This window comes from Polaromonas sp. P1_H6 (assembly GCF_056405195.1).
Genome location: NZ_JBFUCN010000007.1, coordinates 1 through 212,766, shown reverse-complemented (window position 1 = coordinate 212,766; position 212,766 = coordinate 1). Strand labels below are relative to the sequence as shown.

The following is a 212,766-nucleotide window of genomic DNA, read 5'->3' as shown; positions in this document are numbered from 1 at the left end:
GAGACCCCGCCTGAACCGAGCACCGCAGGTTGCCCGTAGCGAAGCGAAGGGACGCAGCAACCAGGGTCGCCTTTTCTTTTGCTTACTTTTCTTTTGGCGAAGCAAAAGAAAAGTGAGTAGCTGCCGGGCTACCCCCGGCCAGCAACCCTAAGCAGAGGGCGAGGGCGCGCAAGCCGGCGCAAGACCCGGCCACGTCACCGCTACCTGGCTGCCAGCGCCTCGGCTTCCTGGCGCTGCCAACCCCCCCCCAGCGCCTTGAAAGCCGCGACCGCCGCCCGCGCGGATTCCGTTTGCGCCTGCGCCCGCAGATCGGAAGCCCGCAGCAGGTTCTCGTCAGCTTGCAGGACTTCAACGAAGCTGACGACCCCTTTCTGGTAGGCCGCGAACGAAGCCCCTCGCGCCCGCCCGAGCGAGTCCACACCCTGGGTGAGCAGGGCGGCCTGGTCCTCGCGTTTTACAAGGGACGAAAAAGCGTTTTCCACGTCTTCGGTCGCGCGCAGCACGGCAAGCCGGTAAGCGGCCAGCGCCTCGGCGTCCTGGCCCTTGGCCAGGTCGATCTGCGCGTTGATGCGGCCGAAATCGAACAGGCGCCAGCGAAGGCCCAGCACGCCGGCGGCCTGGCTTGAGCTGTTGGTGAACAGCCTGCCGCCGGGCACCGCCGTCGCGCTGCCGACCAGCCCGCTCAGCGAGAGCTTGGGGTAGTACTCGGCGATCGCCATGCCGATACGGGCGTTCGATGCGGCCAGGCGGCGTTCGGCGACGATCAGGTCGGGCCGGCGCCTGAGCAGATCGCCCGGTGAGCCGCTTGAGGCGATCTGCGGGGCGGCCGGGATAAGGGCGGAATTCGCCAGCTCATTCCGGTGCGTACCGGGCGAGCTGCCCAGCATCACGTCCAGCGCATTCATGGCCGTCTCCAGTCCTGTTTCGAGGACCGGCACCGACGCCCGCACCTGGGCCAGCGCGCCCTCGGCCTGCCGCAACTGAAGCTCGGCGGCCAGGCCTTTGCCGTAAAGCAGCTGGATGATGGAGAGCTGTTCCTGTTGCGTTTGCGCTTGCCTGCGCGCAAGCTCGACGCGGGTTTGCAGCCCGCGAATGCTGATGTAGATATCGGCCGTCTGCGCCGCCACCGCGAGGCGGACTGCCGCCGCGCCGGCCTCCGACGCCTGGTAGTCGGCGAGCGCTGCTTCCCGTCCGCGGCGCAGGCCACCGAACAGATCCAGCTCCCAGCTTGCGCCGAGATTGGCCTCATAAGCCCTGCCGTTGCGGTCGAAATTGGGCCGTGAATTCAGGACCTGCCCCAAAGGCGTTTCAAGCGACTGGTAGGCGCGCGTCCCCTGGGCGCTGAGGTTGCCGGAAGGCAGCAAGGCGGCATCGGCCGCCCCCAGCCCTGCGCGGGCCTGGGTGACGCGAGCGGACGCCTGCGCGAGGTCGAGGTTCTGCGCCAGGGCTAGCCTTACGAAGCGGGTGAGCTGTGGATCGCCAAAGCCTTCCCACCAGACGATGGCATCGGCGGCGGCGCTGGCCTGGCGCTGTTCAAGCGCCTTCTGGCCCAGGTAGCGGTCCGGCAGGGGCGTCTCGGGCCGGACATAATCGGGCCCGACAGCGCAACCCGCTGAGAGACTGGCGATGGCCAGGATGATGAGAGTGCGTTTGAGTAGCATGGGGCAGCTTCCGCGAGTGGAAAAAGGGAGTTTGGGGAGGAATTAAATGTGACTATATTACAATATGGTCACTCGTTGTGCAAATAGCTGGCAAGGGGTAAGCTGTGGACATGAGTAAAGAAAGCACCCATGCGGCTCCGGCCCGAGGCCCGGCCGACCACGATGTGCGGGACCAGATTGTTTTGGCCGCGACCCAGCACTTCCGCCTCTACGGCTACGAAAAAACCACGGTTTCCGACCTCGCCAAGGCCATCGGCTTTTCCAAGGCCTACATCTACAAGTTCTTCGAATCCAAGCAGGCCATCGGCGAACTGATCTGCGCGAATTGCCTGCGCGAGATCGAAACCGACGTCAGGGCCGCCGTCGATGCCGTCGACGGCCCGCCGGAGAAGCTGCGGCGCATGTTCAAGACCATCGTCGAGTCCAGCCTTCGCCTGTTCTTTGAAGACCGCAAGCTCTACGACATCGCGGCTTCCGCCGCCACCGGTCGCTGGGAAGCGGTGCGTGCCTTTGAAGGGCGCATCCAGGCCTTGCTACAGGATGTGCTGCGCCAGGGGCGGGAAACCGAGGAGTTCGAGCGCAAAACGCCACTCGACGAGACGGCCGCCGCGATCTACCTGGTGATGCGCCCCTACCTCAACCCGCTGCTCCTGCAGTACAGCTTTGATTACACCGAGGACGCGCCGGCGCAGCTGTCCAGCCTGGTGCTGCGAAGCTTGTCCCGCTGAATTTGCGCTACTTTGATTGTGACTATTGACAATATTGGTCACTAGTATCAAAATGAAATCCTGTCTGTTTTTGATGGGATTTCCATGCGCCGCCACCTCGTTTTCCTTGCTGTCCTGCCCGCACTGACGCTTGCCCTGGCCGCCTGCGGCGACAAAAAGCCTTCCGATCCCCGTAGCGAAACACCGCTGGTACGCGCCGCCACCATCCGGGACGCGGCCCTTGCGTCGCGTTCCTTCACCGGAACCGTCGCCGCGCGGGTGCAAAGCGACCTGGGCTTCCGGGTTTCCGGCAAAGTCCTCGAGCGCCTTGTCGATGCGGGGCAAAGCGTCAAGCGCGGGCAGCCCCTCATGCGCATAGACCCGGTTGACCTGAAGCTCGCGGCGCATGCCCAGCAGGAAGCGGTCGCGGCTGCCCGGGCACGGGCCCAGCAAACGGCCGAGGAAGAAGCCCGCTACCGCGACCTGCGCGGAACCGGCGCGATATCGGCTTCGGCCTACGACCAGGTCAAGGCCGCGGCGGATGCCGCCAAAGCCCAGCTCAATACGGCTGAAGCCCAGGCCGAAGTGGCGCGTAACGCCAGCCGTTATACGGAACTGGTGGCGGATGCCGACGGCGTCATCATGGAAACGCTGGCCGAACCCGGCCAGGTCGTCAACGCGGGGCAGGTCGTGCTGCGCCTGGCGCGTGCCGGACACCGTGAGGCCATCATCCAGTTGCCGGAAACCCTGCGCCCCGCGGTGGGTTCAAGCGCCACGGCCTCGCTTTTTGGCAGGGACGGCGCGCCCGTTCCGGCCAAGCTCAGGCAGCTCTCGGATGCCGCGGACAGGCTGACGCGCACCTTCGAGGCGCGCTATGTGCTGGAAGAGGATCTGGCCAACGCACCCCTGGGCACCACGGTCACCATCAATATCCCGGAGGCGAATGTGCCTGCCGCTGCACAAGGCGGCTTGTCGGTCCCGATCGCTTCCCTGTTCGATGCCGGCAAGGGGCCGGGCGTCTGGGTCATCCAGGGCGAGCCGGCCAAGGTTTCCTGGCGGCCGGTCACGGTCCAGCGGCTGGACGAAGACAGCGCGCGCATTGCGGGCGCCTTCAAGCAGGGTGACCGCATCGTCGCACTCGGCACGCACCTGCTGCGCGAAGGCGAACAGGTCCGGGTGGCGGGCGAAGCCGCCGTCGCCACCGCCGCTACCACCACCGGCCCGGGAGCGCGGCCATGAGCGAAGGCCGTTTCAACCTGTCGGCGCTCGCCGTGCGCGAGCGTTCCGTCACCTTGTTCCTGATCGGCCTGATCTCCCTGGCTGGCCTCGTGTCCTTCTTCAAGCTGGGCCGGGCCGAAGACCCGGCGTTCACGGTCAAGGTGATGACCGTCATCACCGCCTGGCCGGGCGCCACGGCGCAGGAAATGCAGGACCAGGTCGCCGAGAAACTGGAAAAGCGGCTGCAGGAATTGCGCTGGTACGACCGCAGCGAAACCTACACCCGGCCGGGCCTGGCCTTCACCACCCTGACCTTGCTGGACACCACACCGCCCTCGGAAGTGCAGGAGCAGTTCTACCAGGCGCGCAAGAAAGTCAGCGACGAAGCCGGCAACCTTCCGTCCGGCGTGATCGGGCCCATGGTCAACGACGAATACGCCGACGTCACCTTTGCCCTGTTCGCGCTCAAGGCCAAAGGCGAGCCGCAGCGCCTGCTGGTGCGTGATGCCGAGACGCTGCGCCAGCGCCTGCTGCGCGTGCCCGGCGTCAAGAAGGTCAACATCGTCGGCGAGCAGCCCGAACGCATTTTTATCGAGTTCTCGCATGCGCGCCTGGCGACGCTGGGCCTGAGCCCGCAGGACGTGTTCAGCGCGCTCAACAGCCAGAATGCCTTGACGCCCGCCGGCTCCGTGGAAACTCGGGGGCCGCAGGTCTTCATTCGCCTGGACGGCGCTTTCGATGAGCTGCAGAAGATCCGCGATACGCCGGTCGTGGCGCAGGGGCGCACCCTGAAACTGTCGGACATCGCCACCGTCAAGCGCGGCTATGAAGACCCTGCCACCTTCATGATCCGCAACGGCGGCGAAGCGGCGCTGCTGCTCGGCGTTGTCATGCGCGACGGCTGGAACGGGCTGGACTTGGGCAAGGCGCTGGACAAAGAACTCGCTGCGATCAACGCCGAGATGCCGCTCGGCATGGGCCTGAGCAAGGTCACCGACCAGTCCGTCAACATCAGCTCGGCCGTCGACGAGTTCATGGTCAAGTTCTTCGTCGCGCTGCTGGTGGTCATGGTCGTGTGTTTCGTGAGCATGGGCTGGCGCGTCGGCATCGTGGTCGCGGCGGCCGTGCCGCTGACGCTGGCGGCCGTCTTCATCGTAATGGCCGCGACCGGAAAAAACTTCGACCGCATCACGTTGGGCTCGCTGATCCTGGGACTGGGCCTGCTGGTGGACGACGCCATCATCGCCATCGAAATGATGGTGGTGAAGATGGAGGAGGGCTATAGCCGTACTGCCGCGTCCGCCTATGCCTGGAGCCACACCGCCGCGCCCATGCTCTCGGGCACGCTGGTCACGGCCGTCGGCTTCATGCCCAACGGCTTTGCCCGTTCCACCGCGGGCGAATACACCAGCAATATGTTCTGGATCGTCGGCATCGCGCTGATCGCCTCCTGGGTGGTCGCCGTGGTGTTCACGCCTTACCTGGGCGTCAAGCTGCTGCCCGAACTCAAAAAAGTCGAAGGCGGGCATGACGCGCTTTACGACACACCGCGCTACAACCGCTTTCGCCGGGTGCTCGCGCGCGTCATCGCCCGCAAGTGGCTGGTCGCCGCGACGGTGATGGGCCTTTTCACCGCGGCCGTTCTCGGCATGGCCATCGTCAAGAAACAGTTCTTCCCGATCTCCGACCGTCCCGAAGTGCTGGTCGAGGTGCAGATGCCGTATGGCACGGCCATCGTGCAGACCAGCGCCGCCGCGGCAAAAGTGGAAGCCTGGCTGGCAAAACAGCCGGAAGCGAAGATCGTCACCGCCTACGTAGGGCAGGGCGCGCCGCGCTTCTACCTGGCCATGGGGCCGGAACTGCCCGACCCTTCGTTCGCCAAGATCGTGGTCCGCACCGACAGCCAGGAGGAGCGCGAGGCCTTGAAGATGCGGCTGCGCACAGCGGTAGCTGAAGGCCTGGCTCCCGAGGCGCGTGTGCGCGTCACCCAGCTGGTGTTCGGCCCGTATTCGCCGTTCCCGGTCGCCTACCGGGTCACCGGGCCGGACCCGGACACGCTGCGCAAGATCGCGGCCGAGGTGCAGCAGGTCCTGGACGCCAGCCCCATGATGCGCACCGTCAACAACGACTGGGGCACACGCAACCCCACGCTGCACTTCACCTTGCAGCAGGACCGCCTGCAGGCCGTGGGCCTGAGCTCCAGCGCCGTGGCGCAGCAACTGCAATTCTTGCTGAGCGGTGTCCCGCTGACCGCCGTGCGCGAAGACATACGCACGGTACAGGTCGTGGCCCGTTCGGCCGGCGGCACCCGGCTGGACCCTGCCCGGATCGCGGACTTCACCTTGACCGGCGCCGCCGGGCAACGCATCCCGCTGTCGCAGGTGGGCAAGGTCGAGGTGCGCGCCGAAGAGCCGGTCATGCGCCGGCGCGACCGCATGCCGACCATCACCGTGCGCGGCGACATCGCCGAAGGCCTGCAGCCGCCCGATGTGTCCAGCGCCATCACCCCGCAGCTCAAGCCCATCATGGACAAGCTGCCCGGCGGCTACCGCATCGAAGAGGCCGGCGCCATCGAGGAGTCGGGCAGGGCGACCAAAGCCATATTGCCGCTGTTCCCCATCATGCTGGCGATCACGCTGCTCATCATCATTTTCCAGGTGCGCTCGATCTCCGCCATGGTTATGGTTTTCCTGACCAGCCCCCTGGGCCTGATCGGTGTGGTGCCCACATTGATCCTGTTCCAGCAACCCTTCGGCATCAATGCGCTGGTCGGCCTGATCGCGTTGTCGGGAATCCTGATGCGCAACACCCTGATCCTGATCGGGCAGATCCACCACAACGAGCAGGCGGGCCTGGACCCTTTCCGTGCGCTGGTCGAGGCCACCGTGCAGCGCTCGCGGCCCGTGATCCTGACCGCATTGGCGGCCATGCTGGCCTTTATCCCGCTGACGCATTCAGTCTTCTGGGGCACCCTGGCTTACACGCTGATAGGCGGCACCTTCGCCGGGACCGTCCTCACGCTGGTGTTCCTGCCGGCCATGTATTCCATCTGGTTCGGGATTCGCCCGGCGCCGGAAGCTGATCCGCGCTGATTTGCGCCTCCTCGCTATTTGCCTGTCGAAAGATCTGTCATGTCGAATTCCATCGTTGTTGTTGTGACCGGGGTGTCATCAGGCATCGGGCGTGTTACCGCGGAAAAGTTCGCCAAGCTGGGATGCCGGGTGTTCGGCACCGTGCGCAGCATTGCCAGAGCGACACCACTGCCCGGTGTCGAACTTGTCGAGATGGATGTTCGCGACGACGCTTCCGTCCAACGCGCAATCCAGTCCATCATCGGCCAGGCCGGCAGTGTTGACGTGCTGGTCAACAACGCGGGAATCAACCTGATAGGCGCGGTGGAGGAAACCACCATCAGCGAGGCCGCATCCCTGTTCGACACCAATGTGTTCGGCATATTGCGCACCACACAGGCGGTGCTTCCGCACATGCGCGCGCAAGGCTACGGCAGGATCGTCAATATCAGTTCCGTGCTCGGCTTTCTGCCCGCTCCCTACATGGGGCTTTATTCGGCCTCCAAGCATGCGGTGGAAGGGCTGTCCGAAACCCTGGACCATGAGGTGCGCCAGTTCGGCATCCGCGTCACGCTGGTCGAGCCAGCCTACACCAGGACCAGGTTCGAAGCCAGCTCGGCTCAGGCAAAGTCAAAAATCGCGGACTATGACCGTGAGCGCGAGATTGTCTCGCGCGCTTTCGCCACGAGCGTCAATGGCGCACCCGAACCCTCGGAGTTGGCAGACACGATCGTCGAAGCGGCGCTTGGCTGCTGGCATATGCGCCGCACGCCGGCCGGGCGGGCATCCCTCCTGGGCAAACTGCGCCGTTTCGTGCCTGCAATCTTTTTCGATGCAAGCCTGCGGAAATCATTCGGGCTCGGCTGAAAACCGCGGCCCGGCTTTAAAGGCACACGGCCGTGGGGTGGACCCGCGGCCCCATGGCAAGTTGTTCCAGAAAGACGAGCGGCGTTTGAGTGCTATCGCGGAGGCACCCGCCTCCGGGCCGCGACGGCCAGGCGCTGGGCCGCAAGCGGAACGAGGCGGGCGATCTCCGCATCGAACTCATGGATCTTCGCGCCGGCCTCCTCAATGGATTCGAAACGCAGCGGCGTGGGTACCGTCGGAACCCTCCAGAGATTGGGTTCGAGTACAAGCAGCCCCCCGTACTTCTGGGTGGGCCCGGGCGCCGTCTCGACCTCCGTCGAATTGAGGATGTACCGGATGCAGGGTGTGATCTGGTAGACCGTGCAGCTGCCCATGTCCAGCTTCAGATAGAAGGATGGCGGCTCTTTGGGAATCTTTGCCAGGTCTTCCAGTGTCGGCCGGTAGAAAGCGCGATCGTGGTTCAGGGCCCTGCGCTCGTAGGGCAGCGGGATCACCGTGGCGGTGATGCCCAGTTTGGAAAGCTCCTGGACCAGCGCGGCGACAAAGACCGGGCGATAGTCATTGGCGATCTTTTGTTCAAGAGCCTTCTGGTTCAAGGTCTCGTGGATGTAGTCCAGCTTGTGCTGCACCGCCAGCGAGCCCAGCATGACGGTTGCGAAGCCGGCCCCGACAATCGGGCTATCCGGGCTCACAGGAGGGGTGTACTCAAAGGGTGCTTTCTCGACGATCAGGTTGATCTGCGTGGTCCTGTCGTGTTCAAGCTGCTGGAACATGGGTGTCGCCGGTGCGCAGCCAGTGGCCAGCACCGCGCCGCAAGCCAGGCATAAGCCCGCCGCGATTCTGGATACCGCTTCTGAGAAAGCCTTCATGGATCGTCCCTCTGTGGATTGTTGTTGCTGCTGCCCAGGCGGTTGCTGCCGCTGAAACCTGGCGCAGCGCCAGTTTATCCAGGCGCGGGTGGCCGGTCGTCATCCAATTGAGGTAGGTGGCTGCACGTCCCGGCCCAGCGCCGCGTCAGATACCATCCGGGAAAGCATGGGAGATTGACATGCCAAATCGCCGCCACATGCATGAAAGGGAGTCATGACAACAGAGACCCAGGATGAGCCCACCGAAAAGCTGATTGGGTGGCGCTACTTCGCGCTGTGCGGATTGGCAGGCCTCGCACCTTATGGCCTGCTGATGGCATGCTTACCGCTCTTCGATCACTTCAATTGCAAGCTTTCCTGGCAGGCGGTATGTGATGGCCACGCGTGGGTGGCAGCCATGGCGAATGCGGTGACGGGATTTTCGTGGCTCGTCATGCTGACCTTTCCAATGAGCGTCATCTTTGTGATTGGCGGCCTGGCCATCAATGTCAATCGGTGGATCTTCAAGGGGCGGCGAAGATCCAAGCTTGGTGCTTAAGCCCTTGTTCTGCTTTTTACTGCAAGGATGCGCCCAAGCAGACGCCAAGTGCTGTTGATGTGAAGCCGGATGGACTGCCAAAACCTGAACGATTCATTCGATGCGTAAATCGGAGGAGGGCAGAGTAACCAACTCTAATAGCCAGCTGGATATCGGGCCTGCGCCTCACTCGTCGAATGCCTTGCCGATCTGCAGCCAATCCACAGAACGATGCCGACCTGGCAGAACTTCCGGGAGAACATGTCGGGCCAATCGCAACCCGCTTGCTGAGTTGGCGAACCACACCACCGCGTCTTTCGTTTCGAGGTTGCCCATCACGAATGCACGAAAGCCCGGATTATGTCCCCAATGGAAGAAGCAGCCTTCCGACGGCTCCAGGCCCCAACCGAGTCCCCAAGCCACGTCTTTTTCCTCTGCAGCATCTGAATTCAAGACGTCATCGACACCCTCTCTTGCTGCAATCACTGGTGTAAACCACCGCTTATGCATCGTCGATGACAGGCCGGTTCCACGAAGCGCCGCCTGCACGAAATGCGCGTAATCCGTCGCGGTCGTTAAAAGCGACCATGAGGCTGCCGCTTTGACTGGACGCCGCTTGGAGACAGCTTGTCCATTTAACTCTTGTCCTTGCGCGTGGTTGGACTCGAACCGGTCTTGCCAATTCAAACTGGAGTCGGCCATTCCGAATGCCTTGAAGACCCGGGTGCGGGCGAGCTCTTCCAAAGGACTATCCGTCAATCGTTCGATCGCTTGTTGCAGCCAACCAAATGCGCTGCTGCCATAGTTGAACCGCTCGCCAGGCGCGAAGTAGGTCTTCAGCGGTGTGCCTGCCCCTGCGATGTTAGGAAGCCCGCTTGAGTGGGTGAGCACATGCAGAGCGGTAATTGCCTTAGCTCGTTCATCGTCTGCCACAAAGCCTCCACAGATCAGATGAAGCGGTCGGTCAAGATCGAGCAACCCTTCCTCTGCCAGCTGAAGGGCAATAAAGGAAACCACTGGCTTCGTGAGGGATGCGGCTTCGAAAACGGTACGGCTGTTCACTGCGGCGCCATCGTGGGCGCCCCGAATCCCAACGGCATAGGTCGAAGCAATCTCGCCGGACCTCAACGTAGCCAGCGACAAGCCATGCGTTGCCTTCTGAACTCGGGACTCATGCAGAATTTTTTCGAGCATAGGTATGTTTATACGAGACGGCACCGCGACAGCCTGGTATTTAAGGCGTTTGAGTATCGCACCAGCGCTGTTCAGAGTGGAAGGCTGTAGTAACCCACGCCGCCGCGGCGGCCGCGTGCCTGTCGGAGCGATAAGCGCTTCACTTGACTAACGGTAAGGGGTGTTATCGATCAAGTAGAAAGTGTCTTTCACTCTCCAAGTTTGCGGTCGACTTCTCCCCGCGGACTCTTGGGGAGCCGCTATGGCTCCAGTGCTTTCTTCATGTAGGCCACGTAGAAGCCCTGGACGAAGTTGTCGATGCGCCCGAACTCTTCATAGCCTTGCTTAAGGTAGAACGCGCGGGCTTGCCATTCGAAGGTGTTCAGCGTCGCATTGCGGGCGCCCAGCTCGCAGGCTTTCTGTTCCGCCGTTTCAAGCAGCCTGCGACCCACGCCCTTGTGACGCGCCCCCTCGTCCACGAACAGCAGCTCCACATTCAGCCAGTGCATGAAAACAAACCCGCGCAACCCACCCACGAGTTCGCCGTGGCCGTCCTTTGCGCTGACCCAGACCGGCTGCACTTGGGCATATTCGCCCACGAACTGGTAGTTGAACTGCCGCATGCGGCGACCGAGCTCGCCAGAATGCACTTCCTCTGCCGTGGGGGTGTAGATCTCAATGTCGCTCATGGATGAAAGCATGTTCATCCAGCATTTTGTCATGCTGAAGTATTGATTAGAGGAGAGCGGACGCCGTTTCCCAACGCTGAGCATTACGGTCTTTGTGATGCTCAGCAAATCCTCCCCTAATCGGAGGGTTTTTTACGCCTAGTTATTCAGCAATGGCTCTAAATGTCAATTGCTGCTTAGCAACAGGCTCATGTGTTGGCCATCATAGAACGTACCATCAAGTCGAATTGCTTCGGGTTCGAGCCCGTAGGGTTCGAAGCCGAGCGACTGATAAAGGCCGATTGCGGCGGTGTTTGGCAAGAACACGGTCAAATTTACGCGGTGCACATCTTGTGAGCGTGCGTGTTCCAACGCAGCCTCGACAGCCATCCGGCCGAATCCTTGACCTTGATGCGATGGATCGACGAAAGTCCCCCAAAGAGTCACCTTGTGCATGGAAGAGGGAAATCGGCTCGTCCACGCGACGGCCGAGCACGCACGCAGCAGGCCGTCGACAAACACGCCAAAGGCCGCGCTAGGGGCGGGAGCGCCCAGCTGATCACGGAACCCCTGCAGCGGCCTGGTCAACTCTTCAGCAAGCGAAAGCCCCATAGGCACGGGATTGTGTTCAGTGACCCGACGTCGCAAGGCGGAAAATTCGTCCGCATCAGAGGTCATCAGTTGGCGAGTGTTGAGTTCTGGCTTCACAGGGTCCTTGCGTGAGTCGGAGGTCCGCTTCCGGCCGATTGTCGAAGTCTAGCCTACACACCGGTAAGCAGCCGCTCGGTCATCAAGATGGGGTGCCCAGCTTGGGTTCGGTGGACAATGGGGCATGACCGCCGACCAAGAGAACCCGACAGTTTGGCCCGACTTCATGGGTGCTTTGGAGCCGGAAGCATCGGAGAGCCCAGTTACTGCTGCCGCTCCAACAGACATCGCCGTGCTGAAACCTTCGAGCGATCTGCCGGCTTCGGTCGCGGCTTGGTCCGGGGACTGGTCAGGATGGGCCGGCCAAGGCCGGAGCTACGACGTCAAGCTGATCGTCGAAAGTCTCTCACGGAACGAAGCTACGATCGTGTGCGTGCGAGCGTCCGGCGACCAGGGTGTTTTTAGCGAACGCGTGCTCGCTCAGGTTCGCGGGAACGAACTGCGAGGCCGCCTGACAAACGGCGCAAGCCTCCAATTTCGGATGAGAAATCCGGATGTAGTAGAACTTCTGTGGCGCGAACTGGACGGTCGCTGGATCGCTGGGGTCCTATCACGGCCGAGTGTTGAAGAACAACGAATCAGCGAACGCGTGCCCACCGAGATGTTCGAACGTGGCGAGCAGATCATGCTCGAGATGGTGACGTTCAAACCGGCCGGGCCGGGTCCTTTCCCCACGCTTGTGTTCAATCATGGTTCGACGGGTATCGGAAACGATCCGGCGCTGTTTACCAGCACGGTGACCAGCCCGGCGATGGCGAAATATTTCAACGATCGTGGCTGGATGGTCGTGTTCCCACAACGACGCGGGCGCGGAAAATCAGGCGGCCTTTACGACGAGGGATTCGAACCAGATCGGTCGCAATACTCAGACGATCCCCAATACGCACTTCCGGGATTCGAGCACGCGCTGCTAGACGTGGCGTGCGTTGTCGAGCACTTGCTTACGCGGCCCGATGTTGATCGTGAGCGCCTGCTGATTGGCGGGCATTCTCGGGGTGGCTTCCTTGCATTGGCATTCGCAGGAGCGCGACCGAAGCTCTTTCTCGGCGTCCTCAATTTCGTGGGAGGCTGGGTTGACGAGCAGGGCCCCGCATCCGAGATGATCAATCCCGTGATCGCCAGGAGGGGAGCAACATTTCCCGGACCTACCGCATGGCTCTACGCTGAAAACGACCCCTTCTATAGCGTTGCTCACAGCCGCAGGAACTTTCACGCCTTCGAAGCCGCTGGCGGTCAAGGGCAGTTTCATGTGCTCGAAACTTTGTCGGGGCAGGACGGCCATCACATCGTTTCCCTGGCAGGCCTGTGGGCGCCGGTCGTAGATGGTTTTCTGGGGCGCATCGGCAACCGAAGAAGTCAAGCGGAATAGTGGCCCGCGCGCGCAGAATTGACCGGTGAGCGCAATCACATCGGATGACCGCTTTCGCGCAAATGCAAAGTCGGGTATGGGCCCAAAGCGGACATGACGAAATATTCCACGATGTATATTTCGGGCTCGTATGAAAACTCTGTTTCATAAAACCCATCTTTAAAACACCACGATCTTTTTGTGATGTTAAGCAAACCCTCCCCTAATTGGAGGGTTTTTTTATGCCCGAGCGATTCATCCGATGAGTAATTCGGAGGAGGGCAGAGAATCAAGTCTAATAGCCAACGCCCGCTTTCGGCCAAAAGCAGCCACTCGCGCAATCTACTTGAAGCAGTCTCTGCTACAAGCCAACACGTTTTATATATGAAAGGGATCTGTAATGGATTGGGTGAAAGAAATCGCTATTGCCGTTCTCGTAAAGCGAAAAGTAGCCGACGCGGATGTCGAGCATGTATGGGATCACGCCTTCCCGGGCGTTGCAGCAACTGAGCAAGAAATTGGCGATATTGAGGCCCGCCTCGGATTCTCCCTCGATGCCGAGCATCGTGCATTTCTTTTATACGCAAATGGATGGGACTGGTTCTTTCAATCAGTCGATGTGTTTGGCACGTCAGACTTGTTGGAAGGGCCTCGGTGTCAGCGAGCTGAGGAGCTATTGAAGAGCTTGGAGAGTTTGAGTGATCTTTGTGGATTCAGTAGAGATGAATTGCTTCCTATTGCAGTCTCTAGGTTCAATACAGATGTCTTCGCAATATCGACATCGCGATCTCACTCACCTGGCACAGTTCTTTGGTTTGCTGGGCAAGTGATCGATACGTTTCCGAGCTTTAGCGAGTGGTTTCTCTCGTTGATGGACTACAACCGGAGCGAGTATCGAGCTTTAATTGAGGGGAAATAGGAACGAGAGTGTGTTTATCGTTTCAGGTGTCGTCACGGCTTCCGACCGAGGTGATTGTCTTGATACTTCTGCTGCTGGTTTAGTCGCAGGGACGGAGCTCCGGCTCTGTTCCTCTTCTTATACCTACGACGGTAGTCGCCGGCATTATTTCGGACCGGGCGCGGAGGGCGCCTTCTCCACGCCGATAGACATTTTCAACGCAGGAATAGGATTGCCAGTGACGGGGTGCGTATTCCGGTCTACTTGACCATCTGTGCCGGGAATTGGTGACCAGCAATATGCAAGATTCTGGTGCTGACCACTGAAACATCGAACCGCCCCTGCAGGGTGACGTCAATTGCGAGCCTTAGCCGAATTGGTACTATCGGCCATGAGCAGACCTACGGTCGTGGCTCCCAATCAAGCGTGAGAGGCAACCTCTCGATGTCGATTCATGACCGTTGAAAGCGATATGTTTGAACTAGCAGCGGAAAGCTATGCCTCTCTGACCCATCTTTTTAGGCCGGAGCATGTCGGTGCAGAGGTCGCGGGTACGGTCCTCGCGGGTAATGCGCGGGGAAAGGTGTTCGTCAGAGCTCAGGATGACTTCCGAACGGCCTTCGTCTACGACAATGGTTTTTGCGTACTCGCAGGCTCGGTCCCGAATCCTGATTTTGCAAGAACCTGCCTTCGATGGCTCTACGACTATCCGCACCAAGATTTCTTCATCCTCTACCCGAGTCACGATGGTTGGCTGCCGATCCTAGATGCAGCCATGACCGCTTCAACGCAAAGAGTCCAGCGGGTTGCCTTTCAGCTTGACAAGGACAGCTTTGAGGCGCTTCGCTCCGAACCGCTTCTTCCCACTGGCATACGCGTGACCCCTATGGATGCGGCCATGATGCGAAAGGTCGAGGCCACTGTGTACCCTTGGATAGGTGGCACTTGGAAATCTCCAATCGACTTCGAGGAGCGCGGTGTTGGAATTTGCGCATCGACAGACGAAGGGGTCGTTAGCCTTTGCTACTCGGTCTTCGTGTCCCACGGCTGCCACGCCATCGACATACTGACGGTTGAAAAGTTCAGGGGCCTTGGACTGGCAAGGGCCGTCGCATCCACCTTCATAGACGAATGCGTCCAACGCGGCGTGCATCCGACCTGGGATTGCTACGAGAGCAACTTGTCGTCCATGCGCCTTGCGCAAGCGCTAGGTTTCAAGGCAACGCACGATTTCCCCGTGTATTCATGGCAACGGCAGAGCTAGCGATTTGCTAGCCGCCATCTCAGCATACGAACGGCCGCTTCAGAGCAGGGGCGAACAGCCGGTTAGGGCCCAAAGGGGCAGTTGATTCTTCTCCGAAACCGACATTCGGTGGTCAACACCAGCGAAGTGGTCAGCTCCTACCAGTTCGCTCCCTGAGCGGCACAGATCGCGAAGTTCACTCCAGCCGATTGCCGATGTCCCGCCTACGTACCCGAAAGTAGTTGCTGGTCAAGATGGAATCGCCGTCCGCAGACACACCAGAGCAAAGAACCTCGGACGCTATTGACGCCCGCTTAGAACCACGATCATGGATCACACAGGTGTGGGCTCGGTGTCTAGCGGCCCATAAGAATCGAACTGCAATCTCGTGCCAAAGCAGCGTTGGAGCTCATAGGCGAACTGCTCCTGGACGCATCGATCCGGTTAGACAACAACCCTGCGGACAAACCGATAAGAGCCCCAGAGGGCGAATGGCCACACAACGATGAACGCACCGGTACCGTACAAAAAAAACGCACCGACAGCGACGAGACCCAACCCCAAGTCGTCCTCTCCCAAGGGTGGTCGCTCTCTGCCCGCGTAGTACTCCCGCTCCGCCACCGAGGCCCCGAAGGTTGCAGCAGCGAATGCACCAGGCAGTGCAATCAGCAGCGAGAGCAGGAGGGCCGCTGACCAACGCGCAATGAACTTGAGCGATCGTCCCATGCCGTCTAACGTTTGACATGAGCTGCATGACCCGGCTTACCGGGGCATGTCAGCTCGATGGAAGGGTTAGGCGTCATTTTCGCGTCCAGAGTCGCCACACCCGCTTGGCCAATGTGGGCTTGCTTCCAGATGCCGAATCGTTGCCTCGCACGCCCTGGATTGAGCTGCCCTCTTGATCGCATTGACTCAGTTCCCCCTTAAGAGAAAGCAGATTCAGGATGTGCTCTTCTCTGCCTGAGTACCGAATGCATCGGACTTCTGATAGGCCAATCGCCTCAGCCATAAGTTGCTGTTCCTGCAAGTTTCTTGGCTGCTGGCAGACATAACAGTGCGAAGCCTCATCGTCGTACCGCAGGAGTTCGGGTACTGCTTCGAACGGGACCAGGCATGCGACGCAGCAGCCGTCTTCAACGTAGAAGTCACCAGGCACGTTCAACGGATGACGGTTGTGTTGTGGCATATGTCTTCGTAACGCCTAAGGTCGGAAATGACCGGCGGGCCATACGTAGGCGAAGCCCGCCGCGAGAACGTCCGTGTCGATCGACTTGTTAGACCTCAAGCGCTCCCCTTGCACCGGCCCGTAGTGACCGTTTCATCAACGAGACCATTTGACGCTACCAGCCGGCGCTGAACTTGGAAGTCTCCGGTCTTTCGATCAAGCCGCCCCTTCTCTGTGACTTGACTGACACGATCCGGGGTCAGGCCGGAGTGCTCCCAACTGACTATGTCCCCTGTGACGGCAATCGGCTTGTCACCTTGGCTTGAGCCCATGACCTTCCGCTCGAAGTCGATGTGATAGATCATCTGTCCCTGGAGTTGAGCGCCACCCGCCAACGCCATAGCGGACGTACAGGTAACGGTTCGCTTCGTGACGGACAGGGCATACAGAACCGCGACTGCGACCACTGCAACTAGAGCCACGGTCAATGCGGTTGTCGAACGAGCGCTGAGTGACATGCTAGAGGTCTAACGCAGAAATGACCGATGGACAGTAGGCTGGCGCAAGCCAGCCGATAGGGCGTCCGCGTCGATTGCCATATTAGATTGCCCCGAGCACGAGCGGCGCTGCACGGCCCATGAGTTCGGAATGATCTACTTCGCCGAGATTCGAAATGAAGCCGAACGAACCGCGTTCTTGAAAGGCTTCTGCCCATTCCCGTAGTTGTTCAATGAGCCAGTCGGGGCACCCGTCCAAAACGGCCAAACTCTTGGTTTGATCGAGGCGGATGAGAGCCGTGAAGGTCGCGTCGGATCTCATGGCGCCCAGCTCCAGAAATCCGTGCTCCCGCTCCAGCCGGTATGCCGATTCCACGGCCTCTTGAATCTCGGTGTCCACGTCGCCTCCCGTGCAATCTAACGTAATGTATACCGCAAGGTCTGCGGTATAACTTGGCGCTTGCGGTAAAAGCTGGCTGCTAAAAACCAACCAGGTGCTTGTTATTAAAAGACTGATTGTCCAATTTGAGTTTCGTTTAGCTCGATAAAAAGGGGATCAAACTCCGCAATTCGATTTAGGCATACGGTCTACCAAAACTTCCACCATGGCTTTGCCTCAACGTTCCCATCCAGGCCGGAGGTCGAAAATCTCGCCATTTCAGCCATCCTCTCTGATGGTATGAACAATGGAGCCGGATCTCCTTCTGAGTCCGGACCGACGATAGCTCCGGGAGCGGTACCACTCTTCCACACCGTGTTCGCGTTTGGATCAAACGTCAGCCATCTGCAGGGCAGGGTGGGGCCTTGGTAGAAGTCAACAACGCAAAGGTCTCTCCACATCCGCTGACCGCCTTCTTCGGTGCGAGAGCTTAGGCCAAGAGACTCCCACCTTTCGACCAATGACTGGATGTCGATCGGGTTCATTGCGAACTCGACATAGAGGTGCTCATCGAGCCAGAAGGACTTTCCGCGACTGTTACCGAATTGCTTCAGCAGGCCGGAAAGCCCTCCCTCGATAGAACTCTTGTTGATGTTCTCGATCGGTACAACAACGCTCAGGAATTTGACTTTGACTGCCATGAATGAACTGCCTAACGTGCTTGTGACCGGTGACCAAGGATAGGATGCCTTTGGACGTCCGTGTCGGCTTGCTGGGTAGGTCGCGCGCTCACAGTCAGAGACCCCTCAGCGTGCCGGAGAATTTCCCGCACGCGCAGGAATGGAACCCAACTGAACCCTGCCATCGAAATGTGATCGGTGATCCACACATATCGCAACGAACTTTTGACGATCCGCCACCGCCTGCCTCTTCGCTCGCCTTAAAGAAGATTGCGCGATCCTCGGCCAAGAGCCTTGAGCTTTCAGACTCTTCCAGTTCCCACACTTCAGTGCCAATCGGAACATCTTCCTTTCCTACACCGCGCAGTATGGAGGTCCATCGTTTGGCAAGTTCAGGGGGCGCGGGAGGAGACTGATGCGTATGAGTAAGGGTCAACCTGGCTTGCACTCGCTCTCCCGAAGGCTTCCGAAGTTCGACCGGGAGACTTCCGATACCCGTTACTTCCTCTCGGAGTGGGCCTGGCACTATGACAAGACCTCTCCCGGTGACTTGGAAGGTGTCTTCGACAAGAATCAAGCAACGCATAGCGATCTAACGTAATGTGTACCGCAAGACCTGCGGTATAACTTGGCCGCTGGAAACCCACCCAGGTGCTTGTTATTAAAAAACTTGTTGTCCATTTTGAGTTTCGTTCAGCTCGATAAAAAAGGACCAACCCCGAGAATCGATTCTAGGCGGACAGTGTGGTTGCCGCCTCCTCAATATAAATGAGCACAGGCCATACAGTCGATTCTGTTGGGTTTGACCATCGCTGCCTGTAACCCAGCCCGGGTCAAGATCCGATGGCCTGGGCGCAGCGATAGTTTAGCCAGGAGTGGGAGAGGGGGCGTCATCCAATTGACGGATATGGCCACGCATTCGAGCCCTGTGTTGTTGTCAGCTTCGGATTACGATTGCCGGCATGACACAAAAATCCAAAAACAATTCACCCGCCGCGCGAGCCGCTCAAATACTTAGCTTCACCTTTGTGCCGGTGAGCCTGCTCCATCTGCTTCTCGCGCTGTTCCGTACCGGCGATGCGTACATGATCCGGCATCTGTCGGGGCAGATGGGCTTCTGGCTCACGTTGATTGGCTCCCTGTATGTGGGCGTGCGAATCACGCAGCGCGATGAGGTCGCGTGGTGGGTCGGGCTGGCAGGAGCCGGCTTTCTGCTGTATCAGCGCGTCGGTCCGGTTGAAGTGGCGCTTCGTGAAGGATTTGTGTTTCTGCCTCTTGGCATCACCTTGCTTTGGCTTGCCGCCTTTGTCGCGGCGCTTGTGGTGATGCGATTCGGGCGCAAGGGCACCGGTAATAGATAGATGCCACGATGTATATCCCGGACTCGTTATTACTACTATGTAGGTAGAGTCTCGTTGCCACAACGCCACCATCTTTGTGATGTTAAGCAAACCCTCCCCTAATCGGAGGGTTTTTTTTCGTCTTGGCTGACCTACATTTAGCCCACTGACTCGCCCAGATACCACCGGATCAAGACTGCGAGTTTTCCCTTCACCCTTGGAGAAAATATGTCGCACAAAACCCTGCATTGCGTGCTCACCGCCCTTACCCTTACATTGGCCGCGCTGTTAACAACAACGCAGGCCATCGCAGCTCCTAAAACGAAAGACAAGAACGGAACCGTCAAACCCGCGGCGGAAACGCTCCCACCGTTCTGCACCGCGCCCCCCGGCGGCGAGCCACCCGCCGAGCCACCCACTTCCTGCGTTAGCGGCACGAAGGCGGTTTATATTGAGGCGTCGGTGATGTGGGCGTGTTGCAGGAAAAATCCCAACGACTCTTAGCCTTCCGGTACGTCCGCATCGTTCTCGCCTTGCGAGACTTGACATCAGTGATCCGTACCCTGCGGATTAGTAGGACATGGTGCCGGGCGCAGACAGCAAGATGAGAGAGAGAAGAAACGCTCTGCGGTTTCGGGCTCAGCTGCTGGCGGAAAGATAAAGATGCTCGTTCTCAGGCTTCACGGCGAGCCACTTACCGACCAATTCGAGTCCGCGGCCTTCAACACGTATCGCAGCGTGGTGACCATTGGGAACAACGTCAACCATTCTTCGGAAAAATTCGACTTCGACAATCGTCAATGAAATGCTCGCGATGTCCTCAACCGTCTCGCGCGAATTCTCGCCATCTTTCTGAACTCTTGGCTTCGCCAGCAACTTGGTGAACGCCGTGCCCTTCGGAATGTCGTACGCCCCTGCGATGGCAAGGGCCGTGTGTTCGGGGCCTGGTTGGCAACCGACATTGGAGGTGTTCGTCACGACAAGACGGCCGTCCTCAAGTTGTTCACGAACCCAAATTTCGAGGCGCATGGTGGTTTTCTGAGATTTAACGTTGGCGCTGTCCGGCATGCAGCCAGCGCCGCGAAGCGGCCTGTTACCGATGTGTGTCCGTGTCGACCGACTTGTTAGGTCTCATCAGGCGCCAATGGGAACGTTCCACTGAACATGACCAGCCCCTTCTCGTACTTTGGTTCGTCTACTTCGACTTGCCCGGATACGATGCGGTACGGATAAATCAAGAGAGACACGCCGCCCGCGGATTCAATTTGCGTTGCAAAACCTCGTGCTCCGCCAGAGGACTCCACCTCAGAGACAACTGCAGTTGCAAGCACATCACCAACGGTGACCCAACCACGCAGCGTCTCGACGGTCTTATCCACAAGGTCGGACCACTCCATTAGAGGGTTCTCATCCCGAGGGAAATACGTCTTGGGGGTGCTGTCAGGTCCTTGCAGGGCGAGTCCAAACGGCGGCACCGTGCTCATCGATTTCGCGAGATGGACTGCCAGTGCGTGGGACACGAACACTGCAACCTCAAGTGGGTCGGGCGTTGAAGTGCTCATCGATTTTGAGTATGAGACCTACCCACGCGGAGTGTGTCAATGATAAGAGCCGAAATATCTGCCTGCTTCAGTGCTTTCAGGTCGTCATATGTGGCGAGAACCGTGCCCATCATTTCTCCAGCGTCGTTGAGTCGCCTAACGCCATCTTTTGAAGAAACAATGAAAGCGTTCGGTTTGGCAGCAGGGTTGTTAGGGGACGCGACGACTACAAGTGAGCGACTATCGCTGCAGCTGTACACATACCACTCCGTTCCTCCGTACTGCCTGGTGAGGGGGCCAGTCTCACAAACATTGATTGGCTCGCCTTTCGGTTGGCACAAAGCGAGAGGCGTGAAGCCCAGGAAAATCATCGTGACGAGTAGTGAGTTCAGTTTCATATGCCGCCTAGCGTTGGAGGTTCCGGGCACGCGCGCACAGCGGCGGCCTGCTGTGGTGCGTCCTTGCCGAGCGAACTGTAAGGCCTCACGGTGCGCTCCATGATCAAGATGTGCACCCTACCACTTCAATCTCAACACGCCTGTTCGTGACAGGATCGATGCCAACCGGCTGGAGGTCGCCCTTGGCTTCGATATGCGTAACAGAGCCAAGCTCTGGATGGACCCTGAGAACGTGTGCCGCCACAGCGGCAGCGCGCGCGTGCGACAACAATGCTTTGTCCCCGGCTTCGGAGTGGTCCGCATGGCCCACCACCATGTACAACGCGATTGGCCGACCCCATTTGGTTCGTGTGGGGTCCACGATTCGCTCAACGTCGCCAAGGCCTACCGTAGCCGAGTTCGCAGCGAAATGGACGTCAATAGCATACCGGCACGGTGATCGTGCGAGGACTGCCGACGGCCCAAGAACGAGTCCGACAAGAAGAGCAATGGAGCAACGCGTATTCACGTGGGGCCTAACGAATGTGTACTGAAAAGTCTGCGGTACAACTTTGCGCCTGCGGTTTGACCGCGTCGTCTATCTCGAACAGGTCAATGCTCATGCGATTTAACGTAAAAATGACCGGACCACCAACATAAGCGGCGAAGCCGCCTCCTGCTGTTGTGGGTCCGCGTCGATTGACAAGTTAGATGGCTTTACTGTCATAGCGAATTTTCCATTCGTTCATGATTTTGCATACTTCCTCGATGGGCGTGATGTAGTGATCCGCGATGGCGCCCTCGATTCCGGCTATAGAAGATGCAAAGGCTCGCGCGGCTTGCTGTTTAGTGCATTCAGGGCTGAACACGATGCCGATCATTTTTGTACCGTGCATCTTTCCCACGTGAAATCCTTCGACTTCGGTCCACTTGAATGCTGAGCGGCGTGACATGGCTACTATTTCGAACCCCTCTTGGTCGAGCCGAAGGTACGTTGTGTTCGGGCGCATCATGAGCAGCGACACCGGAATGCCTAACCCAAAGAAGCCAACGCACAACCAGCCAAGTACTGACTTCTCGGTGATCATCCAAGCGCCGAGAACAACGAAGCAGATGCACCCGAGAAACAGCAATAGTGCCTTCTTGAGGCTGGCCTTGAAGATGAGTTCGTCCCGCATGTGGCTGCCTTCTAACGTAAAAATGACCGGACCACCAACATGAACGGCAGAGCCGCCTTCTGCTGTTGTGGGTCCGTGTCGATTGACAAGTTATACATGCGCGTCTCTAACTGCTGCGCGCCTTGCGGCTGTAGTCGCGCTTGAAGCAGTCGGCAATCCATTCTTCGATGCGGTGGCGTGGCGCCGCGGGTTCTCCCTGAACTTGGGTCCGCAATCGCGCCATATCCTGACTGGCGTCGCGGGCCTCCACAAGGCGTCCCTGCTCGAATACCAGTTCGTGCACATGCTGATACTTCCACGCTGGGTGAAAACCCAAGTGCACGTAGAGTTCGCGAATGAAGTCGCGACCGAGCAATAGACCGCCCGAGTAGGTCAGAGGCAGGCCGACATTGCTGAAGTGCCAGCTGCCAAAGAACGCCGTCTCCCGTGCTCCCACAATGCCGTTGAGATCGGGAGGTTGTAGGCGTTGAGTAATCGGCGCCTCGCCCGGCTGATGGTTCACCCATAACTCACACAGGCGCAACTGGTCGTCTTTCACCTCGTAGCCGCACACGTATCCACGATAGCAGGCAGTACTCGCCATCACCGGTCGATAGCCAGCGCTGGCTGGCGAAAACGGCTCGTCGTTGCTGAAGGCGACGAGCGCGTGGTTCTCGCCAAAATACGAAAATGAATCTTGAACTTGAGCAGTCATGAAGCCAATGCTACCTCTTGGCACCTGCGAAGGGAACGGCCACCCAAAGAGGCGGCGACATTTGCACTGACCGTATAACGTGAAGATGACCGGACCACAACACACGCCGCGAAGCGGCCTTCCTGCAGTTGTGGGCCCGTGTCGATTGACATGTTAAACCGCGCCTTCATTGAGCGCCTCAAGGAATGCGCGACGCAGTGCATCGACTTGTCCGGGAAGGCACTCATTCGCCGCCTCCGTTGCGTTCGATGGACAGTCTTCGTACTTGAGATCGTACGTGTAGTTAGGCATCGTGAATTGATCCGCGGTCAAGTCAACACGCTCGCCCGCGATGCGGTTGTAGAAATGATTCCCGGTCCCGTGCCAGCCAGTCGTCCGGAGGATCTCGCCACCGAAAGTCTCCTGAATCACGATGGCCGTCTGTGCGCACTGGCCATAAGACGGATACGCGCTCGGCGAAAAACAGACGCTAGTCTCCGCCGACCAACTGCGCTCAAACGCAGCGCGTACCTTTCGGAGGTGGGATTCGTCCATGGTCACAAGCGGTTTTACGTTTGAGATGAGAGGCGGCGTCCGGCTTGCCGGGTGACCTCCTCTCGATTAAAGGGATAGGCATCAGAGTTGCCAGAACTGCCACCATCGTTTTGGAGCGCTTTTCTGGATACTTTTAACTTCTGCAGTGTCCTCCTGCCTGGCCTGTTTTGAAGTTTCGACTCGATTCCATGCTTTCAGCTTGTCCCGCTCGAAGTACCCGCGTGTGAACGGCTTGAAGTACTGATCTTGTCCGAACGCAATGTTCATGGGACGAAGTATTTCAGTGATATCTGCCTCATTGGGAGCTTCATCAAAGGTGGCTACGATTCGACTACTCCGAACGTGGAAACCAGAATTCGTGCAGGTGCCACCAAAGCAAGTGACTTCGATGTAAACAAAGACTTCATTAGGGAACTCGGCGGATAGCGATTGAAGGCCCGCCTTGACCTCCTCTATCTGTTCGAGAACCTTATCATAGGCATCCTCTCCTTCAGTTGGATGCAGGTCATCTTCGTTTGGGCACCGGATGATGAACCCGTCCATTTGCTCCTGCTCGTACTTGGCCTCACACAACGGCCAGAGCCGCAGGGCGGCCTCTGCCGCTTTGGGCGATTTTGTTAAGAAGCCGCGAAAGACGTAACCCATGCCAAAGCCCCTTCCGAGATTTCTGATGCCCAACGCAATGTAGACGCAAGGTCTACGGTATAACTTGGCGCCTGCGGTATAACCTGGCCGCTGGAAACTCACCCAAGTGCTTATTACTAAAAGACTTATTGTCCATTTTGAGTTTCGCTCAGCTCGATACAAAAGGGGACCAAACCCCGCAAATTGATTCTAGGCGGACAGCGTGGTGGCCGCCTCCTCAATATGAACGAGCACAGGCCATACCGTCGATTCTGTTGCGTTTGACCATCGCTGCCTGTAACCCACAGCTCGGGTCAGGTACGGTGAGACGCAGGCGGCATACCGGCCAAGCCGAAGGCCTTCTACCCGTGCGAAAGAATCACCCAGCCAACCAAGACCACAGCGATGATCACCAGGGCGAGGTATCCCAGATTGCGCTCACTGTTGCGGTGCTTTTCCACACACGGGGTGCAGTAGAGAAAGGTATCGCCTTTGTAGTGCGGCACCGGAAACAGAAGCCCACTCGAATCGCAGGCATAACAACGCATGGCTCGGTTGCGTTTCTTTCCGCGTGAGTCCCGGTACACCTGCATCACCAGGGCAATGACCGGGAAGACCCCAAGGGCGATAACCACAAATAAAACGACGGCTAGTTCCATGGGCTTATTAGAACGCGCATTCCCTCGCCGTTGAAAAGCCGCTGGAGGACTACGCCAGGAAGTAGGGGTAGAAGAGAATAAGGCGCGGTGGCCCACAATAAGGCCACTCTCCATCGCCCACACCATCAACCGGACCGCGGCGCCGTTTTTCGCCGCGGTCACCGAGCGGGAACAACAGACATGACACATTTCAAGGAAGTCGCCCTCCAGCACGCCAGCCGCCTGGTCAACCACGGCCCCACGGTCCTGGTGACCAGCGCGCATGGCACGGCGCGCAACGTGATGGCCGCGGCCTGGTCCATGCCCGTGGAGTTCACGCCGCCGCGCATCGCCATCGTCATCGACAAAAAAACCTACACTCGCGAACTCATCACGGCCAGCGGCGGCTTCGGCATCTGCCTGCCCGGCATGGCGCTGGCGGCCCTGACGCATGCGGTCGGCAGCGAATCGGGCCGCGCGGTCGACAAGTTCGCGCACTACGGGTTGGCGCCCCGCACTGGTCCCGTCCTGGGCCTTCCCTTGCTGGAAGAGGGCTGCGCCGCATGGCTGGAGTGCCGGCTGATCCGCGAGACGCACACCGAGGACGCCTACGACACCTGCTTCGCCGAAATCGTCGCGGCCGCTGCCGATGAACGTGTGTTCCAGGCGGGGCACTGGCGTTTCAACGACGGCAACACCGAACTGCAGACCATCCACCACCTGGGCGGCGGCAACTTTGTCAGGCCCGGCGGAATGTTTTATGCCGGTGACGCCGCAATGGCGAGGCCGCAGCCCAAGCCAAAGCCCGACTGACGGCTTCCAGAGTTTTTTTCCAAGCCCTGGCTCGGTAGACGGCCGGGTGCGGGCGAGCACCACGCATTGCGGTCTTAGCCGCTTGCGGGGTTGCCACCCTCCGGATCCGCCCCACGCACCACCAGCACGGGCACGGGCGCCAGCCGCAGGATCTGCTCGGCGCCGCTGCCCAGCAGCACACGCCCCAGGCCGCGCCGACCGTGCGAGCCGACCACCACGAGGTCGGCGCCCCAGAGCTTGGCGGCTTCGGCGACGGCCTCGCCCAGGCGCTTGCCGGGCTCTTCGAGCAGAACCTGGCTGGGCTCCACGCCGGCCGACTGGGCAATGGCCGTGGCGTCGGCCAACACCTTGGCGCCGGCCTCGCGCACCATGCCCACCAGGTCGCCCGACCAGCTGCCATCGGGCGCCATGCCGCCCAGGTAAGCCATTTCATTGAGGGCATGCAGCAACCGCACGCTGGCGCTGGTTTCGCGCGCCATGCTCAGGCCGGCGACCAGGGCCTTGTTGGCGGTGTCGCTGCCGTCCACGGGGATCAGGATTCGTTTGAACATGGCCAATACCTTTGGTCTGGAGTTTCGATAGCGGCAGTGTTGATCGATTGGGAAGAGGCGGTATTGATGTGTGTCAAGCAGTGGGGTGATGAGGGCGGCTTGATCCAGGTTGGCTGGAGGCCTGGCCGGTCCAAATGGCGATGGACGAATCGTGGATCAATCTGAGAAGAACCGGATGCGCTTCGCGGGCAAGAAAAAAGTGCTTGACCTTGACCCTGTGGGAAGGTTGATAGTTGCTTCATCATCACTTTGAAAGGACATGCCATGGTCACCTTCCAGGTCAACGATATGACCTGCGGACACTGCGCGAGCACCATCGCCAAGGCGGTCGCTGCAGTGGACAAGTCCGCGCGCGTTGAGGTCGACATCCCACGAAAACGGGTGCGCGTCAGCGGCGAAGCATCAGTGACGGATCTGACCGAGGCCATCCGGGACGCCGGGTATACGCCGCAAGAGGTCCAGGCAGAGTCTGCCCGGGCTGTCCGGACGGCAGGCGGCTGCGGTTGCGGCTGTGGTGCCCCAAAACCCGTCCCGGTTGACGCAGGTCAAGCGCCTGCATCGGCCGCTGGCCCATGCTGCGGATAACTCAGGAGGCTACTATGGACCAGCATCACGCACGCCCTTCATTCTGGAAGACGCCCTTCGGCGTCGTCTCCACCATCGTCGCCCTGGCCGCGAGCGCCTACCTATGGGTCGCACACCGGGATCACCTGCTTGCGCTGCTGCCCTTTGCATTGCTGGCCGCCTGCCCGCTGATGCATATGTTCATGCACCGCGGCCACGGCCACGGCGGGCAATCGCACGCCGGGAGCCAGGACAACCATGGCCCGCGCAAGGGCTAAAGCGGCCGAGCTCGCCTCGGGCCTGGGCGCCATCGTTCTGGGCGCCGGCCTGGCCCTGCTGGCGCCGGACGCCTTTCGCGGATTCGCAATCCCCATCCTCGTGGCCGGGATCCTGGTACACGGGACGGGCATGACCCTCAAGCACAGGCTGGAAACTGCCGAGCGCGAGCCGCTGTGGTGGGAACGAGCGCTCTTCTGGTTGTGCTGGCTGTGTCTGGGTGGATTGGTTGGCTGGATGCTCGTTCGGCTGTACACGACCTGAGTCCACTCGCCCGGTGCCCGGATTCAACTGAAATGAAAAAGCAGGAGTAAGCATGCAGCATCAACACCCGACCCATGGGGAGCATGGACATAGTCACCAGGCGCAGGACGTAGCCACTCCGGCTCCGGTCGACGAATACACCTGCCCGATGCACCCGGAAGTTCGGCAGAACGGACCCGGCAGATGCCCGAAATGTGGAATGCACCTGGAGCGCGTGGGCTCGGCCACAGACCACGCCGCTCATGCACACCAACCGCACCGGGATGTTTCGATGCCGGCAACAGGTTCACGTGCCTCGCCGCCCGACGCCACGCTGAAGGGCGGCGGGAAGGTCGAATACACCTGCCCGATGCATCCGCAGATCCGTCAGATGGGGCCGGGCAGTTGTCCTATCTGCGGTATGGCACTCGAGCCTGTGGTGGCAAGCAGCGACACGGGCGACAGTCCCGAACTGAGGGACATGACCCGCAGGTTCTGGATTGGCCTGGTGCTCACCTTGCCCGTTTTCGCGCTGGAAATGGGCAGCCACCTGCTCAACATCGGCCATTGGGTGCAGCCCCAGACTTCGAACTGGATACAGATGGCGCTTGGCACGCCTGCCGTGCTGTGGGCGGGATGGCCTTTCTTCGTTCGGGCCTGGGCGTCGGTCCGGAACCGAAGTCTCAATATGTTCACGTTGATCGCACTCGGCACGGGAGCGGCCTGGATCTATTCGATGGTGGGCACGCTCGCGCCCGCGCTGTTTCCGGCTGAACTGCGGGGCGATCATGGGGCGGTCGCCATCTACTTTGAAGCCGCCGCAGTGATCACTGTGCTGGTCCTTCTCGGCCAGGTGCTTGAACTGCGCGCCCGCGAGAAGACGTCGGGCGCCATCAAGGCCCTGTTGGACCTGGCGCCCAAGACCGCGATCCGCGTCCGTGCCGACGGATCGGATGAAACGGTTCAGATCGACGCTATCCAGGTCGGTGAGCGGCTACGGGTTCGTCCCGGCGAGAAGGTGCCGGTGGACGGCGAACTCACCGAGGGCAAAGGAACCGTCGACGAGTCGATGGTGACCGGCGAACCCATGCCCGTATCCAAAGCGCCGGGTTCCAAAGTCACCGCCGGAACGATCAACCAGACGGGCGGCTTTGTCATGCGTGCGGAAAAGGTGGGGGCCGACACGCTGCTCTCCCAGATCGTGCACATGGTCGCGGCCGCACAGCGCAGCCGCGCGCCCATTCAACGCATGGCCGACCAGGTCGCCGGGTGGTTCGTTCCGGCTGTGATCGCGGTGGCCATGGCCACCTTCGCCGTGTGGCTGCTGTGGGGCCCCAGTCCCGCGCTTTCCTATGCCCTGATCACCTCCGTGGCGGTCCTCATCATCGCCTGTCCTTGTGCGCTGGGTCTCGCGACGCCCATGTCCATCATGGTGGGGGTTGGGCGCGGTGCGCAGCATGGGGTGCTGATCCGCGATGCCGAGGCGCTGGAGCGCATGGAGAAGGTTGACACCCTGGTGGTCGACAAGACCGGTACCCTGACCGAAGGCCGGCCCAAGGTCGTGCACATCGAGCCGGCCGCTGGATTTGAACCTGACGACATTCTTCAGAAGCTCGCGAGCGTCGAACGCGCCAGCGAACATCCACTCGCGATGGCCGTCGTGGCCGCGGCCCAGGATCGCAAGCTGTCCTTTACGGAGGTGACCGATTTCGACTCTCCGGTTGGCAAGGGCGTTGTCGGCCGTCTTGGCGGGATCCAGCTTGTGAGCGGGGCGGCCAAATTCCTTGCCGAGCAGCACATCGACGTGTCGCCGCTCCAGGCCGCGGCAGAGGAACAGAGGACCCGATCCGCGACGGTCATCTTCGTGGCGTGGGATGGCAGGCTGGCAGGCTTCGTCGCTATCGCCGATCCGATCAAGCAGACCACGCCTGCCGCCCTCCATGCGCTGCGCGAAGCGGGCGTGAGAATCGTGATGCTGACAGGCGACGGGAAGACAACTGCCCTGGCGGTGGGAAAGCAGCTCGGAATCGACGAGGTTGTGGCGGAGGTGTTCCCCGAAGACAAGGCGAAGATCGTCCAGCGTCTGCGCAGCGAGGGACGCATCGTGGCAATGGCGGGGGACGGCGTGAACGATGCGCCGGCGCTGGCCGCCGCGGAAGTCGGCATCGCCATGGGCACCGGCACGGACGTCGCCATGGAAAGCTCGGGGGTGACGCTGCTAAAGGGCGACCTCATGGGCATTGTGCGCGCGCGCCGGCTCTCGCGTGCCACCATGCGCAACATCCGGCAGAACCTTTTCCTGTCCTTTGTTTACAACGTGGCCGGCGTGCCTCTGGCTGCCGGGGTTCTCTATCCGTTCTTCGGCTGGCTGCTATCACCCATCATCGCGGCTGCGGCCATGGCGCTGTCGTCGGTGAGCGTCATTGCCAACGCGTTGCGGTTGAGGACGGTACGCGTGGAAGAGGACACGCGCAGCTCCACAAAATGAGCGCCGCTTCTCACCTGGACCCGGCTCTCGAGGCCCGCCGCCGCCTGGGCACTCTCCTTGTCACGGTGCCCAGGTTGCTGAACCGGCACTTGCGGCCAGTGCTCGGGTGGCGCCGTTTCGCCTTCATTCCAAAACTTTTCGCTCTTGCCGGGACTTACAGGAAACAATTTTCCAGGCCGGGCGATGACGCGCAACTGCAGCGCGTCAAAGCTACTTTCCTGTTGGTCGGTGTCCTCTACAACGAACTGGCGAAACCGGAGGGCGCCGAACGCGCGTTGTCGACAACACAATCTTTTTTGCAGGACCTGGCTTGCGCCGTGCAGAGAAAAGCCTACTTCCCGCCGGGCGGTGAGGCCAGGACCTGGGATTATTTTCATGATGCGCACGAGGCGCAGATGCGAGAGGGCTTCATCAGCACGAACGAGAACGACGGCATCCACCGTTCGGACAAACTGGTCACGCTCGACATCGTGCGCTGCCGCTCCCACGAATGCTTCAGGGACATGGGCAACCCGGCAATCACACTGGCGTTCTGCCGGTCTGACGAGACGGTGTTCAACGAATATTCGCCGATCATGCGCTTCCACCGGGGTCCCGTACCGGTTAACACGATTGCGCGCGGCGCGGCGCGATGCACGTTCATCTACGAACGAGAGTCGGCCTGAAGCACGGCGCAGAACGCAGGTTCGGCAGCCTGAAACTCGCGGTTTTCAGCCGCGATCTTCACAGGCAATTGATTTACGTCAAGGGCTGACCCCGTCATCCGCCATACCCTTCGCTGGTGGCCGGTGCCTGCGCAGCGCCCGACCGCAGCTTGTTGCGCGCAACCTTACAAGGAGCAGAACCATGTCCGGCAAAACCCTCATCGTTTGTTATTCCAACACCGGGACATCGCGCCGCGTTGCTGATCTCCTGTCCGGTAAATTCCAGTGGCCGCGCGGGGAGGTCAGCGAAGCACGCTCGCGCGCGGGCACCGCGGGTCAGCTGCGCTGCGTACTGGATTCGCTGCTCAGGCGCCATCCCTCCATCCGTTACGAAGGGCCGGACCCGCGGGGTTTTGAGACGGTCGTGCTGATCGCGCCCATCTGGCTTGCCGAACTGGCCGGGCCCATGCGCACTTTTGTGCGCGACCATGCGTCGGGACTCAAGCGGGTGGCGGTCATCTCGGTGATGGGCGGGCAGGGCGCCACCAACGCCTTCGCGGAGATTGACCGGATACTCGGCCGGCCGCCGATATTGTCGACCTCGTTCACCGCGCGCGCGGTGGACGACGGCAGCTATGCCTCCGGCCTGGAGGCGTTCGGCGGCGCGGTCCGGGACAACGCAAAAAATGAGGAAACGGTGCGGCCGGCGGACTTGTCGCCCAGCGCGGTTTGATGGCCATGGCCTCGATACACCAACTGCTGGTTCCGGTGGATGGCAGCCAGACCTCGGTCAAGGCGCTGGAGGCCGCGATCGAGCTGGCGCGCCTGAACGTTGCGCGCCTGCGGCTGCTTTACGTGATCGACGAGCTGGACTACGTCAATGGCTTCGAGACGGCCAAAGCCTACTGTCAAGAGACACTTCCGCGCATGCGTAGCGATGGAGAAAGGCTGCTGGCACAGATGCGCAGCCTGGCCGGCATGAAGGGCGTGGTCTGTGACAGCGTGCTGCTGGAGTCGGGCCCCGGCCGCCTCTGCGATGTGGTCGCCGAGCAGGCCGGGCAGGTCCACGCCGACATGATCGTGCTGGGTTCGCACGGGCGCCGCGGCCTGGACCGCGTGCTGATGGGTAGCGATGCCGAGCAGATCGTTCGGCACAGCAGGGTTCCGGTGCTGGTGGTGAAAGGCTGATGATCAGCCTCCGTCCGGACCGACCTCGGTGCCGGCGTTACCCGCCAGCATCTCCTCGATCCGGGCGAGCGAGCCTATCAGCGCCTTCTTGCCGGTCTTCAGGACGAAGCCGGTGGCGGCCTGCACCTTGGGCCCCATGGAGCCCGCGGGGAAGCTGTGGCCCTGCAGTTCCCTTGGGGTGACTTTTCCCAGGGCGCGCTGCGAGGGTGTTCCCCAGTCGAGGTAAACGGCGTCCACGTCGGTGGCAATCACCAGGCGGTCGGCCCCCAGTTCCTGCGCGAGCAGGGCGCTGCTCAGGTCCTTGTCGATCACGGCGTCGACGCCTTCCAGGGAACGCCCATCGGCCGCGCGCACCACCGGGATGCCGCCGCCACCCGCGGCGATCACCACGGCCTCATGCTGCAGCAGCCAGCGGACCGGGTCCACGCCCAGCACGCTTGCCGGGAGCGGCGATGCCACGACGCGCCTGAAACCCGTGCCGTCGGGTGCGACATGCCAGTGCATGGCCTGCGCAATCCGCTCGGCTTCTTCTTTCGTATAGACAGGCCCTATCGGTTTGGTGGGCTGCCCGAAAGCCGGGTCGGCGGGATCGACTTCCACGCGCGTGAGCAGGGTGACCACGGGGCGGCCGGGCGGAAGGTGGTTGGCGAGTTCCTGCTCCAGCAGGTAGCCGATCATGCCCTCCGTCTGCGCGCCCAGCACGTCGAGCGGGTAGGGCGCCACCGCCGCGTAGGCCGAGTTTTGCAGCGCCAGCAGGCCTATCTGCGGCCCGTTGCCGTGCGTCACCACCAGTTCATGGTGCAGCGCGACGCGCGCCAGCTGGGCCGCCACGCCCCGGATGTTTTCCAGCAGGTGCTGCGCGCTGAGCGACTGGCCCCGGCGCAGCAAGGCATTGCCGCCCAGCGCGATCACCAGCTTCATGTGAGCGTGGCCACCAGCACGGCCTTGATGGTGTGCATGCGGTTTTCCGCCTGCGTGAACACAATGGACGCGTCGGATTCAAAGACCTCATCGGTCACCTCGATCTCGCTGAGGCCGTAGCGCTCGTTGATCTGGCGGCCGACCTCGGTGTCCAGGTTGTGGAAGGCCGGCAGGCAATGCATGAACCGGGTCCGCGGATTGCCGGTGGCTTTCATCAGGGCGCTGGTGACCTGGAAGGGCAGCAGCTGCTCTATCCTGAGCTTCCAGGTCTCGTCGGGCTCGCCCATGGACACCCAGACGTCGGTGTAAAGAAAGTCCGCGCCCCTGACCGCTTCGGCCGGATCGCTGCTGAGGGTGATGCGTGCGCCCGTCGTCTTCGCCAGTTCGCGCATCTCGGCGACCAAGGCCGGCGGCGGCATCAGCGCGGCGGGCGCGGCGATGCGCACGTCCATGCCCATCTGCGTGCCGCCCACCAGCAGCGAGCAGCCCATGTTGAAGCGGGCGTCGCCGAGGTAGCAGAAAGACAGCTCGTGCAGCGGCTTTTCGCCGAACTCCTGCATGGTCAGCAGGTCGGCCAGCACCTGGGTGGGGTGCGCCTCGTCGGTGAGCCCGTTCCAGACCGGGACATGCGAAAAACGCGCGATCTCTTCGACCACCGCCTGGTGGAAACCGCGGTACTCGATGCCGTCGTACAGCCGGCCGAGTACACGCGCCGTGTCCTTCAGGGATTCCTTGTGCCCCAGCTGTGAGCTGACCGGGTCGATGTAGGTCACGTGGCCGCCCTGGTCGTGCACCGCGACTTCGAAGGCGCAGCGTGTGCGGGTGGAGGCTTTCTCGAAAATCAGCGCGATATTTTTGCCCTTGAGGCGGGCCAGTTCGTTGCCGGCGTATTTGGAGCGCTTGAGCTCGGCAGCCAGGTCCAGCAGGAAACGGATGTCCCGCGGGGAGAAATCCTTGAGGTCCAGCAGGCTGCGGTTGTGAAGGTTAAAGCTCATGGGCTGCTGTCTTTCGGTTTGCTCGGTGGTTTTCAGGCAGCGTCGCGCTCAATCGGGCAGGACATGCAGTGGCTGCCGCCGCGGCCGCGCCCCAGCTCGCCGCTGGGGATGGTGATGACTTCGACGCCGGCCTTGCGCAGCAGGGTGTTGGTGTGGGTGTTGCGGTTGTAGGCCATGACGACGCCGGGCGACAGCGCCAGCACGTTGTTGCCGTCGTCCCACTGTTCGCGTTCGGCCTCGTAGGCATTGCCGCCGGTGGCGACGACCCTCAATTTCTGCAGGCCCAGGGCCTGCGCGAGCACTTCCAGAAAGGGCCCGGTTTCGGCCCTGACGTCCAGCGTGCCGGCTTCATCGCCGGGCCTGAGGCTGAACACGCGTACGGCCTGCACGATTTCCGGGAACACCGTCACCAGGTCGCGGTCGCAAAAAGTCAGCACCGTGTCCAGGTGCATGGCGCCGCGCGACTTGGGCAACTGGGCGGCCAGCACCCGGGTCGCGGCGCCGCGGGCAAACAGGCTGCGCGCGAGCTGGGTCACCGCCTGCGGCGAGGTCCGCTCGCCCATGCCGACCAGCACCAGGCCCTTGCCCAGGGGCATGACATCACCGCCTTCCAGCGTGGCCTGCGGATGCGGCTGGCCGGGGTCGCCCCACCATTCGGTGACCTTGCCCGCGAACGCGGGGTGAAAACGGTAGATGGCCGCCATGAGCTGGCTTTCGCGCCGGCGCGCGGGCCAGTACATGGATCCCAGCGCCACGCCGTCGCCAATCCAGCAACTGCTGTCGCGTGTGAACAGCGTGTTCGGCAGCGCGGGCAGCAGCAGGTCCGACGGGCTTGCGCAGGCGGCCGTGAGGCCGGGCAGCTTGAAGGGCAGGTCGGCCGGTGTCAGCCCGCCGATCAGGAATTCGGCCAGCCGGGCCGGCGGCAACTCGCGCAGCCAGGGCCGCAGGATGGCGGCGGCCTCAAAGTCGGTGCCGGCCAGCTTGCGGTCCAGCAGCCGGTCTCGCGCCAAAGGGTTGCCGAGCGTAACGGCGAGGAGGTCGTGCAGTTCCAGTACTTCCACGCCTTGCTCCGTCATGGCGCTGGTGAACGCATAGTGGTCGTTCCTGGCCTGCGCGACCCACATCACGTCGTCGAACAGCATGTCCCGGCAATTCGCCGGCGTCAGGCGCATGTGCGCCAGGCCCGGCCTGCAGACCAGCACCTTGCGCAGCCGGCCCGTCTCGGAATGGACGCCGGCCATCAGAGGCCCAGCTTTCCGGCGGCCAGCATCCAGCCTGCCACGGCCGCCAGCGCGAGCAGCGCTGCGAGCATGGCCTTTTCGCCCGCGGTAAAGGGCTGCTTGCGGGCCTGTTTTTTGGCGAAGAAGTACAGGGCCGCGCCGGGGGCGTATAGCAGGGCGCTCAGCAGCAGGTATTTGGCGCCTGCCGCATACAGCAGCCACAGGCAGTACGCCGAGGCAAGCGCGGCCACCGGCAGGTCCAGCGGCCCACGCGCACCTTGCGGTGCCTGGCCTTTGCCCTCACCACGCTCACCCCGCGCGGCCAGCTTCAGGCCGTAAAGCGCACTGAACAGGTAGGGCAGCAAGATCATCGCGGTCGACAGCGAGATCAGCGCCAGGTAAGAAGCCTTGGACACCAGCGTGACGATGAGGAAGACCTGCACCATGGCGCTGCTCAGCCACAGGGCATTGGCCGGAACACCCTTGCCGCTCTGGCGGCCCAGCCATTCGGGCATCACGCCGCTGTTGGCCGGCGTGAAGAGGGATTCGGCGGCCAGCAGCGTCCAGGCCAGGAAGCCGCCACCGACGGAAATGATCAGGCCTATATAAATAAGCACGGCGCCCCAGGTGCCCACGGCTTTCTCAAGAACGCCCGCCATGGAGGGGTTCTTGAGTCCGGCCAGTTCAGGCTGTGTGAAGATGCCCAGGGACAGCAGCGAGACGGCCATGAGAAGGGCCAGGCAGATGAGGAAACCGATCACCGTGGCCTTGCCGACATCCTTGCGTTGCCGGGCGCGTGCCGAGTAGACGCTGGCGCCCTCGATGCCGATGAAAACCCACACCGTGACCAGCATGGTGCTCTTGACCTGGTCCAGCACGGAGCCGAGCTTGGCGCCACCCCAGAAGTCCAGGCTGAAGGTGGGCGCCTGGAAAGCGGCCACGGCCAGCACGATGAACAGCAGCAGGGGAATGACCTTGGCCACCGTGACCACGGCATTGACCCAGGCGGCCGTGTTGATGCCTCGCAGCACCAGCGCATGCACCACCCACAAGACGACTGACGCGCCGGCGATGGCCGCGGGGGTGTTGCCCTCGCCGAAAGCCGGGAAGAAATAGCCGAGCGCACCGAAGGCGGCCACCAGGTAACCGACGTTGCCTATCCAGGCGCTGATCCAGTAACCCCAGGCGGAGTTGAAGCCGACGTACTCACCCGAGAGGGCGCGCGCATAGGCGTAAACGCCGTTGTCCAGTTCGGGCTTGCGCAGGGCCAGCGTCTGGTAGACGCGCGCCAGCACCAGCATGCCCAGGCCGGTGACCAGCCAGCCGATCAGGATGGCGCCCGCGCCGGCGCCGGCCGCCATGTTTTGCGGCAGGCCGAAGATGCCGCTGCCGATGATGGAGCCGATGACCAGCGCGACCAGCAATGCCAGGCCCAGGCTGCCTTGGGACTGCCGCACGGTGGGGATGGCCCGCGGCACCGAAGCCGGCGAGGGGGTCGTTGACAGTGTGTTCATGGAATGCTTTCAGGAGGTGAACGGCTACTGGACCAGCAGCACCGGCACGTCGACGTCCGCCACCACGCGCTGGGCGACGCTGCCGAGCAGGGCGCGGCCGAACAGGCCATGGCCGTGGGTGCCCAGGACCAGCATGTGCACTTTCTCGCGCTTGGCCGCCTGCACGATTTGTGTGGCTGGCGTGCCGGCGACCCAGGAGGCCCGGTAGTGGAGACCGTGTTGCTTGAGGAAGCGTTCAATCGGTTTCAGCACTTTGTCGGCCTCTTCCTGGTGCCAGGCACGCACGGTGGCGGCGCCCAGCAGGGTCTTGACGCGCGGGGTAACGGCCGGCTGCACGTTGAGCACGATCAGTTCCGCGTCCGGCCCCATCAGGGTTTCATGGGTGACCAGGAAGGCCAGGGCCTTTTTGGTGAACTTGCTGCCGTCAACGGCCAGAAGGACTCTCATGGTGCTCTCCGTCAAGGGTGGGGTCAGCGCAAGACGAGTACGGGGATATTGCTGTGCGTGAGCACCTGCTGGGTCTCGCTCCCGAGCAGGATGCGGGAAATGCCCTTGCGGCCGTGCGAGGCCATCACGATGAGGTCGCACTTGTTCTTTTTGGCCGCGGCCATGATGGCCGTGGCGACCAGGTCGGACCTGGCGGTCACGGCCTTGGCGGTGACGCCGACGGCCTCGGCGGACTTCTGCGCCGCGTCGGCGATGGCCTGGCCTTTGCTGGCCCAGTCTTTTTCGATGCGCCCGATTTCCTGCGGCGAGATGGTGGCGCCGCCTTCAAAGTAGCTCATGGGATAACGCGGGACGACGTTGAGCACCACCAGGGTGGCCTCCAGGGATGCCGCAAGGCCTATGGCCTCCTTGACCGCTTTTTTGGAGAGCGTGGAGCCGTCGGTGGCAACAAGAATACGTTTGTACATGGTGGTTCTCCTGTGTTGATGTGCCGCAGTCTAGGAGCGCCCAAGCGCCGCGGGCTTGATCCAGGTCAAGGGTTTCGCCTGCGCCCTGCGTAAGCTCGGTCCATGCAAGCCGCTTCCCCCCTGTTTCACCCTGGCCTTGTGGCGCCCGGCGCCGACAGCACCGGTAAAGCCGGCGCATGGGCCGCGCTGGACGAGCCGGCCGAATGGGAGGGTTTCAGCCGGCCGGTGCCGGGCCGCGAAGGCTGGTGGGAGTCCTGCCTGGCGATCGAGGGCATGCACTGCGCGGCCTGCGCGCTCACGGTCGAGGAGGTGCTCCGCAAGCTGCCCGGTGTGGACACGGTGCAGGTCAACGGCGCCACCGCCACGGCGCGGCTTCAGTGGCAAGCGCTGGGCACGCGTCCTTCGGCCTGGATGGCCGCCTTGCACGAAACCGGTTACGGCGCATTGCCGGCCGGCGACCTGCTACTGGCCGGCAATCGGGTGCGGGCCCAGCGCCTGATGCTGTGGCGCTGGCTGGTGGCCGGCTTCTGCATGATGCAGGTGATGATGTATGCAGCGCCGGCCTACCTGTCGGCGCCCGGCGAGATCACGCCCGACATCCAGGCCTTGCTGGGCTGGGCCTCCTGGGTGCTGACCTTGCCGGTGCTGCTGTTCTCCTGCTGGCCGTTCTTCTCGGCGGCGCTGCGCGACCTGCGGAACCTGCGCATCGGCATGGACGTGCCGGTGGCGCTGGGCGTGCTGATCGCCTTCGGGGCGAGCACGGCCGCGACCTTTGACCCGGCCAGTCCCTGGGGACTGCACGCCTCGTATGACTCGGTGCCCATGTTTGTGTTCTTCCTGCTGTCGGGCCGGCTGCTGGAACAGCGCCTGCGCGATCGCACGGCCGGCGCGCTGGAGGCGCTGATGCGGCGGCTGCCGGACAGCGTGGAGCGGCAGGAGGCCGACGGCAGCTTCCGCGCGGTGGCCGTGCGCCGCCTGGTGGCCGGCGACCTGGTGCGCGTGCTGCCGGGCCAGGCCTTTCCCGCCGACGGGGCGGTGGAGGGTGGCGAAAGCCGCGTCGACCAGTCGCTGCTGACGGGCGAGTCCAAGCCCTTGTTGCGGCGGGTGGGTGACGGTGTCATCGCCGGCAGCCACAACCTCACGGGGGTGCTGCTGGTGCGCGTGCAGCGGGTCGGGCCGCAAACCCGCTACGCCGGGATCGTCGCCCTGATGGAACAGGCTTCGGTCGAGAAACCCGGCCTGGTGCAACTGGTGGACCGCATCGCGGGACCTTTCCTGGTGGCCGTCCTGGTGGCGGCCGCGGCAGCCGCTGCGTGGTGGTGGCCTTTCGGCCAGGCGCATGCCATGGCCGTCGCGGTCTCGGTGCTGATCGTGACCTGCCCCTGCGCCTTGTCGCTGGCAACCCCGGCGGCGATGCTGGCGAGCGCGGGGGCCCTGGCGCGGCGCGGCCTGCTGGTGCGCAAGCTGCAGGCGCTGGAGGGCTGCGCCGCCGTCGACACTGTGATTTTCGACAAGACGGGCACGCTGACGGAAGACCGCATGGAAGTCGTCATGGCCCATGTGCCCGCCGGCGTGAACCGGGATGAGGTGTGTGGCATGGCCGGCGCGCTGGCCCGTCACTCGCTGCACCCGGTTTCACGCGCCGTCGCCGCGCGCTTTCCGGCTGAAGCCTGGGTGGCCAGCGAGGTGGAGGAGGTCGCCGGCCGGGGCTTGCGCGGCAAGGTCGCGAGGCCGGACGGCAGCGGGGCGCGATACCTTTACCTGGGTTCCGCCTTTTTTTGCCGCGCGCCCGCGGGCCGTGAGGGCCCGGTGCTGCAAGCCCACCTGTCGGACGGCGAACATTACCTGGCGGGCTTCGAGCTTGACGAGGCGATACGGCCCGACGCCGCGCAGGCGGTGACGGCCTTGCTCGGGCTCGGCATCCGGGTGCAGCTGCTTTCGGGTGATACCGCCCAGGCCGTGGCCCGCCTGGCGCGCCGGGCCGGTATTGAATGGTGCTTCGGCGAATGCACGCCGGAGGCCAAGCTGGCGCATGTGCGCGGCCTGCAGCGCGAGGGCCACCGGGTCATGATGGTGGGCGACGGCATGAACGACGGGCCGGTGCTGGCCGCGGCCGACGTGTCCATGGCCATGGGCCAGGCCGTCCCGCTGGCCCAGGCCAGGGCGGATTTCATCATGGCCGGCAATCGGCTTCTCAGCGTGGCGGCGCTTGTCGAACAGGCACGGCGCACCCGCTCGGTGGTGCGCCAGAACCTGCTGTGGGCTGCGATCTATAACGCCGCCTGCGTGCCGCTGGCCATCATGGGCTATATGCCGACCTGGCTGGCCGGCTTCGGCATGGCGGCGAGTTCGCTGCTGGTGGTGGCCAATTCCGCGAGGCTGGCGCGCCGCGCATCGGAACACTGAATGGACATCCTGTTCTTACTGATTCCGCTGTCCGTGGTGCTGGCGCTGCTGATCATTGGCGCGCTGGGCTGGGCGGTCTGGCGCGGCCAGTTTGAGGCGCTGGAGCAGGAAGCCGAGCGCATTCTTCACGACGATTGACCTGTATCAAGTGCCGCGCCGCCCGCCGCGCCGACACTTTGAAGCATCAAGACAAAAGGTGCTTCATGAACCAAGAATCGACGCAAGGGATCGCCTATCACGACACGGTGGTTCGCCAGTTCTCGCTGGCGGCCGTGCTCTGGGGTGTGGTGGGCATGGCGGTGGGCCTGTTCATCGCGGCCCAGCTGGCCTGGCCTGAACTGAACTTCGGCATCCCCTGGCTCAGCTACGGCCGGCTCCGGCCCCTGCACACCAATGCGGTGATCTTCGCCTTCGGCGGCTGCGCGCTGATCGGCAGCAGCTACTACGTGGTCCAGCGCACCAGCAGCGTGCCGCTGTTCGCGCCGCGGCTGGCCGCCTTTACCTTCTGGGGCTGGCAGCTGGTCATCGTGGCCGCCGCGATCAGCCTGCCGCTGGGCTACACCACGGGCAAGGAATACGCCGAACTCGAATGGCCCATCGACATCCTGATCACCCTGGTCTGGGTGGCCTATGCGGTGGTGTTTTTCGGCACACTGGGCGTGCGCAAGGTCAGGCACATCTATGTGGCCAACTGGTTTTACGGCGCCTTCATCCTGGCGGTGGCGGTGCTGCACGTGGTCAACAGCGCCGAGGTGCCGGCCGGCTGGATGAAATCGTATTCGGCCTACGCCGGCGTGCAGGACGCCATGGTGCAGTGGTGGTACGGCCACAACGCCGTCGGCTTTTTCCTGACCGCGGGCTTCCTGGGCATGATGTATTACTTCATCCCCAAGCAGGCGGAGCGGCCGGTCTACAGCTACCGCCTGTCCATCGTCCACTTCTGGGCACTGATCTTCACCTATATGTGGGCGGGCCCGCACCACCTGCACTACACCGCCTTGCCCGACTGGACGCAGTCGGTGGGCATGGTCTTCTCGCTGATCCTGCTGGCACCCAGCTGGGGCGGGATGATCAACGGCGTGATGACGCTGTCGGGCGCCTGGCACAAGCTGCGCGAGGACCCCATCCTGCGCTTCCTGATCGTCTCGCTGTCCTTCTACGGCATGAGCACCTTCGAGGGCCCGCTGATGTCCATCAAGACCGTCAACGCGCTGTCCCATTACACCGACTGGACCGTGGGCCACGTGCATTCGGGCGCGCTGGGCTGGGTGGGGCTGATCTCCATGGGCACGCTGTACTACATGATCCCCCGCCTGTTCGGCCAGAAGCAGATGCACTCGGTGCGCGCCATCGAGGTGCATTTCTGGATGGCCACCGTGGGCATCGTGCTCTACATCGCGGCCATGTGGATCGCCGGTGTGATGCAGGGCCTGATGTGGCGCGCCCTGAACACCGACGGGACCCTGACCTACACCTTTGTCGAATCGGTCAAGGCCACCTATCCCTTCTACGTGGTGCGCTTCTTCGGTGGCGTGCTCTACCTGGGCGGCATGCTGGTGATGGCCTGGAATGCCTGGATGACGGTGGCCCGGGGGCGCCCCGCCCGGGTGGCCGTGCCGGCATTGGCTCACGCCTGACAACAGAAAGAACATCCCATGAAAGACGACAACACATCGGCCGCCGGCTTCTCGCACGAGAAGATCGAAACCAACAACTTCCTGATGATCATCCTGATCCTGCTGGTGATCGCCGTGGGCGGCATGGTGGAAATTGTGCCGCTGTTCTTCCAGAAATCGACCACCGCGCCCATCGAAGGCGTCAAGCCCTACGGCGCGCTGCAGCTGGCCGGCCGCGACATCTACCTGCGGGAAGGTTGCTACAACTGCCACTCGCAGATGATCCGGCCCTTCCGCGCCGAGACGCTGCGCTACGGCCACTACTCGGTGGCCGGCGAGTTTGTCTACGACCATCCCTTCCAGTGGGGCAGCAAGCGCACCGGGCCCGACCTGCAGCGCGTGGGCGGCAAGTACACCGACGAATGGCACCGCATCCACCTGAACAACCCGCGCGACGTGGTGCCCGAATCCAACATGCCGGCCTACAGCTGGCTGGAAAAAACCGCCGTCGACCCCGCCGACTCGGCACCGCGCATGACCGCGCTGCGCAGGGTGGGGGTGCCGTACACCGACGCCGAAATCGCCGAGGCCGCTGCCGTGGTGAAGGGCAAGACGGAAATGGACGCCCTCGTGGCCTATCTGCAAGTCATGGGCAAGGCCCTGAAATAAAGGAAAACAGCCATGGACGTCAATACGCTGCGCATCATCGCCACCCTGTTGTGCTTTGCCACCTTTATCGGCCTGCTGGTGTGGGCCTATTCGAGGCGCAACCGCGAGCGCTTTGAAGAGGACGCAAAGATTCCCTTCCTGCAGGACTAGGGGGCCCGCCATGCAGAACCTCTTCACCGGTTTTTTATTCACCGCACAACACATCGGGTGTGAGCCATGAGCGATTTCACCAACAACTTCTGGTCCTGGTATGTGGCCGCGCTGACCCTGGTCGGCATCATCGGCGCGCTGGTGCTGCTGTGGGCCACGGCCCGCAAAAAAATAGTCCCGAGCAGCGACAACACGACAGGCCACGTCTGGGACGAAGACCTGCGCGAGGCCAACAACCCGATGCCGCGCTGGTGGATGTGGCTGTTCGTCCTGACCGTGGTCTATTCGCTGCTCTACCTGATTGCCTACCCGGGCCTGGGCACCTACCCGGGCGAGATGGGCTGGAGCACGCGCGGCGAATACGAAACCGCGATGGCCAGCGCCGACAAGGAACTGGCGCCGCTGTATGCCGGCTTCAGCGCCAAAAGCGCGGACCAGCTCGCGGGCGATGCCAATGCGATGGCGGTGGGCGAGCGCCTCTTCATGAACAACTGCGCCCAATGCCACGGCTCGGACGCGCGCGGCAGCAAGGGCTTTCCCAACCTTGCCGACGGCGACTGGCTGCACGGCGGCTCGGCCGACAAGATCAAGGAAACCCTGACAGGGGGCCGCAAGGGACAGATGCCGCCCATGGCCGCGGCCGTGGGCACGCCTGACGACGTCAGGAATGTGGCGCAGTACGTGCTGAGCCTGTCGGGCGGCCCGCACGATTCGGTGCGCGCCCAGCTCGGCAAGTCGAAATTCACGGCCTGCGCGGCCTGCCACGGCGTGGATGGCAAGGGCAACACGGCCATAGGCGCGCCCAACCTGGCCGACGACATCTGGCTGCATGGCTGGGGCGAGCAGGCCATCGTCGACATCGTCAACAAGGGCAAGACCAACGAGATGCCCGCGCAGGCCGGCAAGCTTACGGAAGCGCAGATCCATGTGCTGACGGCGTATGTCTGGGGACTGTCCAACAAATCCGCATCCGCCGCGGCGAAACTCTGAGGCGACGGTGACCCAGCTTCCCTTGCGCAAAACCATCCCCATCGTGCCGGTGCAGCCGGCCGGGGAGTCCCTGTACGAGGCGCAGAAGAAGATCTACCCGCGCTCGGTCAGCGGGCTGTTCTCGCGCTGGCGCTGGGCCTTTGTCATCCTGACCCAGCTGTTCTTCTATGGGCTGCCGTGGCTGCAGTGGGGGCAGCGCCAGGCCGTGCTGTTCGACCTGGGGGCGCGGCGCTTTTACCTGTTCGGCTATGTGCTGTACCCGCAGGACTTCATCTACCTGACCGGGCTGCTGGTGGCCAGCGCCTTGTCGCTGTTCCTGTTCACGGCGGTGGCGGGCCGCCTGTGGTGCGGCTTTGCCTGCCCGCAGACGGTGTACACCGAAATCTTTCTCTGGATAGAGCGCAAGGTGGAGGGCGATCGCACGGCCAGGCTGCGGCTGGACGGCGCGCCGTTCTCGCTCGAAAAGCTGGTGAAGAAGTGGTTCAAGCACATCCTCTGGATAGGCGTGGCGATGTGGACCGGCTTTACCTTTGTCGCCTATTTCGTGCCGGCCCGCGAGCTGATCCTGCAGTTCCTGCAAACCAAAATGGGCGGCTGGGAAATCTTCTGGGTCTTGTTCTACGGCTTCGCCACCTACGGCAACGCCGGCTTCCTGCGCGAGCAGGTGTGCAAATACATGTGCCCCTATGCGCGCTTCCAGAGCGCGATGTTCGACAAGGACACGCTGATCGTGAGCTACGACCCCGCGCGCGGCGAACCGCGCGGCGCCCGCTCGCGCCATGCCGACATCAGCGCGCTGTCGCTGGGTTCCTGCGTGGACTGCACCCTGTGCGTGCAGGTCTGCCCGACCGGCATCGACATCCGCGAGGGCCTGCAGTACGAGTGCATAGGCTGCGCGGCCTGCGTGGACGTGTGCGACGGCGTGATGGACAAGATGGGCTACGCGCGCGGCCTGATCCGTTTCACCACCCAGAACGCGCTGGCCGGGAAATGGAACGCTTCACGCGTGCTGCGCCGGGTGCTGCGGCCGCGCGTGCTGGTGTACACGACGCTGCTGGGCGTTCTGTGCCTGGCCTTGCTGTGGAGCCTGATGGCGCGCATGCCGCTGAAAGTGGACGTGGTGCGGGACCGCGCGGCACTGTCGCGCATCGCGGCCGGCGGGCGGCTGGAAAACGTTTACCGCCTGCAAATCATGAATGCCACGGAGCAGGCGCAGCGCTACAGCATCGCGGCGGCCGGGCTGGAGGGCCTGGCGGTCGCCTCCGAGGCCGAGGTCAAGGTCGGCCCCACCGAATCGCGCTGGGTCGCGGTGCGGCTGCAGATTCCCTATGGTTCGGCCGAGGCCGGCTCGCATCCCATCGTGTTCCGCGTGGGCGATGAAAGCGGGCGCGCCCACGTCGAAGAAAAGTCCGTGTTCCTTGTTCCGAGATGATCGCGATGAAAGGCCTCCCATGAATACCATTCCTACCCAAGCCTCTCCCTGGTGGAGGCACGGCCACGTCTGGCTGGTGATTTCCGGCCCCGCGCTGGTGGTGGTCGCGGGGATCATCACCGCTTTCCTCGCCGTCAAATATCCGGACGCCGTGATCATCGGCCAAAAGCCGGCGCGGGTCTCGCGCAGCGGCGAGCCGGGCCAGCCCAGGGCCCTGGCCCCGGCCCTGGAAGGGCGCAACCACGCGGCCACCCCCGACAAGGCCGTGCAGCCCTGACCGCCCGCTACCCTAAAAAAAGGAGGCCATGTGATGTCAGCCAACAAGATACTGGGCATTGCCTGGCCGGCCTTCCTGGCGGCCTGCCTGCTGGAACTGCTGCTGTTCGGGTTGTTCGACCCTGAAGAGATGCTCAGGAATGGGCAACCGGCGGGACTCTCGCGGCTGGCGTTCCAGACGGCCGTCTTTTTTGTGTTCTGGTTCGCCTGCGCGGCCTCCAGCGCCTTGACGGTGCTGCTGACCGGGCCCGCGCCGGTGACGGGGACGGCGGCCTCACGCCGGACGCGGCTGGAGCCGGCCGATCCGCCTCATCCGCCATATCCGCCGCATGAGGACTGAAGCCGGCACAGGCGCGCCGGCTTCCGGAACAGGGCAGGGCGGTAAGATCGGCCCCTCACTCCCGAACTGCGCCATGTCCCTCTTTCCCCACATAGGCGATGCGGTGCCAAAGCACCGGCGCTCCACGGCCGTCGTGCTGGCCGTGATGGCCACGCTCACGCTGCTGGCCGCGATCCATCTCGCGTCCAACCCGCAATCGCAACCTGGCTTGCCCCTGGTCGCGGCGCTGGCCGCCGCCACTTGCGGCATGGCCTGGCTGATCGCCGGGCGCGATGCGGCCCGGGCGCGGGCCGGCAAACAAGCACTGGAGGGCGCGGATGCGAGGCTCGCCGGCCTGCTGGACTCGGCCATGGACGCCATCATCACCGTGGACAGCGAGCAGAACGTGATCCTCTACAACAAGGCCGCCGAAAAGATCTTCGGCTGGCCCACGCGCGAGATGCTGGGCCAGCCGCTCACGCGCCTGATCCCGCGGCGGCACCAGGGCGCGCACGGTGACCAGGTCAAACGATTCGGCCAGACCGGCACGACCTCGCGGCGCATGGGCGACGGCACGGTGCTCTACGGGCTCAGGGCCGGCGGCGAGGAGTTCCCGCTGGAAGCCTCGATCTCGCAGCTGGATACCGCGCACGGCAAGCTTTACACCGTCATCCTGCGCGACGTGACCGAGCGCGTGCGCGCCGGCGAGGAACTGAGCGCCTTCGCCTCGGCGGCGCACGCCATCCGTGAAAGCGAAAAAACCCGGATCGCGCGCGAGCTGCATGACGAACTCGCGCAGTCGCTGACGGCCATCAAGATGGATGCCACCTGGGTCCGGGAGGCCCTGCCGCGCGACGCGGATGCCGTGCGGGCCAAACTCGACGACATGCTGGGCCTGCTGGACACGACCGTCGCCGCCACGCGCCGCATCGCCTCGGACCTGCGGCCGCTGCTGCTCGACGACCTGGGCCTGGTGCCGGCCATCCAGTGGCTGACCCACAACTTCAGCCAGCGCCACGGCGTGCCATGCCGGCTCTCGCTCGATGAAGACGTGGAGCTCGGCGAACCTTATGCCACGGCGGTATTCCGCATCGTGCAGGAGTCGCTGGTCAACGTGGCCAAGCACGCCGGCGCGTCGCGGGTCGACGTGCGCATTGAAAGAACCGCCGCGGCGGTGATCCTCGAGGTCGCCGATGACGGCGCGGGTTTTGCCTTGGGCGCGCCGCGCAAGACCAGTTCGCTGGGCCTCATGGGCTTGCGCGAGCGGGCCCGGCTGCTGCAGGGGACGGTGGAGATCGACACGGCGCCGGGCCGCGGCACCCGCGTTCGCGTGGTGATTCCGGTGCCCGAAACAACCGAAACGGGAGACACCCCATGATCAGGATTGTGATTGCCGACGATCACGCCATCGTGCGCGAGGGCCTCAAGCGCATCGTGTCGTCCATCGCGGACATGGAGGTCGCGGGCGAGGCCGGAAACGGCACGGAGGTCATGCAGCGCGTGCGCGAGCTGGCCTTCGACGTGCTGGTGCTGGACCTGTCCATGCCCGGCCGCAGCGGCATGGAACTGATCAAGCTGGCCCGCGCCGAGAAGCCGCAGTTGCGCATTCTGGTGCTGAGCATGCACCAGGAGCTGCAATACGCGGTGCGGGCCATCAAAAACGGCGCCAGCGGTTACCTGACCAAGGAAAGTGCGCCGGACCAATTGGAGCAGGCGATACGCAAGGTAGCCTCGGGCGGCGCCTTCATCAGCGCCGAGGTGGCCGAACAGCTGGCGCTGGGCGCGATGCCCGGCAGCGCGGTGGTTCCGCATGAGAGCCTTTCCAACCGCGAGTTCGAGGTGCTGCAGCTGCTGGTGGCCGGTGTTTCCCTGACGGACATTGGCACCCGGCTGAACCTGTCGGTCAAGACCGTCAGCACCCACAAAACCAACCTCATGCAAAAAATGGGCTTGCAGAACCAGAACGAGCTGATCCGCTACGCGCTCAAGCATGGGCTGGCCGAGCCCCTGGATCCCTGAGGCCGCCACTGCCGCGGAAAGCGCATGGTGTTGACCAGGGTCAACACGGCTGTCGATGCATCGCCTTAGAGTCAGGGCATTGAAACTCTGAACCGGAGGCGCCATGGGCAACGAACTCAAACAACTGCTGGTCCACGCCGATGCCTCGCCGCAGTTCGCGCAACGCCTTGAATTTGCCTGTCGGCTTGCAGCCCTGCACGGCGCCGGCATCACGGCGCTGTATGCCTCGCCTTCGGCCTCGGAGGCGCTTCCCGTCACCTCAGGCATGGGTACTGGCCTCGCTGTCAGGCGGGACAACACCCAGGACACCGAGCTGGCACGCGCGAGATCGGTGTTTGAGCAACTCAGGCCGGCCGGCTTGCCGGCCACCTGGGCTGAAATCCACGCGTTCCCGCTGGCCCCGGCTTTCGCGGAGCAGGCGCTGTATGCGGACCTGCTGGTGCTGGGCCAGCACGGCCCGGGGGAGGGCTGGTCCACGCTGATGCCGGCGGATTTTCCGGAAACGGTGATCGCCTTGAGCGGGCGGCCCGCGCTGGTGCTTCCCTATACCTCGGCCAGGCCCGGTTTGCCGGGCCGTGTGGTGATCGCCTGGAAGCCCAGCCCGGGAGCCGCGCGCGCCGTGGCGGCGGCGCTGCCCTTGCTGCGCCAGGCCAGCGCAGTGCACATCCTGAGCTGGGGCGCCGACGCAGCGGCCGGCGCCGGAGGCCCGAACATCGTGTCCCACCTGCAGGCCCATGGCGTCAAGGCCGGCTGGCAGCGGGAAGATGTGGAACCCGAAAACCTCGGTGAACTGCTGCTCTCGCGCGCCTTCGACCTGCAGGCGGACCTGCTGGTGATGGGCTGCTACGGCCATACCCGCGCGCATGAATGGGTGCTGGGCGGCGCCTCCCGGACCGTGCTCAAAAGCATGACGCTGCCGGTACTGATGGCGCACTAGGCGTCCGGGCGGCAGAAGGAGCATCTGCTGCAGCCACTCACGCCGAGCACTAACAAGATTTATTCGGGCCAGGAATGAAATTAGTTTGAGAGTTCAAGCTGCGGCACTTTAGAGACAGTTACGGACAGCTTGTACTCGCAGAGTTCGACGTCCCTGATGCTGGCGCAAGCCAAGCGCAGGTCATCGGAGATGCTGCGGCAAACGATGATGCCTCGCACGCGCTGGCCAGGTTCAGCCAGCTCTTTGCGAACCCAGTTGATGTACCTGAGCAACTGACCGACAACGCGGTCGTAACCGCGTGAGACTTTCAGCTCCAGAACAACAAAAGTGCCGGACTTGTCCAGCGCCAGGATGTCAATGCGCCGGCCGCCGCCGGCTTCGTACTCGATGCCACGAATGTCTTCATCCTCGTAGAGCTTCAATCCTGGTTCGATGCATTCAAGGTTTTCAGCAAGATAGCGCTGCAAGTCTTTCTCAAGGAGAAATTCCGAGGAACCTGGTGCAGCCTCCTCACCTTCCTCCTCCTCGTCGACGGCCACAGACGCCTCCTGGCGAGCCACATCGCCGGCAACCATGTCATGGATTGGTGCAGGATCCTTCCCAGGCTCATAAAGGCGGTATTGCCCGGAGGCCACTTTGAACAAGATGTCATCGGTTTCGTTCGTGGCCGGGTGATGAAGCCGGCTAACGTCGTTCGTTGCCGCCTGGACCAGGTGCGCACGAATGCTGCCCGATTTCAATTTTGGGTAATTCGCGGCGAACCATTCGACGGCCTGGGCGATCGTGAAAACTTGCCCAGGCTTCAAGACCCACTCCTGCAGCATGTCTTTGAGCAGCGCTCGGGTGGGTTTTTCGTAAATTTGTTGGCCCATGTGGATTCCCATGAAATGAGGTTCAGGAAGTGGAGGCCGGGGTTTTCCAATAGCCCGTCCTCTCGCACCAATCTTTGTAATCAACGCGCAGTGCCGGCAGCAATTCCTTCATGCTAGGTATTTCGTGGCGTTTGCCAAGCGAGTCCTCGATCAACATCCGCTCGAAGTCGAAAGTGTCGTCTTCGTCGATGCCGACAGCATCGAACTCATTCTTACCTCGCGGCAGATGGGTAACCTTGAAGGTCTTGAATTCGTGCTCCCCAAGCTTGATGCCTGTGTCTTCATAGGTGAGCTGGACCCCGCTTCCAGCGCCAGCCGAGTCCTTTCCCCAAAGCATGACAAGGAATGCTGGTCTCCTTCCTTCGTTCACAACCTTAACCTCGATATAGCCCGGGGCCTGATCAGACTGATACCGCCGTGCCTCGATCCTGAGTTTCGGGCGGTCACGCAAATACCCACGAACTGAGAAGTTGAGGCTCGCCAACGATGCAGCCAAAGCAGCTATAGAAATCCAGTGCGTAGGGGTTAGAGTTGCCAGGGTGGTCATGATCGTGTTGAGCATGCATCGGAGCGTACCAAACAAACCACAGCGAGAAAATATTTTCCGTGAACCCATGTGCACGGCCGTGACCTGGCGTGACTTCGGATGATCCAGCGTGATGCGCCCGGGAAAAGTGAGACTAGATGCCCGCGCCACAAAACGCCGTCGTGACGCCATCATTCAGTTTGGCGCGCTGTTGCGCCGTAAGGAACCTAAATGCTTTTTACCTTTGAGACCCGTACCAGAGAAGAAATTGCTCTGGAAATCCTGCTGCAGGCACGCCGCAATGAGCGCATGACTGGTCTTTGGCCAAAAACCGAGCCCTGCATCATGGCGGACCAACTACCAGGTGGGCATGGCCTGGATCTGAACTGGCGCCTGATCATCCCCTATGGGTGCAGTGAAGATCTTTCGGCGGCGCTCCATGACGCAGCAGCCGCGGTGCAGGTCAAATGGCGTCTGCAGCTGCCCTTTCTCGGCTCGAGTGCGACCGCAGGCTAGTTGTTCGCAACGACGAAGCGAGCATGGACCTGCTTCCAGAGGTCCGGGGCTGTCAGAATCTACAGACGAATCTTTTCTGCCTGATTCCGCTGCTCAATTGAGGCGATTTGTCGCGCACCCAGGGTGATCTACACAAGGCTCAAGAAGAGGTGCGGGGCCTGCGCCCGCTCAAGGATGAACTGGGGTTTGCGCAAAGGCGCGCCGAGGAATTGGGTCGGCGCCTGGTCGAGCAAGACGCGGCCGTCCAGCAGCTCAGTGCCTCGAACAAGAAGTTGCTCGCCAAGGTCGACGAACTGCTCACCGCAAAGCAGCAGTTGCAAGTGGCGCTGGCGACGGCTAGGTCATCCGTCACGGCGCAAGAGCAGCTGGTGGCCAACATGTTGGAGCGCTTCAGCGCGACGGCGTTTGATCCTGAATTGGCTGCGAAAATCCGCCTGAAGGGGCCAGCCAATCGGTTAATAGGGATTCAAAAAAATCAACAGAGACGGGGACTTAGGCCTGTTTGCGCGGAATTCCCAGGAATCACGGCCAACCTCTCATCCTCTTGCTCGGGCTGTACTCGTCCATATTGAGGAGGCGGTTGCCACACTGTCCGCCTAGAATCGATTTGTGGGGTTTGCTCTCCATTTTTATCGAGCTGAACGAAACTCACAAACAACGTTATGTTAGCCGTTATCCCATGGAAGCAGACTTCAAGTTTCATCGTCAGCTCATAACAGTTGCGCAGCATCAGTTCAAGCTGGCAGTAGCGGTGCGCGCGCATTGCACGAGCTCACAACCTAAGAATGCGTTTGCGTATCTGGATACTCTCTCGTTCGGAAAGCACGTTGCGCATTCGAAAGAACTATCGCCAACACAGGATGAAGAGCAGTTCGCGGCGGCGGCGCTGGAGCACTCCGCCACCTATATCATGGCGGTTCAGATCGATACGGCTCTACAGCCTGTCTTTCCCCAGCGTCTATCGCATCTGCGTGAAGATGTTCAGCAGTCAGCGTGGATAGCACGGCTGATTCGTAATGCATTCGCACACGATCCACTCAACCCAGTGTGGCTCACGTATCCGGAGTGCGAGAACCAGATTTTCTCAGTCCAAGAAATCATCACACTGAATACCGCCCAACTCAAAGGCAAGGTATTGCAGCGCATGGACTATGGCGGTCCATTGGCCCTTCTTGGCGCAGCCTTTTGGGCACCCCTTATGACTTATGGCAAACGTTAGGCGTCACAAACACAATCTCCCCGAAGGCACATCCATGGACATACTCGGACTTAAGCCCAATGAGCTCGCGGCCATCGTTTTCGGAATCGTGGGCATGATATTTGGCCTGATCTCATATAGACGTTCGAAGCACAGTGAGTCTCTGGCCAACGAAGGCAATGAGCGAGCAAGGCGTGCCGAAGAAAGAACGGAGCGCAACGAGTTACAAGCGCGAGAACTCGCCTTCGCCCAACGAAAGCGCGAGGCGCTCAAGACACTAATTGAAGGTGAGGCCGCAATTCTGGCTGCCCGACGCAAGATGCGTGCGTTGAGTTCTACAGCATTGGAGGTGGGCGCCGCGGAGGTCATTCAGCCGGCCGAGGGCTTCGCCACTTCCTATGAAACATCTCTGACGGGCCTCAAGGGGGTGCGACAGATGATAGAGTCTATGAACTCCTCCGGCCGGTCACACGAGGAACTTCTGATGCTCATCGAATCCAACATGGCCAAGTTGGAGAAGCTGTATGACTCCAAGTTACTGGCGGAGGAAATCGGCTCATTCACGGACGAAGCTGAACGCAGCATTCGGCTGCATTCCGTGCAACGCGAAGTAGCACGTCAGCTAAAGCAACCGCCCGCGACCGGAACGTAATCGACTCTCCCGGCCGCGTGAGACAGTGACGCCTAGCGGCCTTACGGACTAAGGAGACGAGGTGAAACCAAGCATATTCACGCCCAACATCGAGCGTGTAAAAAAGTTGGACGCGCGCGAAGCGACGCACCTTGTGCGGGATTTGCTGTATTGCGGCGCGCTGCCCATGCGCCTGAGCGAGGTGGTCATCTCCGAACGCATCAACGCGAAAGATGGTGGTATCGACGCGAAAGTGATCGCGGAAGCAGCGGTTCAGGGAGGACCGGCGGTCTCATTCCACTTTCAGATCAAGTCTGGCGACTCGTTCGAACCCTGGCAGGAAGCGGTCGCGCGCAAGGAAATTTTCGGCAAATCCAATGTCACCGCCTCCAAAGACCGCCTTGGAGCCGCCGTCAAGCGGTGCCTGGACACCAATGGCGTCTACGTGCTCGTCGCGTCCGGCCATGACCTGCTCCCGGAGGAGCATTCAAAGGCCGAGGCGCACCTTCGAAAAGCATTCGCTGATTGTGGCTATCTTAATGCGGAGGTCAAAGTTTGGGGCGCCGGCAAACTCACCTCACTGCTGCGCTTATACCCATCGCTGAGCCTCGAATTGAATGGTATCAAGGATGGTGAGTTCGAGACAGTGAGGCAGTGGGGAGCGCGCGCGGACCTCGGCGGCGTTCTTGCCATCGGCGACGCTCAAAAGCGCTTCATGAAGCGGCTGGCGGATATCTTGAGGGGGGACACCATCCAGCACGCACGCGTAATTGGAGAGCCAGGATGCGGCAAGACGCGCCTTGTGCTCGAAACCATCCGAGGATCCGACGACTTGGCCGCGCGCTGTGTGTATGTCGCGAGCTCCGCCGCTCTGCTTAGAAGCGGCTCACTCTTGACCGAGCTTATCAATGAAGAGCGCGGCTACTGGACGATATTGGTTGTCGACGAGTGCGACGAAGTCGACCGGGCGACCATTTACAACGTCATCAAGGGCAAGCAGCGTATCAAGCTCGTCACCATCGACCACGGCCCGGAAGTGAGCCGCGACACCTCAATGGAAACCATTGAATTTCCTAAGCTTGGCGACAAAGAAATCGGCGAAATCCTGGGCACGTATCTAGTCGGCTCTGGCGACCTCCACAATTGGACTGAATGGTGCAAAGGGTCCGCGCGCTCTGCGCACGTTCTCGGGGAAAACTTGGCGCTGCACCCCGAGGACATCCTCAAATCTCCCGCGACTGTCAATGTGTGGGAGCGTTTCGTAATAGGCTACAAACGCGCTGACAGCCCTGAGGCGCAACGCTTGCTCACGGAGATGCGCCACATCGCACTGTTCAGCAAGTTTGGCTTCAAAAAGCCGGTCCACGCCGAAGGCAAGTTCGTCGGCAAGCTCGCCAAGCGCGTAGATGGGTCAATCACAAAGGGCGCCTTTGAGAGGGACGTTGCCAAATTCGTCAAGCGTCGCATCCTTCAAGGCGACCGCACATTGCGCATCGTGCCACAAGCGCTCCACGTCCACTTGTGGCGCGAGTGGTGGAGCAACTACGGCATCACGGCGAACTTGAACGAGTTGCTCAAAGAGCTTCCCGAGTCGTTACTCTCCTGGTTCACGAACATGATGCGCTACGCGAACGGCTCGCCGGAAGCGCAGGCGGCCGTCAAGGAGTTGCTCGATGATCCGAAGAGCCCCTTCGCCAAACGAAAGTTCTTGCGTTCCGATCGGGGATCCCGCTTCCTCTCCGCCCTGGCCGAGGCCGATCCAGCATCGACACTCGCGCTGCTTGAACGCACCACGGATGTGTGGATCGCGCCGACGGACCCCTATCTCGGACAATCCCAGGATTTTGTCTTCGCCATCGAACGAATCGCAGTGTGGGCTCCGCATTTCACGCGCGCGGCCGAGCTCCTCGTCAAGTTGGCCGCGATTGAGAAATCCAGCTACGACAACAATGCGCGGGGTACGCTTCGAAAATTGTTTGGTATTGCGGGCGCTCCTTCCCAGGCCAATCCGATGGTGCGCATCGAATTCATCGCCCGGCTGTTCGGATCCGCTGAATCGTTCGAGCGCAAGCTCGGCCTTGAACTCTGCGGAAAAATATTAGAGACGCGTGGAGGAACGCGCGTGATCGGTGTGGAATATCAAGGTCTGCTACCGACCATACGGCTCTGGGCACCTAAGATTTGGGAAGATCTCTACACCCCGTGGAGGGCGGCGTTGGCGATGCTTCTCGAGCAGGCGAATTCGTTCGATCCGCAATGGCAGCACGAGGTGTCGCGCGAGATCATCCGCGGGTGCTTTGGTTTAATGGGGCACGCCCCCCTCGTTTCGCTGTTGCTCCGCACCCTTGAGGGTCAACTCATGCTGCCAGGTGCGGACCACGAGGCACTTGTCAAGGCGCTGCTTCACTTCGAGAGATTTCCTCTCGCCAAACCCACGCAGGCGACCAAAAGGCGGCTTACCAAGCTACTTGGAACCCTATCCAATGGGTCCTATGAGCGCAGATTCGCACGCTTCGTCGAGTATGAAACTTACGATGAAAACTACACCGTCTCGAAATCCGGCGAGCACGCGGACTCACCGCTCCCAACAAAGCGCGTGGAGACGCTGGTCCGCGAGATGCTGTCCAGCCCTGAGATTGCCGCTAGCCATTTGGACCATGCCATTCAATCGCAGGGGCACAGGATTCGCATATTTGGGCACCATATTGGCAAACTGTCCGACTCGGATTTTCGTTCCCTCGCGATACAACGAGCCAAATCCTTGGGAGCTGCAGGTGGGGGCGGCTTCATTGTTGGCTTTTTGGACGGCACCAGGGAAGTGGATCCTGCCGACGCGGACGCGATCGCGCTGGACCTCCTAGCCGGTCGCGCCCCAGCCGATTGGAAAATTGCGGCGACGGTCCAGTCTGGTGTTTCGCGGGCGATGATACCCAAACTCGTCAAGCTCGCGAAGACCGCTCCGCCAGCGCTTTTCGTGCATGTCGGATATCAAGTGAAACAGGCTGTCTTACCGCCGGATGAGGTCGAAGCTCTCCTTCGCTCACTGCTGCGCAACAAGTCGCTCATCGCCGCCGACGTCGCGCTCGGCATCGGCTTCTACTGGTTCGGGAGGTTGTCGGGTCCACAGTGCGCGGAGCGCCTGCACTGGAAGCTGGTGACGGACCATCGCCTCTTCGGCGACAACATGCGCCAAAACTCCCATCAATGGGAGGCTATGGCGAAAGCATTCAGGGGACGCTTTCCGAATCTAGAGGTCAACCTGCTTGCGGCGCTTCTAAATCCCAAGAAACGACAGTCCTACGCCGCCGCCTCCGAGACGTTCGGCATCTTAGGTGCAATATGCGCGGCGAAACCCGAAGAGTCTTGGGAAATCGTCGCTGCTGCGCTGGAAGGAAAGTCGCATGCATGGACCGTTTCGCATTGGCTGGGAGGTGGCATGCGAGACGATGCGTCCCCTACGCCGATCGAGGCATTTTCAGCAGAACGCATATTCAATTGGATTGACAAGTCACCGCGTGAGCGCATTGCCCGCGCACTCGACTTCATCCCGAAAACTCTGACCTCTCCCGGCGGCGATCTCACCGCAGCTTTCATCGAGAGGTATGGCTCCACGAAAGGCTTCAACGACGCGCTCGCGTTTCGATTCGGCCTGGGCACTTACAGCGGCCCTCCGTCCGAGCATCACGCGGCACAGCGAGAGCAGGCGATTAAATGGGCCGGCGCGACTGCGTCAATCAAAGTGAAGGCCTTTTTGGACGCCTACATCGGGGAGCTCACGAAGCTTATCGATCGGGAGAGGATGCACGAGGAACGGAGCTGATTTTCTGAAGCTCCGAGCAAGCTGAGCGTGGCGAGGTCGGCTTTCAGGAAATGAGCCTGAGATACACAGCGGGGAGTTTCCCTCGCTTGAGTCCAGGAGGCCTTAAGCGGTCGCTCCCCGGGGGAGTGCGATGGCATCGAATAACATTTTGGATTTTTATTACTTTTTCGCTGAAATATCATTTTGCCCCGTATCTCGGCACATCCCGCCTGGCCACCCGGGTCAACGAGGAAGCCGAAGAACGGGTCACTGCGGCGCAGGCTAGGCACCCCGAACAGCTGAGCCAGCAGCAGCAACCCGCCGCGACCCTGAAAATCGAGGCGCTGTTCACACGCCAGCCTGCTGGAGCGTTTTAGTGTGCTGGCGCCTGATCCTGAATTGGTTGCGAAAACCCGACTAAAGAGGCCAGCCAATCGGCTAAGAGAGATTAAAAAATCAACAGCGACAGGGACTTAGGACTGTTTCTGCGAAATTTTCAGGAATCACGGCCGACCCTCCACTAGGCGTCCGGGCTCCTAGGAAAATTCCGAGCCGGGCTAAGATCGCCGGCCGCGGCAAACCAGCCATCTCCGAGCCGGCCTTTCAGCAAAAGCCGATGTCCCGGGCGCGCCGCCTGCGCGACAGTAGGGGCATGCAGCACACCGCCTCACCCACCCGGGTTTTTCTGGCCGACGACTCCGCGCTGAGCCGCAGCCGGGTGGCCGCGATGCTGCTCAACCAGGGCATGGAAATCGCAGGGCAGGCCGATACGCCGGAGTCGGCGGTCCCGGGCATCCTGGCGACGCAACCCGACGCCGTGGTGCTCGACGTGCAGTTCGAAAAGGGCACAGGCATGCAGGTGTTGCAGGCCGTCCGTAAGGCCGCGCCGCACATCCCTTTCATCATCCTCAGCAATCACGCCGAGCCGGCCTACCGCGCGCGCTACCTGGCCGCGGGCGCCGCCTGCTTTCTCGACAAACACGCCGAGTTCTACCGGCTCGGCAACGCCGTGGCCGGGCTTGCGCAGCCCCGGTCTGTAGTCCAACCCGTTTCTCACGTTTGATTCCAAAGGAGCCGTCATGACCCCAGCCTGTTCATCCGCCGCCCATTCACCCGCCGCCGCCATCCCGCCGCTGACGACACGCTGCTCGGACTGCAACCTGCGCGATATCTGCCTGCCCTGCGGCATGACGCCCGCCGACGTGAACGGGCTGGACGGGCTCGGTTTCAACCGCAGCAAGGTCAAGGCGGGCCAGGCGCTCTACCACGAGGGCCAGCCCTTTCGCAACATCTACGCGGTACGCATGGGCACCTTCAAATCCAGCCTGACGCTGGCCGACGGGCGCGAGCAGGTCAGCGGCTTCCAGATGGCCGGTGAGCTGATGGGCCTGGACGGCATCGCCAACGGCGCCTATGCCAGCAACTCGACGGCGCTCGAAGACACCGAGGTCTGCGCCATTCCCTACGACCAGATCAGCGGCCTGGCTGCGAGCAGCGCCGACCTGCAGCAGGCCGTGAGCCGCCTGATGAGCCGGGAGATTGTCAGGGAACACAGCCTGATGATGTTGCTGGGCAGCATGAATGCCGAGGAGCGCCTGGCCGCCTTCCTGCTCAACCTATCGCAGCGGCTCAAGCTGCGCGGCTATTCGGCCGGCGAGTTCCACCTGCGCATGTCGCGCGCCGAGATCGGCAGCTACCTGGGCATGAAGCTGGAAACCGTGAGCCGCACGTTTTCCGCGTTCCAGCAACAGGGCATCCTCGAAGTCGACAAACGCCATATCCGCATCGTCGACCACGCGGCGCTCAAGCGCGTCTTCGATACCCGGGTTCACTGAGACGCGGGCAAGGCGCCGGCCATTTCTTCTGAAGTCGGCCTGCCGGAAAAATCCGTCCACTGCCGCCGCTCGAAGTCATAGAGCTTGCAGCGGCGCGCCGTGTCGAAATACCAGCGCCAGGAAAAAGGCTGCACCACGATGTGGCCGGGCAGCCTGGCTTCCAGCATGGCCTGGGCCTGCTTGAGGCGGTACAGCGGCACGCCCATGTCCACGTGATGGGCGGTGTGCTCCATGATGTGGTGCAGCGCCGCGCCGAAAAACGTGTTGAAGCTCAGGTGCACGGTGGTGGAGACAAAGGGGTTGGCGTCGGACCAGTTTTTCTTGTTGTCGTACCAGGCGATGCTGGTGTGCGTGTGGTGCACATAGACCACAAAACCCATGAGCGCGTTCCACACCAGCAGCGGCAGGAAAAATCCGACGGCCAGAAGCCAGGCCGCCGATTGGCCGGTCGCCGATGCCATGGCAAGAAGGCCGGCAATCCAGGCCGCGGCGGCCGCGCTGACCAGCAGGCTATCGGCCACAAAGATGCCGCGCCGCGTGGGCATCACGGCTTTGGACGGGAAATACAGCCGCTTCCACCAGATTTCCAGAAGGTAATACAGCCAGGGTGCCCAGCCGCTGCGGTAGGCGCGCTCCAGCCATTGCCGCCAGGCGGGCATGCACTGGTAGGCCTGCAGGGTCGAAGGCTGCCAGACGAAATCAAAGCCGCTGAGGTTGGTGTAGCCGTGGTGCACGATGTTGTGCCCGACATCCCACAGGCTGTAGGGCGTGAGGGAGGGCAGGAACAGCACGCGGCCCAGCCAGCGGTTGAGCCTGCGGTGCGGTGTGAAGCTCTGGTGGCAGGCATCGTGGCCCAGGATGAACAGCCTGGCGATCATGAAGCCGGCCAGCAGGGACATGAGTATTTGCACGGCGGGATGGCGCGCGAGCACCGCCCCGGCCATGCAGGCGGCGAACAGGACGAAATCCATCAGGGTCAGCGCCAGGGCGATGCCGGTGTTTTTGGCCGAGATGGGGAGAAGCCAGGAGCGCAGAACTTTTCGGTGGGGAAGGGGAGTGGCGGGGGAGGCTTGGATTGCTTGGATTGCTTGGATTGCTTGGGAGTTGGGCATAAGGAGTGAAGGGTTAGCGGCCGGGGCCCTTGGACCCAGGGCGACAGCGAAGCCGCCAGCTTACGGCGCGCCCCTTCCCGTGATTTGACGCAGGTCAAGCACAAGGCAAACGCGCCCACCCCTGCGCCCCCGTTGATCCATGTCAACGCGGCCGGGGCGGCGCGGCGGCACAGTGGAGGCCTCACACTCCCCCAAGCATTCCATGCCCGCAGTTCTACCCCAGGCCCTCAAGCGCTTCGACATCTCCGGGCCGCGCTATACCTCTTTCCCCACGGCGGACCGCTTTGTCGAGGCCTTTAGCGCCGGCGACCACGGCCGCGCGCTGGACGACAGGCGATCCCGGGCCGAAGCCTCGGCCGCGCCGCTGTCACTGTATGTGCACATCCCGTTTTGCGAGTCGCTGTGCTACTACTGCGCCTGCAACAAGATCATCACCAAACAGCACAGCCGCGCCGCGGCCTACCTGGGCTACCTGGAGCGCGAAGTGGCCCTGTACACGGCGCGCCTGGGCCGGGGCCAGCCCGTCAGCCAGCTGCACCTGGGCGGGGGCACACCGACTTTTTTGTCTGACGCGGAACTCGCACAGCTCATGGACATGCTCAGGCGCAATTTCGACATCGTCGCCGGCGCGGAGATGTCCATCGAGGTGGATCCGCGCACCGTGGACCAGCAGCGCCTGGCCGCGCTGGCCGCCCTGGGCTTCAACCGCCTGAGCTTCGGCGTGCAGGATTTTGACACCGATGTGCAGAAGGCCGTGCACCGCGTCCAGCCGGCGGAGCAGGTGTTCGCGCTGGTCGCCGAGGCGCGCGCGCTCGGCTTTGAATCCATCAATGTGGACCTGATCTACGGCCTGCCGCGCCAGACGCAAACCTCCTTCGCGCGCACGATACGCCAGATCGAGGAGCTCAGGCCGGACCGCATCGCCCTCTACGCCTACGCCCATTTGCCGGAACGCTTCAAGCCGCAACGGCACATCCCGCTGGCGCTGCTGCCGGCGGCCGAGGACAAGGCCGCCATGCTGGCCGAGGCCATGGCGCGCTTCCAGGGCGCGGGCTACCGCTACATCGGCATGGACCATTTCGCCCTCGAGAACGATGCGCTGGCCGTGGCCAGCCGCGAGGGCCGGCTGCACCGCAACTTCCAGGGCTACAGCACCCAGCCCGACCGCGACCTGGTCGGCCTGGGGGTGTCGGCCATAGGCGCGGTCGGCGCCACTTACAGCCAGAACGCCAAGACGCTGGAAGAGTATTGCGACCTGCTGGACCAGGGGAGGTTTCCGGTCACGCGCGGCCTGGCGCTGAGCCGGGACGACCTGGCGCGCCGCGCGGTGATCATGGCCATCATGTGCCAGGGCCAGGTGTGGTTCGAATCGATAGAACTCGCCTGGATGCTGGACTTCAAGGCTTACTTCGCGGCGGAACTGGAGCGCCTTCGCGAACTGGAAAGCGCCGGCCTGGTGGTGCTGTCCGACGCCGGCATAGCGGTGACGCCCGAAGGCCGGTTTGTGCTGCGCGCGGTCGCCATGGTGTTTGACCGCTACCTGCAGTCCGACCTCAACCGCAGCCGCTTCTCGCGCATCATTTAGGCGGCTTGAGGTCCGCGTCACCATGTCCTACGCACTGACCACGACAGCCTTGCTGATGGGCCTGGCCGGCGGCCCGCATTGCGCCGTGATGTGCGGCGCGGCCTGCGGCGGCCTGAGGCGCATGGGCGCGCAGCGGCGGCCGCAGTCGCCGCTGGCCTTCCAGGCCGGGCGGCTGGCCGGCTATTCCACCGCCGGCGCGGCGGCAGCGGCGGCGGTGCAAAGTTTTGCCTGGATGACGGAACAGGCCGCCGTGGTCAAGCCGCTCTGGGTGCTGTTCCATCTGGCCGTTCTGGGCTGGGGACTGATGCTGGTAGTCAACGCCAGCCAGCCGGCCTGGGCGGACCGGGCAGGGCGCTCGGCCTGGTCACGGGTGGGAGCCGTGGCCGCTTCGCGCGGCGGCATGTTTTCGGTGGGCGCGCTGTGGGCTTTCATGCCCTGCAGCCTGCTGTATTCGGCGCTGCTGGTGGCCTCGCTGAGCGGCGGGCCGCTGCAAGGCGCGCTGGCCATGGCGGCTTTTGCCGTGGGCAGCGGCATCTCCCTGCTGCTGGCGCCGCGGCTGCTGGCCGGCTTGCGGCGTGCCGGCAACGGCCTGGGCGGGCAACTGGGCGTGCGCCTGGCCGGTGGCGTGCTGGTGCTGGCGGCCGTGTTCGGCCTGTGGGGTGACATGACGCATCGCATCGCGCAGTGGTGCGGGCTGGCGTGAGGGATACCAGGCTCGTCCTCAATGTAAAAAATGCGACGAGGGAGGGCCGGCATGGGTCTGCACAGGGCCTGGGACGGCGGGAGGGTCTGCGGGAATCTGCAGAATACGCCGGATGGTACTTAACAGCTCAATGTTGGAGGTCCGGACCTTGAACAGGACAGCCTCGGCCTGTTTGCTTACCGTCAGGTCCGCGGCGCTGGGCGAAAACACGATCACCGGCGGCCGCGGATCGAGCGCATCAATGTCCTCCACCAGGTCCCAGCTTGACTCCTTGCCCAGCCCGAGGTCCAGCAGCACCAGGTCAAAGCGCTGCTCTTGCAGCAGGGCACGGGCTTCGTCCAGCGTGGCGGCAAATTTGAAGATGGCAAAATCCCGGGCGACCTCGGCAACGATGCGCTGGATATCGAGATCGTCTTCCACATGCAGTATGCGCGGCTTGCCGGACGGCATGCCGGCGACGGCCCGTCGTACGCTCTGGATCAGCTGGTCTTCATCAATCGGCTTTTGCAGCCAATCCGAGACCGTGAGCGGTTTGTGGTTGAACTGCAGTTGTCCTTCCTCAGCCAGGGCCGAGATCACCACGACCGGCAGCTTGCGTGTGCTTTCGTTGTCGCGCAGCGCACTGATGAAGGCCATGCCGTTCTGGCCCGGCAGCTTCAGGTCCACGGTCACGGCGTCGTAGCTGTGCTGCGCAAGACAGGCCAAAGCCTGTTCCGCGCTATATGCCATCTCAGTCTCAAATCCCGCCTTGGCCAGCATCATGCCGATGAGCCTTGCCACGTCGGGGTCATCCTCGCAAATCAGGATGCGCGGCTGGAAGGCGTCACCCTTGGCCCGGAACGGCTGCAGCAGCGGCACCGTGTTCTGCCATTCGGGCAACTCGAAGAAGAAGGTGGTGCCCGTGCCCACCGCGCTGCTAAAGCCTATGCTGCCGCCCATCTTCTCGATGAGCGCCTTGGAAATGTTGAGTCCGAGACCGGTCCCGCCTTTTTGCCGGGTGTCGGAAGAATCCGCTTGCGAAAATTTCTGGAAAATGCGGCCACGAAACTCCTCCGGAATACCGGGGCCGCGGTCCACCACTTCGACCCGCACACTCTGGGCCAAGCGCGATATGCGCACCTCCACCACCCCTCCCGGCGGCGTAAATTTCACCGCATTGGACAGCAGGTTGGTCAGTACCTGGATCATGCGGTCCCCATCAATGCGCACCTGCAGCTGCGCATCGGGTGCCTGCAGCCGCAAGGTCACGCTGTATTGGCCCGCGAAACCCTCGTTGGCGGCCAGCACCTGTTGGACCAGCGGCTTGATGTCGATGACCTGCAGGTCCAGGCGCATCTTGCCGGACTCGATCTTCTCGCTGTCCAGCATGTCGTTGATCAACCGGATCAGGCGCTCACAGTTGCTCTTGGCGATGCCCACCAGGTTCTTCACGGCCTCAGGCAACTCACCGCCCACGCCGCCGAAGATCAGCCCGAGCGAGCCGCGGATGGAGGTGAGCGGGGTCCTCAATTCGTGCGAGACCGTCGAAATGAATTCGTTCTTCATGTTTTCGACCTTCTTGCGTTCTATCAGGTCGTAGGCAACGCAAAGAAACCCAGTCAGCGCGAGGCGCTCATCCCTCAGCGCGGTGACCGATACCATGACGGGCAAACGGCTGCCGTCCTTACGGATATAAGTCCATTCCCGCTCGTCCGCCGAGCCGCCGCGCGCCCTGGCAACGAGCGTTTCGAAACCGGCCTGGACCGGCTGTCGCAGTTCGATGCTTAGCTGCTGTGCGCGCTCTGCCATTTCGGTTTTGTCATGCAACAAGTCAGGTGTATGCCGGGCGAAGACCTCGTCGGCCGAATAACCCAGCATGCGGTGCGCGCCGTTGTTGAACAGACGGATCATGCCGTTGGTATCCGTCGAGATGATGGAGAAATTGGCGCTATCCAGGATTGCCTGTTGCAGTTCCGTGCTTTCCGACAGCTGGTGATTCAGCGTGCGTTCGACCTCCCGGGAGCGTTTGCGCACCACCAACCAGAACAGCAGCGCCAAGCCGAATGCGGTGGAGGTGGAGGCCGCAACAATGAATCGCGCCTGCTCCGACTGCGCATTGCTGCTCGCGACCAACTCTTGCATATTCGCGACCTGCTCGTCGGACAGCTGTTGTACCGCGGCCTGGAAGCCGTTCTGTGCATACATCAGTTCCTGCTCAATGATGCGGCTGACTTCGCGCTCGTCACCGGCCATTTTTGCCCGGAATGCGTCGCTGCGGATCTTCTGGTATTGCAAGCGCCGTTCGGTCGCCGCGAAAAAGGTTTCCGCAATCGGACCCTCGTGCAAGGTTGCATCCAGTTTGCGCAGGATACCGTTGACTTTTTTGACCGTTTCGTCGATCTCGACGCGGACTTCCTTTTCAAGTACCGGGTCATTGATTTTGAGCAGAAGCAGCGTCCGCAAGGTATTGGCCCGCGTCAAGCGATGCCATTCCTTGATCTGCCGCTCCACCGTCAGTCCCGCGTCAACGACCTCATCGTTGACGCGCTCCAGCTTCATGATCCACCACACTCCGATGATGGCGATCAACGCGGTAAATCCCAGCATGGAGCCCAGGCCGACAAGGAGCTTTCCTTTGATGCCGCCGAATTGCCAATGTTTCATCGCAGTTTCTTTATTTCGCATGCAATTTCGCCACGTTCGCCATAGAGGAATTTCACGCAATGCGTGCCACATCGTTGACGTTACCTGCATCGGCGATCGGCAAATTTTCCAGGCGATTGCGCACCTGCTGCAGATAGTCCAGCCGGAAGCGTCGCAAAATGAAATCCCGATAATCGTTGTGCTCCAGATCGCGCCAGGCGCATCGTTTCGCCACCTCGGAACATTCGCGGGAGCGCGCCATCATGCCGTCGCTGATCACTGCCTGTGCATCGGTCATCCGTTCATAGCCATAAAGCGCCATGTAGTCGCGCGCCAAGGTTTCGATCACTTCGATTTCTTTCATCGAAAGTTGCGTTTTGAACTTGTCCGTGTTGGCGGCTATCGGCGCGAAGCAATTCGAAGCCCAGAGCGCCGACATGTGGGAGAGCTGCTGCGCCTCGTGCGAACGCGTTACATCCAGCATTTGCGGCAGGTACTCGATGTCGAGAAAGCGGCAGACCTTGCGCAGCGTGCTCTCCTGATCGGCAAGAAAATCTTCATAGCGGACGGTAAGCACCCGTTCCGGATAACGCTCCGCCAGTGACAGCGCCACACGATACGCATCAACCCAGGCCTTCGCGTTCAGGGTGGTATCGAAATCGTGGATGATGGCGCGGGTCATTGAGGCTACCTGCGCGCGCGGATCCCGCACGACATTCAGGAACAGCAGCTGCGGAAACAGGCCCATCAGCTCGTCCGCATAATGCACGCTGTCGAGCGATTTATCCATGACGATTCCTGCGCCATGCTGCTCCCCGGCGCTTAGCAGCAATTCCCAGACGATGCGGTGCACGCTGCGCCGTTCGTGGCGTATCGCCTCGAATATCTGCCTCGGATCAAATACCACGTTTGACCACTTTACCGGGCTTGCGGCCTGCAAGCCCACCACATCCACCACCATGCGGAAGTAAGCCTGGTCATCGGAAAGATCGCCATAGAGCGGCGCCAATGGCATGAAATCCACGATATGCAGCGGATAGGGCGAGTAAAAATGTGGATTGAAGTTCAGGCGCAAGCGCAACGCATGGCTGCCGCAGCGCCGCAGCGGAATCATCAGTACCGGCCGTGGGCGAGAGTGCACAACGGCGTCGACGTCCTTTGCTCCTGCAACCTCCATATGCCTGCTCCCGTTATTGTTTATATTGAATATGCTGAAATATTCAACACAAAAAGGCCAAAGAAATTTCCGGTCAATCGGTCATGAGGACCGGGTCATGAAGACCACTCTGTTGTTGCCGGCTCACGTGAAGCAGCGCTCCGAAACAAGGTCGAGCAAGGTCTGGGTCGAATCTTTCAAGGGCAATGCGTCGGTGTCGAGCACCAAATCCGGTATTAGCGGTGTTTCGTAGGGAGACGAGATGCCGGTAAATTCCGCAAGCTGTCCGGCGCGTGCCCGTACATACAGTCCTTTCGGGTCGCGCTGTTCGCAGACGGTTGCCAGCGTGCTGACATGGACTTCAATGAATCGCGCATCGCCGATGATGGCTTGAGCCATTTTCCGGTCGTCCCGGAACGGCGAAATCAAGGCGGTGATCACGATCAATCCGGCTTCATTCATCATGTGCGCGACTTCGGCCGTGCGTCGAATGTTCTCACTGCGGTCCGGCGCGGAAAATCCCAAGTCTTTGCTCAGTCCATGCCGGAGGTTGTCGCCGTCCAGAACGAAGCAAGGATGGGCAAGATCCAGCAGCATTTTTTCCAATGCGTATGCGAGCGTGGACTTTCCCGCACCGCTCAATCCGGTCAACCAGATCGTGGCCGGCGCGTGCCCGAGCAAAGCTTGCCTGCATTGCTCGGTGACTGTGCCGGAATGGTAGAAAATATTTGTGCCAGGCAGGCTGCAGCCCTGTTCTGAAGGCTGTACGGCTACTGCAGCAACGTCAGTCGCGGAGTCCTTCGTATGCATAGACGTTCCCATGCTGGGAGTTCCTCGTTTGAATGCGCTCATCCAATCTGGATGTTGCGCAAGCGCAATATCGGCATGTCAATATCGGACAGCAACGCGAAAAATCACAAACGCAAAACAAAAGATACTCTGCGATAGTGATTAGTCAATACTACGTTCGTCTATGTGGAAGCTTGAATTGCGCTGAAGGCCGCACAACCTGGGTGTCAAAGCTCGCAGGCGCTTCGTGCGCACCACCAACAGCGACGATGACTCGCGCGATACGCGAGCGACATACATACCGGCGAGCACTGCGGAAGCCCGGACTTCGCGGCTCAATGAGTGCACCGGCCAATCCGCACCACAAGGCACGGGAGCTTCATGAAGACAGTACTACCTTCGTCTACGTGAAAGTTATTCGGCAATATTACCTTCGCGTTTTCGGCCTGGTATCCCCTTAAACCGGACCGCTCATCATCGGAGACTGATCGCAGGCGAGGCCTTCAACCCCTGCGGAGCCGTCGTAATCACGGAAATCCAGCCGGCCAATAAGCCGGTTCCCCTGCCGGCCCTCTGCCGGGGTTGACAGATCAATAACCATCGGGTTATGCTTTAGACATGCCAACAGCAACCATCGCGGACGAAGTTTTCAAGGCGCTTGCCGATCCGACACGGCGGGCGATTTTTGAACGCCTGGCCCGTGATGGGGCGCAGACCGTGCGCGCCTTGACGGACCGCGCGGGTGTGTCGCAGCCAGCCGTGTCCAAGCACTTGCGCGTCCTGAAACAGGCGCGGCTGGTGAACGACAGGCGTGACGGGCGCGAGACGCACTACAGCGCCGAACCGCTGGCGCTCGGGCCGCTGCGCGACTGGATGAGCGTCTACGGTGCGTTCTGGCATGACCGTTTTGATGACCTTGAATCATTATTGAAAAGGATGGACCAATGAGCGCAACCCAAACCCCAATCCAAAGCCGGGCTTCCACTGAAACCCGCTCCGTCGTTGTCGAGCGCGAGATCGCCTACCCGCCGCAAAAAATCTGGCGCGCGCTCACGCAGCCGCAGCTGATCGCCGAGTGGCTTATGAAAAACGACTTCCAGCCCGTCGTCGGCCACGGCTTCAAGCTCAGCGCCGACTGGGGCGCCGTCGACTGCGAGGTGCAAACTGTGGAGCCCGAAAAAACGCTGTCCTACACCTGGGCGGCCTATGGCCTCGAGAGCGTGGTCACCTGGACGCTGACCCCCACAGGCACCGGCACCCGTTTGCGCATGGAGCAGGCGGGTTTCCGGACCGACCAGGAACAGGCCTTCCAGGGCGCAAAACACGGCTGGCAGCAGTTCTTTGCCAACCTGGAGCAGGTCCTGGCACGCCCAGTGTGAGCTTTCACGCGAAGCCCTGACATGAACGCCATGGCCAGAAAGACAGCCGGTGCGCCGGCGAAGTCCGCGAAGCCCGTCCTGCTCTCAGGCGGCAACCCTCGGATCGCGAAAGGCGAGGGCGACGCTCCCGTGCAGGCCTATATCGCGGCCATGCCGGGATGGAAAAGCGATGTAGGGCGACGGCTCGACGCGCTCATCACGCGCACCATCCCCGGCGTGCGCAAGGCCGTCAAGTGGAACTCGCCGTTCTACGGCCTTGAAGGCCAGGGCTGGTTCCTGAGCTTTCATTGCTTCACGCACTACGTCAAGGTGGCTTTCTTTCGCGGCCTGTCGCTGCGTCCCGTGCCGCCTGTCGAATCCAAGAGCCAGGACACACGCTACCTCCACATCCAGGAAGGCGGGCAGTTCGACGAGGCCCAACTGGCCGCCTGGATCCAACAGGCCAGCGAATTGCCCGGCGAAAAAATGTGAACGGCACAACCCTGAAGAAAGCGACATCACCATGAAAAAAGCGATGGCGAGCGACACGGCGCAAGACAAGGAAGGCGGTTCCGCCTCCGCGCAGATTGACGCGAAGATCAAGGCACTCGACGACTGGCGCGGCGAGACGCTGGCGCGTATCCGCAAGATCATCCAGCAGGCTGTGCCCGAGGTGGTCGAGGAGCTCAAGTGGCGCGGCGTTCCGGTGTGGTCACACGGCGGCATCATCTGCACCGGCGAGACTTACAAGAGCGCCGTGAAAATGACCTTTGCCAAGGGCGCCAAGCTCGAGGATCCTGCAGGCCTGTTCAATTCCAGCCTCGAAGGCAACACCCGCCGCGCCATCGATCTCCATGAGGGCGACAAGATCGATGAAAAGGCCTTGAAGGCACTCATACGCGCCGCCGCGGCGCTGAACAAGGCATAGCGCATAGCGCCAACCGCCTCCTCTAATTGGAGGATGCGGTGTAGGCCAAAAGGTAGCAAAGTCACGTTACGGGATGCATCCGGGTCAGAAGCAGGCCCGGTACCCCTCAATGTCCCCCCGAAGGGAGAAACATGACGGCTTCGCGAGTTCCCCCAACAGCCGACGCGGGCAAGCGCATCAGCCTGCTGGATCCGCTTGCCGTGCGCGACTGGTGCGCCGAGCTGCAATGCACGGAGCTTGAACTGCGGGCGGCTGTCTATGCCGTGGGCAGCGAGCCCGAAGAGGTCCGCCGCTACTTTGGTCGCGGCCGGAAAACGCCGGCGGTGATCGAGGACTGAGAGCCTTCAGTCCGTCAGTACCGGGAGTCGTCCCGGGCGTCCGGCGACCACTCGGGGATGCCGGCCTCAAGCCGGCGCAGCGCGAGGCGGTGCTCCACGTCCTCGCACCATTGCTGGAATTCCTCGGGCGAAGGCGCAGACCCTGCTCCCTTCTGGAAGGCAGCCATCTTTTGCATAAACACCTGGTAGCGCCGTGTGCGTTCGAGCTCTTCATGCTGCTCAACTCTCACAGCGGCGCGCAGCGTTTCCATGACTCTGGAATCAGCCATACGCCCCTCCTGGGCAGTCAAGAAACAGTTAAAAGAAAATACCGATGGAATGAGGATTTTCTAGAGAAGGTCAATAGGGTTGCAACCGGAAAATTGTGAGAATTTTTTTCTTTCTATGGGGAAGCGCTCCTCCATTTGGAGGGTTTTTTTGTAGGTTCCGGCTGAGCCGGTAAAACGTTTTTCGCCGACAAAACGAACTACTTTAGTTTGCGAATGATGCGGCATGAATACTTTATTCCAACCCCCTGTCATCGAGGTCCCCGCGCCCGAAGAGCAGCAGGAAGTGTCCAGCACCGCTGAACTGCTTCTGGCCCTGGCGTTGGGTGTGTGTGCTCTCGCGGCGGTACGCCTGGCGGGACTCGCGGCATTTGCCATCGCTCAGCTGCTGGGGCAGCTGTGGGGCCGGGGTTAGGCGGCGAAAACGCGCAAAAGCTGGCTGGCCACCCTCGTTGGTGACTGGCCATCTCGCTTTTTTTTGAATGCGGTTTTTTCCTACATGCCGCGATCCGGGTGCTCGCTATATTGGGCTGGCGATTTGATCCGATCGCACTCTCATTTGGAATGAGAAATTTCCGGCCCGGACCATCCGGGCTTTTTTTTGGGCGTCAGGCCGGAGCAGCCATGCAGGTTCACGGAAGTTGCCATTGCGGGGACATTCGCTACGAAGCCGAAGTGGCCCCCGAAGAGACGGCGATCTGCCATTGCACGGATTGCCAGAAGCTCACGGGTTCCGCTTACCGGGTCTCCGTGCCCGCAAGAGAGGGGTCATTCCAGCTCGTCGCGGGCGAGCCCAGAATCTATGTCAAAACCGGCGACAACGGTGCAAGGCGGGCCCAGGCCTTTTGCCCGCGATGCGGCTCGCCTCTCTATACCTACGCGGCCGATGATCCCGGGATTTACGGGCTGAGGGTGGGTTGCATCGCCGAGCGCGAAGCGCTGGTCCCGACGGTGCAGAAATGGTGCCGCTCAGCCTTGCGATGGACGGAAAACATTGCGGGCCTGGCAGGGCGGGAAGGGGATTAGGACGCCTGGGGCAGGGCGGGCTTACCCAATAGCATCACCAGCGCCCGCACCCCCGCAGCCACCTCGTCATCGCCGATCAGGCCCAGCCCGAAGGTCAGGCCGTTGTAGCGCAGCCGCCGCTGGCCGGAGCGGTCCAGCGCCTCAACCGCTATCCCCGCCTCGGTTGCCATCCTCGCCGTCTCATACGCTTCGAACTGCGGTGCGAGCATCGCGCTCACGTGCAGCCCGGCCGCCGACGGCAGCGGTATCAGGAGGCCTTCCGCATGCTGCTCGATGGCCTGTAGCAGGGTGTCGCGCCGCCCGGCATAGATGCGCTGCATGCGCCGCACATGCCGTGCGAGATGCCCTTCGCGGATAAACGCGGCCAATACCAGCTGGGTCAGCAAAGGCGGCGCGCCCTGGGTAGCGAGCAGCGCCGCAGCGAGCCGCTCGTGCGCCCAGGACGGCGCCACCACGAAGCCGACGCGCAGGGCAGGGAACATCACCTTCGAAAAAGTGCCGACATAAAACACCAGGCCCCGGTCGTCGAGCGAATGGAGGGCATCGAGCGGGCGGCCGCCGAAGCGGAATTCGCCGTCGTAGTCGTCCTCGATCACGACGGCCTGGTGTTGCCGCGCATGTTCAAGCAGTTGGGAGCGGCGGGCCAGGGACATCGCGGTACCGACCGGGAACTGGTGCGAGGGCGTGACGCAGATGACCCTGGCCTGCGGCGGCAGGCGGTCGACGCGCAAGCCTTCGTGATCGAGTGGGACGCGCTGCAGTTGCGCGCCGCGAAACGCCATGGCCGCGTGCAAGGGCGCATAGCCCGGGTCCTCGACGGCCACCACCGTGGCCTGCGGCGTGACGAGCACGTCGGCCAGCAGGGCGAAGGCATGCTGTGCGCCCGAGGTGATAAACACGTCGCCGGCGCTGCAGGCCACCGCGCGCGACAGGGACACATGGACGGCTATCGCTTCGCGCAGCAGGGGGTCGCCGGCGGGATCGGTATAGGCCCGGGGCGCACGCGCGAAGTCGTGCTGGGCGCGGGCGCAGAGGCGGCGCCAGGTGTCCCAGGGCAGCTGTGAGTGGTCCGGCAAGCCGACCCTGAAGTCGAAACGCGGCCCGGTGGACATGGCCTCGGTGGACCACGGCGTCACCTTTTGCCAGGCGTCGGGCAGGTCGGCCCAAGCCAGGGCAGGTGAGTCGGAGGGCTGCGCTGCGGGGCCGCGCGCCGGCACCACGGCCGCGACAAAGGTGCCCGCGCGCTGGCGGGACAGCAGATAACCTTCGCTCGCCAGCTGTTCGTAGGCGGCAACCACGGTGTTGCGCGACACACCGAGCCTGGCTGAGAGTTCGCGCGTGGTAGGCAGGCGCAGGCCCGCGGCCAGTCGGCCGTCGATGATCGCGGCCCGGATCTGGCGGTGCAGGGCGGCGAAGCGGTCCCGGGACCCGGCCGCCGGCATGTCGATGTTGAATTCCATGCGTATTCTGGTCCCTGTAAATTTCAGAATTATGGCTCTTGAACGGCACCATATTCGATGCCATCCTCAGCCCCAACAAGGAAGGTGATGCATTGATGGATACCGCGCTCGTCCTGCTCTCGCTGTTCGTGATCGACAGCCTGGCCATCGTCAGTCCCGGCCCGAACATCCTGCTGGTCGTGCACGCGGCCGCCGAGCGAGACCGGCGCGGCGCATTGCTGATCGCTGTCGGCCTGGCCTCCGCAGGCGCGATGTGGGCGCTGGTCGCGGTCACGGGCCTGACGGCGGTCTTCGAGCTTGTGCCGTCGCTGCAGACGGCGATCCGGATCGCCGGCGCGGCCTACCTTTTGTATATTGCCGTCCGCTTGTGGCGCTCGCACGCGGGGCCCAAACCCACGGTGACGATTTCCGGACGCGAGGCACAGCCGGCACACAAGGCGCTGCTGCGCGGTGTTGCCACCGGCCTGCTGAACCCAAAGTCGCTGGCGTACTTCGGCAGCATCTTCGTGCTGCTGGTGCCGCCCGACGCCGGCTGGCCGCTGCGCGCCGCGGCGGTCGCGCTGGTGCTCTTTGATGCGCTGCTCTGGTACAGCCTGGCCGCCTGCCTGTTCTCGACGCCGCGCGTGATCGAGGGCTACATGACGCTGCGCCGGCCGATAGACCGCGCTTGCGCGGCACTGATGGCTGCGTTTGGGATCAAGCTGATGCTGTGAACGATCCGGCGTACGGGCCAGGGTAGCGGGGCGCGCTCACTCGAAGAACACGGTGCAGGCCGACCAGTTCACCACTTCCGGGGAGGAGGAAGCCGGCGCAGGCGCGCCGACCAGCGAAGTCAGGTGCAACACAGGCCACTTCGAACCGGGAAGGGCTTGCCCGTGCACCTTGGCCACCCGCATCCATTGCTTGCCGGGGTCGTCGCCAATCGTCGGTTCGTTGTAGTCCAGGCGGCCAACGGGGCGTGAATCCGAAGGCTGGCCTGCCGGGCGCCGGAGCTGCCGAGGCATGTTCACGTCAGGGCCCGCGTCGTAGCTGGACGAGCGTGTGTGTTCCAGAATATGTCCGGCGAGGCGCAGATCGCCAGGCTCACGCTTCAGCGGCCTGGAATCCACAAGCCAGAGGTCCGCGGGCGCATCACGCAGGACGTTGGTCGGCGAATGCGGCGAGGCCGCGTGTAGCCTGAACACGCCCTGAGCCTTCCCGAGATAGCTCACAGTGAAAGGCATGCGGCGGATGGTGACCGACGCGCCGTTCGATTCCACGGGACGGTCGTTCTGGCTTAGCTGGATATCACCGCAGCGCGTGTTGACCGGCTCGGGGCGATCAGAGGCGCAACCCGCAACAAGCGCCACGCAAACAGCGATCAGGCTGGCCGTCCTTGCCGTCCTGCCAGGAAACGCGGCCATCTGTGCCGGCCAAAGTAGGGTGCGATTCATGCGGACCTTTCGGGGCTTGGGTTGTACGTCGTGTCGATCTGAATAAGACTTAACATAATACATATCGTGGAATATTTCATCATGTCCGCTTTGGGCCCAAAGCAGACCTCAGTTGATCATGCTAGGTCGACTATTTGACCAACCTTTAGCCTCGGCAAATCATTCGCAGAGGACAGCACAAAGGCGAACTGAGTCATATCAGGGCTCCCGTCCTTCGTTAATGCGCGAGGTTGCGAGACGGAGCGTTTGATAGGCACCCCACCCAGCATCGGTGACTGCGCGAGTGTGAAATCGCCCGGTTCCACTTGACGAGCGAAAAGCATCACCGGTCGCTGTGTCTCAAAAATATAAACGATCTCGAATTTCACTGAGGCTGACTCTACTTATGGACTCACCATGCCCGCTTTTGGCCGAAAGCGGCCGTTAGCTATTAGACTTGATTCTCAGCCCTCCTCCTAGTCACTCATAGGGTGAATCGCTCGGGCATAAAAAAACCCTCCGATTAGGGGAGGGTTTACTTAACATCACAAAGATCGTGGTGTTATGACAACGAGACTCTAACTACATAGTTGTAATAACGAGTCCGGAATACATATCGTGGAATGTTTTGATCCATCAGTCAGCTCCATCCCTCTTTATCTGAATTCACATCAGATGGGCACGTATGTTGTCTTCGATAAATTTAGGCTTACAAAGCGACTTTTGGACTTCCCCCAAGTCGTCCCAGCGAGCTGGAGCAAACCAACCGAGGCCAACCTCTGTGGTTAGGATCAGCGCGGCGAATTTCTCTTGTACTAGCTCACGGCGATCTTCCATTTCTTTCGGGAAGTTCACCAAGGAATACTTTGAAAAATCAAGCATTTGCCGCACTTCGAACAATCTGCCCATAAAAAATAATTGGTACTCTTGAAAATCTTCCCGCATGCCGGGCGGCATTGAAAAAAGAAACTCGCTTCCGTTGGTCGCGATCAACTGGGTACCAATTCGGGCGGGCATTGCTTGCAGTTCTTGAAGCGTGAGAGCGTCGCTAGTTGCGGTCAAAAGGTTTTTGACTGCTGCACTAACTTCGGGGTCGGGATGATCTGAGCGCATGGTGAGCATGTTCCTTTGATGGCATCTAGAGCATACTGGCAACAGATATTTTTCTAGCTGACCATCTGACCGATGCGCTCTCGGCATTAAAAAACCCTCCGATTAGGGGAGGGTTTACTTAACATCACAAAGATCGTGGTGTTATGACAACGAGACTCTAACTACATAGTTGTAATAACGAGTCCGGAATATACATCGTGGAACCTAAAGATAAAGACCGGGTCCCCGGCATTCTGGATTCCAGCGCCTTTGCTGTCTGCTTTGCCCCGAAGCACCGGAACCGGAATTCACCCCCGACATGTTTGACCACCACGATGCCGGTCAGCCAGCCAAACTCCCGGTGCACCGACGTGATCCCGGCCAAGGGAATGTGGACTGACTCCAGGCCGACGTGCAGAGCCTTGTTCATTCCATTGGGTGCGAAACGGATGCCGTCGGGCGTTACCGTGACCTTGCCGCCCACCCACAGGCCGCCGTACTTTTTCCGGATGTGCTTGAGCGTGGCGTCACCATTGACCCATGCAAAGGTCACGGCACCGGGAACCAGTGCATTGGCGAACTTCTGGATCTTGAAGTCCCGCGTCACCATTGCCCGGCCGGCCGCTTGGCGCGGATCGCGGCTGCTATCGCTTCGACGGAGTCCGGGCGGTTGCCGCGCTCGGCGAACTGCACGGCGGTCAGGCCTTGCTGGTTCTTGAGCTGCGGGTCGGCGCCTTCCTGCAGCAGCAGCTTCACGGCCTCGGCCGTGCCGTACATGGCGGCCATCATCAGAGGTGTTGTGCCGTTGGGCGATTCGGCGTCGATGTAGGCGTTGTTCTCCAGCAGCAGGCTGATAAGGGCCAGGTGGCCGTTGGTGGCGGCGTAATGCAGCGGCGTCCAGCCGGTCTTGTTGACGTCGGCGCCCTTCTTGATCAGCTTTTCAGCCAATGCCTGGTGGTCCTTGAGGACGGCCAGCATGAGGGCGCTTTCACCCTTGCTGTTGAGGGCGTTGACGTCGATTTTTGGCCAGTCGACCAGCACTTCGGCGGACTTGGGCGAAGGCTCGCGCAGGGCGATAAACAGGCCGGTCTGGCCGTTGGGATCGACCGTATTGGGGTCAAACCCGCGCTGCAGCAGGTTCTGGATGACGGCGGGATTGTCCTGTTTGATGGCCAGGAAGAAGTCTTCGTAGGAGCCGGCATTCACGGAAGAAAATCCAGAAATAACAATAAGGTAAATTGTCTTCTTAAAGTAATGGATGAGGTTTTTCATGGCGCTTTGACCCCATTGAACAGCTGCTCGAAGTTGCGGCTGGTGGCTTCGGCGATGGCCTCCAGCGGCTGCTGGGTCAGTTCGGCAATCTGTTTGGCGACGAAGGGCACGTAAGACGGATTGTTGGTTTTGCCGCGGTAAGGCATGGGGGCAAGGTAGGGGCTGTCGGTCTCTATCAGCATGCGGTCCAGCGGCACGAACTGGGCAACCTCGCGCAGGTCGGCCGCATTCTTGAAGGTCAGGATGCCGGAAAACGAGATGTAAAACCCGAGGTCCAGCGCCGCGCGGGCGACTGCCAGGGTTTCGGTGAAGCAATGGAAAACGCCGGTGGCGGCGCCGGCCTGCCCCGCGTTGCCGCCCTCCTCCTTGAGGATGGCAATCGTGTCGTCGGAGGCGCTGCGGGTGTGGATGACCAGCGGTTTGGCGGTCTGCCGGGCCGCGCGTATGTGGACCCTGAAGCGTTCGCGCTGCCATTCCATGTCGGCCACGGTGCGCTCGCCCAGGCGGTAGTAGTCGAGCCCGGTTTCGCCGATGCCGACCACCTTGGGCAGGGCGGCGCGCTCCAGCAGGTCGTCGAGGCTGGGTTCGCGCACGTCTTCGTTGTCGGGGTGCACACCCACGGTGGCCCAGAAGTTGTCATAGCGCGTGGCCAGCCCGTGGACGGTCTCGAACTCTTCCAGGGTGGTGCAGATGCACAGCGCCCGGTCGACCTGGGCGTCCTGCATGGCCTGTCGGATTTGCGGCAGCTGGGCCTGCAGCTCGGGAAAGCTTAAGTGGCAGTGGGAGTCGGTGAACATTTCCGGAATAGCTCCAGGCTCTGGATAGGTGCTGCTGCCCCTCTATATATACAGAGGAACAGAGTTTGAATGCATGAAACCCGGGGCGGCCGGCGCAGCCGCCGGCTGGCTTAAATCGTCTGCGTGGGCCTGTCGGAGGCCAGGTGCGCGCCGAGGATTTCCTCGATCTTGATCTTGAGCAGGCGGGATTTTTCGTCGGACGGAAAACGTACGCCCACGCCCTGGGTACGGTTGCCGGCCGCCCTGCCCGGGGTGACCCAGGCGACCTTGCCGGCCACCGGGTAGCGCTGCGTGTCTTCGGGCAGCGTCAGCAGCACGTAGACGTCGTCGCCGAGCTTGTAGTCGCGTGCCGTGGGGATAAAAACGCCGCCTTCCTTGAACAGCGGGATGTAGGCGGCATAGAGCGCCGCTTTTTCCTTGATGGCCAGCTGGACGACGCTGGGCCGGGCGCCGGCGGCTGCGGGGGAACTGGCGGGGGGCGTTGTGCTCATGGCTTTAGTTTATCGGTTTGGGAGGGGCGATGTCCGGAATTGCAGCAAGAATGGCCGCCTTTATTTGGCGTTGAGCGCCAGCCGGGCGCGGCTGACCAGGGATTCGAGCATCAGGCCCGGGTTGTAAGGATGCTCGACGGTGCGGGCAATGGCCGACAGCTCGCGCGACCAGCTGGCCAGCGCATACAGCCCGGCGCCGGCCTTGCCGGCCGCGGCGGACAGGTCGGCGGCATTGAAAAACCGCGGTGCGGCGCCCATGCGCACGGCCAGCACGTCGTGGCAAAGCTTTTGCAGGGCATCGACCGCCTGCGCGGGCGCCCAGTCCGACAGGGCGCTGACATCGCCGCGCGCCATGGCTTTGGGCAGGGCCTGCCAATGCTGGGCGGATTCGCCGGGCGGGCTCTCCTGCGCCCAGGCCAGCGCATCGGCCGGGCGCCCGCCGGCCGCGACCAGCAGGGTTTGCAGGTCGGCCGGCTTGGGCGCGGGTGTGGCTTTTTTGGGGGCGCCGCCCTCGCCCGCCTGGCTGGTCTCTTGCTGGAGCCAGCCCAGCGCCAGTTCGAAGTCCGGCCAGACCATGGTGTGGCCCAGGCAGCGGCTGCGTATGGTGGGCAGCAACTGGTGCGCCGCGTCGGTGGCCAGGATGAACTTGACGGCGCCGGGCGGCTCCTCAAGTGTCTTGAGCAGGGTGTTGGCCGTGACGTTGTTCATGCGCTCGGCCGGGAACACCAGCACGACCTTGGTCGTGCCGCGCGAACGCGTGAACTGGGTGAAGGACACGGCTTCGCGCGCGGCGTCGACCTTGATTTCCTTGCTGGGCTTGCGCTTCTTGCTGTCGAGCTCGTCCTGGGTTTTTTCGTCCAGCGGCCAGCCCAGGGCCAGCGACAGGGTCTCGGGCATCAGCATGCAGAGGTCGGCATGGGTGTGCACGTCGACCGCGTGGCAGCTGCCGCAATGGCCGCAGGCGCCCTGGGGTGTGGCTTCTTCGCAGAGCCAGGCGCGGGCCAGCGCCAGCGCCAGTTCGAACTGGCCCAGGCCCGAAGGCCCGCTGAGCAGCCAGGCGTGGCCGCGCTGGGCCAGCAGGCTTTCAAGCTGGGTTTGCAGCCAGGGCGCCAGCGGCGGGTTGTTTGATTCGGCCGGGGCGTTCACGGTATCGGTATCGCTCATGGCAGCCAGCCCTTGGCCATAAAGACCTGGCACACCGCCTGCCAGACMTCGTCGCGGCCCTTGGCGGCGTCAATGCGGGCAAAACGTTCGGGGTGCTTTTTCTGCCGGTCGGCATAACCTTGCGCCACGCGGCGGAAAAACTCCACCGGCTGGGCCTCGAATTTATCGGGCACGCGCGCACCGGCCAGGCGCAGCGCGGCTTCTTCGGGCGCCAGATCGAACCAAACCGTCAGGTGCGGCTCGATCACGGTTTCGACCTCGGGCTTCATCGGCGAGTTGCCGGCCGGGTCGCCCAGCAGGCCTTCGTCGGACTGCACCCATTGCTCCAGCGTCGCCAGCAGCGTCAGGTCAAAGCCTCGCCCCGCGCCCTGGTAGGCAAAGGTGGCGTCGGTGAAACGGTCGCACAGCACCACGTCGCCGCGCAGCAGCGCCGGGGCGATCACGTTGACGATGTGGTCACGCCGGGCCGCAAAGATCAGCAGTGACTCAGTCAGCGGGTCCATGGCGTCGTTGAGCACCATGGCGCGCAGCTTCTCGGCCAGCGGCGTGCCGCCGGGCTCGCGCGTCAGCGTCACCGCCCTGCCCTCGGCCTTGAAAGCCTCGGCCAGGCCGGCGATGTGCGTGGACTTGCCGGCGCCGTCTATGCCTTCGAAGCTGATGAAGAGGCCGCTCAGAGGTCTGGTGCTCATGGTCACTGGCCTCTTATGTATTTGTTCACCGCGCGGTTGTGCTCATCGAGGCTGCCGCTGAAATGGCTGCTGCCGTCGCCGCGCGCGACAAAGTAGATGGCCTTGGTCGGCGCCGGCTGCACCGCCGCCAGCAAGGCGGCCCGGCCCGGCATGGCGATCGGCGTGGGCGGCAGGCCGGCGCGGGTGTAGGTGTTGTAAGGGGTGTCGGCCAGCAGGTCGCGCTTGCGCAGGTTGCCGTCGAACTTGCTGCCCAGGCCGTAGATCACGGTCGGGTCGGTCTGCAGCAGCATGCCCAGGCGCAGCCGGTTGGTGAAAACACCGCCTATCTGCGCCCGGTCCGAGGGCTTGCCGGTTTCCTTTTCGACAATGCTGGCCAGGATCAGCGCCTCGTCGGGGGTTTTGAGCGGGGTGTCCGGGTTGCGCAGGGCCCAGGCGGCGTCCAGGCGTTTGTCCATGGCGCGTGCCGCGCGCTTGAGCACGGCCAGGTCGCTGGAGCCTTTGGCATAGGTATAGGTGTCAGGGAAAAAGCGGCCCTCGGGGTGCACGCCCGGTTTGCCCAGTTTTTCCATGATGGCCTCGGGCGCCAGGTTGAGCGTGTCGGGCGACAACTGTTCGGCCTTCTGCAGCGCCGCGCGCACCTGGTTGAAGTTCCAGCCTTCGACCAGTGTCACGCTTTTGAGGGCTTGATCACCCCGCACCAGCATGCTGAGCAGCTTTTGCGGCGTGGTGCCGGGCGCCACCTCATAGCTGCCGGCCTTGATCAGCCGACCCTGACCCGAAAAGCGGAACCAGGCATGGAGAAAAATCGCCGGCACATCGGCGCCGCTGGCCACGATGACGTCTGCCACACCGCTGGCAGGGGTACCGGGTTCAATTTCCAGATCCACCACCTGGCTGCCGGGCGGCAACCGTAGGGGAATCGGCTCGTTCAGCCACCACAGGGCCGCACCGAACAACAGCAGGGCGCCGGCAAATACCAGGATCAACAGACTTGTAAAGACACGACGCACAACCCAGCTACCTTTTCAGTACAGAACGCAAAAGCTCAGGCCTATGATAATTCAGCCCATCTCCCCACCGACCGTGAAGACCCCATGACCCTGCCCAGCACCGCCTCCCCGATTTCCGGCATCACCGAACTGACGCACCTGGGCGTGATCCGCGTGGCGGGTGACGATGCCGTCACCTTCCTGCAGGGCCAGCTGACGCAGGACGTGGCGCTGATGGGCGAGCATGAAGCGCGCCTGGCCGCCTTCTGCAATGCCAAGGGCCGCATGCAGGCCAGCTTTGTGGTTTTTAAACATGGCGCGGACCTGTTGCTGGTCTGCAGCCGCGACATCCTGCCCGCCACGCTCAAGCGCCTGTCCATGTTTGTGCTGCGCGCCAAGGCCAAACTCAGCGACGCGAGCGCCGAATTCGCCTTGTACGGCGTTGCCGGGGCCGCCGTGGCGCAGGTCGCGGGCCGGGCCGGTGCGCTGTGGGAAAAGATTGATCTGGGTGACGCCAACCTGGTGTTTCTGCACCCCGGCGCCGGCCMGGCGCGCGCGTTGTGGTGCGCGCCGGCCGGGTCGCCCGCGCCCCAGGGCTCACCCATCACTCTCGCCGACTGGCAATGGCTGGGCGTGCGCTCCGGCATCGCGATGATTACCCAGCCCATCTTCGAGGCCTTTGTGCCGCAGATGCTCAATTACGAATCCGTGGGCGGCGTGAACTTCAAGAAAGGCTGCTACCCCGGCCAGGAAATCGTGGCGCGCAGCCAGTTCAGGGGCACGCTCAAGCGGCGCGCCTACGTGGCTCACACCGCTGGCACGCCATCGGTCGGGCAAGAGGTGTTCCATGCCTCCGACGCTGGCCAGCCTTGCGGCACGGTCGCCGCGGCCGCCCCCAACCCGGCCGGTGGGTTTGACGCCATCGTGTCCATGCAGACCTCCGCGGCCGCCGATGCCACCGACGGCCGCCTGACCTTGGGAAGCGCTTCAGGTGAAATCCTCACCCTGCTCCCCCTGCCCTACGCGCTGCTCGAAGACATCTGATGTGCCTGGTTGCGTTTGCCATCGGCACCTCGCAACGCTGGCCGCTGGTGATCGCGGCCAACCGCGATGAATTCCTGGAACGGCCCACGCTGCCGCTGGCCCGCTGGAAAACCGCCTCGGGCCAAGAGATCATCTCCGGCCGCGACCTTCGCGCAGGCGGCACCTGGATGGGCATCACGCCTGCCGGCCGCATCGCTTTTTTGACCAATGTGCGGCAAGCCCAGCCCGAAGCCGCACCGCGTTCGCGCGGTGAACTGGTCACGCGCTGGCTGGAAGGCAGCGGCGATGCAGCGGGTTTTGTGGCGTCGCTCGAAGACAAGGGCGCGGCCTTTGGCGGCTTCAACCTGGTGCTGGGCGACTTGCGGCAAAAGGCCTGGACCTGGGTCACCAACAAATATGAGGGCGCGCCGGCCTTGCATGCCCAGGCTTTGTCGCCTGGCTTGTATGGGCTTTCCAATGCCGGGCTGGACACGCCCTGGCCTAAAACCCTGGAACTGAAGCGCGTGCTGGCGGCCGCCTTGCAAACCGGCGATGGCCATGAGGGCCTGCAAAAGCTGCTGTGGACGGCGCTGGGCAGCCGGCAGCGCGCCTTGCCTGAGGACCTTCCGCACACCGGCGTGCCACCCGACCTGGAGGAAGCGCTCTCAAGTGCTTTTGTGGAAGTGCCGGGGCGAGCCTATGGCACACGCTGCAGCACCGTGCTGCTGGCGACGGCGTCCGGCGCCGGGTGGAATATCGAGCTGGAAGAACGCACCCATGGCCGCGAGGACCCGGCCGTCGCCGCAGTACATCGCGAGCAATTCAGCTTCAAGGCGCCTTGACCATCTCGATGTGCGGAATGCCGACTTCCTCAAACGGCTCACCACGCGGCAAGAATCCCAGGCGCTGGTAAAAGCCCTCGGCGCTGCGCTGGGCGTAGAGCATGACTTCGCCGTCACCCCGGCTGCGGGCGGCTTCCATCAAGGCATTCAGGATGTCGCGGCCGACGTTGGAGCCGCGCAGTGCGCGGTGCACCGCCATGCGGCCTATCTTGCCCACGCCGTCCGCGTGGCGGACCAGCCGCCCCGTCGCAATGCCCTGCCCCAGGCCGTTGTAGGCCACGGCATGCAGGGCCGTGCTGTCGGCCTCGTCCCATTCCATCTCCATGGGAATGCCCTGCTCCCGCACAAACACGGCGGTGCGCACCTTGCCGGCATCCGCGCCCAGCGTGGCCCAGTCGCCGGTCTTGATCCGCAGCATGGCCTCGCCGGCTTCATAGCCTGTCAGCACGCGGCGCAAGGCCTCGGGTACGGGTTTGGAAGTCTGCGAGGCGGGATCGGCAAACACGTAAACCAGCTCGCAGCTGATCAGCAGTTCATCGCCGCGGAAGATCGCCCCTGAAAACGCCATGGACGAATTGCCGATGCGCGCGCACTTGAGCGCCACGTCGATCTGCTCGTCAAAACGCGCCGAGCCGTGGTATTCCACGGTCGCTTTCTTGACGTAGAGGTCACCGTCCAACTGCACCATGGCCTCTTCATACGGCAGGGCCAGCGCGCGCCAGTAGTCGGTGATGGCCGTGTCGAAGTACATCAGGTAATGCGCGTTAAACACGATTTTTTGCATGTCCACCTCGGCCCAGCGCACGCGCAGGCGGTGGAAAAAGCGGAAGTCCTGTCGTTTCATGCTTGTCGTCTCCTTAGGGATCCAGCCCGAAGGCGCCGCGCAGCGCCGCCGCCGCATCGGCCTGGGCGCGCCTGGCCTCGGGAATGATGCGGCCCATCTTGATGAATTCGTGCGTGACGCCGCGGTAAATCTCCAGGTCCACCGCCACGCCGGCCGTGCGCAGCTTGTCGGCGTACATCACGCCCTCGTCGACCAGCGGGTCGCATTCGGCCAGGCCCACCCAGGCCGTGGCGACGCCATCCACGTCGGGTGCGTTGAGCGGCGCGAAACGCCAGTCGTCGCGGTCCGCCGGGCTGCGTATGTACTGACTGAAGAACCAGCTGATGTCGGCCTCGTCCAGTACAAAGCCCTCGGCGAAGGTTTTGTGCGACGGCGTGTCCTGGTGCGCGGCGCAGCCTGGGTAGATCAGCAACTGCAGGGCCAGCGGCAGGCCGGCGTCACGTGCCAGCACCGCGCACATGGCGGCCAGCGTGCCGCCCGCGCTGTCGCCGCCGACCGCGATGCGTGAGGCATCCAAACCTTGGTCCACAGCGTGGGCGGCGAGCCACTGCAGCGCGTCCCAGGCGTCGTTGGCCGCCGTTGGAAACTTGTGCGCCGGCGCCAGGCGGTAGTCGACCGACACCACCGCGATGCCGGCCAGCAGGCTCAGTTGCCTGCACAGGATGTCATGGGTTGCGACGCTGCCCACCGTGAAGCCGCCGCCGTGAAAGAACAGCAGCACCGGCAGAGCCTGGTCGGACGGCGCATACAGCCGCGCGCCCAGCCATTCGCCGTCGCGCGCGGGAATGCGCAGCTCTTGCACGCGCTCCAGCGCGGGCTTGGGGATTTCCAGCACGCCGGCGCCGGCCTCGTAGGCGGCGCGGGCCTGGTCCGGGGTCAAGGTATGGAACGGCGGGCGATTGGCGCGGGCGATGCGGCTCAGCACGTCGCGCATGGTGGGGGTCAGCAGGGTTTGCGGGTTGGGCGGCATCAGTGAATGGCGGGGTTCAAAACGCGGGCACTATCACCGAGGTGACGGGAATCGGGGTTGGCGTGCGGGGGATTTGGGCGGAATGCCTTGAAAGCCATTAAAGTCAGCGCAAGGATCCGCATAGCCCCACATCGTACAACGCAGAAAGACAGCCCGCATGGCCTTCATCTATTACGTCACCCAGATCCAGTTTGAATTCGGCGCCGTGAAACTGCTCAAGCAGGAATGCGAACGCGTGGGCATCACGCGCCCGATGATCGTGACCGACCCCGGCGTCAAGGCGGCTGGCATTTTGCAAAAAGCGCTAGACGCCCTGCCGGGCATGCAGGTCACGGTATTCGACCAGACGCCGTCCAACCCGACCGAGGCCGCGGTGCGCGCCGCGGCCGAACTCTACAAGTCCAGCGGCTGCGACGGCCTGGTCGCCGTGGGCGGCGGCTCGGCGATTGACTGCGCCAAGGGCGTGGCCATCGCGGCCACGCACGAGGGGCCGCTGACCACCTACGCCACCATCGAAGGCGGTTCCCTCAAGATCACCGACCGCGCCGCGCCGCTGATCGCCGTGCCCACCACCAGCGGCACCGGCAGCGAGGTCGCGCGCGGCGCCATCATCATCGTGGACGACCACCGCAAGCTGGGCTTTCATTCCTGGCACCTGGTGCCCAAAACCGCGATCTGCGACCCCGAACTCACGCTGGGCCTGCCCGCCAAACTGACGGCCGCCACCGGCATGGACGCCATCGCGCACTGCATGGAAACCTTTATGTCGGCGGCCTTCAACCCGCCGGCCGACGGCATCGCGCTGGACGGCCTGGAGCGCGGCTGGGCGCACATCGAGCGCGCCACGCGCGACGGCAGCGACCGCGATGCGCGTTTCAATCTGATGAGCGCGTCCATGCAAGGCGCCATGGCCTTCCAGAAAGGACTGGGCTGCGTGCATTCGCTGAGCCATAGCCTGGGCGGTGTCGATCCGCGCCTGCACCACGGCACGCTGAACGCGATGTTTTTGCCGGCGGTGGTTCGCTTCAACGCCGAAGCCGAGTCGGTACAAAAAGACAAGCGCCTGGACCGCATGGCGCGTGCGATGGGGCTGGCCTCAGGCGGCGACATCGCCGAGGCCATCCGCGACATGAATGCCCGGCTGGGCCTGCCCACCGGGCTGGCCGCGATGGGCGTTCAACGTGAGCAGTTCGGGCAGATCATCACCGGCGCGCTGGCGGACCATTGCCACAAAACGAATCCAAGGATTGCGACGGCTGGGGAGTATGAGGAGATGCTGGGGGCGTCGCTCTGAAATAAGAATGATGATCAGCGCGCGGCTGCGGCTGCAACCGCCGCATCCGCAGCTGCGCTCTGCGGGCCGGCCTTTCCCGGCGGTGTCTTGAGCACAGTGGGTAGTTGTTGAATCGCAGAATAATTGGCGCGTATCGATGCGGCCAGCCCTTCTTTTTCTCCCATGCGAGAGCGAAGGTCTTCATTCATCACCGCGACGCATGCCGGCCAGGGCTTGTGCGGCGTGACGGTAAAGGGTGCTGTAACCGGCTGGCTGACCAGTAAACCGAGTGCGGCAGGTTTGCCCGCACGGCCTGACGGCGGCGCAGGCCAGGCGTCGGTTTGCGCCAGCAGCGCAAGCAGCGCCGGGCTTTCCATGGAATCGCCGCGGCTTGTAACGCATTTGGCGATATCCGCGACGAGTTGCCTTGCAGCTTTTTCGTCCCCTTGGCCCAGCCACGGTGTAAACGTCGCGAAACTCATTACAGCCGAACAATCCGCGGGTGTCGCTGCGCCAAACCGCCGGCCGTCGGACAGGTTGACCAGCATGCCATTCCGGGAGAAATAGTAGAGATGGCTGCCCTGCACGCTTTTGGCCATGCCCATCACATCCAGCAGAGCAGCCCGGTCGCTGCAGAGCAAGGGTGGAATGCCGCGCGCGCAGTTTTCCAGTTGCGTGATGTCAGACAGGGGAATGTCTTTCCATCCCTTGGCCATCGCCGAGGCGAAGTAGCCGTCACAGAGGCTTGACGCCTGGTTGGCCTCCTTGAATTGCGCCAATGACAGTGCTGCGGCCATGATGCTGACGACGATCACCGGAAGTACGAGCAGGTACAGCATGCCGCGCAGCAACGCACTGTTTTTATATACCGTGATGGCGCGTTTGAAGCCACGCAGCAGAACAGGCGCGTGATCCCGCGCCTGATGCCAGGCCGCAATATGGCCGTCGGCAAAAAACAAGCGCGCCAGGACAGGCGACAACGATTCCATGCGTTCTGCGTCTTTCAGCAGCGTCAACGCCTTTTTCGGGTCGGGCGTCCCGGTCAAGGCAAGCCAGCGCGACTGCGAGGTCCCATCCAGCACGGCCATCTCGTAAAGCAGCGACGAAATATAGGCGCCGTTGGGGCCTGTGCGCTCCAACAGGCCGTGCCGGCCGGAATTCCAGTGGAACGCTTGCGATGCGGCCAGAAACACGACCGCCGTGCGCTGCCCGAAACGGCGTGAGGCCAAGGCCTCCATCAGCTCGAGTTCAAAGGCTTCACGGGCCGCCATCAGCATCAAGCCGTCCTGCGCGAGCCAGTGCCGCAGCATGGCCTGCGCGGCCGGCAGGTCCGACGACGGGAACGTCAGGGCCTCCACAAAACGCTCGAACGGCAAATGGCTGGGAGGCGGAGAAGATTCCGGTGTGGAGGTTGGCGCCGGTTTTTCGGCTGCGGCGTCAATGAAGGCGGGCTCCGGTTGCGCGCGCCGCGGTTCTTCAGTTTCCTCCGGGTGGACTTCCTCGGCCTCCGGCGCCTGGGGGGCCGGTGTGTCGCCGCCGGCCTCTTCCCTGCCCTGCCCGGAGGCGTCAGCCTCATCGGTTCGACCGGCGGGCTCGGACTTTCCGGAAAACTGCGCTGTGAACCGGACCTGTGCCAAGGCGCTTTCGTAGGCCTCGCGCAGCTCGGCAAAAGCTTGCGGCTGCGTTGCCGGGTCGATCAGCTTGAGTTCGCGTGCATAGGCTTTCTTGACGTCGCGCTCGGTCGCGGAGCCGTCCAGCTGCAGCCGGGCCAGGCCATTATTGGACAGGAAGATCATGCGTCATCCAGCACGTAGCGATCAGTGTCCAGCGTTTTCAGCAAGTCGGAAAGCTCCTGCCGCACCGGGGCGATGCGCCGCTGGTCCTGCGACTCCAGCACGACTTCAAAGCGCGTGATCACGGTCGCAAGGTGTTCACGGGCCTGGCCCAGCAGTTGGCTGTGGAAGCGCTCGGCACGCGCCATCAGCGTTCGGGTTTCGATCTGGTCGCGCGGATGGATTTTCAGTTCGTGCAGGGCCGCCAGCCGCGAGCTGATCTGTTCGGGCGTCAGGTGGTCGGCGGAGTTCTCAATCACCAGCCGGACGGGTTCGGCCACGGCCTGGCCATCCTTGTTGACGGTCGCCTCGACTTCGAGCAAGCCGTTGACGTCGTAGGTGAAGCGTACGTCCACCGAGACCTCGTGTGTCCGGCCCGAAGGCAGGTTCACACTGAACTCGCCCAGCTTGATGTTCTCGCTCACGCGGCGGGCTTCACCCTGGTAGACGCTAAGGCGCAGTTCCCGCTGGAAGTCCACGATGGGCGAGAACCGCTGCACGCGGCTTGCCGGAATCACCGTGTTGCGTTCGAGCACGGGGGCCATGAAACCATTGGCGTGCCTGCCGTTGCTGATTTCGCGGGCACTCTCGATACCGAGCGTGTAGGGACAAACGTCGGTCATCACGCGCTCGGAAAGCGCCGCATCATTCATTTTCAGCCCGGCCTGGACCGCCGCACCCAGGGCAACGACTTCGTCGGGATTCAGCGCCGTTTCGGGAAAGCGGCCGAACATGCGCGTCGCCCATTGCCGGATAGAGGCCAGGCGCGTGCTGCCGCCGGCCAACACCACGGCATCGAGTTCGGCCGGCCGCAGCCGGGCGTCGCGCATGGCGCGCTCGACCGGCTCACGCAGGCGATCCATCAGCGGTTTGATGCAGGCCTCCAACACCTCGGCGGTGAGGGTCATGGTGTAGTCCCGTCCGCCGGCGGCCAGGCTCACTGCGGCAGTGTCGGCAAGGGACAGTGCCTTCTTGGCGGCCTCAATGCGCGCGCCCAGTTGCGCACGCGTGGCGCTGCGGTTGAGTTCCACGTCGGGCAAGCCGGCTTCGCGCACGAAATGCGCCATCAGCAGCTGATCAATGTCTTCGCCGCCCAGGTGGTTGTCGCCGGCGGTCGCGCGGACCTCCATCACGCCGTCGAACATTTCCAGCACCGACACATCAAAAGTGCCGCCGCCCAGGTCGAACACCAGGAATTGCGTTTCACTCTGCTTCTGGTGCATGCCGTAGGCCAGCGCGGCCGCCGTGGGCTCATTGAGCAGGGTCACCTGCGCAAAGCCCGCCAACGACCCCGCCGTACGCGTTGCCTGCCGTTGTGCGTCGGAGAAATAGGCGGGCACCGTCACCACAGCCTCGGTCACGGCCTCACCCAGCGTGGTTTCGAGATCCGCCTTCAGCGCCCGCAGCACCAGCGAGGAAAGTTCTTCCGCACGGAATTCGCGCTTGCCCAGCCGGAAGGTCTTGGCGGTGCCCATGGCTCGTTTGAACACTGCCGCTGTGCGATCAGGATGCGTTTGCAGCCTCTCGCGTGCCGCCTGGCCCACAAGAATCGTTCCGTCGTCGTCGATGCTGACTACGGATGGCGTCAGCACGTCGCCCAAAGCGTTTCGAACCAGCTCCGAACGGCCGTTGCGCCAGATGGCGGCCAGGCTGTGCGTGGTTCCGAGGTCTATCCCGGCAATCATCAATCCATTCCCCCCTGTCCTCGTATGAGCTTGTTTTTATGCAACCCGGTATCGTACGCGAACGTTGCCGCCGCTGGGAGAAGGCGTGATCAAAAGCGCCGGCGTGGCACCGCTGGGGGAGTCCCATCGGCAACCCGACCCTCGGCGCCACGGCCGATCAAGGCCTGGAGTCCGGCAAGTCCCGGATATGGTTACGTTTAATAACCATAAACGAGCGACTTGGCAAGAGTCTATTTACTTATTATTTATAACCAAAATCCCGTTACGCTTGGCCCGTGGTTAACGATTTCCACGCAATCGGCTGCGGCGGGTTGCGGGGCGCAGGGATCCGGGAGGGCGCCAGGTCGGTAAGCACGCCAGATCAACAACATACAGGAGACATCATGAAAACCCAATTGTTCGCACTCTCGGTGCTGTCGGCGGCCTGCTGCACGGCCCAGGCCCAAAGCTCCGTCACGGTCTATGGCGTGCTCGATTCCTTCCTCGAGCTGGCGTCCGCGGGCAATGGCACCGTGACACGCATCTCCAGTGGCGGCGCCATGGGCTCGCGCTTCGGTTTTCGCGGCTCGGAAGACCTGGGCGGCGGCCTGAAGGCCAACTTCATACTGGAAGCCGGTGTCCTGGTGGACACGGGCGCCAGCACCGGCACCGCCACCGTCCCGACCAGCACTGTCCCGACGGGCGCTTCCTATATGTTCCAGCGCCTGGCGACGGTGGGCCTGAGCGGCGATTTCGGCGCCGTCAACATCGGCCGCCAGTACACGCCGCACTTCGGCACCATGGCGGCATTTGACCCGGCCGGTTTCACCATGTCGGGCGCCTTGAACTACTACGCCGGCCCCGGCGTGGGCATCAACGGTGGCTCGCTCGCCGACGCCACCACGCGCCGCGACAACTCCATCCAGTACACCACGCCGACCTGGAACGGCTTCAAGGCCAATGTGTTTTACGCTTTCGGTGAATCGACCGGCGTGGGCCAGCCCAAATCCACCGGCAACACGCTCAACATTGCCGCCGGCTACGCCAGCAGCACGCTGTCCGCGCAAGTCAGCTACCTGACGGAAAAAACCATTTACATCGTCGGCAACACCGACAAGTACACCGACCTGGCGGTTTCCTACGATTTCGGGGTGATCAAACCTTCCGCCATTTTTGTGCGCCGCCGCGGTGACGCGGCCGCCGCGCCCGCGCTCGATGCCTACCAGATCGGCGCCTCGGCTCCCCTGGGTGCGGGCAAGCTGATCGCGACCTACGGCCAGCTCAAGAACAAGACCACGGCCAACTCGAACTCCAAGGCCATCGGTGTGCGCTACGACTATGCGCTGTCCAAGCGCACCACGCTCTACGGCGGCGCAACCAAGATCAGCAACCAGTCCGCTGCCGGCTACACCATCAGCGGCGGTGGCGGCAGCTCGCCGGGCCTGGCCCTCTCAGCTGTCGGCCAGAGCCCGAAGTCGGTGTACGCGGGTATCGCGCACGTGTTTTAAGCGCTTAGGCAGCATCGGGCGCGCTCAAAGCGCGCCCAACTGCCCCAGGTCCGGCCGCGCCAGCCATTCCTGCCATTCCTCGGCCAGCTGCGCGCTGGCTGCGGTCGCCGAACTCCAGGCTTTTACCCTGCCCTGCAAGTCCGGCCCGTAGCGCACAAAGTCCGTGCGGTCGGGCAGCTTGGCATTGGGCAGGGTCTTGATCCAGTCCGGGTCGGGCGCCAGCAACACCATGTTGTCGAGAAAGTGCGTGGCCTTGTGGCGCCACTTGAGGCCTTTGTCCAGCCAGCCCGGCACCACGGATTTCTGGAAATGGGGATACAGCACCAGGCCCGCCCCAGCTGTACCCAACTCACTCGCGTAATTCAGGTGCAGGTGGTAATCGGTGATGCCGCCGTCCCAGTAGGCGCCGGGCGGCCCGCCGGGCACGTTGTGCACCGAGCGCAACACAAAAGGAATCGAGCAGCTGGCCTGCAGCGCGAGCTTGAAGTTGTCCTCACTGAGGTCAACCTGGCGCGTGCGGTAGTCGCTGGTGGCAAACGGCAGTTTGGCATTGGGCGTGGAAAACACCACACGCTCCAGCCAGGCGCCCATGGCCTTGCGGTGCAGGCTGTTGGTGAGGAAGGCGCCCAGGTAACCCAAGGGCGTGGCCAGCTTGTGCTCTCGGCCCAGCAGGTGGCGCCCGCGTGAGGTCACGATGTGCAGCCGGTAACGCGGGTGTTGCAGCACCTCATGCACACGGCCGCCGTAAAACTCTTTGAGGCTCTGGCCGAACTGCTCGCTCACGAAATCCGCGGTGGGACGTTTCTGGCCGGGCTGCAGTTCGTAGTGCTGGTGGATGTAGTCGTGCTCCAGCCGCGCAAAACCGGCCGCCGGGTCGTTCAGGCAGGCTGTGGCCATGCGCCAAGCGCCTATCGAGGCGCCGACCAGGTGCACCGGATGATCGGTTTGTGTGAGCCAGTCGCCAAAGATAAAACGGTCCAGCGCGCCCAGGATCAGGCCTTTGGGGCCGCCCGCCGCGCCCGGCACCACGCCGATGTCACCGGGTCGCAGGCCGTGCTGTTCGATGTGCAGGCGCGCCTTGGGGCCGGCGTAGATGCGGAGGGCTTTCATGAAAATCCGATAGAGCTGCGGGCGTATTGGAGCATCAGGCAAGGCGCAAGGCTGTCCTTTTCGGGACCGCCGCGCCCTCCCCGCCTACTTCTTGAGCGCCGCCAGCTTGCTGAAGGCCGATTCCATGGCCGTGGCGGCCGCGGGCTGTGGCGCGCCGGCACGCCCGCCGCCGTAATTGCCGCCACGGTTCTGCCCACCGGGTGGCCGCGCGCTTTCAAAACGGTTGTCGCGCGGGCCATCGCGGCGCGCCGCTGCGGCGTCCAGCTTCATGGTCAGGCCTATGCGCTTGCGTGCCACGTCGACTTCGGTCACGCGCACTTTCACGATGTCGCCGGTCTTGACGACTTCGCGCGCGTCGTTGACGAACTTGTTGGCGAGCTGGCTCACATGGACCAGGCCGTCCTGGTGCACGCCGATGTCGACAAAGGCGCCGAAGGCCGCGACGTTGCTGACCGTGCCTTCCAGCGTCATGCCTTCTTTCAGGTCCTTGATGTCTTCCACGCCCTCGTTGAAGCGTGCCACCTTGAAATCCGGGCGCGGGTCGCGGCCGGGTTTTTCGAGCTCGGTAATGATGTCTTTGACCGTGATCACGCCGAACTGCTCGTTGGCGAACAGCTCGGGCTTCAGGGTCTTGAGCATTTCGGCGCGGCCCATGAGCTCGGCCACAGGCTTGCCGGTGTGGGCCATGATTTTTTCGACGACCGGGTAGGTTTCAGGGTGCACGCCCGTCATGTCCAGCGGGTTGCTGCCGCTGCGCAGGCGCAAAAAGCCCGCGCTCTGCTCAAAGGTCTTGGCACCCAGGCCGGTCACCTTGAGCAAATCGGCGCGCGAGGCGAAAGCGCCGTTGGCATCGCGCCAGCGCACCACCGACTTGGCGACGGTCTGCGACAGGCCCGAGACGCGCGCCAGCAGCGGCACGCTGGCGGTGTTCAGGTCCACGCCCACACTGTTCACACAGTCCTCGACCACGGTGTCCAGGCTTCGCGCCAGATCGCTCTGGTTCACGTCGTGCTGGTACTGGCCCACACCGATGGACTTGGGGTCGATCTTGACGAGTTCGGCGAGCGGATCCTGCAGGCGGCGCGCAATGCTGGCGGCGCCGCGCAGGCTCACGTCCACGTCGGGCATTTCCTGCGAGGCGAACTCGCTGGCCGAATAGACCGAGGCGCCGGCCTCGCTGACCACGACTTTTTCAATGACCTGCTCAACCTTGGCCATGCCCTTGATCAGGTCGGCAGCAAGTTTGTCAGTCTCGCGGCTGGCCGTGCCGTTGCCGATGGCGATCAGGTTCACGCCGTGTTTTTCGCAGAGCTTGGCCAGGGTGTGCAGCGAGCCGTCCCAGTCCTTGCGCGGCTCGTGCGGGAAGACGGTGGAGGTCTCCACCAGCTTGCCGGTGGCGTCGACCACCGCCACCTTCACGCCGGTGCGGATTCCCGGGTCCAGGCCCATCACCACGCGCGGGCCGGCCGGCGCCGCCAGCAGCAGGTCGCGCAGGTTGTCGGCAAACACCTTGATGGCGACCTTCTCGGCCTCTTCGCGCAGGCGCGTGAAGAGGTCGCGCTCCAGCGAGAGGCTGAGCTTGACGCGCCAGGTCCAGGCCACGGCCTTGCGGATCAAGTCATCGGCCGGGCGCGCCTTGTGGCTCCAGCCCAGGTGCAGGGCGATCTTGCCTTCGGCGATGCTCGGTTTGCCTGGCTCGGCTAGCTCGGGCAGCAGCAGCTTGGCGTCCAGGATTTCCAGGCCGCGGCCGCGGAACACGGCCAGTGCACGGTGCGAAGGCACGCGGCCGATAGGTTCGTCATAGTCGAAGTAGTCGCGGAACTTGCTGTTGTCTGTGTTGTTCTCGTCCTTGCCGGTGACCAGTTTGGAGCTGAACAGCCCTTCGCTCCACAGCCAGTTGCGCAGCGACTGCACCAGGCCCGCATCTTCGGCCCAGCGCTCGGAAAGGATGTCGCGCACGCCGTCCAGCACGGCCTGCACAGTGGTGAAGTCGTCGCCGCTTTCGTTCTTCTCGGCCTTCACAAAGGCCGCGGCCTCGTCGGCCGGCACCAGCGACGGGTCGGCGAACAGCTTGTCGGCCAGCGGCTCGATGCCGGCCTCGCGCGCGATCTGGCCCTTGGTGCGGCGTTTGGGTTTGAAGGGCAGGTACAAGTCTTCCAGGTCCTGCTTGGTGGCGGCGAACTCGACCGCCGCGCGCAGCTCGGGCGTGAGCTTGCCCTGCTCCTCGATGCTTTTGAGCACCGCCTCGCGGCGCTCTTCGAGCTCGCGCAGGTAGCCGAGCCGGTATTCGAGTTCGCGCAGCTGGATGTCGTCCAGCCCGCCGGTGGCCTCCTTGCGGTAGCGCGCGATAAAGGGAACAGTGGCGCCGCCGTCGAGCAGCTCCACGGCCGTCTTGATCTGGTGTTCCTGGACTTTGATTTCTGCCGCGATCTGGCGGATGATTTTTTGCATGTCGGGAAAAAGGGCTGAAAAGCTGGAAAGAATGAAACAGGAATGAGCGGCCAGGGCGCGGGGTTTCGCGAACCCACAAACTGACGCCAAGGGTCGGCATTGTCCCACAGGCAAAACGCTCGCCGGCTCCCAATAATGGCCAAGGCTGAAAAGCAATTTCTTACATTTATTCAAGGGGAGACGGACATGAGAATTCGCACGATATTGCTGGTGGTGGGCATCCTGCTGCTGTCGGGCCTGGTGGCCCTCAATCTGGACGAGTTCACGCGCGTGAGCATGCTGAGCCTGGGCTTTACCACCGTGCAGGTCTCACTGGGCCTGCTCATGTTGCTGCTGCTGGTGATCGCCACCGTGGTCTTCCTGGCCACCACGCTCTATATGCAAAGCACCCACCTGCTGGAAACCCGCAAGTACTCGCGCGAACTCAACACCCAGCGCGAACTCGCCGACAAGGCCGAAGCCTCGCGCTTCACCGAACTGCGCAGCTACCTGGAAGTCCAGGCGCTGGCCGCGCAGCACCGCGAAGCCGCCGCGGCTACCGTGCTGGCCGAACGCTTCGCCCAGCAGCAGCAGGCCTTGCTGGCGCGGCTCGAGCAAATCGACAACAGCGTGGCGGCCCATGTGGGCCAGCTGGAAGACCAGCTTGAGCGCCGCAACGGCATGGGCAGCGCGCAAAAAGACCACCTGACCATGCCGCTAGTGTAAGAAACCCCGGCATCGCGCGACCAATGGCCACCAGCAGGCGGCCGCACTTTTCGGGTGCGGCGCCTGTTCAATGCCCCTGGAGATGCCCATGCCAACCCGTTCAAACCCACGTATCCATTCGATCACAGCCATCACCGTGCTATCCATGAGCTGCGGCGCCTTGGCGGCGCAAGACGCCTGCACCGCCCAATCGGGGCCGGCCATCACCCCGGTGATGGAGCTCTACACCTCCGAGGGCTGCAGTTCCTGCCCGCCCGCCGACAAATGGCTGTCCTCGCTCAAGGGCTCCGGCATGGTGGTGCAGGCTTTTCACGTCGGCTATTGGGACTACATCGGCTGGGTCGACCGCTTCGCCGCGCCGGCCTACACCAAACGCCAGCACGAAGTCGCCGCCCGCAACAGCTTGCGCAGTGTCTACACCCCGCAGGCAGTGCTCAACGGCAAAGATTTGCCCGCCTGGGGGCCCAGGCCGCCCGGCGGCAAGGAGCCGGCACGCGCCGCCATCGTACTGACGCAGCTGGGCGCCGACCAGTTTGAAGCCGTGGTGACCCCTGTGGCCGAGCGGCAGCTGTCGCCTTCGTGGTCGGCCTACTGGACCGTCACCGAACACGGCCACAACTCCAAAGTGCAGGCCGGCGAAAACACCGGCGCCTTCCTCAAGCACGACTTCGTGGTGCGCCAGTACACCCAGGCGGGCGACTACAAAAGCGAGGGTGCCCCGCCGCAAAAGCTCAGCTTCCGCAGCATCGCCGCCACGCCCGGCCATGAACGCCAGGTCAACCTCGTGGTGTTTGACCCCAAGACCGGCAAGACCCTGCAGGCCGTGAGCCTGCAATGCCCCGCCTGAAGACTTTGTGATCAGGTCCGGCGGGCCTGCCGCACAATGGCGCAATGGAATCCTCGTCCGCGCCCTCTTCTCCGCCGCCGCCGGGCCTGCGCCCGCCTGAGGCCGCCGACTACCTGGCGCTGGGCAGCTGGGTCAAGGACGCCGACACCTGCCTGCGCTGGGCCGGCCCCAAGCTGAAATATCCGTTCAAGCCGGCACGGCTCTCGAAATTGCTCGCTGAGCCCGGTGCCCACAGTTTTGTGATGAGCCGAGGCTCGGCGGCCCCGGCCCTGGGCTTTGGGCAGTTCTGGGTGCGTGATCCCGGTGTGGCGCACCTGGCCCGCATCATCCTGGCGACCGCCGCGCGCGGCCAGGGCCTGGGGACCACGCTGTGCGAGTTGCTGATGGCCGAGGCCGCTCGTACCACCGGCGCAAGCGCCTTCACCTTGCGTGTCTACCGCGACAACGACCCGGCGCTGGCCATTTACGAGCGCCTGGGTTTTGTGGGGGTGCCGGGCCTGTCGGATGTGCGGGTTCTTGCCATGCGCAAGGAATCCCAGGCTGCCACCGTTCGCTAAACTGTGGCGCATGCCCTACTCCCGCCCCGCGCGCCCTCTTCGCGCATGATGTCCCTGTTCCTCAAATGCCTGCTGGGCGCGCTGGCCGTGCTGCTGATCGCCCTGCTGTCCAGGTCGCGCAACTTTGTCATCGCCGGCCTGGTGCCTCTGTTCCCCACCTTCGCGCTGATCGCCCATTACATCGTGGGCAGCGAACGCCATGCCGCCGACCTGCGCGCCACCGCACTCTTCGGCCTGTGGTCGCTGCTTCCCTATGCGGCCTATTTGCTCACGGTCTACTGGCTCAGTATCCGCGCCTCGCTGACGGTGACGCTGGCCGCCGCCACACTGGCATGGGTCGTGGCAGCCGGCGCATTGCTGCTGGGCTGGAGCCGCGCCTACCCCACATGAAATGAAAGCTGCATGAACAGGCTCAAAAAAATACTGCGGGGATTGTTGCTGGCTTCCGTCGCGCTGTTCCTGCTTTTCGAGGAATGGGGCTGGGAGCCACTGGCCGCCGCCTTCGCGGCGCTGGGCCGGCTACCGTGGTGGGCGCGGCTGGAACGCTTCATCACACGCCTGCCGCCCTGGGCTGCGCTGCTGGCCTTCGGCGTTCCCGTGCTCGCACTGATCCCCCTCAAGCTGTTGGCGCTTTACCTCTTCGGCCAGGGCCACATCACCACAGGCCTGGGCTTGATTCTTGCTGCGAAACTGGCGGGAACGGCGATGGCGGCCCGCCTGTTCCAGCTCACGCAGCCGGCGCTGATGCGCATGGCCTGGTTCGCCCGGCTTTACACACCCTGGAAGGCATGGAAAGACAAGGTCATCGCGCAGGCCAGGGCCTCCTGGGCCTGGCGCGTGGCGCGCCGCTTGAAGGGCCGGGTCAAGCTGGCGGGCGCCAGGCTGCTGGCGGCGCTCAAAGCCGCGCTGTCATGATGAAGGTTCAAGCTCACTGAAACTTTTCGCACCATGTTCGACATCCTCAAAACCCCTCTGTACATACGCCTCTCGCCGTTTCGCCTGACGGTGCGCAACGTCAAGACGGGCGAGTTCATCTCCGAAGTGCCCGAGATCGCCATCTCACGGGGACCCAAGCCCAAGGTGCTGGGTGCCGGCGACGAGGCGGCGCCTTATAAGTCCAGCAAGTCGGCCGAGGTGCTCAATCCTTTCAGCCACCCGCGCTCCCTGGTGTCCAACTTCACCGCGGGCGAGCAGGTACTCAAGGCCTTTGTGAAGAGGCTGACCAAGGCCCACGCCTTCGCCGCGTCGCCCCGCATGGTGTTTCATCCCCAGAGTGAGCCTGCCGGTGGTTTCACACAGATAGAAATCAGGGCTTTGCACGAGATGGCCCTGGGCGCCGGCGCCGTGGAAGTCACGATCTGGCAGGGCCAGGACCTGACGGACGAACAGGTGCTGTCGCGCAACTACCCGCCCACGGGCCGGGTACTCGAGTGAAAGCCGGGCCCGCGGACTTGCGCGCGTTGACCCGCGCATTTCCGCATGCAGGCCGGCTGGAACGGATTTTCCTGCGGCCTGCTCGGCGTGTTCCAGTGCTCGCCGTGGAAAGCGCCCTGGCAATCACAGGCCGCGGCCTTGAAGGTGACCGCTACGCCACCGGTGCGCAGGGCGGCAAACGCCAGGTCACCTTGGTGCAGGCCGAACACCTTCCCGTGCTGGCTTCCCTGGCCCGGCGGGAAGCGGTGGGCGCCGCGGACCTTCGCCGCAACCTTGTGGTGGCCGGCCTGAACCTGCTGGCGGCCAGATCGCTGTTCAAGGACCAGCCCATGGTGCTGCGCATAGGCCCCGTGGTGCTGGAGATCACCGGCCCCTGCGAGCCTTGCTCGCGCATGGACGAAGTGCTGGGCGCCGGCGGCTACAACGCCATGCGCGGCCATGGCGGACTGACGGCGCGGGTGCTGCAGGGCGGCCTGTTGCGGGTGGGCGACGCGGTGCTGTGTGAGCCGGGCTGAACGTGTTGCGCTAGCCTGATGGCTCAAACCGTGTGCCGGTATGGGTATTGGGCATAGGTCATACTGGCCTGCCATCCACTCCCTGCCCTGCCGCCTCCATGACTAAAACCTCGGTCGACAAGCACAAAATCAAATTCCTGCTGCTCGAGGGCATACACCCCTCCGCCGTGGAAGTTCTCAAGGCCGCGGGTTATTCCAATATTGAAAGCCTGTCCGGCGCCCTGCCCGACGACGAACTCAAGGCCAAGATCGCCGACGTGCATTTTGTCGGCATACGCTCGCGCACCCAGCTCACGGCCGAGGTGTTCGCCCAGGCCGGCAAGCTCGCCGCCGTCGGCTGCTTTTGCATAGGCACCAACCAGGTCGACCTGGTCGCGGCGCGCGAGCGCGGCATCGCAGTCTTCAATGCGCCTTTCTCCAATACCCGCTCCGTAGCCGAACTGGTGCTGGCCGAGGCGATTTTGCTGCTGCGCGGCGTGCCTGAAAAAAGCGCGGTCGCGCACCGCGGCGGCTGGCTCAAGTCGGCCGAGAACGCCTATGAGATCCGCGGCAAGACCCTGGGCATCGTCGGCTACGGCTCCATCGGCACGCAGCTCTCGGTGCTGGCCGAGGCGCTGGGCATGCACGTGGTGTTTTTCGACGTGGTGACCAAGCTTCCGCTGGGCAATGCCCGCCAGGTGGCGCAGCTCAAGGACCTGCTGGCCCAGTCCGACGTGGTGAGCCTGCACGTGCCTGAAACCCAGGCCACCCAGTGGATGATGGGCGCGGCCGAGATCGCCGCGATCAAACCGGGCGGCGTGCTGATCAATGCCTCGCGCGGCACGGTGGTCGAGATCGAGCCGCTGGCAGAAGCCCTGAAAAACAAACAACTGCTGGGCGCCGCCATCGACGTCTTCCCCGTGGAGCCACGCAGCAACAAAGACATCTTCGAGTCACCTCTGCGCGGCCTGGACAACGTGATCCTCACGCCGCACGTGGGCGGCTCCACTATGGAAGCCCAGGAGAACATCGGCATTGAGGTCGCCGAGAAACTCGTGAAGTACAGCGACAATGGCACGTCGACCTCGTCCGTCAACTTCCCCGAAGTCGCCCTGCCCGCCCATCCCGGCAAACACCGCCTGCTGCACATCCACCGCAACGTGCCCGGCGTGCTCTCGGAAATCAACAAGGTGTTCGCCAGCAACGGCATCAACATCGCCTCGCAGTACCTGCAGACGAATGAGGCCGTCGGCTACGTCGTGATCGACATCGACGCCGCGCATTCCGACATGGCGCTGGCCAAGCTGGCAGAAGTGCCGGGGACGATTCGGAGCCGCGTTTTGTTTTAAGGCCGGGGCGCCAGCCCACCCCTCCCCAGTCTTACCCCCTCTCCCCCTGGGAGAGGGTTGGGGTGAGGGCCACCTGCATGCCGAACGCGCAACAGCCTTCTTCGCGCTGAAGGCAAAGCGCCGCGAGCCATTGCAAAGACCGGCCCCTCCAGGGACGGCCATGCCCCTGCTCGCCAGCTTGAGTTCTCACCCGGCGCACTCGTCGCCTTTGGACCACTGAGGCAAAAGCGCATCCGAAAAAACATCCGCAAAAGCTGTGCTCCTGAGCACCAAGGCAGGCACGCGCATGCCCGGCCCTCCCATTGTCTTTCTATGGACAAAGAAGTGACGGTTGCTCACTCAACGCGCAGTAGCGCCCGTGAAATTCGCACTTTGGCTTGTAAGCTCCGCGCTTCCAATTCAACGCAAACCACTAACGAAACGAACTCATCTGGTCTGTCAGACTGCTTGATGGCCCTTAACGCTGAGTGACCCGCATTCCAAAATTCACTCAAAAGGAAGAACAATGGCTATCGAAGAAAATCTCGCTCTTTCGGCAATCTCATCACAACGCGCGCTTCTCATACTTCTGAGTTCATCTCTGGTTTTCATGAGCGCGGCTAACGGGCAGGCTGTCGAGGTCGGGGATAGCTGCACAGGAAAAAGCAAGTTACCTCAATCATTCATTTGTGCCGACAAACTTGTTATTGATTGCCGCAATTCAACCAACACACAAGAACAGCTTTACTGCGCAGCCAGTGAATTACAAAAGGCTGATAACGCACTTAATCGCCTTTATCAACGCGCGCTTAAAAAGCTTGAGAAGCCAAGTGACGAGTTCGCCGATTACCGGAATGCGCGAAAGGCATTCATAGAGGGTCAGCGCGCATGGGCGCGATTTAAGAAATCGGATTGTGAAGTCGCGGGATATCTGAATCTCAAGGGAAGCAGTCAATCGAGCGAAATAATCAGCTGCGAACTCGCGCACACGAAGAATCGCATCGCGGATCTCAATACCTATTTCAGACCATGACCAAAAATGCAACGCGGCAATGGCATAGCCCCTAGGTTCCGTATCAAAGAACGACTTATTGCCATGGGCCAGACGGTCTTGACGGCCGTGCAGCAAACAGCGCTGGCGCCTGTGCTTGCTGCGAACTGGCATTGAACCGGCGCCCTGCCCCGCCGCGCGCCTTCCCGGGCCGCGGGCTTACTGCGCCGGCACCTGCAAGCCCAGCAGCTCCGCCAGCGCGGCCGTCGGCAAGGCGCCTTCCTGAGACACCACCGCACCGGTCTGCGCATGGGTGCCGACGATGCTGGGAATCCCGCTAAAGCCCAGCCGGGTCATCAGCGCGGTGTTTTTGGCGACGGCGTCTTTTTGTGGGTCTATGCTGCTGGCGGCGCTGATGCCGCCGCGCCCTGCTTTCATGGAAGCCTCATGCTCGTCCATGGCGGCTACCGGGTCGCCGGAGGCCAGCAGGGTCGCGCCTTGCGCGGTGCTGGCGGCGTTGAGGATGCCGACGGGAATCCAGACAAACTTGGCCTGGGATTTGAGCGGCTTGGCGGCCTCCCACAGCACGGCGCAATGCGGGCACTGCGCGTCGAAGAAGACGTAAACGGTGCGCCTGCTCATCTGCGAGCCAGCGGTAAAACCTTTGGCCTCGGCCGCGATGGCTTCCACTGAGATGGGTGCCGCTGCGGCGGTTTTCTGCGCGGCAGTTTCGGGGGCATCGTTGCAGCCGGTGAGCAGCAAGCTGCAGGCCGCCAGCGTGGCGGCGAAAAGTGAGGGCAAGGATTTGGGCATGGTGACGGCCGTCAGTGAACGAAGACCAAGAATAGCCCAGGCGCGCTATTTCGACAGCGCGTCCGCCAATTCACCCGCCAGCATGAAGAATTCGGGCGAGCGCAGCACCGACACATGGGTAGCGTTCATGGCATAGGTCACGCGGGTCTTGAGGCCGCGGGCCTGCAGGGCCCTGGCGTAGCTTTCACTGAACAGGGGCAAGGTGTTTTCATCCTTGTTGCCGACCACCAGGCTGAGCAGCGTGCCGGACGGTACCTTTCCGGCCTCGGCCAGCGGCGACAGGCTGGTCCAGGCGCCCTTCTTGCCGGCCGAGCTGCCGCGCCACTGGCGCCAGGCGGGCACGTCACAAGGGCAGGCGGCCAGCAGGTAGGCGTCGGCGCTGCTCGGGAAACGGCCGGCCAGCAAGGCCGCCATGGCGGCGCCGCCCGAATGGCCGACCAGCAGGATCTTTTTGCCGGGGTTCAGGTTGCGCAACTGGGCCAGGGCCGCTGCGACGATGTCCACGTTTTGCGGCGTGTAATCGTCGTCGCCGGGGCGGGACTGGCCGTCCGACGTACCCAGATCGCTGCGATAGCCGGGCCGCTGGATGGCCACCGTGACGGCCTGAACTTTTTCCGCGAGCATGGCGGCCGCACCGCTGTCGGTCTTCAACTCCGTGCGCCCGCCGTTGTCGCCGTGCAGGAAAACGATGAGCACCTTGGGTGTGACGCGGGCCGAGGCCTGCGCGGGCGCCAAGGTGCGTATGACCAGGCAATGCCGGCTGTCCCCTGCCCGCTCCACGCCGTCGGCCTTTTTGCCGTCAGGGCATGTGGCTGGTTGCGCGAAGGCAGCCCATGGCAGGCTAGCCAACAGCAGGCTGACAACAAGCAGGCAAGCGCGCCGCATCAGGCGCCGCGCAAGGCGGCTTTCAGCTGCTGGCCGATCTCGGGTTTGTCGGCAAACGGGTCGGTGGGGTTGCGCGCCTGCAGCACGTCTTCGAGGCGCGTCTGCACCGAGTTGATGGCCTTGGGATGGCTGTAGATATAGAACTGGTTGCTGGCGATGGCGTCGAAGACCAGCTTTGCCACATCGGCCGCGGTGACCTTGCCGGAGCCCACGGCCTTGCCCGTCATGGCCTGCTGGATCATCTGGCTCTTGGTGGGCTTGTCGCTGGCCAGCTCGGCCGGGCGGTTGCGGTGGCTCATGCCTATGCCGGTGGCGACAAAGAAGGGACACAGGACCGAGGCGCCGACCTGGTCGGTGACCAGGCCCAGGTCCTGGTACAGGGTTTCGCTCAAGGAAACCACGGCATGCTTGCTGACGTTGTAGACGCCCATATTGGGTGGGTTCAGCAGGCCGGCCATGCTGGCGGTGTTGACGATGTGGCCTTGCCAGGCCGGGTCCTTGGCGGCGGCTTCCAGCATCATGGGCGTGAAGATGCGCACGCCGTGCACCACGCCCATGACGTTGACACCCATCACCCATTCCCAGTCCTTGAGGCTGTTTTCCCAGATCAGGCCGCCCGCGCCTACGCCGGCGTTGTTGAAGACGAAGTGCGGCGCGCCGAAGCGCTCGAACACGGCTTTGCCCATGGCTTCCATCTGCGCGGCGCTGGAAACGTCAATCTTGAAGGACAGCACCTGGGCGCCGGCGGCCTTCATTTCCGCTTCGGCCTTGTCCAGCGCATCCTGCTGCACGTCGGCCAGCACCAGGTTCATGCCGAGTTTGGCGCCCAGGCGCGCGCATTCCAGGCCGAAGCCCGAGCCCGCACCGGTCAGCACTGCCGTTTTGCCTTTGAAGTCGGTGATCATTGCGTGTCTTCCTTGATAGCTTGAATTCGAAAATTGTCCATGAGGCGTGTTGTTGCGCGTGTCACCCAGGCAACTCAGGCCAGTCAGGCACCTCGCAGCATTTCAATGTGCGGTATGCGGTCTTCGATGTAGGGCTCGCCGTTTTTCACAAAACCGTGCTGGTTGTAGAACTTCTCCAGCCGCGCCTGCGCGCCTATGCGTATGGGCTGCGGGCCCCAGTGCGCCTGCAGGCGCTCAATCGCCTCTTTCATCAGCACATGGCCGATGCCGCCGCCGCGCGCCGAAGCGTGCGTGACGACGCGGCCTATGCTGGCCTCGGCGAACTTGGCGCCGGCGGCAAAACAGCGCGCGTAGGCGGCCAGCCGGCCGTCCCGCATGCCCAGCAAATGCATGGCTTCGGTGTCGGCGCCGTCCAGGTCCTGGAAGGCGCAGGCCTGTTCAAGCACAAAGACCTCGCTGCGCAGCTGCAGCAACTCGTAAAGTTCCAGCGTGTCCAGCGCGCTGAAGGGCACAAAACGCCAGGTGATGATGCCGGTCATTCGGGGGTGGCGGCTTTCAGCGAATAGCCTATGCGCGGGAAATGCACGTGCACCGTGCCGGCGCGCGGGTCGCTGCGGCGCAGCGTGTAGTGCATGCGGGTGGCGGCGATCAGCTCGCCTTCGGTGGGCTCGGGGCCGAAGCTTTCGCTGCTGATCCGCACCTGGCTGCCCAGCGGGATGCCGTGTTCGTCCTGGAACAGGTCGTCGTGCAGCGGCGCGGGGGTGGCAGCGGCGGCCACCGCGATGGCGTCGCCGGAACTGGACTTTTCAGAACTGCCGTGGCCTATGGCGGCCATGCGGTCCATCCAGTCGAGCACGGCGGGCGTGAGCTTGAGGATGCCCGCGAGCACCGGGGTTTGCGTGCGCGTGAACCACAGCGGGTGGTACATCGCAAAATCGGCGATGCAGGGCACGTCGCCCAGCACAAAAGGCCTGTCGTCCAGCATGTCCGAGATGCGCCGCAGGTAGGACTTGTAGGCGGCCGCAGCATCGCTGGAGCGCAGGCGCGGCATGCCGAAGCTCATGGCCTTGCGGTCTTCACCGAAAGCGCGCGCGGCTTCGGGCGGCGCTTTCTCAAAAATCTGCGCCACGCCCTTGGGCTGGGTGTTGAAGGCCATGGAGGTCCAGAACAGCGTGTTGTCGGCCCAGTGGGCGAGCGTGCGCGCCAAGCCCTTGCTGGGCTCAGGGTAGACGCTGGGCATGGGCTGCAAATGCTCGAGCACGTCGCTGATCAGCGCGGTGTCGCAATAAATGTCGGCGCCGATTTGCAGGATGGGCGTCTTGCGGTAGCCGCCCGTGAGCGCCACCACGTCGGGCTTGGGCATGATCATCGGGATGATGACGGACTTCCAGGGCAGGTTTTTGTAGCCCAGCATCAGCCGCGTTTTTTCGGCGAAGGGCGACGAGGGGTAGTGGTGAAGAATCAGCTCGCTCATGGGTGTCTCCAGGATGTTTTTGTGTTGATTCAGCGGGGCATGGCCCGGGCGATGATGGCGTCGAAATCCGTGCCCGCGCCCAGCGTGCCGAAAGACTGGCCCCAGTTGCCGGCCAGGCGCGAATCGCAAAAGACGCCAAAGACGGCGGCAGGCGCCGTCTGCGCCAGCAGCGCGGCCTGCACGGCCAGCGCCACGTCCTGCGCGAGGCGGCGCGCTTCGACTTCAGTCGCCATCTCTTCGATGCGCGTGGGTAAGGCGGCGGCCAGCTTGTCCAGCGCCGGGTGTGCGCCCTTGGCGGCGGAGAGTTCCTGCGCCAGCGCTGCCACGGCGTCGGCCTTGCGCAGGGCGCGCAGCAAATCGAGTGCCATGATGTTGCCCGCGCCTTCCCAGATGGAATTGAGCGGCATCTCGCGGTAGACGCGGGCCATGATGCCTTCGCCGCCCTCCTCCACATAGCCGTTGCCGCCCAGGCATTCCATGGCCTCCTGCGCGAAGTGGCTGCCGCGTTTGCAGATCCAGAACTTGGCGACCGGCGTCAAGAGGCGCGCCATGGCGGCTTCATGCGCGTCGCCCGGGCGATCGAAGGCCCGGGCCAGGCGCATCGCCAGCGCCGTGGCGGCTTCGGATTCGAGTGCCAGGTCGGCCAGCACGTTGCGCATCAGCGGCTGCTCCACCAGCAGCTTGCCGAAGGCCTTGCGCTGCGAGGTGTGGTTCAGCGCCAGCGACAGCGCCTGCCGCATCAGCCCGCTGGTGCCCAGCGCGCAGTCCAGCCGCGTCATGGTGCCCATCTCGAGGATTTGCGGGATGCCGCGGCCCTCGCCGCCGACCAGCCAGGCCTGCGCACCTTCAAATTCCACCTCGGAGCTTGCATTGGCCTTGTTGCCGAGCTTGTCCTTGAGGCGCTGGATGCGGATGGCGTTAAGGCCGCCGTCGGGCAGCACACGCGGCAGGAAAAAGCAGCTCAGGCCGCTTTGCGTCTGGGCCAGCACCAGGAAGGCGTCGCACATGGGCGCCGAGAAAAACCATTTGTGGCCGGTGACGGCATAACGCTCACCCCAGCCGTCGAGGCCCGCGGGCTCGGCTCGCGTCGTATTCGCCCGCACATCGGAGCCGCCCTGCTTTTCGGTCATGCCCATGCCCATGGTGAGGCCGGCCTTGGCCTGCCACAGCTTGAGTTCGGGGTCGTAGGCGCGGCTGGCCAGCCTGGGGGCCCAGTCGGCGTAGATGGCCGTGTTGCCGCGCAAGGCGGGTGTGGCCGCGTAGCTCATGGAGATGGGGCACAGCGTTGAGGGTTCGAGTTCGGTGAAGAGCATGAAGCCGGCGGCGCGCCTGGCATGCGGGCTGGCTTCTTCATCACTCCAGGGCGAGCCATGCAGGCCCGCGCCCGTCGCCAGCTTCATGAGCTCGTGGTAGCTCGGGTGAAACTCCACCTGGTCCACACGCCGGCCGAAGCGGTCGTGGCTGTGCAGCACCGGCCCATGCACATTGGCCAGGCGCGCATGGGTCTGCATCGCGCTGCTGCCCAAGCTGGCGCCGAGCTGCCTCAGCCCGGCGGTGTCCAGTGCGGGCGCGTTGAACTTCAGCGCATCGCGCAGCGGCCGGTTGGTCTCGAACAGGTTGTAGTCAGCCAGCGGCGCAGGCTGGTTGAAGACTTCATGGGTGGGGTTCATCGCAAACCTCCTGGGTGTGCAAGCCTTAAATGAGCTTGACCAACTGCTTGCCGAAGTTCTTGCCCTTGAGCAGTCCGAGAAAAGCTTCCGGTGCCGACTCAATCCCCTGCGCCACGGTTTCACGCGGGCGCAGCTTGCCGGTGCCCACCAGCGTGCCGAGTTCCTTGAGCGCTTCGGGCCAGACTTCCATGTGCTCGGCCACGATAAAACCTTGCAGCTTGAGGCGGGCGGTCAGGATCAATGCCGGATAGGCCAGCGGCATGGGCCGGCCGTCGTAGCCGGCGATCATGCCGCACAGCGCGATGCGGCCGAAGGCGTTCATGCGCGGCAGCACGGCGTCCAGCACCATGCCGCCCACGTTTTCGAAATAGCCGTCGATGCCGTCGGGGCAGGCATCGCGCAAGGCCTTGGACAGCGAGGCCGCATCGGCGTGCAGCTTGTAGTCTATGCAGGCGTCAAAGCCGAGTTCGTCAACCGCGTATTTGCATTTATCGGGCCCGCCCGCGATGCCGACGGTGCGGCAGCCGCGCGCTTTCGACAGTGCGCCAAAGGCGCTGCCGACGGCACCGGTGGCAGCGCTGACCACCATGGTCTGGCCGGCTTTAGGCTCGATGATTTTGACCAGGCCGTACCAGGCGGTCACGCCGGGCATACCCACCGCACCCAGGTAATGCGACAGCGGCACGTGGGTGGTGTCGACCTTGCGCAGCGCACCGGGCTGGTCGGGGTTGACCACGCTGTACTGCTGCCAGCCGCCCATGCCGACGACTTTGTCGCCGGGCTGGAATTTGGGCGAGCGGCTTTCGACCACTTCGCCGGCCGTGCCGCCCAGCATGACCTGTCCCAGCGGCTGCGGCGCGGCATAACTCTTGGCATCACTCATGCGGCCGCGCATATACGGGTCCAGGCTCAGGTAGTGGTGGCGCACCAGCACCTGGCCGTCCTGCAGGGGCGGCGTGTCGCTGGAGACCAGCATGAAGTTGCTCGCGCTGGCCTCGCCGGTGGGACGGTTGTCGAGGAGGATTTGCTGGTTGATGGGCATGGGGGTCTCCTGTTGTGTATTGGGTGCCGCGGCTGCGGCATGACTGCTGGTATCAGTCCGTGGAAATCGCGCCACCGGAGGAATCCGGTTTATCGGCCGCGGGTTTGCGTTTGACGTACTTGAAAGTTCCGGTCGAATGCGCACAGGGCTGGCCCAGCACATCGTAAAGCGTGGCCTCGGTAAAGGCCATGGTGGCCGTGCGGTGCATGAGCCGGCCCCTGGCCGTCAGTCGGCTGCCGTCGCCGGGCGCTGGCCGCATGAAGCTGGTTTTCATCTCGATGGTGACCACGCCCATGTCTTTCTGCACGCTGCGCGCCGCCGTGGCCATGGTCACGTCCAGCAGCGTCATGATGGCGCCGCCGTGCGTTACCGCGAAAGAGTTGAGGTGCTCGGCTTTGGGCGCATAGCCAATGGCCGAAGCGCCGCCCGTGAACAACTCGAGCTCAAAGCCCAGGTGATTGACAAAGGGGATGTCGGCGCCGAAGTCCATCAACTCTTCCCAGCCCATTTTTGTTTAACCGCCGGTTACTACTGATACGCCGCCGTCCACCGCCAGCCACTGGCCGGTAATGTGTTTGCCGGCGTCCGAGGCGTAAAGCACGCACAGGCCCTTCAGGTCTTCGTCGTCGCCCAGGCGGCCCAGCGGCGCGTGCGAGGCGAGTTTTTCTTCGCCCAGCGCTTTCAGCGTACCCACGGTCATCTTGCTCGGGAAGAAGCCCGGGCAGATGGCGTTGACGGTGATGTTGTACTTGCCCCATTCGCAGCCCAGCGCGCGCGTGAAGTTGACGACGGCGCCCTTGGAGGTGTTGTAAGCCACGGTGGTCATCTCGCGCGGATTGCCGCCCAGGCCGGCGATGGAGGCCACGTTGATGATGCGGCCGGACTTGCGCGCGATCATGCTGTGCTTGGCGATATGCTGGCTCAGGATGAAGTAGCCGCGGATGTTGAGGTTCATGACCTTGTCCCAGGCTTCCACCGGGTGGTCTTCGGCGGGCGCGCCCCAGGCTGCGCCGGCGTTGTTGACCAGGATGTCGACGTGGCCCAGGCGCTTGATGGCTTCATCGGCCAGCGCGCGTATGTCTTCCTCTTTCGAGCAGTCAGCGGCGATCCAGTCGACGTCGATGCCTGCGGCCTTAAGCTCGGCAGCGGATTCGATGAGGTCTTCGGCCTTGCGCGAGCTCAGGATGACCTTGGCGCCGGCTTCGCCCAGCGCCTGGGCCAGTTGCAGGCCCAGGCCGCGCGAGCCGCCGGTCACGAGGGCGGTCTTGCCTTTGAGGTCAAACAGTTGCTGGATGGTACGGGTCATGGAGGGTCTCCTGGAGTGTTGTTCATGCGCCGCCCTTTGTGCCGGGCGGAGATGACGATGTTGAAATGAGGTTGGTGTCAGGCAGCCGCGGCTGCGATGTTTTCACTTGCGTTGGACTTCGCCATATTGGCACAACATCGAAGCTGTTGCAGTCCCTGCTGTCATGGCGGCGACTTGGCTTTGGGCGCCGCTCAGGGCCCGACGTTGACGCGCGAACGCACGTAGATCAGCACAAACCCCACCGCCGCGATCACGCCGCCGGCGACCACCATGGACCAGCCGATGGCGTCGTCCACGCGTTCGACCGACAGGCCCAGCACCAGCGTCAGCAGCCCGCCATAGATCAGCACCCAGATCAGGGCCTGCAGGCGCGCCACGTTCTTGTTGGAAACAGGGTCGGCGGACGGTTTGAAAAATGCCATTAAAAAGCCTCCTCGGGCAGGTCGGCGCAGGTCAGGTCGCGGCTTTCAACCACCTTGAGCCAGGCGTCGATCTTCGGTAATTCGTAATGATAAAAGTAGCGCATGGCCCCCATCCTTCCCGCGTGCGCGGCGCCCGGAGTCGTCGTTTCCTGCGGCAATGAGAGGCTGGCCAGCGCCACGTCCAGCCAAAGCCACGCCAGCACGGTGTGGCCAAAGGCCTGCATATAGGGTACCGCATTGGCCAGCGCCTCGCCGGGCTCGCCCGTGGCCCAGGCCGCCTTGGTGGCGCTGCCCACGTGCTGCAGCGCCTTGCCCAGCGCGTTGGCGTACACCGCCAGCTCGGGCCGCTGTATGGCTTTTTCGATCGTGGCGTTGATGCGCGCGGCCAGCAGCTGCAGCCCCCTTCCCCCTTCCATCAGCACCTTGCGGCCCAACAGGTCCATGGCCTGGATGCCGTGCGTGCCTTCATGGATCATGTTCAGGCGGTTGTCGCGCCAGTACTGCTCCACCGGGAAGTCGCGTGTGTAGCCGTAACCGCCGTGCACCTGGATGGCCAGGGAATTCGCCTCCAGGCACCATTCGCTGGGCCAGCTCTTGGCGATCGGCGTCAGCACCTCGAGCAGCAGGCGCGCCTCGTCGGCCGCCTCGCCGCCCGCCGTGTGGTGCTCGTCGACCAGGCGCGCGCAGTACAGCTCCAGCGCCAGCGCGCCTTCGCAATAGGCTTTTTGCGCCAGCAGCATGCGCTTGACGTCGGCGTGCTCGATGATGCGGATCTGCGGCTGGGAGGCATCCTTGCCGCCCACGCCGACGGGCCGGCCCTGCGGCCGGTTTTTGGCGTAGTCGAGGCTGGCGTAATAACCCGCCATGCCCAGCATGGTGGCGGCCGTGCCCACGCCTATGCGCGCCTCGTTCATCATGTGGAACATGCAGCGCAGGCCTTCATGCGGCTTGCCCACCAGGTAGCCAACGGCGCCGGCCTGGCCGTCCACCGGGTATTTGCCTTCGCCGAAATTGAGCAGCGTGTTGGTGGTGCCGCGCCAGCCCAGCTTGTGGTTCAGGCCGGCCAGCGCCACGTCGTTGCGCACGCCGGTGAGCCCGCCCTGGGTGTCGACCATCTTTTTGGGCACGATGAACAGCGAGATGCCGCGCGTGCCGGCGATCAGCTTGCCGTCCGGCCCCGGTATCTTGGCCAGCACCAGGTGGATGATGTTGTCGGTCAACTCGTGCTCGCCGGCCGAAATCCACATCTTGTTGCCCTTGAGGCGGTAGCGCGCACCCAGCGGGTCGGCCTCAAAGCCCTCGCCGTCGGGCACGGCGCGCGTGGTCACGTCGCTCAGCGAGGAGCCGGCCTGCGGCTCGGACAGGCACATGGTGCCCGAGAAGCGCCCCGAGAACTCGTTCTTGGCGAAGACTTCTTTTTGCGCGTCCGTGCCGTGCACCATCAGCAAATTGGCATTGCCGGTGGTCAGCAGGCCCGAGCCCATGCTGACCGAGGCCATCGCAAAAAAGGCGTTGGCCGCCGCCTCCACGGTATAGGGCAGCTGCATGCCGCCGATTTCATAGTCCTGCGCGGCGCTCAGCATGCCGGATTCGGCATAGGCTTTCTGCGCATCGTGCGTGGCCTGCGGCAGTATGACTTTTTCGCCGTCGAAATGCGGCTCCTGCGTGTCCACCGTGCGGTTGAAAGGCGCGTATTTCTCGCGCGCGATGCGCTCGCAGGTGTCGAAGACCGCGTCGAAGGTCTCGCGCGAATGGTCGGCGAAACGCGGGCGCAGGTTCAGCGACTCGGCGTCCAGCCAGTGGTAAAGCAGGAAGTCGAGGGTGGGCATGAGGCTCATGACGGCCTCCCCGGCACAAGGGCGGGCGGCAAGGCAGGAAACGCCTGCCCTTTCTGAAGGAGCAGGGTTTCATTCATGGTGTTCGCCCGGCTTAGAGGACTTCGTAAATACCGGCCGCGCCCATGCCGCCGCCGATGCACATGGTCACGCAGACGCGCTTGGCGCCGCGGCGCTTGCCTTCGATCAGCGCGTGGCCCGTGAGGCGCTGGCCGGTCACGCCGTAAGGGTGGCCGACGGCGATCGCGCCGCCATTGACGTTGAGTTTGTCCATGGGGATGCCCAGCTTGTCGGCGCAATACAGCACCTGCACGGCGAAGGCTTCATTGAGTTCCCAGAGGTCGATGTCGCTGATCTTCAGGCCCAGCTTGGCGAGAACCTTGGGAATGGCGAAGACCGGGCCGATGCCCATTTCGTCAGGCTCGCAGCCGGCGACCGCGAAACCGAGGAAGCGGCCCAGGGGCTTGAGGCCCTTCTTTTCGGCGAGGGTTTCGTTCATGACGACCACGGCGCCGCCGCCGTCGGAGAACTGGCTGGCGTTGCCGGCCGCGATCACACCGCCGGGAATGGCCGGCTTGATGCCGCTGATGCCTTCCTTGGTCGTGCCTTCGCGAATGCCCTCGTCCTTGCTGACGGTGACCTGCTTGGTCGTCAGGCCCATGACCTTGTCGGCCACACCGGCCGTCACGGTGATGGGTGCGATTTCGGCTTCAAACAGGCCGGCGGCCAGCGCGGCCGTGGCCTTTTGCTGGCTCAGCGCGCCGTACTCGTCCATGCGGTCGCGCGAGATGTTGTAGCGCTTGGCGACCTGCTCGGCGGTCTGCAGCATGTTCCAGTAGATCTCGGGCTTGTTCTTGGCAAGCCAGCCCTCCTGCAGCATGTGGGTGTTCATCTCCTGCTGCACGCAGGAGATGCTTTCGACGCCGCCGGCCACGTAGATGTCGGCTTCGCCGGCGATCACGCGCTGGGCTGCCAGGGCGATGGTCTGCAGGCCGGACGAGCAGAAGCGGTTGACCGTCATGCCCGAAACGGTGACGGGGCAGCCGGCGCGCAGCGCGATCTGGCGCGCGATATTGGCACCGGTCGCGCCTTCGGGCGTGGCGCAGCCGATGATCACGTCATCGACTTCGGCGGCTTCAATGCCGGCGCGCTTGAGCGCGTGCTCGACGGCGTGGCCGCCCAGCGTGGCGCCATGCGTCATGTTGAAGGAGCCCTTCCAGCTTTTGGCCAGGGGGGTGCGTGCGGTGGAAACGATTACTGCTGAAGTCATGGAAATCTCCGGAATCTGGTGCGTTGTCTGGAACGTTGATCTAGGCGGATCAGGTGGACTGGTTGAAGGTCTTGCCTTCGGCGGCCAGCTTGGCCAGCAGCGGCGCGGGCTTCCAGAATTTGGCGTCGTCCAGCGGGTTCTGCGCGAAGCGGTTCATGCTCTGCACCACGTTGAAGAGGCCGAGCTGGTCGGCGTACAGCATGGGGCCGCCGCGGTAGACCGGGAAGCCGTAGCCCATGATGTAGACCATGTCGATGTCGCTGGCCTTGGAGGCAATGCCCTCCTCCAGGATGTGCGCGGCCTCGTTGACCAGCGAGAACACCAGGCGCTGCACGATTTCCTCGTCGGATATCTTGCGCGGCGTGATGCCCAGCGACTTGCGGTGGTCCTCGATCATCTTGACGACCTCGGCGTTCGGGATCGCGTCGCGCTTGCCGGGCACGTAGTCGTACCAGCCGGCGCCGGTCTTCTGGCCGAAGCGGCCTTTTTCACAGAGCAGGTCGGCCGTCTTGCTGCACTTCATGTCGGGCTTTTCGGTGTAGCGGCGCTTGCGGATGGCCCAGCCGATGTCGTTGCCGGCCAGGTCGCCCATGCGGAAGGGGCCCATGGCAAAGCCGAATTTCTCGACGGCCTTGTCGACCTGCTCGGGCGTGCAGCCCTCGTCGAGCAGGAAACCGCCCTGGCGGCCGTACTGCTCGATCATGCGATTGCCGATAAAGCCGTCGCAAACGCCCGACACCACGGCCGTCTTCTTGATCTTCTTGCCCACGGCCATCACGGTGGCCAGCACGTCCTTGCCGGTCTTGGCGCCGCGCACCACTTCGAGTAGCTTCATCACGTTGGCGGGGCTGAAGAAATGCAGGCCGACCACGTCTTGCGGGCGCTTGGTGAAGTCGGCGATTTTGTTGACGTCCAGCGTCGAGGTGTTGGAGGCCAGGATGGCGCCCGGCTTCATCACGCGGTCCAGTTCCTTGAAGACCTTTTCCTTGACGCCCATCTCTTCAAACACGGCCTCGATCACGAGGTCGGCGTCCTTGAGCTCGTCATAGCTCAGCGTGGTGCTGAGCAGGCCCATGCGCTGCTCGTACTTGTCCTGCTTGAGCTTGCCCTTCTTGACCTGGGCTTCGTAGTTCTTCTGGATGATGCCCAGGCCCTTGTCCAGCGCCTCCTGCTTCATCTCGAGGATCTTGACGGGGATGCCGGCGTTCAGGAAGTTCATCGCGATGCCGCCGCCCATAGTGCCGGCGCCGATCACGGCGACCGACTTGATCTCGCGCTTGGGTGTGTCTTCCGGCACGTCGGGAATCTTGGAGGCAGCGCGTTCGGCCATGAAGATGTGGCGCAGCGCGCGGCTTTCGGGCGTCCACATCAGGTTGATGAAGAGCTCGCGCTCAAAGGCCATGCCGTCGTCGAACTTCCGCTTGGTTGCGGCTTCCACGGCGTCCACGCACTTGAGCGGCGCGGGGAAGTTCTTGGCCATGCCCTTGACCATGTTGCGGGCGAACTGGAAGTAGGCGTCGCCGTTGGGGTGCTTGGCGCGCAGTTCGCGCACCAGCGGCAGCGGCCGGGTGTCGGAAATCGATTGCGCGAAGGCCAGGGCCTCCTGGGCCAGCGACTCGGGCGAGGCGGCGAGCTTGTCGAACAGCTTCTGGCCGGGGATTTGCGCGAGCAGTTCGCTCTTGACGGGTTCACCACTCACGATCATGTTCAGGGCTGGCTCCACGCCCAGCACGCGCGGCAGGCGCTGCGTGCCGCCGGCGCCGGGCAACAGGCCCAGCTTGACTTCAGGCAAGGCGATGTTGGTGCCGGGGGCCGCGATGCGGTAGTGGCAGCCCATCGCCAGTTCCAGGCCGCCGCCCATGCACACCGAATGGATGGCCGCGACGACGGGCTTGGCGGAGTTCTCGACCGCACGGATCACGCTGAGCAGATTCGGCTCGGACAGCGCCTTGGGCGTGCCGAACTCCTTGATGTCGGCGCCGCCCGAAAAGGCCTTGCCGGCGCCGGTGAGCACGATGGCCTTGACGGCCGCGTCGGCATTGGCTTTTTGCAGGTTGTCGGTCAGGCTCAGGCGCGTGGCATGGCCCAGGCCGTTGACGGGAGGGTTGCTCAGGGTGATGACGGCCACGCTGCCGTGAACTTCGTAAAGGGTGGTCATTGCTGCTTCTTTCCTTGATGGGAGTTTCAGTGGTTCAGTTGTCTCGGCTGGCGCGCTAGGCCTCTGCATGCCCTGGCGGCCGTAAAAAAGTACGACCGTTCTTTTTCCATTGTAGGGGGCGTTTGTGACGGCACAAGTCCCGGGTTGGACTGTTTGGTCTATTTTTGTCCCAGCGGTGACATGCCCCCGCAGCTTTTTACACTTCGAGCCACTCTTTGCGGATGTAGGCGTCGGCCCGCAGGCTGTCGGGCGTGCCGTCAAACACGATGCTGCCGTGGCCCATGACCAGCGCGCGGTCGGAGATCGCCATGGCGATGGTGAGTTTCTGCTCGATCAAGAGCACCGAAATGCCCTTGGCCTTCAGCGTCTGCAGGTACTGGCCCACGAGCTCGACGATCTTGGGCGCCAGGCCTTCGGTGGGTTCGTCGATGATGATGAGGTCGGGGTCGCCCATCAGCGTGCGGCACAGCGTGAGCATCTGCTGCTCGCCGCCCGAGAGCACGCCGGCCTCGGTGTGCTGGCGTTCGCGCAAGCGCGGGAACATCTGGTACATGTCCTCAAACGACCAGCGCGAGCCCTTGCCGGAGCCCTTCTGGCCCAGCAACAGGTTCTGGTGCACCGTGAGCTTCGGAAAGATGTCGCGGTTTTCGGGCACATAGCCTATGCCGAGGTGAGCGATCTGGTAGGCCTTCTTGCCGACGATCTCCTGCTTTTTCCAGAGGATGGAACCCTGGCAGTCGACCAGGCCCATGATGGCCTTGGCAGTGGTGGAGCGCCCCGAGCCGTTGCGGCCCAGCAGCGCGACGATCTGCCCGGGCTGCACGTCGAAGTGCACGCCATGCAGCACGTGGCTTTTGCCGTAGAAGGCGTGGAGGTTCTGGATATGCAGCATCAATGGCCTCCCGCCTGCGCGTCGGCTACCGATGAGCCTAAATAAGCTTCCTGCACACGCTGGTCGGCGCGCACGGCTTCGGGCGTGTCGTAGGCAATGATTTCGCCGTAGACCACCACCGCGATCTTGTCGGCCAGGCCGAAGACCACGCCCATGTCGTGCTCCACCGTCAACAGCGTCTTGCCCACCGTGACTTCCTTGATCAGGTTGATGAAGCGGCTGGTCTCGGACCGGCTCATGCCGGCCGTGGGTTCGTCGAGCAGGATGACGTTGGCGCCGCCGGCAATCGTGATGCCGATTTCGAGCGCGCGCTGCTCGGCGTAGGTCAGGTTGGTGGCCAGCACGTCGCGTTTTTTGTCGAGCTTGATCATGGCCATCAATTGTTCGGCGCGCTCATTGGCGTCGTCGAGGTCGGCCAGGAAGCGGAAGAAGGTGTATTTGTAGCCCAGGCTCCACAGCACACCGCAGCGCAGGTTTTCAAACACGCTGAGCTTGGGGAAGATGTTGGTGATCTGGAAGCTGCGCGACAAACCCAGCCGGTTGATTTCAAACGGCTTTTTGCCGTCTATGCGCTGCCCGTTGAGCAACACTTCACCGCTGGTGGGCTCAAAGCGGCCGCTGATGAGGTTGAACAAGGTCGACTTGCCCGCGCCGTTGGGGCCGATGATGGCGACGCGCTCACCGGCCTGCACCTGCAGGTTGGCGCCGCGGATGATTTCGGTCTTGCCGAAGTTCTTGCGCAGGTTTTTCAACTCAAGTGAACAGGTCATATCACCCTCCCCACCAGTTGGGGCCGCGGAACCGGCTTTGCCGGGCCGCAGGCGCAGCGCCCCTTCGGGGGGAAGCGAAGTACACGAAGTGACAAGCGTGGGGGCTCACAGTAATTCCCTCCGCTTGATTTCTTTTTCAATGTCATCTTGTATCTGGCCCCATTGCGTGAGGAATTGGCGGCGCGTGAGCTCGAACAGGCCCAGTCCCGTGGCCAGCACAAAACCCGCGCCCAGCCAGCTGTTGAGGTTGGTCGCGTTAAGGCGCACGCCCATGAAGCCGAGTTCGGGGCCCAGCGCCGCGTTGAGCTGCAGGTGGTAAATCATCTCGACCATGGCGGCCGCGCCGGCCAGCGCCGTCAGCGCGGTCACCGCCATTCCCAGGTAGCCCACCCACAAGTTCCTGAGCTTGCCGAAGGAGGCCACGCGCAAATTCATCATGATCAGGCTGGCGATGCCGCCGGGCGCATACATCACCATGAACAGGAAAACCAGGCCCACGTAGAGCAGCCAGGCCATGGACAGCTCCGACAGCAGGATCAGCGCCAGCACCAGCAGGCCGGCGCCGATGATGGGGCCGAAGAAGAAGGTCGCGCCGCCCAGGAAGGTGAACAACAGCAGGCTGCCCGAGCGCAGGCCGCTCACGACTTCGGCGGTCACGATCTCGGAGTTGATGGCTGCCAGCCCGCCGCCTATGCCGGCGAAGAAGCCGGCGATGATGAAGGCGTAGTAGCGCACGCGCTGCGTGTTGTAGCCGATGAACTCCACGCGCTCGGGGTTGTCGCGCACGGCGTTCAGGATGCGGCCCAGCGGCGTGCGCGTGAAAGCGAACATGGCCGCCGTGCAGATGAAGCAGTAAAAAGCGATCAGGTAATAAACCTGGATCTGCGGGCCGAAGCTGATGCCGAACACCGGCTTGCCGTAGGCCCGGTTGGTGGTGATGCCGCCCTCCCCGCCGAAGAACTCGGGGAACATCAGCGACATGGCGAACACCAGCTCGCCCACGCCCAGCGTGATCATGGCAAAGGTGGTGCCGGCCTTCTTGGTGGTGACGTAGCCGAACAGCACGGCAAAGAACAGGCCCGACAGGCCGCCCACCAGCGGGATCAGCGGCAGCGGGATGTAAAAGCTGCCCTTGGCGGCCAGGTTCATCGCATGCACGGCCAGGAAGGAGCCCAGCCCGGCATAGACCGCATGGCCGAAACTCAGCATGCCGCCCTGCCCCAGCAGGATGTTGTAGCTCAGGCAGATGATGACCAGGTAGCCGGCCTGCGACAGCATGGTGAGCGCCAGGCTGCTCTTGAACATCATGGGCGCGACGATGAGCAGCAGCGCGTACAACGACCACAGCAGCCAGCGGCCGACGTTATAGGGTTTGAATTGGTGGTAAGGAGTTGACATGTGGCGACTCATCCTTCCCGCGTACCCAGAAGGCCTTTGGGCCGGAAGATAAGGATCAGCACCAAAAAGAGGAACGGCAGGATGGGCGCCACCTGCGAAATGGTGAGCTTGAGCAAGGGGTAGCCAAAGGTTTCAGGCGTCACCACGTACTTGAAGTGCCCCAAAAGCGTGATCAGCGACTGGTCGAGCGCAATGGCGAAAGTCTGGATCAGGCCTATCAACAGCGAAGCCAGGAAGGCGCCGCTCAGCGAGCCCATGCCGCCCACCACCACCACCACAAAGATGATGGCGCCGACCGAGCCGGCCATGGCGGGCTCGGTGATGAAGGTGTTGCCGCCTATGACGCCGGCCAGGCCCGCCAGCGCCGCGCCGCCGCCGAAGACCAGCATGAAGACGCGCGGCACGTTGTGGCCCAGCGCCTCCACCGTTTCAGGATGCGTGAGCGCGGCCTGGATGACCAGGCCTATGCGCGTGCGCGTCAGCAGCAGCCAGATGCCGGCCAGCATGGCCAGCGAAATGAACATGATGAAGGCGCGCGACTTCGGAAAGTTGGTGCCGAACACCGTGAACAGCGGCCCCTGCAGGCCTTCGGGCAGCACGTAGTTGACGGCCGATCGGCCCCAGACCAGCTGCACCAGCTCCAGCAGCAGGTAGGACAGCCCGAAGGTAACCAGCAGCTCGGGCACGTGGCCGAACTTGTGCACCTTGCGCAGGCAAAAGCGCTCGAAGGCCGCACCCATCACAAACACCAGCAGCGGCGCCACCAGCAGCGACCACCAGAAGCCTATGACCTGCGAGGTGCTGTAGGCGATATAGGCGCCGACCATGTAGAAGGACGCGTGCGCAAAATTGAGCACGCCCATCATGCTGAAGATCAGCGTCAGGCCGGAACTGAGCATGAACAGCAGCAAACCGTAGCTGAGGCCGTTGAGCATCGCGATGGTGAAGGATTCCAGATTCATCGATAAGCGCCTGTTGAAAAAAGCCGGATGAAAAAAAGGCCCGAACTCGGATCGGGCCTGTGTCCGTCAGCGGGACGCCGGGATCACCCCGGGCGCTTCATCTGGCACGAGGTGGGCGTGCTGGCCACATAGGGCTCATAGTATTTGACCGGCACAAAGGTGTAGCCCGTGTTCTCGGCATCGTAGGGGTATTTGCCGCCGGCTTTTTCCCATTTGTCGATGTAGAGGCCCTGCTGCAGCTGGTGGTCGGTCTTGCGCATCTCGACATCGCCGTTGAAGCTCTTGAAGCGCAGGCCTTCCATGGCCTTGGCCACCACGGCCGGCTCGGTCGACTTGGTCTGCGCCATGGCTTCGGTCAGGATGGTGAAAGCGTGGAAGATCGCGCCGGTGTAGAAGTCGTCGTTGAACTTCTTCTTGTAGTCGGCCTGGATCTGCTGGATCTCGCCGCCCATGTTGAGGTGGTTGTAGGCCACCATGTAGACCCGGCCGGCCGAGGCCGCGCCCAGCGCGGTCGGCGTGCCGGTGACACCGGCGTAGTAGGTGTAGAACTTGACGTTGTTCAGGCCCGCCTCGTTGGCGGCCTTTACCAGCAGCGAGAGGTCGGAGCCCCAGTTGCCGGTAATCACGGTGTCGGCGCCCGACTGCTTGATCTTGGCGATGTAGGGCGCGAAGTCGCGCACCTGCGCCAGCGGGTGCAGGTCTTCGCCGACGATCTGGATGTCGGGGCGCTTGCTGGCCAGGTTGGCCTTGGCGAACTTGGCGACCTGCTGGCCGTGCGAGTAGTTCTGGTTGATCAGGTAGACCTTCTTGATGTCCTGCTGGTCCTTCATGAAGGCCGTCAGGGCCTCCATCTTCATGGAGGTGTCGGCATCCAGGCGGAAGTGCCAGTACTCGCACTTGCTGTTGGTGAGGTCCGGGTCCACCGCGGCGTAGTTGAGGTAGACCACTTCCTTGCCGGGATTGCGTTCGTTGTACTTGGACAGCGCGTCCATGATGGCCAGCGCCGGGCCCGAGCCGTTGCCCTGCACCACGTAGCGCGCGCCCTGGTCGATGGCGGACTTCAGCGCGTTGGTGGTTTCCTGCGGGCTGAGCTTGTTGTCGATGCCGATGATCTCGAACTTCACGCCGGCCTTGTTCTTTTTGCTGAACTGCTCGGCCAGGAACTGGAAGCCCTTGAGCTGGTTGGTGCCGACCGCCGCCATCAGGCCGGACAGCGGGTCCAGCCAGGCGATCTTGACGGTCTGGTTCAGGTTGACCGCACCGCCGGCCGCGGGCGCGGTGACGGCAGCCTTGGCCGGAGCCGCGGCCTTGGCTGCCGGCGCCTGAGCCAGCGTCATGCCGCTGTAAAGCATGGCGGACACCGCCATGGCAACGCCGGCGTGCCGTGCGAAAAATCGGGTTTGGGTTGTCATCCCTTGTCTCCTGAAAATTATGAATTTGCGAACGAAATCTAACGCGGGAACCGGCACAGGTTAGGTCAAAAAATGTTGCACTGCGTCAGGGAATGCCCTAGCCGATGTCACGGACGCGACCGTGGGCTAGAGCCCCCACGTTCGCTCACTGCGTGTAGCTCTCTGCCCCCCGAGGGGGCGCTGCGCCTGCGGCCCGGCAAAGCCGGTTCCGCGGCCCCTGCTTGGTTAATACCCGCCCCGCTCTATGGCCGTGCCTAGGCTTGTGGCAATTTGTAATCCTTCAATTGCTCGCGCAGCTTGGTCTTGAGCATCTTGCCGGTGGCGCCCAGGGGAATGGCGTCGACGAAGACAACGTCGTCGGGAATTTGCCATTTCGCGGTCTTGCCTTCGTAGAAGCGCAGCAACTCTTCGCACGTGACGTCCATGCCTGGCTTTTTGACCACGGCGACGATGGGCCGCTCATCCCACTTGGGGTGCGCCACACCTATGCAGGCGGCCATGGCCACGGCCGGATGCGCCACGGCGATGTTCTCGACGTCGATGGAGCTGATCCATTCGCCACCCGACTTGATGACGTCCTTGCTGCGGTCGGTGATCTGCAGGTAGCCGTCGGGGTCTATGGTGCCGACGTCGCCCGTGGGGAACCAGCCGTCCACCAGCGGGTCGCCGCCTTCGCCCTTGAAGTATTCGCGCACGATCCACGGACCCTTGACGTAGAGGTCGCCGAAGACCTTGCCGTCCCAGGGCAGTTCCTGGCCCTCGGGGTCGACGATCTTCATATCGACGCCGTAGAGGGCGCGGCCCTGCTTGAGGCGTATCTTCATTTTTTCCGCTTCGGGCAGAGCGTCGTGCTTGTTCTTGAGCGTGCACAGCGTGCCCAGCGGGCTCATCTCGGTCATGCCCCAGGCGTGCAGCACTTCGACGCCGTAGTCTTCGCGGAAGGCATTGATCATGGCCGGCGGGCAGGCCGAGCCGCCGATGACGGTGCGCTTGAGCGTGGAGAACTTCAGGCCCGCGGGCTTCATGTGGGTCAGCAGCATCTGCCACACCGTGGGCACGCCGGCCGCGTAGGTGACTTTCTCGGCCTCGATCAGCTCGTAAATCGACTTGCCGTCCAGCGCCGGGCCCGGGAACACCAGCTTGGCGCCGGTGAGCGCGGCCGAGTACGGAATACCCCAGGCGTTGACGTGGAACATAGGCACGACCGGCAGGATGGCGTCGCGCGCGGAGATGCACATGACGTCGGGTAGCGCGGCCGCATAGGCATGCAACGTGCTGGAGCGGTGGCTGTAGAGCGCGGCCTTGGGGTTGCCCGTGGTGCCGCTGGTGTAGCACATGCTCGAAGCGGTGTTCTCGTCAAAGCTGGGCCAGTCGTAATCGGCCGCTTGCGCGCCTATCCAGCTTTCATAGCTTTGCAGATTCGGGATGCCGGAATCGGCCGGCAACTTGTCGGCGTCGCACAGCGCGATGTAGTGCTTGATGGTCGGGCAACGGGCGTGCACGGCCTGCACCAGCGGCAGAAAGCTCAGGTCGAAGCACAGCACCTGGTCTTCGGCGTGGTTGGCGATCCAGGCGATCTGGTCCGGGTGCAGGCGCGGGTTGATGGTATGCAGCACGCGGCCCGAGCCGCTCACGCCGTAATAAAGCTCGAGGTGACGGTAGCCGTTCCAGGCCAGCGTGGCGACGCGGTCGCTGAAGGCCAGCTTGAGGCTGTCCAGTGCCCTGGCGACGCGGCGCGCGCGCTGGCCCAGGTCTTTGTAGGTGTAGCGATGGATGTCGCCTTCAACCCGCCGGGAGACGATTTCCGCGTCGCCGTGGTGGCGTTCCGCAAATTCGATCAAACCGGAAATTAGCAGTGGCTGGCTTTGCATTAACCCGAGCATCAAGAGTCTCCATTGTTTTACGTAAACATCCGCAAGCGGCCCATCATGCCGCAGCACAGCGGCACGGTCATGCGGGATTGCCCGTGAATCCACGGGTCCATGTCAGGTAGGGGACAATTTGCCCATGACCTCCGCAAACCTTTCAGCGACCGATACCGCGGCCACCGGCGACACCCTGGCTTGGCGCAACAGCTTTGCCGCCCTGGGCCCGGACTTCTACACCGAGCTTCAGCCCACACCCCTGCCCTCGCCCTACTGGGTCGGCAAAAGCCGCGCGCTGGCGCGCGAACTCGGGCTCGAAGACAGCTGGCTCGAATCAGCGGACACGCTGGAGGCCCTCACGGGCAATCGCATGCTGCCGGACTCCCGGCCCCTGGCCAGCGTCTACAGCGGCCACCAGTTCGGCGTCTGGGCCGGTCAGTTGGGCGACGGCCGCGCGCTGCTGCTGGGCGAGATAGACACCCCGCTCGGGCCGCGGGAAATCCAGCTCAAAGGCGCGGGCCAGACCCCCTATTCCCGTATGGGCGACGGCCGGGCCGTGCTGCGCAGTTCGATCCGTGAATTTCTGTGTTCCGAAGCCATGCACGGCCTGGGCATCCCGACCACGCGGGCGCTGTGCGTCACGGGCTCCGACGCGCCGGTGCGGCGCGAGGAAATCGAAACCGCCGCCGTGGTGACCCGCACCGCGCCCAGCTTTATCCGCTTCGGGCATTTCGAGCATTTCAGCTACACCGGCCAGCACGCCCAGCTCAAGACGCTCGCCGACTACGTGATAGACCGCTTCTACCCCGCCTGCCGCGAAGCGCCGCAGCCCTATGCGGCGCTGCTGGAGGCCGTCAGCGAGCGTACGGCGCACCTGATGGCGGCGTGGCAAGCGGTTGGCTTTTGCCACGGCGTGATGAACACAGACAACATGAGCATCCTGGGGCTGACCATCGATTACGGCCCCTTCCAGTTCCTGGACGCCTTCGACCCCGGCCACATCTGCAACCATTCGGATGCCCAGGGCCGCTATGCCTACAACCGGCAACCCAATATGGCTTACTGGAACCTGTTCTGCCTGGGCCAGGCCCTGCTGCCGCTGATCGGCGAGCAGGAACTGGCACTGGCCGCACTGGAACCCTACAAAACCCTGTTCCCCGAGGCCCTGTATGCCCGCATGCGCGGCAAGCTGGGCCTGGCGGACGAGCGGCCCGAAGACAAGGCCCTGGTGGACGACACTTTCAAGTTGCTGGCCGCCAACAAGGCCGACTACAGCATCTTCTGGCGGCGCCTGAACGGCTTCAAGCCGCAAAGCGGCCATGAACCGGTGCGCGACCTGTTTTTCGACCGCGAATCCTTCAATGCCTGGGCCCTGCAGTATTCTGAACGGCTGGCCGGCGCGGACCCCGAACTACGGGCCGGCCTGATGCACCGGAACAACCCGAAATTCGTGCTGCGCAACCATCTGGGCGAAGAAGCCATACGCGCCGCGAAACTAAAAGACTTTTCGGGTGTCGATACCTTGCTTGCCCTGCTGCAGTCCCCATGTGAAGAACATCCCGGCCATGACAGCTTTGCCGGTTTCCCGCCGGACTGGGCTTCATCGATTGAAATCAGTTGCAGTTCGTAACATCAAAGTCAAAATTCCAGGACACAAAACATGAGCGCCAAGATCCAGAAAACCGACGCCGAATGGAAAGCCTTGCTGGCCGAAAAAGGCGCCGAGCCGGCCGCCTTTGAAGTCACCCGCCATGCCGCCACCGAGCGGCCCTATACCGGCAAATACGAGGCCGTCTGGGCCGACGGCAGCTACCACTGCATCTGCTGCGGCGCCAAGCTCTTCGAGTCGGAAACCAAATTCGACGCGGGTTGCGGCTGGCCCAGCTTTTCCGAGGAGGCGGTGCCGGGCGCGATCGAGGAAATCGTGGACCGCAAGCACGGCATGCTGCGCACCGAAACGGTGTGCGCCAGCTGCGGCGCGCACCTGGGCCATGTGTTTCCCGACGGGCCGAGCCCGACCGGCCTGCGCTACTGCATGAATTCCGCCTCTTTGGACTTCAAATCAAAAGCCTGAAGCGGGAAAATGCATTGGGGCCGGGCCACGCGCCCGGCCAGGGACCACTCAAGGGCCTGCGCTTAGGCCAGATAATCAGCACATGAAAATTCTTTTCGACTTTTTGCCGATTGCCCTGTTCTTCGGCATGTTCAAGTACGCCGAAGGCCACAAGGACTGGGCGGCCTCCACTGCCACCGAATGGCTGGGTTTCATGGTGTCTGGCGGCGTGGTGGGCGCCACTGAAGCGCCCGTGCTGCTGGCGACCGTGGTGGTGATCATCGCCACGCTGGCGCAAATACTCTGGCTCAAGGCGCGCGGCAAGAAGGTCGACACCATGCTGTGGGTCAGCTGTGGGCTGGTTACCGTTCTTGGGGCCGCCACTATTTATTTCCATAGCGAGAGTTTCATCAAATGGAAACCCACGCTGCTTTACTGGATCACAGGCAGCGCCCTGTTGTTTGGGCAGCTGATTTTCAAGAAAAACGGCATACAGGCTCTCATGGGCTCACAGATGAATGCACCGGATTCAGTCTGGCGGGTCGTCAACTACAGCTGGGTTGTGTTTTTTGCGATCATGGGTTTGCTGAACTTGTGGATCGCGTTTACGTTTCCCACAAGTACCTGGGTCAACTTCAAACTGTTCGGCGGCATCGGCTTATTCCTGGTATTTGCGTTTGGACAAGCGTTCTACCTGAGCAAGCATGCCCAAGCGGACACCACCCCATGACCACCGCCCTTTCCAGCGCCTTGCCCGTGCGCACCGCGGAGATTGAGCGGCAGCTCCAGGCGCGGTTGCAGCCCACGCGGCTGGAAGTGATTGACGAGAGCGCCGCCCATGCCGGCCATGCCGGCGCCAACGCCGAGGGCTTCGGCAGCCATTTCCGCATCCGTATCGCGAGCCCGCTGTTTACCGGCCAAAGCCGGGTGGCGCGGCACCGGCTTGTGTATGATGCACTGCAAAATTTCATTGACGGGGGCCTGCATGCCCTGGCGATCGAGATCATCGAGTCACCCTGAAACCTGGCGGCGCCCCCGGAACGTCGGCCGCGAAGGCCGGGCATCATCCAGACACTAACAAGCATTCATCAAAGGACTGCAAGACATCATGAAGAAACAATTTTTACTGGCTACCGCCGTTGCGGGCCTGCTGGCCTTGGGCGCCCAAGGCGTGATGGCGCAGAACCTGGCCATCGTCAACGGCAAGGCCGTTCCCAAAACCCGCCTGGACTCGCTGGCCCAGCAGGTCGCCAAGTCGGGCCGTCCCGTGACGCCAGACATGGAGTCCCAGCTACGCGAGGAAGTCATCGCGCGCGAGGTCTTCATGCAGGAAGCTGAAAAGCGCGGCCTGTCGACCAGCGACGACGTCAAGGTGCAGATGGAACTGGCGCGCCAGACCATCCTGATCCGCGAGCTGTTCGCCGACTACCAGAAGAACAACCCTGTCACCGAAGCCGAGATGAAGGCCGAATACGACAAGTTCGCCGAAGCCAACGGCGGCAAGGAATACAAGGCCCGCCACATCCTGGTGGACAAGGAAAGCGAAGCCAAGGACATCATCGCCAGCCTGAAAAAAGGCGGCAAGTTCGACGACATCGCCAAGAAGAAGTCCAAGGATCCCGGATCCGGCGCCAAGGGTGGCGACCTCGACTGGGCCAACCCCTCCAGCTACGTGCCGGAGTTCACCCAGGCGCTGATCAAGCTGGGCAAGGGCCAGACCACCGACACCCCGGTGAAGACCGAGTTCGGCTACCACGTCATCCGCGTGGACGACATCCGCACGGCGCAGCTGCCCTCGTATGACGAAGTCAAGCCGCAGATCGCCCAGCAGATGCAGCAGCAGAAGCTGGCCGCCTTCCAGACCGACCTGCGCAAAAAGGCCAAGGTCGAGTAAGCAGCACCGCGGGCGCCCCCGTCCGCCTTGCCTTTCTGGAAAAAGCAGCTTTTTGGCTGCTTTTTTTCTTGGGGCCCACTCGACCGGGGCGGATTGCGTGAATTGCCGATTGACGAAGGTGGCGCGGGCCGTTCCAATGGCTCACATTCTTCCGGCGGCCCGATGCGCCAGCGCCCTGGCCTTGCTTTCTCCTCATCGCTCCCCCTACAGTCGAGGCGCATATGAATGACTCCAATCCTCTTTCCTCCCCTGCCGGCGGCGCTCCCGCCCCCGCTCTCCCGCAAGCTGTGCAGGACGCCCTGCAGCGCGGCAACCTGGTCGAAGCCATCAAGCTGATGCGCGCCGGCACGGGCCTGGGCCTGAAGGAAACCAAGGACGCGCTGGAAGCCTATATGCGCGGCGAACCGCCGGCCGCGGGCTTCGCACCCAAGGCCTTGCCCGCGGGCGCACCCCTGCCCGCGCAGGTCCAGGAGGCGCTGGACCAGGGCAACAAGATAGAGGCTGTACGGCGCTTGCGCGGCCTGACGGGCATGGGGCTCAAGGAAGCCAAGGATGCGGTGGAGGGTGTGATCGATGACGCGGGACCGGGCGCGAGCGAAGGCCTGTCCCCGGGCCAGGTGCGCGGCTCGAACGGCTTGTGGTGGTGGCTTGTTGCACTGGCCGTGCTGGGGCTGGCGGCTTTCGCGCTGCTGGGCTGCGCCTCCGCGCCGCCCGCCCCCGTCGCCGAACTGGCGCCTTCCGGCAAGCTCAAGGCTGCCATCAACTTCGGCAACCCCATCCTGGCGGTTCGCATGCCGGACGGTTCACCGCGCGGCGTCTCGGTGGACCTGTCCAACGAGCTCGGCAGGCGCCTGGGCGTGCCGGTGGAGCTGGTGACCTTCACCTCGGCCGGCAAGGTGGTGGAAGCGGTCAGGGATGCGCAGGTGGACATCGCCTTTGTCGCGATAGACCCGGTGCGCGGCGCCGACATGCTGCAGACACCGCCTTACGTCATCATTGAGGGCGCCTACCTGGTTCGCAATGATTCGCAGATACGCCGCAACGAGGACGTGGACCAGGCGGCGAACCGCGTCGTGGTCGGCAACGGCAGCGCCTACGACCTCTACCTGAGCCGCGAGCTGAAAGCCGCGAAGCTGGTCAAGGCCCCGACCTCGCCGGCGGTCACCGACGTCATGGTCGCGCAGAACATCGAGGTCGCGGCCGGCGTCAAGCAGCAGCTGGAGGCGGACGCGAAACGTGTGTCGGGCGTACGCCTGCTGCCGGGGCGCTTTATGGTGATCAACCAGGCCATGGGTTTGCCGAAGGGACGTGAGGCCGGTGCACGCTACCTGACGGCTTTTATCGAGGAGATGAAAGCCTCGGGTTTTGTCGCGCAGGCCTTGGCGCGGCATGGGATCGAAGGGGCGGCTGTCGCGCCGCCCGGCCGCTAAGTCCCTAAGGCCGGGAAATCAATCCCGCCGCAAGGATTGCAGCATCTGGATCGCGGGTCCGTTGACCGCCGCTGCGTCGCCGTTGCTCAGGATCGTAAAGCCCACCTGCAATTCGCCGACCGCGACCATGCCCTGTGTCAGGTTGCGGTATTCGCCGGGTTTGGGCGCCTTGTCGGTAGCCGAGAAGTAGGCGCCGAACAGGCCCTGACCCGACAGCTCACGCACGGGAAGCTCCGCCTCGACAGCCTGCGGCTTGGCCTTCTCGGCAGCGGCCGCCACCATCGCGCGCAGGAAGTCCGGTGTCAGCGGTTTGGCGTCGGCACGCATCGACCAGAGGGGCGTCACCATAATCTGGAAGTTTTTCTCGGTGATGGACGACAGGACAACGGTAGGCGGCAGCTCTGGCGCGGCGCGCCGTATCTGGCCCCGCCAGCCCACGGGAAGCGGAATGACCAGCGCCGGCCGCTCGGGCAGCGCCACGCGCATGTCGGCGGCCATGGCGCCGCAGGCGAGCAATCCGGACAAAGCGGCGATGAAGGCGCGCTTGAGCAATCGGTTCATGGACATCCCTCTGTTCTCGTTAGTTGATCAACCCACCCACTTGCGCGCGTTATGCCACAGGCTCATCCACGGGCTGCGTTCGCCGGCGTCGCCCGACGTCCAGCTCTTCTGGATGTTGCGGAACACGCGCTCGGGGTGCGGCATCATGGCCGTGAAGCGGCCGTCGGCCGTGGTCACGGCCGTCAGGCCGCCGGCGCTGCCGTTGGGATTAGCCGGATAGGCTTCCGTCGCTTTGCCGTGGTTATCGGTGAAACGCATTGCGGCAATGGCTTTGGACGCATCGCCCCGGAAGGCGAAATTGGCATAACCCTCGCCGTGCGCCACCGCGATCGGCAGGCGGCTGCCGGCCATGCCCTGCAGGAAGATGCTGGGCGATTCCAGCACTTCGACCATGCTCAGGCGCGCCTCGAAGCGTTCGCTGCGGTTGGTGGTGAAGCGCGGCCAGGCTTCGGCGCCGGGGATGATGTCGGCCAGCTCGGCAAACATCTGGCAGCCGTTGCACACGCCCAAGCCGAAGGTGTCCTGGCGCGCAAAGAAAGCCTTGAATTCTTCGGACAGCACCGGGTTGAAGGTGACCGAGCGCGCCCAGCCTACGCCGGCGCCCAAGGTGTCCCCATAGCTGAAGCCGCCGCAGGCCACGATGCCCTTGAAGTCGGCCAGCTTGGCGCGGCCGGTCTGCAGGTCGGTCATGTGCACGTCGCAGGCTTCAAAGCCGGCTTCGGTGAACACATACGCCATTTCCACATGCGAGTTGACGCCCTGCTCACGCAGAACCGCCACGCGGGGCCGTGCCGACAGGTTGAGCGCGGGAGCTACCGGCACCTTGGCCGGATCAAACGTCAGCTGTACTTGCAGGCCCGGGTCGGCGGGGTTGCCGGCGGCCGCGTGCTCGGTGTTGGCGCAATCGGGGTTGTCGCGTTGCTGGCAGATCTTCCAGCTGACGGAGTCCCAGACCTGGTGCAGGTCCTGCAACCTGGCCGAGAACACGGCCTTGGTGTCGCGCCAGACCTGGATCTCGCCCTTGCCGACTTCGAGGGAGGCATGCTGCGGGCGGGTCTTGCCGATGAAGTGGCTGAACTTTGACAGGCCGTGCTCGCGCAGGGTCTGCATGACTTCATTGCGCGCGGCGGTGGCCACCTGGATGACTGCGCCCAGCTCTTCGTTGAACAGCGCCTTGAGCGTGAGTTCTTCGCGGCGCGCGCCGACCTGGCTTGCCCAGTTCTTGCTGTCGCCGGTGTCCATGCGGCTGTCAGAAATGCCGTCGCCCTCGACCAGCAGCATGTCGATGTTGAGCGACACGCCCACGTTGCCGGCAAAACCCATTTCACAGACCGCGGCGAACAGGCCGCCGTCGCTGCGGTCGTGGTAAGCCATGAGCTTGCCCTCTTTGCGCAGCGCATTGATGGCATTCACCAGATTGACCAGGTCTTTCGGGTCGTCGAGGTCGGGCACATCGCCCTCTTCCTTGTTGAGCGTCTGCGCCAGGATGGAGCCGCCCATGCGGTTTTTGCCCTTCCCCAGATCGACCAGGATCAGCGTGCTGTCGGCCTCTTCGCGGTCCAGCTGCGGCGTCAGCGTGCCGCGCACGTCGGGCAGCGTGGCGAAGGCGCTCACGATCAGCGAGACCGGCGAGGTGACTTTCTTGCCGGCGTCGCCTTCACTCCACACAGTGCGCATGGACAGGGAATCCTTGCCGACCGGAATCGACACGCCCAGCGCCGGGCACAGCTCCATGCCCACGGCCTTGACGGTTTCATACAGCGCGGCGTCCTGGCCGGGCTCGCCGCAGGCGGCCATCCAGTTGGCGGACAGCTTGACGCGCGGCAGTTCAATCGGCGCGGCCAGCAAATTGGTGATGGCCTCGGCGACCGCCATGCGGCCGGAGGCTGCCGCGTTGACGGTGGCCAGCGGCGTGCGTTCGCCCATGCTCATGGCCTCGCCGGCAAAACCGCTGTAGTCGGCCAGCGTGACGGCGCAGTCAGCCACCGGCACCTGCCAGGGGCCGACCATCTGGTCGCGGTGCGTGAGGCCGCTCACGGTGCGGTCGCCTATGGTGATCAAAAAACGCTTGGAAGCGACAGTCGGGTGGCCCAGCACGGCGATCGCGCTTTGCTGCAGGTCCACGCCGGTCAGGTCGATCGGCTTGATCGAGTGTTTGACGGTTTTCACGTCGCGGTGCATCTTGGGCGGTTTGCCCAGCAGCACATTCATCGGCATGTCGACTGGAGCCGCGGCATCCTTGTCGGACAGCATCAACTGCTTTTCTTCCGTCGCCACGCCGATCACGGCAAAGGGGCAACGCTCGCGCTCGCAAAAAGCCTGGAACTGCGACAGCGACTCGGACGCGATCGCCATCACGTAGCGCTCCTGGCTTTCATTGCTCCAGATTTCCTTGGGCGAGAGGCCGCTTTCCTCCAGCGGCACGGCGCGCAGGTCGAACTTCGCGCCGCGGCCGGCGTCGTTCACGAGTTCGGGGAAGGCGTTGGACAAGCCGCCGGCGCCCACGTCGTGGATCGCCAGGATGGGGTTGGCCGCACCGAGCTGGGCGCACTGGTTGATGACTTCCTGGGCCCGGCGTTCAATTTCAGGATTGCCGCGCTGCACCGAGTCGAAGTCGAGCTGGGCTGCGTTGGCGCCCGAGGCCATGGAACTGGCCGCGCTACCGCCCATGCCGATGCGCATGCCGGGGCCGCCCAGCTGGATCAGCAGGGTACCGGCCGGGAACAGGATTTTTTGGGTGAGCGCCGCGTCAATCGTGCCGACGCCGCCCGCGATCATGATGGGCTTGTGGTAACCCCAGCGCTGGCCGCCCACGGTCTGCTCGTATTCGCGGAAGTAGCCGTTCAGATTGGGCCGGCCGAATTCGTTGTTAAAGGCCGCGCCGCCCAGCGGGCCTTCGGTCATGATCTGCAGCGGGCTGGCGATGTGTTCGGGCTTGCCGTAGTCGCCGTCAAACAATTTGGAGACCGTGAAACCGGTCAGGCCGGCCTTGGGCTTGGAGCCGCGGCCGGTCGCGCCCTCGTCGCGAATCTCGCCGCCCGCGCCGGTGGAGGCACCCGGGAACGGCGAGATCGCCGTCGGGTGGTTGTGGGTTTCGACCTTCATGAGCACATGCATCTGCACGTCGTCGGTGGCGCTGTAGGTCTGCTGGCCGGATAAGCCCGGTTTGGCATAAAACCGCTGGGTTTTGTAGCCTTCCATGACGGAGGCGTTGTCCGAATAGGCCACCACCGTGTGCTGGGGGTGCAGCTTTTCGGTGTTGCGGATCATGCCGAACAGGCTTTTTTCCTGCGGCACGCCGTCAATCGTGAAGTCGGCGTTGAAAATTTTGTGGCGGCAATGTTCGCTGTTGGCCTGGGCGAACATCATGAGCTCGACGTCGGTCGGGTTGCGCTTGAGTTGGGTGAAAGCGTTGACGAGATAGTCGATCTCGTCGGCGGCCAGCGCCAGGCCGAACTCGGCGTTGGCTTTTTCAAGCGCGGCCTTGCCGCCGGCCAGCACGTCAATCGTTTGCAGCGCTGCGCCCTGCAGCTCGGTGAACAGGCCCGCGGCTTCGGCGCGGTCGAACATCACGCTTTCGGTCATGCGGTCGTGCAACAGGCCGGCGACCTGCTCGCGCTGGGCGGCGCTCAGGGCCGTTTTGCTGAAAAATCCGGTTTTTAGCGTGACGCGGTATTCGGTGATGCGTTCGACGCGCTTGACGGCCAGGCCGCAGTTGTGGGCGATGTCTGTGGCCTTGGACGCCCAGGGCGAGACGGTGCCGAAACGCGGCGAAACGATAAAGGCCAGGGCATCGCCGGCCTTGCCCTCGGCCGGCGGGCAGGGTTCGCCGTAAGTGAGCAGCGCCGCGAGCTGGGCCTTGGCGGCCTCCGAGGGCGGCGACTCGGTTGCCACCAGGTGCACAAAGCGGGCGCTGATGCCGACGATCTTGTCGTGGATGGCTTGCAGGCGGGGAAGGAGTTGCTGGACGCGGAAGTCGCTGAGGGCGCTGATCCCGTGGGGTTCGCCCTCAAAAGTCGTCAGGTGCAGGGTCACGGTAGCGGTGGCCTTGTAGTGGGAAGTGGGCAGCTCATGGCTGTTTAGAACCTGTTCAACGTCTTTTTGGAGATCGCATTGGAGTGCAATCGGGATGAGTTGATGCTTCGGATGCGCCGCATGGGCTGATGCCCATGCAAGCAACCGGGGCGTCCAATCGCCCGATTTCACTCCAACCCTTCGGGCAAGTGCCTTTTCGGGCGGTCTGCGGCGTTGCGGCGCTTGCCCATAGCTGGGCTATGGGCTGCACACCGCGCCTTGCATCCCATCCCGAAAAGGTACTTGTGCGATTCCAAAAAGACATTGAACAGGTTCTTAGGGTTTAACACCGCCTGCAAGCGCCTGGTGGGGCCGGGTTTTGCGGGGTACGCGTTAACCCGTAATTTTATCAGTGACTGGGGCACCAGCGGACCGGCCGGGCATCGTGAACGAGCACTTTCGCGCTTCATTCGGGCCAAAAATGCAAAAGCCCTTGCCCCCATGCTGAAAATGCATGTGCCTGGGAGCGGTGGGATAATCGGGGCCATGAGTATTACTTACAAAGATGCTGACGGGATTGAAGGCATGCGCCTGGCCGGCAGGCTGGCCTCCGAAGTACTGGACTACCTCGCCCCCTTCGTGAAACCGGGCGTGACCACCAATGAAATCGACCGCCTGGCCCACGACTACATGACCCAGGTCCAGGGCACCATCCCCGCCACGCTGGGTTACGGCCCCCCGGGCTATGTGCCCTACCCCAAATCGCTGTGCACCTCGGTTAACCACCAGGTCTGCCACGGCATTCCCAACGACAAACCGCTCAAAAAAGGCGACATCGTCAACATCGACGTGACGGTCATCACCAAGGACGGCTGGCACGGCGACAACAGCCGCATGTACCTGGTCGGCGAGGCCTCGATCGCCGCCAAGCGCCTGTGCAACATCACCTATGAAGCCATGTGGCAGGGCATCATGCGCGTCAAGCCCGGCGTGCGGCTGGGCGACATCGGCTTCGCGATCCAGGCCTTCGCCGAAAAGCAGGGTTTTTCGGTGGTGCGCGAGTTCTGCGGCCATGGCATCGGCAAGAACTTCCACGAAGAACCCCAGGTGCTGCATTACGGCCGCCCCGGCACGCTCGAAGAACTGGTGCCCGGCATGACCTTCACCATCGAGCCCATGATCAACGCCGGCAAGCGTGACATCAAGGACGGCCCCGAAAAAGACGGCTGGAGCATCGTGACACGCGACCATTCGCTGTCCGCCCAGTGGGAACACACCATCCTGGTGACCGAGACCGGCTACGAGGTGTTGACCCTGTCCGCCGGCAGCCCGCCGATTCCGGCCTTTGTGCCGCAGCAAAGCCAGCTCCAGGCCACGGTCAGCGCCTGAGCGGGGCACCACCAGTGCCGGTACCGCGCGCGTCCTCCGACACGGCCCCTGCCACATTGAACGGCCTGGGCCCGGTGCGTGAGCAGTACAAGGCCGGCAAAGCCGCCCTGCTGGCCTCGTTGGCGGCCAGCGGCGCGTCCTCGCGCGGCATCCACAGCCTGCTGCAGAAATTCGCCCGCCACGCCGATGCCACATTGCAGGCGCTCTGGGAAGGCGCCGGCTTTCCGGCCGCGGCCTGCCTGGTCGCCGCCGGTGGTTTCGGCCGCGGCGAGCTGTTTCCCCATTCGGACGTGGACGTGCTGCTGCTGCTGCCGGACAACACTGACGTCGATGCCGACCCGGCCCTGAAAGCCAAGGTCGAGCGTTTTATCGGCGCCTGCTGGGATGTCGGCCTGGAAATCGGCTCCAGCGTGCGGACCGCTTCCGGCTGCGTGGAGGAAGCCTCCAAGGACGTCACGGTGCAGACCTCGCTGCTGGAAGCGCGCCTGGTCGCCGGGTCCAAAAAGAACTTCCAGCAGTTGCAAAAACGCCTGGCCGCCGTGCTGGACCCGCAGGCCTTTTACGTGGCCAAGACCCTGGAACTGCGCCAGCGCCATAACAAGTTCGAGAACACGCCCTATTCGCTTGAGCCGAACTGCAAGGAATCGCCGGGCGGCCTGCGCGACCTGCAGGTGATCCTCTGGGTGGCACGTGCCGCCGGCCTGGGCAAGTCCTGGGACGACCTGGCCCGCAAGGGCCTGGCCACGCCCTTTGAGGTGCGGCAGATCAAGGCCAACGAGGCGCTGCTGAGCCTGATACGCGCCCGCCTGCACCTGATCGCGGGCCGACGCGAAGACCGCCTGGTGTTCGACCTGCAGACCGCGGTAGCCGAGTCCTTTGGTTATTCGGCCGAGGCCGACGACGGCAGCAAGCTGCCGCGCCGCGCCAGCGAGGCGCTCATGAAGCGTTATTACTGGGCCGCCAAGGCCGTGACCCAGCTCAACCAGATCCTGCTGCTCAACATCGAGGAGCGGCTGAACCCCAATACCTACCCACTGCGGCCCATCAACGAGCGCTTTTGCGACAAGGCCGGCATGCTGGAGGTGGCCAGCGACGACCTGTATGCGCGCGAGCCGCACGCGATTCTCGAAACCTTTTTGGTTTATGAAACCACCGTCGGCATCAAGGGCCTGTCGGCGCGCACCCTGCGCGCGCTCTACAACGCCCGCGGCCTGATGAACAGCAAGTTCCGCAGCGACCCGGTCAACCGCGACACCTTCCGCCGCATCCTGCAGCAGCCCGAGGGCATCACGCATGCCATGCGGCTCATGAACCAGACCTCGGTGCTGGGCCGCTACCTCTGGATCTTCCGCAAGATCGTCGGGCAGATGCAGCACGACCTGTTCCACGTCTATACGGTGGACCAGCACATCCTGATGGTGCTGCGCAACGTGCGGCGCTTCTTTATGGCCGAGCATTCGCACGAGTACCCGATGTGCTCGCAACTCGCGGGCGGCTGGGACAAGCCCTGGATCCTCTACATCGCCGCGCTGTTCCACGACATCGCCAAGGGCCGCGGCGGCGACCATTCAGAGCTGGGCTGCAAGGAAGTGCACATCTTCTGCCGCCAGCACGGCATCGCCGCCGAGGACGCGAAGCTGATCGAGTTCCTGGTCGGCGAGCACCTGAGCATGAGCCGCATCGCCCAGAAAGAAGACCTTAGCGACCCGGAGGTTATCGCGGCCTTTGCCAAACGCGTGGGCAACGAGCGCTACCTCACCGCGCTCTACCTGCTGACGGTGGCCGACATACGCGGCACCAGCCCCAAGGTCTGGAACGCCTGGAAAGGCAAGCTGCTCGAGGACCTGTACCGCTACACCCTGCGCGTGCTGGGCGGCCGCGCACCCGACGCGGACGCCGAAGTCGAGGCCCGCAAGCGCGAGGCCCTGACCACCCTGGCCCTGCACGCCGAACCCTTCGAGGCGCACAAGGCACTGTGGGACACGCTGGATGTCAGCTATTTCATGCGCCATGAGGCCTCCGACATCGCCTGGCACGCGCGCCAGCTGTCGCGCCACGTCGGCAAGGCCAAGGCCATCGTGCGCGCGCGCCGCTCATCGGCCGGCGAAGGCATGCAGGTGCTGGTCTACACGCCCGACGCGCCCGACCTGTTCGCGCGCATCTGCGGCTACTTCGACGAAGCCGGCTTCAGCATCCTGGACGCCAAGATCCACACCGCCCAGAACGGCTATGCGCTGGACACCTTCCAGGTCGTGAGCCCGACGCTGGCCGACCACTACCGCGAACTCGCGGCCATGGTAGAGGCCGATCTGGACCGCACCATCGAGGAGCCCGGCCCGCTGCCCCCGCCCGGCAAGGGCCGCGTGTCGCGCCGCGTCAAGAGCTTCCCGATCGCGCCGCGCGTGGACCTGCGGCCCGATGAAAAAGCCCAGCGCTGGCTGCTCAGCGTCTCGGCCAGCGACCGCGTGGGCCTGCTCTACCGCATCGCGCGGGTGCTGGCGCGCCACCGCATCAACCTGCAGCTGGCCAAGGTCAGCACCCTGGGCGAGCGCGTGGAAGACACGTTCTTGATCGACGGCCCCGAACTGCAGCACAACAAGGCGCAGATCGCGATCGAAACAGAATTACTCGAAGCGCTCAATACCTGATGGAATGAAATTTCAAATGGCCGGTTTGCGCAGGTACTGCAGCAGCCGACCTTTGTAGTGGCCACCGGCCGGTAATTCGGTCACACGTGTCTCGGTGCGTGAATAGCCCAGCCCATCCATCTTGCGGTTGAAACTGGCGCGGTTGCCGCGGTCCGGGTCGACGATCAGCACCTCGGTGTGCGGCAGCGCATGCAGCTCGATAAACTGCGATAACACCTCGGGCTGGCCGCGGTCGTAGAGCACGTCGCTGCCGATGATCAGGTCAAAACGCTCCAGCAGCGGATTGGCGCGCGACCAGTTGCCGGTCTGGTACTTCATCGCGGGCAGGTGGTTGAGCTTGAGGTTTTCAAGCAGGAACTCCGCCGCCAGAGGATGGCAGTCGCTGGCCGTGATGTTGCCGCCGCGCCTGTGCACGACCAGGCTGGCCAGCGCCAGGCCGCAACCGAGTTCAAGGATGCGCTTGCCTTCGAGCTCGAAGGTCAGCATGGCATGGGCCAGCACCCGGCCCGAAGGCCAGAGCAACCCGAAGATCGGCCATGCCGACGAAGAGATGCCTTCGCGTTCGGCCTCGCCCAGGGGATCGTGGAATTGCTGGCGGTCCAGCAGCGAACGCAGCTGCAGGTCGTCGCCGCTGCCGCTCACGGTTTCATATTTGAGCAGGTAAGGCGGCGAAGGCGGTGGGGAAGCAGCTCCGGGGATGGGAACTGCTCCCGACGCGGGAGCGAGCAACATCCGGAAATTTTTCCTTGCGTGACAACACGCTGAAACGGGGCGAAATAGCCCTCAACCGGGGCCAGTGTACGCCTGCCGCGCCCATCAAATGGCAGACGGCTCAGCGTTTTTCCAGCTGCTTGCCGGTCAGGCTCTTCAGGAATGCTTCGATGTCCTTGCGGTCGGCTGGCGGGATTTCCCGTCCCAGTTGATGGCGGCCCATCAACTGGATGGCCTCATCCAGGCTCTCTACGGCGCCGTCATGAAAATACGGGGCGGTGATGGCGACGTTACGCAAGGAGGCGACGCGGAATACGTGCATGTCTTCGTCTTTTTTGGTGACCAGCAAGCGCCCCTTGTCCGTCTCGACCATGGCGCCGCGGCCCTTCCTGGCACGGTCGCCATAGTAGTCGCCGATCAGGCTGAACTTCATGAAAGTGTTGCCACCCACATTAATTCCGTTGTGGCAACCCACGCAGCCCTGACTCTTGAACTTGTCGTAGCCGACTTTTTCCTGCGCGGTGATCGCCTTGTCGTCTCCCTTGAGCCAATCGTCGAAGCGCGAGGGCGTGACCAAGGAACGTTCGAAACTGACAATGGCCTCGCTGGCATTCTTCTGGGTCACGGGCTCGTCACCGCCATAAATGGCCTTGAACTCGGAAACCATGGCGGGGTCGGCCGCAAGGATGGTGAGCACCTTGCCCCAGTCGTGGCCCATGGTGTCGGCGTTGCCGACCGATCCCGAAATCTGGGCCTCAAGGTCCTTGGTGCGACCCGTCCAGTTGAGCCCTGCCGTGTTGTAGCGCACATTGAAAATTGTTGGCGAGTTCAGTTCACGCACCTTGCCGAATGCGCTGACGGAGTGCCGGCGGGGATCAGCCCCTCCGGCATGCGGAAGATGGCAGGATTGGCACGATACCGAGCCATCGCCCGAGAAACGCTTGTCCGCAAACAGCTTCTCGCCCAGTTTCGCTTTGGCCGGATCAACGTCGGTCACTTTGTCCGGCAATGGAAGAATGGGTTCCGGCGAACGGGTGGCCTGGGCGATCGCAAGCAATTGCGTCGCCGCGGCTATCGTCGCCGCCAGGACGGCAAGTTTGAACAAATGCACACTCATGCTTTCTCCTTCAGGCGCTAGCCATTGACCGTTCGTCTGCTGACAATCGCAGATGGGCATAAAGCAGAGTGTTCTTCTGGCGGTGCGCAACGGCCGGCGCTACGCCATACATCGGAATGCCTCTTTAATATTTTTCCATCGCCCCCGGCTGGCCGCCCTTCTTTTTAGTCGTCGTCCGACGCATCCAGCCCGGGAAAGAGTACTTCAGTGAAACCAAACTGCGTGAAGTCGCGGATGCGCATGGGGTACAGCGTGCCGATCAGATGGTCGCATTCATGCTGCACCACACGCGCATGAAAGCCCTCCACCGTGCGTTCTATCGCGTCGCCGTACTGGTCAAACCCGGCATAGTGGATGCGTGAATACCGCGGCACCACGCCGCGCAGCCCAGGCACCGAGAGGCAGCCTTCCCAGCCGTCCTCTTCCTCGGGGCCCAGCGGCTTGATCACAGGGTTGAGCAGCACCGTGCGCGGCACCAGCGGCGCATCGGGATAGCGTGGGTTGACCGCGTCGGTGCCGAAAATCACCAGTTGCAGGTCCACGCCGATTTGCGGCGCCGCCAGGCCCGCGCCGTTGACGGCGCGCATGGTGTCGAACATGTCCGAGATCAGCAGGTGCAGCTCATCGGTGTCGAAAGCGGTGACGGGCTGGGCGACACGCAGCAGCCGGGGGTCGCCCATCTTGAGGATTTCGCGTATGGTCATGCGCCGATTATGGCGGCGCGAAACCTTTTTGGCTTAATGCCAGCGCCTGTAGCCCCAGCCTCGGTAATAGCCGGGCGCGGGCACCACCACAACGGGGGCGGGTTCGACATAAACGGGGCGGGACGGGTAAACCGCCACGGGAGGGCCGACGGGGGCGACGACGCAGCCGGACAGCAAGGCGGCCAGGCCGGCGGCGGCCACCAGGGCGGGCAAACGTTTGTTATTCATGGAAAGCTCCTGTGTGTACAGGTCTTTTCAACGCTTGGCGCGGACGTCCGGCCTGACGTCCCGTGTGCAAACCCCGGTAACGCCATGTAAGCCGAAGCCGGCGACAGCTACTCCGTGGTGCGGGCGCTGCGGCAGCCCTGGCTCACCATGGGCAGGTGCCAGGAGGACGTCATGCTGACGGCCCGGCCAGCATGACCAGCAGCGCCGCCTCGTCGATCACGGGCACACCCAGCGTCTGCGCCTTGACCAGCTTGCTGCCGGCCTCCTCGCCGGCCACCACGTAGTCGGTCTTCTTGCTGACCGAGCCGGCCACCTTGCCGCCGGCGGCTTCGACCCTGTCCTTGGCCTCATCGCGGCTCAGGGTCGGCAAGGTGCCGGTGATGACAAAGGTCTTGCCCGACAGCGGCTGCGGCGCCCGGGCGGCGGGCTCGCCCTCTTCCCAGGTGACGCCGCAGGCGCGCAGCTGCTCGACCACCTCGCGGTTGTGCGGCTGCTCAAAAAAGGTGCGAATGCTTTGCGCGACGATGGGGCCCACGTCGCTGACCTCCAGCAGTTGCTCTTCCGTCGCGTCCATGATGGCATCGAGTTTGCCGAAATGCCGCGCCAGCTCCTTGGCGGTGGCTTCGCCGACGTGGCGTATGCCCAGGCCGAACAGGAAGCGCGGCAAGGTCGTCTGCTTGGATTTTTCGAGCGCTTCGAGCAGGTTGTTGGCCGATTTTTCGGCCATGCGGTCCAGCTCGGCCAACGCCGTGAGACCCAGCTTGTAGAGGTCAGGCAAGGTGCGGATGATGTTGGCGTCCACCAGTTGCTCGACCAGTTTGTCGCCCAGGCCTTCGACCTCGACGGCGCGGCGGTGCGCGTAATGCAGGATGGCCTCCTTGCGCTGGGCGCCGCAGAAAAGGCCGCCCGTGCAGCGGTAGTCTGCCTCGCCTTCCTCGCGCACGGCGTCCGAGCCGCAGACCGGGCATTTGCGCGGCATGCTGAACTGCGGCGCGTCCTGCACGCGTTTTTCAAGCAGCACACTGACGACTTCGGGGATCACGTCGCCCGCGCGGCGCACGATCACGGTGTCGCCCACACGCACGTCCTTGCGCCGCGCTTCATCCTCGTTATGCAGCGTGGCATTGGTCACGGTAACGCCGCCCACGAACACCGGCGCCAGCTTGGCCACCGGCGTGAGCTTGCCGGTGCGCCCGACCTGCACTTCGATGGCCTGCACGGTGGTGAGCTGCTCCTGGGCCGGGTATTTGTGCGCCACGGCCCAACGCGGTTCGCGCGAGACAAAGCCCATCTTCTTTTGCAGCGCCAGGCTGTTGACCTTGTAGACCACGCCGTCGATGTCGTAAGGCAGGCTGTCGCGCTGCTTGCCCATGGCCTGGTGGAAAGCGATCAGCTCGGGAGCGCCCTGCGCGAGCTGCGTCTGCGTTGCCACCGGAAAACCCCAGGAGCGCAGCGTCATCAGCAACTGGAGGTGGCTCTCGAAAGCCGGGCCGCCCTCTTCCGCCGGCGTGACCTCGCCCAGGCCGTAGGCAAAAAAACTCAAGCGCCGCCGCGCGGCCAAGGCCGGGTCCAGCTGGCGCACGCCGCCGGCCGCCGCGTTGCGCGGGTTGACGAAGGTTTTTTCGCCCTTCGCGCCTTGCGCGATCTTCTCGCGCTGCTTTTCGTTGAGCGCTTCAAAATCGGCGCGGCGCATATAGACCTCGCCGCGCACCTCCATCACGGGCGGCGCATCGGACGGCAGGCGCAAGGGAATCTGGTTGATGGTGCGGATGTTCTGCGTGACGTCCTCGCCGACCTCGCCGTCACCGCGCGTGGCGGCCTGCACCAGGATGCCGTTCTCATAACGCAAGCTCATGGCCAGGCCGTCGAACTTGAGCTCGGCCACGTACTCCACCGGCGGGTCTGACTCGGCCAGGCCCAGTTCCTTGCGCACGCGGGTGTCGAAGTTCTGAGCACCCGTCGCCTCGGTGTCGGTTTCGGTGCGTATGCTGAGCATGGGCAGCTTGTGGCGCACGCTGGCGAACTGGTCCAGCGGCTTGCCGCCCACGCGCTGGGTCGGTGAGTCCGGCGTCAACAGTTCGGGGTGGGCTGCTTCAAGTTCCTGCAGCTCCCTGAACAGCCTGTCGTATTCGGCATCGGGGATCGTGGGCTCGTCAAGCACGTAGTAGCGGTGCGCGTGCAGGTGCAGCTCTGCACGCAGGGCAGCGGCACGCGCCGCGGCGGAAGTTGGCTGCGGCGACGGTTCGGGCTGCGCAAACAGGTCTTTGGTGGCCATGGAAACACTCGAAATGGGGCGCAAGGCCGGGGGAATCAGGAAAAAAGCCGGCGTCCCAGCACCGAACCCGCCGACAAATCGCGGCTGTCCAGCGTGTCGTAGAGCTGCTCGAGGTCGGCGTGTATGACTTCCATGGCCTCGGGGCGGATCAGGTTGCCGTTGTCGTCGATGATCACGCCGTCCATGTTGGCGGCCAGGGCCAGCGCGGCTTCGCACATGCGGGCGAAGGGCTGCTCGGAGCGCAGCACCTGCGGCACGTCCAGAGACAGCGTGAGTTCACGCAGGGCCGTCTGTTCGGGGTCTTCGGCCATGGCGGCCTGGGTGTCGAAGGCCAGGCCCAGGATGGGCGCGTGGCCTTGCTGGCTGGCGGGCAGCACCATGCGGCCGGGAATGGAGCCGGCGACAAAGCCCAGGCGTGCCGCGCTTTGCTGCACATAGCCGGGGCTCCAGGCGGTGTTGACGGCGCGCAGCGTGAAACTCAGTTGCGCGTCGTGGGCGCTGGCGAATTGGTCGAGTTCGCGGGCGCGCGCGACCTCGTCCACCATCTCGGGAAACTCGGGCTCGCCGCCCACAGCGTCGGCAAAAGCCTGGGCCTTCATGACGAACTCGGAATATTCGATCTGGTTCAGCGCGCCGGTGCGGTTGGCCAGTTGCACGCCGCACTGGAAGGCGCTGTAGCGATGGCCGGCCGTGGGGAATTCCCATTCGCCGGTGATCACGCTAAGGCCTTCGACGCCAAAGGGCTTGCTGCCGGCGCGGCGCGTGCTGGGCATGGCGGCCAGCGCGGCTTCGCCCGAGACCACGCCGTCCAGGGCAACGGCCGCCATGGCGTCGATCAGGATGTCCAGGCCCGGCTTGCGCTCGGGCGTGGTGAGCCGCGTCAGTGAATTGAGGGAGGCCAGGCCCGAATCGGCGTCGAAGCTGGGCTCCAGGCGCTCCGGCTCGCCTGCAGTTTCGGCCGTCGAGTGGTCTACCGGCATAGTCGTTTCTGGCATGGGTACGGCCTCCGGCGTAGCACGCTTGGGCAGATTGCGGCGCGACGACCAGGCGCTATGCGCCACAACGCCGGCCAGCACCAGCCCGCCCACCACTGCCAGACTGATCTGCAAAGTGCTCATTGTGGGATCAGGCTGCTTCTGCGAAACCGATGGCGGCTTCCATGTCCACCGCCACGATGCGCGAAACGCCCTGCTCCTGCATGGTCACGCCGATCAGCTGCTCGGCCATTTCCATGGCGATCTTGTTGTGGCTGATGAACAGGAACTGGGTTTCCTTGCTCATGGAGCGCACCAGCTTGGCGTAACGCTCGGTGTTGGCGTCGTCCAGCGGCGCGTCGACCTCGTCCAGCAGGCAGAAAGGCGCGGGATTCAGCTGGAAGATGGCAAACACCAGCGCGATGGCCGTGAGCGCTTTTTCGCCGCCGGACAGCAGGTGGATGGTCTGGTTCTTCTTGCCGGGCGGCTGGGCGATCACCTGCACGCCGGCGTCGAGGATTTCCTCGCCGGTCATCATGAGCTTGGCGTTGCCGCCACCGAAGAGTTCGGGGAACATGCGGCCGAAATGGCCGTTCACCGTCTCGAAAGTGCTCGAGAGCAAATCCCGCGTTTCGATGTCGATCTTCTTGATCGCATCTTCCAGCGTGGTCATGGCCTCGTTCAGGTCGGCGGACTGCGCGTCGAGGAATTGCTTGCGTTCGCGCGCGGTGCTCAGCTCGTCGAGCGCGGCCAGGTTGACCGCTCCCAGCGACTGGATTTCGCGGTTGATGCGGTCGATCTCGCCCTGCAGGCCGGTGAGGCGCACATTGCCGGACTGGATGGACTGCTCGACGGTGGCCAGGTCGGCCTGGGCGTCGGCCAGCAACTGCGCGTACTGCTCAAAGCCCAGGCGCGCGGCCTGCTCTTTCAGCTGGAACTCGGTGATGCGCTGGCGCAGCGGATCGAGCTCGCGCTCGAGTTGCAGGCGGCGCTCATCGCTGGCGCGCAGCTTGCTGGTCAGGTCGTCGTACTGGCTGCGCTTGGCGCCCAGGTCGGCCTCGCGCTCGAGCTTCACGCTCAGGGCGCTTTGCAGGCCGGCCTGCGCGGCGGCGTCGGTCAGGCGTGTCAACTCTTCGCGGGCCTGCGCCTCTTCGCTGGCGATGGAGGCGGCCTGCTGCGCGGCGATGTCGATGGAACGGGTCAGTTCTTCGCGGCGCGAGGCCAGGCTGCGCAGCGCGAACGCGGCTTCCTGGGCCTGGCGCTCCAGCGTGCGCTGCTGCTCACGCGACTCGCCGAGCTTGCGTTCGGTCTCGATCACGCGGTCGTCGAGCTGCGCATGGCGTTCCTGGCTGTCGGCCAGTTGCATGTCGAGTTCTTCAAAGCGGCCCTCGGCCGTGACCTTGCGCTCCTGCAGCTCGCCGAGCTGGGCTTCGATTTCGGCCATGTCGGCCTGGATCTGCTCGCTGCGTGCGCGGGTCTGCTCGGCCAGTTGCGTGAGGCGCAGCACTTCGACCTGCAGCTCGTGGGTGCGGCTCTGGCCTTCGGCGGTTTCGCGGCGGGCCGTGGCCAGGCGCTGGGCGGCGTCTGCGTAGGCGGCTTCAGCACGCACCAGGGCGGAGCGGGCTTCCTCGCTGATCAGGGCCTGGGCCTTGAGCTGTTTGTCGAGGTTTTCAATCTCCTGCGCGCGGGCCAGCAGGCCGGCCTGTTCGGAATCTTGCGCGTAAAAACTCACGCTGTGGTGCGTCACGGCATGGCCGCTCTGCACAAAAATCACCTCGCCGGCCTGCAGCTTGTCGCGCGCGGCCAGCGCGTCGTCCAGGCTGGGCGCGGTGTAGCAGCCGTTGAGCCAGTCGCCCAGCAAGGCCGATTGCCCGGCATCGTTCAGGCGCAGCAACTCGGTCAGCGGCTTGAGGTTGATCGCGGCATTGACGCGTGCGGGCGCGGCGGCGCTGGGCGGCGAATAAAACGCGAGCTTGGCCGGCGGCGTGCCCTGCCCGTCGCTGCCCGCAAAGCCGCGCACCATGTCGAGCCGGGAAACTTCCAGGGCGCCGAGGCGTTCGCGCAGCGCGGCTTCGAGGGCATTTTCCCAGCCCTGTTCGATGTGGATACGGCTCCACAGGCCCTGCAGGCCGTCCAGGCCGTGTTTGGCCAGCCAGGGCTTGAGTTTGCCGTCGGTCTTGACCTTTTCCTGCAAGGCCTTGAGGGCTTCCATGCGTGCCGACAGGTCGGCCCGCTTGGCGGATTCGGTGTTGACGGTGTGCTGCAGCGTGCGGCGTTCCTCGTCGAGCTGCGGCACGCTGTCGGTCAGCTCGTGCAGGCGGGCCTCGGCTTCGGCCTGGGCTTCCTGCGCGGCGGCGAACTGGGTGTTCAGGTTGGCCAGGCGCGCTTCGTCGGGCGCGTTAAGCGCGTTACGGTCGGCCGTGAGCTTTTCAAGCCGAAGGCCCAGGCTGCGCGACTGCTCTTCGATGTTGCGCTGGTCGGCGGCCAGCACCTGGATCTGCTGCTGCACCTGGCCCACACTGGCGCGCTGCTCGTTGGCCTTGGCCTGGGCCTGGCGCAGCGCGTCTTCGAGCGCGGGCAGCTGCGTCTGGTGTTCTTCGGTCTGCGCGGCCAGCAGTTCGGCTTTCTCCTCGGCCTCGATGGCTTGCGCGGCCAGGCTTTCGGTTTCGACGGCGGCGTCTTCCTTGCGGGTGGCCCACTGCGCGGTCTGTTCCTTGAGCTGGTTCAGCCGCTGCTCGACGCGCTGGCGGCCGTCGACCACAAAGCGGATTTCGGCTTCCAGCCGGCCGACTTCGGCGCTGGCCTCATAAAGCTTGCCCTGGGCCTGGTTAACCTGGTCGCCGGCCGCATAGTGGGCCTGGCGAATGGTTTCCAGGTCGGCCTCGATGTGGCGCAGGTCAGCCACGCGGCTTTCCAGGTCGTTCACGGCTTTTTCGGCATCGGCCTTCACCTTGGCCTGGTCGGCCTCGCTCTCGGCCCGCTTCAAGAACCACAGCTGGTGCTGCTTGAGGCTGGCGTCGGCGTGCAGGGTGTTGTAGCGCAGGGCCACTTCTGCCTGCTTTTCGAGCCGGTCGAGGTTGGCGTTGAGTTCGCGCAGGATGTCCTCGACGCGGGTCAGGTTCTCGCGGGTGTCGGACAGGCGGTTGGCGGTCTCGCGGCGGCGTTCCTTGTACTTGGAGACGCCGGCGGCTTCCTCGAGGAAGAGGCGCAGCTCTTCGGGCTTGGACTCGATGATGCGGCTGATGGTGCCCTGGCCGATGATGGCGTAAGCGCGCGGGCCCAGGCCGGTGCCCAGGAACACGTCCTGCACGTCGCGGCGGCGCACCGGCTGGTTGTTGATGTAGTAGCTGGAGGTGCCGTCGCGCGTCAGCACGCGCTTGACGGCGATCTCGACAAACTGGCCCCACTGGCCGCCGGCGCGGTGGTCGGCGTTGTCGAACACCAGTTCCACGCTGGAGCGGCTGGCCGGTTTGCGCGTGGTGGTGCCGTTGAAGATGACGTCCTGCATGGACTCGCCGCGCAGTTCGGAGGCTTTGCTCTCACCGAGCACCCAGCGCACCGCGTCCATGATGTTGGACTTGCCGCAGCCGTTGGGGCCTACCACACCCACCAATTGGCCGGGCAAGACGAAATTGGTGGGCTCCGCGAATGACTTGAAACCTGATAGCTTGATCGAATTGAGACGCACGGCTGTCCCTGTTTTTATGAGCTTGAGCGTAGCCCGGGGCTAACTCGTTGATTTTTATAGCGTTTTACGGCAAACGCTGACATATCGGGTGCCGCTTTCGGCAAGCGGCACGGTCCGTCATGTTACCCGAGCGGGACCGGGATTTTGCCGGGAAAAAGGCCCTTGACGGGGCCGGCGTGAAACACTTTGCTTCGCGCCGCGCGGGCCCGGCCCGGGCGCCTTCCGTCCTGCCATGGCAGTCCAGCCCTAAACCACCCGTGCCGGCGCCGCTGCCGCAGCATGGGGTCTGGCGTTCAAGCTATCAATTTGGCAGCAGCCTGACCCCCTTGGACATGCGGATCGGGCGGCCAGTCGTTCTGGGGCCGGGCCAAGGCTGGATAATCCGGGTATGAATCCCCTGCTTTCACGCCTCCAGCCCTATCCTTTTGAGCGGCTGCGCCAGCTGCACGCCGACGTAACCCCCAATCCCGCCTTCAAAGCCATCAGCCTGGGCATAGGCGAGCCCCGCCATGCCACACCGCAGCTGATCAAGGATGCGCTGACGGCCAGCCTGAGCGGCCTGGCCAGCTACCCCGGCACCCTGGGCGAGCCCAAATTGCGCCAGGCCATGGCCGACTGGGTGGCCCGCCGCTACGACCTCAAGTTGGACCCGGCCACGCAGATCCTGCCCGTCAACGGCTCGCGCGAAGCGCTGTTTTCGCTCGCGCAAACCGTGCTGGACGCCGGCAAGCCCGGGGCTACCGTGGTCTGCCCCAACCCCTTCTACCAAATCTACGAGGGCGCAGCCCTGCTGGCGGGCGCCCAGACCTGGTTTGCCCCCAGCGACCCGGCGCGCAACTTCGCGGTCGACTGGGCCGGCGTGCCCGAGGCCGTCTGGGCCAAGACCCAGTTGGTGTTTGTCTGCTCGCCGGGCAACCCCACGGGCGCCGTGATGTCGCTTGGCGAGTGGAACCTGCTGTTCGAGCTCAGCGACCGCCACGGCTTCGTGATCGCCTCCGACGAGTGCTACAGCGAGATCTATTTCCGTGACGAGGCACCCCTGGGCGGCCTGCAGGCGGCCGCCGCGCTGGGCCGGCATGACTTCAAGAACCTGGTGTCGCTGACCAGCCTCTCCAAACGCAGCAACGTGCCGGGCCTGCGCAGCGGCTTTGTGGCCGGTGACGCCGCCCTGATCAAGCCATTCCTGCTCTACCGCACCTACCACGGCAGCGCCATGAGCCCGATCGTGCAAGCCGCCAGCATCGCGGCCTGGAACGACGAACGCCACGTGACGGAAAACCGCGCGATGTACCGCGAAAAATTCGCCCAGGTCACGCCCATGCTCTCGGCCGTGATGGACGTCGCCCTGCCCGACGCGGGCTTTTACCTGTGGGCCGGAATCCCCGCGTCTTTCAAGGGCTCGGACACCGCGTTTTCGCGCGAGCTGCTCGCTCTCTACAATGTCGTGGTGTTGCCGGGCAGTTACCTGGCGCGCGACGCGCAGGGGCACAATCCCGGCGCCGGCAGAATCCGCATGGCGCTGGTGGCAGAAACCGCCGAATGCGTGGAAGCGGCGCAGCGCATCGTTCAGTTCATCCAATCCAAAGTTCACTGAAAACAAGACCGAAACCAACATGACACAAGACAACCTGCAAAGCACCATTGACGCGGCCTGGGAAAATCGCGCGAACCTCTCGCCCCAGTCGGCTCCCAAGGAAGTGCTGGACGCCGTCGAGCACACCATCGCCCAGCTCAACAGCGGCAAGCTGCGTGTGGCCACCCGCGAAGGCGTGGGCCAGTGGACCACCCACCAGTGGATCAAGAAAGCCGTGCTGCTGAGCTTTCGCCTGAAGGACAACGAACTGATGCGCGCCGGCGACCTGGGCTTTTTCGACAAGGTGCCCACCAAGTTCGCCCATCTGAGCGAAGCCGAAATGCGCGCCACCGGCGTGCGCGTGGTGCCGCCCGCCGTGGCGCGCCGCGGCAGCTACATCGCCAAGGGCGCGATCCTGATGCCCAGCTACGTCAACATCGGCGCCTGGGTCGGCGAAGGCACGATGGTCGATACCTGGGCCACCGTGGGCAGCTGCGCGCAGGTCGGCAACAACGTCCACCTCTCCGGCGGCGTGGGCCTGGGCGGCGTGCTTGAACCCCTGCAGGCCAACCCCACCATCATTGAAGACAACTGCTTCATAGGCGCGCGCTCCGAAGTCGTCGAAGGCGTGATCGTGGAAGAAAACTCGGTCATCTCCATGGGCGTCTACATCGGCCAGAGCACGCCGATTTACGACCGCGAAGCCGACACGGTCACCTACGGCCGTATCCCCGCGGGTTCCGTGGTGGTCTCGGGCAACCTGCCCAAGGCCGGCGGCAAGTACAGCATGTACTGCGCGGTGATCGTCAAGCGCGTGGACGCCAAGACGCGTTCCACCACCAGCCTGAACGATTTGCTCAGGGACTGAAATACGGCCTTTGGGCTCGATGACACATATTGAATTGACTGGGAGCGGACTATGAGCACGATGGAAAGAATCCTTCGCTTGATGGCGGACAAAAAAGCGTCGGACGTTTACCTGTCGGCCCATTCGCCCGCCCTGATCAAGATCAACGGCCAGGCCATTCCCATCAATGCGCAAATCCTGCCGCCTGACGCGCCGCGCAACCTGCTGGCCGAGGTGCTGCCGCCCGAGCGCATCGAGGAGATGGAGGAAATCGGCGAACTCAACATGGCGCTGCCCATCGCCGGCCTGGGCAATTTCCGGATCAGCGCCTTCCGCCAGCGCAGCACCTATGCCGCGGTGATCCGCTTCATCCCGACGGAAATCCCGCCGCTCGACAGCCTGAACGTGCCGCCCATCCTGGCCGACCTGATCATGGAAAAGCGCGGGCTGCTGCTGATGGTGGGCTCTACCGGCGCCGGCAAGAGCACCACGCTGGCCGCGATGATGGACCGCCGCAACGAGATCTCGCTGGGCCACATCCTCACGATCGAGGACCCGGTTGAATTCCTGTTCACCAACAAGAAGTCGGTGGTCAACCAGCGCGAAGTCGGCAGCGACACGCAATCCCTGCAGGTGGCGCTCAAAAATGCATTGCGCCAGGCGCCCGACGTGATCCTGATCGGCGAAATCCGCGACCGCGAAACCATGTCGGCCGCCATTGCCTATGCGCAGTCGGGCCATTTGTGCCTGGCCACCATGCACGCCAACAACAGCTACCAGGCGCTCAACCGTATCCTGAGCTTTTACCCGGTCGAGGTGCGCAGCACCATGCTGGGCGACCTGGCCGCGGCCCTCAAGGCCATCGTGTCGCAGCGCCTGCTGCGCACGCAGGACGGCGGCCGCACGCCGGCGGTGGAGGTCATGCTCAACACCAAGCTGATCGCCGAGCTGATTGAAAAAGGCGACTTCTCCGGCGTCAAGGAAGCCATGGAAAAATCCATGGCCGAGGGCTCCCAGACCTTCGAGCAGGACATCGCCAAACTGATCGTGGACGGCACCGTCACGCGCAAGGAAGGCATCCTGTACGCCGACTCGCCGACCAACCTGATGTGGCGCCTCGAGAACGACTTCGCCGTCAAGGCCAAGATGCTGGAACCCGAGGAAGACCCGGATGACGAACCGTCTTTCACCGAAATCACGCTGGACGTGAAGCACTAGAAAAAAACACGACGGCGCTCGTCTCTTCGGGCCGACTCGAACGCGACTGAACGACCATGTCCCGAACCCTGCACCTCGCCGAGCAACTGATTTCCCGCCCTTCCGTCACGCCCGACGACGCCGGCTGCCAGGCCCTGCTGATTGAACGCCTGGCGCCGCTGGGCTTCCAGTGCGAAACCATTGTCAGCGGCCCCGAGAGCTTTCGCGTGACCAACCTCTGGGCCAAGCGTGCCGGCAAGGCCTCCGGCCCCGCGGCGCCGGCCAAAACCCTGGTGTTCGCCGGCCACACCGACGTTGTGCCCACCGGTCCGCTGGACCAATGGCTGAGCCATCCCTTCACGCCCAGCCACCGTGACGGCATGCTCTACGGACGCGGCGCCGCCGACATGAAAACCTCCATCGCGGCCATGGTGGTGGCGGTCGAGGAATTCCTGGCCGTCCATCCCGACCCGGCCCTGTCCATCGCCTTCCTGGTCACCAGCGACGAGGAAGGCCCGGCGGTCGACGGCACGGTCATGGTCTGCGAACGGCTCAAGGCGCGCGGCGAGGTACTGGACTATTGCATCGTGGGCGAACCCACCTCGGTCACCCAGGTGGGCGACATGATCAAGAACGGGCGGCGCGGCACCCTCAGCGGCAAGCTCACCGTCAAGGGTGTGCAGGGCCATATCGCCTATCCGCACCTGGCCAAAAACCCGATCCACCTGTTCGCGCCGGCGCTGGCGGAACTGGTGGCCACCCAGTGGGACGCAGGCAATGCCTTCTTCCCGGCCACCAGTTGGCAGGTGTCCAACATCCATGGCGGCACCGGCGCATCCAACGTGATTCCGGGCGACCTCGTGGTGGACTTCAATTTCCGCTTCTGCACCGAATCCACCCCCGAAAGCCTGCAACAGCGCGTGCAGGCCTTGCTGAGCCGCCACCAGCTCGATTACGACCTCAAATGGACGCTGGGCGGCCTGCCCTTTTTGACCACACCCGGCACGCTGGTCGACGCAGTACGGGGTGCCATCCAGGCGGAAACCGGGCTGCAGACCGAACTCTCCACCACCGGTGGCACCAGCGACGGCCGTTTTATCGCCAAGATCTGTCCGCAGGTCATCGAATTCGGCCCCCTCAATGCCACCATCCACAAGATCAACGAGCATGTGCCCGTGAGCTCGCTAGCCCCGCTCAAGAACATCTACAAGGGCGTGCTGGAACGGCTGGCCGCGGCATGACCCAGCTAGCGACTCCCCTGACGGTGCTGGCGCTGGTCGAGCAGATGGCGGCCAGGCTGGACGCCGCGGGCCTGAGCTTTGCCGACGGCTTCGGCCAGGGCACGACCAACGCCTTCGACGAAGCCGCCTGGCTGGTGCTCTGGAAGCTTGGCTTGCCGCTGGACGACCTTGATTCAGTCGAGACCCGGGCGGTGACCCCTGAAGAGGAAGCCCAGGTCGCCGCGCTGCTGGACACACGCATCAGTACCCGCAAGCCGGCGGCCTACCTCACCCACGAAGCCTGGCTGATGGGCCTGCCCTTTTACGTCGACGAACGCGTGATCATTCCGCGTTCCCTGATCGCTGAACTACTGGCCGACGCCAGCATAGACCCCTGGCTGGGCGAACACACCCATCGCGTGCTCGACCTGTGCACCGGCAACGGCAGCCTGGCCGTGCTGGCCGCCATCACCTACCCCGACGTCGTGGTGGAGGCAGCTGACATCAGCCTGGACGCGCTGGCGGTGGCCCGCATCAACGTGGACCGCCACCACCTGGACAGTCGCATCACGCTGCTTGAGTCCGACGGCCTGGCCGCCTGCGCGGGCGAGTACGACCTGATCCTGTGCAATCCGCCCTATGTCAACGCGGCCAGCATGGCCGCCCTGCCCCCTGAATTCCGCGCGGAACCGGGCCTGGCGCTGGCTGGCGGCGCCGACGGCATGGACTTCATCCGGGGCCTTTTTCAGAATGCGGCGCGCCATATGAGCGAAAATGCGGTCCTGGTGCTGGAAATCGGCAATGAGCGCGAGAATTTCGAGCGCGCCTTTCCGACGCTTGAACCGCTGTGGTTCGAAACCAGCTCGGGTGCCGACCAGGTCTTGCTGCTGACGCGCGAACAACTGGCTTGATGCTCAGGCTCTTTGCCTGGTGACTGGCGCGGCGCTTGCATGGCAAGCCGTGCAACACCCTCGCCGCCCGATTAATTTTCCTGAAGTTCCAATTCAATGATTACCCTCAAAAACGTCGTGCTGCGCCGCGGCGCCAAAGTGATTCTGGACAGCGCGTCCGTCACCCTCAACCCCGGCGAAAAAATCGGCCTGGTGGGCCGCAACGGCGCGGGCAAGTCCTCGCTGTTCGCCATGCTCAACGGTACGCTGCATGAAGACGGCGGCGATTTTTCGATTCCCGCACAGTGGAGCATGGCGCAGGTGGCGCAGGACATGCCCGAAACCGACCAGAGCGCGACGGCCTTCGTGGTCGAAGGCGACGTGGTGCTGCTGGCCGCGCAAACCGAGGTCGACGCATCCGAAGCCAGCGGTGACGGCGACCGCATGGCCCACGCCTACATGGCGCTGTACGACGCCGGCGCGCACGACGCGCAGGCCCGCGCCCAGGCCCTGATCCTCGGCCTGGGTTTCAAGGTCAGCGAACTGGACAACCCGGTCAACAGTTTTTCCGGCGGCTGGCGCATGCGTTTGCAGCTGGCGCGCGCGCTGATGTGCCCGTCCGACCTGCTGCTGCTCGACGAACCTACCAATCACCTGGATTTGGACGCGCTGGTCTGGCTCGAAGCCTGGCTGAAAAAGTATCAGGGCACCATGCTGGTCATCAGCCATGACCGAGAATTCCTCGATGCCGTGACCGACGTCACAGTGCACATCGAAAGCGCCAAGCTGACCCGCTACGGCGGCAACTACAGCAAGTTCGAAGACCTGCGCTCCGAGCAGATGGCGCTGCAGCAAACGGCCTTCACCAAGCAGCAGGACAAGATCGCCCACCTGCAGAAGTTCATCGCGCGCTTCAAGGCCAAGGCCAGCAAGGCCAAGCAGGCGCAAAGCCGCGTCAAGGCTCTGGACCGCATGGAGAAAATCGCGCCGCTGCTGGCCGAAGCCGACTTCACCTTCGAGTTCAAGGAGCCGGCCAACCTGCCCAACCCCATGCTGTCGATGCAGAACGCCTACTTCGGCTACCCGCCGCCCGAAGGCTCACCCGAAGGCACGCCGCCCACGGTCATTGTGCAAAACGTCAGCAAATCGGTGCTGGCCGGCCAGCGCATCGGCATCCTGGGCGCCAACGGGCAAGGCAAGTCGACACTGGTGAAAACCGTGGCGCGCGCGCTGGCACCTATTCAAGGAGAGATGACCGAGGGCAAGGGCCTGAACATCGGCTACTTCGCCCAGCAGGAACTCGACGTGCTGCGCCCGGCGGACACGCCGCTGGAGCACATGATCCGCCTCGTCAAGGAAGTCACCGCCGCCGGCAAGATCAGCGGCCAGCAGACCCGCGAGCAGGACCTGCGCAGTTTCCTGGGCATGTTCAATTTCGGCGGCGACATGGTCAAGCAGGCCGTGGGCAGCATGAGCGGCGGCGAAAAAGCCCGCCTGGTGCTGTGCATGATCGTCTGGCAGCGCCCCAACCTGCTGCTGCTCGACGAGCCGACCAACCACCTGGACCTGGCCACGCGCGAGGCGCTGTCGATGGCGCTCAACGAGTTTGAAGGCACGGTGATGCTGGTCAGCCATGACCGCGCCCTGCTGCGCGCCGTCTGCGACGAGTTCTGGATGGTCTCGCGCGGCGGCGTGGCACCCTTTGACGGCGACCTCGACGACTACCAGCGCTACCTGCTCGACGAAGCCAAGCGCCAGCGCGAAGAGGCCAAGAAGGCCGGCAATGCCAGCCCGGCCGCCGCCGTCAAGGCGGCCGCACCGGCCGTGGCGGTGGAAGAGAAAAAGCCTGTGCCGCGCGAAACGCCCGAGCAGCGCAAGCAGGACGCCCAGCGCCGCCAGCAGCAGGCCGAGGCTACCAAGCCGCTGCGCAAGGAGATCGAGAAAATCGACCTGCGCATGAAGTCGCTCACCACCGAACAGGGCAGCCTGCAGGCCCTGCTCGGCACCACCACCGCGCCGGCGGAACTGGCCCAGGCCGGCAAGCGCCTCAAGGCCATCGAAGGCGAAATAGGCATGCTGGAAGAACGGTGGCTGGAGCTGACCGAGCAGATCGAGACCGCTGCGGTATAAAGTGAGTTGAGCGGGCCAATCCGGCCCCTCACCACCTCACTGACAGGGAGTTCACAGCATGCTATCCATACTCGGAACCATTGTTGTCGGTTTGATCGTCGGCCTGATTGCCCGTGCCCTCAAGCCGGGCAACGACAGCATGGGTTTCATCATGACTGTCTTGCTGGGCGTCGCCGGCGCCTTCGCGGCCAAATACGCGGGCATCGCCACCGGTTTTTACAAGGAAGGCGATGCCGTGGGCTGGATTGCCTCCATCGTCGGCGCCATCGTCCTGCTGCTGATTTACGGCCTGCTCACCAAAAAGCGCGGCTAGCCGCGCTGAGAGGTAACGCCATGCCCACCGCCCTGCAAATGGCGTCCGGCGACGCCACCCTCGCGGCCGCCGTCAAACGCAGCCGCAAGCTGCTCAACCGGCGTGCCATGGTCGCGGCCGCGGCCAGCGCCGTGCCCGTCCCCGGCCTAGACTGGATGGTGGACGCGGCCATGCTGTCCAGGCTCATCCCCGAGATCAACCAGGAGTTCGGCCTCACGCCGCAGCAACTCGACCAGCTGGAACCCAACAAACGCGACCAGGTGCAAAAAGCCGTGGCCCTGGTGGGTTCGGTGCTGATCGGCAAATTCATCAGCCGCGACCTGGTCATCAAGGCCGCCACCAAAATAGGCGTGCGCCTGACGGCCAAGCAGGCCGCCAAGTACGTCCCGCTGGCCGGCCAGGCCGTCGCGGCTGCCGTCGGCTACGCGGCCATCCGCTACTTCGGCGAGGAGCACATGAAAGACTGCATACGGGTGGCAAGGCAGGCGCAACTGGATATGCCGGCGCTGGGGTATTCGGCCTGATGGCTGGCTCTGCGATTTCCCGCGCCCCAAAAACAAAAGGACTTGGCCTTTCGGCCAAGTCCTTTAAAGGGCTGGTGGGTTCTGACAGATTCGAACTGTCGACCTACGGATTAAGAGTCCGCTGCTCTACCAACTGAGCTAAGAACCCGGAATTCTGGTGGGACCAGCGGGGGTCGAACCCACGACAAACGGATTAAAAGTCCGCTGCTCTACCAACTGAGCTATGGTCCCAAGAAGGTATCTCGCGATACATCCCGGTTTTTACTGCTTCGAGGGCAGCAAAGCCTTGAATTATAGCGTGGTTTTTCAGCGCTCCGCAAAAACTCAGGCGGCAATTTTGTCGAGTGCCCAGCCTGCCGCGCACAGGCCGAAGGTGGAGGTCACGCTCACGACCGACCCATAGCCGTGGCAGTTCAGGCTGCCGTCGCTTTGGGCCGCGGCGGCGGGCTGCAATACGGCCTCGCGGCTGAACACGCAGGCCACGCCGATCTTGCCCTTGCGTGCGGCGCCATGCTCCTTTCGCAGCCGGTAGCGCAATTGCGCCAGCAAGGGGTCGTGCGTGACCAGGGACAGGTCGTCGATGTCCACGCGGTGCGCCAGCCGCTTGCCGCCCGCGGCGCCCACGCTGACCAGGTACACCTTGTTGGCAATCGCCCAGGCGGCCATGGCGGTCTTGGCTTTGACCTGGTCACAGGCATCGATCACGGCCAGCTGCTTGCGGTCAAAGCCGCCCTCCAGGCCCAGGATGCCCGGCCAGTTGGCGGCATCGACAAACTCTTCAATGCCGTCCACACGGCAGCCCGGATGGATTTGCGCGATGCGCTCACGCATGGCCTGCACCTTGGCCTGCCCCAGGGTGCTGTCCAGCGCATGGACCTGGCGGTTGATGTTGGATTCGGCGATGTGGTCGAGGTCTATCAAGGTCAGCCGGGCCACGCCGCTACGCGCCGCGGCTTCGGCAGCCCAGGAGCCCACGCCGCCCAGGCCAACCACCACGATATGTGCTTCGCGTATGCGCTGGGCGCCCGCCGCGCCGTAGAGGCGCGCCAGGCCGCCGAAGCGGCGCTCCAGATCGGCGGGGAGTTCTTCAAGGATGGAGGTCATGGACTGTGAATGAATACGCGCTTCAGGCCGAACGTTCAAGCCGCCAGATTTGATACTTCAATCCCGCCACGCAGCCCGCGAGGATGGCGGCGAGCGCCACAAAGCTCGTGAGGCTCAGGGTCGAGATGCCGGACAGGCCCTGCCCCACGGTGCAGCCCATGGCGCAGACGCCGCCCACGCCCATCAGCGTGGCACCCACCAGGTGGTTGGCGGTGTCTTCCGCGTCGCGAAAACCTTCCCAGCGGAAATTGCGCGACAGCAAGGCGTAGACGGCCGAACCAACCACCACGCCGAACACCGACACGATGCCCAGCGTGAGCACCTTGCTTTTGTCGCTGAAGAACATCAGCCAGTCCACGGTGTAAGCCACGGGCGAGACAAAACTCAGCGCCTCTGCCCGGCCAGAGTTGGTGGCGAGGAAGGCTTCCTGCAAGGTCTCCGGATGTTCGGCCACATGACCGAGATGCCCGCTGACCCACCACATGGCCACGATGACGCCGCCTATGCCCAGGCCGGCCAGCAGATTGTCGAAGCGGCGGAACTCCTCGCCGAACAGCGCCCAGACGATCAGGCCCAGGCCGATGAGGATGGCCAGGCCTATGCCGGCGGCGGCCGGCGTGATGCCGATGGCGCCGGCCACCCAGTTCGGCAAGCTCGCGTTGGCCGTGAAATCAAGGGCCACCTTGTCGACGGTGGCCACGCGGACCACGGCGGTGATGCCCTTGAGCGTGGCGAAGGCGGCGATGCCCATCACGGCAAACACCACGACCGACTTGAGACTGCCGCCGCCTATGCGAACCAGTGTCTTGCTGCCGCAGCCCGAGGCCAGCACCATGCCGAAGCCGAACAGCGCGCCGCCCACCAGGGCCGAGAGCCAGATAAAACGGTTGGAGGCATACAGCGTTTTGGCGGGATCGATCACGCCGGCCGCGGCCATGGTGAAGAAACCCAGCATGGCCACGCCTATGGCCATGCCCCACATGCGCATGCGGGTCCAGTCGCCCATGTTCACGATGTCGCTGACGGCGCCCATGGTGCAAAAGTGCGTGCGCTGGGCAATCGCGCCAAAAACCATGGCCAGAATAAAACCGGCCCAGAGAACCTGGGCCGTGAGACTGTTGAGTGCGGAGATGTCCATCGCCCGATTTTAGGGGCGAATGCTCCGGGAGAATGGTCCGACACCCAGGCAGGCCGGATAGCCTGCCCGGGGCGCGGCCTACTTCAGCTTGGCCAGCCGTTCCTTGGCGACCGAAGCCGCCTCGGCCTGGGGATAGGCCTTGACCAGGTCTTCCAGCGTCTTGCGGGCCGACTTGGCGTCCTTGAGTTCCACCTGGCAGTTGGCCATCGAGAGCATCGCTTCCGGCGCACGCATGTGATCGGGCTCGGCCGTCACCAGCGAGCGGAAATTGGTCACCGCATCACGGTAATTGCGCAAGGCATACTGCGCATTGCCCAGCCAGAACAGGGACGAAGCCCGGTAACCGGTTTGCGGATAGCGCTTCAGGAAAGTCAGGAAGCCGGTCTGCGCGCCCGCGAAGTCGCCCTTGCGAAGCGTGGCCAGCGCGGTTTCGAACTCCTGCCTTTCGGCGGGCTCGGCGACAAACTCCTTGCCGTCCACGTTGACCTTGCCGGGCTCGAACTTGCGCAGACGCTCGTCGACGCCCGTGGTCAGGTCCTTCTGGGTGCGCTGCATCTCGGCCACATTACGCGTGAGATTTTCGTTCTGCCCGCGCATGGTGGCCAGCTCGTTGCGCAAGGCCTCGATCTGGTTGGACAGGTCCAGCAGGCTGCGGCGCAGCTGGGCATTGTCTTCGGTGGTCCTGCGCAGCTCCTCGGCCGTGCGGGTTTGCGCCGCGTCGACTTTCTGGCGCAAATCGAGGATCGCCCGGCGAGCCTCGTCGTCTTCAAACAGGCCCGCGTGCGCATTGAACGCGAACAGGCCGGCCGCGAGGGCCGCGGCGATCCGGAAGGTCTTCACGGTCGGTATCCGGCTTAACGGTAGTTCAGTTCAGCGCGGCGGTTCTTCGCCATGGCTTCCTCGTCGGAGCCGGGAACCGCGGGTTTTTCCTTGCCGAAGCTCACGGCCTCGACCTGCGCATCCGACACACCCAGCAGGCCCAGCGCGCGGCGAACGGCTTCGGCGCGGCGCTGGCCCAGGGCCAGGTTGTACTCGCGGCCGCCGCGCTCGTCGGTATGGCCTTCGATGTTCATCTTGCGGTTCTTGTTGGCGGTCAGGAACTTGGCATGGGCTTCGATCGCGCCCTGGAACTCGGGCTTGACCACATAGCTGTCGAAATCAAAGTAGATGATTTTGGCCACATTGGCCGGGCCCTGGAGCGACGCATCGGCTCCCTGGATCTCCACGGGCGCGACGCCCCGGCCGGTGGCGCCCGAAGGATCGCCCTGCGTGGTCTGGCCCGTGCGGTCTTCGACGGGAACGTCATTGAGCTTGACGTTGGAGCCGCAGGCGGTCAGCGTGGCCGCCAGGATCAGAGAGGAGATGATGGAAAAAACGGTGCGTTTCATGGAGTACCTCTGCAAAAAATAAAAAATGGGCCGGGTTGACGATTGAAAAAATGACCGCTGCCGATCAGCGCTGGAAAGGGCCCCAGTCGGGCTCGCGAATATCGCCGCTGGCGCCGGACAGCTTCGCCTTGATCTTGCCGTCCAGCGTGGTGGTCATCAGTGCTTCCCTGCCCTGCTGCTGGGTGGCGTAGACGATCAAGCGGCTGTTGGGCGCGAAGCTCGGGCTCTCGTCGGCCGTGGTTTCGGTGATTGGAGTGACCGTCCCGGTGGCAAGTTCCATGACGTGCAGCTTGAAGGCGCCGCCCACCCGGGAGACATAGGCCAGCCAGCGCCCGTCGGGACTGACCGCGGGGGAAATGTTGTAGCCCCCGGTAAAGGTGACGCGCTCGGCATTGCCGCCGCCCGGGCTCATGCGGTAGATCTGCGGCGCGCCGCCGCGGTCGCTCACAAAGTAGATGTAGCGCCCGTCGGGCGAGAACGCCGGTTCGGTGTCGATGCTGGAAGACTGGGTCAGCCGTTTCGGCTCGCCGCCGTTGAGGCCGATCGCATAAAGCTGGGAGCCGCCGTCGCGGCTCAGCGTCGCGACGAGCTGCTTGCCGTCCGGCGACCAGGCCGGCGCGCTGTTGGAGCCGCGGAAGTTCGCCAGCAGGCGCCGCTTGCCGCTGGCCACGTCGTGCGCGTAGATCACCGGCTTGCGCGATTCAAAGGACACATAGGCCAGTTGCGAGCCGTTGGGCGACCAGGCCGGTGAAATGATGGGCTCCGGGCTGGTCAGGGCCGACTGCGCGCCCTCGCCGTCGGAGTCGGCCACCCAGAGGTTGTACTTCTGGGCTGCCTTGGTCACATAAGCGATGCGCGTCGAGAAGATGCCCTTCTCGCCGGTCAGCTTTTCATAGACAAAATCGGAAATGCGGTGCGCCGACAGCCGCAGGTCGGCCGGGCCCACGGTGTAGCTCTGCCCGCCCAGGTCTTGCCCGCGCACGATGTCCCAGAGGCGAAGGCGGACGTCGTAGCGGCCGTCGGCCAGCAGCGTCACGCTGCCCGTGACCATGGAATCCGCGCCCTTTTGGCGCCAGGCGCCCAGGTCAGGACGGGTGTTTTCATCGGCGGTGACGCCGGTGGTGTCGACCGGGCGGAACATGCCGCTGCGTTCGAGGTCGGCCCGCACGATGGCGCCGATTTTCTGCGGCGCCTGCGCATCGCCGCGAAACGCGGCAATGGCGATGGGCAGCTGGGTCAGGCCGACGCCGGACACCTCGACGCGAAACTGCGCGAAAGCCGGCAAGACAGGGAAAGCGCTGGCCGCCAGCAGGCTGACGAGGGTACGGCGGCGTAGAAAAGGTGCAATGCTCATAGGGGAGATTGGGATCCGTGCAGGGAGGTTATTTTGACGGTGGAAGCAAGGGCAGAGGAAGGATCGAGTTCACGAAGCCCTTTTTCGGCCAGGACCACATCGGTTTTCATGCGTTCAAGCACCCTTTTTTTGTTGATGGACTCCTGGTCGCGCGGGTTCTCGCGGTGCCAGAGGTGGAAGACTTCGGTGCCCATGAAACCGTTTTTCCGGTGGACGCCCAGGTTGTGCAGCCTGAGCACGAGGTCGGCATCTTCATGCCCCCATCCCTGGAAGGTTTCGTCGAATCCATTGACATCGGCAAAGTCCGAGCGCCAGACGCCAAAGTTGCAGCTGCGTATGCCATGCCAGTGAAAGCCTTGTTTTACCCTGAATAAACGCCGCGGCCAGGAGAGCAGGTGCAATAATTTGTTGCTGTCCCCCCTGAGGCGCGCACCCAGCCAGAACCATACAGGACGGCTGGGCAGGTCGATAGCGCCATTGACTACACGTTCTGTCAGACGTTCGCTGATAAGCACCCGGCTCCCGTTCAGGAAACAGCCTTTTTCGGCCAGCCGCGTGTGCTGCCCCACAAAAGCCTTGTTGGGCACGCAGTCCCCGTCGAGGAACACCAGGTAGTCGCCCGTCGCCTGGCTGGCACCCAGGTTGCGAGCCCGCGCCGCCGTAAAGCCCACATCGGGATGCCAGATGTGGCGCGCCGGGCACCTGAAGGCGGGGCATTGGTCGAACAGCATCCGCACCTGCTCGGGCCGCGAGCCGTCGTCGGCCACCAGCACCTCATGGCCTTCATCGCACTGCGCGGCCAGCGAACGCAGCACGGCCAGCAAGGCGTCGCTGCGGTTGTAGGTCAGGACGATGAAGCTGATCTTCATGGAGCGTCCGGCGCGCCCTTGGCAGCGCGCCGCAGCAGCCAAAGCTTGAGGTAGCGGTAATAGGTGCCTTCGGCGTTCGAGATGGCCAGCACCAGGCCCATCCTGCCGTCGAGGAAACCCAGGCGCAGGACATAGGTGCGTATGAAGGCCCACAGGCCGTGCCCTATCGCCTTGCCGACCGAGGCCGACCGGCCTTTGCCCAACAGGCTTTGCGCACCGGCGGTGGAATAGCGGTTAGCCTTGTCCAGCACCGCCTCGAAGTTGCGGAAACTCTCATGCAGCAGCTGCGAGCGCAACTGGCCTATCGGCCCCTGGGCCAGGATTTTTTCGTGCACCAGGTCCTCGCTGAAGCGGGCCGAGGCGCGACGGAACAAACGGGTGACCCGGTCGGGGTACCAGCCCGAATGGCGCATGTACTGCCCGCAATAGCTCGAGAGCCGGGGAAAGCAATACACGTCGAAGGCCGGCGCCTTGAGGCAAGCCAGGATTTCCACCTGCAACTCGGGCGTCACCCGCTCGTCGGCATCGAGCGAGAGCACCCAGTCCGAAGTGGCCAGCGCCAGGGCGCGGTTCTTCTGGATGCCGAAGCCCTGCCAGTCGGGGCTGGTGCTGACCTCGGCGCCCAGGGAACGGGCGATCTCCACGGTGTCGTCGGTGCTGCCGGAATCAAGCACCACCACCTGGTCCGCGAAGCTCACGGAACGAAGGCAGGCCGCGATGTTGTGGGCCTCGTTGTGGGTGATGACGGTGACGGACAAGCTTGCCAACGGTGCCTTTTCGATGAGGTGGGAGAAGCGCCGGCGCAGGACGCCGGCACAGGATTTTGCCAGTGAAACAGGCCCTCTCCATGCGCCGACAGCATAGCAGAGCCCTCCCCGCCGCCCGGCCTCCGGACGGCAAGTGGAATCGCCGATAATGCGGCATCCATCAGGCAACCCCCACGACCATTTTGCGAATCAAGACAATCAATTTCCGGCTTGCCGTCATCTGCCTGGCGGCGGCCTCCGTGGGGTTGTCAATCGCCATCATCAGCATCGCCAAGCTGTTTCTGCTCGGTTGCGTCCTGGCTGTCCCCTTGCTCGCCAGGAACCTGCCCAAAAACGGCGCCTCCCTGACAAAAACCTGGACGCCGTGGGCTGTGCTCGCGGCGCTGCTGGCATTTGTGCTGAGCCTGGCCTGGACCGCCGCGCCGCAAGGAGAGGCATTGGGCTCACTCGCCAAATACGGCAAGCTCCTCATCATCATTGCGATGATGGGCCTGATCCGGGAGCGCCGCGAGGCAATGTATGCCCTGGGCGCGTTTGCGTTTTCGCAAGTGCTGGTGGTCGCCAGTTCATGGCTGCTTTTTGCCCACCTGCCTGTCGCCTGGGCAAGCTCCCGCACGACACTGAGCCACTACACGGTCTTTTCCGGCTATCTCGACCAGGGCATCATGAGCGCCGTCTTCGCCGCGGTATGCTGGCATTTGCGGAGCCTGGTGCCCGGCCGCTACGGCCCGCAAGCGGCCGCCGTGGTGGCTGTGGCCGCCCTGGCCAACGTGTTCTTCGTGCTGGCAGGCCGCAGCGGCCAGGTGGTCGGCGTCGCCCTGTTGTCGCTGGCCATCATGTGGCAGCTTCCCAAAAGGTACCGCATCGCCGCGGTCGCGTTGCCCTTCCTGCTGGTGCTGGCGCTGTTTGTGAGTTCACCGACGATGCGGGAAAGGCTGACCTTGCTCAAAACCGAAGTGCAAGCCTATTCGCCGCAGCGGGACACCAACACCTCATCGGGTATCCGGCTGACTTTCTGGCGAACGGCCGCCCAGCTCACCGCCCAGAAGCCGCTTGCCGGCGCGGGCATCGGCAGCTGGAGCACGGAATACAACCGGATCGAACACCAGAAAAACCCGGGGCATAAAGACATAGAGCCCAACGGCAACCCGCACCAGGAATACCTGCTGTGGGGCGTGCAGCTCGGCATTCCCGGCCTGCTGCTGATCGCCGCCTTCATGCTCTCCGTGCTGCGCGACACGCTGAAAATGGAAACGCCCTACGCCCGGGCCGCGCAGTCCGCCTTGCTGGCGCTGGCTGTCGCCTGCCTGTTCAATTCCAGCCTTTATGACGGGCTGATCGGGGATTTCTTCTGCGTCCTGATCGGCCTGCTGCTGGCATTGGGCTTGAGCAAACCCGCCGGCCCGCTCTCACCCGAACGCGCGACGTGAGCGTCTCCCCCGACACCGCTACCGCCGCCATGGCCCCGAGGCAGAGCCTGTGGCGCCGCCTGGCGCGCGTCTGGCCCTACTTCAGCGGCTCGCGCACCGGCTGGGCGCTGGCCGTGGGTGCAACCATCGTCGCGTCGGCCACCGAGCCCTTTGTGCCGGCCCTGCTCAAGCCCCTGCTGGACCGGGGCTTCCAGAAAGGCGCGCTGGACCTGTGGCTGGTGCCGGTCACGCTGATCCTGCTGTTCGCCGTGCGCGGCATCTCCGGCTTCGTGGCGCAGTACGCCCTGGCCAAGGTCACCAACGAGGGCCTGCAGTCGCTGCGCCGGGCGATGTTCGGCAAGCTGCTGAGTTCGCGCCTGTCGCTGTTCGCGGACCAGTCCTCCAGCGCCATCGCCAACACCGTGGTCTACGAGGTGTTCAACGGCTCCTCGATGATGATCAACGCCGTCATGAAGCTGGCGCGCGACGTCCTCACGCTGGCGGCCCTGGTGGCCTACCTGCTGTTCCTCAACTGGAAGCTGATGCTGATCGTCTCGCTGCTGTTCCCGGCGGTGGCGCTGGTGATCCAGCTGCTGACGCGGCGGCTGTACCGCCTGACCCGCGAAAGCCAGGTCGCTACCGACAACCTGGCCTACGTCGTCGAAGAAAACGTGCTGGCCCACCGCGACGTGCGCCTGCACGGCGCGCAGGCCGGCCAGGCTTCGCGCTTCGAGGCGCTGAGCAACACGCTGCGCCGGCTGTCCATCAAATCCACCGTCGCCTACGCCGGCATGAGCGCCATCACCCAGGTGCTGGCCGCCATGGCCTTGTCGGCCGTCATCTCCATCGCCCTGCTCCAGGGCTCGGAAAACACCACCACGGTGGGCGGCTTCGTGGCCTTCGTGACGGCCATGCTGCTGCTGATCGCGCCCATCAAAAGCCTCTCCGACGGCGCCACGCCGATCACGCGCGGGCTGGCGGCGCTCGAGCGCGGTCTGGACCTGGTCGACCTCATCGAGGACGAAAGCAGCGGCAGCTTCAACAAGGCGAGGGTCACCGGCGACATTGAGTTTTCAAGCGTCAGCGTCGTCTACAAGCCGGATGCGCCGCCTGCGCTGGACGGCATCAGCCTGTCGATACGCGCCGGTGAAACCGTGGCCCTGGTCGGCTCTTCCGGCTCCGGCAAGACCACGCTGGCCAGCCTGCTGCCGCGCTTTGTCGATTACAGCGCCGGCAGCATACGGCTGGACGGCACCGAGCTGCGGGACTGGGACCTGGCTTCGCTGCGCTCGCAGTTCGCCTTCGTGAGCCAGCACGTCGTGATGTTCAACAACAGCATGGCCTTCAACGTCGCGCTGGGCCAGTCCTTCGACAGAGACAAGGTCGTGCGCTGCCTGGCCGCCGCCAACCTCGGCCAGCTGCTCGAGGAACTGCCGCAAGGCATAGACACCGTGCTCGGCCACAACGCCATGCAGCTGTCCGGTGGCCAGCGCCAGCGGCTGGCGATTGCCCGGGCGCTGTACAAGGATGCACCCGTGCTCATCCTCGACGAAGCCACCTCGGCCCTGGACACGGAATCGGAAAAAGCCGTCCAGGAAGCCATACAGAGGCTGGCCGCGGGCCGCACCTCGCTGATCATCGCCCACCGGCTGTCCACCATCCAGCACGCCGACCGCATCATCATGATGAACGCCGGCCGCATCGTCGAGCAGGGAAGCCATGCGGCGCTGCTCCAGAACAACGGCGCTTACGCCCACCTTTACCGCCTGGGCTTCCAGGGCGCAGCCTAGAAAGTCTTTTCCCGATGCCAGTCTCCATCAGCGGCTTTACCTTTATTCGCAACGGCGTGGGCCTGGGCTTTCCGTTTGAGGCCTCCATCCGCTCCCTGCTGCCCCTGGTCGATGAATTCGTCGTGGCCGTGGGCAAGGGCGAGGACGACACGCTGGAACGCGTCAAAGCCATCAACGACCCGAAAATCCGCATCATTGAAACCCTGTGGAACGAGCGCATGGCCGACCGCGGCTTTGTCTATGCCCAGCAAAAAATGATCGCGCAGTATTCGTGCACCGGCGACTGGGCCTTCTACCTCGAAGGCGATGAAGTGGTGCATGAAGGCGAACTCGCCGCCATACGCGCCAGCGTCGAGCGCCACCACAACAACCCGGCCGTCGAGGCGCTGGTCTTTGACTACCTGCATTTTTACGGCTCGCCCGACTGGATCTCCATCAGCCCCGGCTGGTACCGCCGCGAATGCCGGCTGATCCGCAACACCATACGCAGCTATGCGCCCGACGGCCAGTACTGGCTGGTCACCACCCAGCACAAGCGCGGCCGCAACCCGCAGGCCGCGCTGGCCAACGCGCACATCTACCACTACGGCTGGATACGCCGTAACGAGGAAATGCAGAAGAAGCTGGACCAGGTCAGCAAGTACTGGGGCGAAGCCCGGGCCGCGCAGATCACCTACAGCCAGTTCGACCGCCGCGCTCTCGCCCCCTTCACCGGCACGCACCCCGAGGCGGTGCGGCAATGGCTGGCCACCGAGGCCGAACCGGTCCTGAACATAGACCCGGCCTACAAGCCCACGCCCAAGGAAAACAAATACCACTTCATGCGGCAGGTGGAGACCTTGACCGGGCTGGACTTCAGCCGCAAGCACTTCAAGCTGGTGGCCTGAAGCCGGGCACGGCTCAGAGCGGTGCGTCCTTCGCCGCGACGGCGGAAAAGTACAGCGCTTCCTGCTGCAGCGCGATTTCGCGCCACTGGTAGTTCGCTGCAAAGGCCGCTGCGCCCCGTGACAGCGTTTCCCGCAGCGCTGGTTGGCCCAGCAAATCCCCCAAGACTCGCGCCAGCTCGCCCGCATCCCGGGGATCATCCAGCAGCAGCGCATTGGCGCGCTGCGCCAGCAGCCCGGCAATGCCGCAGTACTTCGGCCCGCTGACCACCACCGGCAGGCCGTGGGCCATGGCCTCCAGCACCACCATCGCAAAGGTGTCCTCGAAGGTGGGATGCACCAGGATGTCGGCGGCTTCATAGGCCGGGCTCACGTCCTTGAGGGCCCCCAGAAAGAAAACCCGCGAACCCAGCTTGAGCGCCTCGGCCAGCGCGCGGAACTCGGCAATGTGGGCTGGGTTGCCCACCACGGCCAGCACCACGTCGTCCGGCAACTGGGTCATGGCCTGCAGCAAGGCCTGCAGGCCCTTCTTGCGGTAATCATTGCCGACAAATAACAAACAAGTGCCTTGCGCCGGCAAACCCAGCCCTGCCCTTGCCTCGCGCTTGCGATCCATGGTCACCGGCAAGCTGGGCATATTGATGCCCGGCGTGATGACGGAAAGCGCGTCGCGGCAGCCCGGGTAGGCAGCCTCCATGATGGGCCGCAGGCTTTCGGAGGTCACCACCACCTGCCTGCCTGGGCGGGCTGCATAACGTGCGCGCTCCAGGCCCAGGTAAGCCAGCAGGCGCGGGCTGGTCACGACCTTGACCCAGCGCAGGACACGGCGCAAGCCTTGGCGTCCCTGGAACAGGCTGTATTTGACCGGCAGCACGTGCACCGTCTGCACCTCGCCGTGCCAGGTGTTCTCATGCGAATGCACCACGTCAAAGCCACGGCGTGTCGCCCACCAGGTGGCCGTGGCGAACCACAGCTGGTTGATCCAGCGCGGCTTGCGCAGCGGGGCCGAAACCTTGTGGTAAATCACGCCCGGCCACTGGTGATCGATTTGCTGCGCGAACACATGCACCTCGTGCCGGGCCGCGAGCTGCTCGACCAGGGCGATGGAGTAACGTTCCGCACCGCCGCCGGTCGGGGAGAAAGTCCGGTTGAAAACGGCGATGCGGAGTTTCCGGGGCGCAGCCGCCAAAGGCGTGGGCGGGCTCATTTTTTCCGGCGGTCTTCGTAAGCGGTGGCAACCTTGAGCCAGAACACCGGCAAGGTGGTCGAGCGCAGCACTGGCACTCGCGGCAGCCGCAGCAGGTCCATGCCTTCGTGGCAGCGGCTGCGCTGGGTGGTGGTGGCGGTGGCAAAGCCCAGCGTCCGCGCCATCTCCACATGCCTGGCCTCGAAATGGCCGTAGGGATAGCAGAAATGCGCCACCGGCCCGCCCGTGACGGATTCCAGCCCGGTTTTGCCCCGCACCATTTCCTCGACGCAGCCCGCCTCGTCGGTTTCCATCAGGTTGGCGTGGCTGTAGGTGTGCGAGCCTATCTCCTGCCCACCCGCCACCCATTGTCGGATCTCGCCCTCATCCATCAGCGGCGTCTGCGGGATGCCGATGCCCTGGTCCCAGATGTTGGTTTTCCCGAGCAAGCCGCTGACCGCATAGCAGGTCGACGAAAAGCCCTGTTTCACCAGCACCGGCAAGGCATGGCTCAGGTTGTTGCGGTAGCCGTCATCAAAGGTGATGCCAACCACCTTGCCGCCGCGCTCGCCGCGCAGGTAGGGCATCAGGCCGCTCATCGAGAGGCCGGTGTAGCCCAGGCGCTTGAGCCAGGCCATTTGCCGCGCGAAAGCCGCGGGCGACACGTAGAGCCCGCGGAACGGGCTGCTGCCTTTGGGCGGAGCCTCGGCGATCTGGTGGTAGACCAGGATGGGGATGGGTTGGCGGTTCAGGGTCGGCATGGACAGGAAGAAAGGTTCACAGCAGCACGATGTCGTATTGCTCCTGCGCCATCGCGGCTTCCGCCTGCAGGGAAATCGGCTTGCGGATGAAGTCGCTGAGGCTGGCAAGGTGCTGGCTTTCCTCGTCGAGAAAGAGTTCTATCACCTTGGGCGAGGCCACCACGCGGAATTCGCGCGGGTTGAACTGGCGCGCCTCGCGCAGGATCTCGCGCAGGATGTCGTAGGTCACGCTGCGCGCGGTCTTGACGACACCCTTGCCCATGCAGGCACTGCAGGGTTCGCAGAGCTGGTGGGCGAGCGATTCGCGCGTGCGTTTGCGTGTCATCTCCAGCAGGCCCAGCGCGGAAAAACCGTTGACCGTGGTCTTGATGCGGTCGCGCGCCAGTTGCTTCTGGAATTCGGCCAGCACCGCGTCGCGGTGGTTTTCCCGGATCATGTCGATGAAGTCGACGATCACGATGCCGCCCAGGTTGCGCAGGCGCAGCTGGCGCGCGATGGCCTGCGAGGCCTCCAGATTGGTCTTGAAGATGGTGTCATCGAAATTGCGCGCGCCGACAAAACCACCGGTGTTCACATCCACCGTGGTCAGCGCCTCGGTCTGGTCGATGATCAGGTAGCCGCCCGACTTCAGGTCCACGCGCCGGCCCAGGGCCTTGGCGATCTCCTCGTCGATGTTGAAGAGGTCGAAGATGGGCCGCTCGCCGCCGTAGTGCTGCAGCTTCTGCACGGTGGCCGGCATGAACTCCATGGCGAAGGTCTTGAGCTTTTCGAACTGCTCGCGCGAGTCTATGCGTATGGTCTGCGTGTCCTCCACCACCAGGTCGCGCAGCACGCGCTGCAGCAGGTTCAGGTCCTGGTGCAGCACCGACGCCGGCGGCAGGCGCAGCGAGGCGTCCTTGATGCGCGCCCAGGTCTTGCGCAGGTAGGTGATGTCCTCGGCCAGTTCGGCGTCCGTCGCGTCCTCGCCGTTGGTGCGCAGGATGAAACCGCCGCCCATGTCGCCGGCCAGGGCCTGCACGCGCTGGCGCAACTCCTCGCGCTGCCGGGGCGGGATTTTTTGTGAGACGCCGATGTGGTTGTCCTGCGGCAGGAAGACCAGCAGGCGGCCCGCGATGCTGATCTGCGCCGTCAGGCGCGCGCCCTTGGTGCCTATGGGGTCCTTGAGGACCTGCACCATCACCGCCTGGCCTTCGAACAGCTGTTTTTCAATCGGCTGCAGCGAGGCCATGGCCGGCGCCGTGAGGCCGCCGGCTGCGGCCTGGGCGTCGCTGTCGGCATGGCGGCTGCTGATGCTGCTCATCAAATCGGCCACGTGCAGGAAGGCCGCGCGGTCCAGTCCGATGTCGATGAAGGCCGACTGCATGCCGGGCAGCACCCGGGCCACCTTGCCCAGATAGACATTGCCGACCAGGCCGCGTTCCAGGGTGCGCTCGACATGAAGCTCCTGCACCGCACCGTGCTCGACCACCGCCACCCGGGTTTCCTGCGGCGACCAGTTGATCAGGATGTCTTGTTGCATGGGGGTCCTGAAAAAGTGTGGGGTTCGGAGGCTAGAGGCGAATGCCGGCGGCTTTCAGCAAAAGCGCCGTTTCCCTCAGCGGGAGCCCCATGATGCCACTGTAGCTGCCGTCTATCCGGCTGATGTGCATGGCCACCCTGCCCTGCACCGCATAAGCGCCGGCCTTGCCCATGGGTTCGCCACTGGCCACGTAGCTGCGAATCTCGGCCGGCGTCAGTTCGTCAAAACTCACGCGCGAAGTGCTGAGGGCCGCGAAACGGCGGCGCCCGGCCTGCACGGCCACGGCCGTCAATACCCGGTGCGTACCGCCCGACAACTCGCGCAGCATGCGCGCCGCGTCCTTCGCGTCGTCCGGCTTGCCGTAAATCACGCGGCCCATGGCCACCGTGGTGTCCGAGCAGAGTATGGGCGCCGGCGGTAGCTTGCGCCGCTTGAGGCGCGCGACCGCCGCATCGAGCTTGAGGGCGGTGACACGCTGCACGTAGGTGGCGGGCGCTTCGTTTTTAAGCGCTGCCTCCAGCGACTCGGCATCTTCTTCGGCGTCCGGGAGCAAGAGTTCGTGTCGCACGCCCAGTTGCTCCAGCAATTGCCGCCGCCTGGGGCTTTGTGAGGCCAGGTAAATAAAGTCAGCCATGCGCAGGCTACTCTCGATGGTAAGGATGGTTAATCGTGATGCTCCACGCGCGGTAGAGCTGCTCGATCAGCAGCACACGCACCATGGCATGCGGCAAGGTCAGGTCCGAGAGGCGCAGGCGCTCGTGCGCGGCCTGCTTGAAGCCGGCGTCCAGCCCGTCGGGCCCGCCTATCACGATGGCGACGTCGTCGCCGGACAGCTGCCAGGCTTTAAGCCTTTCGGCCAGGGCCACGGTGGTCACGGCCGTGCCGCGTTCATCAAGCGCCACGACACGGGTGCCGCGCGCGATGCTGGCCTCTATGCGCCCGCGCTCGGCGGACAGCAGGTTTTCCAGGGTCTTGGAGGCGCGCGGCTCGGTCTTGACGGCCTTGAGCTCGACCTTGAGTTCGGGCGGAAAGCGTTTGGCGTAGTCGTCGTAGGCCGTCTGCGCCCAGTCGGGCACCTTCTGGCCGACGGCTACGATCGTCAGCCTCATTTGCTCCGGGAAGCGGTTTTCCTGGGGGCGGGTTTCTTCGCCGTGGTCTTGGCGGCGGCCACGGCCGTCTTCCGGGCGACGACCTTTTTGGGTGCCGGCACCTTGACGATGGGCGCTTTCACGGCGGGCTTGGCCGTCTTGGCTCCGGCGCGCGCCGGCTTGGCGGCGGGCTCGGCCGCCGTCGCGGTCGCATTGCGTTTGGCGGTCCAGTCGTTGGTCTTGCCGACGCGGCCCACATAGCTGGAGTCAGGGGCCTTGGCGGGCGCCTTGGTTGGTGCTTTGCCCGGTGCTTTTGCCGCCGATTTGGCCGCCGTCTTTGCGCCTGGTTTGGCGGCGGTTTTCGCGCCGGCACGGCTGGCCTTGGGCTTGGCTTCGGGTTCGGCGACGGGTTTGGAGGCCTTCACCAACGGCGCGGGCGCGCCCAGTTTCTGCTTGATGGGCTTGTCGCCCCAGAGCTCTTCGAGGTGGTAGTACTGGCGGATGGTCGGCTGCATGATGTGCGCCACTGCGGCGCCGCAGTCGACGATGATCCATTCCCCGTTGTCTTCGCCCTCGATGCGCGGCTTGGCGAAGCCGGCGTCGCGCACCGCATCGCGCACGCTGGCGGCCAGCGCCTTGGTCTGGCGGTTGGAGCTGCCCGAAGCGATGATCACGCGCTCGAACAGCGAGGTGATGTGTTCGGTGTCGAAAACCTGGATGTCCTGCGCCTTGACGTCCTCCAGGCCATCAATGATGGCGCGCTGCAATTTCTGCACATCCTTTTTATCGGCGGCGGCGGAGGTTTTGGCGGTGGTGGAGGTCATGCAGTGTGGTGCTTCGATAAGGTAGGGAATTAATGGGAACGGTATAGCTGGTGCAGTGAAATATAACGCGCAACGGCTTCAGGAACCAACCGGGTAATTTCCCCCGCCGTGGCCGCCCCGGAGGCCGTTAACTGGCGTATCTGGGTGGCGCTCACGGGCATCAGGGGGAGATCGAGCAGGGTAAAACGGCTGCTGCGGCTTTCGTAGGCCTCAAATTGAGGCTCGGCCGGCATGGATTGTGCGCGGCCAGCTATACAAATTATAGCAAGGTCGAGGATGTCCTGCCACCGGTGCCATTGCCGGAAGGCGGCGAACTGATCGGCGCCTATAAACAGGTAGAGATGGGCGCCCGGATTCTCGGCCTGCAGGGCCAGAAGTGTGTCTATCGTGAAGGTCGGCCCGGGGCGCTGCACCTCGCGCTCGTCCACCCGCACATGGGGGATGGATTCGAACGCCAGCCTGGCCATGGCCAGCCGGTAGGCCGGCGCGCTCAGGGACTGCGACTTGTGCCAGGCATGGCCCGTGGGCACCACATACAGCGTGTCCAGGCCGAACTGCGTGACGGCCGCCCCGGCCAGGGCTACATGGGCGTTGTGCGGCGGGTCGAAGGCGCCGCCAAAGACGCCTATGCGTTTGCCCGCGGGAGGCGGCTTTGCGTTCAAACCCAGTCCCGCCGCGGCAAAAACGCCGTGTACAGGCGCTCTTCAGGGCTGCCGGGCTCGACGCCCCGCTGGTAGGACCAGCTCGCCAGCGGCGGCATGGACATCAGGATGGACTCGGTGCGCCCGCCCGACTGCAGGCCGAAATGCGTGCCGCGGTCCCAGACCAGGTTGAATTCCACGTAGCGGCCGCGGCGGTAGAGCTGGAATTCGCGCTCCCGTTCGCCATAAGGCGTGTCCTTGCGCCGCTCCACGATGGGCAGGTAGGCCTGCAAAAAGGAATCCGCCACGCCCTGCATCATGGCAAAGCTGCGCTCGGGGCCCAGTTCCTGGAAGTCGTCGAAAAACACGCCGCCTATGCCGCGCTGCTCCTGCCGGTGCTTGAGGTAGAAGTATTCGTCGCACCACTGCTTGAAGCGCGGGTATTTGTCCTCGCCGAAGGGCGCCAGCGCGTCCTTGCAGGCCTGGTGGAAGTGCACGGCGTCTTCCTCGAAGCCGTAGTACGGCGTCAGGTCCATGCCGCCGCCGAACCAGCAGACCGGCGCATCGGGGCTGGCGGCCGGCGCCGCGGCCAGCATGCGCACGTTCATGTGCACCGTCGGCACATAGGGATTGCGCGGGTGGAACACCAGCGAAACGCCCAGCGCCTCAAACGGCGCGCCGGCCAGTTCGGGCCGGTGCTGTGTCGCCGACGGCGGCAATTTTGGCCCGCGCACATGCGAAAAGCCGCAGCCGGCGCGCTCGAACACCTCGCCCTGCTCCAGGATCATGGTCAGCCCGTTGCCCTGCAGCGTCTCGCCGGGCTCCTTTTGCCAACGGTCGGCCACAAAAGGGCTGCCGTCGATCTCCGAGATGGCCTGGGTGATGCGCTGCTGCAGCGCCAGCAAAAAGTCTCGAACGCCTGAAATATCGGTAGTCATACTGAGGTGTACCCCAAAGAACAGGCGCCGCACAGCGGCAGCCGTCCGATGATCAGGGCTTGAGCGCGCGCCAGCCGATGTCCTTGCGGTACTGCGCACCGTCAAAACCCAGGCCCTGCGCGACCTCGTAGGCGCGCTGCTGCGCGGCCTTGACCGTGCTGCCGAGCGCCGTCACGCAGAGCACGCGGCCGCCCGAGGTCAGTGTCGCATCGCCATCCTTGCGCGTGCCGGCGTGGAACACCATGGCGTCCTCGGGCGCGTCGCCGGGTTTGACCAGGCCGTGAATCGCGTCGCCCTTGCGCGGGTTCAGCGGGTAGCCGTGCGCGGCCATCACCACGCCCAGGGCCGGCCGGCGGTCCCAGTCGAGCTCGATCTGGTCCAGCGCGCCCGAGGTGGCCGCCATCATCACGTCGTAGAGATCGGTCTTGAGCCGCATCATGATGGGCTGGGTTTCCGGGTCGCCCATGCGGCAGTTGAATTCGAGTGTCTTGGGCTTGCCTTCGGCGTCGATCATCAGGCCGGCATACAGGAAGCCGGTGAAGGGGATGCCGTCTTTTTCCATGCCCTTGATGGTCGGCAGGATGATCTCGCGCATGGCGCGGCCGTGCACTTCGGGTGTGACCACCGGGGCCGGCGAATACGCGCCCATGCCTCCGGTGTTCGGGCCTTCGTCGCCGTCCAGCAGGCGCTTGTGGTCCTGGCTGGTGGCCATGGCAGCCACGTTCTTGCCGTCGCACATCACGATGAAGCTGGCTTCCTCGCCCTGCAGGAATTCCTCGATGACGACGCGCGCGCCGCCCTCGTTGTGCGTCACGCCCAGCGGGTTGAAATCCGGGTTGGGCGCGAGCATGAATTCGATGGCCTCGTGCGCCTCGTGCAGCGTCATCGCCACCACCACGCCCTTGCCGGCTGCCAGGCCGTCGGCCTTGACGACGATGGGCGCGCCTTTTTCGTCCACATAGGCGTGGGCCGCGGCCGCGTCGGTAAAGGTTTCGTATTCGGCCGTGGGAATGCCGTGGCGCTTCATGAAGGCCTTGGAAAAGGCCTTGGAGCTTTCCAGTTGCGCGGCGGCCTTGGTCGGACCGAAAACCCGCAGGCCGTGCGCGCGGAACTCATCCACGATGCCCGCCGCCAGCGGCTGCTCGGGGCCGACCACGGTCAGCGCGATCTTTTCGGCCAGCGCCCATTCGCGCAGCGCCTTTACATCGGTGATGGCGATGTTTTCCAGCCGCGAATCGAGCGCCGTGCCGCCGTTGCCGGGCGCGACGTAGACCGCCTGGACTTTCGGGGACTGGGCCAGTTTCCAGGCCAGCGCGTGCTCACGGCCGCCGCCACCAATAACAAGAACTTTCACGGGAGGTTCAATCTAAAAAACAGCAAATAGCTGAGGTACACAACAAGAATAAATACGATGCCGAAAATGACCTTGGCGGCCGCCTTGCCTCGGCGCTGCATCTCAAGCGCCTGGTCGTTGACTTTGCCGGCCTTCATGATGTTGGCCCGGGTTTCGTCGACCAGCGACTTCTGCACGGCCAGGGATTCCTTCTGCAACGCAATGGCCTCGCCGCGCAGGCGGTTGCCCTCCTGCAGCAGGGTTTCAATGCGGGCCAGCCGTTCCGAATCGTCCATCATCTCACCCTTGGGCTTCAGTTTTCGAGGGCCGCGTTGTGGAACACGTCCTGGGTGTCGTCCAGGTCTTCCAGCACGTCCAGCAGTTTTTGCATCTTGCGGGCGTCCTCGCCGGCGAGCTCGATCGTGTTGTCGGCGCGCATGGTGACTTCGGCGATCTCGGGCTTGAGGCCGGCGGCCTCCAGCGCGTTGCGCACGGCCTCGAAGCCGGTGTAGGGCGTGAGCACCTCGATGGCGCCGTCCTCATGTGTGATCACGTCGTCGGCGCCGGACTCCAGCGCCACTTCCATGACCTTGTCCTCGCTGGTGCCGGGCGCAAAAATCAGCTGGCCGCAGTGCTTGAACTGGAAGGCCACCGAGCCCTCGGTGCCCATGTTCCCGCCATTCTTGGAAAAGGCGTGGCGGATCTCGGCCACGGTGCGCACCTTGTTGTCGGTCATGCAGTCGACGATGATGGCCGCGCCGCCTATGCCGTAGCCCTCGTAGCGCACCTCTTCGTACTGCACGCCTTCCAGGCTGCCGGTGGCCTTGGCGATGCCGTATTTGACGTTTTCATTGGGCATGTTGGCCGCTTTGGCCTTGTCCACCGCCAGCCGCAGCCGCGGGTTGATGCCCAGGTCGCCGCCGCCCATGCGGGCCGCCACCATGATCTCGCGCATCACGCGCGTCCAGATTCGCTGGCGTTTTTCGTCCTGGCGGCCCTTGCGGTGTTGAATATTCGCCCATTTACTATGACCAGCCACGACGGAAACCCTTTATTCAATGCTTTTCGGTGATTAATTGATTTAATCTACAAACCGCATTTTACTTTTTCACCCACCGCACACCCCCATGGCCGAAACCACCGCCCTCCCCCTGCTCATCGCCCGCAACGCCGACACCCAGTGCGAACTGCTGCCCGGCCTGGCGAACCGCCACGGCCTGATCACCGGCGCCACCGGCACCGGCAAGACCGTCACGCTGCAGACTCTGGCCGAAAACTTCTCGAAAATCGGCGTCCCGGTCTTCATGGCCGACGTCAAGGGCGACCTGACCGGCATCAGCCAGGCCGGCACCATAGGCGCCAAGATGGCCGGCGTGCTCAAGGAGCGCGGCATAGACATCCCCGAATCGCTGGCCTGCCCGGCCACGCTGTGGGACGTCTTCGGCGAGCAGGGCCACCCGGTGCGCGCCACCGTCTCCGATATGGGGCCGCTGCTGCTGGGCCGCATGCTCAACCTCAACGAGACCCAGGCCGGCGTGCTCAACCTGGTGTTCAAGATCGCCGACGACGACGGCATGCTGCTGCTGGACCTCAAGGACCTGCGCGCCATGCTGCAGTACGTGGGCGACAACGCCAGCGAGTTCACCACCCAGTACGGCAACGTCAGCGCCGCCAGCGTGGGCGCCATCCAGCGCGGCCTGCTGCAGGTCGAAAGCCAGGGCGGCGACAAGTTCTTCGGCGAGCCCATGCTCAACATCAGCGACTTCATGCAGACCGTTGACGGCAAGGGCGTCATCAACATCCTGGCTGCCGACAAACTCATGAACTCGCCGCGCCTGTACGCCACCTTCCTGCTGTGGATGCTCTCCGAGCTGTTCGAGCAGCTCCCTGAAATCGGCGACCCTGAAAAACCCAAGCTGGTCTTCTTCTTCGACGAGGCGCATTTGCTCTTCAACGAAGCGCCCAAGGTGCTGGTCGAGCGCATCGAACTGGTGGTTCGCCTGGTGCGCTCCAAGGGCGTCGGCGTGTATTTCGTGACGCAAAACCCGCTGGACATCCCCGATTCGGTGCTGGCCCAGCTCGGCAACCGCGTGCAGCACGCGCTGCGCGCCTTCACGCCGCGCGACCAGAAGGCCGTCAAGGCCACGGCGCAGACCATGCGGCAAAAGCCCGGCCTGGACATCGAGACCGCCATCACTGAACTGGCCGTCGGCGAAGCGCTGGTCAGCCTGCTCGACGCCAAGGGCCGGCCCGGCATCACCGAACGCGTGTATGTGCTGCCGCCCGGCAGCCAGATCGGCCCCATCACACCGGCGCAGCGCCAGGCCCTGCTCCAGGGTTCGCTGGTCGCGGGTGTCTATGAAAAAACCGTGGACCGCGAATCGGCCTACGAAAAGATCAAGGGCCGCGCCGAAGTGGCGGCGACCGAAGCCGCAAAGGCGCCCCAGGGCGGTGCGGCCGGCACCAGCGACTCCGGCGGCATCATGGGCGGCCTTAACGACGTGCTCTTCGGCACCACAGGCCCGCGCGGCGGCAAGCACGACGGCCTGGCCCAAAGCATGGCCAAGTCCGCCGTGCGCACCATGGGCTCGGCCGTGGGCCGCGAGATCATCCGCGGCGTGCTCGGCAGCATTTTCGGCGGCAAGAAACGCTGAGGCGAATTCCCTCTCCGCCCCCTCTTTCTCCCTCTCCCCCGGGGAGAGAGGGGGACGTGAGGGCCAGCGGCCTTTGAACACACGCGGTGCAACGTCCAGCGCCGCAGGCCCCCATCCCAGCCTTTCCCCAGCGGGGGAAGGAGCAATACCGCTGTCGCAAATTGGCGACCCGGTGCGTGCCGGGCTTGTCAAGCCCGGCACGCATGGCTACATTGGTTTTTTTGAAGGATACGCAATGCCCGCTGAAGTTGCCGCCCCGTCTTCCGGTCCTCAATCCTCCCCGCCTGCCTCACCGGCGTCCCCCGCCTCCCACATCAGGCTGACCTCGCACGCCGGCGGCTCCGGTGCGCTGCCCATCCATTGGGGCGCGGCCACACCCGCCGAACGCGGGCCGGTGGTCGGCACCACCACCAAACGCAGCCACCGCAACGTCATCGGCACCCACAGCGGCTCCTACAGCGTCTACCGCGCGCTCGCCATCGCTTCGGGCGCACTGTCAGCCAAACACAAGGCCGATCTCACCAACACCTCGCCCACCGACGTCATCGGCCCCTACCCGCAGTGGAGCGAGCCCGGCCGCATCGTCGCCATGGACCCCTGGGGCGCCACCGTGGCCGACGTCTTCTCGGCCGAACTGGCCGCCGGCTACGACATACGCCCGACCATCGCGGTCACGCAGGCCCACGTCATCCTGCCCGAAGTGATTGAAGCCTTGCAGTCCGGCCGGCTCAAGGCCGATGGCAAATACCTCACCGCCGGCGGTGCGGCCATGGTGACCAAGGTGGCCGTCGAGCCGGTCTGGTACCTGCCCGAGGTGGCCCGGCGCTTCGGCTGCGGCGAGACCGACCTGCGCCGCGTGCTGTTCGAGGAAACCGGCGGCATGTACCCCGAACTCGTCACGCGCAGCGACCTGGAAGTCTTCCTGCCTCCCATAGGCGGCCTCACCGCCTACATCTTCGGCAAGCCGCGCGACCTGGCCAACCCCGAGATCGAACTCACCGCCCGCGTGCACGACGAATGCAACGGCTCGGACGTCTTCGGCTCCGACATCTGCACCTGCCGTCCCTACCTCACGCACGCCATCGAGGAATGCATACAGGGCGCGCAGCGCGGCGGCGTCGGCCTGGTGTCTTACTTCCGCAAGGAAGGCCGCGCGCTCGGCGAGGTCACCAAGTTCCTGGTCTACAACGCCCGCAAGCGCCAGGTCGGCGGCGACACCGCAGACCAGTATTTCGCCCGCACCGAATGTGTGGCCGGCGTGCAGGACATGCGCTTCCAGGAGCTCATGCCCGACGTGCTGAACTGGCTGGGCATCCGGAAAATCCACCGGCTGGTCTCCATGAGCAACATGAAATACGACGCCATCACGCGCGCCGGCATCGAGGTCGTCGAGCGCGTCAACATCCCCGACCACATGATCCCCGCCGACGCCCAGGTCGAGATGGATGCCAAGATGGCCGCCGGCTACTTCACGCCCGGCGCCGTACCCGATGCCGAGGAACTCAAAAAAGCCAAGGGCCGGGGGCTGGATGCCTGAAGCCACCACGCCTCCTGTCAATGCCGCATACACCATCGCCGGCAACCTGCGCGGCATAGGCGCCGCCACCGAACTGCGATCCACCGCCACCATACGCGCGCGCGCCGCCGCCCTGCTGGCCCGCGCGCGCCGCGGCGAATCGGCCTGGTTCAGCGTCAACGACGGCGCCCTGTCCACCGCCGCGGGCCTGGTCGCCGAGATCACGCGCGCCCGCTATCCAACCCTGGACATTCCCTACCACTCGCGCTGGCGGCATTTCGAGGCCGGCGGCATCGACCGCCCAGCCCTGCTCAGTGAAGCGCTGGGCTCCGCCACGGCGGCCGGCCGCGCACGCGCCCAGATCGACCTGGCGCTGATCAGCGTGCTGCTCGACGCCGGCGCCGGCCCGCAATGGCGCTACCTCGAAACCGCCCAGGGCGAACGGCCCGGCTGCGAATACAGCCGCTCCGAAGGCCTGGGCGTGGCCAGCTTCCATGCCTTCATGGCCGGCATGTTCTCCAGCGACCCGCAGTACCCGCTGCAGGCCGATGCCGCGGGCCTCAAGGCCGTCACCGCCGAACAACTCGCCGCCGCCTTCCAGGTCACCGAGGGCAATCCGCTGATAGGCCTTGAAGGCCGCGCCGCGCTGCTGCGCCGCCTTGGCCAGGCCCTGCAAGACCAGCCCGCGCTCTTCGGGCCGCGCGGCCGCCCCGGCCACCTGTTCGAGGTGCTGGTGCTGCCCGGCAAAAACACCGTCGAGGCGCATGAACTGCTGTCCATCCTGCTCACCGGCCTGTCGTCCATCTGGCCCGCGCAGAACCTGCTGGGCAGCATCCCGCTCGGCGACTGCTGGCGGCACTCGGCGGCCGGCGAGGCCGACGGCGGGCCCAGCCAGGGCTGGATGCCCTTCCACAAGCTTTCGCAGTGGCTCACCTATTCGCTGCTCGAACCCTTTGAATGGGCCGGCGTGCAGGTCAATGGCCTGGACGCCCTCACCGGCCTGCCCGAGTACCGCAACGGCGGCCTGTTCCTGGACGCCGGCGTGCTGCTGCTCAAGGACCCGGCCCAGGCCGGCCGCCTGCACCAGGCCGGCGACGAACTGATCGTCGAATGGCGCGCGCTCACGGTGGCCCTGCTCGACGAACTCGCGCCGCTGGTGCGCGAGCAGTTAGGATTGACCGCTGAACAGATGCCGCTGGCCTGTGTGCTCGAAGGCGGCACCTGGGCCGCGGGGCGCGCGCTGGCACAGCAATTGCATCAAGGCCTGCCGCCCCTGAACATCGAAAGCGACGGCACGGTTTTCTGAAATTTTTCCGGGAAGCCTGCCGGGAACAAGAGCGACGACAAATAAAGACAAGACCACAGAGGCACACACGCACATGACCATCCAGCCCAGCAAAGTCCACCTGATAGACCATCCCCTGGTGCAGCACAAGCTCACCCTGATGCGCCGCAAGGACGCCTCCACCAACACCTTCCGCACCCTGCTCAACGAGCTCAGCATGCTGATGGCCTATGAGGTCACGCGCGACATGCCCATGCAGGACATCGAGATCGAAACCCCGCTCGAAAAAACCACCTCAAAGGTCATAGACGGCAAGAAGCTGGTGTTTGTCTCCATCCTGCGTGCCGGCAACGGCATCCTCGAAGGCATGCTCAGCGTGGTGCCCGGCGCGCGCGTGGGCCACGTCGGCCTGTACCGCGACCCGAAGACGCTCACGGCCGTCGAGTACTACTTCAAGATGCCGCATGACATGGAAGAGCGCGACATCGTGGTCGTCGACCCCATGCTGGCCACCGGCAACTCGGCCATCGCGGCCGTCGAGCGGCTCAAGGAACTGAACCCCAAGTCCATCAAATTCGTCTGCCTGCTGACCTGCCCCGAAGGCATCAAGGCCCTGCAGGCCGCGCATCCCGACGTGCCCATCTACACGGCAGCCATTGACCGCGAACTCAACAGCCATGGCTATATCCTCCCAGGCCTAGGCGACGCCGGGGACCGCATCTTCGGCACGAAATGAGCCCCCACGGTCGCTCACTGCGTGTAGCTCCCTGCCCCCCGAGGGGGCCGCTGCGCCTGCGGCCCGGCAAAGCCGGTTCCGCGGCCCCTGCTTGGAAAAGCGGGAACGGTGATCTCTTGATTTTTTGCCGCTGTTTTTCCTGAACCTGAACCCACCAACCCGGAGAGTCCCATGTTTCAAGCCTCCCGCCTCAAGCGCCGCCAACTCGTGCTGCTGGCCACCGCCGCCGCCATCGCACTGCCCGGCCTGGCGTTTGCCCAGGCCAAGACCAAGGTCGCCGCGCTGTACACCGTGCCCTTCGAGCAGCAATGGGTCAGCCGCCTGCACAAGGCGCTGAAAGCCGCCGAGGCGCGCGGGGAGATTGAATACAAGGCCACCGAGAACGTCTCCAACGCCGACTACGAACGTGTGATGCGCGAATACGCCACGGCCGGCAACGCGCTGATCGTCGGCGAAGCCTTCGCCGTCGAGGCCGCGGCCCGCAAGGTCGCCAAGGATTTCCCGAAAGTGTCTTTCCTGATGGGATCGTCGGGCAAGCCACAGGCGCCCAACTTCTCGGTGTTCGACAACTACATCCAGGAGCCGGCCTACCTGAGCGGCATGATCGCCGGCGGCGTCACCAAGACCAACAAGATCGGCATGGTCGGCGGCTTCCCGATTCCCGAAGTCAACCGCCTGATGAACGCCTTCATGGCTGGCGCCAAGGAAACCAACCCCAAGGTCGAGTTCAGCGTGAGTTTCATCAACAGCTGGTTTGACCCGCCCAAGGCCAAGGAAGCCGCCTTCGCGATGATCGACAAAGGGGCCGACGTGATGTACGCCGAACGCTTCGGCGTCAGCGATGCCGCCAAGGAAAAAGGCAAGCTCGCCATCGGCAACGTCATTAACACCCAGGACAAATACCCCGACACCGTGGTGGCCTCGGCCCTGTGGAATATGGAGCCCAGCATCGACCGCGCCATCAAGCTCGTCAAGGAAGGCAAGTTCAAGGCCGAGGACTACGGCCCGTATTCGATGATGAAGTACAAGGGTTCCGAACTGGCCCCGCTGGGCACCTTCGAGAAGAAGATCCCCGCCGACATCGTCGCCAAGGTCAAGGCCAAAGAGAAAGACATCCTCGACGGCAAGGCCACCATCAAGGTCGACGACAACCAGCCCAAGTCCACGACCAAATAATCGCTGAACCCGAAAGGCGCGCCGTATGCATTTTGAGTTTGACTTGCGGCGCATCTTTTCGTCCCGGCTGTCGGCTTTTGTCGTCATCGGTTTTCTGGCCCTGAGCCTGGCCGGCTGCGCCACCCGGCCCGCCGCCGGCACGCCGGTGCGGCTTGACGAAACACCGCGCATCGCCGTGATGTCAGCCTTCCAGCCTGAACTCACCCTGCTGCTGCTGCAGCTGCAGGCGCCCGCGCGGCACCGCATCAACGGCGTCGACTTCCACACCGGCACGCTGCAGGGCAAGCCGGTCGTGCTGTTTCTCTCCGGCATCAGCATGGTCAACGCGTCCATGAACACGCAACTCGTGCTGGACCGCTTCAACATCCACAGCATCGTCTTCAGCGGCATCGCCGGCGGCGTCAACCCCGGCCTGCACATCGGCGACGTCAGCGTGCCGGCCCAGTGGGGCCAGTACCTCGAGGTATTGATGGCGCGCGAAACCGCGCCTGGCAAATTCGCCATCCCGCCGCGCATGGAAGCCCAGACCCTGGCGCCCTACGGCATGCTGCATCCGCGCCCCGTCGAAACCCGCACGGCCGCCAGCCCGGCGCCGGTGCGCAAGTTCTGGTTCGAGGTCGACCCGCGCATGCTGGCCGTGGCCCGCGGCCTGGGCCCTATCGCGCTGGAGTCCTGCAATGCCGGCGTCTGCCTGACGCACAAGCCGCAGCTCCTGGTCGGCGGCAACGGCGTCTCCGGCCAGGCCTTTGTCGACAACGCCGCCTTCCGCGAATACACCTTCAAGACCTTTGGCGCCAATGTGCTCGACATGGAAACCGCCGCCGTCGGCATGGTGGCCTATAGCAATGGCGTGCCCTACATTGCGTTTCGCTCCCTCAGCGACCTGGCCGGTGGAGGGGACGGCGCCAATGAGATGGTGACCTTCATGAATATCGCCGCGGACAATTCGGCGAAAGTATTGCTGGCGTTCCTCCTGGCATGGACACCCTGAGGGGCTTTTCACTCCCTCTCCCCCTGGGAGAGGGTTGGCGTGAGGGCCTGCGGCCTGCAAACACACACGGCGCAACATCAGACGCCGACGGCCCCCATCCCAGCCTTCCCCCAGCGGGGGAAGGAGTCATACCGTGACAGCCGCTCCCGTCCTTCGCCTCAGCGGCATCACCAAACGCTTCGGCCCGCTGCTCGCCAACGACGCGATCTCGCTGGACCTGCAGGCCGGCGAAATCCTCGCGCTGCTCGGCGAGAACGGCGCCGGCAAGTCCACGCTGGTGTCCATCCTGTTCGGCCACTACACGGCCGACGAAGGCAGCATCGAGGCCTTCGGCCGGCCGCTGCCGCCCGGCAACCCGCGTGCGGCACTCGAGGCCGGCATCGGCATGGTGCACCAGCATTTCACGCTGGCTGACAACCTTAGCGTGCTCGACAACGTGATGATGGGCAGCGAGCCGCTGTGGCAACCGTTCTCGCGGCGCGGTGCTGCGCGCGCGAAGCTGCTGGACGTGGCGCAGCGCTTCGGCCTGCCGGTCGCGCCCGAGGCCAAAGTCGGCAGCCTCTCGGTCGGCGAACGCCAGCGCGTCGAGATCCTCAAGGCCCTGTACCGCGGCGCGCGCATCCTGATCCTCGACGAACCCACGGCCGTGCTGACACCGCAGGAGAGCGAGGCGCTGTTCGACACCCTGGGGCAAATGGTGGCCCAGGGACTGTCCATCATCTTCATCAGCCACAAGCTGGCCGAGGTGCTGCGTGTCTCGCAACGTGTGGCCGTGCTGCGCGCCGGCAAGCTGGTGGCCCAGGCGCCGGCCGCCGGCACCAGCCAGGCACAGCTTGCGCAGTGGATGGTGGGCCATGCCGTCGCAGCCGCGCAGCGCCGGCCCGCGCCGGCCACGGGCGCAGCCGTCTGCACACTCAACAACGTCAGCACAGCTGATGCCGGCCGCGACCGGCTCGACAGCGTCTCGCTGCAACTCAAGGCGGGCGAGATCGTCGCGATTGCCGGCGTCTCAGGCAACGGCCAGCTCGCGCTGGCTGAGCTGCTGTGCGGCATGCGCGAAGCCAGCCGGGGCACGGTGAGCTTGCTGGGCCAGCCTTTAAAAGCCTCGCCTGCCTGGCTGGTGACGCAAGGCGTGGCGCGCATCCCCGAAGACCGGCACGGCGTCGGTGTCGTCGGCGACCTCAGCGTCTGGGAAAACGCCGTGTCCGAGCGCCTGCGCAGCCAGGCGTTCTCCCAGGCACTGTGGGTCAAGCGCCAGGCCGCCCAAGCCCATGCGGCGCGCATCGTGCGCGAGTTCGACGTGCGCGGCGGCGGGCCGCACACGGCGGCCAGGTCGCTTTCCGGCGGCAATATGCAAAAGCTGATCCTCGGTAGAGCGCTGGTGTCTCCTTCGACAGAAACCGCACCCCAGCGGCCCAAACTCATCATCGCCCACCAGCCGACCTGGGGCCTGGACATAGGCGCGGTCGCCTATGTCCAGCAGCAGCTGATCGCCGCGCGCGATGCCGGCGCGGCCGTGCTGGTGATCTCCGACGACCTCGACGAGGTCATCGCGCTGGGCGACAGGGTCGCGGTCATGCATGCGGGCCGGCTCACCGAGGCCTTGCCCGGCGAGGCCTGGACGCGCGAAGCGATTGGCCTCGCCATGGCTGGCGCCCAAGCCGGGCATGAGGTGCCGGCATGAGACTCGAGAAACGCAGCGAGGTCTCCAAGCTTGCCCTGCTGCTGGCCCCGATAGGCGCGATCGCCTTCACGCTGCTGGTCAGCGCGCTGCTGGTGCTGTGGGCAGGCGCGCCGCTGGGGCAGACCTACAGCCTGCTGTTCAAGGGCGGCTTCGGCTCGGTCTTTGCGCTCAGCGAAACCCTGACGCGCGCCATCCCGCTGATCCTGACCGGCCTGGCCGCCACCGTGGCCTTCAAAGCGCGCCTCTTCAACATAGGCGCCGAAGGCCAGCTCTATGCCGGCGCGCTGGCCGCCGTGGCCGTGGGCGGCCTGCATGGCGGCACCGGCTTTGAGCTGCCCGTCTGGCTGCTGTTCGGCCTCATGATGCTGGCAGCGGCACTGGCCGGCGCCCTGCTGCTGCTGGGGCCGGCCTTGCTGAAAGCGCGGCTGGGCGTCGACGAGGTGGTCACCACCCTGCTGCTCAACTTCGTGATGCTGCTGTTTGTCTCGGCCATGCTCGACGGTCCCATGAAAGACCCGACCGCCATGGGTTGGCCGCAAAGCGTGGCGCTGCTGGGCGACCTGGAGCTGTCCAAACTGATCGAGCAGACGCGCATACACACCGGCTTGTTCTGGGCCTGCGGCCTGGCCGTGGCGCTGTGGGCCTTGCTCAAATACACGGTGCTGGGTTTTGACATACGCGCCATGGGCGCCAACGCCAGGGCGGCAGCCTTCGCCGGCGTCCCCGTCACGCGCACCGTGGTGCTGGTCGCCTTGCTCTCGGGCGCGCTCGCGGGCCTGGCCGGCGCCATCGAGGTGGCCGGCCGCACCAGCTACGTCACGCTGGACATGTCGCCCGGCTACGGCTACACCGGCATCGTGATCGCCATGCTGGCCGCGCTGAATCCGCTGGGCGTGATCGCCGCCGCCGTGTTTGTGGCCGGCGTGCTGGTAGGCGCCGACACCATGAGCCGCGCGGTCGGCGTGCCCACCTATATCGCCGATGTGATTGTTGCGGCTTCGTTGATTTCGGTGCTGGTGGCGACGCTGATGACGCAATACCGGCTGGTGTTGGGGCGCAAGCCATGACTGAGATGCTTGACATCTTGACCGCCGCTCCTTTCTGGATAGCGGTATTGCGCATCGCCACACCGCTGATCCTCGGCACCCTGGGCGTGCTGCTCTGCGAACGCGCCGGCGTGCTCAACCTAGGCATCGAAGGCATCATGGTGGCAGGCGCTTTCAACGGCTGGCTGGCCGTGTACGCCGGTGCGCCGCTGTGGCTGGGCGTGGCCGTGGCCGCGCTGACCGGCGCCATCTTCGGGCTGCTGCATGCCTTCCTCACCGTGGGCCTGGCACTCTCGCAGCACGTCGCCGGCCTGGGCATCACCCTGCTGGCGACCTCGCTCAGCTATTACGGCTACCGCGTGAGTTTCCCCAAGGTCGACACGCCGCCCACCGTCATGCCGTTTGCGCCCATGCACTGGCTCGACGGCACGGGTTTGGACATCCTGGCCGCGCAAACCCCGCTCACCTTGCTGGCGCTGGCCCTGGTGCCGCTGGTCGCCTGGCTGCTCTACCGCACGCCGGCCGGCCTGGCCATCCGCATGGTCGGCGAGAACCCCCAGGCCGCCGAAGGCCAGGGCGTCTCGGTCGCGGCCACACGCACGGCGGCCATCGTCGCCGGCTCGGCCCTGATGGGCGTGGCCGGCTCTTTCCTCACGCTCTCGGCCTTTAACGCCTTTTTCTTCAACATGGTCAACGGCCGCGGCTGGGTCTGTGTGGCCCTCGTCGTGTTCGCCTCGTGGCGGCCCGGCAAGGCGCTGCTGGGCGCCCTGCTGTTCGCGTTTTTCGACGCGCTGCAGCTGCGCCTGCAGACCTCGGGCCTGGTCAACGTGCCCTACCAGGTGTATTTGATGCTGCCCTACCTGCTGTCCATCCTCGCGCTGGTGCTGGTGGCACGCAAGGCGGCGTATCCTCAGGCCTTGATGAAACCGTACCGCAAGGGTGAGCGCTGATGCGCAGCCGCCAACCGGAAAGCGCCGACCCGGCCTTCCTCAATGAAAAAACCGCCCGCAAACAAGCCGAGCGCCAGTTGCTGCTGGACGCGCTGGGCGGTAGCATCGAAGCCGCGCCCATTGAATGGGTGCCCGGCAGTGCCATCACCATCGCACCGGCCTTGCTGGCCAGCTCGCGCCTGCAGCTGCGCCCCTGGAAAGAGGCCGACCGCGAACCGTTTGCGGCCATGACGGCCGATACCGAGGTCATGCGACACTTTCCGGCCGTGCTCACGCGTGAGCAAAGCGACGCCTGGATAGACCGCATGAGCCGCAAGATCAGCGAGCGCGGCTGGGGACTCTGGGCCCTGGACTACCTGGCCGAAGGGGCGAAGGCGCCGCAATTCGCCGGCTTCACCGGCCTCAACATTCCAGACCCGCAATTTCCGCTCGGCCCTTGCGTGGAAGTGGGCTGGCGGCTCGCGCGGCGTTTCTGGGGCCTGGGCCTGGCCAGCGAGGCGGGCCGTATGGCCTTGCGCGCCGGCTTCGAATCCCTGGGCCTGGAAGAGATCGTCGCGATGACAACGCTGCGCAACACCCGTTCGCGCGCCGTCATGCAGCGCCTGGGCATGCAGGAAAGCCCTGACTACGAATTCGACCACTGGGCTTATCCCGCGGACAATCCTGAACGGCGCTGCTGTGTGTACCGCCTGCCTCGCGCGCACTGGGCCGCGAACCCGCAAAATCGCAGCTGAAAGGCCCACGCCATGCCAGACCTCCTCGTCACCCACGCCTGGATGAAACCGTATCGCAAAGGAGAGCGCTGATGACGAGGACCACCACCCCTCGGGGCGCGCTGCTGGCGGCCTTGCTGGCGCTGGCCTGCGCCAATGTGCAAGCACTCGGCAGCAACTACAGTTACGACACATTCAAGACACCCGACGCGGTCAGCTGGGTACAGATGTGCGGGACATGGGGCAAGGACAAGCAGGGGACCTATCGCGTTCTGCACGCCGACCAGTACGCACAATCTTTTCTTTATGTTCAGTGGATGGCACGCGACGCCAACGGCAGCCTGCATGCCGAGCACACGGTGGGGATTACGGAGATGAACAACGACCACTCGGAGATCACGCTCAGCGGCCTCAGCTGCCGCGCAACGCCGAGCGGCATCGTGCTCACGGCGCGCGCCTCCTCAGGGCATGACGACAAGCTGCGCCGCATCACCATCGAAGTCGGTCCGGCCGACGGCCAGTACCGCTACCGCGCGCAACGCGCCCGCTGACACCCCACACAAGGCCCATCGCCATGCTAGACCTCCTCATCACCCATGCCACCCTGCCCGACGGCCGCAGCAACATGTCCATCGCCGTGCAAAACGGCAAGATCACCGCCGTCGAGCCCGGCCTGCAAGCACCCGCCAAGGAAACCATAGACGCCGCCGGCTACCTGCTAAGTCCGCCCTTCGTTGACCCCCACTTCCACATGGACGCCACGCTGAGCTACGGCCTGCCGCGTGTCAATGAAAGCGGCACGCTGCTCGAAGGCATCGCGCTATGGGGCGAACTCAAACCACTGCTCAAGGCCGAGGCCATCATCGAGCGCGCCCTCGCCTACTGCGACTGGGCCGTCGCCAAAGGCCTGCTGTCAATCCGCAGCCACGTCGACACCAGCGATGCCAGCCTGCTGGCCGTTGATGCGCTGCTCGAAGTGAAGAAACAAGTCGCCCCCTATATCGACCTGCAGCTGGTCGCCTTCCCGCAGGACGGCGTGCTGCGCAGCCAGGGCGGCGTCGAGAACCTCAAGCGCGCGCTAGCCAAAGGCTTGGACGTGGTCGGCGGCATCCCGCACTTTGAACGCACCATGGCCGACGGCGCCGCCAGCGTCAAGCTGCTCTGCGAGATCGCGGCTGAACGCGGCTTGCTGGTCGACATGCACTGCGACGAATCCGACGACCCGCTGTCGCGCCACATCGAAACCCTGGCGTATGAAACCCAGCGCCTGGGCCTGCAGGGCCGCGCCAACGGCAGCCATTGCACCTCCATGCACAGCATGGACAACTACTATGTCTCCAAGCTGCTGCCCCTGATCGCCGAAAGCGGCGTCAGCATCATCGCCAACCCCCTGATCAACATCACACTCCAGGGCCGCCACGACAGCTACCCGAAACGCCGAGGCATGACCCGCGTACCCGAACTCATGGCCGCCGGCGTCAACGTCGCCTTCGGCCACGACTGCGTGATGGACCCCTGGTACGGCATGGGCAGCGCCGACATGCTCGAAGTCGCGCACATGGGCCTGCACGTGGCGCAGATGACCAGCCAGAAAGGTATACGCCAGTGTTTTGATGCGGTGACGGTCAACGCCGCGAAGGTGATGCACCTCGAAGGCTATGGGCTGGAGGTGGGCTGCGACGCGAGTTTTGTGCTGCTGCAGACGCGGGATCCGGTGGAGGCGATCCGCTTGCGGGCGAATCGGCTGAAGGTTTGGAAGAAGGGAATGCTGCTGGCGCAGACGCCCGAAGTCTCGGCGCAGTTGTCGCTGCCGGGCCGGCCGGCCGCGACTGGTTTTATGGTTGCTCGATAGAGCCAATAAAGAGCTACTCATGAATCCATCCATCGCCCATGCCGAGCTCATCGCCACTTACAGGAAGGCGGAAGCAGAGGCCGCCTATAAATTCGGCTTGATCAAAACCGTTGCGGCCAAAGGCCCCAAGGCGATCCAGATGGCCGTCGAGACCGCGGACAAAGCCGCCAAACGCAGGGATGCTTATGCCAAAAAGCTCGCGGCGCTCAACGTGGACCTCAAGGATTAGCCGCACCCTTTGCGGATAATCAGGATTTGGAAAGAAAGAAATGCGATGAACCCCGAACCAGAAGAAGCCGAAGAAGCGGAAGAGCCGGAACCGATCGAGGAATACGTTCCCGGTGTCGCAAATGGCCGCAACTACATGGCCAGGCTGTGCCATCTCCCCGACGGTCCCTGGTACATCGATGTGGTGCATATTGAATCGCTGCCGCCCCTGCACGACAGCGACGAAAGGACCTGGCCCACGCGCGATGAGGCTGTCCAGGCGGCCAACAAGCTGGTGGCCGATCTGGGGCACTGACCTCCTCTTACCCCTTCCCCCGCTGGGGGAAGGCAGGGATGGGGGCCAACCGGCCTCCAACCCAAAGCGGCGGTGTCATCAAACGCCGCGGGCCCCCATCCCAACCTTCCCCCAAAGGAGGAAGGAGGAAGAAAGAACAATCCGCACGCCGGCGCGCGAATGTAACGCCTTGCTTGTGCCCTTGCAGCCCAGGCAAGCAGCACCATCTGGATGCCAGCGGCCCGCCGGGCTTGCATCCTCACCCAAGGAGTATTCATGTTCAAACGTCTGACTTTGCTCTGGGTTCTGGTACGCGGCGATGCACGGCGGCTGTGGACGGCCCTGCGCCACCCCGAAGCGCCCGCCTGGTTGAAATGGGGTACCGCGGCGATTGCGCTCTACCTGTTCTCACCGATTGATTTCATCCCCGACATGCTGCCCGTCATCGGTATTGCCGACGACCTGGTGCTGGTTCCGCTGGCGATCCGCTGGCTGCTGAATCGCCTGCCGCCCGGGATCGCCGATCCTGAGGCAAAACCCCAGGAATGAATGCCACCCCGCACGCTCTCCCTTGATGTCAACGCGTCCCATTTCACTGACGATTGCGCTCCCTTCCGGCGCAACCATTTCCGGCCTGCTGCAGAAGCCGGCCGGCGCTGAGGCTTGCTACGTGTTCGCCCACGGCGCCGGCGCGGGCATGGACCACGTTTTCATGGCGTCCATCGCCCACGGCCTCGCGGAACGCAGCATCGCCAGCTTGCGCTTCAATTTTCCGTTCATGGAACAAGGCTCAAAACGCCCGGATTCCCCCGCCGTGGCGCATGCGGCGATCCGGGCAGCGGTCGCTGAAGCGGCGCGGCATATGCCTGCTGGTGTGCCTCTGTTTGCCGGCGGCAAGTCATACGGCGGGCGCATGAGCACGCAGGCGCAGGCGGCTGAGCCATTGCCCGGGGTGAAGGGCCTTGTGCTGGTGGGCTTTCCGCTGCACCCGGCCGGCAAGCCTTCCATCGAACGCGCCGCGCACCTGGCGGGCGTCAAGCTGCCCATGCTCTTTTTGCAGGGCACGCGCGATGCCCTCGCCGACCTGGACCTGATCACGCAGACCACCGCAAGCCTCGGCAAAAAGGCCAGCCTGCATATCGTGCACGGCGCCGACCACGCTTTTCATGTGCTGGTGCGTTCAGGCCGCACCGATGCGCAGGTGCGCGACGAACTGCTGGATGCCATGGCCGCGTGGATGACGACGCGCTAGCTTCCCCGCACGTGCATCAACACGGTACGGCCTGCGTTGCGTGTGGCTGGTTTTGCCAGCTGAGGCAGGTACCGCTGACCAGCACCTCCACCATCTCCGCCTGCCGGTCCTTGTTTTTCTTCAGTGAGTCGCGGTCCTTGTTCCGGGAAAGCTCGTGCTTGATGCGGGCAAAGTCCAGCGGGTGCACCGTGCGAATGCGGGCCATGCCGCCATTCACACCAACAACCATAAGCAGAGGGCGTGCCAACTGGTAACATTTAGCCATGTTGGGTACCACCATCCCGGGGGGCTGTTACAGGGAGCTTGCGTGCTTATTCAGAAGACATCGCGCTCAGGCATTCACCAAATTGTTGGGTAGCGGCAAATCTTTCTCTTGAACCACCGCGTACTCCACAGCCAGTCGCAGCTAACCTTCAAAGACAAATAACAAGGGAGTGTGAAATGACGGGATTTTTGGGATTGCAAAAAAGTTTCTGGATTTTCCTTGTCCTCCTGGGGATTTCCGGTTGTACGGGTGTTACCGAAACTCGGATGGCTGCTACGCCAAACCGAGCCCCCATTTCCAAAAAACTGGTGGTACTGATCGACAACGACGTAATCAGCGCAGCTTTTTCCTCCTACAAGGGCTCCGTGCCTTTCGCATCAAAGTCCGCCGACTACCAGGGCTTCATCGACCACTTGGTAGCAAGCGCTCGTAGTGAAGCAGAGGCAGCGGGAATCGACGCAAAAGTCGAAGTAATCTCTGTCAAAGCCTTACGTTCAGGTATCCCCTACCCTTCCTCCAACCAACCAGTTCTAGTTATAAAGGCCCTTTCTTTCACCAAGCGAACCGAAGTTATTGGCAACCGGGATCTTGGCTGGAATGGGGATACGGCCTGGGATTTCAGCCTGTTTGAAAAAGTCGGAGGAAACGCGTACAAACAGACGTGGTCGGCCGTCACCAAACACGAGAACCTGAATCCTTTCCTATGCGGCAACTATGGAGACTGCAGCAAGGCACTTGTGGGACGAGTATTTGCCCAGATGAGAAAAGACGGCGTCGTGCGGTAGGCCCACAATGTCGTTCGCAGCGATTCACAATTGACGAACGCGCTGCAAAAGCCGTAATTCACACCGACTAGAGCGCTCCCTAGTAAACGGCCAATGCTGTCACTGGCGGATGGAGCCTGTGAAATCGATGATCGACTTAATTTCATCGAGGGATGTGTCGAACCATTCCGCACCAGGAACGCTCTCGTCAGGCCGTCACCAGCTTGTTGGGTACCGGCACATCCTTCTCCTGCACCACCGCATATTCCACCGCCAGCGGTGAGCTATAGTGATTAGCAGCTCAACTATCCCCGTCTGCTAGACGGCGCATATGGTTACAGACGAAATCGAAGCATTTAGGATTGCTTGCATCTCTGCGCGTGACCGGGGGTGGCCATGGCAACCACCGTACTGGCTCGAACTTGACAACGGCGAATGGCAGATTCAAGCTGAATGTGAGCGCATCATTCGAGTCAGCCAAACCAATGGGAATGTCATTCCCGAAGTAGCGTCTCTAGATCCTATTGCTGCAATGTCTGTCGCTCGCACCTACGCCATGGAAAATTCGTTGCCTTGGCGCCCGGGTTTCTCGTTGACGCTGAGTCCCGAGCATTGGGTCATTGGTGCTTGCCAAAGCCAATTTGGTGGTCAAACTTCAATCTACGTGAATCACCAGGGCGAGGCCGTTCGTCACTGGGTAAACCCAAAATGAACGAGCGTCCCCGATAGAAGACGCCGCAATTTTGTTCGTCTTTACCCCAAGCATTCGATAGTGTTTTTTCGGCACGCAAATCATGAACAATGAAGTAACTCTTCTTGATTTCATCAAGCAACACTGGTCGAAGAACCATCCTGCTCAACTTGAGCGCGGCGTTTGGGTAGCTATGCATGAGCCAATGTCTATTGACGAAGATGAACCGCATACCCCTGTATGCAAGGCATGGCTCATTACTGATAGAAGCACTGAGTGCCGTCAGCTAGTGTCGTTCAAGCTCTTTGCCGAGAACAAGCTGAAAGTAAAAGCGAACGAATCACACGAAATGGGTGAGGCAAACATTGCTCCCTATCAAGATGGTAGTCACTACTACATTGACTTTCTGATGGGGCCCCTTCGCGGCGGAGCTATGAAAGCTGAAGTCATTGAAGGAAAAGTTGTCAATAGAGGCCGCCTATGGTCCGCGTGAAGCCGCTACCGTAGCAGATGCGATCCTTGATCGCTTGGTCAGCGGCTACTCGTAGCGGGTGGGAGCTAAAAAGCGAGTCAATGCGTCAACAATGCAAACGCAAGTTCTCAAAAGTCTGATCGGCTGGAGGCCATGAAGCAAGCCCGCCCAAGCGGCGGATTTTAATTGGAATGAGCCGCCTACCTTGAACTGGAATGGGCGGCGGTTTTGGACTGGAACTCGTGGCAGTGTTGCACTGGAATACGCACTATTTCTCGTATCGATACCAACTGATAGGCCTGAGAAGTTCATTCGCCTCGCATTAAACTGTCCAAAAAAAAATCAAGCCATCTCGATTACACCCATCAAGGCCACCCCCATGACAAGCTACTGGCTCATGAAATCCGAACCCGAAGAGTGCTCCGTCGACGATGCGCTCTCGGCGAAAAACTCGACAGTCCCCTGGGTCGGTGTTCGCAACTACCAGGCGCGCAACTTCATGCGTGACGGGATGAAGGTCGGGGACGGCGTGCTGTTCTACCACTCGAGTTGCGCCGAGCCGGGCATTGTCGGCATCGCGCGTGTGGCGTCTACGGCCTACCCCGACCCTACGCAGTTCGACCCGAAGTCGCCCTACTACGATCCCAAGTCCAAGCGCGAGGAGCCGCGCTGGCTGCTGGTCGATGTGCAAGTGACGAAGAAGATTCCCAACATCACCTTGCCCGAGCTGCGCGCGCGGCCCGAGCTTGAAGACCTGATCATCCTGCGCAAGGGCAACCGGCTGTCGATCACGCCGGTGGAGCCCAGGCACTGGAAGGCAATCGTCGGGCGCTGAATAGACGCTAAGTCTTTGGTTCTCTGTGCCCGGGCACGGCGCATACCAATGGTTCAGGGCGCAAAAAACCAATGCCGCCCAATACCCTGAGCCGCGTGACAAACACACAACAGCGCGGCCGCCGCCCAATTCGTCACTGTCATTCCTGACACTAGCACCCAGCGCCGCCAAGACCGGTACTTCGTCTGTGTACATAGCGTTTGACGACGCATCCCTCTCCCGCTCACCCGGCCTTCTGTGCCCCCCAACCCTGTCAGCCCTGACAGGTTGACCGTTGCACGGGCCGATCAACACAATGATTTGAACAACAAGGGCGGGACGACAAGAGGGGGAGCGGTGAACTGCCCGCGGCACTGGCTGCGGGCATGGCCAGGGGGGCTGCCGGGGGTCGGCATGCCGCCCCGCTTGTCTTGAGTCCCACGAGATCTGGTTTTTTACTCCAACAGAGGGCTTCTCATGACACGACTTCTCCCACGGCGCGCACTGCTGGTGCAGGCGGCTTTGCTGGCGGCGGCATCGCCGGCGGCCTTTGGCCAGGCCACTCCCATCCCCTCAGGCAAGGTGGCGAGCGGCAAGCTCACGGTCGCCGCCAAACCGGCGGCCGCGAAGCCCGCCGCCGCGGCGCCTGTGGCCATCGAGTGGCCCACCAAGCCGATACGCTTGCTGATCGGTTTCCCGCCGGGCTCGGTGCAGGACTTGTCGGCGCGCTCCATCAGTGAGCAACTGTCCAAGACCCTGGGCCAGCCGGTGATTGTGGAGAACAAGGCCGGCGCCTCGGGCATCATCGCGGCCGACCAGGTGGCCAAGGCAACCGACCTGCACACCTTCGGCGTGATGAACAACAGCCAGCTGACGATTGCCAAGCTGCTGAACCCGATGGCGCCTTACGACCCGGCCGTGGACCTGGCGCCGATCGCGCTGATCGGCACGACGCCCATGGTGATGGTGGTGAGCAATTTCGCGCAGGGCAGCACGCCGCAGGAATGGCTGACCTGGCTGCGCAACCAGGGCGACAAGGCCAACTACGGCTCGCCGGGCGCGGGCACGCCGGGCCACCTGGGCATGGAGCTGATCAAGAGCCGCAGCGGCGGCCTGGGCGTGATGCATGTGCCCTATCCCGGCAACCCGCAGATCATCACGGCCATGCTGGGCGGCCAGCTGCAGGCGGCGCTGCTGCCGCCTGGCCTGGCGATGCAGCAGGTGAAGGCCGGCAAGATGAAGGTGATAGGCGTGACCTCGGAGACGCGCAGCATGCTGGTGCCGGAGCTGCCGACCCTGCGCGAGGTCGGCATCATGGGCGCCGACATGGAACTCTTCACCGCGCTGGCCGGCCCGGCCTCGTTGCCGGCCGCGGTACGCGACAAGCTGGGCGCGGCGCTGATCGACGTGCTCAAGACCGGCGAGACGCGCCAGCGGCTGATCACGGTGGGCTGGCAGCCGGCGCCCTCCACGGCCGAAGGCCTGCGCACGCGCATGCGCGCCGACACTCGCAACCTGGGCGGCATCATCATGCTGCGCGGTATACGGGCCGACAGCTGAGCGGCCGCTGAACGGGGCAAGGCTTTCGCGCCTTCGCCCCACCCTCTCTCCCTTCCCCGGAATGCGCCGGCCCGCGAGCCGGAAGCGGCCGCCCGGCTGTGGTTTACTCTGCCTTTACCGAAGCACTACCTGCCGGACGCGCAAGCGTCTTGAAAATAGGCGGGGCGCGCAAGGCTGCGCGTCAACCACAGGAAGAGGACATGCATATTTCATCGGCACACTGGCGAGCGGGGGCCGCGGCCCTGCTGCTGGCGGGCCTGGCTTGCACCAGCCATGCCCAGTACAACACCGGAGGGGCGCGCGCCCCTCGCCCCGGCGAGGCCCAGGCGGAAGGCCCGCAGGCGCCGCGCGTCCAGTCACGCTGGGAGCAGGTGAGCCGCAGGCTGTTTGACCTGCGGGTGGCGCTGCAGATTACAAAAGAGCAAGGCCCGGCCTGGGAGAATTTCCGGGGGCGTTTCCTGGACATGGCGACCAGCGGCCCAGCCGGCATGCGCATCGTGGACGAACAGAACGCGAAAGACGCCTTCCAGTACCTGCTGGCCGACGCGCAAAGGCGCTCCAACATGCTGGCCACGCTGGACGCCACCGCGCAGGTCTTGCTGGCCCAGTTCAGCCCCGAGCAGCTGCAGATCGCCGACCGGGCGCTGCCCGGGCTGCTGGCGGACTATGGCGGCATCCGCTAAGACCAAGGCCTAGCCGGCCGTAGACTTCAGCGCCACCAGCACCACAACCACCACCGCCAGGATCAGGGACACACCGCGCCAGAAGGCCACCGGGTTTCGCTCCAGCAAGGGCTGGCGGGTCTTGTGCAGGAAAGCCTGCCCGGGATGGCGCAGGTCGTGGACAAACTCCGACAACTCGCCGTAGCGTTTCGCGGGGTTGGGGTGCACGGCCTTGCGCAGCACCTCGTCTATCCAGGCCGGGATCTCGCGATCCTCGTAGAGCACCGAGTCATAACGCAGCTTGTCCTGCGCGGCACGCGTGCGGCACCTGGCCACCTCGGCGCCATAGGGCAGCTTGCCGGTCAGCATCTGGTAGGTGATAACGCCGAGCGAGAAGAGGTCGGAGCGCGGGGTGCCGCCCTCGCCCAGGAAATACTCGGGCGCTGAATACTGGGCCGTGCCCAGGATGTCCTCGTGGCCGCCGGGTGTGTCCGCCTCCACAAGGCCGGCCACGCGGGTGGCGCCGAAGTCGATGATTTTCGCGGTGCCCGTACCGTCGATCATGATGTTCTCGGGCCGCAGGTCCTGGTGCAGCATCTCGTGCCGGTGGAAGGCACGCAGGCCCTTGGCGATCTGCTCGACCAGACCGCGCACCACCTCCAGGCTGGGCCGGGGGTTGTCTATCATCCACTGGCTCAGCGTCTGCCCATCGATGTATTCGGTGGCCACATACACATAGTGGCGCTTGCGGGTCGGCACATAAGGCTTGAGCACATGCGCGCTGTTGATACGCCGGGCAATCCACTCTTCCGTCAAGAAGCGCTCAAGGTAAGCCGGATCGCCGCCCAGGTCTATGGACGGCGTCTTGAGGATGACCAGCGCGCCGGTGTCGTTGTCGGTGGCCAGGTAGATGTGGCTGCGGCTGCTGCCCCGCACTTCACGGACGATGGTGTAGCCGTCAAACACCGTCCTGGCCTCGAGGATGGGCGGAAGCGGCAGGCCTGAGAGCTGCTGCAGCATCTCGCCGGCCTCGCGGCGGGGCAGCGCATCGACGCGCACGAGCTGGACCGTGAGGTTGTCTTCGCTGCCGCGCTGGAAGGCTTTGTCGACAATGGCCCTGGCGGCAAGCTCAAGGCCTTCGGGCGCATCGGCGCCGCCGCGGATGATGGCGGTCATGTCGTGCTCGGTGATGTGTTCATACACGCCGTCGGTGGCCAGCAAGAAGATGTCGCCCTGCTCCACCGGCTGGGTCTGGTAGTCAATTTCAAGCTGGGGCTTGAAGCCCAGCGCGCGGCCCAGGTAGCTCTGGCCCTGGGCAATCCACACGCGGTGGTCATTCGTCAGCTGCTCCAGCACCTTGCCGCGCAGCCGGTAAATGCGTGAATCGCCGACATGGAAGATATGCGCCGTGGTCGACTTGATGACCATGGCGCTCAGGGTGCACACATACCCTTTGTCGCTGTCGTAGCGGTACTGGCTTCTCTGTGTCTGCGCATGCAGCCAGGAGTTGGTGGCGCTCAAGATCCGCTCGGCCGAGGTCTTGACCGACCAGGCTTCCGAGGTGCAGAAATAGTCTTCCAGGAAACCGGTGACGGCGTACTGGCTGGCCACGTCGCTGACGGCGCTGCTGCTGATGCCGTCGGCCAGCGCGATGGCGATGCCCTTGGCGCTCAGCTGTGGCTCCACCGGCACGTAGATGCCGTGGAAATCCTGGTTGGTCTCCTTGCGGCCCTTGTCCGAATACTGGCCTGCCGATATCTTCAGTTCAGTGGACATGTGGGGTGGCGCAAATCCCCCGCGCATGTTTGCATGCGCGGGGGATTTTTGAGGTTGCTTTGTTTTAAAGGCGGATTATTTGATGGAACGCACGGGTCCGGTTTTAATGTGCGTGGCGTACAGCGTCAAGCCGGTAAAGGCCAGGCCGCCCACCAGGTTGCCCAGCACCGTCGGGATTTCGTTCCAGATCAGGTAGTCCATGATGGTGAAGTGCGCGCCCAGCAGCAAGCCCGAGGGGAACAGGAACATGTTCACGATCGAGTGCTCGAACACCATGTAGAAAAACAGCATGATGGGCATCCACATCGCGATCACCTTGCCGCTGACCTGGGTGGAGATCATCGCACCGACCACGCCGGCCGACACCATCCAGTTGCACAGCATGCCGCGCACGAACAAGGTGAGCATGCCGTTCGCACCGTACTTCTGGTAGCCGAGGGTGCGGTTTTCACCTACCACGCCTATGGCCTTGCCCACCGCGCTGGGCTCGGTGGAAAAACCGTTGGTGACGTAGATGGCCATCATCACCGCCACCGTAAAGGCCCCCAGGAAGTTGCCGGTGAAGACGAGGCCCCAGTTGCGCAGAACGCCCTTGAGGGTGACGCCGGGGCGCTTGTCGATCAGCGCCAGCGGGCACAGCACGAACACCCCGGTCAGCAGGTCGAAGCCGAACAGGTAAAGCATGACAAAACCGACCGGGAACAGCACGGCGCCGAGCAGGGGCTGGCCGGTCTGCACATTGATGGTGACGGCGAACCAGGCCGCCAAGGCCAGGATGGCGCCGGCCATGTAGGCCCGGATCACGGTGTCGCGGGTGGACATGAAGATCTTGGACTCCCCCGCGTCCACCATCTTGGTCACAAATTCCGAAGGCACTAAATACGCCATACGATCCTCTCGTCTGTAGTTGTGGGCCTCAAAAGGCCAAAAAAAATCCACCCCCAGGCGCCCCCAAAAAATGGGAGGCTGGAAGTGGACGCCGTTATCCATTGAATCCGCCGGGCAGCGGCCCGCGGGCCACGCCATGCCCAGCCGTCATTAGCCGGACGGGTAGGTAAAAGCAACTACCGTGCCGTGGGGAAGACGGGTGGAAACCGGCTTTTCTGCCCCGCCTTGCGACGGCAGCAGGCGCGCATTGCCCCAAATGCGTGCACCGGGCCGCGGCGGGCTTGACATTTTGGTGCCTGCGGGCCGGCTGGCGCCGATGGCTACTTGACCAGTTCCAGCACCTCGGCCTTTTTCTTCTTGAGCAGCAGCACCAGGAATTTCGCGGGCTGGGTGGTACTGGCGTTGCGGCCCACGGTGTGGATGTCCTTGGGGCCTTCATAAAAGCTCTGGCCGGCCGTCAACGTGACTTCCTTGCCGCCCTTGACCTGCATGACGATGGAGCCCTCGAGCACATAGACAAAGGCATGCGCAAGATGGCGATGCACCGGGTCGGCCGCGCCCGGGGCGTAGTCGACGGTGATCATCAGCCCCTCTTTACCCGGCAAATCGGCTAGGTCTTGCGCCATCACCGGCGTGACGCGCACGCCTTCGGGGCCGGCGGCCAGGGCCGGCTGGGCGAGCCAGGCGCCGCTTGCGAGAAACAGGGAGAGGCAGATTTTTTTCATGATGGGAGCTTTCACGGGGTTGCTTGATGCGGCTCGGAATTGAGGCACCTCCCCTTAAGACGATTCAGGGCGTTGGTTTGTGACCAGCGCCCCACCTCTTGCAGCCTCGCTTAAACGCGCGCCTGCGATTTGCTGAACCATTCCTCAAACCGGATCGTGCCCAGGCGCGCCTTGCCAACGGGCACCAGGGTGTCGTCCTTGAGCTCGGCGCCGAAGTAGCGTGCCTGCGGGTCGGCGACGACCTTGCGCGGGTCATTGCTTGCGGTCAGGAAACGCTGGACAAGATCAGGCAAGCGCACCTTTTCCGGCCCGGCGATCTCGACCGTGCCGTTGACCGGCGCGCCCAGCGTGTAGTCGGCCATCGCGGCGGCCACGTCGTCGGAACTGATGGGTTGCACAAAGGCCGGCGACAGCCGGACGGTCTGCCCCTCGGTGCCCGACTGCGCGATGCCGCCCAGGAACTCCATGAACTGGGTCGAGTGGACGATGGTGTACGGGATGCCGGCGGCCCGGATGAGTTTTTCCTGGGCGATCTTGGCGCGGAAATAACCGCTTTCCACAAGCTTGTCGGTGCCGACGACCGAAAGAGCGATGTGGTGCGTGACACCGGCGGCCGCTTCGGCCGCGAGCAGGTTGCGGCCCGAAGTTTCAAAAAATTCCAGCACGGCCTTGTCCTCAAACGAGGGCGAGTTGGCCACGTCGACCACCACCTGGACGCCCGCCAGGACTTCGGCCAGCCCTTGGCCGGTGAGGGTGTTGACGCCCGACGCCGGCGATGCTGCTACTGCCTCGTGGCCGCGCTGGCGAAGGATGTTGACGAGTTTGGATCCGATGAGGCCTGAGCCTCCGATGACGACGATTTTCATGTGTGCACTTTCTGGTTCAGGGTAGAGGGGGAGTTCCTCCAGGCTGAGTGGCTCGAAATTGAGTACCACCTGCCTCTATGACGATTGACGCAGCCGGTTTGTGACGCTTGCGCCCTTCCCTCTTCCTCCTTCCCCCTCTGGGGGAAGGCTGGGATAGGGGCTCTCCCGCTTACCTGTTCCAAGCCAGCCCGGCAATCGATCGCCGCAGGCCCCCATCCCTGCCTTCCCCCAGAGGGGGAAGGAGTCATTCATCAAGCTGTGTCGACAAGGAAAAAACCGTTAAGGAAGAGCCGCTCAGCCCGCTGCGGCCTTGCCTTCAAGCAACTTCACCATGGACCACAGCACACGGTTCGCCGGCACAGCCACACCCAGCGCGTCACCACGCTTCACGATCAGGCCGTTGAGGTAGTCGATCTCGGTGGGTTTGCCGCGCGCCAGGTCCTGCGCGGTGGAGGCGTACTGGTTCGGCATGCTGCCGGCCAGCTTTTCGACGGCGGTGTGCACGTCGCCGGCCACCTGCACGCCTTCGGCCTTGGCCACGGCCAGGCATTCGGCAACCACGTCGCGCATCACGTCCACGACACCCACGCCCTGCACTGTCTTGCCGTAAGGCAGCTGGGCAATGGCCGAGACGGCGTTGTAGGCGCAGTTGAGGATGAGTTTGGCCCACAGCGCGCCGCGCACATTGGCGGAGATCTCGGTGGGCACGCCGGCGGCGGCCAGGGCTTGCGCGGCGGCGTCGCTGAGTGCCGAAGGCTCGATGACCAGGTCGCCGCGGCCGTGGTGCTTGAGGTGGCCGGGGCCGGCCATTTCGGTGGCGACATAGACCACGGCGGCGGCCACGGCGACGTCGGGCAGCACGGCGCGCAGGCGGTCGGCGTTGTCCACGCCGTTTTGCAGGCACAGCACCAGGGTGTCGGCCGCGAGATGCGGCCGTATCAGCGCGCCGACCGATTCGGTGTCGGTAGACTTGACGCAGAACAGCACCAGGTCGGCGCCCTTGACGGCGGCCGGGTCGCTGCTGGCGGCCAGGCGCACGTGTTCGTCAAACATGCGGGTTTCCATGCGCAGGCCGTCGCGCGCGATGGCATCCACATGTTGCGGCCGCGCGATCAGCACGACCTCATGCCCGGCTCGCGCCAGCATGCCGCCGAAATAACAACCGACGGCGCCTGCGCCCATCACGGCGACTTTGAGGGATTGGGTCATGGAGAGCTGCCTTCCGCTTGGCGGGAGATGTGAAGACAGCGATTGTGTTTCAAGTCCGCCCTGTCTGCTGGCGGCGGGAGGCAAACCTAACCGAGGCTGCCGGCAAAACGCCGGGCCAGTTGATTGCGCTCGAAGGCCTCGGCCACAAAATCGATAAAGACACGGGTCTTGGCAGGCATCTGACTTCGCGTGGCGTAATAAATCGAGATGGCGCCCGCATCCACATACCAGCGCGGCAGCAGCCTGACGAGTTCGCCGCGTTCCAGTTGCGGCAACACGTCAGGCACGGCGAGCAAGGTCACGCCCAGGCCCATCAGCGCCGCGACGCGCATGGCGGTCGGGTCGTTCACCAGCACCGACTCGGCCTGGGCGGCCGGCATTTCGGCGCCGGCCGTGTCGCGCATCACCCACTGGCGAAGCCGGCCCGTGGCGCTGGAACGCATGACGATGCCGCTGAGCCCGGCCAGGCCCGCGGGGTCGGTGGGCGGCGGGCGGCCGGCCATGTAGGCGGGCGAGGCCACGGCGACCAGATGAATCGGAGCCAGCGGGCGCGACACCACGCCGGGCGCCAGTTCGAAGCCGCCGCCTATGGCGGCGTCATAACCCTCGGCGATCAGGTCGACCGGGCGATTTTCAAAATACCAGTCGGGGCGCACCAGGGGGTAGCGCGCAAGAAAGGCCGGCAGCAGCGGCAGTATGTGTTCGACACCAAAGGTCGGAGACATGCTGACCTTGAGTGTGCCGGCGGGCGCGCCGCCGTCATCGGCAAGCGCCGCGATGGCGGACTGCAGCGCGTCCAGGTTGCCGGCGATGGAGACCAGGAAGCGCTCGCCGGCCTCGGTCAGGGTGAGCTTGCGCGTGGAGCGCTGGAACAGGCGCACGCCGAGGTTGCGCTCCAGCATCGCGACATTGCGGCTGACGGCTGCGGGCGTCAAAGCCAGGCGCCGCGCGGCTTCCGAGAAGCTGCGGCTTTCGGCGCTGCGCACAAAGGATTCGAGGTTGGCCAGGGTTTCCATCGCCTCATCTTAAAGCAATGCTTGAAGATAATTCAAGTCATTACCGGCTTATCAAAAGGCAATCCAAATCCCATCATTCACTCCATCAACAACCCAAGGAGTGAATTCATGTCTACCCCCGTCAACACCGTCAACACCGTCAACACCGCCAACACCCCCAGCATCGGCATCATCGGTTCCGGCGCCATTGGCTCGGCCATCGCCGCCATCCTGGCCCGCCACGGCATCCCCGCCACCCTCTCGAACAGCCGCGGCCCGGGCTCGCTCAAGGACCTGGTGCACGGACTTTCCGGCATCACGGCCGGCACGCGTGAAGAGGCGGCCGCCAAGGACATCGTGTTTGTCGCCGTCAACTGGGGCCGCCTGCCGGCCGCACTGGCCGGCCTGCCCAATTTCGGCGGCCGCATCGTCATCGACACCAACAACCCGATCGAGGCGCCGCTGTTCAAGCCCGCCGAACTGAACGGCCGCCTGTCGAGCGAAATAGTCGCGGACCTGGTGCCAGGCGCGCGCGTGGTGAAGGCCTTTAACCACCTGGCGGCCGCGCTGCTGGCCACTAACCCGGCCGACCACGGCGGCAAGCGCGTGATGTTTTATTCAGGCGACGACACGGCCGCAAAAGCCACCGTGGCCGCACTGATCGGCCGGCTCGGCTTCTCGGGCATAGACCTGGGCGCACTGGCCGTGGGTGCACGCCTGGCGCAGTTCCCGGGCGGCCCGCTGCCGATTCTCAACCTCGTGCATTTCGCGTAAGGGCCGCCGCCGCGTGAGCCTGACCCGTCACTGACGGAGCGGGTTGGCCCGATCCGGCGCACTGCGTAAAGTCACAATTTTTTTACCGTTGGTTTACCGGCGCTAGACCGCCGCTATACCAGGCCATCGCTCAATGGCGAGGCGCAGGGTCCTGCGCGGCCTGGGTTGAACAACAGGGTGCACCTGTTGTCCCACCCAGGCAGGTCTGAAGTTGCCGGTGCCATGCGCCGGCTTTTTCCGGAGAAATAAAAATCATGAAGTTCACCTATGCATCCAGATTGTTGTGGCTGTCCACCGCCGCGCTGTCGCTGGGCGCCGCACTGGCGCAACCGGCACAGGCGGCGCCGCTGGCGGCGGGCTCGCAGGATGTTTACCTCGGCGGCAATATCGCCGCCAGCCGCGCGTCCGGCCTGGGCGGCAGCATCGACGGCGCGCTGGGCAACCAGGGGCTGGCCAGCAGCACCTCGACCGGCACACCGGGTACCTCAGGCGGCTTGCGCCTGGGCTACCGCCTCAACCCCAACCTGGCCGTCGAGGCCAGCTATGACCGCATAGGCTCAACCGGCCTGCAGTCCGCCATCGCATCGCCGGCGGCGGACAGCGCTTCAGGCACCTGGAAGGCGCATGGCTTCGGCCTGCATGTGCTGGGCATCGCACCGCTCGACAACCAATGGTCGCTCTACGGTCGCGCCGGTGTCGAACAATGGCACACCTCGCTGGACACGGCCTCGGCCACCGGCAGCACCGCCAACGTATCGACGACCGGCTCCAACACCTCGCTGGCGCTGGGCGCCGGTGTCGCCTATGCCATCTCATCGAATGTGGATGCGACGGCAGAATTGGTGCACTACAACCGTGTCGGCACCTCCGCCACCGGTGTCAGCGCGGTGAACCAGGTCAACTTCGGCCTGCGCTACCACTTCCTCTGAGGGTGATCCTGGCCGGTGCCGTGGGCGCCGGCCAGACCTTCAGGCTATCGGCAAGGTGATACGGGCGCACAGCCCGCCGCCGTCGACCGGTAGCAGAGCCAGCGTCCCGCCATGGGCGCGCACCAGTCGGTCCACGATGGCCAGGCCCAGGCCGGCGCCGGCCGGGCCGCCGCGTGTGCCTTCGGCGCGGCGAAAAGGCTGCTTCAGCGCCTCGGCCTGTTCGGGCGGAATGCCGGGGCCCGCGTCAGTCACCTCTATCCAGACACAACCATCCTGCGCGCCTGTGGCCATGGCCACGGGCGGGCGGCCGTGGCGCCAGGCGTTTTCGACGAGGTTGGCAAGCACCCGCCGCATGGCGCGCGGGCGCAGCAACACGGCCGGCGGCCCGCCGGCCCGCAGCGCCACCGGCATGCCCTGGGCAGCCGAGGCGGCGGCGACTTCGGCCGCCAACGCATCGATGTCGACCGGCGACGGCGCTTCACCGTCGGTGCTGCGGGCGAAATCGAGGAACTGGCCGATGATGGCGTCCATCTCCTCGACGCCGCGGGTCATGCGGGCCATCAACTCTTCATCAGCCTTGTCGCGCAGGATCTCGATGCCCAGGCGCAGTTTGGTCAGCGGCGTACGCAAGTCGTGCGACACCCCGGCCAGCATCAGCGTGCGTTCATCGTCGGCCTGGGCCAGGCTACGCACCATCTGGTTGAAGCTGCGGCTCAGGCCGGCGATTTCCGTGGGGCCGTCTTCAGGCAAGGGCTGGGGGCTGGCGCCGCCGGCCAGCATCTGGGCCGACGCCATCACGCGGCGCAGGGGCTGGTTCAGGTAACGGTGAATCAGCAGCGCACCCAGCAAGGCCAGCAGCGCGCTGGTGAGCGAGGCCGCGACCCAGGCGCCGGTGAATTCACGCGTCGGCAGCACGCCGGGCAGCGTGACCCAATGGTCGGCGCCGTCCAGGCGCAAGCGCACCGCCAGGCTGCCGCCGGCTTCACGGCGCCAGATGATTTCAGAGCCCTCGCCTTCCAGCGCAATGCCGCGCGAGGCTTCATTGACGAAACGCCGCTCGAGCCGGCTGAGCAACAGGCGTCCGCCGCGGCCATCACCGTCTTCATCCGCCACGCCCTGCATGGCGCGGCGGTTGAACTGCGCCACAAAAGCCTCGCGCTGCGCGGGCGGCAGCGCGGCCAGGCCGGCGCGGATGGAACTGACATTGCGCGCCACCGCCACCGACAGCTGTGCCAGCCGGGGTTTGACGATCAGCTGGCGCACCAGCAGCGCGCTGGCCAGCTGGCCCGCGACAATGAGCACCACGATCAGCAGCACGTTGCGGCCGAACAGGCTGCGCGGAAAGAGTGTCACGGCTTGCCCGCCTTGCCGTGTTTTGCCGCGCCGCCTTCCGGCACAAACACATAACCCACGCCCCACACGGTCTGGATGTGGGCGGGCTGCGATGGGTCGGCCTCTATGAGCTTGCGCAGGCGCATGACCTGCACGTCGATGCTGCGGTCGGTGGCTTCATGGTCGCGGCCGTAGGCCAGCTCGATCAGGCGATCGCGGCCCAGCGGCCGGTTGGGGTGCAGGGCCAGCGCCCGCAGCAGGCTGAATTCACCGGTGGTAAGGGGCAGATCTTCGCCATTTTTTTCGAGCCGGCGTGCTTCCAGCTTCAGGGTGAAAGCGCCAAACCGCACCGTGCCCTGGCCGGGCAAGGGGCCGCTGTGCGCGCCCAGCATGCGCTGCCGGCGCACCAGCGCCTGGATGCGCGCCAGCAGCTCGCGCGGGTTGAAAGGCTTGGGCAGGTAATCGTCGGCCCCCATCTCCAGGCCGACGATGCGGTCCACCGGGTCGCCGCGGGCGGTGAGCATGACGATGGGAATGGTTTCACCCTGCGCGCGCAGGCGGCGGCACACCGCCAGGCCGTCTTCGCCGGGCATCATGACGTCGAGCACCAGCACGTCGAAGCGCTCGCGCGCCAGCAGGGCATCCAGGCTTTTGGCATCTTCCAGCGTGCGCACGGCATAGCCCTGGTCGCTCAGGTAGCGCTGCAGCAGGCTGCGCAGGTCGGCCTCGTCGTCGACCACCAGGACCCGGGCCAATGCCTCGCTCATGGCAATGGGCCTGCCCGCAAAAGCGCGTTGGAAACCAGCATCAGAAACATCCCACAGCAAGAAAGATGCCCCATGGTAGCGGCCCGCGCCGGGCCGTCCGCCCGGCAAATCATGACAAACGATGACAAAGCCGCGCTTTGTTCACGCCTTGTCATCAAGAGACCGGTGCCAGCCATGATTGGCTCACATCTCGCGGCCACAGTGGCATCACCGCGCTGCAATGCGGCCGAAACCTCAAAACCCTTCACTGTTCAACGTCACCCCCAAGGAGTTCGCCATGAAAACCTCGCTTTCCGCCACCGCCCTGGCATGCGCCCTGCTCGCCGCGGGTTTTGCCGCCCCCGATGCCGAAGCGGCCAGCCGCCAGGTGCTGCGGGCCCATGCCGATGGCGGCACATCCGTCACCAAGGCCGTCACGCGCCAGGGCCCGCAAGGCGGCACACGGGTGCGCAACCGCAGCACCACCACCGACGGGCAAGGCAATGCCAGCACCGTGGGCAGCGCCTCGATCACAGGCCCCAACGGTGCCACCGCCGTGCGCAACGGTCAGGCCAGCCGCAGCGCGGACGGCTCCGCGCAGCGCAGCGGCAGTTTTGCCGCCAGCGGCGCCCAAGGCAGCGTGGAAAGCAGCGGCAGCAGCAGCAAAACCGCCGACGGCGCCATCAACGCCAGCCGCAATACCAGTGCCACCAGCGCCGCCACCGGCAACAGCATGCAAAGCACGGCTTCCTATAACCAGGCCACCGGCGTCACCCGCAGCACGACCTGCTATGACGCCAGCGGCGCAAGCATGAGCTGCCCGTCGCGCTGAGCGTGCCCCCTTCACATTTCGCTTATCCCCTGTTTAACCGGAGTACTTTCATGACCTCTTCTTCCACCCTGCGCGCACTTCAAGTCATCAGCCTGCTGGCACTGGGCGCCGCGGCCCATGCCCAGGCACCCAAGGCCGACCGGATGGAAAAAGCCCGCACGGAGCTGCAAAAACGCTTTGAAGCGGCCGACACCAACAAGGACGGCAAGCTGACCCGCGAAGAAGCGCAGGCAAAAATGCCCAAGGTGTACAAAAACTTTGACGCCATCGATGCCGGCCATGCGGGCGCGATTTCACTGGCCGACATCGAGGCATTTGTGGTCTCGAAAAAAGGCGCGCGCAAGCCGGCCGGCTGATGCGGCGGCTTCGATGCGGGCCGCCACGCACAAGGCCACACGAATGGTTTAACCTCAAGAGCGCCCCGCCGGGCGCTGTTTGACCGGAGATTCTGATGACAGCTCTTGCCACCCGGGCGCGACAGGCCGGCCTTGTCGCCACGCTGCTTTTCTCGGCCACCTTTGCCGCGGCCGCACCGGCCGTGCCTGAGGGCGTGCGCCGCATGGCCGACATTGCCTATGGCACGGATACACGCCAACGCATGGACGTGTACCTGCCGGCGTCCGCGACGGACACGGCGAAGGCGCCTGTCATCGTCATGGTGCACGGCGGCGCCTGGATGGTGGGCAACAAGGCCATGCCGAATGTGGTCGACAACAAGGTGGCGCATTGGGTCCAGCAAAAGGGCTATATCTTTGTCTCTGTGGGCTACCGCCTCTCGCCGCAAGCCGACCCGCTACTGCAGGCGCGCGACGTGGCTGCGGCGCTGGCCAAGGCCCAGGGCCTGGCGGCTTCCTGGGGCGGTGACCCGGCGAAGTTCATCCTCATGGGGCATTCGGCCGGCGCGCACCTGGTGGCGTTGCTGGCGGCCTCGCCGGTACTGGCGCGCGAGGCCGGCGCGCAAGCCTGGCTGGGCACGGTCGCGCTCGACAGTGCCGCGCTGGACCTGGAACGCATCATGCAGGCGCGGCACATGCGCTTTTACGACCGTGTGTTCGGCGCCGACCCGGCTTACTGGCGCAGCGTGTCGCCCAGCGGCGTGCTGGCGCCGGGCGCCGCACCCATGCTGCTGGTGTGCTCGACTCAGCGGGCCGACGACCCCTGCGCGCAGGCACGTGACTTTGCCGCCAAGGCCACGGCCCAGGGCGGCCGCGCGAGCGTGCTGGCGCAAGACCTCACGCATGCGCAGGTCAACACCACGCTGGGCCTGCCCGGCGCGTACACCGAGGCGGTCGACGGTTTCATCACGGGTTTGCTGCCGCGCTGACAGCCTCCCAAATAAAAAAACCGGCGGGTTGCCCCGCCGGTTCGTGTTCATCGCCCCATTCCTCACATGGCATAAGGGATGGGGATGGTGCGATTCATCGATTCAACAATCCATGAACTTCGCACCAATGCCCGGCATCACTCAGAGTGCAGGCTTGGCCGCGCGGCTTTTTTCACTTTCCAGCGCCTTGGTCCTCTGCGCATCCAGCACCTTGTACCAGTCGGCAAACGCGCTGACATCCATGGCGAAGGACGAGAATTTGTCGGCCAGGCCATCCTGTTTGTTGGACTTGGACGATACGCTGTAGATCGTGGCGCAAGCGTAGGTGGGTGCCACGGGGTAATACAGATAGCCCGTCACGCCGTTGCTGCCGCTGCTGCCGCTGCCCACGAAATAGTCCTTGATCTCCTCAAAGCAGTTGCCGTTCCTGGGCTTGTCGTAGACGTTGACCCACTCGATTTCCTTGCCCGCCTTGTCGTACATCCAGTGCTGGCTGTAGCCAGTGGGCTTGATGCTTGCGGGGTCCTGCTTGCCGTATTTGGCCGATGCGTCCGCGATGGCCTTCAATGCGGGCCGGTCCCCTGCCGGGTATTCCGTCTTGGTGATGGCCCATACCTTGTTGGTCAAAGGCGAAATGCTGAAGTTCAGGTTCTTGGCCGTGCTGTTGAATTTGGGGACGTAGGTGTAGTTGTCGAAGGTGCCGGTCCTTCCGTCTATGGTCAGCTTCAGTGCGGTCTTTGAGGTGCCCACATAGACATTGTTTTTGAGATCGGCGTTTGCGATATTCAGGGCCTCCTGCACATCCATGCCGAGGCGAATGCCGCCCACATCAGGTGCCGCTGCATAGGCCGCGCCCGCCATGCCGGTGCCAATAGTCCATGCCAACGCCCATTGGCCTGCGATTTTTTTGCTCATGTTTCCTCCCTAGAGTGCTCGATAAAAAAGACAGGCCCTGGACAGACATTCCCTTTGGCCTGAGTTGCGACGGCGCATCCCTGCTGCGCCGCGGGCCATCTTAGCGAGCGCCCGACATGGGCCTGGAGGGCCATGCACATGAATTGCAACGAGCTGTTTCGGGCCGGGATTTATTTCTTGAAAGCGTGAAATAGTTGCCTGTGCCAGCGTGCCACCATGCGCCTGAAGACGAAAGGGCTTGGCTTCAATGCCATGCAATCGCGGCGCGATGATGCGCCGCGATCACCGACCGGGCTCACCGCGACGGGACGTGCATGAATGCGCCAGATATTGAACTGGAACCAGGGGTCAAGGTTTCTGCAGCGGCTCACCCGCTTCCGCCGCCGCCACGACAGCATTGCGGCGGTGGTAGCTGAAAAACGTCCACATCAGCAGCGAAGCGTCGGGCCCGTCGGGCTCGTTGAACTCGACACTGGCGTCGCCGCCGCTCCAGGCGTGGCCCAGCGCATCGACGTCGCACCTCACCAGTTGCGGCTTTCGGCCGGCGTACCAGGTGGCGGTCTGGTAGGCGTGGCGCGGCTTGCGGCCGCCGCGGCGCTCGGCGTGGCGGCGTACCACGGGGCCTTCGCGCGATGCGCCCTGCGTGAGGGCCGGGCCGTTGATGATTTCAAACTGTTCGGCCAGCTGGTCGGCATTGACCCTGCGCACCACGGTGTCGTGGTCGCCGTGGACCAGGATGGCGGGCATGCCGGGGAACTGCGACTGGGCTCCGGCAAATTCGCGCGCCGCGGCACTGTAAGACGAGCCCGAGCCGTGCTGCATGGCGCGATAGGCGCTGAAGGGCGAATGCGTGGTGCCGAACACCGGCGCCGAATGCATGCCCACGGCAGCGATCAGTTCCGGGTGGCGCAAGGCCACGATGGCGGCCAGTGCGGCGCCGGCCGAGAGGCCCGCGACGTAGGTGCGCGAAGTGTCCAGGCCGTGCTTACGCTGCACCTGCGCGATCATCGCGGCGATCAGCTCGACGTCGCCCTCGCCGCGCTGCGTGTCGCGCCGGTACCAGTGCCAGCAGCGATGGGCGTCGGCCGCGGCGGATTGTTGCGGGTACAGCACCGCGAAACCCTTGCGTTCGGCCAGCGCGTTCATGCGGCTGCCGGCCGCGAAGTCGGCCGCCGTCTGCTTGCAGCCATGCAGCATCACGACCAGGGGCCGCGGCGCCGTTGGGGTATCCGTCATTCCGGCCGCGCTGGCGGGAAGGTAAAGCCAGTACAGCATGCGCCGGGCATGCCCGAAGGGGCCGTCCGCCGGCACGCTGAACCAGGCCTTGCGCCAGGTGCCGGGCAAGCCCGCAGCCGCGCGGGTCTGTACGGCCGTGGGACGGCGCGCTTTTTTGGCGGGCCGGGCGACGACGGGCTTGACCAGTTTGAGCTTGGGCCTGCGCCGTTTGGTGGCCGGCACGGCTTTGGGCAATAGGCTTTCCAGCAGGCGCAGGCCCCGCGCCTGCTGGGCTTGCTGGGCCTTGCTGACGCGGCGCAGGCTTTTCAGCCAGAGGCTGCTCAGGCTTTTGGGCATGGAAGGGCTTGTGCTTGGGAAGTCATGAAGGGTGGCCGGCGCGGTCTGGACGGGTGTCTTTAATAAGTACACGGTTATTTTGCTGCATTGCAGCAAAATGTCTACCGGGCAGAGGCTTAAAGCGCTGCCGCCTGGCTTGAATCAGGTGCCTTTTGTCACAAAATCAGGTTTTGGTGGCGTAAAAGCCCAGGCCGTTACCATTAAAGGCTTGGCCCGCACGCCTTAAAAAGCCTCTTCGGGCCCTCCCAACCCGTTTCGTCCCGTTTTATCCGCTCCATGCCCCAATTTTTGACCGCTGCCCTGTACCAATTCGTCGAACTGCCCGACTTCGCCGCGCTGCAGGCGCCGCTGCTCGCGCGTTGCGAGGCGCATGGCGTCAAGGGCACGCTGCTGCTGGCGCCCGAAGGCATCAACGGCACCATCGCCGGCCTGCCCGAAGGCGTGCAGGCGGTGCTGGCTTTTCTGCGCGCCGACCCGCGCCTCGCCAATCTGGAGCACAAGGAGGCCTGGGCCGCGGAGATGCCCTTCTACCGCATGAAGGTGCGCCTCAAGCGCGAGATCGTCACCATGGGCGTGCCTGAAGTCCACCCGGCGCTGATGGCCGGGGAATATGTCAAGCCGCAGGACTGGAACCAGTTGATCAGCGAGCCCGGCGTGGTCCTGGTCGACACGCGTAACGATTACGAGGTCTCCATCGGCACTTTTGAAGGCGCGATCAACCCGCACACCGGCAGTTTTTCGGAGCTGCCCGGCTGGGTGGAGCGCGAAATGGCCGAGGGCGGCAAGCTGACGGCGCAGGACGGCAAGAAACCCAAAGTCGCGATGTTCTGCACCGGTGGCATACGCTGCGAAAAATCCACGGCGCTGCTGCGCTCCAAGGGTTTTGAAGAGGTTTACCACCTCGAAGGCGGCATCCTCAAATACCTGGAGACCGTGCCCGAGGCGCAAAGCAGCTGGCAGGGCGAGTGTTTTGTGTTCGACGAGCGTGTCTCGGTCGGCCACGGGCTCAAGCCCGGCGGCTTCACGCTGTGCAGATCGTGCCGCGACCCGCTCAGCGAGGAAGACCGCCAGTCGCCTCTGTATGAACTCGGCGTGAGCTGCCCGCACTGCCACGGCAAGACTACCGAAGCGCAAAAAGCCGGCTACCGCGAGCGCCAGCGCCAGGTCGAGCTCGCTGAAAAACGCCAGGCAGCGCACATAGGTGTGCGCCAGCCGGGCGCCTGACCCCTCTGCCCATGAGCGGCGCCCTGCCCGTCCTGTATTCCTTTCGCCGCTGCCCCTATGCGATGCGCGCGCGGCTCGCATTGGCAGCGAGCGGCGAACCGTATGAGTTGCGCGAAGTCGTGCTGCGCGACAAACCCGCCGAGCTGCTGGCCGCCTCGCCCAAGGGCACGGTGCCCGTGCTGGTGTTGCCCGACGGCACGGTCATAGACCAGAGCCTGGGCGTGATGCTGTGGGTGCTGCGGCGCAAGGACCCGGAAGGCTGGCTGCTGCCGCCGCGAGGCTCCCTCGAGGACATGCTGGCGCTGGTGGCCGGCAACGACGGGGACTTCAAGCGCGACCTGGATCGCTACAAATACCCGCACCGCTATCCTGAAGAATCCGCAGGCGATGTTCAGGCGTTCGCGCTGCAGCACCGCGGGCAAGGCGCGGCGTGGCTGGCAAAGCTGGACGGCATGCTGGTTGACGGAGGGCTGTTCGGCCCGCGTGTGAGCCTGGCCGACATGGCCCTGCTGCCTTTTGTGCGCCAGTTCGCCCACACCGATGCGACCTGGTTCGCCGCGCAGCCCTGGCCGCGGCTGCAGGCCTGGCTGGCGGGCTTTGAGGCCGGCGCGCGCTTCCAGGGCGTGATGGAAAAACACGCGCCGTGGCAGGCAAGCGACACCCGGGTTCAATGCTGATATAAACCACACAGCGACGCCCAGACCGGACCACAAACCGGCCGCACCGCAGCCCAGGCCGCATACCGGCAGCGCCCATAACAATCATCAACGGGAGGAATATCTTGAGCCAGCCCACGCCCCAACCCAACCCTTTTGCGCCGCCGCAAGCGCCGGTCAGCGACGTGCCCGCGCCGCAGGCCACCGAAGCCATCGCCGGCCTGCCGGTTTCCGATGCGTGGAAGACCAAATTCCAGCTCATCGAGAAAGCCGGCGGCGTCAAGCTGCCCCAGTTCAAGGCCCTCGGCGTGGGCGAGCGCATGAAGATCGGCTTCAGCGTGCTGGCCTTCCTGTTCGGCCCGTTTTATTACCTGTCCAAAGGCATGTGGAAAAAAGCCATCAGCCTGTTTGTGGTGTGCGTGGCGGTGGCGCTGCTGCTGCAGGTCGCGCTGGGAATGATGGGCCTGGGCCGTTTCAGCGGCTCCGTTGGCTATGGCGTCGCGGCCATCTTCGCGGCCCGCTCCAACATCGACTACTACAAGAAGATGGTGCTCAGGCAAAACGGCTGGTGGTAGGAGCACACATGAACCCCAATCCCTACGCCCCACCCCAGGCCCCGGTCGCCGACGTTGCCGAGATACCCGATGCCGGCGCGGACGCCCCGCCCTTCTTCCCGGTTTCGCGGCTCAAGCTGCTGGTGATGTTCTTCAGCACGCTGGGCCTTTACCAGATGTACTGGCCGTACAAGAACTGGAAGATGGTGCGCCTGCGCACGGACGAAAAAAACATCATGCCTTTCTGGCGCGCCTTCTTCGGCGTGTTCTTTTTCTATTCGCTGCTGGACCGCGTCAAAAAACACGACCCCGAGTCGACCGCCGCGCAGATGGCAGCCGGCGGCCTGGCCGCGGCCTGGATCATCCCCAACCTGTTGTGGAAGCTACCCGACCCTTACTGGCTGATCTGCCTGGCCAGTATTTTTGTGCTGCTGCCGGTGCAGGGCTTCATCAACGAACTGAACCGGAAAGTGGCGCCGGGCCACGAACCCAACAGCCGTTTCTCCGCCTGGAACTGGGTGGGCGTGGTGCTCGGCATCCCCCTCATGATCATGACGCTATGGGGCGCCTTTTTGCCGCCGCAGTAATTTTCGGCACAGGCGATGCGCACCCTCCTCTTGCTGCTGCCCCTCGCCTTGCTGGCCAACCCCGGCAGGGCCGAGCCGCCGGCCTACCAGAAGCTGCTGGTGAACTGCCAGAACCAGCAGCCCTCTTTTGAGTGCGCCCAGGCCATAGAACGCGTCCAGGCGAAGTCCGCCCAGTCGTTCCGGTTTTCGCGCTCGGGCCCGCTGTTAAGCATACGCACCGCCCACAAAACGGTGCGGATCAAGGACGTCAACAACGAGAGCGACCAGGACGTCAGCTACAACTACCTCACCTTCCTGGCGGATGCCCGGCTTCACGTGCTGTATGCCCAGCTGTGGGAAGGCAGCAGCTACATCGCCATCGACCACGCCACCGGCCGGCAATACCCCATGCTGGGGTTTCCGGCCGTGTCACCCGACCGCAAAAAAGCCGTGGCCTTCTCGGCGGCGGGCGAAGCAAACTATGACGGCAACGGCGTGGAGGTCTGGAGGATCAACCAGGGCAAGCCCCGGGTCGAGTACACCTACGGACCGGACGCCCGCGACTGGAGCCCGACGGACACACGCTGGAGCGGGCCGTCCACCATCAAGGTCGCGGGCCTGTGCGCGCCGGATATGCCCGAGTCCAGATCGTGTCCCAAGCGCCTTGTGTTGAAAGCGGGTCGCTGGACTGTTGTCAACGACGACTAGCCCGACATAAACCTTCAGCGCTGTATCCGCGTCGACAGCACCACCGAGGTATGCGTGCGCTCCACGCCGTCCAGCAGGCCTATGCCGTCGATCAGCGCATCCAGCCTTTCGATGGAGCCGGCCTGCACGATGGCGATCATGTCGTAGGCGCCGCTGATGGACAGCAGCGAGCGCACCTCGGGGATCTTGCGCAGCGCCGCCTCCACCGTGCCCGTGAGCTTGGGGCCGACAGTGAGCATCACGTGGGCCGACACCTGCGACTGTTCATAGGCATCGCCGGTGCGCGCGCCGTAGCCGGTGATGACCTTGTCGCGCTCCAGCCGCATGATGCGGGCCTGCACTGCGGTGCGCGACAAGCCGACCTTGCGCGCGAGCAGGGCCATGGGACAGCGCGCGTTGTCGCGCAGTTCGGCAAGCAGGGCCTGGTCTATGGCGTCGAGTTGCATGGCATTCACTCAAATTAGTTAAATCGCGTATTTAGATAGCCTGTTTATCTAAAATATAGCGTTATTTTGTCTAAATTGATACTGGTAACTGCCTGCCCGGGCTTACACAATGGTCCATGCCTCTGCATCGGGGTGCACTATCCAAGGAGACCCTCATGAAAAAGATCACGGTTGCAGGCGCCGGGAAAATCGGTTCCGCCATCGCCGCGCTGCTGGGCGCCACCGGGGACTATTCAGTGACCGTCGCCGACACCTCGCCGGCGGCACTGGCCGGCATCAGCACCGGCCCGCGCGTGCAGCGGCTGGCGCTGGACATCAGCAAGCCACAAGCCCTGCGTGAGGCACTGGCCGGGCAGTACGCGGTGCTCAGCGCGGCGCCGTTTCACCTGACCACGGCGATCGCCGAAGCCGCCGTGGCCCAGGGCGTGCATTACCTGGACCTGACGGAAGACGTGGCCAGTACACGGCGCGTGAAGGAGCTGGCGGCAGCCGGCGCAAACTCGGCGCTGATCCCGCAATGCGGCCTGGCCCCGGGTTTTGTTTCCATCGTCGCGGCCGACCTGTGCCGCCGTTTTGACAGCCTGCACAGCGTGCGCATGCGCGTGGGCGCACTGCCCCAGTTCCCGTCGAACGCGCTCAACTACAACCTGACCTGGAGCACCGACGGCGTCATCAACGAGTATTGCGAGCCTTGCGAAGCGATTGTCGAAGGCGTGCTGCGCCAGGTACCGCCGCTGGCCGAGCACGAGGAGTTCTCGCTCGACGGCGTGACCTATGAAGCCTTCAACACCTCGGGCGGCCTGGGCACCCTGTGCGAAACCCTGCAGGGCAAAGTCACCCACCTCAACTACAAAACCATTCGCTACCCGGGCCACGCGGCCATCATGAAGGTGCTGCTCAACGACCTGCGCCTGCGCGAGCGCCGTCACGTGCTCAAGGACCTGCTCGAAAACGCCCTGCCCGTGACGCTGCAGGACGTGGTCATCGTCTTCGTCACCGTGAGCGGCCAGCGCGAAGGCCGGCTCATGCAGGAGACCTACGCCCATAAGGTTTATAGCCAGGTGGTGGACGGCGTGTTGCGAAGTGCGATCCAGGTCACTACGGCTTCTGGTATTTGTGCTGTGTTGGACTTGCTGGCAAGCGGGCGGTTGCCGGCGCGGGGGTTCATTCGGCAGGAGGAGATTGCGTTAGGGGATTTTTTGGGGAATCGGTTTGGGAGGGCTTATGCGGAGCATGCTGCGGAACGGGCGGCGGCTTGAGATTGGTCTTGCTCCCGGCGGGAATTTTGTTTTCTCTGCTGAGGCTTGCTGGCCGGGGGTAGCCCGGCAGCTACTCACTTTTCTTTTGCTTCGCCAAAAGAAAAGTAAGCAAAAGAAAAGGCGACCCTGGTTGCTGCGTCCCTTCGCTTCGCTACGGGCAACCTGCGGTGCTCGGTTCAGGCGGGGTCTCGCTA

The 212,766-nt window shown here is 63.8% G+C and carries 215 protein-coding genes, 2 tRNA genes and 1 pseudogene; 113 read left to right on the top strand and 105 right to left on the bottom strand.

What is annotated here, in order from left to right; genetic code table 11:
- Positions 1-200: 200 nt before the first annotated feature.
- The gene (locus AC1D1F_RS09535; RefSeq protein WP_477678267.1) at positions 201-1,661 is read right to left on the bottom strand and encodes an efflux transporter outer membrane subunit; all 1,461 of its coding nucleotides are present in this window, start codon (positions 1,659-1,661) and stop codon (positions 201-203) included.
- A gap of 110 nt (positions 1,662-1,771) precedes the next feature.
- Between AC1D1F_RS09535 and AC1D1F_RS09530 the strand changes: the two genes are divergently transcribed.
- The 4 genes from AC1D1F_RS09530 (at position 1,772) to AC1D1F_RS09515 (ending at position 7,524) form a co-directional block, all read left to right on the top strand.
- Positions 1,772-2,389 (top strand): TetR/AcrR family transcriptional regulator, encoded by a 618-nt coding sequence (locus AC1D1F_RS09530; protein WP_477678266.1) that lies wholly within the window; start codon positions 1,772-1,774, stop codon positions 2,387-2,389.
- An 84-nt stretch (positions 2,390-2,473) separates the two neighbouring features.
- Positions 2,474-3,607 carry an efflux RND transporter periplasmic adaptor subunit gene (locus tag AC1D1F_RS09525; protein ID WP_477678265.1) on the top strand — a complete coding sequence of 378 codons (1,134 nt, stop codon included), beginning with the start codon at positions 2,474-2,476 and terminating at the stop codon, positions 3,605-3,607.
- Positions 3,604-6,678 carry an efflux RND transporter permease subunit gene (locus AC1D1F_RS09520; protein ID WP_477700710.1) on the top strand — a complete coding sequence of 1,025 codons (3,075 nt, stop codon included), beginning with the start codon at positions 3,604-3,606 and terminating at the stop codon, positions 6,676-6,678. Before AC1D1F_RS09525 ends, AC1D1F_RS09520 begins: the two co-directional genes overlap by 4 nt.
- Positions 6,679-6,717: 39 nt before the next feature.
- Complete coding sequence (locus tag AC1D1F_RS09515) at positions 6,718-7,524, top strand: oxidoreductase (protein ID WP_477697347.1); 807 nt, start codon at positions 6,718-6,720, stop codon at positions 7,522-7,524.
- Between the two features lie 92 nt (positions 7,525-7,616).
- On the opposite strand, the gene AC1D1F_RS09510 is transcribed toward AC1D1F_RS09515, so the two are convergent.
- Entirely contained in the window at positions 7,617-8,393 is a 777-nt protein-coding gene (locus AC1D1F_RS09510; RefSeq protein WP_477679006.1) for a hypothetical protein, read from the bottom strand.
- Between the two features lie 214 nt (positions 8,394-8,607).
- Here AC1D1F_RS09510 and AC1D1F_RS09505 point away from each other — a divergent pair, with 214 nt between their 5' ends.
- Positions 8,608-8,931 (top strand): hypothetical protein, encoded by a 324-nt coding sequence (locus AC1D1F_RS09505; protein WP_477679005.1) that lies wholly within the window; start codon positions 8,608-8,610, stop codon positions 8,929-8,931.
- A 165-nt stretch (positions 8,932-9,096) separates the two neighbouring features.
- On the opposite strand, the gene AC1D1F_RS09500 is transcribed toward AC1D1F_RS09505, so the two are convergent.
- The 3 genes from AC1D1F_RS09500 to AC1D1F_RS09490 form a co-directional block, all read right to left on the bottom strand.
- On the bottom strand, positions 9,097-10,104 hold the full coding sequence (locus tag AC1D1F_RS09500; RefSeq protein ID WP_477679004.1) for a serine hydrolase domain-containing protein: 1,008 nt from the start codon (positions 10,102-10,104) through the stop codon (positions 9,097-9,099).
- Between the two features lie 239 nt (positions 10,105-10,343).
- Entirely contained in the window at positions 10,344-10,772 is a 429-nt protein-coding gene (locus AC1D1F_RS09495; RefSeq protein ID WP_477697499.1) for a GNAT family N-acetyltransferase, read from the bottom strand.
- 165 nt (positions 10,773-10,937) lie between these two features.
- The gene (locus AC1D1F_RS09490; protein WP_477679234.1) at positions 10,938-11,459 is read right to left on the bottom strand and encodes an N-acetyltransferase family protein; all 522 of its coding nucleotides are present in this window, start codon (positions 11,457-11,459) and stop codon (positions 10,938-10,940) included.
- A 124-nt stretch (positions 11,460-11,583) separates the two neighbouring features.
- Here AC1D1F_RS09490 and AC1D1F_RS09485 point away from each other — a divergent pair, with 124 nt between their 5' ends.
- From AC1D1F_RS09485 to AC1D1F_RS09475, 3 genes are all read left to right on the top strand, one after another.
- Complete coding sequence (locus tag AC1D1F_RS09485) at positions 11,584-12,828, top strand: alpha/beta hydrolase family protein (RefSeq protein ID WP_477697500.1); 1,245 nt, start codon at positions 11,584-11,586, stop codon at positions 12,826-12,828.
- A gap of 379 nt (positions 12,829-13,207) precedes the next feature.
- Positions 13,208-13,726 (top strand): SMI1/KNR4 family protein, encoded by a 519-nt coding sequence (locus tag AC1D1F_RS09480; protein ID WP_477697501.1) that lies wholly within the window; start codon positions 13,208-13,210, stop codon positions 13,724-13,726.
- 433 nt (positions 13,727-14,159) lie between these two features.
- Positions 14,160-14,969, top strand: coding sequence for a GNAT family N-acetyltransferase (locus AC1D1F_RS09475; protein WP_477679053.1), 810 nt, complete (start codon positions 14,160-14,162; stop codon positions 14,967-14,969).
- Between the two features lie 778 nt (positions 14,970-15,747).
- Here AC1D1F_RS09475 and AC1D1F_RS09470 read toward each other — a convergent pair.
- The 3 genes from AC1D1F_RS09470 to AC1D1F_RS09460 all read right to left on the bottom strand — a co-directional run bounded on the left by AC1D1F_RS09470 (position 15,748) and on the right by AC1D1F_RS09460 (position 17,690).
- Positions 15,748-16,134 (bottom strand): ferredoxin, encoded by a 387-nt coding sequence (locus tag AC1D1F_RS09470; protein WP_477679373.1) that lies wholly within the window; start codon positions 16,132-16,134, stop codon positions 15,748-15,750.
- A gap of 579 nt (positions 16,135-16,713) precedes the next feature.
- Positions 16,714-17,010 (bottom strand): hypothetical protein, encoded by a 297-nt coding sequence (locus AC1D1F_RS09465; RefSeq protein WP_477697593.1) that lies wholly within the window; start codon positions 17,008-17,010, stop codon positions 16,714-16,716.
- 188 nt (positions 17,011-17,198) lie between these two features.
- The gene (locus AC1D1F_RS09460) at positions 17,199-17,690 is read right to left on the bottom strand and encodes a hypothetical protein (protein ID WP_477679240.1); all 492 of its coding nucleotides are present in this window, start codon (positions 17,688-17,690) and stop codon (positions 17,199-17,201) included.
- Between the two features lie 941 nt (positions 17,691-18,631).
- On the opposite strand from AC1D1F_RS09460, the gene AC1D1F_RS09455 reads away from it, so the two are divergent.
- Together AC1D1F_RS09455 and AC1D1F_RS09450 are read left to right on the top strand one after the other, a co-directional pair.
- Positions 18,632-19,030: a hypothetical protein gene (locus AC1D1F_RS09455; RefSeq protein WP_477700709.1), complete on the top strand. Its 399-nt coding sequence runs from the start codon at positions 18,632-18,634 to the stop codon at positions 19,028-19,030.
- Positions 19,031-19,237: 207 nt separating this feature from the next.
- The gene (locus AC1D1F_RS09450) at positions 19,238-19,513 is read left to right on the top strand and encodes a hypothetical protein (protein WP_477679339.1); all 276 of its coding nucleotides are present in this window, start codon (positions 19,238-19,240) and stop codon (positions 19,511-19,513) included.
- A gap of 135 nt (positions 19,514-19,648) precedes the next feature.
- Here the strand turns inward: AC1D1F_RS09450 and AC1D1F_RS09445 are convergent, their stop codons facing one another.
- The 7 genes from AC1D1F_RS09445 to AC1D1F_RS09415 form a co-directional block, all read right to left on the bottom strand.
- Positions 19,649-20,038: a hypothetical protein gene (locus AC1D1F_RS09445; protein ID WP_477696972.1), complete on the bottom strand. Its 390-nt coding sequence runs from the start codon at positions 20,036-20,038 to the stop codon at positions 19,649-19,651.
- Between the two features lie 95 nt (positions 20,039-20,133).
- Positions 20,134-20,571 carry a hypothetical protein gene (locus tag AC1D1F_RS09440; protein WP_477696971.1) on the bottom strand — a complete coding sequence of 146 codons (438 nt, stop codon included), beginning with the start codon at positions 20,569-20,571 and terminating at the stop codon, positions 20,134-20,136.
- 1,063 nt (positions 20,572-21,634) lie between these two features.
- Positions 21,635-22,105: an STM3941 family protein gene (locus tag AC1D1F_RS09435; protein WP_477678229.1), complete on the bottom strand. Its 471-nt coding sequence runs from the start codon at positions 22,103-22,105 to the stop codon at positions 21,635-21,637.
- A gap of 106 nt (positions 22,106-22,211) precedes the next feature.
- Entirely contained in the window at positions 22,212-22,799 is a 588-nt protein-coding gene (locus tag AC1D1F_RS09430) for a hypothetical protein (RefSeq protein WP_477678228.1), read from the bottom strand.
- A 153-nt stretch (positions 22,800-22,952) separates the two neighbouring features.
- Positions 22,953-23,333: a YunG family protein gene (locus AC1D1F_RS09425; protein ID WP_477678227.1), complete on the bottom strand. Its 381-nt coding sequence runs from the start codon at positions 23,331-23,333 to the stop codon at positions 22,953-22,955.
- Positions 23,334-23,414: 81 nt separating this feature from the next.
- Positions 23,415-23,978, bottom strand: a complete 564-nt coding sequence (locus tag AC1D1F_RS09420) for a hypothetical protein (protein ID WP_477678226.1) — start codon at positions 23,976-23,978, stop codon at positions 23,415-23,417.
- Positions 23,979-24,319: 341 nt separating this feature from the next.
- Positions 24,320-24,616 (bottom strand): hypothetical protein, encoded by a 297-nt coding sequence (locus tag AC1D1F_RS09415; RefSeq protein ID WP_477678225.1) that lies wholly within the window; start codon positions 24,614-24,616, stop codon positions 24,320-24,322.
- A 180-nt stretch (positions 24,617-24,796) separates the two neighbouring features.
- Between AC1D1F_RS09415 and AC1D1F_RS09410 the strand changes: the two genes are divergently transcribed.
- Entirely contained in the window at positions 24,797-25,408 is a 612-nt protein-coding gene (locus tag AC1D1F_RS09410; RefSeq protein WP_477696969.1) for a flavin reductase family protein, read from the top strand.
- A gap of 74 nt (positions 25,409-25,482) precedes the next feature.
- Here AC1D1F_RS09410 and AC1D1F_RS09405 read toward each other — a convergent pair whose 3' ends face one another.
- Positions 25,483-25,959 carry a universal stress protein gene (locus AC1D1F_RS09405; RefSeq protein WP_477678223.1) on the bottom strand — a complete coding sequence of 159 codons (477 nt, stop codon included), beginning with the start codon at positions 25,957-25,959 and terminating at the stop codon, positions 25,483-25,485.
- A 264-nt stretch (positions 25,960-26,223) separates the two neighbouring features.
- Between AC1D1F_RS09405 and AC1D1F_RS09400 the strand changes: the two genes are divergently transcribed.
- From AC1D1F_RS09400 to AC1D1F_RS09370, 7 genes are all read left to right on the top strand, one after another.
- Positions 26,224-26,544, top strand: a complete 321-nt coding sequence (locus tag AC1D1F_RS09400) for a heavy-metal-associated domain-containing protein (protein WP_477678222.1) — start codon at positions 26,224-26,226, stop codon at positions 26,542-26,544.
- A 14-nt stretch (positions 26,545-26,558) separates the two neighbouring features.
- The gene (locus AC1D1F_RS09395) at positions 26,559-26,801 is read left to right on the top strand and encodes a DUF2933 domain-containing protein (RefSeq protein ID WP_477696968.1); all 243 of its coding nucleotides are present in this window, start codon (positions 26,559-26,561) and stop codon (positions 26,799-26,801) included.
- Positions 26,782-27,063, top strand: coding sequence for a hypothetical protein (locus AC1D1F_RS09390; protein WP_477678220.1), 282 nt, complete (start codon positions 26,782-26,784; stop codon positions 27,061-27,063). The genes AC1D1F_RS09395 and AC1D1F_RS09390 overlap by 20 nt, the downstream gene beginning before the upstream one ends.
- Positions 27,064-27,115: 52 nt before the next feature.
- Entirely contained in the window at positions 27,116-29,530 is a 2,415-nt protein-coding gene (locus AC1D1F_RS09385) for a copper-transporting P-type ATPase (RefSeq protein WP_477696967.1), read from the top strand.
- Complete coding sequence (locus AC1D1F_RS09380; RefSeq protein WP_477696966.1) at positions 29,527-30,195, top strand: L-2-amino-thiazoline-4-carboxylic acid hydrolase; 669 nt, start codon at positions 29,527-29,529, stop codon at positions 30,193-30,195. The genes AC1D1F_RS09385 and AC1D1F_RS09380 overlap by 4 nt, the downstream gene beginning before the upstream one ends.
- 181 nt (positions 30,196-30,376) lie before the next feature.
- A complete protein-coding gene (locus AC1D1F_RS09375; RefSeq protein ID WP_477677211.1) occupies positions 30,377-30,907 on the top strand; it encodes a flavodoxin family protein in 531 nt (176 codons plus the stop codon).
- A gap of 5 nt (positions 30,908-30,912) precedes the next feature.
- Entirely contained in the window at positions 30,913-31,362 is a 450-nt protein-coding gene (locus AC1D1F_RS09370) for a universal stress protein (RefSeq protein WP_477677210.1), read from the top strand.
- A 3-nt stretch (positions 31,363-31,365) separates the two neighbouring features.
- Here the strand turns inward: AC1D1F_RS09370 and arcC are convergent, their stop codons facing one another.
- Genes arcC through AC1D1F_RS09340 form a run of 6 tightly spaced genes read right to left on the bottom strand, consistent with a single transcriptional unit; the run spans position 31,366 to position 36,926 of the window.
- Positions 31,366-32,283 (bottom strand): carbamate kinase, encoded by a 918-nt coding sequence (gene arcC, locus AC1D1F_RS09365; RefSeq protein WP_477677209.1) that lies wholly within the window; start codon positions 32,281-32,283, stop codon positions 31,366-31,368.
- A complete protein-coding gene (argF, locus tag AC1D1F_RS09360; protein WP_477696964.1) occupies positions 32,280-33,278 on the bottom strand; it encodes an ornithine carbamoyltransferase in 999 nt (332 codons plus the stop codon). Before argF ends, arcC begins: the two co-directional genes overlap by 4 nt.
- 32 nt (positions 33,279-33,310) lie before the next feature.
- Positions 33,311-34,519, bottom strand: coding sequence for an arginine deiminase (locus AC1D1F_RS09355; protein WP_477677207.1), 1,209 nt, complete (start codon positions 34,517-34,519; stop codon positions 33,311-33,313).
- Positions 34,519-36,012, bottom strand: coding sequence for an arginine-ornithine antiporter (arcD, locus tag AC1D1F_RS09350; RefSeq protein ID WP_477696963.1), 1,494 nt, complete (start codon positions 36,010-36,012; stop codon positions 34,519-34,521). Before arcD ends, AC1D1F_RS09355 begins: the two co-directional genes overlap by 1 nt.
- A 24-nt stretch (positions 36,013-36,036) precedes the next feature.
- Positions 36,037-36,459, bottom strand: coding sequence for a universal stress protein (locus AC1D1F_RS09345; RefSeq protein ID WP_477677205.1), 423 nt, complete (start codon positions 36,457-36,459; stop codon positions 36,037-36,039).
- Between the two features lie 23 nt (positions 36,460-36,482).
- Positions 36,483-36,926: a universal stress protein gene (locus AC1D1F_RS09340; protein ID WP_477696962.1), complete on the bottom strand. Its 444-nt coding sequence runs from the start codon at positions 36,924-36,926 to the stop codon at positions 36,483-36,485.
- Between the two features lie 102 nt (positions 36,927-37,028).
- On the opposite strand from AC1D1F_RS09340, the gene AC1D1F_RS09335 reads away from it, so the two are divergent.
- The 12 genes from AC1D1F_RS09335 (at position 37,029) to AC1D1F_RS09280 (ending at position 47,740) form a co-directional block, all read left to right on the top strand.
- Positions 37,029-39,332: a heavy metal translocating P-type ATPase gene (locus AC1D1F_RS09335; protein ID WP_477696961.1), complete on the top strand. Its 2,304-nt coding sequence runs from the start codon at positions 37,029-37,031 to the stop codon at positions 39,330-39,332.
- A complete protein-coding gene (gene ccoS, locus AC1D1F_RS09330; protein ID WP_436154659.1) occupies positions 39,333-39,470 on the top strand; it encodes a cbb3-type cytochrome oxidase assembly protein CcoS in 138 nt (45 codons plus the stop codon). It abuts the gene before it with no gap.
- Positions 39,471-39,535: 65 nt separating this feature from the next.
- Positions 39,536-40,969: a cytochrome-c oxidase, cbb3-type subunit I gene (ccoN, locus tag AC1D1F_RS09325; protein ID WP_477700708.1), complete on the top strand. Its 1,434-nt coding sequence runs from the start codon at positions 39,536-39,538 to the stop codon at positions 40,967-40,969.
- 18 nt (positions 40,970-40,987) lie between these two features.
- Positions 40,988-41,617: a cytochrome-c oxidase, cbb3-type subunit II gene (ccoO, locus tag AC1D1F_RS09320; RefSeq protein WP_477700707.1), complete on the top strand. Its 630-nt coding sequence runs from the start codon at positions 40,988-40,990 to the stop codon at positions 41,615-41,617.
- A 12-nt stretch (positions 41,618-41,629) separates the two neighbouring features.
- Positions 41,630-41,767, top strand: coding sequence for a cbb3-type cytochrome oxidase subunit 3 (locus tag AC1D1F_RS09315; protein ID WP_477651796.1), 138 nt, complete (start codon positions 41,630-41,632; stop codon positions 41,765-41,767).
- Between the two features lie 66 nt (positions 41,768-41,833).
- Positions 41,834-42,757 carry a cytochrome-c oxidase, cbb3-type subunit III gene (gene ccoP / locus AC1D1F_RS09310; RefSeq protein WP_477679133.1) on the top strand — a complete coding sequence of 308 codons (924 nt, stop codon included), beginning with the start codon at positions 41,834-41,836 and terminating at the stop codon, positions 42,755-42,757.
- Positions 42,758-42,764: 7 nt separating this feature from the next.
- Complete coding sequence (ccoG, locus tag AC1D1F_RS09305; RefSeq protein WP_477696958.1) at positions 42,765-44,189, top strand: cytochrome c oxidase accessory protein CcoG; 1,425 nt, start codon at positions 42,765-42,767, stop codon at positions 44,187-44,189.
- Between the two features lie 19 nt (positions 44,190-44,208).
- Entirely contained in the window at positions 44,209-44,466 is a 258-nt protein-coding gene (locus AC1D1F_RS09300; RefSeq protein ID WP_477678756.1) for a nitrogen fixation protein FixH, read from the top strand.
- A gap of 33 nt (positions 44,467-44,499) precedes the next feature.
- Positions 44,500-44,805 (top strand): hypothetical protein, encoded by a 306-nt coding sequence (locus AC1D1F_RS09295; protein WP_477678755.1) that lies wholly within the window; start codon positions 44,500-44,502, stop codon positions 44,803-44,805.
- A 73-nt stretch (positions 44,806-44,878) separates the two neighbouring features.
- Positions 44,879-46,162: a PAS domain-containing sensor histidine kinase gene (locus AC1D1F_RS09290; RefSeq protein WP_477700706.1), complete on the top strand. Its 1,284-nt coding sequence runs from the start codon at positions 44,879-44,881 to the stop codon at positions 46,160-46,162.
- The gene (locus AC1D1F_RS09285; protein WP_477678753.1) at positions 46,159-46,803 is read left to right on the top strand and encodes a response regulator; all 645 of its coding nucleotides are present in this window, start codon (positions 46,159-46,161) and stop codon (positions 46,801-46,803) included. The genes AC1D1F_RS09290 and AC1D1F_RS09285 overlap by 4 nt, the downstream gene beginning before the upstream one ends.
- Positions 46,804-46,906: 103 nt before the next feature.
- Complete coding sequence (locus AC1D1F_RS09280; protein WP_477678752.1) at positions 46,907-47,740, top strand: universal stress protein; 834 nt, start codon at positions 46,907-46,909, stop codon at positions 47,738-47,740.
- Between the two features lie 80 nt (positions 47,741-47,820).
- Here AC1D1F_RS09280 and AC1D1F_RS09275 read toward each other — a convergent pair whose 3' ends face one another.
- Both AC1D1F_RS09275 and AC1D1F_RS09270 read right to left on the bottom strand, forming a co-directional pair.
- Complete coding sequence (locus tag AC1D1F_RS09275) at positions 47,821-48,612, bottom strand: endonuclease NucS domain-containing protein (protein ID WP_477696542.1); 792 nt, start codon at positions 48,610-48,612, stop codon at positions 47,821-47,823.
- Between the two features lie 22 nt (positions 48,613-48,634).
- Entirely contained in the window at positions 48,635-49,174 is a 540-nt protein-coding gene (locus AC1D1F_RS09270) for a hypothetical protein (protein WP_477679063.1), read from the bottom strand.
- A 195-nt stretch (positions 49,175-49,369) separates the two neighbouring features.
- Between AC1D1F_RS09270 and AC1D1F_RS09265 the strand changes: the two genes are divergently transcribed.
- From AC1D1F_RS09265 to AC1D1F_RS09235, 7 genes are all read left to right on the top strand, one after another.
- Complete coding sequence (locus tag AC1D1F_RS09265; RefSeq protein ID WP_477679064.1) at positions 49,370-49,654, top strand: hypothetical protein; 285 nt, start codon at positions 49,370-49,372, stop codon at positions 49,652-49,654.
- A 107-nt stretch (positions 49,655-49,761) separates the two neighbouring features.
- Positions 49,762-50,226 carry a hypothetical protein gene (locus AC1D1F_RS09260; protein WP_477679065.1) on the top strand — a complete coding sequence of 155 codons (465 nt, stop codon included), beginning with the start codon at positions 49,762-49,764 and terminating at the stop codon, positions 50,224-50,226.
- Positions 50,227-50,333: 107 nt separating this feature from the next.
- Positions 50,334-50,873: a hypothetical protein gene (locus AC1D1F_RS09255; RefSeq protein WP_477700705.1), complete on the top strand. Its 540-nt coding sequence runs from the start codon at positions 50,334-50,336 to the stop codon at positions 50,871-50,873.
- Positions 50,874-50,907: 34 nt separating this feature from the next.
- The gene (locus AC1D1F_RS09250) at positions 50,908-51,504 is read left to right on the top strand and encodes a hypothetical protein (protein ID WP_477696543.1); all 597 of its coding nucleotides are present in this window, start codon (positions 50,908-50,910) and stop codon (positions 51,502-51,504) included.
- Positions 51,505-51,565: 61 nt separating this feature from the next.
- Entirely contained in the window at positions 51,566-55,303 is a 3,738-nt protein-coding gene (locus tag AC1D1F_RS09245; protein WP_477700704.1) for a hypothetical protein, read from the top strand.
- A gap of 631 nt (positions 55,304-55,934) precedes the next feature.
- Positions 55,935-56,345, top strand: coding sequence for a response regulator (locus AC1D1F_RS09240; protein ID WP_477679158.1), 411 nt, complete (start codon positions 55,935-55,937; stop codon positions 56,343-56,345).
- A 16-nt stretch (positions 56,346-56,361) separates the two neighbouring features.
- The gene (locus AC1D1F_RS09235; protein ID WP_477696545.1) at positions 56,362-57,117 is read left to right on the top strand and encodes a helix-turn-helix domain-containing protein; all 756 of its coding nucleotides are present in this window, start codon (positions 56,362-56,364) and stop codon (positions 57,115-57,117) included.
- Here AC1D1F_RS09235 and AC1D1F_RS09230 read toward each other — a convergent pair.
- Positions 57,111-58,229 (bottom strand): fatty acid desaturase, encoded by a 1,119-nt coding sequence (locus tag AC1D1F_RS09230; protein ID WP_477696546.1) that lies wholly within the window; start codon positions 58,227-58,229, stop codon positions 57,111-57,113. The genes AC1D1F_RS09235 and AC1D1F_RS09230 overlap by 7 nt on opposite strands.
- A gap of 202 nt (positions 58,230-58,431) precedes the next feature.
- On the opposite strand from AC1D1F_RS09230, the gene hemN reads away from it, so the two are divergent.
- Positions 58,432-59,814 carry an oxygen-independent coproporphyrinogen III oxidase gene (gene hemN, locus AC1D1F_RS09225; RefSeq protein WP_477679079.1) on the top strand — a complete coding sequence of 461 codons (1,383 nt, stop codon included), beginning with the start codon at positions 58,432-58,434 and terminating at the stop codon, positions 59,812-59,814.
- A gap of 22 nt (positions 59,815-59,836) precedes the next feature.
- Complete coding sequence (locus AC1D1F_RS09220) at positions 59,837-60,517, top strand: sulfite exporter TauE/SafE family protein (RefSeq protein ID WP_477679080.1); 681 nt, start codon at positions 59,837-59,839, stop codon at positions 60,515-60,517.
- Positions 60,518-60,535: 18 nt separating this feature from the next.
- Here AC1D1F_RS09220 and AC1D1F_RS09215 read toward each other — a convergent pair whose 3' ends face one another.
- The 3 genes from AC1D1F_RS09215 to cysC all read right to left on the bottom strand — a co-directional run bounded on the left by AC1D1F_RS09215 (position 60,536) and on the right by cysC (position 65,105).
- Positions 60,536-63,232: a response regulator gene (locus AC1D1F_RS09215; protein ID WP_477696547.1), complete on the bottom strand. Its 2,697-nt coding sequence runs from the start codon at positions 63,230-63,232 to the stop codon at positions 60,536-60,538.
- Positions 63,213-64,316 (bottom strand): sulfotransferase family protein, encoded by a 1,104-nt coding sequence (locus AC1D1F_RS09210; RefSeq protein WP_477696548.1) that lies wholly within the window; start codon positions 64,314-64,316, stop codon positions 63,213-63,215. Before AC1D1F_RS09210 ends, AC1D1F_RS09215 begins: the two co-directional genes overlap by 20 nt.
- A gap of 123 nt (positions 64,317-64,439) precedes the next feature.
- A complete protein-coding gene (gene cysC / locus AC1D1F_RS09205; protein ID WP_477696549.1) occupies positions 64,440-65,105 on the bottom strand; it encodes an adenylyl-sulfate kinase in 666 nt (221 codons plus the stop codon).
- A gap of 597 nt (positions 65,106-65,702) precedes the next feature.
- On the opposite strand from cysC, the gene AC1D1F_RS09200 reads away from it, so the two are divergent.
- The 5 genes from AC1D1F_RS09200 (at position 65,703) to AC1D1F_RS09180 (ending at position 67,708) form a co-directional block, all read left to right on the top strand.
- On the top strand, positions 65,703-66,032 hold the full coding sequence (locus AC1D1F_RS09200) for an ArsR/SmtB family transcription factor (protein ID WP_477679318.1): 330 nt from the start codon (positions 65,703-65,705) through the stop codon (positions 66,030-66,032).
- Positions 66,029-66,463: an SRPBCC family protein gene (locus AC1D1F_RS09195; RefSeq protein ID WP_477696550.1), complete on the top strand. Its 435-nt coding sequence runs from the start codon at positions 66,029-66,031 to the stop codon at positions 66,461-66,463. The genes AC1D1F_RS09200 and AC1D1F_RS09195 overlap by 4 nt, the downstream gene beginning before the upstream one ends.
- 21 nt (positions 66,464-66,484) lie before the next feature.
- Positions 66,485-66,934, top strand: a complete 450-nt coding sequence (locus AC1D1F_RS09190; RefSeq protein ID WP_477696551.1) for a DUF1801 domain-containing protein — start codon at positions 66,485-66,487, stop codon at positions 66,932-66,934.
- Positions 66,935-66,965: 31 nt separating this feature from the next.
- Complete coding sequence (locus tag AC1D1F_RS09185) at positions 66,966-67,370, top strand: DUF1801 domain-containing protein (RefSeq protein WP_477696552.1); 405 nt, start codon at positions 66,966-66,968, stop codon at positions 67,368-67,370.
- A 131-nt stretch (positions 67,371-67,501) separates the two neighbouring features.
- Positions 67,502-67,708: a DUF3606 domain-containing protein gene (locus AC1D1F_RS09180; RefSeq protein WP_477679367.1), complete on the top strand. Its 207-nt coding sequence runs from the start codon at positions 67,502-67,504 to the stop codon at positions 67,706-67,708.
- Between the two features lie 14 nt (positions 67,709-67,722).
- On the opposite strand, the gene AC1D1F_RS09175 is transcribed toward AC1D1F_RS09180, so the two are convergent.
- Positions 67,723-67,977 (bottom strand): hypothetical protein, encoded by a 255-nt coding sequence (locus tag AC1D1F_RS09175; RefSeq protein WP_477651817.1) that lies wholly within the window; start codon positions 67,975-67,977, stop codon positions 67,723-67,725.
- A gap of 223 nt (positions 67,978-68,200) precedes the next feature.
- Between AC1D1F_RS09175 and AC1D1F_RS09170 the strand changes: the two genes are divergently transcribed.
- Both AC1D1F_RS09170 and AC1D1F_RS09165 read left to right on the top strand, forming a co-directional pair.
- Positions 68,201-68,389 carry a hypothetical protein gene (locus tag AC1D1F_RS09170; protein WP_477679368.1) on the top strand — a complete coding sequence of 63 codons (189 nt, stop codon included), beginning with the start codon at positions 68,201-68,203 and terminating at the stop codon, positions 68,387-68,389.
- Positions 68,390-68,598: 209 nt separating this feature from the next.
- Complete coding sequence (locus AC1D1F_RS09165) at positions 68,599-69,000, top strand: GFA family protein (protein ID WP_477679304.1); 402 nt, start codon at positions 68,599-68,601, stop codon at positions 68,998-69,000.
- Here AC1D1F_RS09165 and pdxR read toward each other — a convergent pair.
- Positions 68,997-70,460, bottom strand: coding sequence for a MocR-like pyridoxine biosynthesis transcription factor PdxR (pdxR, locus tag AC1D1F_RS09160; protein ID WP_477696553.1), 1,464 nt, complete (start codon positions 70,458-70,460; stop codon positions 68,997-68,999). The genes AC1D1F_RS09165 and pdxR overlap by 4 nt on opposite strands.
- Positions 70,461-70,498: 38 nt before the next feature.
- Between pdxR and AC1D1F_RS09155 the strand changes: the two genes are divergently transcribed.
- Positions 70,499-71,173, top strand: a complete 675-nt coding sequence (locus AC1D1F_RS09155; RefSeq protein ID WP_477696554.1) for a LysE family translocator — start codon at positions 70,499-70,501, stop codon at positions 71,171-71,173.
- A gap of 36 nt (positions 71,174-71,209) precedes the next feature.
- Here AC1D1F_RS09155 and AC1D1F_RS09150 read toward each other — a convergent pair whose 3' ends face one another.
- From AC1D1F_RS09150 to mltG, 9 genes are all read right to left on the bottom strand, one after another.
- The gene (locus AC1D1F_RS09150) at positions 71,210-71,893 is read right to left on the bottom strand and encodes a hypothetical protein (protein ID WP_477696555.1); all 684 of its coding nucleotides are present in this window, start codon (positions 71,891-71,893) and stop codon (positions 71,210-71,212) included.
- A 645-nt stretch (positions 71,894-72,538) separates the two neighbouring features.
- Entirely contained in the window at positions 72,539-72,994 is a 456-nt protein-coding gene (locus tag AC1D1F_RS09145; protein ID WP_477678518.1) for a hypothetical protein, read from the bottom strand.
- A 148-nt stretch (positions 72,995-73,142) separates the two neighbouring features.
- Positions 73,143-73,574 (bottom strand): hypothetical protein, encoded by a 432-nt coding sequence (locus AC1D1F_RS09140; protein ID WP_477678519.1) that lies wholly within the window; start codon positions 73,572-73,574, stop codon positions 73,143-73,145.
- The gene (locus tag AC1D1F_RS09135) at positions 73,568-74,236 is read right to left on the bottom strand and encodes an ankyrin repeat domain-containing protein (protein WP_477678520.1); all 669 of its coding nucleotides are present in this window, start codon (positions 74,234-74,236) and stop codon (positions 73,568-73,570) included. Before AC1D1F_RS09135 ends, AC1D1F_RS09140 begins: the two co-directional genes overlap by 7 nt.
- Entirely contained in the window at positions 74,233-75,033 is an 801-nt protein-coding gene (locus AC1D1F_RS09130) for a TatD family hydrolase (RefSeq protein WP_477696556.1), read from the bottom strand. The genes AC1D1F_RS09135 and AC1D1F_RS09130 overlap by 4 nt, the downstream gene beginning before the upstream one ends.
- Positions 75,034-75,143: 110 nt before the next feature.
- Positions 75,144-75,524 (bottom strand): PilZ domain-containing protein, encoded by a 381-nt coding sequence (locus AC1D1F_RS09125; RefSeq protein ID WP_007874426.1) that lies wholly within the window; start codon positions 75,522-75,524, stop codon positions 75,144-75,146.
- Positions 75,525-75,584: 60 nt separating this feature from the next.
- The gene (locus AC1D1F_RS09120; RefSeq protein WP_477678522.1) at positions 75,585-76,688 is read right to left on the bottom strand and encodes a DNA polymerase III subunit delta'; all 1,104 of its coding nucleotides are present in this window, start codon (positions 76,686-76,688) and stop codon (positions 75,585-75,587) included.
- Entirely contained in the window at positions 76,685-77,377 is a 693-nt protein-coding gene (tmk, locus tag AC1D1F_RS09115; RefSeq protein ID WP_477700703.1) for a dTMP kinase, read from the bottom strand. Before tmk ends, AC1D1F_RS09120 begins: the two co-directional genes overlap by 4 nt.
- Positions 77,378-77,379: 2 nt before the next feature.
- Positions 77,380-78,387, bottom strand: a complete 1,008-nt coding sequence (mltG, locus tag AC1D1F_RS09110) for an endolytic transglycosylase MltG (RefSeq protein ID WP_477696557.1) — start codon at positions 78,385-78,387, stop codon at positions 77,380-77,382.
- Positions 78,388-78,471: 84 nt separating this feature from the next.
- Between mltG and ygfZ the strand changes: the two genes are divergently transcribed.
- Both ygfZ and AC1D1F_RS09100 read left to right on the top strand, forming a co-directional pair.
- A complete protein-coding gene (gene ygfZ / locus AC1D1F_RS09105; RefSeq protein ID WP_477700702.1) occupies positions 78,472-79,410 on the top strand; it encodes a CAF17-like 4Fe-4S cluster assembly/insertion protein YgfZ in 939 nt (312 codons plus the stop codon).
- On the top strand, positions 79,410-80,231 hold the full coding sequence (locus AC1D1F_RS09100) for an NRDE family protein (RefSeq protein WP_477678738.1): 822 nt from the start codon (positions 79,410-79,412) through the stop codon (positions 80,229-80,231). The genes ygfZ and AC1D1F_RS09100 overlap by 1 nt, the downstream gene beginning before the upstream one ends.
- Here the strand turns inward: AC1D1F_RS09100 and AC1D1F_RS09095 are convergent.
- Positions 80,218-81,075 (bottom strand): YbgC/FadM family acyl-CoA thioesterase, encoded by an 858-nt coding sequence (locus tag AC1D1F_RS09095; RefSeq protein WP_477678737.1) that lies wholly within the window; start codon positions 81,073-81,075, stop codon positions 80,218-80,220. The genes AC1D1F_RS09100 and AC1D1F_RS09095 overlap by 14 nt on opposite strands.
- 13 nt (positions 81,076-81,088) lie before the next feature.
- Positions 81,089-82,045: an alpha/beta hydrolase gene (locus AC1D1F_RS09090; RefSeq protein ID WP_477696558.1), complete on the bottom strand. Its 957-nt coding sequence runs from the start codon at positions 82,043-82,045 to the stop codon at positions 81,089-81,091.
- Between the two features lie 157 nt (positions 82,046-82,202).
- Between AC1D1F_RS09090 and AC1D1F_RS09085 the strand changes: the two genes are divergently transcribed.
- Positions 82,203-83,339, top strand: a complete 1,137-nt coding sequence (locus AC1D1F_RS09085) for an iron-containing alcohol dehydrogenase (RefSeq protein ID WP_477678407.1) — start codon at positions 82,203-82,205, stop codon at positions 83,337-83,339.
- Between the two features lie 14 nt (positions 83,340-83,353).
- Here AC1D1F_RS09085 and AC1D1F_RS09080 read toward each other — a convergent pair whose 3' ends face one another.
- On the bottom strand, positions 83,354-85,114 hold the full coding sequence (locus AC1D1F_RS09080; protein WP_477696559.1) for a hypothetical protein: 1,761 nt from the start codon (positions 85,112-85,114) through the stop codon (positions 83,354-83,356).
- Positions 85,111-86,835 (bottom strand): Hsp70 family protein, encoded by a 1,725-nt coding sequence (locus AC1D1F_RS09075; RefSeq protein WP_477678405.1) that lies wholly within the window; start codon positions 86,833-86,835, stop codon positions 85,111-85,113. Before AC1D1F_RS09075 ends, AC1D1F_RS09080 begins: the two co-directional genes overlap by 4 nt.
- A gap of 383 nt (positions 86,836-87,218) precedes the next feature.
- On the opposite strand from AC1D1F_RS09075, the gene AC1D1F_RS09070 reads away from it, so the two are divergent.
- Entirely contained in the window at positions 87,219-88,322 is a 1,104-nt protein-coding gene (locus AC1D1F_RS09070) for a porin (protein ID WP_477678406.1), read from the top strand.
- A 24-nt stretch (positions 88,323-88,346) separates the two neighbouring features.
- Here the strand turns inward: AC1D1F_RS09070 and AC1D1F_RS09065 are convergent, their stop codons facing one another.
- Together AC1D1F_RS09065 and AC1D1F_RS09060 are read right to left on the bottom strand one after the other, a co-directional pair.
- Entirely contained in the window at positions 88,347-89,432 is a 1,086-nt protein-coding gene (locus AC1D1F_RS09065) for a patatin-like phospholipase family protein (protein WP_477696560.1), read from the bottom strand.
- An 84-nt stretch (positions 89,433-89,516) separates the two neighbouring features.
- Positions 89,517-91,883 carry a Tex family protein gene (locus AC1D1F_RS09060; protein ID WP_477696561.1) on the bottom strand — a complete coding sequence of 789 codons (2,367 nt, stop codon included), beginning with the start codon at positions 91,881-91,883 and terminating at the stop codon, positions 89,517-89,519.
- A 186-nt stretch (positions 91,884-92,069) separates the two neighbouring features.
- Here AC1D1F_RS09060 and AC1D1F_RS09055 point away from each other — a divergent pair, with 186 nt between their 5' ends.
- The 9 genes from AC1D1F_RS09055 (at position 92,070) to AC1D1F_RS09015 (ending at position 98,281) form a co-directional block, all read left to right on the top strand.
- Positions 92,070-92,588 (top strand): hypothetical protein, encoded by a 519-nt coding sequence (locus tag AC1D1F_RS09055; protein ID WP_477651851.1) that lies wholly within the window; start codon positions 92,070-92,072, stop codon positions 92,586-92,588.
- An 88-nt stretch (positions 92,589-92,676) separates the two neighbouring features.
- Positions 92,677-93,435 (top strand): DUF1223 domain-containing protein, encoded by a 759-nt coding sequence (locus AC1D1F_RS09050; protein ID WP_477675415.1) that lies wholly within the window; start codon positions 92,677-92,679, stop codon positions 93,433-93,435.
- A gap of 44 nt (positions 93,436-93,479) precedes the next feature.
- Positions 93,480-93,992 carry a GNAT family N-acetyltransferase gene (locus AC1D1F_RS09045; protein ID WP_477675414.1) on the top strand — a complete coding sequence of 171 codons (513 nt, stop codon included), beginning with the start codon at positions 93,480-93,482 and terminating at the stop codon, positions 93,990-93,992.
- Positions 93,993-94,037: 45 nt separating this feature from the next.
- The gene (locus tag AC1D1F_RS09040; protein WP_477675413.1) at positions 94,038-94,382 is read left to right on the top strand and encodes a GlpM family protein; all 345 of its coding nucleotides are present in this window, start codon (positions 94,038-94,040) and stop codon (positions 94,380-94,382) included.
- Positions 94,383-94,394: 12 nt separating this feature from the next.
- A complete protein-coding gene (locus AC1D1F_RS09035) occupies positions 94,395-94,907 on the top strand; it encodes a hypothetical protein (protein WP_477651855.1) in 513 nt (170 codons plus the stop codon).
- A 33-nt stretch (positions 94,908-94,940) separates the two neighbouring features.
- Positions 94,941-95,426 carry a rod shape-determining protein gene (locus tag AC1D1F_RS09030; protein WP_477675412.1) on the top strand — a complete coding sequence of 162 codons (486 nt, stop codon included), beginning with the start codon at positions 94,941-94,943 and terminating at the stop codon, positions 95,424-95,426.
- Positions 95,427-95,530: 104 nt separating this feature from the next.
- Positions 95,531-95,941, top strand: coding sequence for an MOSC domain-containing protein (locus tag AC1D1F_RS09025; RefSeq protein ID WP_477675411.1), 411 nt, complete (start codon positions 95,531-95,533; stop codon positions 95,939-95,941).
- Between the two features lie 98 nt (positions 95,942-96,039).
- Entirely contained in the window at positions 96,040-97,269 is a 1,230-nt protein-coding gene (serA, locus tag AC1D1F_RS09020; RefSeq protein ID WP_477675410.1) for a phosphoglycerate dehydrogenase, read from the top strand.
- Positions 97,270-97,774: 505 nt separating this feature from the next.
- On the top strand, positions 97,775-98,281 hold the full coding sequence (locus tag AC1D1F_RS09015; RefSeq protein WP_477675409.1) for a lysozyme inhibitor LprI family protein: 507 nt from the start codon (positions 97,775-97,777) through the stop codon (positions 98,279-98,281).
- Between the two features lie 177 nt (positions 98,282-98,458).
- Here the strand turns inward: AC1D1F_RS09015 and AC1D1F_RS09010 are convergent, their stop codons facing one another.
- The 19 genes from AC1D1F_RS09010 to AC1D1F_RS08920 form a co-directional block, all read right to left on the bottom strand.
- Entirely contained in the window at positions 98,459-99,052 is a 594-nt protein-coding gene (locus tag AC1D1F_RS09010; RefSeq protein WP_477675408.1) for a DsbC family protein, read from the bottom strand.
- 45 nt (positions 99,053-99,097) lie between these two features.
- Positions 99,098-99,832 carry an alpha/beta hydrolase family protein gene (locus AC1D1F_RS09005; protein ID WP_477675407.1) on the bottom strand — a complete coding sequence of 245 codons (735 nt, stop codon included), beginning with the start codon at positions 99,830-99,832 and terminating at the stop codon, positions 99,098-99,100.
- A 104-nt stretch (positions 99,833-99,936) separates the two neighbouring features.
- Complete coding sequence (locus tag AC1D1F_RS09000) at positions 99,937-100,842, bottom strand: SDR family oxidoreductase (RefSeq protein ID WP_477675406.1); 906 nt, start codon at positions 100,840-100,842, stop codon at positions 99,937-99,939.
- An 83-nt stretch (positions 100,843-100,925) separates the two neighbouring features.
- Entirely contained in the window at positions 100,926-101,381 is a 456-nt protein-coding gene (locus AC1D1F_RS08995) for a GNAT family N-acetyltransferase (RefSeq protein ID WP_477675405.1), read from the bottom strand.
- The gene (locus tag AC1D1F_RS08990) at positions 101,378-102,316 is read right to left on the bottom strand and encodes a glutathione S-transferase family protein (protein WP_477700701.1); all 939 of its coding nucleotides are present in this window, start codon (positions 102,314-102,316) and stop codon (positions 101,378-101,380) included. The genes AC1D1F_RS08995 and AC1D1F_RS08990 overlap by 4 nt, the downstream gene beginning before the upstream one ends.
- Before the next feature lie 29 nt (positions 102,317-102,345).
- Positions 102,346-103,986 carry an isovaleryl-CoA dehydrogenase gene (locus AC1D1F_RS08985; protein ID WP_477675403.1) on the bottom strand — a complete coding sequence of 547 codons (1,641 nt, stop codon included), beginning with the start codon at positions 103,984-103,986 and terminating at the stop codon, positions 102,346-102,348.
- 25 nt (positions 103,987-104,011) lie between these two features.
- Positions 104,012-105,028 carry an NADP-dependent oxidoreductase gene (locus AC1D1F_RS08980; RefSeq protein WP_477675402.1) on the bottom strand — a complete coding sequence of 339 codons (1,017 nt, stop codon included), beginning with the start codon at positions 105,026-105,028 and terminating at the stop codon, positions 104,012-104,014.
- A 52-nt stretch (positions 105,029-105,080) separates the two neighbouring features.
- Positions 105,081-105,536, bottom strand: coding sequence for a PaaI family thioesterase (locus AC1D1F_RS08975; RefSeq protein WP_477675401.1), 456 nt, complete (start codon positions 105,534-105,536; stop codon positions 105,081-105,083).
- A gap of 6 nt (positions 105,537-105,542) precedes the next feature.
- Entirely contained in the window at positions 105,543-106,334 is a 792-nt protein-coding gene (locus AC1D1F_RS08970) for an SDR family oxidoreductase (protein ID WP_074574258.1), read from the bottom strand.
- A 191-nt stretch (positions 106,335-106,525) separates the two neighbouring features.
- On the bottom strand, positions 106,526-106,756 hold the full coding sequence (locus tag AC1D1F_RS08965) for a hypothetical protein (RefSeq protein WP_477675400.1): 231 nt from the start codon (positions 106,754-106,756) through the stop codon (positions 106,526-106,528).
- On the bottom strand, positions 106,756-108,594 hold the full coding sequence (locus tag AC1D1F_RS08960; protein WP_477675399.1) for an acyl-CoA dehydrogenase: 1,839 nt from the start codon (positions 108,592-108,594) through the stop codon (positions 106,756-106,758). The genes AC1D1F_RS08965 and AC1D1F_RS08960 overlap by 1 nt, the downstream gene beginning before the upstream one ends.
- A 91-nt stretch (positions 108,595-108,685) precedes the next feature.
- On the bottom strand, positions 108,686-109,861 hold the full coding sequence (locus tag AC1D1F_RS08955; protein ID WP_477675398.1) for an acetyl-CoA C-acyltransferase: 1,176 nt from the start codon (positions 109,859-109,861) through the stop codon (positions 108,686-108,688).
- A gap of 49 nt (positions 109,862-109,910) precedes the next feature.
- Positions 109,911-112,019 (bottom strand): 3-hydroxyacyl-CoA dehydrogenase NAD-binding domain-containing protein, encoded by a 2,109-nt coding sequence (locus AC1D1F_RS08950; RefSeq protein WP_477675397.1) that lies wholly within the window; start codon positions 112,017-112,019, stop codon positions 109,911-109,913.
- 196 nt (positions 112,020-112,215) lie between these two features.
- Complete coding sequence (locus AC1D1F_RS08945) at positions 112,216-112,911, bottom strand: ABC transporter ATP-binding protein (protein WP_074574254.1); 696 nt, start codon at positions 112,909-112,911, stop codon at positions 112,216-112,218.
- Positions 112,911-113,681 carry an ABC transporter ATP-binding protein gene (locus AC1D1F_RS08940; protein WP_477675396.1) on the bottom strand — a complete coding sequence of 257 codons (771 nt, stop codon included), beginning with the start codon at positions 113,679-113,681 and terminating at the stop codon, positions 112,911-112,913. Before AC1D1F_RS08940 ends, AC1D1F_RS08945 begins: the two co-directional genes overlap by 1 nt.
- Positions 113,682-113,786: 105 nt before the next feature.
- Positions 113,787-115,079, bottom strand: coding sequence for a branched-chain amino acid ABC transporter permease (locus tag AC1D1F_RS08935; protein ID WP_477700700.1), 1,293 nt, complete (start codon positions 115,077-115,079; stop codon positions 113,787-113,789).
- 8 nt (positions 115,080-115,087) lie between these two features.
- Complete coding sequence (locus tag AC1D1F_RS08930; RefSeq protein WP_477675394.1) at positions 115,088-116,041, bottom strand: branched-chain amino acid ABC transporter permease; 954 nt, start codon at positions 116,039-116,041, stop codon at positions 115,088-115,090.
- 83 nt (positions 116,042-116,124) lie between these two features.
- Positions 116,125-117,378, bottom strand: coding sequence for a branched-chain amino acid ABC transporter substrate-binding protein (locus AC1D1F_RS08925; protein ID WP_477675417.1), 1,254 nt, complete (start codon positions 117,376-117,378; stop codon positions 116,125-116,127).
- A gap of 329 nt (positions 117,379-117,707) precedes the next feature.
- Entirely contained in the window at positions 117,708-119,336 is a 1,629-nt protein-coding gene (locus AC1D1F_RS08920) for a 3-(methylthio)propionyl-CoA ligase (protein WP_477696565.1), read from the bottom strand.
- Between the two features lie 124 nt (positions 119,337-119,460).
- Here AC1D1F_RS08920 and AC1D1F_RS08915 point away from each other — a divergent pair, with 124 nt between their 5' ends.
- From AC1D1F_RS08915 to AC1D1F_RS08885, 7 genes and pseudogenes are all read left to right on the top strand, one after another.
- Positions 119,461-120,948, top strand: coding sequence for a protein adenylyltransferase SelO (locus tag AC1D1F_RS08915; RefSeq protein ID WP_477700699.1), 1,488 nt, complete (start codon positions 119,461-119,463; stop codon positions 120,946-120,948).
- A 30-nt stretch (positions 120,949-120,978) separates the two neighbouring features.
- On the top strand, positions 120,979-121,392 hold the full coding sequence (gene msrB / locus AC1D1F_RS08910) for a peptide-methionine (R)-S-oxide reductase MsrB (protein WP_477651875.1): 414 nt from the start codon (positions 120,979-120,981) through the stop codon (positions 121,390-121,392).
- Between the two features lie 82 nt (positions 121,393-121,474).
- Positions 121,475-122,101, top strand: a complete 627-nt coding sequence (locus tag AC1D1F_RS08905) for a septation protein A (RefSeq protein WP_477675392.1) — start codon at positions 121,475-121,477, stop codon at positions 122,099-122,101.
- Complete coding sequence (locus AC1D1F_RS08900) at positions 122,098-122,391, top strand: BolA family protein (RefSeq protein WP_477675391.1); 294 nt, start codon at positions 122,098-122,100, stop codon at positions 122,389-122,391. The genes AC1D1F_RS08905 and AC1D1F_RS08900 overlap by 4 nt, the downstream gene beginning before the upstream one ends.
- A gap of 88 nt (positions 122,392-122,479) precedes the next feature.
- On the top strand, positions 122,480-123,265 hold the full coding sequence (locus AC1D1F_RS08895; protein ID WP_477675390.1) for a peptidylprolyl isomerase: 786 nt from the start codon (positions 122,480-122,482) through the stop codon (positions 123,263-123,265).
- A 221-nt stretch (positions 123,266-123,486) separates the two neighbouring features.
- Positions 123,487-123,822 (top strand): annotated as a pseudogene (locus AC1D1F_RS08890) (hypothetical protein); the annotation flags it as partial.
- A 129-nt stretch (positions 123,823-123,951) separates the two neighbouring features.
- Positions 123,952-124,695, top strand: a complete 744-nt coding sequence (locus AC1D1F_RS08885) for an ABC transporter substrate-binding protein (RefSeq protein WP_477675416.1) — start codon at positions 123,952-123,954, stop codon at positions 124,693-124,695.
- 18 nt (positions 124,696-124,713) lie between these two features.
- Here AC1D1F_RS08885 and AC1D1F_RS08880 read toward each other — a convergent pair whose 3' ends face one another.
- Both AC1D1F_RS08880 and purL read right to left on the bottom strand, forming a co-directional pair.
- The gene (locus tag AC1D1F_RS08880) at positions 124,714-125,256 is read right to left on the bottom strand and encodes a hypothetical protein (protein ID WP_477675389.1); all 543 of its coding nucleotides are present in this window, start codon (positions 125,254-125,256) and stop codon (positions 124,714-124,716) included.
- A gap of 27 nt (positions 125,257-125,283) precedes the next feature.
- Positions 125,284-129,291, bottom strand: a complete 4,008-nt coding sequence (purL, locus tag AC1D1F_RS08875; protein ID WP_477675388.1) for a phosphoribosylformylglycinamidine synthase — start codon at positions 129,289-129,291, stop codon at positions 125,284-125,286.
- 525 nt (positions 129,292-129,816) lie between these two features.
- On the opposite strand from purL, the gene map reads away from it, so the two are divergent.
- Together map and AC1D1F_RS08865 are read left to right on the top strand one after the other, a co-directional pair.
- A complete protein-coding gene (gene map / locus AC1D1F_RS08870; RefSeq protein WP_477675387.1) occupies positions 129,817-130,659 on the top strand; it encodes a type I methionyl aminopeptidase in 843 nt (280 codons plus the stop codon).
- 56 nt (positions 130,660-130,715) lie between these two features.
- On the top strand, positions 130,716-133,307 hold the full coding sequence (locus tag AC1D1F_RS08865; protein ID WP_477675386.1) for a [protein-PII] uridylyltransferase: 2,592 nt from the start codon (positions 130,716-130,718) through the stop codon (positions 133,305-133,307).
- Positions 133,308-133,319: 12 nt separating this feature from the next.
- On the opposite strand, the gene AC1D1F_RS08860 is transcribed toward AC1D1F_RS08865, so the two are convergent.
- The 7 genes from AC1D1F_RS08860 to smc all read right to left on the bottom strand — a co-directional run bounded on the left by AC1D1F_RS08860 (position 133,320) and on the right by smc (position 143,004).
- Positions 133,320-134,039, bottom strand: a complete 720-nt coding sequence (locus AC1D1F_RS08860) for a class I SAM-dependent methyltransferase (RefSeq protein ID WP_477675385.1) — start codon at positions 134,037-134,039, stop codon at positions 133,320-133,322.
- A 100-nt stretch (positions 134,040-134,139) separates the two neighbouring features.
- The gene (locus tag AC1D1F_RS08855; RefSeq protein WP_477675384.1) at positions 134,140-135,135 is read right to left on the bottom strand and encodes a cytochrome-c peroxidase; all 996 of its coding nucleotides are present in this window, start codon (positions 135,133-135,135) and stop codon (positions 134,140-134,142) included.
- A 164-nt stretch (positions 135,136-135,299) separates the two neighbouring features.
- Positions 135,300-135,839: a peptide deformylase gene (gene def, locus AC1D1F_RS08850; protein WP_411879299.1), complete on the bottom strand. Its 540-nt coding sequence runs from the start codon at positions 135,837-135,839 to the stop codon at positions 135,300-135,302.
- Positions 135,840-135,872: 33 nt separating this feature from the next.
- Positions 135,873-136,067: a hypothetical protein gene (locus AC1D1F_RS08845; RefSeq protein ID WP_436154570.1), complete on the bottom strand. Its 195-nt coding sequence runs from the start codon at positions 136,065-136,067 to the stop codon at positions 135,873-135,875.
- Between the two features lie 169 nt (positions 136,068-136,236).
- Positions 136,237-138,342, bottom strand: a complete 2,106-nt coding sequence (gene ligA / locus AC1D1F_RS08840) for an NAD-dependent DNA ligase LigA (protein ID WP_477675383.1) — start codon at positions 138,340-138,342, stop codon at positions 136,237-136,239.
- Between the two features lie 35 nt (positions 138,343-138,377).
- Positions 138,378-139,460, bottom strand: a complete 1,083-nt coding sequence (locus AC1D1F_RS08835) for a cell division protein ZipA C-terminal FtsZ-binding domain-containing protein (RefSeq protein WP_477697031.1) — start codon at positions 139,458-139,460, stop codon at positions 138,378-138,380.
- A 7-nt stretch (positions 139,461-139,467) separates the two neighbouring features.
- Entirely contained in the window at positions 139,468-143,004 is a 3,537-nt protein-coding gene (gene smc / locus AC1D1F_RS08830; RefSeq protein WP_477697032.1) for a chromosome segregation protein SMC, read from the bottom strand.
- A 388-nt stretch (positions 143,005-143,392) separates the two neighbouring features.
- Between smc and dapC the strand changes: the two genes are divergently transcribed.
- The 8 genes from dapC (at position 143,393) to AC1D1F_RS08790 (ending at position 151,698) form a co-directional block, all read left to right on the top strand.
- Positions 143,393-144,598, top strand: a complete 1,206-nt coding sequence (dapC, locus tag AC1D1F_RS08825) for a succinyldiaminopimelate transaminase (RefSeq protein ID WP_477697033.1) — start codon at positions 143,393-143,395, stop codon at positions 144,596-144,598.
- Between the two features lie 19 nt (positions 144,599-144,617).
- Entirely contained in the window at positions 144,618-145,445 is an 828-nt protein-coding gene (gene dapD, locus AC1D1F_RS08820; protein WP_477677899.1) for a 2,3,4,5-tetrahydropyridine-2,6-dicarboxylate N-succinyltransferase, read from the top strand.
- Between the two features lie 51 nt (positions 145,446-145,496).
- A complete protein-coding gene (locus tag AC1D1F_RS08815) occupies positions 145,497-146,642 on the top strand; it encodes a PilT/PilU family type 4a pilus ATPase (protein ID WP_477651892.1) in 1,146 nt (381 codons plus the stop codon).
- 56 nt (positions 146,643-146,698) lie between these two features.
- A complete protein-coding gene (gene dapE / locus AC1D1F_RS08810) occupies positions 146,699-147,862 on the top strand; it encodes a succinyl-diaminopimelate desuccinylase (RefSeq protein WP_477677898.1) in 1,164 nt (387 codons plus the stop codon).
- Positions 147,859-148,752: a 50S ribosomal protein L3 N(5)-glutamine methyltransferase gene (gene prmB / locus AC1D1F_RS08805; protein ID WP_477677897.1), complete on the top strand. Its 894-nt coding sequence runs from the start codon at positions 147,859-147,861 to the stop codon at positions 148,750-148,752. The genes dapE and prmB overlap by 4 nt, the downstream gene beginning before the upstream one ends.
- 96 nt (positions 148,753-148,848) lie before the next feature.
- The gene (locus AC1D1F_RS08800) at positions 148,849-150,861 is read left to right on the top strand and encodes an ABC-F family ATP-binding cassette domain-containing protein (protein ID WP_477677896.1); all 2,013 of its coding nucleotides are present in this window, start codon (positions 148,849-148,851) and stop codon (positions 150,859-150,861) included.
- Between the two features lie 58 nt (positions 150,862-150,919).
- Positions 150,920-151,174, top strand: a complete 255-nt coding sequence (locus AC1D1F_RS08795; protein WP_477677895.1) for a GlsB/YeaQ/YmgE family stress response membrane protein — start codon at positions 150,920-150,922, stop codon at positions 151,172-151,174.
- A gap of 20 nt (positions 151,175-151,194) precedes the next feature.
- Positions 151,195-151,698: a hypothetical protein gene (locus AC1D1F_RS08790; protein ID WP_477677894.1), complete on the top strand. Its 504-nt coding sequence runs from the start codon at positions 151,195-151,197 to the stop codon at positions 151,696-151,698.
- A 72-nt stretch (positions 151,699-151,770) separates the two neighbouring features.
- On the opposite strand, the gene AC1D1F_RS08785 is transcribed toward AC1D1F_RS08790, so the two are convergent.
- From AC1D1F_RS08785 to AC1D1F_RS08745, 9 genes are all read right to left on the bottom strand, one after another.
- Positions 151,771-151,846 (bottom strand) — tRNA-Lys (locus tag AC1D1F_RS08785).
- Between the two features lie 7 nt (positions 151,847-151,853).
- Positions 151,854-151,929, bottom strand: a tRNA-Lys gene (locus AC1D1F_RS08780).
- Between the two features lie 93 nt (positions 151,930-152,022).
- Positions 152,023-152,802 carry a tRNA threonylcarbamoyladenosine dehydratase gene (locus AC1D1F_RS08775; RefSeq protein WP_477677893.1) on the bottom strand — a complete coding sequence of 260 codons (780 nt, stop codon included), beginning with the start codon at positions 152,800-152,802 and terminating at the stop codon, positions 152,023-152,025.
- Between the two features lie 22 nt (positions 152,803-152,824).
- Positions 152,825-153,940, bottom strand: coding sequence for a YeeE/YedE family protein (locus tag AC1D1F_RS08770; RefSeq protein WP_477697035.1), 1,116 nt, complete (start codon positions 153,938-153,940; stop codon positions 152,825-152,827).
- Between the two features lie 78 nt (positions 153,941-154,018).
- A complete protein-coding gene (ybgF, locus tag AC1D1F_RS08765) occupies positions 154,019-154,780 on the bottom strand; it encodes a tol-pal system protein YbgF (RefSeq protein ID WP_477678429.1) in 762 nt (253 codons plus the stop codon).
- A 14-nt stretch (positions 154,781-154,794) separates the two neighbouring features.
- Positions 154,795-155,328, bottom strand: coding sequence for a peptidoglycan-associated lipoprotein Pal (pal, locus tag AC1D1F_RS08760; RefSeq protein WP_477678428.1), 534 nt, complete (start codon positions 155,326-155,328; stop codon positions 154,795-154,797).
- Positions 155,329-155,392: 64 nt separating this feature from the next.
- Positions 155,393-156,682, bottom strand: coding sequence for a Tol-Pal system beta propeller repeat protein TolB (tolB, locus tag AC1D1F_RS08755; RefSeq protein WP_477678427.1), 1,290 nt, complete (start codon positions 156,680-156,682; stop codon positions 155,393-155,395).
- Positions 156,679-157,551, bottom strand: coding sequence for a glycosyltransferase family 2 protein (locus AC1D1F_RS08750; protein ID WP_477678426.1), 873 nt, complete (start codon positions 157,549-157,551; stop codon positions 156,679-156,681). The genes tolB and AC1D1F_RS08750 overlap by 4 nt, the downstream gene beginning before the upstream one ends.
- On the bottom strand, positions 157,548-158,318 hold the full coding sequence (locus AC1D1F_RS08745) for a glycosyltransferase family 2 protein (protein ID WP_477678425.1): 771 nt from the start codon (positions 158,316-158,318) through the stop codon (positions 157,548-157,550). Before AC1D1F_RS08745 ends, AC1D1F_RS08750 begins: the two co-directional genes overlap by 4 nt.
- 182 nt (positions 158,319-158,500) lie before the next feature.
- Between AC1D1F_RS08745 and AC1D1F_RS08740 the strand changes: the two genes are divergently transcribed.
- The 3 genes from AC1D1F_RS08740 to AC1D1F_RS08730 are packed head-to-tail and all read left to right on the top strand — an operon-like array spanning position 158,501 to position 162,404.
- Positions 158,501-159,748 carry an O-antigen ligase family protein gene (locus tag AC1D1F_RS08740; RefSeq protein WP_477697272.1) on the top strand — a complete coding sequence of 416 codons (1,248 nt, stop codon included), beginning with the start codon at positions 158,501-158,503 and terminating at the stop codon, positions 159,746-159,748.
- Between the two features lie 29 nt (positions 159,749-159,777).
- Entirely contained in the window at positions 159,778-161,517 is a 1,740-nt protein-coding gene (msbA, locus tag AC1D1F_RS08735; protein WP_477677079.1) for a lipid A export permease/ATP-binding protein MsbA, read from the top strand.
- A gap of 14 nt (positions 161,518-161,531) precedes the next feature.
- The gene (locus AC1D1F_RS08730) at positions 161,532-162,404 is read left to right on the top strand and encodes a glycosyltransferase family protein (protein WP_436154545.1); all 873 of its coding nucleotides are present in this window, start codon (positions 161,532-161,534) and stop codon (positions 162,402-162,404) included.
- A gap of 13 nt (positions 162,405-162,417) precedes the next feature.
- Here AC1D1F_RS08730 and AC1D1F_RS08725 read toward each other — a convergent pair whose 3' ends face one another.
- From AC1D1F_RS08725 to AC1D1F_RS08675, 11 genes are read right to left on the bottom strand one after another with little or no spacing between them, the layout of a single operon-like run.
- Positions 162,418-163,608 (bottom strand): glycosyltransferase family 4 protein, encoded by a 1,191-nt coding sequence (locus AC1D1F_RS08725; RefSeq protein WP_477677078.1) that lies wholly within the window; start codon positions 163,606-163,608, stop codon positions 162,418-162,420.
- Complete coding sequence (locus AC1D1F_RS08720) at positions 163,605-164,348, bottom strand: polysaccharide deacetylase family protein (RefSeq protein ID WP_477697271.1); 744 nt, start codon at positions 164,346-164,348, stop codon at positions 163,605-163,607. The genes AC1D1F_RS08725 and AC1D1F_RS08720 overlap by 4 nt, the downstream gene beginning before the upstream one ends.
- Positions 164,349-164,364: 16 nt before the next feature.
- The gene (rng, locus tag AC1D1F_RS08715; protein WP_477651910.1) at positions 164,365-165,867 is read right to left on the bottom strand and encodes a ribonuclease G; all 1,503 of its coding nucleotides are present in this window, start codon (positions 165,865-165,867) and stop codon (positions 164,365-164,367) included.
- Between the two features lie 31 nt (positions 165,868-165,898).
- Complete coding sequence (locus AC1D1F_RS08710) at positions 165,899-166,501, bottom strand: Maf family protein (protein WP_477677075.1); 603 nt, start codon at positions 166,499-166,501, stop codon at positions 165,899-165,901.
- Positions 166,502-166,508: 7 nt separating this feature from the next.
- Positions 166,509-166,976, bottom strand: coding sequence for a 23S rRNA (pseudouridine(1915)-N(3))-methyltransferase RlmH (rlmH, locus tag AC1D1F_RS08705; protein WP_436154540.1), 468 nt, complete (start codon positions 166,974-166,976; stop codon positions 166,509-166,511).
- Positions 166,973-167,779, bottom strand: a complete 807-nt coding sequence (gene rsfS, locus AC1D1F_RS08700; RefSeq protein ID WP_477677074.1) for a ribosome silencing factor — start codon at positions 167,777-167,779, stop codon at positions 166,973-166,975. Before rsfS ends, rlmH begins: the two co-directional genes overlap by 4 nt.
- A gap of 29 nt (positions 167,780-167,808) precedes the next feature.
- Positions 167,809-168,441, bottom strand: coding sequence for a nicotinate (nicotinamide) nucleotide adenylyltransferase (gene nadD, locus AC1D1F_RS08695; RefSeq protein ID WP_477677073.1), 633 nt, complete (start codon positions 168,439-168,441; stop codon positions 167,809-167,811).
- A complete protein-coding gene (hemF, locus tag AC1D1F_RS08690) occupies positions 168,438-169,358 on the bottom strand; it encodes an oxygen-dependent coproporphyrinogen oxidase (RefSeq protein ID WP_477677072.1) in 921 nt (306 codons plus the stop codon). The genes nadD and hemF overlap by 4 nt, the downstream gene beginning before the upstream one ends.
- A 52-nt stretch (positions 169,359-169,410) precedes the next feature.
- A complete protein-coding gene (gene purD, locus AC1D1F_RS08685) occupies positions 169,411-170,712 on the bottom strand; it encodes a phosphoribosylamine--glycine ligase (RefSeq protein ID WP_477677071.1) in 1,302 nt (433 codons plus the stop codon).
- The gene (locus tag AC1D1F_RS08680) at positions 170,709-170,987 is read right to left on the bottom strand and encodes a hypothetical protein (protein WP_477677070.1); all 279 of its coding nucleotides are present in this window, start codon (positions 170,985-170,987) and stop codon (positions 170,709-170,711) included. Before AC1D1F_RS08680 ends, purD begins: the two co-directional genes overlap by 4 nt.
- A gap of 17 nt (positions 170,988-171,004) precedes the next feature.
- A complete protein-coding gene (locus AC1D1F_RS08675) occupies positions 171,005-171,730 on the bottom strand; it encodes a YebC/PmpR family DNA-binding transcriptional regulator (RefSeq protein ID WP_477697465.1) in 726 nt (241 codons plus the stop codon).
- Positions 171,731-171,818: 88 nt separating this feature from the next.
- Here AC1D1F_RS08675 and AC1D1F_RS08670 point away from each other — a divergent pair, with 88 nt between their 5' ends.
- The 16 genes from AC1D1F_RS08670 to AC1D1F_RS08595 all read left to right on the top strand — a co-directional run bounded on the left by AC1D1F_RS08670 (position 171,819) and on the right by AC1D1F_RS08595 (position 187,048).
- The gene (locus AC1D1F_RS08670) at positions 171,819-173,345 is read left to right on the top strand and encodes a helicase HerA-like domain-containing protein (protein WP_477700698.1); all 1,527 of its coding nucleotides are present in this window, start codon (positions 171,819-171,821) and stop codon (positions 173,343-173,345) included.
- A 235-nt stretch (positions 173,346-173,580) separates the two neighbouring features.
- Positions 173,581-174,882: a GTP cyclohydrolase II gene (locus tag AC1D1F_RS08665; protein ID WP_477700697.1), complete on the top strand. Its 1,302-nt coding sequence runs from the start codon at positions 173,581-173,583 to the stop codon at positions 174,880-174,882.
- A complete protein-coding gene (locus tag AC1D1F_RS08660) occupies positions 174,875-176,167 on the top strand; it encodes a URC4/urg3 family protein (RefSeq protein WP_477696902.1) in 1,293 nt (430 codons plus the stop codon). The genes AC1D1F_RS08665 and AC1D1F_RS08660 overlap by 8 nt, the downstream gene beginning before the upstream one ends.
- Before the next feature lie 73 nt (positions 176,168-176,240).
- Entirely contained in the window at positions 176,241-176,882 is a 642-nt protein-coding gene (gene upp / locus AC1D1F_RS08655) for a uracil phosphoribosyltransferase (protein ID WP_477677430.1), read from the top strand.
- Between the two features lie 171 nt (positions 176,883-177,053).
- Positions 177,054-178,058, top strand: coding sequence for a BMP family protein (locus tag AC1D1F_RS08650; protein WP_477677431.1), 1,005 nt, complete (start codon positions 177,054-177,056; stop codon positions 178,056-178,058).
- A 25-nt stretch (positions 178,059-178,083) separates the two neighbouring features.
- Entirely contained in the window at positions 178,084-179,049 is a 966-nt protein-coding gene (locus AC1D1F_RS08645; protein ID WP_477677432.1) for a 5'-methylthioadenosine/S-adenosylhomocysteine nucleosidase, read from the top strand.
- A gap of 133 nt (positions 179,050-179,182) precedes the next feature.
- Positions 179,183-180,733, top strand: coding sequence for an ABC transporter ATP-binding protein (locus AC1D1F_RS08640; protein WP_477677433.1), 1,551 nt, complete (start codon positions 179,183-179,185; stop codon positions 180,731-180,733).
- Positions 180,730-181,800 (top strand): ABC transporter permease, encoded by a 1,071-nt coding sequence (locus tag AC1D1F_RS08635; protein WP_477677434.1) that lies wholly within the window; start codon positions 180,730-180,732, stop codon positions 181,798-181,800. Before AC1D1F_RS08640 ends, AC1D1F_RS08635 begins: the two co-directional genes overlap by 4 nt.
- Positions 181,797-182,729 (top strand): ABC transporter permease, encoded by a 933-nt coding sequence (locus AC1D1F_RS08630; RefSeq protein ID WP_477696901.1) that lies wholly within the window; start codon positions 181,797-181,799, stop codon positions 182,727-182,729. The genes AC1D1F_RS08635 and AC1D1F_RS08630 overlap by 4 nt, the downstream gene beginning before the upstream one ends.
- Positions 182,729-183,463 carry a GNAT family N-acetyltransferase gene (locus tag AC1D1F_RS08625; RefSeq protein ID WP_477677436.1) on the top strand — a complete coding sequence of 245 codons (735 nt, stop codon included), beginning with the start codon at positions 182,729-182,731 and terminating at the stop codon, positions 183,461-183,463. Before AC1D1F_RS08630 ends, AC1D1F_RS08625 begins: the two co-directional genes overlap by 1 nt.
- 71 nt (positions 183,464-183,534) lie before the next feature.
- Complete coding sequence (locus tag AC1D1F_RS08620; RefSeq protein WP_477677437.1) at positions 183,535-183,993, top strand: hypothetical protein; 459 nt, start codon at positions 183,535-183,537, stop codon at positions 183,991-183,993.
- A 23-nt stretch (positions 183,994-184,016) separates the two neighbouring features.
- Positions 184,017-185,294 (top strand): amidohydrolase family protein, encoded by a 1,278-nt coding sequence (locus AC1D1F_RS08615; protein WP_477696899.1) that lies wholly within the window; start codon positions 184,017-184,019, stop codon positions 185,292-185,294.
- A 19-nt stretch (positions 185,295-185,313) separates the two neighbouring features.
- The gene (locus tag AC1D1F_RS08610; protein ID WP_477679208.1) at positions 185,314-185,523 is read left to right on the top strand and encodes a hypothetical protein; all 210 of its coding nucleotides are present in this window, start codon (positions 185,314-185,316) and stop codon (positions 185,521-185,523) included.
- 45 nt (positions 185,524-185,568) lie between these two features.
- A complete protein-coding gene (locus AC1D1F_RS08605; protein ID WP_477679209.1) occupies positions 185,569-185,817 on the top strand; it encodes a hypothetical protein in 249 nt (82 codons plus the stop codon).
- 255 nt (positions 185,818-186,072) lie between these two features.
- On the top strand, positions 186,073-186,345 hold the full coding sequence (locus tag AC1D1F_RS08600; RefSeq protein WP_477679210.1) for a YkvA family protein: 273 nt from the start codon (positions 186,073-186,075) through the stop codon (positions 186,343-186,345).
- Positions 186,346-186,370: 25 nt separating this feature from the next.
- Positions 186,371-187,048, top strand: coding sequence for an alpha/beta family hydrolase (locus tag AC1D1F_RS08595; protein WP_477679211.1), 678 nt, complete (start codon positions 186,371-186,373; stop codon positions 187,046-187,048).
- A gap of 16 nt (positions 187,049-187,064) precedes the next feature.
- Here the strand turns inward: AC1D1F_RS08595 and AC1D1F_RS08590 are convergent, their stop codons facing one another.
- Positions 187,065-187,277 carry a GSU2403 family nucleotidyltransferase fold protein gene (locus AC1D1F_RS08590; RefSeq protein ID WP_477696904.1) on the bottom strand — a complete coding sequence of 71 codons (213 nt, stop codon included), beginning with the start codon at positions 187,275-187,277 and terminating at the stop codon, positions 187,065-187,067.
- A 212-nt stretch (positions 187,278-187,489) separates the two neighbouring features.
- On the opposite strand from AC1D1F_RS08590, the gene AC1D1F_RS08585 reads away from it, so the two are divergent.
- From AC1D1F_RS08585 to AC1D1F_RS08560, 6 genes are all read left to right on the top strand, one after another.
- Positions 187,490-188,098, top strand: a complete 609-nt coding sequence (locus AC1D1F_RS08585; protein ID WP_477696898.1) for a hypothetical protein — start codon at positions 187,490-187,492, stop codon at positions 188,096-188,098.
- 310 nt (positions 188,099-188,408) lie between these two features.
- Positions 188,409-188,789, top strand: a complete 381-nt coding sequence (locus AC1D1F_RS08580; protein WP_477679107.1) for a hypothetical protein — start codon at positions 188,409-188,411, stop codon at positions 188,787-188,789.
- An 82-nt stretch (positions 188,790-188,871) separates the two neighbouring features.
- A complete protein-coding gene (locus AC1D1F_RS08575) occupies positions 188,872-189,261 on the top strand; it encodes a hypothetical protein (RefSeq protein WP_477679108.1) in 390 nt (129 codons plus the stop codon).
- A gap of 358 nt (positions 189,262-189,619) precedes the next feature.
- The gene (locus AC1D1F_RS08570) at positions 189,620-190,075 is read left to right on the top strand and encodes an EVE domain-containing protein (RefSeq protein WP_477679109.1); all 456 of its coding nucleotides are present in this window, start codon (positions 189,620-189,622) and stop codon (positions 190,073-190,075) included.
- 456 nt (positions 190,076-190,531) lie between these two features.
- Positions 190,532-191,614 (top strand): Bug family tripartite tricarboxylate transporter substrate binding protein, encoded by a 1,083-nt coding sequence (locus tag AC1D1F_RS08565; protein WP_477678786.1) that lies wholly within the window; start codon positions 190,532-190,534, stop codon positions 191,612-191,614.
- A 200-nt stretch (positions 191,615-191,814) separates the two neighbouring features.
- Entirely contained in the window at positions 191,815-192,297 is a 483-nt protein-coding gene (locus tag AC1D1F_RS08560; RefSeq protein ID WP_477678787.1) for a hypothetical protein, read from the top strand.
- 9 nt (positions 192,298-192,306) lie between these two features.
- On the opposite strand, the gene AC1D1F_RS08555 is transcribed toward AC1D1F_RS08560, so the two are convergent.
- From AC1D1F_RS08555 to AC1D1F_RS08530, 6 genes are all read right to left on the bottom strand, one after another.
- Positions 192,307-194,052: a bifunctional protein-serine/threonine kinase/phosphatase gene (locus AC1D1F_RS08555; protein ID WP_477696896.1), complete on the bottom strand. Its 1,746-nt coding sequence runs from the start codon at positions 194,050-194,052 to the stop codon at positions 192,307-192,309.
- Between the two features lie 75 nt (positions 194,053-194,127).
- Positions 194,128-194,940: a formate/nitrite transporter family protein gene (locus AC1D1F_RS08550; RefSeq protein WP_477696895.1), complete on the bottom strand. Its 813-nt coding sequence runs from the start codon at positions 194,938-194,940 to the stop codon at positions 194,128-194,130.
- Between the two features lie 320 nt (positions 194,941-195,260).
- On the bottom strand, positions 195,261-195,665 hold the full coding sequence (locus AC1D1F_RS08545) for a cupin domain-containing protein (protein WP_477678892.1): 405 nt from the start codon (positions 195,663-195,665) through the stop codon (positions 195,261-195,263).
- Between the two features lie 110 nt (positions 195,666-195,775).
- Positions 195,776-196,531, bottom strand: coding sequence for an SDR family oxidoreductase (locus tag AC1D1F_RS08540; RefSeq protein ID WP_477678893.1), 756 nt, complete (start codon positions 196,529-196,531; stop codon positions 195,776-195,778).
- Positions 196,532-196,825: 294 nt separating this feature from the next.
- Positions 196,826-197,740, bottom strand: coding sequence for a ketopantoate reductase family protein (locus tag AC1D1F_RS08535; protein WP_477678894.1), 915 nt, complete (start codon positions 197,738-197,740; stop codon positions 196,826-196,828).
- An 86-nt stretch (positions 197,741-197,826) separates the two neighbouring features.
- Complete coding sequence (locus tag AC1D1F_RS08530) at positions 197,827-198,756, bottom strand: LysR family transcriptional regulator (RefSeq protein WP_477696894.1); 930 nt, start codon at positions 198,754-198,756, stop codon at positions 197,827-197,829.
- A gap of 108 nt (positions 198,757-198,864) precedes the next feature.
- On the opposite strand from AC1D1F_RS08530, the gene AC1D1F_RS08525 reads away from it, so the two are divergent.
- Positions 198,865-199,509 carry an NADPH-dependent F420 reductase gene (locus AC1D1F_RS08525; protein WP_477696893.1) on the top strand — a complete coding sequence of 215 codons (645 nt, stop codon included), beginning with the start codon at positions 198,865-198,867 and terminating at the stop codon, positions 199,507-199,509.
- 254 nt (positions 199,510-199,763) lie between these two features.
- Positions 199,764-200,438 carry a porin family protein gene (locus AC1D1F_RS08520; protein ID WP_477679200.1) on the top strand — a complete coding sequence of 225 codons (675 nt, stop codon included), beginning with the start codon at positions 199,764-199,766 and terminating at the stop codon, positions 200,436-200,438.
- A gap of 39 nt (positions 200,439-200,477) precedes the next feature.
- On the opposite strand, the gene AC1D1F_RS08515 is transcribed toward AC1D1F_RS08520, so the two are convergent.
- On the bottom strand, positions 200,478-201,791 hold the full coding sequence (locus tag AC1D1F_RS08515) for an ATP-binding protein (RefSeq protein WP_477696892.1): 1,314 nt from the start codon (positions 201,789-201,791) through the stop codon (positions 200,478-200,480).
- On the bottom strand, positions 201,788-202,537 hold the full coding sequence (ompR, locus tag AC1D1F_RS08510; protein WP_477677721.1) for an osmolarity response regulator transcription factor OmpR: 750 nt from the start codon (positions 202,535-202,537) through the stop codon (positions 201,788-201,790). The genes AC1D1F_RS08515 and ompR overlap by 4 nt, the downstream gene beginning before the upstream one ends.
- 277 nt (positions 202,538-202,814) lie before the next feature.
- Between ompR and AC1D1F_RS08505 the strand changes: the two genes are divergently transcribed.
- From AC1D1F_RS08505 to AC1D1F_RS08495, 3 genes are all read left to right on the top strand, one after another.
- Positions 202,815-203,348, top strand: a complete 534-nt coding sequence (locus AC1D1F_RS08505; protein WP_477696891.1) for a hypothetical protein — start codon at positions 202,815-202,817, stop codon at positions 203,346-203,348.
- Positions 203,349-203,398: 50 nt separating this feature from the next.
- The gene (locus AC1D1F_RS08500) at positions 203,399-203,704 is read left to right on the top strand and encodes an EF-hand domain-containing protein (RefSeq protein ID WP_477677719.1); all 306 of its coding nucleotides are present in this window, start codon (positions 203,399-203,401) and stop codon (positions 203,702-203,704) included.
- A 95-nt stretch (positions 203,705-203,799) separates the two neighbouring features.
- Entirely contained in the window at positions 203,800-204,672 is an 873-nt protein-coding gene (locus AC1D1F_RS08495; RefSeq protein WP_477677718.1) for an alpha/beta hydrolase, read from the top strand.
- Between the two features lie 141 nt (positions 204,673-204,813).
- On the opposite strand, the gene AC1D1F_RS08490 is transcribed toward AC1D1F_RS08495, so the two are convergent.
- Together AC1D1F_RS08490 and AC1D1F_RS08485 are read right to left on the bottom strand one after the other, a co-directional pair.
- The gene (locus AC1D1F_RS08490; protein ID WP_477677717.1) at positions 204,814-205,587 is read right to left on the bottom strand and encodes a hypothetical protein; all 774 of its coding nucleotides are present in this window, start codon (positions 205,585-205,587) and stop codon (positions 204,814-204,816) included.
- 348 nt (positions 205,588-205,935) lie between these two features.
- Positions 205,936-207,159: an extracellular catalytic domain type 1 short-chain-length polyhydroxyalkanoate depolymerase gene (locus AC1D1F_RS08485; RefSeq protein WP_477677716.1), complete on the bottom strand. Its 1,224-nt coding sequence runs from the start codon at positions 207,157-207,159 to the stop codon at positions 205,936-205,938.
- Between the two features lie 276 nt (positions 207,160-207,435).
- Between AC1D1F_RS08485 and trhO the strand changes: the two genes are divergently transcribed.
- The 5 genes from trhO (at position 207,436) to AC1D1F_RS08460 (ending at position 210,867) form a co-directional block, all read left to right on the top strand.
- On the top strand, positions 207,436-208,383 hold the full coding sequence (gene trhO / locus AC1D1F_RS08480; RefSeq protein WP_477677714.1) for an oxygen-dependent tRNA uridine(34) hydroxylase TrhO: 948 nt from the start codon (positions 207,436-207,438) through the stop codon (positions 208,381-208,383).
- A gap of 11 nt (positions 208,384-208,394) precedes the next feature.
- Positions 208,395-209,060 (top strand): glutathione S-transferase, encoded by a 666-nt coding sequence (locus AC1D1F_RS08475; protein WP_477677713.1) that lies wholly within the window; start codon positions 208,395-208,397, stop codon positions 209,058-209,060.
- A gap of 104 nt (positions 209,061-209,164) precedes the next feature.
- Positions 209,165-209,614 carry a DUF2628 domain-containing protein gene (locus AC1D1F_RS08470; RefSeq protein WP_477677712.1) on the top strand — a complete coding sequence of 150 codons (450 nt, stop codon included), beginning with the start codon at positions 209,165-209,167 and terminating at the stop codon, positions 209,612-209,614.
- Between the two features lie 8 nt (positions 209,615-209,622).
- Positions 209,623-210,180, top strand: coding sequence for a hypothetical protein (locus tag AC1D1F_RS08465; RefSeq protein ID WP_477677711.1), 558 nt, complete (start codon positions 209,623-209,625; stop codon positions 210,178-210,180).
- A 15-nt stretch (positions 210,181-210,195) separates the two neighbouring features.
- Positions 210,196-210,867 (top strand): hypothetical protein, encoded by a 672-nt coding sequence (locus AC1D1F_RS08460; protein WP_477677710.1) that lies wholly within the window; start codon positions 210,196-210,198, stop codon positions 210,865-210,867.
- Between the two features lie 14 nt (positions 210,868-210,881).
- Here the strand turns inward: AC1D1F_RS08460 and AC1D1F_RS08455 are convergent, their stop codons facing one another.
- Positions 210,882-211,313 (bottom strand): Lrp/AsnC family transcriptional regulator, encoded by a 432-nt coding sequence (locus tag AC1D1F_RS08455; protein ID WP_477677709.1) that lies wholly within the window; start codon positions 211,311-211,313, stop codon positions 210,882-210,884.
- 155 nt (positions 211,314-211,468) lie between these two features.
- On the opposite strand from AC1D1F_RS08455, the gene AC1D1F_RS08450 reads away from it, so the two are divergent.
- Positions 211,469-212,572: a saccharopine dehydrogenase family protein gene (locus AC1D1F_RS08450; RefSeq protein WP_477697526.1), complete on the top strand. Its 1,104-nt coding sequence runs from the start codon at positions 211,469-211,471 to the stop codon at positions 212,570-212,572.
- The last annotated feature ends 194 nt before the right edge of the window (positions 212,573-212,766 follow it).

Coding starts and splice junctions, on each gene's coding strand:
- AC1D1F_RS08730 (WP_436154545.1), top strand. CDS start 161,532: ATGCCAGTCTCCATCAGCGGCTTTACCTTTATTCGCAACGGCGTGGGC.
- AC1D1F_RS08855 (WP_477675384.1), bottom strand. CDS start 135,135: ATGAGTGTGCATTTGTTCAAACTTGCCGTCCTGGCGGCGACGATAGCC.
- AC1D1F_RS09150 (WP_477696555.1), bottom strand. CDS start 71,893: ATGAATCGCACCCTACTTTGGCCGGCACAGATGGCCGCGTTTCCTGGC.
- hemN (WP_477679079.1), top strand. CDS start 58,432: ATGCCCGCAGTTCTACCCCAGGCCCTCAAGCGCTTCGACATCTCCGGG.
- AC1D1F_RS09430 (WP_477678228.1), bottom strand. CDS start 22,799: ATGACTGCTCAAGTTCAAGATTCATTTTCGTATTTTGGCGAGAACCAC.
- AC1D1F_RS09425 (WP_477678227.1), bottom strand. CDS start 23,333: ATGGACGAATCCCACCTCCGAAAGGTACGCGCTGCGTTTGAGCGCAGT.
- AC1D1F_RS08995 (WP_477675405.1), bottom strand. CDS start 101,381: ATGACCGGCATCATCACCTGGCGTTTTGTGCCCTTCAGCGCGCTGGAC.
- AC1D1F_RS08660 (WP_477696902.1), top strand. CDS start 174,875: ATGCCTGAAGCCACCACGCCTCCTGTCAATGCCGCATACACCATCGCC.
- trhO (WP_477677714.1), top strand. CDS start 207,436: ATGCCCCAATTTTTGACCGCTGCCCTGTACCAATTCGTCGAACTGCCC.
- AC1D1F_RS09270 (WP_477679063.1), bottom strand. CDS start 49,174: ATGCTCAACACGATCATGACCACCCTGGCAACTCTAACCCCTACGCAC.
- AC1D1F_RS09035 (WP_477651855.1), top strand. CDS start 94,395: ATGAACAGGCTCAAAAAAATACTGCGGGGATTGTTGCTGGCTTCCGTC.
- AC1D1F_RS08630 (WP_477696901.1), top strand. CDS start 181,797: ATGACTGAGATGCTTGACATCTTGACCGCCGCTCCTTTCTGGATAGCG.
- AC1D1F_RS09040 (WP_477675413.1), top strand. CDS start 94,038: ATGATGTCCCTGTTCCTCAAATGCCTGCTGGGCGCGCTGGCCGTGCTG.
- AC1D1F_RS08800 (WP_477677896.1), top strand. CDS start 148,849: ATGATTACCCTCAAAAACGTCGTGCTGCGCCGCGGCGCCAAAGTGATT.
- AC1D1F_RS08605 (WP_477679209.1), top strand. CDS start 185,569: ATGAACCCCGAACCAGAAGAAGCCGAAGAAGCGGAAGAGCCGGAACCG.
- prmB (WP_477677897.1), top strand. CDS start 147,859: ATGACCCAGCTAGCGACTCCCCTGACGGTGCTGGCGCTGGTCGAGCAG.
- AC1D1F_RS08585 (WP_477696898.1), top strand. CDS start 187,490: ATGACGGGATTTTTGGGATTGCAAAAAAGTTTCTGGATTTTCCTTGTC.
- AC1D1F_RS08550 (WP_477696895.1), bottom strand. CDS start 194,940: ATGGCGTATTTAGTGCCTTCGGAATTTGTGACCAAGATGGTGGACGCG.
- AC1D1F_RS08505 (WP_477696891.1), top strand. CDS start 202,815: ATGAAAACCTCGCTTTCCGCCACCGCCCTGGCATGCGCCCTGCTCGCC.
- rng (WP_477651910.1), bottom strand. CDS start 165,867: ATGCAACAAGACATCCTGATCAACTGGTCGCCGCAGGAAACCCGGGTG.
- AC1D1F_RS08565 (WP_477678786.1), top strand. CDS start 190,532: ATGACACGACTTCTCCCACGGCGCGCACTGCTGGTGCAGGCGGCTTTG.
- AC1D1F_RS08580 (WP_477679107.1), top strand. CDS start 188,409: ATGGTTACAGACGAAATCGAAGCATTTAGGATTGCTTGCATCTCTGCG.
- AC1D1F_RS08975 (WP_477675401.1), bottom strand. CDS start 105,536: ATGGGCTGGGAAGAGTTGATGGACTTCGGCGCCGACATCCCCTTTGTC.
- AC1D1F_RS08485 (WP_477677716.1), bottom strand. CDS start 207,159: ATGCCCAAAAGCCTGAGCAGCCTCTGGCTGAAAAGCCTGCGCCGCGTC.
- AC1D1F_RS09355 (WP_477677207.1), bottom strand. CDS start 34,519: ATGGCCGGCGTCCATTCCGAGACGGGCCGGCTGCGCAAGGTGCTGGTC.
- AC1D1F_RS08490 (WP_477677717.1), bottom strand. CDS start 205,587: ATGAGCAAAAAAATCGCAGGCCAATGGGCGTTGGCATGGACTATTGGC.
- AC1D1F_RS08500 (WP_477677719.1), top strand. CDS start 203,399: ATGACCTCTTCTTCCACCCTGCGCGCACTTCAAGTCATCAGCCTGCTG.
- AC1D1F_RS08835 (WP_477697031.1), bottom strand. CDS start 139,460: ATGAGCACTTTGCAGATCAGTCTGGCAGTGGTGGGCGGGCTGGTGCTG.
- AC1D1F_RS09185 (WP_477696552.1), top strand. CDS start 66,966: ATGAAAAAAGCGATGGCGAGCGACACGGCGCAAGACAAGGAAGGCGGT.
- AC1D1F_RS08710 (WP_477677075.1), bottom strand. CDS start 166,501: ATGGCTGACTTTATTTACCTGGCCTCACAAAGCCCCAGGCGGCGGCAA.
- AC1D1F_RS09220 (WP_477679080.1), top strand. CDS start 59,837: ATGTCCTACGCACTGACCACGACAGCCTTGCTGATGGGCCTGGCCGGC.
- AC1D1F_RS08545 (WP_477678892.1), bottom strand. CDS start 195,665: ATGAAAAAAATCTGCCTCTCCCTGTTTCTCGCAAGCGGCGCCTGGCTC.
- AC1D1F_RS08900 (WP_477675391.1), top strand. CDS start 122,098: ATGACCACCGCCCTTTCCAGCGCCTTGCCCGTGCGCACCGCGGAGATT.
- AC1D1F_RS09375 (WP_477677211.1), top strand. CDS start 30,377: ATGTCCGGCAAAACCCTCATCGTTTGTTATTCCAACACCGGGACATCG.
- AC1D1F_RS08535 (WP_477678894.1), bottom strand. CDS start 197,740: ATGACCCAATCCCTCAAAGTCGCCGTGATGGGCGCAGGCGCCGTCGGT.
- AC1D1F_RS08880 (WP_477675389.1), bottom strand. CDS start 125,256: ATGAACCGATTGCTCAAGCGCGCCTTCATCGCCGCTTTGTCCGGATTG.
- AC1D1F_RS08610 (WP_477679208.1), top strand. CDS start 185,314: ATGAATCCATCCATCGCCCATGCCGAGCTCATCGCCACTTACAGGAAG.
- AC1D1F_RS09335 (WP_477696961.1), top strand. CDS start 37,029: ATGCAAGCCGCTTCCCCCCTGTTTCACCCTGGCCTTGTGGCGCCCGGC.
- AC1D1F_RS09510 (WP_477679006.1), bottom strand. CDS start 8,393: ATGAAGGCTTTCTCAGAAGCGGTATCCAGAATCGCGGCGGGCTTATGC.
- AC1D1F_RS09265 (WP_477679064.1), top strand. CDS start 49,370: ATGCTTTTTACCTTTGAGACCCGTACCAGAGAAGAAATTGCTCTGGAA.
- AC1D1F_RS09445 (WP_477696972.1), bottom strand. CDS start 20,038: ATGCGCCTCGAAATTTGGGTTCGTGAACAACTTGAGGACGGCCGTCTT.
- AC1D1F_RS09500 (WP_477679004.1), bottom strand. CDS start 10,104: ATGCTCGAAAAAATTCTGCATGAGTCCCGAGTTCAGAAGGCAACGCAT.
- AC1D1F_RS09480 (WP_477697501.1), top strand. CDS start 13,208: ATGGATTGGGTGAAAGAAATCGCTATTGCCGTTCTCGTAAAGCGAAAA.
- pal (WP_477678428.1), bottom strand. CDS start 155,328: ATGAAACGCACCGTTTTTTCCATCATCTCCTCTCTGATCCTGGCGGCC.
- AC1D1F_RS09385 (WP_477696967.1), top strand. CDS start 27,116: ATGCAGCATCAACACCCGACCCATGGGGAGCATGGACATAGTCACCAG.
- AC1D1F_RS08720 (WP_477697271.1), bottom strand. CDS start 164,348: ATGCCGACCCTGAACCGCCAACCCATCCCCATCCTGGTCTACCACCAG.
- AC1D1F_RS08615 (WP_477696899.1), top strand. CDS start 184,017: ATGCTAGACCTCCTCATCACCCATGCCACCCTGCCCGACGGCCGCAGC.
- AC1D1F_RS08895 (WP_477675390.1), top strand. CDS start 122,480: ATGAAGAAACAATTTTTACTGGCTACCGCCGTTGCGGGCCTGCTGGCC.
- AC1D1F_RS08790 (WP_477677894.1), top strand. CDS start 151,195: ATGCCCACCGCCCTGCAAATGGCGTCCGGCGACGCCACCCTCGCGGCC.
- AC1D1F_RS09175 (WP_477651817.1), bottom strand. CDS start 67,977: ATGGCTGATTCCAGAGTCATGGAAACGCTGCGCGCCGCTGTGAGAGTT.
- map (WP_477675387.1), top strand. CDS start 129,817: ATGAGTATTACTTACAAAGATGCTGACGGGATTGAAGGCATGCGCCTG.
- dapD (WP_477677899.1), top strand. CDS start 144,618: ATGACACAAGACAACCTGCAAAGCACCATTGACGCGGCCTGGGAAAAT.
- AC1D1F_RS08920 (WP_477696565.1), bottom strand. CDS start 119,336: ATGCTCGGGTTAATGCAAAGCCAGCCACTGCTAATTTCCGGTTTGATC.
- rsfS (WP_477677074.1), bottom strand. CDS start 167,779: ATGACCTCCACCACCGCCAAAACCTCCGCCGCCGCCGATAAAAAGGAT.
- AC1D1F_RS09295 (WP_477678755.1), top strand. CDS start 44,500: ATGTCAGCCAACAAGATACTGGGCATTGCCTGGCCGGCCTTCCTGGCG.
- AC1D1F_RS08930 (WP_477675394.1), bottom strand. CDS start 116,041: ATGAATCTGGAATCCTTCACCATCGCGATGCTCAACGGCCTCAGCTAC.
- AC1D1F_RS08460 (WP_477677710.1), top strand. CDS start 210,196: ATGCGCACCCTCCTCTTGCTGCTGCCCCTCGCCTTGCTGGCCAACCCC.
- AC1D1F_RS09130 (WP_477696556.1), bottom strand. CDS start 75,033: ATGTTCACCGACTCCCACTGCCACTTAAGCTTTCCCGAGCTGCAGGCC.
- AC1D1F_RS08970 (WP_074574258.1), bottom strand. CDS start 106,334: ATGACCCGTACCATCCAGCAACTGTTTGACCTCAAAGGCAAGACCGCC.
- AC1D1F_RS09485 (WP_477697500.1), top strand. CDS start 11,584: ATGACCGCCGACCAAGAGAACCCGACAGTTTGGCCCGACTTCATGGGT.
- AC1D1F_RS09250 (WP_477696543.1), top strand. CDS start 50,908: ATGGACATACTCGGACTTAAGCCCAATGAGCTCGCGGCCATCGTTTTC.
- AC1D1F_RS09140 (WP_477678519.1), bottom strand. CDS start 73,574: ATGGTGACGCGGGACTTCAAGATCCAGAAGTTCGCCAATGCACTGGTT.
- AC1D1F_RS08530 (WP_477696894.1), bottom strand. CDS start 198,756: ATGGAAACCCTGGCCAACCTCGAATCCTTTGTGCGCAGCGCCGAAAGC.
- AC1D1F_RS09125 (WP_007874426.1), bottom strand. CDS start 75,524: ATGAGCACAACGCCCCCCGCCAGTTCCCCCGCAGCCGCCGGCGCCCGG.
- AC1D1F_RS09460 (WP_477679240.1), bottom strand. CDS start 17,690: ATGGCAGTCAAAGTCAAATTCCTGAGCGTTGTTGTACCGATCGAGAAC.
- AC1D1F_RS08965 (WP_477675400.1), bottom strand. CDS start 106,756: ATGGCATTTTTCAAACCGTCCGCCGACCCTGTTTCCAACAAGAACGTG.
- AC1D1F_RS09400 (WP_477678222.1), top strand. CDS start 26,224: ATGGTCACCTTCCAGGTCAACGATATGACCTGCGGACACTGCGCGAGC.
- hemF (WP_477677072.1), bottom strand. CDS start 169,358: ATGACTACCGATATTTCAGGCGTTCGAGACTTTTTGCTGGCGCTGCAG.
- AC1D1F_RS09075 (WP_477678405.1), bottom strand. CDS start 86,835: ATGATTGCCGGGATAGACCTCGGAACCACGCACAGCCTGGCCGCCATC.
- def (WP_411879299.1), bottom strand. CDS start 135,839: ATGACCATACGCGAAATCCTCAAGATGGGCGACCCCCGGCTGCTGCGT.
- AC1D1F_RS09535 (WP_477678267.1), bottom strand. CDS start 1,661: ATGCTACTCAAACGCACTCTCATCATCCTGGCCATCGCCAGTCTCTCA.
- AC1D1F_RS09440 (WP_477696971.1), bottom strand. CDS start 20,571: ATGAGCACTTCAACGCCCGACCCACTTGAGGTTGCAGTGTTCGTGTCC.
- argF (WP_477696964.1), bottom strand. CDS start 33,278: ATGAGCTTTAACCTTCACAACCGCAGCCTGCTGGACCTCAAGGATTTC.
- AC1D1F_RS09200 (WP_477679318.1), top strand. CDS start 65,703: ATGCCAACAGCAACCATCGCGGACGAAGTTTTCAAGGCGCTTGCCGAT.
- AC1D1F_RS09100 (WP_477678738.1), top strand. CDS start 79,410: ATGTGCCTGGTTGCGTTTGCCATCGGCACCTCGCAACGCTGGCCGCTG.
- AC1D1F_RS09000 (WP_477675406.1), bottom strand. CDS start 100,842: ATGATCACCGACTTCAAAGGCAAAACGGCAGTGCTGACCGGTGCGGGC.
- AC1D1F_RS08645 (WP_477677432.1), top strand. CDS start 178,084: ATGCATTTTGAGTTTGACTTGCGGCGCATCTTTTCGTCCCGGCTGTCG.
- arcD (WP_477696963.1), bottom strand. CDS start 36,012: ATGAACACACTGTCAACGACCCCCTCGCCGGCTTCGGTGCCGCGGGCC.
- AC1D1F_RS09190 (WP_477696551.1), top strand. CDS start 66,485: ATGAACGCCATGGCCAGAAAGACAGCCGGTGCGCCGGCGAAGTCCGCG.
- AC1D1F_RS08600 (WP_477679210.1), top strand. CDS start 186,073: ATGTTCAAACGTCTGACTTTGCTCTGGGTTCTGGTACGCGGCGATGCA.
- AC1D1F_RS08595 (WP_477679211.1), top strand. CDS start 186,371: ATGTCAACGCGTCCCATTTCACTGACGATTGCGCTCCCTTCCGGCGCA.
- AC1D1F_RS09090 (WP_477696558.1), bottom strand. CDS start 82,045: ATGCCGCCCAACCCGCAAACCCTGCTGACCCCCACCATGCGCGACGTG.
- AC1D1F_RS08665 (WP_477700697.1), top strand. CDS start 173,581: ATGCCCGCTGAAGTTGCCGCCCCGTCTTCCGGTCCTCAATCCTCCCCG.
- msrB (WP_477651875.1), top strand. CDS start 120,979: ATGAGCGCCAAGATCCAGAAAACCGACGCCGAATGGAAAGCCTTGCTG.
- AC1D1F_RS09505 (WP_477679005.1), top strand. CDS start 8,608: ATGACAACAGAGACCCAGGATGAGCCCACCGAAAAGCTGATTGGGTGG.
- AC1D1F_RS09415 (WP_477678225.1), bottom strand. CDS start 24,616: ATGGAACTAGCCGTCGTTTTATTTGTGGTTATCGCCCTTGGGGTCTTC.
- AC1D1F_RS09345 (WP_477677205.1), bottom strand. CDS start 36,459: ATGAGAGTCCTTCTGGCCGTTGACGGCAGCAAGTTCACCAAAAAGGCC.
- AC1D1F_RS09015 (WP_477675409.1), top strand. CDS start 97,775: ATGGCTATCGAAGAAAATCTCGCTCTTTCGGCAATCTCATCACAACGC.
- AC1D1F_RS09370 (WP_477677210.1), top strand. CDS start 30,913: ATGGCCTCGATACACCAACTGCTGGTTCCGGTGGATGGCAGCCAGACC.
- ccoP (WP_477679133.1), top strand. CDS start 41,834: ATGAGCGATTTCACCAACAACTTCTGGTCCTGGTATGTGGCCGCGCTG.
- AC1D1F_RS09520 (WP_477700710.1), top strand. CDS start 3,604: ATGAGCGAAGGCCGTTTCAACCTGTCGGCGCTCGCCGTGCGCGAGCGT.
- AC1D1F_RS08455 (WP_477677709.1), bottom strand. CDS start 211,313: ATGCAACTCGACGCCATAGACCAGGCCCTGCTTGCCGAACTGCGCGAC.
- tolB (WP_477678427.1), bottom strand. CDS start 156,682: ATGAGCATTGCACCTTTTCTACGCCGCCGTACCCTCGTCAGCCTGCTG.
- AC1D1F_RS08750 (WP_477678426.1), bottom strand. CDS start 157,551: ATGAAGATCAGCTTCATCGTCCTGACCTACAACCGCAGCGACGCCTTG.
- AC1D1F_RS09045 (WP_477675414.1), top strand. CDS start 93,480: ATGGAATCCTCGTCCGCGCCCTCTTCTCCGCCGCCGCCGGGCCTGCGC.
- AC1D1F_RS09195 (WP_477696550.1), top strand. CDS start 66,029: ATGAGCGCAACCCAAACCCCAATCCAAAGCCGGGCTTCCACTGAAACC.
- AC1D1F_RS09170 (WP_477679368.1), top strand. CDS start 68,201: ATGAATACTTTATTCCAACCCCCTGTCATCGAGGTCCCCGCGCCCGAA.
- AC1D1F_RS09530 (WP_477678266.1), top strand. CDS start 1,772: ATGAGTAAAGAAAGCACCCATGCGGCTCCGGCCCGAGGCCCGGCCGAC.
- AC1D1F_RS08945 (WP_074574254.1), bottom strand. CDS start 112,911: ATGCTGCATATCCAGAACCTCCACGCCTTCTACGGCAAAAGCCACGTG.
- AC1D1F_RS08465 (WP_477677711.1), top strand. CDS start 209,623: ATGAACCCCAATCCCTACGCCCCACCCCAGGCCCCGGTCGCCGACGTT.
- AC1D1F_RS09230 (WP_477696546.1), bottom strand. CDS start 58,229: ATGCCCAACTCCCAAGCAATCCAAGCAATCCAAGCAATCCAAGCCTCC.
- AC1D1F_RS08525 (WP_477696893.1), top strand. CDS start 198,865: ATGTCTACCCCCGTCAACACCGTCAACACCGTCAACACCGCCAACACC.
- dapE (WP_477677898.1), top strand. CDS start 146,699: ATGTCCCGAACCCTGCACCTCGCCGAGCAACTGATTTCCCGCCCTTCC.
- AC1D1F_RS09515 (WP_477697347.1), top strand. CDS start 6,718: ATGTCGAATTCCATCGTTGTTGTTGTGACCGGGGTGTCATCAGGCATC.
- dapC (WP_477697033.1), top strand. CDS start 143,393: ATGAATCCCCTGCTTTCACGCCTCCAGCCCTATCCTTTTGAGCGGCTG.
- AC1D1F_RS08520 (WP_477679200.1), top strand. CDS start 199,764: ATGAAGTTCACCTATGCATCCAGATTGTTGTGGCTGTCCACCGCCGCG.
- AC1D1F_RS09165 (WP_477679304.1), top strand. CDS start 68,599: ATGCAGGTTCACGGAAGTTGCCATTGCGGGGACATTCGCTACGAAGCC.
- AC1D1F_RS09060 (WP_477696561.1), bottom strand. CDS start 91,883: ATGCAAAAAATCATCCGCCAGATCGCGGCAGAAATCAAAGTCCAGGAA.
- AC1D1F_RS09470 (WP_477679373.1), bottom strand. CDS start 16,134: ATGCCACAACACAACCGTCATCCGTTGAACGTGCCTGGTGACTTCTAC.
- ligA (WP_477675383.1), bottom strand. CDS start 138,342: ATGGCCACCAAAGACCTGTTTGCGCAGCCCGAACCGTCGCCGCAGCCA.
- pdxR (WP_477696553.1), bottom strand. CDS start 70,460: ATGGAATTCAACATCGACATGCCGGCGGCCGGGTCCCGGGACCGCTTC.
- AC1D1F_RS09455 (WP_477700709.1), top strand. CDS start 18,632: ATGACACAAAAATCCAAAAACAATTCACCCGCCGCGCGAGCCGCTCAA.
- AC1D1F_RS09070 (WP_477678406.1), top strand. CDS start 87,219: ATGAAAACCCAATTGTTCGCACTCTCGGTGCTGTCGGCGGCCTGCTGC.
- AC1D1F_RS08495 (WP_477677718.1), top strand. CDS start 203,800: ATGACAGCTCTTGCCACCCGGGCGCGACAGGCCGGCCTTGTCGCCACG.
- AC1D1F_RS09380 (WP_477696966.1), top strand. CDS start 29,527: ATGAGCGCCGCTTCTCACCTGGACCCGGCTCTCGAGGCCCGCCGCCGC.
- AC1D1F_RS08980 (WP_477675402.1), bottom strand. CDS start 105,028: ATGCCCATCAACCAGCAAATCCTCCTCGACAACCGTCCCACCGGCGAG.
- AC1D1F_RS09410 (WP_477696969.1), top strand. CDS start 24,797: ATGACACATTTCAAGGAAGTCGCCCTCCAGCACGCCAGCCGCCTGGTC.
- AC1D1F_RS09340 (WP_477696962.1), bottom strand. CDS start 36,926: ATGTACAAACGTATTCTTGTTGCCACCGACGGCTCCACGCTCTCCAAA.
- AC1D1F_RS09050 (WP_477675415.1), top strand. CDS start 92,677: ATGCCAACCCGTTCAAACCCACGTATCCATTCGATCACAGCCATCACC.
- AC1D1F_RS08620 (WP_477677437.1), top strand. CDS start 183,535: ATGACGAGGACCACCACCCCTCGGGGCGCGCTGCTGGCGGCCTTGCTG.
- AC1D1F_RS09275 (WP_477696542.1), bottom strand. CDS start 48,612: ATGGGCCAACAAATTTACGAAAAACCCACCCGAGCGCTGCTCAAAGAC.
- AC1D1F_RS09145 (WP_477678518.1), bottom strand. CDS start 72,994: ATGCTCACCATGCGCTCAGATCATCCCGACCCCGAAGTTAGTGCAGCA.
- AC1D1F_RS08845 (WP_436154570.1), bottom strand. CDS start 136,067: ATGAATAACAAACGTTTGCCCGCCCTGGTGGCCGCCGCCGGCCTGGCC.
- AC1D1F_RS09450 (WP_477679339.1), top strand. CDS start 19,238: ATGTCGCACAAAACCCTGCATTGCGTGCTCACCGCCCTTACCCTTACA.
- AC1D1F_RS08955 (WP_477675398.1), bottom strand. CDS start 109,861: ATGACTTCAGCAGTAATCGTTTCCACCGCACGCACCCCCCTGGCCAAA.
- cysC (WP_477696549.1), bottom strand. CDS start 65,105: ATGCATACGAAGGACTCCGCGACTGACGTTGCTGCAGTAGCCGTACAG.
- ccoN (WP_477700708.1), top strand. CDS start 39,536: ATGAACCAAGAATCGACGCAAGGGATCGCCTATCACGACACGGTGGTT.
- AC1D1F_RS09135 (WP_477678520.1), bottom strand. CDS start 74,236: ATGAAAAACCTCATCCATTACTTTAAGAAGACAATTTACCTTATTGTT.
- AC1D1F_RS09405 (WP_477678223.1), bottom strand. CDS start 25,959: ATGTTCAAACGAATCCTGATCCCCGTGGACGGCAGCGACACCGCCAAC.
- AC1D1F_RS08990 (WP_477700701.1), bottom strand. CDS start 102,316: ATGAGCGAGCTGATTCTTCACCACTACCCCTCGTCGCCCTTCGCCGAA.
- AC1D1F_RS08915 (WP_477700699.1), top strand. CDS start 119,461: ATGACCTCCGCAAACCTTTCAGCGACCGATACCGCGGCCACCGGCGAC.
- AC1D1F_RS08815 (WP_477651892.1), top strand. CDS start 145,497: ATGAGCACGATGGAAAGAATCCTTCGCTTGATGGCGGACAAAAAAGCG.
- AC1D1F_RS08860 (WP_477675385.1), bottom strand. CDS start 134,039: ATGTTGCTCGCTCCCGCGTCGGGAGCAGTTCCCATCCCCGGAGCTGCT.
- AC1D1F_RS09255 (WP_477700705.1), top strand. CDS start 50,334: ATGGAAGCAGACTTCAAGTTTCATCGTCAGCTCATAACAGTTGCGCAG.
- AC1D1F_RS09525 (WP_477678265.1), top strand. CDS start 2,474: ATGCGCCGCCACCTCGTTTTCCTTGCTGTCCTGCCCGCACTGACGCTT.
- AC1D1F_RS08625 (WP_477677436.1), top strand. CDS start 182,729: ATGCGCAGCCGCCAACCGGAAAGCGCCGACCCGGCCTTCCTCAATGAA.
- AC1D1F_RS09390 (WP_477678220.1), top strand. CDS start 26,782: ATGGCCCGCGCAAGGGCTAAAGCGGCCGAGCTCGCCTCGGGCCTGGGC.
- AC1D1F_RS09290 (WP_477700706.1), top strand. CDS start 44,879: ATGTCCCTCTTTCCCCACATAGGCGATGCGGTGCCAAAGCACCGGCGC.
- AC1D1F_RS09120 (WP_477678522.1), bottom strand. CDS start 76,688: ATGAGCGATACCGATACCGTGAACGCCCCGGCCGAATCAAACAACCCG.
- AC1D1F_RS09065 (WP_477696560.1), bottom strand. CDS start 89,432: ATGAAAGCCCTCCGCATCTACGCCGGCCCCAAGGCGCGCCTGCACATC.
- AC1D1F_RS08770 (WP_477697035.1), bottom strand. CDS start 153,940: ATGGACATCTCCGCACTCAACAGTCTCACGGCCCAGGTTCTCTGGGCC.
- AC1D1F_RS08570 (WP_477679109.1), top strand. CDS start 189,620: ATGACAAGCTACTGGCTCATGAAATCCGAACCCGAAGAGTGCTCCGTC.
- AC1D1F_RS08590 (WP_477696904.1), bottom strand. CDS start 187,277: ATGGTTGTTGGTGTGAATGGCGGCATGGCCCGCATTCGCACGGTGCAC.
- ompR (WP_477677721.1), bottom strand. CDS start 202,537: ATGAGCGAGGCATTGGCCCGGGTCCTGGTGGTCGACGACGAGGCCGAC.
- AC1D1F_RS09420 (WP_477678226.1), bottom strand. CDS start 23,978: ATGGGTTACGTCTTTCGCGGCTTCTTAACAAAATCGCCCAAAGCGGCA.
- AC1D1F_RS08540 (WP_477678893.1), bottom strand. CDS start 196,531: ATGAAAATCGTCGTCATCGGAGGCTCAGGCCTCATCGGATCCAAACTC.
- AC1D1F_RS08575 (WP_477679108.1), top strand. CDS start 188,872: ATGAACAATGAAGTAACTCTTCTTGATTTCATCAAGCAACACTGGTCG.
- AC1D1F_RS09240 (WP_477679158.1), top strand. CDS start 55,935: ATGCAGCACACCGCCTCACCCACCCGGGTTTTTCTGGCCGACGACTCC.
- AC1D1F_RS09395 (WP_477696968.1), top strand. CDS start 26,559: ATGGACCAGCATCACGCACGCCCTTCATTCTGGAAGACGCCCTTCGGC.
- upp (WP_477677430.1), top strand. CDS start 176,241: ATGACCATCCAGCCCAGCAAAGTCCACCTGATAGACCATCCCCTGGTG.
- AC1D1F_RS08925 (WP_477675417.1), bottom strand. CDS start 117,378: ATGACGCTGGCTCAGGCGCCGGCAGCCAAGGCCGCGGCTCCGGCCAAG.
- AC1D1F_RS09475 (WP_477679053.1), top strand. CDS start 14,160: ATGACCGTTGAAAGCGATATGTTTGAACTAGCAGCGGAAAGCTATGCC.
- AC1D1F_RS09055 (WP_477651851.1), top strand. CDS start 92,070: ATGAGAATTCGCACGATATTGCTGGTGGTGGGCATCCTGCTGCTGTCG.
- arcC (WP_477677209.1), bottom strand. CDS start 32,283: ATGAAGCTGGTGATCGCGCTGGGCGGCAATGCCTTGCTGCGCCGGGGC.
- msbA (WP_477677079.1), top strand. CDS start 159,778: ATGGCCCCGAGGCAGAGCCTGTGGCGCCGCCTGGCGCGCGTCTGGCCC.
- AC1D1F_RS08985 (WP_477675403.1), bottom strand. CDS start 103,986: ATGAACCCCACCCATGAAGTCTTCAACCAGCCTGCGCCGCTGGCTGAC.
- AC1D1F_RS08940 (WP_477675396.1), bottom strand. CDS start 113,681: ATGACCTGTTCACTTGAGTTGAAAAACCTGCGCAAGAACTTCGGCAAG.
- AC1D1F_RS09010 (WP_477675408.1), bottom strand. CDS start 99,052: ATGCCCAAATCCTTGCCCTCACTTTTCGCCGCCACGCTGGCGGCCTGC.
- serA (WP_477675410.1), top strand. CDS start 96,040: ATGACTAAAACCTCGGTCGACAAGCACAAAATCAAATTCCTGCTGCTC.
- AC1D1F_RS09210 (WP_477696548.1), bottom strand. CDS start 64,316: ATGGAGGTTGCAGGAGCAAAGGACGTCGACGCCGTTGTGCACTCTCGC.
- AC1D1F_RS09180 (WP_477679367.1), top strand. CDS start 67,502: ATGACGGCTTCGCGAGTTCCCCCAACAGCCGACGCGGGCAAGCGCATC.
- AC1D1F_RS08960 (WP_477675399.1), bottom strand. CDS start 108,594: ATGAGCCTCATGCCCACCCTCGACTTCCTGCTTTACCACTGGCTGGAC.
- AC1D1F_RS08555 (WP_477696896.1), bottom strand. CDS start 194,052: ATGTCCACTGAACTGAAGATATCGGCAGGCCAGTATTCGGACAAGGGC.
- AC1D1F_RS09300 (WP_477678756.1), top strand. CDS start 44,209: ATGAATACCATTCCTACCCAAGCCTCTCCCTGGTGGAGGCACGGCCAC.
- AC1D1F_RS09085 (WP_477678407.1), top strand. CDS start 82,203: ATGGCCTTCATCTATTACGTCACCCAGATCCAGTTTGAATTCGGCGCC.
- AC1D1F_RS09215 (WP_477696547.1), bottom strand. CDS start 63,232: ATGTGGCACGCATTGCGTGAAATTCCTCTATGGCGAACGTGGCGAAAT.
- AC1D1F_RS09080 (WP_477696559.1), bottom strand. CDS start 85,114: ATGATCTTCCTGTCCAATAATGGCCTGGCCCGGCTGCAGCTGGACGGC.
- rlmH (WP_436154540.1), bottom strand. CDS start 166,976: ATGAGGCTGACGATCGTAGCCGTCGGCCAGAAGGTGCCCGACTGGGCG.
- AC1D1F_RS08950 (WP_477675397.1), bottom strand. CDS start 112,019: ATGACCACCCTTTACGAAGTTCACGGCAGCGTGGCCGTCATCACCCTG.
- AC1D1F_RS09280 (WP_477678752.1), top strand. CDS start 46,907: ATGGGCAACGAACTCAAACAACTGCTGGTCCACGCCGATGCCTCGCCG.
- AC1D1F_RS08795 (WP_477677895.1), top strand. CDS start 150,920: ATGCTATCCATACTCGGAACCATTGTTGTCGGTTTGATCGTCGGCCTG.
- AC1D1F_RS08450 (WP_477697526.1), top strand. CDS start 211,469: ATGAAAAAGATCACGGTTGCAGGCGCCGGGAAAATCGGTTCCGCCATC.
- AC1D1F_RS08935 (WP_477700700.1), bottom strand. CDS start 115,079: ATGTCAACTCCTTACCACCAATTCAAACCCTATAACGTCGGCCGCTGG.
- AC1D1F_RS08650 (WP_477677431.1), top strand. CDS start 177,054: ATGTTTCAAGCCTCCCGCCTCAAGCGCCGCCAACTCGTGCTGCTGGCC.
- AC1D1F_RS09495 (WP_477697499.1), bottom strand. CDS start 10,772: ATGAGCGACATTGAGATCTACACCCCCACGGCAGAGGAAGTGCATTCT.
- AC1D1F_RS08670 (WP_477700698.1), top strand. CDS start 171,819: ATGGCCGAAACCACCGCCCTCCCCCTGCTCATCGCCCGCAACGCCGAC.
- AC1D1F_RS09285 (WP_477678753.1), top strand. CDS start 46,159: ATGATCAGGATTGTGATTGCCGACGATCACGCCATCGTGCGCGAGGGC.
- ccoS (WP_436154659.1), top strand. CDS start 39,333: ATGGACATCCTGTTCTTACTGATTCCGCTGTCCGTGGTGCTGGCGCTG.
- AC1D1F_RS08775 (WP_477677893.1), bottom strand. CDS start 152,802: ATGACCTCCATCCTTGAAGAACTCCCCGCCGATCTGGAGCGCCGCTTC.
- AC1D1F_RS09095 (WP_477678737.1), bottom strand. CDS start 81,075: ATGAAACGACAGGACTTCCGCTTTTTCCACCGCCTGCGCGTGCGCTGG.
- AC1D1F_RS08560 (WP_477678787.1), top strand. CDS start 191,815: ATGCATATTTCATCGGCACACTGGCGAGCGGGGGCCGCGGCCCTGCTG.
- AC1D1F_RS08905 (WP_477675392.1), top strand. CDS start 121,475: ATGAAAATTCTTTTCGACTTTTTGCCGATTGCCCTGTTCTTCGGCATG.
- AC1D1F_RS09030 (WP_477675412.1), top strand. CDS start 94,941: ATGTTCGACATCCTCAAAACCCCTCTGTACATACGCCTCTCGCCGTTT.
- ccoO (WP_477700707.1), top strand. CDS start 40,988: ATGAAAGACGACAACACATCGGCCGCCGGCTTCTCGCACGAGAAGATC.
- AC1D1F_RS09235 (WP_477696545.1), top strand. CDS start 56,362: ATGACCCCAGCCTGTTCATCCGCCGCCCATTCACCCGCCGCCGCCATC.
- AC1D1F_RS08680 (WP_477677070.1), bottom strand. CDS start 170,987: ATGGACGATTCGGAACGGCTGGCCCGCATTGAAACCCTGCTGCAGGAG.
- AC1D1F_RS08635 (WP_477677434.1), top strand. CDS start 180,730: ATGAGACTCGAGAAACGCAGCGAGGTCTCCAAGCTTGCCCTGCTGCTG.
- AC1D1F_RS09315 (WP_477651796.1), top strand. CDS start 41,630: ATGGACGTCAATACGCTGCGCATCATCGCCACCCTGTTGTGCTTTGCC.
- AC1D1F_RS09435 (WP_477678229.1), bottom strand. CDS start 22,105: ATGCGGGACGAACTCATCTTCAAGGCCAGCCTCAAGAAGGCACTATTG.
- AC1D1F_RS08725 (WP_477677078.1), bottom strand. CDS start 163,608: ATGAGCCCGCCCACGCCTTTGGCGGCTGCGCCCCGGAAACTCCGCATC.
- AC1D1F_RS08475 (WP_477677713.1), top strand. CDS start 208,395: ATGAGCGGCGCCCTGCCCGTCCTGTATTCCTTTCGCCGCTGCCCCTAT.